The 230686-nt window shown below is 55.0% G+C and carries 213 protein-coding genes and 1 pseudogene (2 of these 214 only partly in view); 171 read left to right on the top strand and 43 right to left on the bottom strand.

From position 1 onward, the window contains the following. From ACZ439_RS21590 to ACZ439_RS21605, 4 genes are all read right to left on the bottom strand, one after another. A protein-coding gene (locus ACZ439_RS21590; protein WP_464620197.1) for a PAS domain-containing sensor histidine kinase crosses the window boundary here: on the bottom strand, window positions 1-762 show its 5' portion. The gene continues 309 nt to the left of window position 1, outside the view; the window shows 762 of its 1071 coding nt (coding positions 1-762); its start codon is at window positions 760-762; its stop codon lies off the left edge, out of view. 26 nt (window positions 763-788) lie between these two features. Then, window positions 789-1442, bottom strand: coding sequence for a response regulator (locus ACZ439_RS21595; protein ID WP_127609336.1), 654 nt, complete (start codon window positions 1440-1442; stop codon window positions 789-791). A gap of 90 nt (window positions 1443-1532) precedes the next feature. Then, a complete protein-coding gene (locus ACZ439_RS21600; RefSeq protein WP_054795654.1) occupies window positions 1533-1973 on the bottom strand; it encodes a GAF domain-containing protein in 441 nt (146 codons plus the stop codon). A 57-nt stretch (window positions 1974-2030) separates the two neighbouring features. Continuing rightward, window positions 2031-2168, bottom strand: coding sequence for a hypothetical protein (locus tag ACZ439_RS21605; protein WP_464620198.1), 138 nt, complete (start codon window positions 2166-2168; stop codon window positions 2031-2033). 103 nt (window positions 2169-2271) lie between these two features. On the opposite strand from ACZ439_RS21605, the gene ACZ439_RS21610 reads away from it, so the two are divergent. The 4 genes from ACZ439_RS21610 (at window position 2272) to ACZ439_RS21625 (ending at window position 5772) form a co-directional block, all read left to right on the top strand. Continuing rightward, a complete protein-coding gene (locus ACZ439_RS21610; protein ID WP_054795655.1) occupies window positions 2272-2982 on the top strand; it encodes a Crp/Fnr family transcriptional regulator in 711 nt (236 codons plus the stop codon). Between the two features lie 147 nt (window positions 2983-3129). Continuing rightward, complete coding sequence (locus tag ACZ439_RS21615) at window positions 3130-3279, top strand: hypothetical protein (protein ID WP_181410081.1); 150 nt, start codon at window positions 3130-3132, stop codon at window positions 3277-3279. A 358-nt stretch (window positions 3280-3637) separates the two neighbouring features. Beyond that, a complete protein-coding gene (locus ACZ439_RS21620) occupies window positions 3638-4186 on the top strand; it encodes a DoxX family protein (protein WP_054795713.1) in 549 nt (182 codons plus the stop codon). 185 nt (window positions 4187-4371) lie between these two features. Continuing rightward, window positions 4372-5772, top strand: a complete 1401-nt coding sequence (locus ACZ439_RS21625) for an MFS transporter (RefSeq protein WP_127609332.1) — start codon at window positions 4372-4374, stop codon at window positions 5770-5772. Window positions 5773-5789: 17 nt separating this feature from the next. On the opposite strand, the gene ACZ439_RS21630 is transcribed toward ACZ439_RS21625, so the two are convergent. Beyond that, complete coding sequence (locus tag ACZ439_RS21630; protein WP_127609330.1) at window positions 5790-6662, bottom strand: AraC family transcriptional regulator; 873 nt, start codon at window positions 6660-6662, stop codon at window positions 5790-5792. A 180-nt stretch (window positions 6663-6842) separates the two neighbouring features. On the opposite strand from ACZ439_RS21630, the gene iolG reads away from it, so the two are divergent. Together iolG and ACZ439_RS21640 are read left to right on the top strand one after the other, a co-directional pair. After that, on the top strand, window positions 6843-7850 hold the full coding sequence (iolG, locus tag ACZ439_RS21635) for an inositol 2-dehydrogenase (protein WP_464620199.1): 1008 nt from the start codon (window positions 6843-6845) through the stop codon (window positions 7848-7850). 59 nt (window positions 7851-7909) lie between these two features. After that, window positions 7910-8908 carry a Gfo/Idh/MocA family protein gene (locus ACZ439_RS21640; RefSeq protein ID WP_054795714.1) on the top strand — a complete coding sequence of 333 codons (999 nt, stop codon included), beginning with the start codon at window positions 7910-7912 and terminating at the stop codon, window positions 8906-8908. A gap of 45 nt (window positions 8909-8953) precedes the next feature. Here ACZ439_RS21640 and ACZ439_RS21645 read toward each other — a convergent pair whose 3' ends face one another. Both ACZ439_RS21645 and ACZ439_RS21650 read right to left on the bottom strand, forming a co-directional pair. Beyond that, entirely contained in the window at window positions 8954-10195 is a 1242-nt protein-coding gene (locus ACZ439_RS21645; protein ID WP_236595839.1) for an MFS transporter, read from the bottom strand. 19 nt (window positions 10196-10214) lie between these two features. Further along, window positions 10215-10991: an IclR family transcriptional regulator gene (locus ACZ439_RS21650; protein WP_127607568.1), complete on the bottom strand. Its 777-nt coding sequence runs from the start codon at window positions 10989-10991 to the stop codon at window positions 10215-10217. 233 nt (window positions 10992-11224) lie between these two features. On the opposite strand from ACZ439_RS21650, the gene ACZ439_RS21655 reads away from it, so the two are divergent. From ACZ439_RS21655 to ACZ439_RS21730, 16 genes are all read left to right on the top strand, one after another. After that, window positions 11225-12025: a DODA-type extradiol aromatic ring-opening family dioxygenase gene (locus ACZ439_RS21655; protein ID WP_054795660.1), complete on the top strand. Its 801-nt coding sequence runs from the start codon at window positions 11225-11227 to the stop codon at window positions 12023-12025. Window positions 12026-12054: 29 nt separating this feature from the next. Beyond that, on the top strand, window positions 12055-13515 hold the full coding sequence (locus ACZ439_RS21660; RefSeq protein WP_054795661.1) for an aldehyde dehydrogenase: 1461 nt from the start codon (window positions 12055-12057) through the stop codon (window positions 13513-13515). Window positions 13516-13536: 21 nt separating this feature from the next. After that, complete coding sequence (locus ACZ439_RS21665) at window positions 13537-14319, top strand: 2-keto-4-pentenoate hydratase (RefSeq protein WP_054795662.1); 783 nt, start codon at window positions 13537-13539, stop codon at window positions 14317-14319. 44 nt (window positions 14320-14363) lie between these two features. Then, on the top strand, window positions 14364-15248 hold the full coding sequence (locus tag ACZ439_RS21670) for an acetaldehyde dehydrogenase (acetylating) (RefSeq protein ID WP_054799046.1): 885 nt from the start codon (window positions 14364-14366) through the stop codon (window positions 15246-15248). Window positions 15249-15264: 16 nt separating this feature from the next. After that, window positions 15265-16278 carry a 4-hydroxy-2-oxovalerate aldolase gene (dmpG, locus tag ACZ439_RS21675; protein ID WP_054795663.1) on the top strand — a complete coding sequence of 338 codons (1014 nt, stop codon included), beginning with the start codon at window positions 15265-15267 and terminating at the stop codon, window positions 16276-16278. A gap of 20 nt (window positions 16279-16298) precedes the next feature. After that, on the top strand, window positions 16299-17081 hold the full coding sequence (locus ACZ439_RS21680; protein WP_127607564.1) for a 2-keto-4-pentenoate hydratase: 783 nt from the start codon (window positions 16299-16301) through the stop codon (window positions 17079-17081). Window positions 17082-17098: 17 nt separating this feature from the next. Beyond that, window positions 17099-17290: a 4-oxalocrotonate tautomerase gene (locus ACZ439_RS21685; protein WP_127607562.1), complete on the top strand. Its 192-nt coding sequence runs from the start codon at window positions 17099-17101 to the stop codon at window positions 17288-17290. Between the two features lie 34 nt (window positions 17291-17324). Beyond that, window positions 17325-18263 carry an amidohydrolase family protein gene (locus tag ACZ439_RS21690; RefSeq protein ID WP_054799009.1) on the top strand — a complete coding sequence of 313 codons (939 nt, stop codon included), beginning with the start codon at window positions 17325-17327 and terminating at the stop codon, window positions 18261-18263. Window positions 18264-18295: 32 nt separating this feature from the next. Next, window positions 18296-19480 carry a 4-hydroxybenzoate 3-monooxygenase gene (gene pobA / locus ACZ439_RS21695; protein WP_054799010.1) on the top strand — a complete coding sequence of 395 codons (1185 nt, stop codon included), beginning with the start codon at window positions 18296-18298 and terminating at the stop codon, window positions 19478-19480. 95 nt (window positions 19481-19575) lie between these two features. After that, window positions 19576-20481, top strand: coding sequence for an alpha/beta hydrolase (locus ACZ439_RS21700; RefSeq protein WP_201318303.1), 906 nt, complete (start codon window positions 19576-19578; stop codon window positions 20479-20481). 72 nt (window positions 20482-20553) lie between these two features. After that, complete coding sequence (locus ACZ439_RS21705; RefSeq protein WP_127607557.1) at window positions 20554-20814, top strand: YciI family protein; 261 nt, start codon at window positions 20554-20556, stop codon at window positions 20812-20814. 412 nt (window positions 20815-21226) lie between these two features. Next, window positions 21227-22024, top strand: a complete 798-nt coding sequence (locus tag ACZ439_RS21710) for an enoyl-CoA hydratase/isomerase family protein (RefSeq protein WP_127607555.1) — start codon at window positions 21227-21229, stop codon at window positions 22022-22024. Between the two features lie 115 nt (window positions 22025-22139). Continuing rightward, on the top strand, window positions 22140-23708 hold the full coding sequence (locus tag ACZ439_RS21715; protein ID WP_464620200.1) for a benzoate-CoA ligase family protein: 1569 nt from the start codon (window positions 22140-22142) through the stop codon (window positions 23706-23708). A 123-nt stretch (window positions 23709-23831) separates the two neighbouring features. Then, complete coding sequence (locus tag ACZ439_RS21720; protein WP_054799011.1) at window positions 23832-24704, top strand: PaaX family transcriptional regulator; 873 nt, start codon at window positions 23832-23834, stop codon at window positions 24702-24704. 95 nt (window positions 24705-24799) lie between these two features. Beyond that, entirely contained in the window at window positions 24800-26566 is a 1767-nt protein-coding gene (locus ACZ439_RS21725) for an adenine deaminase C-terminal domain-containing protein (protein WP_141334462.1), read from the top strand. A gap of 28 nt (window positions 26567-26594) precedes the next feature. After that, entirely contained in the window at window positions 26595-27575 is a 981-nt protein-coding gene (locus ACZ439_RS21730; protein WP_054795664.1) for an MBL fold metallo-hydrolase, read from the top strand. Here ACZ439_RS21730 and ACZ439_RS21735 read toward each other — a convergent pair. Then, complete coding sequence (locus ACZ439_RS21735; RefSeq protein WP_201318372.1) at window positions 27548-27997, bottom strand: hotdog fold thioesterase; 450 nt, start codon at window positions 27995-27997, stop codon at window positions 27548-27550. The two genes, ACZ439_RS21730 and ACZ439_RS21735, sit on opposite strands and share 28 nt — an antisense overlap. 262 nt (window positions 27998-28259) lie before the next feature. On the opposite strand from ACZ439_RS21735, the gene ACZ439_RS21740 reads away from it, so the two are divergent. The 27 genes from ACZ439_RS21740 (at window position 28260) to ACZ439_RS21870 (ending at window position 54382) form a co-directional block, all read left to right on the top strand. Further along, on the top strand, window positions 28260-29195 hold the full coding sequence (locus ACZ439_RS21740; protein WP_201318306.1) for a Phenylacetic acid catabolic protein: 936 nt from the start codon (window positions 28260-28262) through the stop codon (window positions 29193-29195). Window position 29196: 1 nt separating this feature from the next. Next, window positions 29197-29523 (top strand): metal-sulfur cluster assembly factor, encoded by a 327-nt coding sequence (locus ACZ439_RS21745; RefSeq protein ID WP_054799012.1) that lies wholly within the window; start codon window positions 29197-29199, stop codon window positions 29521-29523. After that, a complete protein-coding gene (locus tag ACZ439_RS21750) occupies window positions 29520-29756 on the top strand; it encodes a hypothetical protein (protein WP_054795666.1) in 237 nt (78 codons plus the stop codon). The genes ACZ439_RS21745 and ACZ439_RS21750 overlap by 4 nt, the downstream gene beginning before the upstream one ends. After that, window positions 29753-30388 carry a Phenylacetic acid catabolic protein gene (locus tag ACZ439_RS21755; RefSeq protein WP_054795667.1) on the top strand — a complete coding sequence of 212 codons (636 nt, stop codon included), beginning with the start codon at window positions 29753-29755 and terminating at the stop codon, window positions 30386-30388. The genes ACZ439_RS21750 and ACZ439_RS21755 overlap by 4 nt, the downstream gene beginning before the upstream one ends. Beyond that, window positions 30381-30557, top strand: coding sequence for a PaaD-like zinc ribbon domain-containing protein (locus tag ACZ439_RS21760; RefSeq protein WP_464620201.1), 177 nt, complete (start codon window positions 30381-30383; stop codon window positions 30555-30557). Before ACZ439_RS21755 ends, ACZ439_RS21760 begins: the two co-directional genes overlap by 8 nt. A gap of 12 nt (window positions 30558-30569) precedes the next feature. Then, window positions 30570-31433, top strand: a complete 864-nt coding sequence (locus ACZ439_RS21765) for a 3-hydroxyacyl-CoA dehydrogenase NAD-binding domain-containing protein (RefSeq protein ID WP_054795668.1) — start codon at window positions 30570-30572, stop codon at window positions 31431-31433. Continuing rightward, window positions 31417-32166 (top strand): 3-hydroxyacyl-CoA dehydrogenase family protein, encoded by a 750-nt coding sequence (locus tag ACZ439_RS21770; RefSeq protein WP_141334457.1) that lies wholly within the window; start codon window positions 31417-31419, stop codon window positions 32164-32166. The genes ACZ439_RS21765 and ACZ439_RS21770 overlap by 17 nt, the downstream gene beginning before the upstream one ends. Further along, the gene (locus ACZ439_RS21775) at window positions 32163-33362 is read left to right on the top strand and encodes a thiolase family protein (RefSeq protein ID WP_054799013.1); all 1200 of its coding nucleotides are present in this window, start codon (window positions 32163-32165) and stop codon (window positions 33360-33362) included. The genes ACZ439_RS21770 and ACZ439_RS21775 overlap by 4 nt, the downstream gene beginning before the upstream one ends. 13 nt (window positions 33363-33375) lie before the next feature. After that, a complete protein-coding gene (locus ACZ439_RS21780) occupies window positions 33376-34851 on the top strand; it encodes an aldehyde dehydrogenase family protein (protein ID WP_464620202.1) in 1476 nt (491 codons plus the stop codon). 26 nt (window positions 34852-34877) lie between these two features. Further along, window positions 34878-35657: an enoyl-CoA hydratase/isomerase family protein gene (locus ACZ439_RS21785; protein WP_054795669.1), complete on the top strand. Its 780-nt coding sequence runs from the start codon at window positions 34878-34880 to the stop codon at window positions 35655-35657. A 115-nt stretch (window positions 35658-35772) separates the two neighbouring features. After that, the gene (locus tag ACZ439_RS21790; protein ID WP_054795670.1) at window positions 35773-36222 is read left to right on the top strand and encodes an acyl-CoA thioesterase; all 450 of its coding nucleotides are present in this window, start codon (window positions 35773-35775) and stop codon (window positions 36220-36222) included. A gap of 48 nt (window positions 36223-36270) precedes the next feature. Continuing rightward, window positions 36271-37242, top strand: coding sequence for an MBL fold metallo-hydrolase (locus ACZ439_RS21795; protein ID WP_464620203.1), 972 nt, complete (start codon window positions 36271-36273; stop codon window positions 37240-37242). A gap of 14 nt (window positions 37243-37256) precedes the next feature. Beyond that, window positions 37257-38042: an enoyl-CoA hydratase-related protein gene (locus ACZ439_RS21800; RefSeq protein WP_054799015.1), complete on the top strand. Its 786-nt coding sequence runs from the start codon at window positions 37257-37259 to the stop codon at window positions 38040-38042. Window positions 38043-38059: 17 nt separating this feature from the next. Continuing rightward, the gene (locus ACZ439_RS21805; protein WP_054795673.1) at window positions 38060-39040 is read left to right on the top strand and encodes a beta-ketoacyl-ACP synthase III; all 981 of its coding nucleotides are present in this window, start codon (window positions 38060-38062) and stop codon (window positions 39038-39040) included. Window positions 39041-39501: 461 nt separating this feature from the next. Beyond that, a complete protein-coding gene (locus tag ACZ439_RS21810) occupies window positions 39502-40731 on the top strand; it encodes an ABC transporter substrate-binding protein (protein WP_464620204.1) in 1230 nt (409 codons plus the stop codon). Window positions 40732-40744: 13 nt separating this feature from the next. After that, window positions 40745-41629 (top strand): branched-chain amino acid ABC transporter permease, encoded by an 885-nt coding sequence (locus ACZ439_RS21815; protein WP_054795676.1) that lies wholly within the window; start codon window positions 40745-40747, stop codon window positions 41627-41629. 3 nt (window positions 41630-41632) lie between these two features. Further along, window positions 41633-42496: a branched-chain amino acid ABC transporter permease gene (locus ACZ439_RS21820; RefSeq protein ID WP_127607529.1), complete on the top strand. Its 864-nt coding sequence runs from the start codon at window positions 41633-41635 to the stop codon at window positions 42494-42496. 19 nt (window positions 42497-42515) lie between these two features. After that, on the top strand, window positions 42516-43280 hold the full coding sequence (locus ACZ439_RS21825; RefSeq protein WP_464620205.1) for an ABC transporter ATP-binding protein: 765 nt from the start codon (window positions 42516-42518) through the stop codon (window positions 43278-43280). A gap of 5 nt (window positions 43281-43285) precedes the next feature. Then, window positions 43286-43999, top strand: a complete 714-nt coding sequence (locus tag ACZ439_RS21830) for an ABC transporter ATP-binding protein (RefSeq protein WP_464621159.1) — start codon at window positions 43286-43288, stop codon at window positions 43997-43999. Next, a complete protein-coding gene (locus ACZ439_RS21835) occupies window positions 43996-45219 on the top strand; it encodes a benzoate/H(+) symporter BenE family transporter (protein WP_464620206.1) in 1224 nt (407 codons plus the stop codon). Before ACZ439_RS21830 ends, ACZ439_RS21835 begins: the two co-directional genes overlap by 4 nt. A gap of 169 nt (window positions 45220-45388) precedes the next feature. After that, complete coding sequence (locus tag ACZ439_RS21840) at window positions 45389-46081, top strand: TerC family protein (protein ID WP_054799020.1); 693 nt, start codon at window positions 45389-45391, stop codon at window positions 46079-46081. 216 nt (window positions 46082-46297) lie between these two features. Next, window positions 46298-47662 (top strand): glycosyltransferase family 4 protein, encoded by a 1365-nt coding sequence (locus ACZ439_RS21845; protein ID WP_155613839.1) that lies wholly within the window; start codon window positions 46298-46300, stop codon window positions 47660-47662. An 80-nt stretch (window positions 47663-47742) separates the two neighbouring features. Continuing rightward, entirely contained in the window at window positions 47743-48756 is a 1014-nt protein-coding gene (locus ACZ439_RS21850) for a LacI family DNA-binding transcriptional regulator (protein ID WP_127607518.1), read from the top strand. 90 nt (window positions 48757-48846) lie between these two features. Continuing rightward, window positions 48847-50190 (top strand): ABC transporter substrate-binding protein, encoded by a 1344-nt coding sequence (locus ACZ439_RS21855; protein WP_054795686.1) that lies wholly within the window; start codon window positions 48847-48849, stop codon window positions 50188-50190. A gap of 72 nt (window positions 50191-50262) precedes the next feature. After that, window positions 50263-51168 (top strand): carbohydrate ABC transporter permease, encoded by a 906-nt coding sequence (locus ACZ439_RS21860; protein ID WP_127607516.1) that lies wholly within the window; start codon window positions 50263-50265, stop codon window positions 51166-51168. Between the two features lie 12 nt (window positions 51169-51180). Beyond that, window positions 51181-51996, top strand: a complete 816-nt coding sequence (locus ACZ439_RS21865; protein ID WP_127607514.1) for a carbohydrate ABC transporter permease — start codon at window positions 51181-51183, stop codon at window positions 51994-51996. 16 nt (window positions 51997-52012) lie between these two features. Further along, window positions 52013-54382, top strand: a complete 2370-nt coding sequence (locus tag ACZ439_RS21870) for an amylo-alpha-1,6-glucosidase (RefSeq protein WP_054795690.1) — start codon at window positions 52013-52015, stop codon at window positions 54380-54382. A gap of 133 nt (window positions 54383-54515) precedes the next feature. On the opposite strand, the gene ACZ439_RS21875 is transcribed toward ACZ439_RS21870, so the two are convergent. After that, entirely contained in the window at window positions 54516-54974 is a 459-nt protein-coding gene (locus tag ACZ439_RS21875; RefSeq protein ID WP_054795691.1) for a GlcG/HbpS family heme-binding protein, read from the bottom strand. Window positions 54975-55276: 302 nt separating this feature from the next. Here ACZ439_RS21875 and ACZ439_RS21880 point away from each other — a divergent pair, with 302 nt between their 5' ends. The 9 genes from ACZ439_RS21880 (at window position 55277) to ACZ439_RS21920 (ending at window position 64072) form a co-directional block, all read left to right on the top strand. Further along, window positions 55277-56089, top strand: a complete 813-nt coding sequence (locus tag ACZ439_RS21880) for an ABC transporter ATP-binding protein (protein ID WP_230875904.1) — start codon at window positions 55277-55279, stop codon at window positions 56087-56089. Window position 56090: 1 nt separating this feature from the next. Next, window positions 56091-56897: an ABC transporter permease gene (locus tag ACZ439_RS21885; protein ID WP_054795692.1), complete on the top strand. Its 807-nt coding sequence runs from the start codon at window positions 56091-56093 to the stop codon at window positions 56895-56897. 24 nt (window positions 56898-56921) lie between these two features. Beyond that, on the top strand, window positions 56922-57998 hold the full coding sequence (locus tag ACZ439_RS21890) for an ABC transporter substrate-binding protein (RefSeq protein WP_372814166.1): 1077 nt from the start codon (window positions 56922-56924) through the stop codon (window positions 57996-57998). Between the two features lie 177 nt (window positions 57999-58175). Then, on the top strand, window positions 58176-59450 hold the full coding sequence (locus tag ACZ439_RS21895; protein ID WP_054795696.1) for a Rieske 2Fe-2S domain-containing protein: 1275 nt from the start codon (window positions 58176-58178) through the stop codon (window positions 59448-59450). Between the two features lie 81 nt (window positions 59451-59531). Further along, a complete protein-coding gene (locus ACZ439_RS21900) occupies window positions 59532-60218 on the top strand; it encodes a class II aldolase/adducin family protein (RefSeq protein ID WP_054799035.1) in 687 nt (228 codons plus the stop codon). 122 nt (window positions 60219-60340) lie between these two features. Beyond that, on the top strand, window positions 60341-60559 hold the full coding sequence (locus ACZ439_RS21905) for a hypothetical protein (RefSeq protein ID WP_164751796.1): 219 nt from the start codon (window positions 60341-60343) through the stop codon (window positions 60557-60559). A gap of 19 nt (window positions 60560-60578) precedes the next feature. Further along, a complete protein-coding gene (locus tag ACZ439_RS21910) occupies window positions 60579-61829 on the top strand; it encodes an MFS transporter (protein WP_196426804.1) in 1251 nt (416 codons plus the stop codon). Window positions 61830-61887: 58 nt separating this feature from the next. Then, entirely contained in the window at window positions 61888-62880 is a 993-nt protein-coding gene (locus ACZ439_RS21915) for an ABC transporter substrate-binding protein (protein WP_054795698.1), read from the top strand. A gap of 91 nt (window positions 62881-62971) precedes the next feature. Then, the gene (locus ACZ439_RS21920) at window positions 62972-64072 is read left to right on the top strand and encodes a zinc-dependent alcohol dehydrogenase (RefSeq protein WP_141334444.1); all 1101 of its coding nucleotides are present in this window, start codon (window positions 62972-62974) and stop codon (window positions 64070-64072) included. 167 nt (window positions 64073-64239) lie between these two features. Here ACZ439_RS21920 and ACZ439_RS21925 read toward each other — a convergent pair whose 3' ends face one another. Both ACZ439_RS21925 and ACZ439_RS21930 read right to left on the bottom strand, forming a co-directional pair. Further along, a complete protein-coding gene (locus ACZ439_RS21925) occupies window positions 64240-65436 on the bottom strand; it encodes an MFS transporter (protein WP_127607494.1) in 1197 nt (398 codons plus the stop codon). 250 nt (window positions 65437-65686) lie between these two features. Continuing rightward, complete coding sequence (locus ACZ439_RS21930) at window positions 65687-66442, bottom strand: IclR family transcriptional regulator (protein ID WP_127607492.1); 756 nt, start codon at window positions 66440-66442, stop codon at window positions 65687-65689. Window positions 66443-66979: 537 nt separating this feature from the next. Between ACZ439_RS21930 and ACZ439_RS21935 the strand changes: the two genes are divergently transcribed. The 3 genes from ACZ439_RS21935 (at window position 66980) to ACZ439_RS21945 (ending at window position 69369) form a co-directional block, all read left to right on the top strand. After that, complete coding sequence (locus ACZ439_RS21935; protein WP_127607490.1) at window positions 66980-67990, top strand: LacI family DNA-binding transcriptional regulator; 1011 nt, start codon at window positions 66980-66982, stop codon at window positions 67988-67990. A gap of 31 nt (window positions 67991-68021) precedes the next feature. Continuing rightward, window positions 68022-68120 carry a hypothetical protein gene (locus ACZ439_RS21940; protein WP_464620207.1) on the top strand — a complete coding sequence of 33 codons (99 nt, stop codon included), beginning with the start codon at window positions 68022-68024 and terminating at the stop codon, window positions 68118-68120. Window positions 68121-68517: 397 nt separating this feature from the next. After that, window positions 68518-69369: an NAD(P)-dependent oxidoreductase gene (locus ACZ439_RS21945; protein WP_464620208.1), complete on the top strand. Its 852-nt coding sequence runs from the start codon at window positions 68518-68520 to the stop codon at window positions 69367-69369. 54 nt (window positions 69370-69423) lie between these two features. On the opposite strand, the gene ACZ439_RS21950 is transcribed toward ACZ439_RS21945, so the two are convergent. After that, the gene (locus tag ACZ439_RS21950) at window positions 69424-69624 is read right to left on the bottom strand and encodes a hypothetical protein (RefSeq protein WP_464620209.1); all 201 of its coding nucleotides are present in this window, start codon (window positions 69622-69624) and stop codon (window positions 69424-69426) included. 57 nt (window positions 69625-69681) lie between these two features. Between ACZ439_RS21950 and ACZ439_RS21955 the strand changes: the two genes are divergently transcribed. Next, the gene (locus ACZ439_RS21955; RefSeq protein WP_236595842.1) at window positions 69682-69852 is read left to right on the top strand and encodes a hypothetical protein; all 171 of its coding nucleotides are present in this window, start codon (window positions 69682-69684) and stop codon (window positions 69850-69852) included. A 14-nt stretch (window positions 69853-69866) separates the two neighbouring features. Here ACZ439_RS21955 and ACZ439_RS21960 read toward each other — a convergent pair whose 3' ends face one another. From ACZ439_RS21960 to ACZ439_RS21970, 3 genes are all read right to left on the bottom strand, one after another. Further along, window positions 69867-70085, bottom strand: a complete 219-nt coding sequence (locus tag ACZ439_RS21960; protein WP_127607484.1) for a hypothetical protein — start codon at window positions 70083-70085, stop codon at window positions 69867-69869. A gap of 112 nt (window positions 70086-70197) precedes the next feature. After that, on the bottom strand, window positions 70198-71634 hold the full coding sequence (gene pdxR / locus ACZ439_RS21965; RefSeq protein WP_464620210.1) for a MocR-like pyridoxine biosynthesis transcription factor PdxR: 1437 nt from the start codon (window positions 71632-71634) through the stop codon (window positions 70198-70200). Between the two features lie 119 nt (window positions 71635-71753). Further along, the gene (locus ACZ439_RS21970) at window positions 71754-73574 is read right to left on the bottom strand and encodes a cache domain-containing sensor histidine kinase (RefSeq protein ID WP_464620211.1); all 1821 of its coding nucleotides are present in this window, start codon (window positions 73572-73574) and stop codon (window positions 71754-71756) included. Between the two features lie 81 nt (window positions 73575-73655). Between ACZ439_RS21970 and ACZ439_RS21975 the strand changes: the two genes are divergently transcribed. The 6 genes from ACZ439_RS21975 to ACZ439_RS22000 all read left to right on the top strand — a co-directional run bounded on the left by ACZ439_RS21975 (window position 73656) and on the right by ACZ439_RS22000 (window position 80416). Then, on the top strand, window positions 73656-75074 hold the full coding sequence (locus ACZ439_RS21975) for a response regulator transcription factor (protein ID WP_464620212.1): 1419 nt from the start codon (window positions 73656-73658) through the stop codon (window positions 75072-75074). Between the two features lie 117 nt (window positions 75075-75191). Next, window positions 75192-76625, top strand: a complete 1434-nt coding sequence (locus ACZ439_RS21980; protein ID WP_258313408.1) for an ABC transporter substrate-binding protein — start codon at window positions 75192-75194, stop codon at window positions 76623-76625. 63 nt (window positions 76626-76688) lie between these two features. Beyond that, entirely contained in the window at window positions 76689-77570 is an 882-nt protein-coding gene (locus ACZ439_RS21985) for a carbohydrate ABC transporter permease (protein WP_141334438.1), read from the top strand. A 51-nt stretch (window positions 77571-77621) separates the two neighbouring features. Further along, complete coding sequence (locus ACZ439_RS21990) at window positions 77622-78473, top strand: carbohydrate ABC transporter permease (protein WP_127607472.1); 852 nt, start codon at window positions 77622-77624, stop codon at window positions 78471-78473. A 27-nt stretch (window positions 78474-78500) separates the two neighbouring features. Further along, window positions 78501-79541 (top strand): zinc-dependent alcohol dehydrogenase family protein, encoded by a 1041-nt coding sequence (locus ACZ439_RS21995; protein WP_372814162.1) that lies wholly within the window; start codon window positions 78501-78503, stop codon window positions 79539-79541. A 29-nt stretch (window positions 79542-79570) separates the two neighbouring features. Next, window positions 79571-80416, top strand: coding sequence for a sugar phosphate isomerase/epimerase family protein (locus tag ACZ439_RS22000; protein WP_054799044.1), 846 nt, complete (start codon window positions 79571-79573; stop codon window positions 80414-80416). A gap of 88 nt (window positions 80417-80504) precedes the next feature. Here ACZ439_RS22000 and ACZ439_RS22005 read toward each other — a convergent pair. Then, a protein-coding gene (locus tag ACZ439_RS22005) for an IS3 family transposase (RefSeq protein WP_464620213.1) occupies window positions 80505-82057 on the bottom strand; the annotation gives its coding sequence in 2 pieces (ribosomal slippage) (window positions 80505-81409 and window positions 81409-82057; 1554 coding nt in all). Between the two features lie 165 nt (window positions 82058-82222). Here ACZ439_RS22005 and ACZ439_RS22010 point away from each other — a divergent pair. The 6 genes from ACZ439_RS22010 to ACZ439_RS22035 all read left to right on the top strand — a co-directional run bounded on the left by ACZ439_RS22010 (window position 82223) and on the right by ACZ439_RS22035 (window position 88316). Further along, window positions 82223-83797 (top strand): spore germination protein, encoded by a 1575-nt coding sequence (locus tag ACZ439_RS22010; RefSeq protein ID WP_464620214.1) that lies wholly within the window; start codon window positions 82223-82225, stop codon window positions 83795-83797. Beyond that, window positions 83797-85005, top strand: coding sequence for a Ger(x)C family spore germination protein (locus ACZ439_RS22015; protein ID WP_127607467.1), 1209 nt, complete (start codon window positions 83797-83799; stop codon window positions 85003-85005). Before ACZ439_RS22010 ends, ACZ439_RS22015 begins: the two co-directional genes overlap by 1 nt. Continuing rightward, entirely contained in the window at window positions 85002-85220 is a 219-nt protein-coding gene (locus tag ACZ439_RS22020; RefSeq protein WP_164751795.1) for a hypothetical protein, read from the top strand. Before ACZ439_RS22015 ends, ACZ439_RS22020 begins: the two co-directional genes overlap by 4 nt. Before the next feature lie 14 nt (window positions 85221-85234). Next, window positions 85235-86323, top strand: a complete 1089-nt coding sequence (locus ACZ439_RS22025) for a GerAB/ArcD/ProY family transporter (RefSeq protein WP_464620215.1) — start codon at window positions 85235-85237, stop codon at window positions 86321-86323. Between the two features lie 117 nt (window positions 86324-86440). After that, window positions 86441-87364, top strand: a complete 924-nt coding sequence (locus tag ACZ439_RS22030) for a S66 peptidase family protein (protein ID WP_155613851.1) — start codon at window positions 86441-86443, stop codon at window positions 87362-87364. A gap of 121 nt (window positions 87365-87485) precedes the next feature. Further along, window positions 87486-88316: a M23 family metallopeptidase gene (locus tag ACZ439_RS22035; protein WP_464620216.1), complete on the top strand. Its 831-nt coding sequence runs from the start codon at window positions 87486-87488 to the stop codon at window positions 88314-88316. 85 nt (window positions 88317-88401) lie between these two features. On the opposite strand, the gene ACZ439_RS22040 is transcribed toward ACZ439_RS22035, so the two are convergent. Together ACZ439_RS22040 and ACZ439_RS22045 are read right to left on the bottom strand one after the other, a co-directional pair. After that, a complete protein-coding gene (locus ACZ439_RS22040) occupies window positions 88402-89295 on the bottom strand; it encodes a YitT family protein (protein WP_127607459.1) in 894 nt (297 codons plus the stop codon). Then, window positions 89292-89513, bottom strand: coding sequence for a hypothetical protein (locus ACZ439_RS22045; protein ID WP_127607457.1), 222 nt, complete (start codon window positions 89511-89513; stop codon window positions 89292-89294). The genes ACZ439_RS22040 and ACZ439_RS22045 overlap by 4 nt, the downstream gene beginning before the upstream one ends. Before the next feature lie 212 nt (window positions 89514-89725). Here ACZ439_RS22045 and ACZ439_RS22050 point away from each other — a divergent pair. The 7 genes and pseudogenes from ACZ439_RS22050 to ACZ439_RS22080 form a co-directional block, all read left to right on the top strand. Next, window positions 89726-90184, top strand: a pseudogene (locus ACZ439_RS22050) (glycoside hydrolase family 52 protein); the annotation flags it as partial. A gap of 390 nt (window positions 90185-90574) precedes the next feature. Continuing rightward, window positions 90575-92374, top strand: coding sequence for a Na+/H+ antiporter (locus ACZ439_RS22055; protein WP_054797945.1), 1800 nt, complete (start codon window positions 90575-90577; stop codon window positions 92372-92374). A 294-nt stretch (window positions 92375-92668) separates the two neighbouring features. Beyond that, on the top strand, window positions 92669-93376 hold the full coding sequence (locus ACZ439_RS22060; RefSeq protein ID WP_464621160.1) for a DNA alkylation repair protein: 708 nt from the start codon (window positions 92669-92671) through the stop codon (window positions 93374-93376). A 77-nt stretch (window positions 93377-93453) separates the two neighbouring features. Further along, window positions 93454-94422: a D-2-hydroxyacid dehydrogenase gene (locus tag ACZ439_RS22065; protein ID WP_054797943.1), complete on the top strand. Its 969-nt coding sequence runs from the start codon at window positions 93454-93456 to the stop codon at window positions 94420-94422. Between the two features lie 139 nt (window positions 94423-94561). Continuing rightward, window positions 94562-95539, top strand: coding sequence for a LacI family DNA-binding transcriptional regulator (locus tag ACZ439_RS22070; RefSeq protein ID WP_054797942.1), 978 nt, complete (start codon window positions 94562-94564; stop codon window positions 95537-95539). Window positions 95540-95736: 197 nt separating this feature from the next. Next, window positions 95737-97194 (top strand): glycoside hydrolase family 32 protein, encoded by a 1458-nt coding sequence (locus ACZ439_RS22075; RefSeq protein ID WP_464620217.1) that lies wholly within the window; start codon window positions 95737-95739, stop codon window positions 97192-97194. A gap of 19 nt (window positions 97195-97213) precedes the next feature. After that, window positions 97214-98176 carry a carbohydrate kinase family protein gene (locus ACZ439_RS22080; RefSeq protein ID WP_464620218.1) on the top strand — a complete coding sequence of 321 codons (963 nt, stop codon included), beginning with the start codon at window positions 97214-97216 and terminating at the stop codon, window positions 98174-98176. A gap of 102 nt (window positions 98177-98278) precedes the next feature. On the opposite strand, the gene ACZ439_RS22085 is transcribed toward ACZ439_RS22080, so the two are convergent. Then, window positions 98279-98452 carry a hypothetical protein gene (locus ACZ439_RS22085; protein ID WP_155613858.1) on the bottom strand — a complete coding sequence of 58 codons (174 nt, stop codon included), beginning with the start codon at window positions 98450-98452 and terminating at the stop codon, window positions 98279-98281. A gap of 503 nt (window positions 98453-98955) precedes the next feature. Between ACZ439_RS22085 and ACZ439_RS22090 the strand changes: the two genes are divergently transcribed. The 8 genes from ACZ439_RS22090 (at window position 98956) to ACZ439_RS22125 (ending at window position 106340) form a co-directional block, all read left to right on the top strand. Beyond that, window positions 98956-99159 (top strand): hypothetical protein, encoded by a 204-nt coding sequence (locus tag ACZ439_RS22090; RefSeq protein WP_141334428.1) that lies wholly within the window; start codon window positions 98956-98958, stop codon window positions 99157-99159. Between the two features lie 28 nt (window positions 99160-99187). Next, complete coding sequence (locus ACZ439_RS22095; RefSeq protein ID WP_054800353.1) at window positions 99188-100387, top strand: ornithine--oxo-acid transaminase; 1200 nt, start codon at window positions 99188-99190, stop codon at window positions 100385-100387. A gap of 86 nt (window positions 100388-100473) precedes the next feature. Beyond that, a complete protein-coding gene (locus ACZ439_RS22100; RefSeq protein WP_464620219.1) occupies window positions 100474-101424 on the top strand; it encodes a proline dehydrogenase family protein in 951 nt (316 codons plus the stop codon). A 5-nt stretch (window positions 101425-101429) separates the two neighbouring features. Then, the gene (gene rocF / locus ACZ439_RS22105; protein WP_054797955.1) at window positions 101430-102347 is read left to right on the top strand and encodes an arginase; all 918 of its coding nucleotides are present in this window, start codon (window positions 101430-101432) and stop codon (window positions 102345-102347) included. 160 nt (window positions 102348-102507) lie between these two features. Beyond that, window positions 102508-103257 (top strand): GTP cyclohydrolase II RibA, encoded by a 750-nt coding sequence (locus tag ACZ439_RS22110; protein ID WP_054800356.1) that lies wholly within the window; start codon window positions 102508-102510, stop codon window positions 103255-103257. Window positions 103258-103779: 522 nt separating this feature from the next. Continuing rightward, window positions 103780-105450 carry a thiamine pyrophosphate-binding protein gene (locus ACZ439_RS22115; protein WP_464620220.1) on the top strand — a complete coding sequence of 557 codons (1671 nt, stop codon included), beginning with the start codon at window positions 103780-103782 and terminating at the stop codon, window positions 105448-105450. Window positions 105451-105476: 26 nt separating this feature from the next. Then, window positions 105477-105875, top strand: coding sequence for a carboxymuconolactone decarboxylase family protein (locus ACZ439_RS22120; protein ID WP_054797939.1), 399 nt, complete (start codon window positions 105477-105479; stop codon window positions 105873-105875). A 105-nt stretch (window positions 105876-105980) separates the two neighbouring features. After that, the gene (locus ACZ439_RS22125; protein ID WP_464620221.1) at window positions 105981-106340 is read left to right on the top strand and encodes a transposase; all 360 of its coding nucleotides are present in this window, start codon (window positions 105981-105983) and stop codon (window positions 106338-106340) included. A 304-nt stretch (window positions 106341-106644) separates the two neighbouring features. Here ACZ439_RS22125 and ACZ439_RS22130 read toward each other — a convergent pair whose 3' ends face one another. After that, complete coding sequence (locus tag ACZ439_RS22130; protein WP_127607434.1) at window positions 106645-108270, bottom strand: ATP-binding protein; 1626 nt, start codon at window positions 108268-108270, stop codon at window positions 106645-106647. Window positions 108271-108580: 310 nt separating this feature from the next. Between ACZ439_RS22130 and ACZ439_RS22135 the strand changes: the two genes are divergently transcribed. The 7 genes from ACZ439_RS22135 (at window position 108581) to ACZ439_RS22165 (ending at window position 116289) form a co-directional block, all read left to right on the top strand. Continuing rightward, window positions 108581-109438 carry an SDR family oxidoreductase gene (locus tag ACZ439_RS22135; RefSeq protein WP_464620222.1) on the top strand — a complete coding sequence of 286 codons (858 nt, stop codon included), beginning with the start codon at window positions 108581-108583 and terminating at the stop codon, window positions 109436-109438. A gap of 75 nt (window positions 109439-109513) precedes the next feature. Next, window positions 109514-110770: an aminopeptidase gene (locus ACZ439_RS22140; RefSeq protein WP_054797935.1), complete on the top strand. Its 1257-nt coding sequence runs from the start codon at window positions 109514-109516 to the stop codon at window positions 110768-110770. Next, a complete protein-coding gene (locus tag ACZ439_RS22145) occupies window positions 110771-110923 on the top strand; it encodes a hypothetical protein (RefSeq protein ID WP_155613859.1) in 153 nt (50 codons plus the stop codon). Between the two features lie 133 nt (window positions 110924-111056). Next, window positions 111057-112157, top strand: a complete 1101-nt coding sequence (locus ACZ439_RS22150) for a polysaccharide deacetylase family protein (RefSeq protein WP_464620223.1) — start codon at window positions 111057-111059, stop codon at window positions 112155-112157. 219 nt (window positions 112158-112376) lie between these two features. After that, window positions 112377-114074, top strand: coding sequence for a glycerol-3-phosphate dehydrogenase/oxidase (locus ACZ439_RS22155; RefSeq protein WP_127607430.1), 1698 nt, complete (start codon window positions 112377-112379; stop codon window positions 114072-114074). A gap of 129 nt (window positions 114075-114203) precedes the next feature. After that, window positions 114204-115706 carry a glycerol kinase GlpK gene (glpK, locus tag ACZ439_RS22160; RefSeq protein WP_054798447.1) on the top strand — a complete coding sequence of 501 codons (1503 nt, stop codon included), beginning with the start codon at window positions 114204-114206 and terminating at the stop codon, window positions 115704-115706. Between the two features lie 46 nt (window positions 115707-115752). Further along, window positions 115753-116289, top strand: coding sequence for a glycerol-3-phosphate responsive antiterminator (locus ACZ439_RS22165; RefSeq protein ID WP_054798448.1), 537 nt, complete (start codon window positions 115753-115755; stop codon window positions 116287-116289). A gap of 66 nt (window positions 116290-116355) precedes the next feature. On the opposite strand, the gene ACZ439_RS22170 is transcribed toward ACZ439_RS22165, so the two are convergent. Genes ACZ439_RS22170 through ACZ439_RS22180 form a run of 3 tightly spaced genes read right to left on the bottom strand, consistent with a single transcriptional unit; the run spans window position 116356 to window position 118761 of the window. Further along, the gene (locus tag ACZ439_RS22170; RefSeq protein ID WP_054798449.1) at window positions 116356-117333 is read right to left on the bottom strand and encodes an electron transfer flavoprotein subunit alpha/FixB family protein; all 978 of its coding nucleotides are present in this window, start codon (window positions 117331-117333) and stop codon (window positions 116356-116358) included. Between the two features lie 42 nt (window positions 117334-117375). Further along, window positions 117376-118143 carry an electron transfer flavoprotein subunit beta/FixA family protein gene (locus ACZ439_RS22175; RefSeq protein ID WP_054798450.1) on the bottom strand — a complete coding sequence of 256 codons (768 nt, stop codon included), beginning with the start codon at window positions 118141-118143 and terminating at the stop codon, window positions 117376-117378. A gap of 33 nt (window positions 118144-118176) precedes the next feature. Beyond that, a complete protein-coding gene (locus ACZ439_RS22180; RefSeq protein WP_054798451.1) occupies window positions 118177-118761 on the bottom strand; it encodes a TetR/AcrR family transcriptional regulator in 585 nt (194 codons plus the stop codon). A 163-nt stretch (window positions 118762-118924) separates the two neighbouring features. Here ACZ439_RS22180 and ACZ439_RS22185 point away from each other — a divergent pair, with 163 nt between their 5' ends. From ACZ439_RS22185 to ACZ439_RS22215, 7 genes are all read left to right on the top strand, one after another. Beyond that, the gene (locus tag ACZ439_RS22185; RefSeq protein WP_464620224.1) at window positions 118925-121111 is read left to right on the top strand and encodes a (Fe-S)-binding protein; all 2187 of its coding nucleotides are present in this window, start codon (window positions 118925-118927) and stop codon (window positions 121109-121111) included. An 18-nt stretch (window positions 121112-121129) separates the two neighbouring features. Next, the gene (locus ACZ439_RS22190) at window positions 121130-123526 is read left to right on the top strand and encodes a 3-hydroxyacyl-CoA dehydrogenase/enoyl-CoA hydratase family protein (RefSeq protein ID WP_464621161.1); all 2397 of its coding nucleotides are present in this window, start codon (window positions 121130-121132) and stop codon (window positions 123524-123526) included. 25 nt (window positions 123527-123551) lie between these two features. Beyond that, the gene (locus tag ACZ439_RS22195) at window positions 123552-124733 is read left to right on the top strand and encodes an acetyl-CoA C-acyltransferase (RefSeq protein ID WP_127607426.1); all 1182 of its coding nucleotides are present in this window, start codon (window positions 123552-123554) and stop codon (window positions 124731-124733) included. A gap of 31 nt (window positions 124734-124764) precedes the next feature. Further along, on the top strand, window positions 124765-126534 hold the full coding sequence (locus ACZ439_RS22200; protein WP_127607424.1) for an acyl-CoA dehydrogenase family protein: 1770 nt from the start codon (window positions 124765-124767) through the stop codon (window positions 126532-126534). 31 nt (window positions 126535-126565) lie between these two features. Continuing rightward, a complete protein-coding gene (locus tag ACZ439_RS22205; protein WP_464620225.1) occupies window positions 126566-128248 on the top strand; it encodes a long-chain-fatty-acid--CoA ligase in 1683 nt (560 codons plus the stop codon). A gap of 57 nt (window positions 128249-128305) precedes the next feature. After that, window positions 128306-128719, top strand: coding sequence for a PaaI family thioesterase (locus ACZ439_RS22210; protein ID WP_054799969.1), 414 nt, complete (start codon window positions 128306-128308; stop codon window positions 128717-128719). A 143-nt stretch (window positions 128720-128862) separates the two neighbouring features. Then, window positions 128863-129480: an SLOG family protein gene (locus tag ACZ439_RS22215; RefSeq protein WP_141336155.1), complete on the top strand. Its 618-nt coding sequence runs from the start codon at window positions 128863-128865 to the stop codon at window positions 129478-129480. On the opposite strand, the gene ACZ439_RS22220 is transcribed toward ACZ439_RS22215, so the two are convergent. Next, complete coding sequence (locus tag ACZ439_RS22220; protein WP_464620226.1) at window positions 129475-129633, bottom strand: hypothetical protein; 159 nt, start codon at window positions 129631-129633, stop codon at window positions 129475-129477. The two genes, ACZ439_RS22215 and ACZ439_RS22220, sit on opposite strands and share 6 nt — an antisense overlap. Before the next feature lie 349 nt (window positions 129634-129982). Between ACZ439_RS22220 and ACZ439_RS22225 the strand changes: the two genes are divergently transcribed. The 6 genes from ACZ439_RS22225 (at window position 129983) to ACZ439_RS22250 (ending at window position 136346) form a co-directional block, all read left to right on the top strand. Continuing rightward, on the top strand, window positions 129983-130945 hold the full coding sequence (locus ACZ439_RS22225; protein ID WP_054797506.1) for an ABC transporter permease: 963 nt from the start codon (window positions 129983-129985) through the stop codon (window positions 130943-130945). Continuing rightward, window positions 130935-131879 (top strand): iron chelate uptake ABC transporter family permease subunit, encoded by a 945-nt coding sequence (locus tag ACZ439_RS22230; RefSeq protein WP_330164464.1) that lies wholly within the window; start codon window positions 130935-130937, stop codon window positions 131877-131879. The genes ACZ439_RS22225 and ACZ439_RS22230 overlap by 11 nt, the downstream gene beginning before the upstream one ends. Then, window positions 131873-132631 carry an iron ABC transporter ATP-binding protein gene (locus tag ACZ439_RS22235; protein ID WP_127607031.1) on the top strand — a complete coding sequence of 253 codons (759 nt, stop codon included), beginning with the start codon at window positions 131873-131875 and terminating at the stop codon, window positions 132629-132631. Before ACZ439_RS22230 ends, ACZ439_RS22235 begins: the two co-directional genes overlap by 7 nt. A 73-nt stretch (window positions 132632-132704) precedes the next feature. Then, entirely contained in the window at window positions 132705-133670 is a 966-nt protein-coding gene (locus ACZ439_RS22240; protein ID WP_127607029.1) for a siderophore ABC transporter substrate-binding protein, read from the top strand. Window positions 133671-134003: 333 nt separating this feature from the next. Continuing rightward, window positions 134004-134987, top strand: coding sequence for an aldo/keto reductase (locus tag ACZ439_RS22245; RefSeq protein WP_127607028.1), 984 nt, complete (start codon window positions 134004-134006; stop codon window positions 134985-134987). A gap of 366 nt (window positions 134988-135353) precedes the next feature. After that, window positions 135354-136346, top strand: a complete 993-nt coding sequence (locus ACZ439_RS22250) for an aldo/keto reductase (RefSeq protein WP_054797510.1) — start codon at window positions 135354-135356, stop codon at window positions 136344-136346. Window positions 136347-136398: 52 nt separating this feature from the next. On the opposite strand, the gene ACZ439_RS22255 is transcribed toward ACZ439_RS22250, so the two are convergent. After that, window positions 136399-137259: an aldo/keto reductase gene (locus ACZ439_RS22255; RefSeq protein WP_054797511.1), complete on the bottom strand. Its 861-nt coding sequence runs from the start codon at window positions 137257-137259 to the stop codon at window positions 136399-136401. A 247-nt stretch (window positions 137260-137506) separates the two neighbouring features. Between ACZ439_RS22255 and ACZ439_RS22260 the strand changes: the two genes are divergently transcribed. The 6 genes from ACZ439_RS22260 to ptsP are packed head-to-tail and all read left to right on the top strand — an operon-like array spanning window position 137507 to window position 143240. Next, window positions 137507-138295 carry a DeoR/GlpR family DNA-binding transcription regulator gene (locus ACZ439_RS22260; RefSeq protein ID WP_141336135.1) on the top strand — a complete coding sequence of 263 codons (789 nt, stop codon included), beginning with the start codon at window positions 137507-137509 and terminating at the stop codon, window positions 138293-138295. Continuing rightward, window positions 138288-139229 carry a 1-phosphofructokinase gene (gene pfkB, locus ACZ439_RS22265; RefSeq protein WP_464620227.1) on the top strand — a complete coding sequence of 314 codons (942 nt, stop codon included), beginning with the start codon at window positions 138288-138290 and terminating at the stop codon, window positions 139227-139229. The genes ACZ439_RS22260 and pfkB overlap by 8 nt, the downstream gene beginning before the upstream one ends. 34 nt (window positions 139230-139263) lie before the next feature. Continuing rightward, complete coding sequence (locus ACZ439_RS22270; protein ID WP_464620228.1) at window positions 139264-140652, top strand: PTS fructose transporter subunit IIC; 1389 nt, start codon at window positions 139264-139266, stop codon at window positions 140650-140652. 33 nt (window positions 140653-140685) lie between these two features. Beyond that, window positions 140686-141150 (top strand): PTS sugar transporter subunit IIA, encoded by a 465-nt coding sequence (locus tag ACZ439_RS22275; RefSeq protein ID WP_054799973.1) that lies wholly within the window; start codon window positions 140686-140688, stop codon window positions 141148-141150. 55 nt (window positions 141151-141205) lie between these two features. Next, the gene (locus tag ACZ439_RS22280; RefSeq protein ID WP_054797513.1) at window positions 141206-141472 is read left to right on the top strand and encodes an HPr family phosphocarrier protein; all 267 of its coding nucleotides are present in this window, start codon (window positions 141206-141208) and stop codon (window positions 141470-141472) included. Between the two features lies 1 nt (window position 141473). Further along, complete coding sequence (gene ptsP / locus ACZ439_RS22285; protein ID WP_054797514.1) at window positions 141474-143240, top strand: phosphoenolpyruvate--protein phosphotransferase; 1767 nt, start codon at window positions 141474-141476, stop codon at window positions 143238-143240. Between the two features lie 375 nt (window positions 143241-143615). Here ptsP and ACZ439_RS22290 read toward each other — a convergent pair whose 3' ends face one another. After that, the gene (locus tag ACZ439_RS22290; protein ID WP_141336140.1) at window positions 143616-144794 is read right to left on the bottom strand and encodes an ROK family transcriptional regulator; all 1179 of its coding nucleotides are present in this window, start codon (window positions 144792-144794) and stop codon (window positions 143616-143618) included. A 161-nt stretch (window positions 144795-144955) separates the two neighbouring features. Between ACZ439_RS22290 and xylA the strand changes: the two genes are divergently transcribed. The 15 genes from xylA (at window position 144956) to ACZ439_RS22365 (ending at window position 163708) form a co-directional block, all read left to right on the top strand. After that, complete coding sequence (xylA, locus tag ACZ439_RS22295; protein ID WP_141336141.1) at window positions 144956-146269, top strand: xylose isomerase; 1314 nt, start codon at window positions 144956-144958, stop codon at window positions 146267-146269. A gap of 84 nt (window positions 146270-146353) precedes the next feature. Beyond that, the gene (xylB, locus tag ACZ439_RS22300; protein WP_054797531.1) at window positions 146354-147844 is read left to right on the top strand and encodes a xylulokinase; all 1491 of its coding nucleotides are present in this window, start codon (window positions 146354-146356) and stop codon (window positions 147842-147844) included. Between the two features lie 72 nt (window positions 147845-147916). Continuing rightward, a complete protein-coding gene (locus tag ACZ439_RS22305; RefSeq protein ID WP_127607008.1) occupies window positions 147917-148273 on the top strand; it encodes an aminoacyl-tRNA hydrolase in 357 nt (118 codons plus the stop codon). Window positions 148274-148312: 39 nt separating this feature from the next. Beyond that, the gene (locus ACZ439_RS22310; RefSeq protein WP_127607007.1) at window positions 148313-149014 is read left to right on the top strand and encodes a PIG-L deacetylase family protein; all 702 of its coding nucleotides are present in this window, start codon (window positions 148313-148315) and stop codon (window positions 149012-149014) included. A gap of 143 nt (window positions 149015-149157) precedes the next feature. Beyond that, window positions 149158-150180 (top strand): medium chain dehydrogenase/reductase family protein, encoded by a 1023-nt coding sequence (locus tag ACZ439_RS22315; RefSeq protein WP_430104393.1) that lies wholly within the window; start codon window positions 149158-149160, stop codon window positions 150178-150180. 35 nt (window positions 150181-150215) lie between these two features. Beyond that, window positions 150216-150650: a MerR family transcriptional regulator gene (locus ACZ439_RS22320; RefSeq protein WP_054797518.1), complete on the top strand. Its 435-nt coding sequence runs from the start codon at window positions 150216-150218 to the stop codon at window positions 150648-150650. Between the two features lie 160 nt (window positions 150651-150810). Beyond that, window positions 150811-152769 carry an ATP-dependent DNA helicase gene (locus ACZ439_RS22325; RefSeq protein ID WP_127607003.1) on the top strand — a complete coding sequence of 653 codons (1959 nt, stop codon included), beginning with the start codon at window positions 150811-150813 and terminating at the stop codon, window positions 152767-152769. A 112-nt stretch (window positions 152770-152881) separates the two neighbouring features. Beyond that, window positions 152882-153814: a manganese-dependent inorganic pyrophosphatase gene (locus tag ACZ439_RS22330; RefSeq protein ID WP_464620229.1), complete on the top strand. Its 933-nt coding sequence runs from the start codon at window positions 152882-152884 to the stop codon at window positions 153812-153814. Between the two features lie 104 nt (window positions 153815-153918). Further along, the gene (locus tag ACZ439_RS22335) at window positions 153919-155328 is read left to right on the top strand and encodes a sedoheptulokinase (RefSeq protein WP_054797519.1); all 1410 of its coding nucleotides are present in this window, start codon (window positions 153919-153921) and stop codon (window positions 155326-155328) included. A 119-nt stretch (window positions 155329-155447) separates the two neighbouring features. Then, window positions 155448-155849: a hypothetical protein gene (locus tag ACZ439_RS22340; RefSeq protein ID WP_464620230.1), complete on the top strand. Its 402-nt coding sequence runs from the start codon at window positions 155448-155450 to the stop codon at window positions 155847-155849. Window positions 155850-155952: 103 nt separating this feature from the next. Beyond that, on the top strand, window positions 155953-157149 hold the full coding sequence (locus ACZ439_RS22345) for a sn-glycerol-1-phosphate dehydrogenase (RefSeq protein ID WP_201318343.1): 1197 nt from the start codon (window positions 155953-155955) through the stop codon (window positions 157147-157149). 372 nt (window positions 157150-157521) lie between these two features. Further along, entirely contained in the window at window positions 157522-158352 is an 831-nt protein-coding gene (locus ACZ439_RS22350; RefSeq protein WP_127606994.1) for a hypothetical protein, read from the top strand. 163 nt (window positions 158353-158515) lie between these two features. Continuing rightward, entirely contained in the window at window positions 158516-160954 is a 2439-nt protein-coding gene (locus ACZ439_RS22355) for a WG repeat-containing protein (RefSeq protein WP_464620231.1), read from the top strand. A 325-nt stretch (window positions 160955-161279) separates the two neighbouring features. Beyond that, window positions 161280-162377, top strand: a complete 1098-nt coding sequence (locus tag ACZ439_RS22360) for a CdaR family transcriptional regulator (RefSeq protein ID WP_127606992.1) — start codon at window positions 161280-161282, stop codon at window positions 162375-162377. A 143-nt stretch (window positions 162378-162520) separates the two neighbouring features. Next, a complete protein-coding gene (locus ACZ439_RS22365; protein ID WP_464620232.1) occupies window positions 162521-163708 on the top strand; it encodes a glycerate kinase family protein in 1188 nt (395 codons plus the stop codon). Window positions 163709-163736: 28 nt separating this feature from the next. On the opposite strand, the gene ACZ439_RS22370 is transcribed toward ACZ439_RS22365, so the two are convergent. The 4 genes from ACZ439_RS22370 to ACZ439_RS22385 all read right to left on the bottom strand — a co-directional run bounded on the left by ACZ439_RS22370 (window position 163737) and on the right by ACZ439_RS22385 (window position 168253). Beyond that, on the bottom strand, window positions 163737-164435 hold the full coding sequence (locus ACZ439_RS22370) for a class I SAM-dependent methyltransferase (RefSeq protein ID WP_054797527.1): 699 nt from the start codon (window positions 164433-164435) through the stop codon (window positions 163737-163739). A 69-nt stretch (window positions 164436-164504) separates the two neighbouring features. Continuing rightward, a complete protein-coding gene (locus ACZ439_RS22375; RefSeq protein ID WP_054797528.1) occupies window positions 164505-165515 on the bottom strand; it encodes a MerR family transcriptional regulator in 1011 nt (336 codons plus the stop codon). A gap of 174 nt (window positions 165516-165689) precedes the next feature. Then, on the bottom strand, window positions 165690-167405 hold the full coding sequence (locus ACZ439_RS22380; RefSeq protein WP_464620233.1) for an ATP-binding cassette domain-containing protein: 1716 nt from the start codon (window positions 167403-167405) through the stop codon (window positions 165690-165692). Next, on the bottom strand, window positions 167396-168253 hold the full coding sequence (locus tag ACZ439_RS22385) for an ATP-binding cassette domain-containing protein (RefSeq protein ID WP_127606982.1): 858 nt from the start codon (window positions 168251-168253) through the stop codon (window positions 167396-167398). Before ACZ439_RS22385 ends, ACZ439_RS22380 begins: the two co-directional genes overlap by 10 nt. A gap of 116 nt (window positions 168254-168369) precedes the next feature. Between ACZ439_RS22385 and ACZ439_RS22390 the strand changes: the two genes are divergently transcribed. Beyond that, window positions 168370-168957, top strand: a complete 588-nt coding sequence (locus tag ACZ439_RS22390) for a biotin transporter BioY (protein ID WP_054800392.1) — start codon at window positions 168370-168372, stop codon at window positions 168955-168957. A gap of 68 nt (window positions 168958-169025) precedes the next feature. Here the strand turns inward: ACZ439_RS22390 and motB are convergent, their stop codons facing one another. Both motB and motA read right to left on the bottom strand, forming a co-directional pair. Next, window positions 169026-169838 (bottom strand): flagellar motor protein MotB, encoded by an 813-nt coding sequence (motB, locus tag ACZ439_RS22395; protein WP_054796740.1) that lies wholly within the window; start codon window positions 169836-169838, stop codon window positions 169026-169028. After that, entirely contained in the window at window positions 169831-170625 is a 795-nt protein-coding gene (motA, locus tag ACZ439_RS22400; protein WP_127606980.1) for a flagellar motor stator protein MotA, read from the bottom strand. Before motA ends, motB begins: the two co-directional genes overlap by 8 nt. Window positions 170626-170957: 332 nt before the next feature. Here motA and ACZ439_RS22405 point away from each other — a divergent pair, with 332 nt between their 5' ends. Then, a complete protein-coding gene (locus tag ACZ439_RS22405; RefSeq protein ID WP_054796748.1) occupies window positions 170958-171836 on the top strand; it encodes a VOC family protein in 879 nt (292 codons plus the stop codon). A 160-nt stretch (window positions 171837-171996) separates the two neighbouring features. On the opposite strand, the gene ACZ439_RS22410 is transcribed toward ACZ439_RS22405, so the two are convergent. From ACZ439_RS22410 to ACZ439_RS22435, 6 genes are all read right to left on the bottom strand, one after another. Further along, window positions 171997-172998, bottom strand: coding sequence for an aldose 1-epimerase (locus ACZ439_RS22410; protein WP_054796739.1), 1002 nt, complete (start codon window positions 172996-172998; stop codon window positions 171997-171999). 92 nt (window positions 172999-173090) lie between these two features. Continuing rightward, on the bottom strand, window positions 173091-173894 hold the full coding sequence (gene fdhD, locus ACZ439_RS22415; protein ID WP_054796738.1) for a formate dehydrogenase accessory sulfurtransferase FdhD: 804 nt from the start codon (window positions 173892-173894) through the stop codon (window positions 173091-173093). Window positions 173895-173914: 20 nt separating this feature from the next. Further along, on the bottom strand, window positions 173915-176269 hold the full coding sequence (locus tag ACZ439_RS22420; RefSeq protein ID WP_464620234.1) for an FdhF/YdeP family oxidoreductase: 2355 nt from the start codon (window positions 176267-176269) through the stop codon (window positions 173915-173917). A gap of 138 nt (window positions 176270-176407) precedes the next feature. Further along, the gene (locus tag ACZ439_RS22425; RefSeq protein WP_054796737.1) at window positions 176408-176770 is read right to left on the bottom strand and encodes a Na-translocating system protein MpsC family protein; all 363 of its coding nucleotides are present in this window, start codon (window positions 176768-176770) and stop codon (window positions 176408-176410) included. 170 nt (window positions 176771-176940) lie between these two features. Beyond that, window positions 176941-177474: a glutathione peroxidase gene (locus ACZ439_RS22430; RefSeq protein ID WP_054796736.1), complete on the bottom strand. Its 534-nt coding sequence runs from the start codon at window positions 177472-177474 to the stop codon at window positions 176941-176943. A gap of 3 nt (window positions 177475-177477) precedes the next feature. Further along, window positions 177478-177927: a MarR family winged helix-turn-helix transcriptional regulator gene (locus tag ACZ439_RS22435; RefSeq protein WP_054796747.1), complete on the bottom strand. Its 450-nt coding sequence runs from the start codon at window positions 177925-177927 to the stop codon at window positions 177478-177480. A 281-nt stretch (window positions 177928-178208) separates the two neighbouring features. Between ACZ439_RS22435 and ACZ439_RS22440 the strand changes: the two genes are divergently transcribed. Genes ACZ439_RS22440 through ACZ439_RS22455 form a run of 4 tightly spaced genes read left to right on the top strand, consistent with a single transcriptional unit; the run spans window position 178209 to window position 182682 of the window. Further along, the gene (locus tag ACZ439_RS22440; RefSeq protein WP_127606970.1) at window positions 178209-178781 is read left to right on the top strand and encodes a TetR/AcrR family transcriptional regulator; all 573 of its coding nucleotides are present in this window, start codon (window positions 178209-178211) and stop codon (window positions 178779-178781) included. A gap of 39 nt (window positions 178782-178820) precedes the next feature. Next, window positions 178821-180095, top strand: a complete 1275-nt coding sequence (locus tag ACZ439_RS22445) for an HlyD family secretion protein (RefSeq protein WP_054796735.1) — start codon at window positions 178821-178823, stop codon at window positions 180093-180095. A 6-nt stretch (window positions 180096-180101) separates the two neighbouring features. Beyond that, window positions 180102-181352 (top strand): ABC transporter permease, encoded by a 1251-nt coding sequence (locus ACZ439_RS22450; protein ID WP_127606966.1) that lies wholly within the window; start codon window positions 180102-180104, stop codon window positions 181350-181352. 22 nt (window positions 181353-181374) lie between these two features. Further along, window positions 181375-182682: a TolC family protein gene (locus ACZ439_RS22455; RefSeq protein WP_054796734.1), complete on the top strand. Its 1308-nt coding sequence runs from the start codon at window positions 181375-181377 to the stop codon at window positions 182680-182682. A gap of 173 nt (window positions 182683-182855) precedes the next feature. Here the strand turns inward: ACZ439_RS22455 and ACZ439_RS22460 are convergent, their stop codons facing one another. Continuing rightward, complete coding sequence (locus tag ACZ439_RS22460; RefSeq protein ID WP_236595848.1) at window positions 182856-183725, bottom strand: AraC family transcriptional regulator; 870 nt, start codon at window positions 183723-183725, stop codon at window positions 182856-182858. Between the two features lie 130 nt (window positions 183726-183855). Here ACZ439_RS22460 and ACZ439_RS22465 point away from each other — a divergent pair, with 130 nt between their 5' ends. From ACZ439_RS22465 to ACZ439_RS22485, 5 genes are all read left to right on the top strand, one after another. Beyond that, on the top strand, window positions 183856-185223 hold the full coding sequence (locus ACZ439_RS22465; RefSeq protein ID WP_464620235.1) for an MATE family efflux transporter: 1368 nt from the start codon (window positions 183856-183858) through the stop codon (window positions 185221-185223). A 143-nt stretch (window positions 185224-185366) separates the two neighbouring features. Beyond that, a complete protein-coding gene (locus tag ACZ439_RS22470; RefSeq protein ID WP_054796745.1) occupies window positions 185367-186185 on the top strand; it encodes a dienelactone hydrolase family protein in 819 nt (272 codons plus the stop codon). 166 nt (window positions 186186-186351) lie between these two features. Then, entirely contained in the window at window positions 186352-187314 is a 963-nt protein-coding gene (locus ACZ439_RS22475) for an acetylxylan esterase (protein WP_141336055.1), read from the top strand. Window positions 187315-187460: 146 nt separating this feature from the next. After that, a complete protein-coding gene (gene aspA / locus ACZ439_RS22480) occupies window positions 187461-188915 on the top strand; it encodes an aspartate ammonia-lyase (RefSeq protein WP_464620236.1) in 1455 nt (484 codons plus the stop codon). A gap of 153 nt (window positions 188916-189068) precedes the next feature. Next, window positions 189069-189599, top strand: a complete 531-nt coding sequence (locus tag ACZ439_RS22485) for a L,D-transpeptidase (protein WP_372813469.1) — start codon at window positions 189069-189071, stop codon at window positions 189597-189599. A 385-nt stretch (window positions 189600-189984) separates the two neighbouring features. On the opposite strand, the gene ACZ439_RS22490 is transcribed toward ACZ439_RS22485, so the two are convergent. Both ACZ439_RS22490 and ACZ439_RS22495 read right to left on the bottom strand, forming a co-directional pair. Further along, on the bottom strand, window positions 189985-191250 hold the full coding sequence (locus ACZ439_RS22490) for a glucuronate isomerase (protein WP_155613890.1): 1266 nt from the start codon (window positions 191248-191250) through the stop codon (window positions 189985-189987). A 339-nt stretch (window positions 191251-191589) separates the two neighbouring features. Further along, window positions 191590-191796 carry a DUF1657 domain-containing protein gene (locus ACZ439_RS22495; RefSeq protein WP_054796732.1) on the bottom strand — a complete coding sequence of 69 codons (207 nt, stop codon included), beginning with the start codon at window positions 191794-191796 and terminating at the stop codon, window positions 191590-191592. 169 nt (window positions 191797-191965) lie between these two features. Between ACZ439_RS22495 and ACZ439_RS22500 the strand changes: the two genes are divergently transcribed. From ACZ439_RS22500 to leuS, 17 genes are all read left to right on the top strand, one after another. Further along, window positions 191966-192826 carry a DUF421 domain-containing protein gene (locus ACZ439_RS22500; protein WP_054796731.1) on the top strand — a complete coding sequence of 287 codons (861 nt, stop codon included), beginning with the start codon at window positions 191966-191968 and terminating at the stop codon, window positions 192824-192826. Window positions 192827-192849: 23 nt separating this feature from the next. Beyond that, complete coding sequence (gene spoVAC / locus ACZ439_RS22505; RefSeq protein ID WP_054796730.1) at window positions 192850-193329, top strand: stage V sporulation protein AC; 480 nt, start codon at window positions 192850-192852, stop codon at window positions 193327-193329. Between the two features lies 1 nt (window position 193330). Continuing rightward, a complete protein-coding gene (gene spoVAD, locus ACZ439_RS22510; protein WP_054799766.1) occupies window positions 193331-194347 on the top strand; it encodes a stage V sporulation protein AD in 1017 nt (338 codons plus the stop codon). 18 nt (window positions 194348-194365) lie between these two features. Then, window positions 194366-194731: a stage V sporulation protein AE gene (gene spoVAE, locus ACZ439_RS22515; protein WP_054796744.1), complete on the top strand. Its 366-nt coding sequence runs from the start codon at window positions 194366-194368 to the stop codon at window positions 194729-194731. Window positions 194732-194950: 219 nt separating this feature from the next. Then, entirely contained in the window at window positions 194951-195910 is a 960-nt protein-coding gene (locus tag ACZ439_RS22520; RefSeq protein WP_127606946.1) for an AAA family ATPase, read from the top strand. Beyond that, entirely contained in the window at window positions 195907-197160 is a 1254-nt protein-coding gene (locus ACZ439_RS22525) for a DUF58 domain-containing protein (protein ID WP_236595853.1), read from the top strand. Before ACZ439_RS22520 ends, ACZ439_RS22525 begins: the two co-directional genes overlap by 4 nt. Beyond that, entirely contained in the window at window positions 197157-199385 is a 2229-nt protein-coding gene (locus tag ACZ439_RS22530) for a transglutaminase TgpA family protein (RefSeq protein ID WP_464620237.1), read from the top strand. The genes ACZ439_RS22525 and ACZ439_RS22530 overlap by 4 nt, the downstream gene beginning before the upstream one ends. Before the next feature lie 145 nt (window positions 199386-199530). After that, window positions 199531-200025, top strand: a complete 495-nt coding sequence (locus ACZ439_RS22535; protein ID WP_127606942.1) for a YqeG family HAD IIIA-type phosphatase — start codon at window positions 199531-199533, stop codon at window positions 200023-200025. Window positions 200026-200032: 7 nt separating this feature from the next. Further along, window positions 200033-201163 (top strand): ribosome biogenesis GTPase YqeH, encoded by a 1131-nt coding sequence (yqeH, locus tag ACZ439_RS22540; RefSeq protein ID WP_127606940.1) that lies wholly within the window; start codon window positions 200033-200035, stop codon window positions 201161-201163. 66 nt (window positions 201164-201229) lie between these two features. Beyond that, entirely contained in the window at window positions 201230-202093 is an 864-nt protein-coding gene (aroE, locus tag ACZ439_RS22545; protein ID WP_054796729.1) for a shikimate dehydrogenase, read from the top strand. Between the two features lie 460 nt (window positions 202094-202553). After that, window positions 202554-202844 (top strand): ribosome assembly RNA-binding protein YhbY, encoded by a 291-nt coding sequence (yhbY, locus tag ACZ439_RS22550; RefSeq protein ID WP_127607047.1) that lies wholly within the window; start codon window positions 202554-202556, stop codon window positions 202842-202844. A gap of 39 nt (window positions 202845-202883) precedes the next feature. Then, window positions 202884-203471, top strand: a complete 588-nt coding sequence (locus ACZ439_RS22555; RefSeq protein ID WP_054799767.1) for a nicotinate-nucleotide adenylyltransferase — start codon at window positions 202884-202886, stop codon at window positions 203469-203471. Continuing rightward, window positions 203461-204057 (top strand): bis(5'-nucleosyl)-tetraphosphatase (symmetrical) YqeK, encoded by a 597-nt coding sequence (gene yqeK / locus ACZ439_RS22560; RefSeq protein WP_054796728.1) that lies wholly within the window; start codon window positions 203461-203463, stop codon window positions 204055-204057. The genes ACZ439_RS22555 and yqeK overlap by 11 nt, the downstream gene beginning before the upstream one ends. A 13-nt stretch (window positions 204058-204070) precedes the next feature. Beyond that, window positions 204071-204418: a ribosome silencing factor gene (gene rsfS, locus ACZ439_RS22565; protein WP_054796727.1), complete on the top strand. Its 348-nt coding sequence runs from the start codon at window positions 204071-204073 to the stop codon at window positions 204416-204418. Continuing rightward, window positions 204415-205314 (top strand): CvfB family protein, encoded by a 900-nt coding sequence (locus ACZ439_RS22570; RefSeq protein WP_127606937.1) that lies wholly within the window; start codon window positions 204415-204417, stop codon window positions 205312-205314. Before rsfS ends, ACZ439_RS22570 begins: the two co-directional genes overlap by 4 nt. Before the next feature lie 48 nt (window positions 205315-205362). Then, window positions 205363-206151 (top strand): class I SAM-dependent DNA methyltransferase, encoded by a 789-nt coding sequence (locus ACZ439_RS22575; RefSeq protein ID WP_464621162.1) that lies wholly within the window; start codon window positions 205363-205365, stop codon window positions 206149-206151. 559 nt (window positions 206152-206710) lie between these two features. Continuing rightward, window positions 206711-209161 (top strand): leucine--tRNA ligase, encoded by a 2451-nt coding sequence (gene leuS, locus ACZ439_RS22580; RefSeq protein ID WP_054796743.1) that lies wholly within the window; start codon window positions 206711-206713, stop codon window positions 209159-209161. Between the two features lie 71 nt (window positions 209162-209232). Here leuS and comER read toward each other — a convergent pair whose 3' ends face one another. Continuing rightward, window positions 209233-210066, bottom strand: coding sequence for a late competence protein ComER (comER, locus tag ACZ439_RS22585; protein WP_127606933.1), 834 nt, complete (start codon window positions 210064-210066; stop codon window positions 209233-209235). Window positions 210067-210162: 96 nt separating this feature from the next. On the opposite strand from comER, the gene ACZ439_RS22590 reads away from it, so the two are divergent. The 8 genes from ACZ439_RS22590 to ACZ439_RS22625 all read left to right on the top strand — a co-directional run bounded on the left by ACZ439_RS22590 (window position 210163) and on the right by ACZ439_RS22625 (window position 225019). Next, window positions 210163-210849 (top strand): ComEA family DNA-binding protein, encoded by a 687-nt coding sequence (locus tag ACZ439_RS22590; protein WP_464620238.1) that lies wholly within the window; start codon window positions 210163-210165, stop codon window positions 210847-210849. Window positions 210850-210990: 141 nt separating this feature from the next. After that, window positions 210991-212280, top strand: coding sequence for a homocysteine synthase (locus ACZ439_RS22595; protein WP_054796724.1), 1290 nt, complete (start codon window positions 210991-210993; stop codon window positions 212278-212280). 17 nt (window positions 212281-212297) lie between these two features. After that, on the top strand, window positions 212298-212810 hold the full coding sequence (locus ACZ439_RS22600) for a deoxycytidylate deaminase (RefSeq protein ID WP_054796723.1): 513 nt from the start codon (window positions 212298-212300) through the stop codon (window positions 212808-212810). A 90-nt stretch (window positions 212811-212900) separates the two neighbouring features. Continuing rightward, the gene (locus ACZ439_RS22605; protein ID WP_464620239.1) at window positions 212901-215501 is read left to right on the top strand and encodes a DNA internalization-related competence protein ComEC/Rec2; all 2601 of its coding nucleotides are present in this window, start codon (window positions 212901-212903) and stop codon (window positions 215499-215501) included. 360 nt (window positions 215502-215861) lie between these two features. Further along, a complete protein-coding gene (locus tag ACZ439_RS22610; RefSeq protein WP_464620240.1) occupies window positions 215862-216926 on the top strand; it encodes an S-layer homology domain-containing protein in 1065 nt (354 codons plus the stop codon). 20 nt (window positions 216927-216946) lie between these two features. Then, the gene (locus ACZ439_RS22615; protein WP_464620241.1) at window positions 216947-222538 is read left to right on the top strand and encodes a CARDB domain-containing protein; all 5592 of its coding nucleotides are present in this window, start codon (window positions 216947-216949) and stop codon (window positions 222536-222538) included. A gap of 585 nt (window positions 222539-223123) precedes the next feature. Further along, the gene (locus ACZ439_RS22620; RefSeq protein ID WP_464620242.1) at window positions 223124-223951 is read left to right on the top strand and encodes an Ig-like domain-containing protein; all 828 of its coding nucleotides are present in this window, start codon (window positions 223124-223126) and stop codon (window positions 223949-223951) included. A 153-nt stretch (window positions 223952-224104) separates the two neighbouring features. Continuing rightward, on the top strand, window positions 224105-225019 hold the full coding sequence (locus ACZ439_RS22625) for an EamA family transporter (RefSeq protein ID WP_464620243.1): 915 nt from the start codon (window positions 224105-224107) through the stop codon (window positions 225017-225019). A 64-nt stretch (window positions 225020-225083) separates the two neighbouring features. Here ACZ439_RS22625 and ACZ439_RS22630 read toward each other — a convergent pair whose 3' ends face one another. Further along, entirely contained in the window at window positions 225084-225956 is an 873-nt protein-coding gene (locus ACZ439_RS22630) for a LysR family transcriptional regulator (protein WP_054796710.1), read from the bottom strand. Window positions 225957-226094: 138 nt separating this feature from the next. Here ACZ439_RS22630 and ACZ439_RS22635 point away from each other — a divergent pair, with 138 nt between their 5' ends. The 5 genes from ACZ439_RS22635 to holA all read left to right on the top strand — a co-directional run. Further along, window positions 226095-227309, top strand: coding sequence for a YbfB/YjiJ family MFS transporter (locus tag ACZ439_RS22635; RefSeq protein ID WP_141336052.1), 1215 nt, complete (start codon window positions 226095-226097; stop codon window positions 227307-227309). Window positions 227310-227316: 7 nt separating this feature from the next. Continuing rightward, window positions 227317-227520: a 2-hydroxymuconate tautomerase family protein gene (locus tag ACZ439_RS22640; RefSeq protein WP_127606919.1), complete on the top strand. Its 204-nt coding sequence runs from the start codon at window positions 227317-227319 to the stop codon at window positions 227518-227520. A 236-nt stretch (window positions 227521-227756) separates the two neighbouring features. Next, window positions 227757-228317 (top strand): RNA polymerase sigma factor, encoded by a 561-nt coding sequence (locus tag ACZ439_RS22645; protein WP_054796708.1) that lies wholly within the window; start codon window positions 227757-227759, stop codon window positions 228315-228317. A 92-nt stretch (window positions 228318-228409) separates the two neighbouring features. Beyond that, window positions 228410-229651 carry an anti-sigma factor family protein gene (locus ACZ439_RS22650; RefSeq protein ID WP_464620244.1) on the top strand — a complete coding sequence of 414 codons (1242 nt, stop codon included), beginning with the start codon at window positions 228410-228412 and terminating at the stop codon, window positions 229649-229651. A 290-nt stretch (window positions 229652-229941) separates the two neighbouring features. Then, window positions 229942-230686, top strand: the 5' portion of a protein-coding gene (holA, locus tag ACZ439_RS22655; protein WP_464620245.1) for a DNA polymerase III subunit delta. 278 nt of this gene lie beyond the right edge of the window; the window shows 745 of its 1023 coding nt (coding positions 1-745); its start codon is at window positions 229942-229944; its stop codon lies off the right edge, out of view.

The following is a 230686-nucleotide window of genomic DNA, read 5'->3' on the forward strand; positions in this document are numbered from 1 at the left end:
ATGGACGCGAATTCCGTAATGGTTGGAGTAATTGTCGATATAGGTCCGGAGCGCCGGTACGACGCCGAGGTCATCCAGCACCGAAGGGCGAAGCTCCCAGGCCAGTCCGCGCACATCTTCAATGACCGCGGCTACATGATTGCGAAGCTGCTCCAGCTCGGTCATCCGGGTTTCGCTGATGAGGCGATCCAGCTGGATCAGCAGCGAAAAGATGCTTTGCCCGATGCCGTCGTGAAGCTCCCGCGAGAACCGTCTTCGTTCTTCCTCCTGCACCTTCATCATGTGCGTCATCATGTGCTGCAGCTCTTCCTCGATTTTTTTCAACTGGGTGACTTCATTGCGGATGGCCAAATACTGATACGGAATGCCTTGTTCATTCAAAAAGGGGACGATCGTCGTATGGACCCAGTAATAGGTGCCGTCCTTCGCTCTATTTTTGATCTCGCCGCGCCAGACGTTTCCCGAGGTAATGGTCTTCCACAGATCGGCCATGAAGCTTTTGTCGTGAAATCCGGAATTGATGATCCGGTGGTCCTGGCCGATAAGCTCTTCCCGCTCGTATTTGGAAATCTCACAAAACTTATCGTTAATGTATCGGATGACTCCGCGGCGGTCGGTAACCGCTACGATGGAGGATTCGTCCAATGCAAATTTGATATCAACCAGCTGCTTTAACGAATGCTTCAACGTATCGCGGAAGCCGGGGTCGAGAATGTGCTCGTCCAGATGCTGCAAGAGTCGGTCTACGTCTTGTCCTAGCATGGCAAGGAATCACCTACCTACGTCGATTATTCGAAGCTGAGAAGACCTTTTTTGACGGCATATTTCACAAGCTCGGGTCTTGTTCTGAGGCCCAGCTTCTCCATCACGTTGCTCTTATGCGTTTCCACCGTTTTCACACTGATGACGAGCTGCTCTGCGATTTCTTTATTGCTGTAGCCTTTGGCGATTAACCCTAATACTTCTTTCTCACGGTCTGAGAGCGTCTCGTACGTATTGGTGCTGTCCCCGTGTTTCAACTTCTCCAAATATTCTCCCATCAGACGCTTGGTTGCGGTTGGATACAGGTAAGCGTTCCCGGCGGAAACCGAGCGAATCGCCGTCAGCAGCTCCTCATGCGGCGCGCTCTTCAGGATATAGCCTGACGCTCCGGCATGGATGCCGCGGAACAAATACTCATCGTCATCATGCATGGTTAAGATGAGTACGGCCACATCCGGGTGAAGCTTCTTCAGCTCGGCGGTTGCCGTGAGCCCGTCTTTGCCCTGAGGCATATTCAAATCCATGAGCACGACATCCGGCCGCAAGGCGTTCACGGCTTGGATCGCTTCGTCTCCGTCAGCGGCTTCGCCGATCACTTGGAACTCCGCTTTGCCTTCCAACAGCATTTTCAGCCCTGAACGGACCACCGCATGATCGTCCACTACTAAGATTTTAACCATGATGGATTCCTCTCCCTATCGTCACCAACCGAATCTTCATCTATCTTAACAAAAATAAAAGAACCCCAGCAATAAGCATTCTGCTTGGATTCATAAAGTAGGCTCGAGGAGCGATTGCAGCGTTTGAACATGTTGATAAAGCGTGTCGATGTCGCTGTCCGCGTAAGCTTCGGCCGAGCGTCTTGCGATCAGGAGCACGCCGTATACCGTCTCGCGCATGGTGATCGGAACCGCCGCGGCGGCATGAAGCAGCTCGGAGGCAACGAGGGGACATTCCATCGGCAAGCCGGGCCGGGCAGCCGGAAAATCCGTCCAACGGGTCGTTTTGCCTGTTCTCAGGGTCAAACCGCCCGGACCCAATCCGGGTTTTACAACCATCTGCTTATAGCGTTCGCTGCGATTGCCGAAAGCATACTTCCAGCGAATACGAGGTTCATGCTTCGGCGCGAAAGATAAGGCGGAGAAGTCGCTGGAGGTTGCGCGGCACAAGGCTTCCAGCTCCCCGGTAATGATCTGTATGAATGCCGGCATGTCAGGCCTCCTCCCCCACTGTAGCTTTTACGGTTGAACCGTTTTCATTACCTCCCATTATAGTCTTTCCGCCTCTCTTTGTAATTCAGGGAAAACCCCTAAATGTGTTTCGGGGATCTCCTGATGCCCAAGCGCCGAATACGAAGGTAAAAGGAATGAAATCGGGGTTTTCTGCGCCTCTTCTGACACCGGCATCGGGAGATTCTCCCCTCATAAATCAGGAGAACCCCCGATGTGAATAAGTTGCTGGCCGTTATATGATACCTATAGCGCAAACAGTTCGAAGGAGGACGGCGACATGATGGCTCAAGTCAATCCAACCGGCGGCATTTTGGACGTTATTTCCAAGGATAGTTTCGATAAGCTGCAAAGCATTATGTATATAAAGCAGGTGGAGAAAGGATCTTATCTGTTCTGGGAAGGGGATTCGGCGGAGAAGCTGTACTTTATTATCAGCGGCCGGGTCCGGACGACGAAGACAACCGATAGCGGAAGAAGTCTGACGATGTACCTGCATCAAGAAGGCGATTTATTCGGGCAATTGGATCCATTTCAAGACTCGGTGCATACCTTCAGCGCGGAAGTCACCGAGCCCGGCAAGATCGGCATCATTCAGCGCAAAGACCTGGAGGTGCTGCTGTGGCAGCACGGGGACCTGGCTGTGGAGTTCATGAAGTGGATGGGCTTGATGCACCGCTTGACCCAGACCAAGTTTCGGGATTTGATGATGTTCGGCAAAACCGGCGCGCTATGTTCACTGCTCATTCGGCTCAGCAACTCCTACGGCGTCCTGAAAGAAGATCATATATTTGTCGACCTGAAGATCAACAATTCGGAAATGGCCGATATGATTGGGGCGACGAGGGAAAGCGTGAACCGGATGTTAAGCGATTTGAGAAAAGAAGACGTCGTTGAATATAAAGACGGGCATATTCTAATCAAGGACTTAACGTATCTTCGCGATGTTTGTCAATGCGAGAGCTGCCCGAAAGAAATTTGCCGCATGTAAGAAAGGGGGGCGAGAACCGCCCCTATGATGCCGCAACCAACCTTACAGCCTCGTTGACTTCACATTGTGAGGAAGATCACAGCGGCTTCGCCCGGGAAGAAGTACGGTATAAGTACGTATAAACCTTGATAAAGGAGAGTGCTGCAGATGATTACTTGTGAAAAGTGCGCCAAAAAAACAGGCAAGGGTCCGGTAGGGGAAAGCTGGATTTGCGAGGATTGCAAGGTAGAGCCGCCGGTTCGTGAAGGCGATAACAGGCCTGCAGGCGAGGATCGGGCTGCCGGGGAGCCGTTATAAGCCTGAGACTTTGCAAGGCTCATATAGATGATCGAATGCCGGTCCGGTCGGCACCGGCATTCGCGATAAGGAAGTTTCTGAACCGGGTGCCGCGTCATACCGTCATACCGGCCGGAATCGGGCTGCCTTCAGAAGCAGGAAAGTCATTGGCCGGTTTCGGCTCATCCGGTGATTTAGATCACAGCTGCGCCAGCACCCCTGTAGTACAATAAAGGTGTAGACGGGAAGCAAAAACCACACCACAACGAAAGGAAAATGAGAGATGAAACATTTCCGATCCCGGCGAGAGTCGAAATAATCAAGGTTCGTTTATTGCGCCAAATCACGTGAAAAATTTCACAACGAGGAGATGATCGTCATGTTCGTTCAATGGCTTAGAGAAAATAAATACGCAGCTGTGGTCCTTTTATTCATCCGGTTGTATCTCGGTTACGAGTGGCTCACACATGGATGGCAAAAATTAACGGGGGGATTCAATGCAGGCGGTTTCTTGAATAACGCGGTCGCCAAACCGGTAATCGATAAAGCGACGAATGAGCTGGTGTACCCGACCTTCACCGCTTTCATCAACACCTTTGCCGTTCCGAACGTAAAGATGATTAACTTCCTCATACCGCTTGGCGAATTTTTAGTCGGTCTTGGTTTAATCCTCGGGGCTTTAACTACCGCGGCCGCTTTCTTCGGACTTCTGATGAACTTCATGTTCATGTTCGCGGGCACGGTAAGCACGAACCCGTGGTTCGTTCTAATCGGCGGGATCTTGTTCATGGCGGGGGCCAACGCCGGTAAATTAGGTCTGGATTATTACTTGCTCCCGCTGCTCCGTAAACTTGTCACCCGTAATAAAGCTGGAAAGAAGAATAACCCGAACGGAACCGGAGGCGTAATCAAACCGGCACGAGTTTGATAAGCAGAAACAGGGGAGCAGGTCGACTTGACGACCTGCTCCCCTGTTTCTGCGAACAGCTCGCCGAACGGCAATTCGAGTGTAACGTACTGGCAAGGAGCAGCCGGGCATGTTACACTCAGTTTAACGTCAGTTCGTCGTGCCTGAAAGATTCCATACTAATAGAGAGAAAAGAGCGATCGCGAATGTCTAAACCCTCTGAGACCGAGATGCGTCATAAGCAGGGGCAGATTTCTCCCCAAAGTCAGATGTTATTAATTACAGCCATAGGCTTCGGAGTGCTCTTAAATCCATTGAATACGACAATGATCTCGGTTGCCTTCTCCAGGCTGCAGCAAGAATTCCAAGTGCCGTATAGCGCCATATCCTGGCTCATCGCCACTTATTACGTAGCGAGCGCCGTCGCACAGCCTGTTATGGGAAAGCTGAGCGATATGCTCGGGCGCAAGCGCATATTTCTGCTGGGTCTGCTGCTGGTGACGATCTCGTCGATGCTGGCTCCATTTTCTCCAAGCATCGGCTGGCTGATGGCCTTTCGCGTCATCCAGGCAATCGGCACGTCTTCGCTGTTTCCTGCGGGGATGGGCATGATCCGCAGCAGTATTACGGATAATCAGGCGAGAGCGCTGAGCGTCATGTCGATCTTCTCTTCAACGTCAGCTGCCTTTGGACCTTCGATCGGAGGGTTCTTGATCCAATACGGAGATTGGCCGGCCATTTTCTTTGTGAATTTCCCCGTCATTCTCATATCATTCTTCATGTCCATCAAGATTTTGCCGAAGGACGGCCCTCGCAAACCGATTGCTTCCGGAGGTCTGGATCTTTGGGGAATCGTCTTTTTCACCGCGCTGATTGTGAGCTGGCTGTTTTTCTTTCTATCCTTCGAACAGGGCTTTAACGTCTGGCTGCTTATCGTCAGCCTGGTGATGAGCTTTTTATTTTATCAGTTTGAAAAGCGGCGGAAGCAGCCGTTTATTGATGTGTTTTTTCTGAAAAACAATCTAAACGTATGCATGGTTTATATCCAGTTTATTTGTGTGAATATCGTGTTCTATTCGGTGATGTTCAGCATTCCCTCTTATTTGCAGCAAGTTCGGCACTTCGATGCGCAGCGGGTCGGTTTGATTATGCTGGCCGTATCCGGATTCAGCGTGTTTGTAACGCCATGGGTGGGCAGATGGATCGACAAATCCGGTTCCAAAAGTCCGCTAATCGCAGGTTCGCTATTCGTTATGGCCGGCTCGCTGCTCTTGCTGCTCTTGCACGACAACACCTTGCCCTATGTGATTTTTGCCTTCTTATCCGTATTCGGAATCAGCAACGGCTTTCAGAATCTCGGTTTGCAGACGGCGCTCTATTCCTACGTGTCTACGAAGGAGACGGGAATCGCTTCAGGCTTGTTCATGACCTCCAGATTCATGGGGACGATTCTTTCTTCCAGCTTGCTGGGAGCGATCTTCAGCAGCGAGTTCTCGACACAGCGACTGCACACGATGGCTGCCGTTTGTGCCGTCATCAGCGTGGCTATCCTGGTTTTATCCTTGAAAATGCCGAGCCATCGTCCCCAGACGCCCTACGCCGAATAAGGAAATGAACCCTTATCTTAAACCGTCCTTGTCTTCGTATGATTGCGAAACTTTAACGGCGTCAGACCGACATCTTTAAGAAAAAATTTAATGAAATGAGCAGGGGAGGAAAATTGGAGCTCCTGAGAGATTTTTTCGATGCTCCAATCGGTATCCGTCAGCAAGCCTTTCGCCATTCGAATTCTCACTTTTGTCAAATAACCCCGAGGCGAAATGCCATAAACCTTTTTGAAACAATTCGTTAAATGGGAACGGTCTACATTTAATTGACTCGCCAGCTCACCGATTCTTATGGGGTCGATGGCTCTTTTTTCAATCCAGTAAGCGGCCTCGTGGGCCAAATTAAGCAGTGAGGGTTGAATCGATGGCGGAGCGGCGGATTCCGATTGATGATAGAAATAGTCGGATAACAGACTGATCAGATTCAGAATCGAGGATTGAACCTTCAGCATAATGACGGCCGCATACTTCGATTCAGACGTTTTTTCGGTTTCCGGCGCACTTAGATTATGGAGAAAGTACCCATATTCATCAATAAAGGTATTCACAAAGTTGTGGATACTTTTTTCTTTGTCCTTCTTAATGACAGGGTGTTGGATCAGTTGAAGAATTTCATGTATTCGTTTATCTTCCACTTCAAAATGGAAAACAAACCACTCGGCATCCTCATGAATAGGAGGGGTATGATGGAACATGCCGGGCTTGATGATGAGACAGTCCCCCGTGCCTAATACGTAGGGCTGTCCGTTGACGATTTGTTCGAATTGACCTGAAATGACATACATAAACTCGAAAATCGTATGGCGGTGAGAGCCGTAGGCATATCCTTTATGTCCTATTGTGTATTGAAGGTCCACCAGCCGTATCGAGCCAATCAGGTTCGAGATCATAAACAATTGCTCCACGAAGGATCAGCCGCTTTCTGTGAAATAATTGCGCATACTTATGTAGTTTAACATAAAAAATAACAACAAAAGTATAATTTTTAATCACAAAATCGAATGTTTACTTGGGGCTTGGGCAGCTATTCTTGTATATATAGCACCATTAAACATCGAGGAGTGTAGACAATGAAGGAGCAAATACGCTGCGCGGTCCTTGGACTGGGACGTCTTGGTTATTGGCACGCTGAAAATTTGGCCACAAAAGTGAAAGGAGCAAAGCTGGTAAGCGTTCTGGATCCATTCGAGAATCGGGCGGAAACCGTTGCCCGTGAATTGGGTATAGAGAAATCGGCGAAACATCATCAAGAAGTTTTTGAAGACCCTGCGATTGATGCGGTTATTATAGCAACGCCGACAAGCACGCACGCGGATATGATCGAACAAGCGGCGAAGCACGGGAAACATATTTTTATTGAAAAACCGCTTACCCATGACTTAGAGGAAGCCGACCGGGCGATTCGGGTCATCGAAGAGAACAACGTCGTTTGTCAGGTCGGTTTTATGAGGAGATTTGACAGCGCTTATAGGGAAGCCCGGCGAAGAATACAGGCCGGAGACATCGGAACGCCCCTTTATTTTAAAGGGGTATCCCGCGACCCGGGCTCTCCGCCTGCGGCATTTATCCAAAACAGCGGGGGCATTTTCCTCGATATGTCGATCCACGATTTTGACATCGCCCGATTTTTGTTGAATGCGGAAGTCACTTCCGTCTCGGCGCATGGGAACATTCTGGTCCACTCCTTTATGGAACATTTCGGTGACGTCGACCAGGCGCTTACCTATGTAACGTTCGACTCCGGCGCCGCTGCGGATATAGAAGCCAGCCGGAATGCTTTCTACGGGTACGATATTCGGGGAGAAGTCATAGGCAGCGAAGGCAGCCTGCTCATCGGGTCCTTACGCTATCATGACGTTCAAATACTGACCAAGAGAGGAAGCACCCATGATATTGTGCCCGCTTTTCCGGAGCGGTTTAAAGATGCTTATTTGAATGAAATGAATCATTTCGTCGATTGTCTAAGAAAAAGCGAAGCGCCCTCCGTCAATGAAATCGACGGGAAAATAGCGCTTGAAATCGCGCTGTCCGCCCAAAAATCGTTTGAGACGGGACAAACCGTCCGTCTCCCCGGCTAGGTTGTGCATCCGAAAGGGGATCAAGGCATGAAGATGACAGCAAAGGAGAGGGGAATATGATGAGCGATAAAATAAATTGGGGAATTTTGGGTACGGCGGAAATTGCCGAGACTCAAGTCATACCTGCGATCCAATCGGCTTCCAACGCCACCCTTGCAGCCATTGCGAGCGGGAGCGGGAAGGAGCGGGAGTTTGCCGCAAAGTACCGGATTCCTAAAGCTTATGGAACTTACGAGGAGCTGTTGGATGACCCGGACATCGACATGGTTTATATTCCTCTGCCGAACGGACTGCATTCGAAATGGGTGAAAGCTGCCGCGATTCGCGGCAAACATGTATTGTGCGAGAAACCGGCGGCATTGACCGCCCGGGAAACAAGCGAAATGATCGACGTATGCGAGCGGCATCATGTTCTTTTTATGGAAGCCTTGATGTATCAATTCCACCCGCAGCACCAGAGGGTCAAAGAGATGGTTCGATCCGGCGCCATCGGCGAGGTCGTCTTGATGCGTTCCTCCTTTACCTTTATGCTGAAAAAGCTCGAAGGCAACTTCCGTCTCCATCCTCAGAATGGCGGCGGAAGTATATACGATATCGGCTGCTATTGTATCCACGCGATTAGGGAAATCATGGGCGAGCCTGAGAGTGTCTCCAGCTGGGGCCGTATTTCAGCGTCCCACCAGGTTGATTTGTCAGCTATTGCCATACTTGACTTTGCGAACGGCACGAAATCCTATTTTGACTGCGGAATGAATATGTCCACGCGCCATGAGTATGAAATTGTAGGGACCCGGGGGACGATTCGCGTTCCGAAAGCTTTCATCCCGCAAGCGGACGGCGAAGGCCTTATCCAACTGACGGATCAGCAAGGGAACATGCAGGAGGAAAGACATTACGGCAACTACTATAAGCTCGGCGTGGAGCATCTTTCCAGCTGCCTTCTGGACCGGACCAAACCAAGATACGGCACGGAAGGCAGCATCCGTAACATGAAAGTGATCGATGCTTGTCTCGCCTCTATAGCCAGCCATAACCACGCTCCGGTAAGCATAAGATAAACATCGCGCCGTACGGGCGAATATACGTTAACAAGAAAGCGACCTTCAGCAGGGAAGGTCGCTTTTTTTCGTCACGGCTTGCGGAAACATCAGGTTTAACAGGGAAGCGAAGACGAGCAGAATCGCCGCCGTAAGAAAAGGCAGCGTGTAATTGCCGGTTTGCGTATACAGCCAGCCCGGGAAATAAGCTCCGAGGGCCGAACCGAACTGATGGCCCAAGGTGAGAAGACCGAGGACGAGCCCAAGCGAGTTCGTTTGAAACAGGTCCGCGGTCAAAAGTGTCGTTGGAGCAACCGTGGCGAAATCGACAAGTCCGAACAGAATGGAAAACACCAGCAGCCAAACTGGATCGAATGTCAGGAAGAGAATCGGCAGCGTGGCGGCGCGAATGAGATATAACACGGTTAAAATCATCGCAGGGTTCCAGCGGTCGGCTATTTTACCCGATAGCAGACATCCGACGATATTGAAAGCCGCCAGCACGCTGACCGCGGTTCCCGTTAAAGCCGTGGAGTATCCGGCGCCTCTGCAGTAAGCGATCAGGTGCGTATCCATCAGCCCGGTTGTGGTGTATCCGCAAATGAAGAAGGGAATGAACAGCAGCCAAAAGGATCGCAGCTTCAAGATGTGCAGGGTCGAAGCTTTCTTGGCAGGCTCAAGCCTACTTGGCGCTGGCTCTTCAGCCTGCACGCCCCCCAAGGGAAGCATGCCTTTCTCCGACGGTTTGGAACGATAGAAAGCGAGCAATACGGGACACAGGACGATCAGCATCAAGCCCATATAGACGGAGGTGCGCTCCCATCCGATCGAATGGATCAGAAGCAGGGAAGCGGGTGCGATGATCATCTGTCCGGCACCGAAGCCCGCCTCTAATATGCCGTAAGCGAGGCCGCGCTTGGCGGCAAACCATCGCGTAACCGCAACGGTCGCAACGACGCCGGACGCGCCGCCGAATCCGATGGACGCGGCAACGCCGTATACGAGGGCAAGCTCCCACAAGTCGCTTGTAAAGCCGACGGCGATCGTGCATAGGCCGGTAAATAACACGCTGAATGCAAACACGCGCGTAACCCCGAAGCGGTCCGTCAGTTTGCCGAAGATGGGGACGGTCACCCCGTAAACGATAAAGCTGACGGCGGAAACGAGAGAGATCGAATCGCGGCCTACGCCAAATGCCTGCTGCCAGGGCTCGACAAAGGCACCGAATGATAAACGGACTCCCTGGGCTCCCAATACGCCTGCGAACGACATGAAAAGAATGATCCACGCGTAATGAAATTTTGTCACACGAGCCGCCCCTCTTTCCTTACGCCATATACCCGAGATTTCTGGAAATTTCTTTGGCCGCCTTGATCACCTTGTTTTTGATGGTTGAATGCTGATGCTTTAGAATCCGGTGCTTCGGGCCTACCAAAGAGATCGCGGCGATCACCTTTCCCGTATAATCGCGGATCGGAGCCGCAAAGGAGACGACGTCCTGTAAAAACTCGCAATCGCTGTAGCAAAATTCCGCCTGTTTGATTTCCATCAGTTCCTTTTTCAAGATATCAGGATCGGTGATCGTATTAGGCGTATACGCCTTCAGTTCTTGCTGCAGCAGCTTCACGATAGCCACGCGGTCTAAAAAAGCGTACAAAAGTTTACCGGAGCTGGTGCAATGAACCGGGTTGCGGCGTCCGACATAAGACAGGATACGTACCGGATGGGAGCACTCGATTTGCTCGGTATAGACGACCTCCTGGTTTTCCAATACGGCAATATGGGCCGCTTCTCCGGTTTCATTCACCAGATTGCGGAGAATCGGACGGGCTTCCTTATTAACCTCCAGGTTTGCAATGACAATGCTGTTTAGCGTAAGGATCCGTAAGCCCAGCCTGTATTTCTGGGTTTCGGGGTCTTTGGTGACGAAGCCCTCGCTCGCCAGCGTGCTTAACAATCGGCTAACGGTGCTTTTTCCAAGCTGAAGCTCATTCGCTAAATCGATCACCCGTTTTTCAGGCTCCTCGTTCGTAAAGCTATTCAAGATCCGCAGCGAATTTTTGACGGATGAAAGCGTAGATTCCCCTGCTGGTTTGTCAGGCATACAAATCCCCCACATGGCCTCATTCGTTTGTTGTTGCCTATACAAGAATACGGCACGAATTTTTTTTGAAAACAAGTATAGCATGAGCGGAACGGCGAAAGGAAGGAGAAAAAAATAATAAAGCTCGTTGCATATAGAGGAACGGCGATGTTGATTGCAGAACCGGAAGTGAGTAATATTGAATCATAACCATTGTAAGTGCTTTCATCAAGGTAAATTTAGGGAGGGATCATATGTCTTTGGAAATGGCTATGTTAGCCGCGCACGTTCCAAGCATTTGTCATGAACCCAATACGCCTGACTTCCAACAGGATTTGGTTAAGGGACTCAAGCAGATGCGGGACCGCATCAAGGAGCTTAAGACGGATGTAGTTGTGCTGATGTCTTGTCACTTTCCGGCAACCTTTCATCACTACGTGGATGCAACCCCGAGGCATTCCGGAATCTTGACGGCGATGGAGTGCCCGGATCTTATCTCGGATGTGCCGTATGACTATCCAGGCGATGAGGAGTTGGCGCGCAAGCTGGTGGCTGCGGGCAAAGCGGCCGGTATTCCCATTCTGGAGATCAACGATCCGACTTATGTTTGGGATTACGGTACGGTTGTTCCGCTTCGTTACATGGTTCCGAACCAGGACATCTCCGTCATCAGTTTATCGGTGTGCCTGGCTTCCAGCCTGGAAGAATCGTATCAATGGGGCCTTCAAATCGGCAAAGTGCTGAGGGAAAGCGAGAAACGGGCGGTGTTCGTCAGCAGCGGCGCCTTGTCCCACAACCTGGTCCGGGGCCGTGAGCATATGCCGACCCGGTCGGAACAGGCGATGGATAACCAATTCATCGGCTATTTAATGAATGGAGATTACACCGCTGCCCGCGAAATGTTGACCCAATACGCGCGAATCGCTGGTGTTGAATCGGGAGGCCGCCATTTGGCCGCTTTGCTGGGTGTGCTGGATGATAAGCAGCGCGCGGAGTTCTGGGGCTACGGCCAATCTTCCGGCAGCGCCAACGCCATTATTTCGTTCGTATCTTAAATTATATAGATAGATGAGGAGAATTCGACATGCAGCAAACCAAGGTGAAACCAATCGATTGTTTACATTTTATTAACGGCCAATTTGTACCTTCGCTTGACGGGAAAACGTTCGACAATATCAATCCGGCGACGGAAGAGAAGCTGGGGACCGTTGCGGAAGGTGGAGCGGCCGAAATCGAACTGGCGGTCCAAGCCGCCCGTAAGGCGCTGAACGGTCCTTGGAAGAAGATGACCGCGAATGAACGCATCGCCATCCTGCGCAAGGTAGGCGATCTGATTCTGGAGCGGAAAGAGGAGCTTTCCGTACTGGAATCGCTGGATACCGGCAAACCGACCTGGTTGTCCGGCAGCATCGACATTCCGCGGGCGGCGTATAACTTCCACTTCTTCTCGGATTATATCCGCACGATTACGAACGAAGCGACCCAAATGGACGATGTGGCGATCAACTATGCCATCCGCCGTCCGGTCGGGGTTATCGGGCTCATTAACCCGTGGAACCTGCCTCTTCTCTTGATGACTTGGAAGCTGGCCCCTGCGCTTGCTGCCGGCAACACGGTCGTCATGAAGCCGGCGGAGCTTACGCCGATGACGGCGACGGTAATGGCCGAAATTTGTCGCGATGCGGGCGTGCCGGACGGCGTCGTGAATCTGGTGCATGGCTTCGGCCCGAATTCGGCGGGCGCGGCATTGACCGAGCATCCGGATGTGAATGCAATCAGCTTTACCGGAGAAACGACGACAGGGAAAATCATCATGGCTGCCGCAGCCAAATCGTTGAAACGGTTGTCCTACGAGCTCGGAGGCAAAAATCCGAATGTCATCTTCGCCGATTCCAATCTGGATGAAGTGATCGAGACGACGCTCAAATCGAGCTTTATCAACCAAGGCGAGGTATGTTTGTGCGGCTCCAGAATTTATGTTGAACGTTCCGCCTATGAAGCGTTCCTGGATAAATTCGTTGCCAAAACGAAGGAGCTGGTCGTCGGCGATCCGTTCGACGCGAAGACGAAAGTCGGCGCCTTGATCAGCGAAGAGCACTATGAGCGCGTGACCGGCTATATTAAACTGGCCGTCGAAGAAGGCGGCACGATCCTGCACGGCGGCAAACGTCCGGCAGGCTTGGAGAAAGGCTACTACCTGGAGCCGACGATCATTACCGGGCTCACTCGCGACTGCCGCGTCGTCAAAGAAGAAATTTTCGGACCGGTCGTTACGGTCATTCCGTTTGATACGGAAGAAGAAGTGCTCGAGCAAATTAACGATACGCATTACGGGCTCAGCGCCTCCGTATGGACGAACGATTTGCGCCGGGCGCACCGGGTGGCCGGTCAGATCGAAGCCGGTATCGTCTGGGTGAACACGTGGTTCCTCCGCGATCTTCGCACGCCGTTCGGCGGTATGAAGCAAAGCGGCATCGGGCGCGAGGGAGGCGTACACAGCTTCGAGTTCTACTCCGAGTTAACCAATATTTGCATCAAACTCTAATCAGACAGGTGGTACAATCGAATGGATGGCAAATGGATCAACTATGCAGATCATTTGGAGCAGGCGGTCCGGCAAGGCAAGGGCGTAGATCCGCTTACTTCATTAGACCCCGATCTGACCATACAAGACGCTTACCAGGTGCAGCTTATCAATATCGATAAGAAAGTGAAGGCAGGCAGCGTCATCGTAGGGAAGAAGATCGGTCTGACTTCCTTGGCGATGCAACAGCTGCTGAAGGTGGATCAGCCCGATTACGGACATCTGCTGGACGATATGGTTGTGGAGAACGGCGGAGTCATTCCGTTCTCCCGCTTGCTCCAGCCGAGAGTCGAGGCGGAAATTGCGTTTGTGCTGAAGAAAGATTTGATCGGCCCGCACGTAACGGCGCTGGATGTGCTGCTCGCAACCGATTACGTGCTGCCTGCGCTTGAAATTGTCGACAGCCGGGTGGCCGATTGGAAGATCAAGCTCCAGGATACGGTTGCGGATAACGCATCCTCCGGACTTTATGTCCTTGGGGGCAAACCGGTCAAGCCGGATGCCGTCGATCTGACTCTCGTAGGTTCGGTGCTGTATAAGAACGGCGAGATTATGAATACCGGCGTAGGCGCCGCGGCTCTCGGAGATCCTGCAGCGTGCGTGGCGTGGCTCGCCAACAAATTGTTCGAGTTCGGCATTACGCTGAAAGCCGGCGAAGTGATTTTGTCGGGCGCGTTGTCCGCAGCTGTTCATGCCAAGCCGGGAGATCATTTCCGCGCGCGGCTTGCCCACTTGGGCGAGGTCAGCGTAAGCTTCGAAGGTTAAAGCCATTTGGTTTCAGGACACATAATGAAGGGATGGTGCATGTCATGTCCAAGATAAAAGTCGCCGTGCTTGGTTCAGGCAACATCGGCACGGATTTAATGTATAAGCTTGAGCGGTCCGAAGTATTGGAAATGACGACGATGATCGGGATTGATCCGGCGTCGGATGGATTGGCTCGTGCGAAAGAACGGGGATACGTTGCCATTGAGAACGGTCTGCCGGGCTTTCTGGAAAGACCGGAGCTGGCGGATATCGTATTCGACGCCACTTCGGCTAAAGCCCACATTCGTCATGCGAAGGCGCTGCGAAACGCAGGGAAGCTAGCCATGGATTTGACGCCGGCCGCTGTAGGCGCGCTGGTCGTACCGACGGTCAACCTCAAGGAGCATATCGAAGCGGATAACGTCAATTTGGTCACCTGCGGCGGTCAAGCGACGATCCCGATCGTTCATGCTGTGAACCGGGTGTGTCCGGTGGAATATGCGGAAATTGTCGCGACCATTTCCAGCAAGAGCGCGGGTCCCGGCACCCGTGCCAACATCGACGAGTTTACGGAAACGACGGCCCACGGCATCGAAAGCATCGGTGGAGCGAAGAAGGGCAAGGCGATCATCATTCTGAACCCCGCCGAACCGCCGATTCTGATGCGCGATACCGTTTATGCCTTAGTCGACCCCGACAAGATGGACGAAGAGGCGATTAGCCGCTCGATCGAAGAGATGGTAGCCTCCATTCAATCGTACGTACCGGGGTACCGGCTTCGGACGGCTCCGATTTTTGACGGCAACAAAGTAACGGTGTTTCTCGAGGTGGAAGGGGCGGGCGACTACCTGCCTACCTATTCCGGCAATCTCGATATTATGACGGCAGCTGCGGTCAAAGTGGCGGAAGAAATCGCACGCCACCGTCTGGCCCAAACGACTAAGTAAGGAGGCGAGCTCGAAGATGACGACAGAACGCGATCTACTGATTACGGAAGTGGCCCTCCGCGACGGCAGCCATGCCATCGCCCATCAATATACGGTTGAGCAAGTCGCGAAGGTGGCCAAGGCGCTCGGCGAAGCGGGCGTCCCCTATATCGAAGTGTCCCACGGCGACGGCTTGGGCGGCTCTTCCCTGCAATACGGCTTGTCCCATACGAATGAAATGGAGCTAATTGAAGCGGCCGTCTCCGTCAGCGGCGACTCCAAAATCGCGGTGCTTGTATTACCGGGCATCGGTACGGTCCATGAATTGAAGGAAGCGGCCAAGCTTGGAGTCAAGATGGCCCGGATCGGAACGCATGTGACGGAAGCGGACGTTGCGGCGCAGCATCTGTCCAAGGCTAAAGAGCTGGGACTGGAAACGGTTGGCTTCCTGATGATGTCGCATATGGCGCCGGTCGACAAGCTTGTCGAGCAAGCCAAATTAATGGAAAGCTACGGTGCGGATGCGGTATACATGTTCGATTCCGCAGGGGCCTTGCTCCCGCATCAGGTCAAGGAAAGAGTTCGCGCGCTTCGTCAAAACCTGCAGGTGGACGTCGGCTTTCATGGCCATAACAATTTGTCTCTGGCCATGGCCAACACGCTGGCTGCGATCGAAGAAGGGGCCAAACGCATCGACGGCAGCATCCGCTGCCTGGGAGCCGGCGCAGGCAATACGCAAACGGAAGTGCTGATTGCCGTGCTTGAGCATATGGGCATCCGGACCGGGATCGATCTCTATAAAATTATGGACGTCGCAGAAGAAGTGATTGCGCCGATTTTGCAGGTTCCTCAAGAAATTACCCGCGATAATCTGGTGCTTGGCTACGCGGGCGTATACTCGAGCTTCCTGCTTCACGCACAGCGCGCGGCTAAACGGTTCAACATCGACTCGCGGGATGTGTTAATTGAATTGGGCAAGCGTAAAGTCGTTGGCGGTCAAGAAGATATGATCGTGGATGTGGCCGCAGAGCTGGCCAAACAACGCAACTAAACAAATTCGGGAGGACGAAGATGGATAAGACTGTTATCAAAGACCTCGCCCGCTTCCTGATTAATGCGGAAGTGGAGAAAAAAGAGGTGCTCAAGCTAACGAACGAGCATCCCGATTTGACCGTTGAAGCCGGTTATGCCATTCAAGAGCAATTGGTGCATATGAAGCTGGAAGAAGGCTACCGCATCGTAGGTCCGAAGATGGGGTTAACCAGCCAAGCGAAGATGAAGCAAATGAATGTGAACGAGCCTATTTACGGATATATTTTCGATTATATGGTAGTGAACGGTCAGGAGCTTGCCATAAGCGATCTTATTCACCCGAAGGTGGAGGCGGAGATTGCTTTCGTATTGGGCAAAGATATCGAGGGCCCCGGCATTACGGGAGCTCAAGTGCTCGCGGCTACGGACTACGTGTTGCCTGCGCTCGAGATCATCGACAGCCGTTACCAAAACTTCCAGTTTACGCTTCCCGATGTCATTGCAGACAACGCTTCTTCGTCCAGAGTTTTCTTTGGCAGCACGATTAAGCGTCCCGACAATCTGGAGCTGGACTTACTCGGTGTTACGTTGAGCATTAACGGACAAATCAAGGATCTTGGCGCAGGAGCCGCTGTCGTCGGGCATCCGGCGAACTCCGTCGCGATGCTGGCCAATATGCTCGCAAGAAAAGGGCTGAAGCTGAAAGCCGGACAAATTATTTTGAGCGGCGGAATAACGGGCGCCGTCATGCTGAATGTGGGCGACTCCGTTTCGGCCAAGTTCGATGGACTGGGTACCGTCGATTTTATTGTAAAAGAATAGCAAAGGAATGATCAGATATGCCGATTATTAACATCCAGATTCTGGAAGGCCGTCCGCCTGAAAAAGTGAAAAGCCTGATTGCCCGCGTGACCGATACGGTGTCCGAAGAGCTGGATGCCCCGAAAGAAAATATCCGGGTGCTCGTCACGGAAGTTCCGAAGACGCACTGGGGTATCGCCGGGGTTCCGGTATCGGAGAGACGGAAGTAAAACGTATCCATCAGCTTACCTGGAGGTCTTGAAGATGTACGATGTTCATACGCATTTTATCCCTCCCGACGTGCTGCGGTGGCTGCAAGAGAACAAGGCTTCGGTTAACGCCAGCTGGATCAAGAAGGACCCGAACAAAGCCGAGTTCCTGAGCGTCAACGGAAACTGGGAATTCGAGCTGAAGGAAGCGTTCGTGAATCCGCTTCTATATTTGGAAGAGCAGGGGAAGCAAGGGGTTGTCCACTCCTTGGTTTCCCCGATCCCCCAGCTGTTTCTGTATGATTTCCCAGCGGACATCACCAAGGAGCTGGCTGCCGTTTATAACGATAGCTTGGCGGAGTGGGCGCGGAGCCATCCGGGCCGACTATCTGGACTGGCTACGCTGCCGATGAACGATCCGGAGGCGGCTGCCCGGGAATTGGAGCGGGCCATGGACGGCGGACTTCAGGGAGCCATCCTGGCCTCCTCCTGGTCCGGCCACCTGTTAAGCGAAGAGCGCTTCACTCCTTTCTGGGAAGCGGCCAACCGGCGGAAAGCCGTCGTATTCGTTCATCCCTTGTTGTGCACCGATCCGCGATTAAGCAAACGGATGATGCCCAACCTGATCGGCGTACCGTGGGAAACGACCGTTAGCGCCACGGACCTGCTGCTGAGCGGGACGCTTGAACGTTACCCGGACGCCAAAGTACTGCTTGCGCACGGCGGAGGCTTTCTTCCTTACCAAATCGGAAGGCTGGCCAAAGGGTATGAGAAGTGGGGCGGGGCATTCGCCCACCTGCAGCAATCGCCGCAGGAGCAGATCCGGCGATTCTGGTATGATACGGTGCTCTGGAATCCCGATGGATTGAACTACTTGGTGGAATTGGTCGGAGAGGATCGGGTTGTGCCGGGCACGGATTATCCGTTCGACTTATGTGAGTGGCCTCCGGCAATCAACGGAGCGAAAGGTTTTCAATCCCTGATGAACAAATAATAACCGCTATCAAGGAGCAACAGGAGGTATTTATGCGTACTCAGGTTGGCATTATCGGAGCCGGTCCTGCCGGGCTGTTGCTCTCCCATCTGCTGTATTTGCAAGGCATCGAGTCCGTTATTATCGAGAGCCGGACCCGCGAGGAGATCGAGGGAACGATCCGTGCAGGCGTGCTCGAACAAGGTACAGTGGATCTGATGAATCAGATGGGCGTAGGCGTAAGAATGATGAAAGAAGGGCATTTTCACGAAGGATTTGAGCTGCGGTTCAACGGAACCGGGCATCGGGTCAATGTTCACGAGCTCACCGGGGGCAAGTATGTCACGGTTTATGCGCAGCACGAGGTCATTAAAGATTTGGTTGCGGCACGGCTTCAAGCAGGGGGCCAAATTTACTTCAATGTCGGAGACGTAAGTCTTCACGATGTGGATACAAGCGCGCCCAAAATACGATTCCGCCCGAATAAGGACGGCGAACTGCAAGAGATCGCATGCGATTATATTGCCGGCTGCGACGGGTTTCACGGCCCGAGCCGTCCGGCGATCCCGCAATCGGTCCGCAAGGAATATCAGAAGATCTATCCGTTCAGTTGGTTGGGCGTCCTTGTGGAAGCGCCTCCATCATCGCATGAGCTCATCTATGCGAACCATGAACAGGGCTTTGCGCTGGTCAGCACCCGTTCCCCGCAAATTCAGCGGCTGTATCTTCAAGTCGACGCCAAAGACCATATCGACAACTGGTCCGACGACCGGATTTGGTCCGAGCTGCACACAAGGCTTGAGACGAAGGACGGGTTTAAGCTCATCGAAGGTCCGATTTTTCAAAAAGGCATCGTTTCGATGCGCAGCTTCGTTTGCGACCCGATGCAGTACGGAAGACTGTTCTTGGCCGGCGATGCCGCTCATATCGTGCCGCCGACAGGGGCTAAGGGGCTGAATCTCGCAGCGGCAGACGTGCAAGTGCTGGCGCGGGGGCTTGAAGCGTTTTACAAGGCTGGAAAGACGGATATCCTCAATCGGTATACGGAAATTTGCTTGCGGCGCATCTGGAAGGCGGAGCGCTTCTCTTGGTTCATGACCACGATGCTGCACCGGGACATGGGACATACACCATTCGAACGAGGTATTCAATTGGCCGAGCTGGATTACGTCACGTCTTCGCGTGCCGCATCGACCAGTCTCGCGGAAAATTATATCGGACTGCCTATGGAGTTTTAACGGGAGTCGCTTGAGCGTCCTTGATCTGGTCTACAAGATCAAGGCTGCTTTAGTTTGTGGACGTTACCCAATACAGAATAAAGGAGCTCCGACCGATGTCTGCACCGAAAATAAAATTCAGGGATATGCATGTTCCTGCAGATCAAGAAAGTCCGGAGGGCATGCAGATCGTATATGGCGATCAAAATGACGGCTATGCGTGTGTATATTTGCCCGATATCGAGTATGCTCAATACGAAGACCGCTCCTTAAAGATAAATATCGTCATGCCTTCCCGAGCAAAGGGGCCTTATCCGTTACTGGTGTATGTACAAGGATCGGGCTGGCTTCCTCAAAGTCTGTATATGGCTATTCCTCAATTGTCCGACTTCGCCCATCACGGGTATGTTGTGGCGAGTGTCGAATACCGGCATTCCCTCGAAGCAACGTTTCCTGCACAAATTCAAGACGTTAAGACAGCCATCCGCTATTTGAGGGCCAATGCCGACAAGTATCAGATTGACCCTGCACGGGTTGCCGTATGGGGAGATTCGTCGGGCGGACATCTATCCGCTTTAGTCGGAGTAAGCGAAGGTTTTGCGGAGTTCGAATCGGACCGGTATACGGAGCAGTCCAGCGGAGTGAAAGCCGTCGTCGATTTCTACGGCCCTACGGATTTGCTGCAAATGAACAAGTATCCTTCCAAAGTGGACCATGATGCCGGGGACTCGCCTGAATCCTTGCTCATCGGCGGTCCTATTCAGGAGCATCCGGACAAAGTTTCGAGAGCGAATCCGATCACCTATATTTCCAGGGAAAAAGCGTTGCCGCCGTTCCTGATCATGCACGGAGACCAGGATGAGCTGGTTCCGTTTAATCAAAGCGTATTGCTGTACGAAGCGTTGAAAGAAGCGGGACAAGACGTCACGTTCTACAAAGTGAAAGGCGCCGGGCACGGCATCCGCTTCTGGACGCCTGACGTCCTAGAGATCGTCCGAAAATTTTTGACGGCATATGTATAACGAGAAAAGTATGCAGCTTCCATTTTCGTACGAGGTTGCTTGAAAGATAACGTATAGAAAGAGGTTTCCGTCATGAAAATGTTCGTCGTTTTTTTGCCGATGCTTGATGCAGAAAAAAGCCAGGTGCATAGAAATGAGCATTTGGCCTACCTTGCAGAGCAGCGTGCACAGGGGCACATATTCGCCAATGGCCGGTTTGCCGATGGCTGGGGAGGTATGGTCATTTATAAAGCCGAGGCGATAGAAGACGTGCGGACGTGGGCCGAGAACGATCCCTATGTGCGTTCCGGCGCACGCTCCTATGAAGTTCACGAGTGGGATATGGTGCAGTAGAAGTGAGCTGATGGTTGGGATAAAAAACATACGGGTGTTTCAACAGCAGGCCTGAATCTTATGATTCAGGCTTTTTTTTGTAGATTGCGCGCCTACCCAACCGGAATGCGGGAAAGTTGGAAGACCGTTCAGCAGGGAATTGCCATACGGACATGGAATAATTATGCGAGTGAGGGGATCGTTCCCATTCAGCATTCGACCGAAAAGAGAGCGTAAAATGTTTATTGAACATTCGTCTAAAAAACGTAATATATGAGAATAAGGGAGCATATCCAAGATTTACTCCTATTTTCCGCATATATACGCGTGGTTTGGTTGATTTTCAGTTGTTGAATGTAAACGGTTAATTGTGTATATTATGTATTGTAGACGGTTGAAATAAAAACATAATATTAAGAGGAGGCTATACCCTATGGCAACTGAAACGAAACAAGAAAGCTTGCTGACGCTAAAGAAGGAAGACGGCATCGCCGAAATTCATCTTCATATCAACAAAACGAACTCCTACAGCCTTGAGTTTTACAAAGCGCTTAACGCGGCTATCGACGATATCCGTTTCGATCCGAGCATCAAGGTTGCCGTCTTGATGAGCGACGTGCCGAATTTTTTCTCTGCGGGTGCGGACATTAACTTCCTGAAGGCGGCGGACCCGAAATTCAAAACGCAATTCTGTTTGTTCTGCAACGAAACATTGGATAAAATTGCGCGCTCGCCGCAAGTGTTCATCGCTTGTCTGGAAGGGCATACCGTTGGCGGCGGATTGGAGATGGCTCTCGGCTGCGACCTCCGGTTTATGGGCGACAAATCGGGTAAAATCGGATTGCCTGAAGTTACGCTGGGCGTTCTTGCCGGCACGGGCGGCACCCAACGTTTGGCCCGTCTGATCGGCCCTTCCCGCGCGCTTGATTTGAATATATCCGCCGATCTGCTGACGCCGCAGGAGGCGCTTGAGATCGGCTTGGTTAACAAAGTGTTCCCTCAGGAGCAAGCAAGGGAGCTGACGCTGGAATACGCCCGGAAGCTGGCGAACAGCGCCTCCTATGCCGTATCCAATATTAAGCTGTCGATTCAGAACGGCATCGAAATGCCGCTGAACGTTGCCATTCGTTACGAGGGCGAGCTGCAAAACCTGCTGTTCCGTTCGGAAGACGCCAAAGAAGGCTTGAGCGCATTCCTTGAGAAGCGTCAACCGAACTGGAAGGGACAATAACAGAGCCTATCTTGCGAAAAGTATGGTGGAGAGCGTACTTGCGCGGCAATATTTTTAGATGACAGACTAAAAAAAGAATATTGCCGCTCAACTTCAGATTGAAGGTGAGGATGCAATGGATACGTTGAAAGGAATGGGTTTGCCTTATAATGCCGCTTCTCGTTTTATAGACCGAAATGTGGAAAACGGGCTAGGACATAAAGTCGCCATCTACTTCCAGGATATCTCCATCACCTACGACGAGCTGCAGCAGGCGGTTCACCGGTTCGGCAATGCACTGCTCCGATTGGGCATTACGATGGAAGACCGTGTGCTGCTCTTATGCGACGATGCGCCGGAATTCGTGGAAAGCTTCTTCGGGGCCGTGAAGGTCGGCGCCGTTCCTATTCCGGTCAACACGGCGATGGCTCCGGCAGATTACGAGTATTTTCTGAATAACAGCAGAGCCAAGGTCATTGTGGCCCATCAAAGCTTATGGTATCGAATCCGCGACATCCGGGATCGGTTGCGTTATGTCAAGCATGTAATCGTCATTCATGAAAGCGCTAACCATGAAGCTGACGTGATGGATTACCGTCAATTGACGAACGGAGAATCGACGAACTTGGAAGGGGCGCATACGACGCACAGCGATTCCGCCTTCTGGTTGTACAGCTCCGGAAGCACAGGCAATCCGAAAGGGATCATTCATTTGCAGCATGATATGGAGTATGCCTTTAACGCTTACGCCCGAAATGTGCTCCAATTGAACGAAAGCGATATCACGTTCTCGGCTTCCAAACTATATTTTGCTTACGGGTTAGGCAACGGCATGTATTTCCCGTTTGGCGCAGGCGCTTCGACCGTTCTGCTTAAGGGACGTCCGAAGCCCGATGTTGTGCTCGAAACGATCGAGAAATACAGGCCGACCGTGTTTTTTGGCGTTCCTACCTTATACGGATCGATGATCGATCTGACAGAACGTTCACAGCGCAAATACGATCTCTCCTCGGTGCGAATCTGCATATCGGCCGGAGAAGCGCTGCCTGCGCAGTTCATGAAGAAATGGAAGCAGCTGTACGGCCTTGATATTTTGGACGGCATCGGTTCTTCGGAAGTGCTGCATATCTTTTTGTCCAATGGTATCGGGGATATTCGGCCAGGCAGCACCGGCAAGATCGTTCCCGGATACGATGCGAAAGTCGTGAACGAACTCGGGATGCCCGCATCGGCTATGGAGGTCGGCGACCTGCTCGTGAAGGGGGACAGCATAGCCCACGGGTATTGGAACCTGCATGAGGAGAACAAACGTAAGTTTATCGGAGAATGGCTGCATACCGGCGATAAATATTATATGGATGAGGATGGCTATTTCTGGTACTGCGGACGGTCGGATGACATGATCAAGGTGAATGGCATCTGGGTCTCCCCCGTTGAAATTGAAAACGCTTTAATCAAACATGAAACCGTTTTCGAGGTTGCCGTCGTAGGAGTGAAGCTGGAGGATGATCTTACGGTCTCGAAAGCTTATGTCGTACTGAAGGAGGGGGTCGTTGCTCACGAAAGTTTGAAGTCCGAGCTGCAAGCTTTCGTCAAGAACGAGCTTGCCTCCTATAAATCCCCGAAGCTGATCGAGTTTGTGAATGAGCTTCCGAAGACACAGTCGGGTAAAATTCAGCGTTTTAAATTACGGACCGGATCTTAATCATCCTGAAGAGGGCCTTCGTCCATTTCTCGCCGGAAACGCCTTGAATTCGTAAACGAACTGGCATAATCTAGTATCAGTGATTGTAATTCGAAAAATGGTCGTATATAAGGAGAACCCAGCATGAAGCCCAGATCACTGATGTTTACGTTGTTCGGCGATTATGTTCAATATTACGGAGGGGAAATTTGGATTGGAAGCCTGATTAAGCTGATGGGTGAATTTGGCATTTCCGAGTCTTCCGTCCGCGGCGCGACGCTTCGCATGGTTCAGCAGGAGCTTTTTCAAGTTCGCAAAATGGGGCTGAACAGCTATTACCGGTTAACGGACAAGGGCAAGCGAAGAATCGAAGACGGGGTTAAGAAGGTGTATACGATAACGCCTCACAAGTGGGACGGCTATTGGCGCATTCTTACGTATTCCATGCCGGAGGAGAAGCGGGAGCTGAGAAATCAAGTCCGCAAGGAATTGGTCTGGACCGGGTTCGGCATGATATCCAACAGCACCTGGGTAAGCCCGAACCCGCTCGAGCGGCAGACGCTCGAAATGATCAAGACGTATCAATTGGAAGCCTACACGATGCTGTTTAGCGCAAGCACCGTCATGTCTCACAGCGACAGCGAAGTGGTGAAGCGCGGCTGGGATTTTGAAGCGATTGCGAACGAGTATGTTCCTTTCATCCAGAAATACCGGGAGAAATTCGCCGAGCTTCAGGCCCGGATATGGGACAATTCCTTGACGGACCGGGATTGCTTTATTGAGCGGACGGAGCTTGTTCATGAATACCGGAAGTTCCTTTTCCTGGATCCGCTCTTTCCTTCCGAGCTGCTGCCGGGCGATTGGACGGGAAATACGGCACGGGAATTGTTTCGAAGCGTTCACCAAATCGTATCGGTCGGGGCGGTTCGATATTTTGAATCCGTCATCGAGCAGGCCCCGGGGCATGAAGTTGTCGGCGACCGCGAACACGCGATTAATCCTTTTGTGGAAATGTAAGGCTCCGGATAGCCGAACAAGGCTGTTCGGATATGGGCAAAGTCCCCCTCTCGCTTGGATAGGGGGACTTTGCCATATAGGAGGAGGTTGTCACGTTGAAATGGAGAGCCAATCGTTATGAACTCATCGAAGTGTCGAAAGGCCAGCGGCCGGCCGATCTCTTTATCCAGGGCGGCACAGTCGTCAATGTGTATTCGGGCGAGCTGCTGCCGCAGAACGTTGCCGTGTATAAGGACCGGATCGCCTATGTCGGAGAGAGCTGCGCGATGGTCGGCGAGAACACGCGCGTGATCGATGCCGCAGGCCAATTCGTTTGCCCGGGTTTTATCGAAGTGCATGCCCATCCATGGGTCATCTATAATCCGGTCAGTCTGGCCGCTCAAAGCGTCTCGACCGGAACGACGACGATAGTGAACGACAATCTCTTTTTCTATTTGCATATGGGTGCACAGGGCTTTAAACGGATGGTGGAAGATTTGCGCGAATTGCCGGGCAACCAGCTCTGGCTTGCGCGTCTGGTTTCGCAGGCGGAATTCATCGGGGAGCGGGACTGGTTTAACCACGCTGACCTGCGGATGCTGCTGGATATGGAGGAGGTCGTCGGGACCGCGGAAGTTACGAGATGGCCTCTGCTGTATGAGGGCGACCCCTTTCTGATTGAAACGATTGAATACGCGAAGAAGCGTGGGAAATTGTCGGATGGACATACGGCAGGCTGCTCCTATGAGAAGTTGAATGCGATTGCAGCTTCCGGCATCAGTGCCTGCCACGAGGCGATCACCGCGCAGGAAACGCTGGACCGGTTAAGACTCGGGTTATGGACCAACCTGAGAAACAGCTCGCTTCGTCCCGATTTGGAAGAGCTGATTAAGGCGATTACGGAGGGGAAGGTCGACACGCACCGGCTGCTGATGACGACGGACGGCCCGCATCCCGCATTTATCCTGGAAGAAGGCTTCGTCAACGGCCTGGTGCGCAAAGCGGTCCGGCTCGGACTGCCGCCTGTCCAAGCGATACAATTGGTAACGGTCAATGCAGCTACCTTCCTGCGGCTGGATGAAGAAATCGGGGGCATTGCGCCTTCGCGGCGAGCGGACATTATCATTTTGCCGGATTTGGAGCAATTCGAGCCGAGCCTCGTCATTTCCGGCGGCGAGACGGTGTTCGAGGGAGGAAGTTTGCAGAAGGAGCTGCCGCACATCGACTGGAGCCGATATAGGATCGGCCGATGCCTGGAGGTGGAGAAGTCCGTTCTGGCGAATCCGGATATATACCGCTTCCCTCATCCGAACCCGGATGTGCCTGTTCCCGTCATCGGCTTCCGGAGCACCGTCATTACGAAGGGGATGGAGACGACGCTTCCGTCCAAGGACGGGTATGCCGACATTGCCGGCAAAGACGGGCTGCTGCATGTGGCGTTGATCGATCGTTTCGGCAAGTGGAGAACGAACGGACTGATCGAAGGATTTGCCGACAAGCTGGAGGGGATGGCTTCCACGTACAACACCCCGACGGATTTGCTCGCGATCGGCAAAAACCCGGAAGCCATGGCTCGCGCCGCGGCAAGCGTTCATGAGATGGGCGGCGGCATCGCCATTGTACAGGACGGCAAGCTCGCGCTTGAGATTCCGCTGCCGGTCGGCGGCATGATGACGGATCATACGTCCTTTGCTCAAGCCGTCAACTACCAGAATGAATTGCTGGCCGCTTTGAAGAGGCTAGGCTATCCGTTTCATGACATTTTATACACGCTCTTGTTTTTGACCTGTGATTTTTTACCCGGTCTGCGTATTGTTCCTTTGGGGGTTTACGATGTGAAAAGCCATTCTGTACTTCGGCCGCCCGTTCCGCTCCAAGGGTAAGGACGAATGAATAGGAGGAGAGAACCTGATGGAGATCCGTGAGATTCGGGAGGGATTATTCCGCCTTCCTATACCGGTGCCGTTCCCGATGAAGTTTGTGTACTGCTATTTGTTTCGAGACCGCAGGGGGTGGAGCATTGTCGATGCGGGGATGCAGCATGAGGAGGCCGTTCGAGCCTGGAAATCGGTATTCGACCGGCTGCGGATCGACCCGAAAGCGGTGCACAGCCTGTACGTGACGCATTTTCACCCGGATCATCTCGGTTTAGCGGGGCTGCTTCAAGATTGGACGGGAGCTCCCGTCTACATGAGCCCCCAGGAAATGACCATGGCGAAGCAGGTATGGTCACCCGGGAGCACCCAAGCCGAGGAGGTCAGGCGGATGTGCCTTTCGCACGGCATGCCGGATGAGCTGGCGGAGCAGGTTAAGGCGCAAATGAAAGTATTGTCCGGCGGGGTGCGGCTCCCCGTCATTACGCCGCTCGCGCAGCAAACGGTGCGGCTGGCCGACATGGACTGGGACATCCTCATTACCCCCGGGCATAGCGACGGGCATGTATGCTTGTACCAGTCCGAACATAAGCTGCTGTTTGCCGGCGACCACGTTTTGCACAAAATTACTCCGAATATCAGCCGATGGCCGAACGCCTCGCCCAATCCGCTGAAGCTGTACATCGAATCGTTAAACCGGCTGAAATCGCTGGACATTCAGCTGGCTTTAACGTCTCATGCGGACGTCATTCCAGATACGCGGCAGCGGATCGATGAAATATTGGCGCATCATGAAGGCCGTCTTGAACGTGTGCTTCAGCTCGCTTCCGGCGGCCGAACCGCATACGAAACGGCCCTGGTTTTGTTCGGGCACAGGGAATTAAACGCGCACCAATGGCGGTTTGCGCTCGCGGAAACGTTGGCGCATTTGGTGTATCTGGAGGATGCGGGACGCTTGTCCAGCGAGATCCGGGAGGGCAGGCATTATTACTACGGAAATGCGGGCCAGCTTTCCTGATCGGCTTCGCGAATAGGGACGACGGCAACCGTACACCGCGATACGCAAATCAGGTTCTCCTGCTCGTCGGTAATCCGGACATCCCATACCATCGAGGTGCGTCCTTTGTGCAAAGGAACCGCTGTGGCGGTTACCGTGCCGTCTTTTTTGCTGCGGATGTGGTTGGCGTTGATTTCCATTCCGAAGGCGGCGTGCGTACGCGAGTCGATATTGAGCAAGGCAGCGACCGAGGCGGCCGTTTCGGCCAGCGCGACCGAGGCTCCGCCGTGCAAAAATCCGAACAGCTGCCTTGTTTTTGCACTGACGGGCATACGCATGACGACCCGATCCGTGCTTAGTTCGGCGTAACGCATGTCCAGAGCTCCCAATAAAGTATGCTGCAGATGAGCGTTCAGCCGATTCGCCAATTCCGTTCGGGTCATTTCGTATTTTTGCAATAATTCGTCCGATACGACAAAATCGTGTGGGGATGCCATGTACGTGATGGACTCCTTCCGGGTTTTGAATGAACCTATATTATAGCATGATCTTGGCGCTTCCCCAAAGATCCCCGTTTCTGACGAACGGGGATCTTTTATTACATTTTTATCACGAACGTAAAATAAACGTATTGACTACAAGCTGGATCGTTGATATATTATGTATATGAAACGAAAGTGAAATAAACGTAATGGGGTGAATGTTATGGATCGTTCCGCTTTACTCAAAGAAAAAGTGAATGCCGGTTTTTTTGTTGAACGTATGGAGGATATGGATGAGGCGTATTTGCAAGCCTTAAAACAAACACTGCTTATTGTCGGCGATACGGAGCTGTTAAGTGTACCGCCCTTGTTGACCGTGTATGATCAAGCTCCTACGCTGAACCACAAAATTACGGCGCTGGCGATCATGCAGGATGAAATCGGACACGCGCATATCGCGTACCGCCTGCTGAAAGATCTTGGGGAAAATGTCGATTCCATCGTGTACGACCGGCCGGCCAACAAGTGGAAAAATCCGTACGCCTTCGATTTCGAGCTGGAAAATTGGGTGGAGCTCGGCATGTTCAACGCTTTGTTTGACCGCGCGGGCTATACGCTCCTCGGCGACGCTTTCGAGCATACCTCGTACGGACCGTGGAAGCGGGCGCTTGTGAAAGTGGATAAAGAGGAATTGTTCCATCTGCGCAATGGCGAAATCATTCTGAAGGCGGCCATGGACCATCCGGAGACGGCGGACCAGGTTCGCAGAGCGATGGATTGGATGTTCCTGATGGCGCTGGAGTTCTTCGGCGTTTCCGACGAATTGAAGAGCCGCTCCGCGCAGCTTGACTATAAGCTCAAAGGCAAGACGAACGACGGGCTTCGCCAAAAATGGTTGTCGACGGCCGTTCCGTTCCTGGAGTCAATCGGATTGAAGCCGCCGGCGCATTACGACGAAGCGCAGCAGAAATACGTGCTGGACGTACCGTTCCCGTGCAAATTCGATGCTGACCAGAAGAAATGGCTGTACGATCAGCCGGATACCTGGGATAACGTGATTCAGCGCTTTAAGAACAGAGGCCCGCGCAATCAGGAATTTGTAAACCGCATTCAACGGGGGGCCCACGAACTGGAAGCGCTTCGCCAAGAGGTGGTCTGAGATGAGCGAGATTAGCCTGATCGAGAAACGCTGCTGGAATGCTCTATATGAAGTGATGGATCCGGAATTCCCGGTCAGTGTCGTCGATATGGGATTAATCTACGGGATTTCGGTTCAAGACGGCGAAGCGGAAGTGACGCTGACCTATACCGCCGCCTCCTGTGCTTGTATGGAATGGATTGAGGGCGATATTCAAAAACGTTTGTTGAAGGAACCCGGAGTTGAACAAGTGCGCATGAATGTCGTTTGGAGCCCTCCTTGGACCGTAGATCGCCTTTCGGCGGCTGCTCGCGAGAAATTAAAAACGTGGGGGGTTAGCGCGCGATGAACAGCAGCAGCAAGCAGAAGAAGGAATACAACGTGTTTACCAGGATTAAACGCGGCGACGACTTGGTCATGGTCGGCACCGTTGCGGCCGAGACGGACCAGCTTGCGAAGGTATACGCGACCTTCGTGTATGACGAGGAAGATTGGGTGGAAATGTGCGTCGTTCCGAGAGAGGAAATGACTTGGATCCGACAGCCTGAAGGGCTTTTCGAAAAATGGGGTGACGGGCGATGACGAAAGGCAGAGACTCTTTTATTCACATCGTGGAGACGATCGCGGACAATAAGTTTGTACTGGGCGACCGATTGGTGGAAATCGGGGTCGGCGGGCCGAATTTGGAAGCAAGCCTGTCATCGATTGCGATGGCGCAAGGTGAACTCGGTCATGCGAGGTTGTTATATAATTGGGCCTTCGATCTGAAAGGCTTAACCGGAAAGAAGCAGGACGTTCGCGACCAGACGGGTAAAGCGTTCCGTTTCGCCGGGAACACGACCGATTGGATCGGATTAATTGCATCCGCTTACACGATCAACGTGAGCTTTAATTTGGTCCTTCAGGCGATGTTTGAAGCCGGTCACACGGATATCGTCATGCGCATTCATAAGCTGCTGAGAGAGCAGGGCGATCATGTCGCCTACTGTAGAGGCTGGGCGGTTCAGCTGGCGAACGATACAGGGGCGGTACCGCGCAAGTTTCGTGAAGCGCTGCAGGAAAGAGTGGCCGAAGCGCGCGCATGGCTGGTCAAGCTGGAGGCGGATCAAGAGCTTTTTGCAAGCGGTTACATGAAAGCGGGCACGGCGTTGACCGCCCGGTTCGATCAAATGATCGAGGCGGACGTGGCGCACAGGACGGCGGCCCATGGTTGACCGGGAAGAGAGATGCGCCGAACCGTTCTGCTGCTTCTGCGAATCCAAGGACGTCACGATGATCGCGCCGTTCGGCACGGCCCAGCTCGTCCGCCAATATTATTGCAACGCATGTAAAAGCGTCTTTGAATTCGTTCGTTGGCAAGAGGAGCACCCGGACGAATCATAAGGAGTGAGGGACATGGTTATACGATCGGTTGGGGTCATCGGTTCCGGCACGATGGGGGCCGGTATCGCGCAGACGACGGCTCAGCACGGTTATCAGGTCGTTCTTTTCGATCGAAGCGAAGAAATCGTCAACAAGTCCAAGGCAGCCATAGACAGGCAAATCGACCGATTGGCGGAGAAGGGCAAATTGTCGGCCGAAGCGGCCGCAGATGTGAAGGGCGCCATCCGGACAACGGTGCGGCTCTCGGATATGCAGGAATGCCAGCTCGTGATCGAAGCGGTGCCCGAATCGATGGACATCAAGCGGGATGTGTTCCGGAAGCTCGACGAAAGCTGTCCCGGGGAAACGATATTGGCGTCGAATACGTCCTCGTTCTCGATCACGGCGATCGCAGCCGAAACGAGTCTTCCGGCTCGGGTGGCCGGCTTGCATTTCTTCAATCCGGCTCCGCTCATGCCGCTGGTCGAGGTGGTGAAGGGCATTCGAACAAGCGAGGAAACGATACGGGCGCTGCTTGAGTTCGCCGCGTCGATCGGGAAGTCTGCGGTATCTTGCGCGGACACGCCCGGCTTCATCGTCAATCGGGTGGCACGCCCCTTCTACAACGAAGCGCTTCGCATTCTCGGGGACCGCATTGCCACGGCGGAGCAAATTGACCGCATTATGAAGCGGAGCGGGCAGTTCCGGATGGGGCCTTTTGAACTGCAGGACTTAATTGGGATCGATATCAACTTCTCCACGACCGTGTCGGTGTATGAAGCCTTTTACGGGGATCCGCGCTTCCGTCCCCATTACTATCAGCAGCGCATGGCGCAATCGGGCCGGCTGGGGAGAAAAACCGGAGAGGGGTATTATTCGTATGAGGGAACTCCCTAACGTTCTTATTCTGGGGAATAACTCCCTGGCAGCGGCATTACGCAAGCTTTGCTCCGATTCGGGACGCGTGCAGCTGTCGGACGGCAGCCGCCTTGAACGGGAGATGGACGTCATCGTGGAGACGACGAATGCCGATTTGGCGCAAAAGAGAGCAAATCTCGCATCGGCGGAAACCTATGCCGCAGGCGGGGATACGCTGATTCTTTCCACCGTGCTCGGGATCAGCGCGACCGAAAGCGCATCTTGGCTTCAAGATTCCACGCGGTTAGTCGGCTTCTCGGCGTTCGCTACGATCGAGAAGTCGGAGCTGGTTGAAATCGCTCCCGCCTTGCAGACGGAGGAATCGAAATTACGCCAGGCCGCCCGTTTTTTTGAAGCCTTGGGGAAACAAACCGAGACGGTGCAGGATGAGGTCGGCCTGGTTTATGCGCGGATCTTGTCCCTGATCATCAATGAAGCGGCCTTCGGGCTGATGGAAGGCATCGCATCGCCGCAGGACATCGACACGGCGATGCGACAAGGAACGAACTATCCGATGGGGCCGTTGGAATGGGCGGATACGGTCGGCGTGGATGATATTGTCGCCGTCCTGAACGGCCTTCACCGCGAAATCGGCGAAGACCGCTATCGTCCCGCGCCGCTGCTGCGGAAGCTTCTGTACGCGAAGCGGCTCGGCCTTCAAAGCGGCCGCGGATTTTACACTTACCCGGAAGAGAGGAAGTTTCCATCATGAGGGAAGCTGTCATTGTGGATGCCGTTCGAACGCCGATCGGCAAATACAACGGAACGTTGAAGGATACGCGGCCGGACGATCTGGCGGCTCACGTGATTCGCGAGCTGCTGAACCGCAGCCGGGTGGAGCCGGAACGGATTGAAGACGTGTTCTTCGGCTGCGCGAATCAGGCGGGTGAAGATAACCGGAACGTGGCCCGCATGGCGGTGCTGCTGGCCGGTCTCCCCTTATCGATACCCGGGGTTACCGTGAACAGACTGTGCGGATCGGGGCTGGAGGCCGTCAATCAGGCGGCGAACGCGATCAAAGCCGATATCGGGGACGTGTTTATTGCCGGCGGCACGGAGAGTATGACCCGAGCTCCTTATGTCATGCTCAAGCCGGAGCATTCCGGGGCTCGAGGCAACCAGACGCTCTATGATACGATGCTGGGCTGGCGGATTGTGAATCCGGTCATGGAAGAGAAATACCCGCCGATCACGCTCGGAGAGACGGCGGAGAATGTCGCAAGCAAATACGGGATCAGCCGCGAGGAACAGGACGCATTCGCCTTGACCAGCCAGCAGCGCGCCCAGCAGGCGATCCGCGAAGGAAAGTTCAAGGATGAGATCGTTCCGTTCCCGATCAAGCGCAAGGGCGACACGGTTCTGTTCGATACCGACGAGCATCCGCGGGCGGATGCGACGCTGGAGAAGCTGGCGGAATTAAAGCCCGCGTTCCGCAAGAACGGCACCGTAACGGCCGGCAATTCCTCCGGCATCAACGACGGAGCGAGCGCGCTTCTCGTGATGGAGAGACAGACGGCGGAACGGCTGGGCTTGCGGCCGATAGCCCGGATCGTGACTTCGGCGACGGCAGGCGTCCATCCCGATTACATGGGGGTGGGACCTATACCCGCCGTCCGCAAAGCGCTGCAGAAGGCGGGACTCACCGCGAACCAGATCGATCTGGTCGAATTGAACGAAGCTTTCGCCTCGCAGTCTTTAGCTTGCGTGAAGGAGCTCGGGCTTGATGCGGAGCGGGTCAATGTGAACGGCGGGGCTATCGCGCTCGGGCATCCTCTGGGATGCAGCGGCGCCCGGATCATGACGACGCTGGTGCACGAAATGAAACGGCGGGATTGCCGGTATGCCTTGGCTTCCATGTGTATCGGCGTCGGCCAGGGAATCGCCACAATTGTGGAAAAATGGGACTGAGGGGGTAGGTTCGATGAAGCAGCATTATCCTTTATTCATCAACGGTGAATTTGTGGAAAGCAGCAGCGGGGAAGTCATTGAAACGTTCAACCCTGCCACCGGCGAGGTGATCGGCACGGTCGCCAAAGCGAACCGGGAAGACGTGGATAAGGCGGTTGCCGCCGCGAGAGCGGCGTTCGAGCAAGGCAAATGGCCGAAAATGAATGCGGCTCGCCGAGCCAAGATCATGATTAAAATCGCGGGCATCATGACCGAGCGCCTGCCGGAATTAATTAAAGCGGAAGTGCTGAACAGCGGTAAAACGGTCAGCGCCGCCAAGGGGCAGATCGGTCAAGCGATAGAGGACTTCGAGTTTTACGCGGCTGCAGCCATGACGCAAAGCGGAGACGTCAATCAAGTGCCGAACGGATTTTTTAACTATACCGTGAAGGAACCGGTCGGCGTATGCGGACAAATCATTCCCTGGAACTATCCTTTGATGATGGCCGCCTGGAAAATTGCGCCTGCGCTGGTTACCGGTTGTACGGTCGTTCTGAAACCGGCCAGCCCTACCCCGATTACCGCTTACATGCTTGCGGAGATTTGCCAGGAGGCCGGCGTTCCTGCGGGTGTGGTCAACGTTATTACAGGCAGCGGTTCGGAAATCGGACCCTATATGACGGAGCACCCGGGCATCGACAAGATTGCGTTTACCGGCGAAACGGAAACGGGTAAAGACATTATGGCGCGCGCTTCGAAAACGATAAAACGGATCACGCTGGAGCTCGGCGGGAAATCGCCGAACATCGTGTTCGACGATTGCGATATCGACGGTGCGGTAGACGGCTCCTTATACGGAATCTTCTATAATACAGGCCAATCCTGTGAAGCGCGGTCCCGCTTGTTTGTACACGCGAACATTTATGACCGGTTCATGGAGAAGTTCATCGAGAAGGCGAAGCGCCTGCGCGTCGGCGATCCGTTCGCCGAAGGCGTGCATATGGGAGCGGTCATCTCGGCTAGCCATGAGCGGGTCATTGACGGGTATGTAAAACTTGCGGTCGAAGAAGGGGCGGAAGTGCTGCTCGGCGGCAAACGTCCGGAAGGGCCGGAATTCGAGAAGGGCCACTGGTACATGCCGACCGTCATCGGCAATGTCCGCAACGATATGCGCGTCGCGCAGGAGGAAATTTTCGGACCGGTCGTCGTCGTCATGAAGTTTCACGATGAGCAGGACGTCATCCGTCAGGCCAACGATACGATCTTCGGCCTCGGTTCGGCGATATGGACGAAGGACCATGGCAAAGCCCATCGCGTGGCAAGCGCAATCAAGGCGGGTATCGTGATGGTCAACTCACCAATTTCGGCATTTCCCGGCACTCCGTTCGGGGGCTATAAGCAGTCCGGCTTCGGGCGCGAGCTGGCTCTTGAAACGCTCAACTTGTATACCGAAACGAAAAGCGTCGTTTCTTACGTCGGGCCGAAGCCGCTTAATTTATTCGGACTCTAATCCATATAAGAAAAGAGGAACTGATCATGGGACAAAATTTAACGTTGACGAAAGAAAGCGGAATTGCCGAAATTCACCTTCATATCAACAAAACGAACTCTTACAGTCTGGACTTCTACAGAGAATTAAATGCCGCGATCGACGATATCCGCTTCGATCCTTCCATTAAAGTCGCGGTCCTGCTGAGCGATACGCCGAATTTCTTCTCGGCCGGCGCGGACATCAACTTCCTGAAAGCGGCCGATCCGAAGTTCAAAACGCAATTTTGCTTGTTCTGCAACGAAACGCTCGATAAAATCGCGCGCTCGCCGCAAGTGTTCATCGCCTGCCTCGAAGGGCATACGGTTGGCGGAGGTCTGGAGATGGCGCTCGGCTGCGACCTGCGCTTCATGGGCGACAAAGCCGGCAAGATCGGTTTGCCGGAAGTGACGCTCGGCGTGCTTGCCGGAACGGGCGGCACTCAGCGCCTTGCCCGCCTGATCGGGCCGTCGCGCGCGCTTGATCTGAACGTTTCGGCCGACCTGTTGACGCCGGAGGAAGCCCTTCATATCGGACTTGTCAATAAAGTGTTCCCGCAAGAACAGACGAGAGAGAAGACGCTGGAATATGCGCGTAAAATTGCAAACAGCGCCACGTACGCCGTTTCGAACATCAAGCTGTCGATCCAGAACGGGATCGAAATGCCGCTCAACGTTGCCATCCGATACGAGGGCGAGCTGCAAAACCTCTTGTTCCGTTCCGCCGATGCGAAGGAAGGCTTGGCGGCCTTCCTGGAGAAGCGCCAGCCGAACTGGCAAGGCCAATAACAGGAACCGCCGGTACGATCTGAATAAGCGCCGGAATGCGGTATGGATTATGAATGTTCATAATCCATATCGTTTTTTTGAAACGTTGGGTAACCGGCAATAAGGAGACGTGCGAATGAGACGCAACCGGTTTCAAATCAGGGTCAATTTCGGGGATACGGACAAGGCGGGGATCGTTTATTATCCGAACTATTTCAAATGGTTCGATATCGCCGGCCATCAATTTTTCCGGAGCATCGGTCTCCCGCCTGCCGAGCTTGGCGAGAAGCACGGCATCATTCTCCCATTGCTCGATGTGCGCTGCACCTTCGAGAAACCGCTGTATTATGACGATATCATCACCATTGCCACCGAGGTAACGGAGGTCAACCGCAGAACGGTGAAGCTGAATCACGAGGTATTCCGGGGAGAAGCGAGAACGGGGCACGGCTACGAATTGCGGGGCTGGGTCAAGCAGGAGGGGGATCGCATCTTTGCCGTGCCGATTCCGGACGAAGCCCGCGCGCTGCTGGAAGAGGATACGGCCGCCGAGACGGTTCAAATTAATCCATGGTTGAACGCTTGAGAGGCTATCGGGCCGTTCAAAGCACAAACGTAGGGAAGTGAATATCTGATGAACGGTGAAGTTACGGCTTCCTGCCGTGTCATTCCGGTCGTTGCGCCGACGCCTTACGACGTGGGCGACGTCAATATGTTTCTGGTGTCCGATGAGCGTACGCTTACGTTAATCGACGCCGGGGACGACTCCGAGGCTTGCTGGGATGCGCTCCATGGCGCTCTGGAGAGAGCCGGGTTCGCTTTGCGCGATTTGTCGCAAATTTTAATTACGCACAGCCATCCGGACCATACCGGGTTGGTCAATCGGATTACGGCGCTCACGGATGTCCCCGTTTATGCACATCCGGAGGCGGTTCCGCGATTAACGAGAGAACCCGATTTTTTGTCCATGCGCGCAAGCTTCTACAAGCGGTTATACCGGGAAATGGGCTGCGGGGAAGCAGGAGAACGACATGCCGCACGCCTTCAACGCGCGATCAGGAACAACGATCCAAGTAAAATAAAGGCCCCCATCCGGACGCTCCGGGAATCGGACCGGATCGGAGCTTACCGGGTCATCGAGGTTCCCGGCCATTCGCCGGATCATCTTGCCTTCTGGGATGAGCGGGAAAAGAGGCTGTTTGCCGGCGATCATCTAATCAGGCATATTTCCAGCAACGCCTTTGTCGAACCGGACCGGGAAGGGAATCGGATACCGACGCTGGTTGCTTACGCCCGGTCCTTGACGAAGTGCCTGGAGCTGAAGGCGGACATCGTCTATACCGGTCATGGCGAGCCGGTGGACCGGCCTCATGAGCTTATCGGCAAGCGGTTGGCGCGCATTGAGGAAAAGGCGGAGAAATTGAAAGCTTACATTCGCAGCGGAAGCACGACGGCCTTTCAATTGGCGCAAGTTTTATATCCGCAAAAATATGATTCTGAATTCTCGGCGGTCATGTCGGAGATTATCGGTTTGTTGGATTATGCGGAGTCCAAAGCGGCAATCGGGAAGGCTATGCGCAGCGGCGTCTGGCACTATGAAGCGTAGGGAGGGGAACGAAGGTGGGAGATCAACCTGTCCTATTGGAAAGACGGGGTCATGTCGGCTGCATCCGATTGAACCGTCCGGAGGAACTGAACACGTTTAATTATGAAACGCTCGTTTGTTTGGATAATATTTTGGACGAAATTGCCAACGATCCGAAAGCGATCCGCGTCGTCATTGTGGAAGCCGAGGGACGCGCTTTCTCCGCGGGCGCCGATCTGAAGGAACGGAAATCGTTAAATGAACAGCAGGTTCGCCGCAACGTCAGGAAAATCCGCGATGTATTCAGCGCCTTGGAACGGCTGCCGCAGCCTTCGATTGCCGCAATAAGCGGCTATGCCTTCGGCGGCGGGTTCGAGCTTGCACTGGCATGCGACTTCCGCTATGCGATCCGCGGAGCATTGATGGGGCTTACGGAGGTCAGTCTGGGGATTATTCCGGGCGCGGGCGGCACGCAGCGGCTGCCCCGGTTAATCGGCCCTTCCAAAGCGAAGGAGCTGATTCTTACCGCCCGCAAAATAACGGCCGACGAGGCGCACGCCATCGGGTTCGTGAACGCGGTGGCCGACGATCAGGCACACCTGGCCGAGCTGTGCGGGAAGCTGGCGGGCGAAATATTGAACAATGCTCCGCTTGCGGTCTATCAAGCCAAGCGTGCGATCGATGTGGGAGCGGGAGGCGATCTGCAGACGGGGCTGGATTTTGAATCCAAAGCCTATGAGGTCATCATTCCGACCAAGGATCGGGTGGAGGCTCTGGCTGCCTTTCAAGAGAAAAGAAAGCCTGTGTTTACAGGCGAATAGCAAAGCGGGGTGTGCGCATGTACAAGGCGATTGTCAGCGGGACCGGCTCTTATGTCCCTGAGCATATAGTAACCAATCACGATCTGGAGAAGCTGGTGGATACCTCGGACCAATGGATCCTCGAAAGAACGGGTATAGCCGAACGCAGAATCGTTACGGATGATCAGGCCACTTCCGATTTGGCCTATTTTGCCGCACTGGAAGCGATTCAAAGCGCGGGAATTACCGCCGCCGATATCGATATGATTATCGTGGCCACCGAAACGCCGGACCATCCGTTTCCGCCCGTAGCCTGTCAGCTGCAGCAGCGGCTCGGCTGCCGGCAAGTCACCGCATTTGACGTCCATTTAGCGTGCACGGGGTTTATCGCGTCGCTGCACGTCGCCGAGAAGTTTGTCAAAGCCGGTCCGCACCGGCACGTACTCGTCGTTGGCGCGGATACGTTATCGCGGATTACGGACTATACGGACCGCTCGACCTGCATCATTTTTGCCGATGGAGCGGGCGCCTTCGTATTATCGCGTGAAGAAGGCGGCGGCACGCTCGGACTGCTGCATACGGCGGTTCATGCCAACGGCGAATACTTCGACGCTGCGATCGTTCCCGGAGGCGGCAGCAGGTACCCGGGGGCCGGCGATGAAAGCAACAAAAATAAAATTCACATGAACGGCAACCGCATCTTCAGACTGGCGGTCAACCTGATGAGCCAGAGCATCATGGAAACGCTGGAGCATTGCCGGTATACGCTGGAGCAGGTCGATTGGGTGATTCCGCATCAGGCGAATCAAAGAATCATTGATGCCGTAGGAAGAACGCTCGAAGTCCCGGAGCATAAAATGATCAGCACGATCCGGTATTTCGGCAACAATTCGGCCGCAACCATCCCTTTGGCCATGGACCGGTCGGTGAAGGCAAACAAAATCAAGCGAGGAGATGTCGTGGCTTTAGCGGCATTCGGCGGAGGCTTGGGCTGGGGCTCCGCATTATTGCACTATTAGCGGCAGCCGGCACGCGGCGATCGGACTTCGGACAAGACCGGAGGCAGATTGCCTTGCTGTGCGCCTGTTTGCTTAGATGCGGCACCCGCCGTGAAAAAGATTTAAACTTGGGCATTGACGGTGTGAAGGGGATCATATTATATTATGGATATAACACGAAAGTCATAAAAACATAATGATATAGGGAGGTGTCCCCCGCCCGGTTTTTGAAACCGCTTCCGATCCGGCAACCGATAAAGGAGGGCTTCAAGTGATCTTGGATCACTTCATTGCCATCGCTCCGTATTTTCAAAGCATGATCCTGGAAGACTGCCGTGTTTGCCACATCCTGATATGATATGTTTATTTTACGAAAGTTCATAAAACGCTTGTGATCATGTCGTGTTTCATCATGGGTACACAGGTGTGACGCATACTTCTTATTGAAAGCGGTACCAAATACTCTTGAGGGGGCAAACAAAATGAGTTTTGGGAAAAAAGTGGTTCGTTTGGCGGCAATCGCAAGTTTGGTCATTTCCGTGTTGAGCGCCTGTGGCTCGGCCGATACGAAACCGGCAAGCGCGCCAAGCGCAAATCAGGAGAAGACGGCGACAGCGAAACCGATCAAAATCGGCTTTCTTGTGCCGAAAACGGGAAAAGGGAAAGATTACGGAGAAAAAGAGGAAATCGCCACTAAAATCGCAGTCGATGAAATCAACGCCGCAGGCGGCATTAACGGCAGCAAGCTTGAATTGGTGACTGAGGATACGGCCGGCGACAACAAGCAGGCGGTGCTGTTGACGCGGAAGCTTGAAAAGGAAAACGTCGTTGCGATTTCCGGCCCCCACTTCAGCGGTGAAGCCGAGGTGACGTTTCCGATCGCCAACGAGCTGAAGATTCCGATCATCTCTTACGCTTCCGCCAAGCCGGGTATTTCCGCAGCCAACCGTCCATGGGCGTTCCGGAACTCCATGACGGACGACAAGCTGCTGAATACGGCGCTTCCGGTATTCGCCAAGCATTACAACGTCAAGAAATTTGCCGTTATTTATGACGAGAAGGACGCCGTCTCCAAATCGGCGGGTGTGGATGTGCTGCCTGTCGCGATAGAGAAGAACGGCTTTGAATGGGTCAACAAGAGCAATCCTTTGGCTATTAAGACAGGAGATACCGATTATAGCGCGATCGTCACCAAGGTCAAAGGCATGAAGCCGGAGGCTATCGCCGTCAGCGTCTTGTATCAAGAAGGGGCCGGGTTGGTGAAAGAGCTGAGAAGGCAGGGCGTGAACGTTCCGATCATCGGTACGGTTGGCATCTATGCGTCGGCTTTCCCGAAATTAGCCGGCGAGGCGGCTAAAGATATCGTGGTAGGCACTTACTGGTATCCGGAAATCGACCGGGCGCAAGCCCAGGAGTTTCTGAAAAAGTTCGAGCCGGAAGCGGTAAAGCTGACACCGGATGCTTCAAAGCCGGATCCGTATGCGGTGAATGCGTACGACAATATCCAAATTATTGCCAAACAGCTTAAAGACGCCGGCTTGAATGGAGACAGCGATGTGAAGAAGCTGCGCGAAACGGTGAGATCCGGCTGGGAAAAGCTGAAGGACTATGAAGGCACGCAAGGCAAAATGACGATCGATGCGGAAGGCGACGGCGTCAAGGAAGTGCATACGGTTACGATAAAAGACGGGAACTACGCTCCGTTAAAGTAAGGGAGGCGCCACCATGGAGTTGATCCAGCAGTTGATTAACGGCCTGCTGCAGGGAAGCTTGTACTCGCTACTGGCGATCGGGTTCACCCTGATATTCGGGGTACTCAGCATGATGAATTTGGCTCACAGCGAAGTTTTCATGACATCGGGCATTATGGTCTATATCCTGATCGATAAAGTTCACCTCCCGCTGTACGCCGCCGTTCCGATCGTTCTGGCAGGCTCCATTGCGCTAGGCATGGTGATCGAGCTCGTCAGTTTCCGGCCGATTCGGCGGGATTATCATTACGCACCGCTGGCAAGCACAATTGCGCTTGGCATCGTCATTTCCGAGCTGGTCGTCAATTTGTCCGGTTCCGACGCCAAGTCCGTTCCTTCTGTCATCCACCTGTCGAATTTGCAAATCGGCGAAGTGCTGATCAGCAGTCCGCAAATGATCCTGCTGCTCGTATCGCTCGTCTCCATGCTGGGCCTAAGCTATATTATGAAAAGCACCAAACTGGGGCGTTCGATGAGAGCGCTCTCGGAAAGCGAAACGGCGGCGAAGCTGCTGGGCGTCCATGTACGCTTCGTCGTCGTTTCGACCTTCGTCTTGGCCTCGCTGCTGGCGGCAGTCGCCGGCATGCTGTACGCGATCCGTTTCGAAACGGTGTCCCCGTTTATGGGAACGATGGTCGGACTGAAGGGCTTGGCGGTCATGATCATCGGCGGCTTAGGGAACATCAGGGGCGCGATGATCGGCGGTATTTTGATGGGACTGCTTGAGGTCATGGCTATCGCGCTTCCGCTCGGTTTGACCGAGTACGCCGATGCCGTCGTTTGGGGGATGCTCATTCTTATCTTATTGTTCCGCCCAACCGGATTAATGGGTTCAAGCGTGCAGACGGAAAGGGTGTAGCCGATGGAGCAATCGATTTTTATATTTGCAGGAATCAACATTATCCTCGCGTTAAGCTTGTACGTGACGATGGCGACCGGGCAGCTTTCCTTGGGGCATGGAGCATTTATGGCACTAGGCGCCTATGTCTCTTCCATCCTGACGGTCCATTTCTCCATTCCGCTTGTTCTATCGTTTCTGGCAGGGGCTGCCGCTGCGGCACTCGTCGGGTTTGCGATCGGCTTTCCGGCGCTGCGGATTAAAGGCATTTACCTGGCCGTGGGAACGCTCGGATTTAATGAAATGATCGAGGTCGTGCTGCGCAATGTGGACTATATCGGAGGCGCCTCCGGGCTGAGCGGGATGTCGGGAACGACACTTGCGAATGTGGCCGTCGGCACGGTCGTCGTGCTTGCCGCCGTCTTATATATGAACCGCACGCGGTTAGGCTGGGCGTTCAAGGCCGTGGAGCAGGATGAAGTCGCTGCCCAATCGATGGGATTGAACGTCACGTTTTTCAAAATATGCGCGTTTACGATCAGTGCGGGCATTGCCGGTATCGCCGGCGCCTATTACGCCCACTACATGTTTTTCATCGATCCGCAAAGCTTCGGTTTTCATACGTCGCTGCTCATCTTGTTCTACGTGCTGATCGGCGGGTACCAGACCCCTTGGGGAGCGGTGACGGGCGCGTTCCTTCTCACGCTGATTCCTGAAATTTTCCGGGGGCTCGAGGAATGGAGGCTGGTTGTGTACGGGATCATCATCGTCGTCATGATGGCGGTACGGCCTCAGGGTCTCATTTCGGAGAAGACGGTGAAAACGATCCGCAGCCGGTTCGCGCGGAAACAGCGGCAGTCGCCTTCATCCATATCCTCACTTCGCTAAAGGAGGGATTCACCTGTCCATGCTGAACATTCAAAATTTGTCTAAACGCTTCGGTGGAATGGATGTCATATCCGGCCTGAATCTGCACGTGAAGGCCGGGCGGATTCACAGCATTATCGGCCCGAACGGTGCGGGGAAGACGACGCTGTTCAACCTGATCACCGGCTTATACAAACCGGATTCCGGCGACATTCGCTTCGAACAAACGTTGTTGAATCCGTTAAAGCCGCATCGGATCGCCAAGCTCGGGATCAGCCGGAACTTTCAAAACATCCGGCTGTTCTCGCATATGACGGTAGAGGAAAACTTGCGGATGGGTCAAGGCACGCAAATCTCCTTCGGCCTGTCCAGCCTGATTCCTTACCTGCATGGGAACAAGCGTCAGAGCCTTGAGGGCGAATTGGAAAGAGTACTTGACTTGCTGTGCTTTGAGCGTAAGCGAGATTTGCCGGCGAGCCAGCTCTCGTACGGGGAGCAGAAACGTTTGGAAATCGGCAGGGCGATTTGCTCCGGGGCCAAGTTAATTTTGCTGGATGAGCCGGCGGCCGGGCTTAATCCGGAAGAGAGCGCGCAATTGAACGAGTTCATCTTGACGATACGCGATCATGGAGTGACGGTTCTGCTTATCGAGCATGACATGTCCGTGGTCATGAAGATTTCCGACATCGTCACCGTCATTAATTTCGGCCAAAAAATCGCGGAGGGAACGCCGCAGGACATCAGGCATCATCCGGCTGTGCTTGAAGCTTATTTGGGAAGCGAGGAGGAGGAGGAGGCCGTATGACCGCGATTCTTGAAGTGAAGGCAGCTTCTGCCGCATATGGGCAAATTCAAGCGCTTCGGGGCATAAATCTGGACGTATACGAAGGAGAGGTTGTCGCTCTCATCGGGTCGAACGGAGCGGGGAAGAGCACGCTGCTCAAGACGATTTCCGGAATCATCCGGCCTACGAACGGGGAAATCCGTTTCAATGGCGCGCCCATCCATCAAGAACAGACGCATGTGATCGTAAAGTCGGGGCTGGTCCATGTTCCGGAAGGCCGGGCGATTCTGAAAAGGATGACGATCGAAGACAATCTGCTCACCGGCGGCATGTATGCAAGCAAGCAAGATACGCCGCATTTATTGGCACATGTCTATGACATTTTTCCTCTGCTGAGAGACCGCAGGCAGCATCCGGCAGGGACGCTTTCCGGAGGACAGCAGCAGATGCTTGCGATCGCGCGCGGATTGATGGCGCAGCCCAAGTTGCTGATGCTCGATGAGCCTTCCCTGGGTCTCGCTCCCCTCGTGATTAAAGAAATTTTCGGGTTGATTCAGACGTTGAAAGCCAGCGGCATGACCATCCTGCTCGTGGAACAAAATGCCCGCCAGGCGCTGCGCATTGCCGACCGCGGGTACGTCATTGAAAACGGAGGCATCAAGCTGTCCGACCGGGCGAATGCCTTGCTGCATAACGACATGATCCTGCAAGCGTATCTCGGAGGCGCTCATAGCGCATGAAAGGCCGGTTCCGATTTACAAGCTTGAACCCGTTTTCCATGAATCATTGTACGAGCGGCTTTATCGCTTGGTTGTTTGGCGTCACCGGGCCGTTTCTGATCATTCTGCAATCGGCCGCACAGGGACAGCTCCAGCCGGAAGCGACTTCCTCCTGGGTGTTCGCCGTCTATGCGACCGGCGGGGCGCTGACGATCATGCTGTCCGTCTTGTACAAGCAGCCTATTGCGGTAGCTTTCTCCATCCCGGGCGCTGTCCTTGTAGGTACGTCGCTTTCCAACCATCCCTTCAACGTCGTCATCGGGGCTTATGTGCTGACGGGGCTGCTGATTCTCCTGCTTGGCATGGTCGGCCTGGTGGAGAAGCTGATGAAATCGATTCCGCTGCCGATTATGATGGGGATGGTTTCGGGTGTCTTACTCCCCTTCGGGTCCAATGTCGTGACCTCGCTGAAAGACGCTCCGTTGCTGAACGGCTTGACGCTGCTTACGTTTCTGGTTTTGTCCTATTTCACCCGGTGGGCCAAACGGATTCCTCCCATTCTGGGGGCCATCGCCGTTTCCGCCGTCTGGCTCATTTTTTTCGGGGGGAGTCCCGCAGGAGAGATCGTATTCCGGATAGCGAAGCCGCAAGTGTATAGTCCCGCGTTCGATTGGAGCACCGTCGGCGAGCTTGTCATTCCGCTGGCGATGACCGTTATCGCCGTCCAGAACGCGCAAGGCATCGGGGTTCTCAGAGGAGACGGGTACGAGCCGCCGGTGAATGCGATGACCCGATGGAGCGGAATCGGTTCTTTGGCGAATGCGTTGATGGGCGCACATTCAGCCTGTATTGCCGGTCCGATGACGGCGATTCTGACCGATGAGAAGAACGGACCCAAGGAACACCGTTACCTGGGGTCGATCGTGATGGGGGCATTGTGGGTCTTATTCGGTTTATTGGCGCCGATGGCTGTGCTCTTGACGGATTCGATCCCCGCCTCCTTGATTAAGCTGCTCGGGGGATTGGCCATGATCGGAGTGCTCGTGAATTCCCTGCAAATGAGTTTCTCGGCCGGTCATAAGCTGGGCGCTCTGTTTGCCTTCATGATTACCTTATCGGATATCACGTTATTCAGGATCGGAGCGCCGTTCTGGGGATTGGCTGGCGGAATCGTGTTCTCGTTCATCCTGGAGAAGCAGGATTGGCGCAAAATCAACATCAAGGCCGTTGTAACGAAGTAACGGCGCTGAATAAACCCTTCACCCCAAACCGATAGCCCGGGGTGAAGGGTTCTTATTTTTGGAGCGGCTGGACTTGTTCAGCTTTCTATTTTTTTTTCTTTTACAACAGACAGGTCTGCACTATAATGTAATAGACATAAATGAGTAACTACTAAAGGAGAGTCGAAGTATGGAAGGCGATTTATTGGTAGGCTTATTAAAATTGATCCTCATCAACATCGTATTGAGCGGTGATAATGCGGTAGTGATTGCGCTTGCCTGCCGTGCGTTGCCTGCGCACCAACAGAAACGTGCGATCTTCTGGGGAAGCTTCGGTGCGATCGGTTTGCGGATCATCCTGACGTTTGTGGCGGTGTGGCTGCTTGCCATTCCTTATGTGCAAGTGCTTGGGGGACTTTTGCTGCTCTACATTGCGGTCAAGCTGGTGAAAGGCGAAGGAGAAGAAGAGCATCTGAAATCGGGAAATACCATAGCCGAAGCGATTAAGACGATTATGATCGCCGATCTGGTTATGAGCCTGGATAATGTGCTTGCTGTCGCGGGAGCGGCGGGAGGCAACGTGCTCCTGATCGCGCTGGGGCTTACCATCAGTATCCCGTTGATTATTTGGGGCAGTCAGCTTCTCATGACGCTGATGACCCGTTTCCCGATTATTGTCTGGTTTGGAGCCGGCCTGCTCGGTTATACGGCAGGGGAAATGATGCTGACGGATAAAGCGGTGGGACACTGGTTCGAAACGTATTTCCATGCTGGACATTACCTCATTCCGATCGTGCTGGCTATTGTCGTTGTGATTGCCGGCAAACTGCTCGGCAAGAAAAAAGAAGATGGCGAAGGGAACGCTACATCGGCCGCTTCCTGATCGCCCCGCTTCCGGCCGTTACCCAATGGCCGGATTCGGCTAACAAGCCCGAAATGCCTCAGAGCAGGCATTTCGGGCTTTTGTATGAAATAATGAATTGTTTTTTCGGATAAATTCGTTTAGAATCAGGTTATCATCATTTTTGCCAACGTTGGCAAAAATGCAAGCCGCCAGCTTGCATCATGAAAACTTTATGTTTTAGGAGGAACCCACAGCATGAATATTGCATTATGTCACTTTCGTGTCGGGGAGACCGACGGCGTTTCCTTGGAAATGGAAAAATGGAAGAAGGTTCTCAAGGAATTGGGTCATCGGGTGTATCTGTTAGCCGGAAGTTTGGGAGAAGAAGAAGGGATTGTGCTCGAAGAGCTGCACTATCAGCACCCGGTCAACAACAAATTCGTCGCCAACGCCTACGACCGGCTCTCGGATTATCCCGATGCCGAGGCATTCCGGGAGGATGTACTGGCGTTTGCGGCCCGGATCGAGGAAGCGCTGTGCCGTGCGATTGACGAATACAAGCTGGATATGCTGGTGCCCAACAATATTTGGTCGTTAGGCTGGGGGCTGCCTGCAGGGATTGCTTTCGCGGAAGTCGCGCGCAAGAGGAACATCGCCTGCATCGCGCACAATCATGATTTCCATTGGGAGCGGACAAGGTACAGCAATCCGACCGATGCCTGCATCTCAGACTGGCTGGAGCAATATTTTCCGCCGAAGCTTCCGAATGTCAAGCAAGTCGTGATTAATAAAATCGCTCAAGAGGAGCTGCTGAAGCGCACCGGACAACCGTCGACAGTCGTGCCTAACGTATTCGACTTTACCGCTCCTGCCTGGACGCTCGACGATTACAACGGCGATTTTCGCAAGGTGATCGGCGTGAAAGATAACGACATCCTTTTCCTGCAGGCAACCCGGATCGCCGAACGGAAAGCGATTGAGCTTGCGATTGATTTGGCGGCAGAGGTCGGTAAGCCGGACAATATGAAGCTGTTGAAAGAAAGCCCGCTTTATGACGGGAGAATGCTCGGGGATGACGGGGAAATCGTGCTTGTGCTCGCAGGTCTTCAGGAAGCCTCGGCAGCGTACGTGGAAGGCTTGAACCGAAGAGCCGAGAGGCAGAAGGTGAAGCTGCTGTATATTAACGAATGGATCGAAGCGACCCGCGTTACCAGAAACGGCAAGAAGCTTTACTCGTTGTGGGACGCTTACGTGCATGCGGACTTTATCACGTACCCGAGTGTTTTGGAAGGCTGGGGCAACCAGTTCCTCGAAGGCCTGTATGCGAAGAAGCCGATGGCCGTATACGAATATCCGGTATATGGAACAGACATTAAGCCATGCGGGTTTCACATCGTTTCCTTGGGCAGCGAGCATACGGTAGACGAAGAAGGATTGGTCCATGTGGAAAGCAAAGTGATGGAGGCGGCCGGCCGGGAAGTGCTCCGTTATTTACAGGATGGCGAATTCCGCAGTGCCCGCATGGAACATAACTTTCGATTAGGGGAAGAGCGTTATTCCTACGATGCGCTGAAGCAAATTTTGGCCGGACTTTTTAAAACGCCGGTTTCAAAAAGCTAGATATTGACACCCCGAGCGAGAACGGTTACAATGATAAATGCCAACGATGGCATAAACTAGATTCGAGTAAGGGACCCTAAATGAAAACGCAAACAATCAAAGATGTGGCAAAGCTGGCAGGCGTGTCTATTCGAACCGTTTCCCGCGTCATTAACGAAGATCCCCATGTGAAGGCGGAAACGAGAGAGAAAATCCTCAAGGTGGTCGCAGAAACCGGCTTTAAAGCCAACATGCTGGCCAAAAGCCTGAGGGAGAAGAAGACAAACACCTTGATTGCTTTCGTAGATCAGCATAGCGGACGGTTTTGGGGCGCTTTTCATAATGAAATTCTGCAGAAGATGATGAAGGAAGCGCACCGGATGGATTACCGTCTGATTATTTCCTCTTCATCGGCCGAGAGCTATGAGGAGAACGAGAACGACGGATTTTATCTATTGAAGCACGGCATGGCTGACGGTGCGGTCATGTTCGACACCAAAGAAAAAGATAAACGGGTGGAGTATTTGCGGGAACGACAAATCCCATTCGTTATTCTGGGAAAAGACATGGATCATTTCGACACCTCCTATGTGGATTTGGACAATGTGTCCGCCGGTTACCTGGCCGCCCAATATTTGGCCTCGAAGGGCCGCAGGAACATCCTGTTCTTGCTGGGCCATGCGGATTACATCGTGAATCAGGAACGGGCGCAAGGAATCAGCCGCTATTTCTCCGCACATCAAGAACAGGCGATCGAGTGGAACATTCTGTACGATGTGTCGAGCATTGAATCGGCTTATCTGCGGACGAAGGAGGCGCTGGCCTTGCCGCAGCATCCGGACGCCATTTTTATCTCCGGCGATGAAAGGGCTATCGGCGTATACCGCGCGGTTTACGAGCAAGGACTGCGCATTCCGGAGCAGGTTGCCGTACTCGGCATCGATAAGACCGAGATGGGGGAATTTTATCATCCTCCGATCACGACCATCGACCAGTCGATTACATCCATGGCTCAGACGGTCATGCAGCTCCTGGTCAAGCAGCTTGACGGGGCTGAAAAAAACGGCACGCGTGTGCTGATCTCACCGATGATTTGCGAAAGACAGTCGACCTAAATTTTTTTAGATAAAAATGCCAACGTTGGCAAAGGTGCTGATGATTGGATTTTTATATAAAAGTACCTAAAAAGGGGAGAGTTACCTCATATGAACAAATGGCCAAAAGTTGTAGTCGCTGGCACGCTCGCTATTTCACTGACCGCTTGCGGGTCCGCCAAACCGGAATCGGCTAATACCGCAGGAGAGCAAGCGCAAGCGGAGCCGGGTAAAACGACCCAAATCCGCATGCAGATCGCATGGGCAAGCGATTCGCCGCGCGGCAAAGCGATTCGCGTCATCCTGGACGAGTTCGAGAAGAAAAACCAGGATGTTAAAGTTGAACTGCTCGGCAGCGCCCAAAACGGTCAAAAGCTGTTGACTCAAATTTTGAGCGGAGATGCTCCGGAAGTCATGCAGATCGCTTACCGCGACGTTCGCGGTCTTGCGCCGCAAGGAGCGTACCTTGATCTGTCGAAGGATTTGAATGCGGAGAAGGACAACTACTATCAGCAGCTTTGGGATTTGGGGACTTGGGACGGCAAGCTTTACGGCTTTCCATGGCTCGGACATTCCGTTCAGTTAATTTATAATAAGACGTTGTTCGACAAAGCCGGTATTAAAAATCCGCCGAAAACGTGGGATGAGCTTTATGACGCCGCCAAGAAATTGACCGTCGATACGAACGGTGACGGCAAACCGGATCAATATGGCATAGGACTCGTCGGGAAGCAAGTTTACGATATTACCTGGATGGTCAATATGTTCATGAATCAAGCCGGAGCGAACATTGTCAAAGATGACGGCAAGGGCAATTATCAGGTCGGCTTGAACTCTCCTGAGGGCAAGAAGGCATTGGAATTTTATACGAAGCTCGTCAAAGAAGTATCGCCTCCGGATACAGTGAATAAAGACGGCGGGGCTGTTATGGCCGATTTCCGCAATCAGGTGGTGGCTATGCAATTCCAAGGACCATGGGGGGTTCCCGATGCTTGGAAGGCGGCCAACAAATTTGAAGTCGCAACGGCCGAAGTGCCGGCCGGACCTGCAGGCAAAGCAGCCGATATCGGACCTTACATGCTTTCCGTGCCGACGGGCGTGAAAGGCGACAAGCTGTCCGCTTCCGTGAAGCTGATCAAGTTCCTGGGCTCTAAAGAAGGACAGGAGCTGGTAATGAAGGGGGAAAAAGCCGACGACGGCAACTTCTACCCGTTCCGCGTGCCGATTCGCAAAGACCTTTACGACTTGCCTTATTTTAAAGAGCATCCGGAATTCCTCGTCTTTATCAAAGGCCTGGAATACCCGAGCATATCGACGCCGGTTCCACAGTGGGCTCAAGTGGAGGCGGAAGTCTATCAAAGCGTACTGAACCAGGTTGTTTCCGGCGCCATCACGGCCGAACAAGGCTTGAAAACGCTCGAAGAAAAAGGCAACGCCATTTTAAAAGCGAAGTAAGTCCATCCAGTAATCAAGTCAGGACAGAGCACCTAACCAGCTAGGTGCTCTGCTTGCCTAAGGAGGCAAAACATGAAAAAAAGAATCCGCAGCAGGATCGGAGACTGGACCAGCTATGTGTTTATTTTGCCTTCGGTCATCATTCTCGGACTTTTTTTGATCTATCCGATCATCTGGTCCTTTATCGCCAGCTTTAAGGATATTAAGCCCATTACGCTGAAAAATTCAGGGCTTTTCGAAATTCCCGGCGCCTTTGTCGGATTCGATCAGTATGCAAGGGTTTTGCAGAATGAGCTGTTTATTAAAGCGCTTGTAAATACCGTTTATTTCAGCATTATTTTCATTCCGGTTACGATGTTCGCCTCGGCGTGCCTGGCACTTCTTCTTAACCAGAAATTAAAAGGGGTCAATCTGGTCCGCACCGTTTTCTTTATTCCTTATATTTTATCGGTAGTCAGCGCCAGCTTGATTTTCATGTTTCTCTTTAACGGGGACCGCGGTTTAATCAATGCGCTGTTGAACTTGTTCGGCATCTCGGGTCCGAATTGGCTGGCCAGCACGGTTTGGGCCATGCCGGTCATTGCCATCATGACTTGCTGGAAAAAAATCGGCTATTTCATGCTGATTTATTTGGCCGGTCTGCAAAATATTCCGAAAGATTTGTATGAAGCGGCCGATGTTGACGGGGTCACGCCTTTTCAACGGCTGCGTTTAATCACATGGCCTCTTCTCGGCCGCATCTCGTTAGTCGTGTTCATCCTGTTGCTGATCGATTCGCTCAATGTGTTTCAGGAAATCTACATCATGACCGGCGGAGGACCTGCCGATTCGACGACGACTGTACCGTTCCTCATTTATAATGAGGCGTTCAAATATTACAGGATCGGATCTTCCGCAGCGATGTCCTATATTTTGTTCTTCCTGGTGCTCATCATCACGATCGTTCAGAAAAAAATAGTCGACAAACGGTTAGGATAGGAGGGGGAAACGATGAAAAAAAATTGGCTGTCTTCGATCGTGCTTTGGGCTTTAGGCCTGATCTTTTTTCTGCCGCTTTACTGGTTGTTCGTGTCCAGTTTGAAAAGCGACTCGGAAATTACGCGGTTTCCTCCGACATTTTGGCCGGAACATCTCGAATGGAGCAATTACCCTGAAATCTGGGAAGCGCTGAAATTCGGCACGACGTTCATGAACTCGATGATCGTGACCATTTCCACGACCGCACTCATCGTGATATTTACCAGTATGGCCGGCTACGCTTTTGCCAAGAAGCAATTTTTCGGCAAAAATGTGCTGTTCATCGCCTTGATCGCCACCATGACCGTTCCACCGACGGTGCTGCTGCTGCCGCTCTATTTCATCATTACGAAGATGGGGATATACGACAGTCTGATCAGCTTGATCGTGCCTTTCAGCGTAACGGTGTTCGGGATCTTTTTCACGAAGCAGTACATTGACGATGTGCCTACGGAAATGCTGGAAGCCGCGAGAATCGACGGCAGCGGGGAGTTCCGCCTGTTTTATCAGATCGTGCTTCCTCTTATTAAACCGGCGATCATTACTTTGATCATTGTCGAGTTTGTGCATAACTGGAATTCCTTTACAATGCCTCTCGTGCTGCTTCAATCCGAAGACAAATTCACGATTCCGCTGCGGCTCGCCCTATTGGCGCAGGAGAGCATCGCGATTCCATGGTCGCGGATTTTGGCCGCGAACGTACTTTCGCTGATTCCGGTGCTGATTTTATTCCTCAGCGTACAGAAGCAATTTGTCAAAGGCCTGATGGCCGGAGCCGTGAAAGGCTAATGAAGGGAGAATTCCAATGCGTAAAATTCAAGCCAAGCAGCTCGGAGACATCTTTTACGAAATGACGTATGTCAAAGGGAGCTTGCGCAACGATTATTCGGGCGGGGTGTGTATCGGATTCAGATTTAATCTGGACAATCCTCCGCTCGCCCTTGGCGGCATGGCTATCGACTTCAAGCTGCTGCTGGACGGGAACGAAATGAGTCCGGACAAAGTCTGGATTATGCAAGATCAGCACGGCCGCAATGCGGGAACGATATCCGAAGCGGAGCCGTTCACGTTCGAGGTCGGGGCGGCTACGGAGTGGTCGGTGCTGTATCCCGGCGGTCTGACGCCGGGCGAGCATACGCTCGTTATCGTGACCGAGCAGTACGCGTTCGGGAAAATTTATTCCCGGTTTACGATTAAGGATCAAGTCGCGGATATCCAAGAGCCTTGTCTGACCAAAACGGGTCCGTTTGACCGTCCGCTCGCGTTATCCAACGATACTTCGTTTACGGTCTTGAACTGGGCAGGCGATCTGTCGGCCGATTGGAACTGGTGGGGACTCGTCACGGATAACGGCGGCTTGTACAGTCCTCCGGCGAGGTACATCCGTCATTTGAAGTGGCAGCTGCGTAAAGGGGAGGGGCAGGAAGCTTATCCGTTGGTCCGCTTCACGGAGCGCGCGAACCATCTGCCCGGCAGACTCGAGGCGTTCAGCCGATTCGACCGGTTGACTGTGGACCGCAAGGTGTTCATGTCGCCCGCGGACGCGGCGGTGCTTACCCGGTTCACTTTAACGAACCACGGGGACGGGACCGAGACGTTCGAGCTCATCGCCGATGTGGAAGCGATGCTGGTGCCGTACGGACTGCTCGGCGTGAAGGCGAAACAGTTTAAGTTTCGTCAAACCGAAGGAAAATTAATCATGGAAAACCCGCAGCTGCCGTATGTTGCCGTTATTGCCTGCGATGCCGGCTGCACAGCATCGTTCGGCAGCGAATATCAAGGCGCGGAACCTCGCGTTCAGCTCCGGATTCCATGCGAAATCGCGCCCCATTCGTCGCTGACGGTAACGGTTGTGCTGACCGGCGACCCGGAGCATGAAGCGGCAGCCGTAGAAACCGCAACGCGATGCTTAACTCAGGCCGGAGAGCTGTTCGTTCAGACGGCCGGGTCTTATCGGGATTACCTGCAGGAAACCGCCGCGGCTTATACGGGAGACGATGAGCTGGACAGGGCCTTTGATTTTGCCAAGCTTGCCCTGAAGCTGTTGAAATTCAATCATCCGGAAATCGGGATCGGCATTTGTGCGGGCTTTCCCCGTTTCCCGAACTACTGGAGCAGGGATTCGGCGTGGACGGCGTTCGCTTATTTGGCTATCGGGGATGTCGAGTTTGTTAAAGAGGTTTTATTAAACTTCATCTCCCTGCAGCTGAAAGAGGATCGCCCCGGCGCGATGGCAGGGGATATGCCTACCGTGATCAGCGGACCGGGCTTCATGCATCAAACCTCCTGGGGAGGCTCGGCGGAAGGCGTCCTGCTGCAGGCGATATTATTCCGCGAATATGTTCAAGCCGCGAAGGATACGGAATTTGCGCGCGCTTATTTTCCAAGCTTGCTTGAATCGGTGAACTGGGCTCTGCGCTGCGACCGTGACGGGGACGGATTTCTGGAGCATGGCATCGTCGGCGACGTATCCACCTCGCAAGCGTTCACGATTCCGGATACGCAATGGATGGACCATATCGACCGGAGAAAGAGCGGCAACGATGTGCAAGGTTTGTATTGGCATGCGCTCCGTTCCGCTTCGGACGTCGCCCATTTGATCGGGGAGACGGAGTTTGCCCTCAAGTGGCGCACCCTGGCGGATCAGGTGGAGCAGCAGTACGAGGATGCGTTCTGGTACGAAGACGGAGCGTATTACTACGACCGGCTGTTGGAAGACGGCACGCCCGACCCTACGCTGCGCCCCAATTATGCCGTCAACTTGATGTTCTCCACGTTAGCCGATCCCGATCGGGTGAAGGCGTCATTGAAGAAGCTCGAAGCGGCGGAGGTGACGACGCCGTTCGGCGTCCGGACAAGAAGTGCGGCTGATGAAGGAAACGGGTACGATCCGTCCAGCTATCAGGAAGGCGCTGTCTGGAATTTGACGACCGGCTGGGTAGCCTTGGCCGAATTTAACGCGGGACGCCCGGAGCAAGGCGTCGCCTTCCTGCGGATGATCGCATCGCGGATTCTGGATGAAATGGGCATGGCTGCCGAGCTGTATCGCGCGAACAGGCCGGAGCCGCTTAACGGTTGCTTTCTGCAGGCTTGGTCCGTAGGTATGTATGTCTGGTGCTTGATGCGCTATCATCGTGAAATATCCCGTTTCATTCAATCTGAATCGAATCGCTGATCCCGAACGGTTTTGCTCACGCAGACAGACGGGGTAAAGGTAAAGCCGACTTGAATTTTCAAGCGGCTTTTACCTGTTTGTACGCAATAGGCGGAATGTCATTCGTCTTTATGGCTTCTCTCCAGCCCGACTCTTACGGAATCCAGGCCCAGTCAAGTCTGCGTGCCTGAGGCATGTGCGATGCATACGACTCAAAGGCATGAACAGCCGCTTTGGCAACCTCCACATCATTAGCGACCGTACTGCCGCTGACACCGACGGCGCCGACGATCCTCCCTTCTCTTACAAGCGGAATTCCACCTCCGAACACAACCACCCGGCCATGATTAGTCGTATTGATCCCGTACAGTTCCGCATGAGGGGCTGCCAAATGGGCCAGATGTGAAGTAGGCATTCGCAGCGCAACGGCGGTCCATGCCTTATTTTGCGCGATGTCGATACTGGCCAGCCAGGCATCGTCCATCCGGTGACAAGCGGTGAAATTGCCGCCTTCATCGACGATCGCGATCACTTGCGAAATTCGAAGCTCTTTTGCTTTCTGTTCCGCAGCTTTTATCACATGTTTCGCAGTCTCGAGCGTCATGCTTTTCATTTGTTTATCGCTCCTTTAAACCTTGTTCGCCCTGCAAATGGTTCTGATACGCATTTCGGATTCCCTGTATTATATGGGCGACCGGCGGCTTTAGGTGTCTCGCAATTTGTAATCGTTCCGAGATCCAAATTATATTTTTTTGCATGTGCCGCATAGAAGAACGGCCAGTTTTGTTACCCGGCACAAAAATAGTATTTTTAATGATGAAAGCATAATAAAGTCGCCTCCATGGTTTATACTAATGATGACGCTTTCATGTTTTCAAAGAAATGGCTAACCATATCGACGAAGGGGAATGATCCATGACAATGACGACCGCCACCACAGTGCCGTTGATGAGTTTTAACGAAATAAATGTGATTTATAATCAAGGACAGCCGAATCAGGTTCATGCGCTGAAAGATGTGTCGGGTACAATCCGGGAAGGGGAATTCATTTCGATCATCGGCCCGAGCGGGTGTGGAAAATCGACCCTGCTGCATACGTTGGACGGCTTGATTCGTCCTGTTTCCGGAAGCGTATCCATTAACGGTCGGCCGATTGAAAGTCCGGGCGGAGAGAAGGCGATGGTGTTTCAGGATTTCGCGCTGATGCCCTGGCATACGGTATTTCAGAATGTGGCCTTCGGCTTGCGTTTAGCCGGAAAAAACAATAAAGACGTGAAAGATCACGTGATGCACTATATTCGCATGGTCGGACTCGACGGCTTCGAGCATAAATATCCGCACCAGCTGTCTGGGGGCATGAAGCAGAGGGTGGGCATCGCCAGGGCGTTCGCGGTGGAACCGAAAATTTTGCTGATGGATGAGCCGTTCTCCGCCATCGACGAGCAAACCCGGGAGATCATGCAGGAAGAAGTGCTCAAGATGCTGCAGCATGAGAAGAAAACGGTTATTTTCATCACCCACTCGATTGACGAGGCCGTATTCTTATCCAACCGCGTGTTTCTGATGTCGGTGCGGCCGGGTCGGATCATCGATGACCTGACCATCGACATTCCGTACCCAAGGACGCTCGAAACGAAGCTTCTGCCGGAGTACCAGGAATATAAATCGATCATATGGAATCATCTCAAAGGCGAAGTTACCCGTCAGTACCAGAAAGGAGAAGCATAACATGGCAAAAACAGCAACCATTCAACCATCCCTGACCTCTGCCCCTCGGAAAAGGGCAAAGCTGCCCCCGTCCGTCACCTATCCGGTCGTCACGATTGGCATCATCTTCGTGATCTGGGAGATCGTCGGGCAGCTGGGAGGCATCGATCCCTTCATGTTCAGCTGGCCGAGCAAAATTTTGGAGCAAACATGGGCGTTCATCGCTAACGGCTCGGTGTTCGGGCATTTGGCAATCAGCGCCGTCGAGGTTGGCATCGGATTTGGGATGGCGCTCATCGGTATTCCCATCGGGTTGATCCTCGGCTACTGGCGTAAAATCGAGTATGCATTCGATCCGATCATCACCGCGCTTTACACGACGCCCGTTGTGGCGCTGACGCCGCTGTTTGTTTTATGGTTCGGATTGGAGACGCTTTCGAAAATTATGATGGTGTTTACGATGGCGATCTTCCCGATCCTGATCAATACGATGGCCGGGGTGAAAACGACGGATCCGTCGCTGATCAAGGCCGCACGCTCCTATGGGGCCAACTCGTACCAAATGTTTCGCGAGGTCATATTTCCTTCGACCTTATCTTATATCGTCACCGGTATTCGTCTGGCTATCGGTCGCGCCTTGATCGCGGTCGTTGTGGCGGAAATGCTTGCCGCCAACAAAGGCATCGGCTACGCCATCCGGCATGCCTCCGAGCTGTTCCGGACTTCCGAATATTTAGGGTATGTCGGCGTATTGATGGTCTTGTCCGTTTTATTGACGCAGCTGTTGAAATATGTAGAACGATGGATCGCCCCATGGCGAAACCATTAATATATTATAGGGGGAACGAAAGAAATGAAGAGCCTGACACGAAATGATTTGAAAAGTTCATTAAAAGGGGCAGCGAAGCACTCGCTGAAGCTTATTGCCTGTACTTCACTGTTACTGGCCGTTGTCGGATGCGGGGGTAAGGCGGCCAATGTGCCGGCGGCTGAAGGGAATGCCGGTGGCCAAGGCGCTCCTGCGGCTGTGAAGATGAAGCCGGATCAGCTGACCACGATCAAGATGGCGCTGCCTTCGAAGAACATGAGCTACCTCCCGATTTACGTGGCTCAGAAGAAAGAATTCTATAAGAAAAACAATTTGGAGATCAACCTCGAATATGTGAAGGGCGGCGTACTCGCGCTAAGGGGGCTTCAAACCGGGGAATATCCGATCATCTCTTCGCTGCCGGAGTCGATCATTACCGGAGTGGCGGAAGGCGCGAACGTCAAGCTGATCGGCACGCTGGACGACAAGTCGATGTATTCGATTTTTGTGGCTAAAGACATCAAAAAGCCTGAGGATTTGAAAGGGAAGTCGGCGGCCAGCAACGTGCCGGGTAACGGAACCGACATTCAACTCCAGTATTGGCTGAAGAAAAACGGGCTCGAGCCGAATAAGGACGTACGCCTCATTAACTCCGGTGAAAATGCGGGCCGTTTGCAAGCGCTGCAAACCGGGCAAGCGTCTGTAACCATTCTGAGCCAGCCGACCGATTTGAAGGCCGATGAATTAGGCTTTGTCCGATTGTCCTTAATGCGGGATGAACTGACCACCTATAATCACAACATGCTGGCAGCAAACGGAGACCTGATTAAAGACAAACCGGAAGTCGTCTACGCTTTCATGGCGGGTCAGGCCGAGGCCGTCAAGTATATCAAGGATAGCGCCAACCGCGAAGAGGTGCTGGCGATCGCCATGGCGGAGCTGGGCATGAGCAAGGCCGAAGCGGAGAAATCGCTCGATTTCGTGCTGCCGGGCCTCGCGGACAAGGGCAAGATGAACATCGAAGGCATGAAATGGGCGATCGATACCGTCAAGGCAACCGGGGCGCTTTCCAAAGATGTGAGCCTCGATAAAGTAGTGGATGAACGGTTTTATGCCAAATAATGGCGAAGGGCGTCCGTGCTGAACGGACGCCTTTTTTTAGTGGGAGCGGCATGTGAAAACGCAAACTTTTTTGGCGCTTGTTCATCATAGAAGAACTCAAGATTTTAGGCGGAAAAGCCAGCATTTATACTTAAGTTAACGGGTAACCTCATCTATGAACTCAAGGGAGAGATGGACATGTTAAAAAGAGAAGATAACGAGAAGCTGTGCCGGGTGAGTCCGGGGACGCCGATGAACGAGCTGTTCCGGCGTTATTGGATTCCTGCCGTCTTAAGCGAAGAGCTGCCGGGCCCGGATTGTCCGCCGGTTCGCGTCCGGTTGTTGGGCGAGGATTTGGTCGCATTCCGCGATACGAACGGTACGATCGGGCTGCTCGATGCCTACTGTCCTCACCGCCGGGCGCATCTGTTCTGGGGACGCAATGAGGAATGCGGGCTTCGCTGCGTATACCACGGCTGGAAGTTCGATACGAACGGTCAATGCACGGATACGCCGAACGAGCCGCCGACTAGTGATTTTAAACATAGCGTCAAATTGAAGTCTTATCCTACCTATGAGAAGGCCGGCATTGTTTGGACCTACATGGGACCGAAGGAGCTGCAGCCGGGTTACCCGGATTACGAATGGATGCGGGCGCCGGAAAATTTCCGCAACGTCTCGAAAACATTCGAAGCTTGTAACTGGCTTCAGGCGCTTGAGGGAGGCATCGATACGTCCCACTCCTCGTTCGCCCACAACAATAACATTGCCGATAAGAACGCGCTCCGGTCCAGAGCTACCGCGCCGAAGCTTGAAGTGGTCAAAACCGACTACGGCTTTAAATATGCCGGCATCCGCGATTTGAAAGAGGACGGAAACTATGTAAGGGCTTACCAGTTCATTATGCCCGCACAGCAGATGAGGGGGGCCATGGTGCGCTGGACCGACGGCCAAATGGAGAAATTCCCGTCCATCGCGGGACATATTTGGGTGCCGATCGACGACTCCAACGTATGGGTGTACAACTTTATTTATTCGTCGGACGTTAACATTCCGTTTACTCCCGAATTTGTGGAGAAGCATGAAACGGATTTCGGGCGCGGCAAAGCAGATATGCTGCCGGGCTACAAATTGGTACGCAATCCTTCCAACGATTTCCTCATTGACCGCGAGGTGCAAAGAACCAAAACGTTCACCGGCATCGCCGGAATCAACACCCAGGACTACGCCCTGCAGGAAACGATGGAGCTGCCGTTCTGCGACCGCACCAGGGAAAAGCTGGGCACCGCCGACACCGCGATCATCGTGGCGCGCCAGCTGCTGCTCGAGGCGATGAAAGACATCGAGGCGGGCAAAGTACCGCGTGGCGTAGATCCAAGCACGTACAACATGGTCAGAGGCTGCGACAAGTTTTTGCCTAAAGGCGTGGATTGGAAGGAAGGGCTGCTTGAGGACATGACAGCCAAGTTTTAAACCGTAACTCGTCCGTTTCACGCCGAATCTCAGCGCGCTTGAGGTTCGGCGCCTTTCATTTCGCATACTGGAGGAGAGACTATGGCAGCACCCGATTCTGAAACGTTAAAGCAAAATTTGGCGCTAGGTATCCGAATGCTTGAACGAGCCGAGATTATCGATTACAACGGACATGGCAGCGTACGCATTCCCGGAACCGATCACATCCTTATCAATTCGGGCCCGTGTGCGCGGAACGCTCTGACGGCCCGGGACATCGTCACGATCGATAGCGGCGGCAGACAGCTGGATGGGCATGATGCTCCTCCGATGGAAATGCACATTCATCTGGAAATTTATAAACGAAGACCCGACGTGCAGGCGGTTATTCACGCTCATCCGAATTGGTCGACCTATTTCAGCATGACCGGGGTCCCGATCAGACCCGTGTTCCCTCAGGCGGCGCTGTTAGGTTCAATACCGGTATTTGATTGCATCGATTCCGTGAATACGCCGGAGCTGGGAAGTCGTTTGGCCCACGAGCTTGGGGAAAGCCGGGCCGTTCTGCTGAAGTCCCATGGCAGCGTCATCGCCGGTTCAACGCTTGAGGAAACGTTCGCGCTGTGCATTTATTTGGAGGAGAACGCCAAACGACAGTACAGGGCTCAAGCTTTGGGCATGCCTTATGTGTTAAACGAGCAGGAAATCGAGGACTGTGTCCGCAATTTGGCGAGGCCCGGCCTGTACCGCAAAGTTTGGGATTATTATCAGGCCAGGTTGCGGATGTAAATCGTTCATTTGTTCCGTCTACGGGAACATCCCGTATCTAAATATGCAGCTCATGCGGTAATGTTAAGGCATAGAACAATCCTGATACAAACTTCAGTTATCGGAAGAGAGGAGAAGCCATGATGGCGATTCAAAAAGAACTACGGGGCAAAACGGTGGCCGTGCTCGGCTACAGCGAAGACGGGGCCGATTATGCGAAGCATCTGAGGGAACAAGGCGTGAAAGTCGTCATTGGCTTGCGCGAGGTGGATACGATGTGGCCTCAGGCCGAACGGGACGGGTTCCGCGTGATGAATCTCTGGAATGCGGTGGGAGCTTCCGACATTATTCAAGTTTGGTGACATTAGGGAGGGGTTGGCCTTGCGTGAAGCGGTTGACTCATCGTCGCCGAGATCCATGAAAGAGATGTGGCTGATCACAATCGGCCACGGATTAACCCATTGGTATCCGGCCACCTTTTATTTACTGCTCCCCATCATTGGGAAAGAACTGGGGCTCAGCTATACCGAAACCGGCATGATCATTACGTTTCAATATTTGGCAAGCACGATCGCCAACGTGCCGGGAGGCATGCTGGTCGATACGATCGGCAAGAAAGGTCTTCTGATGGCATTGTCGCTCTTCTGGGTCGGCATTCCCTACTTGTTTATGAATTTTACGACCACGTATTGGATGCTGCTTCTTTGCGTTACGCTGGTCGGCATCGGCAACAACCTTTGGCACCCGACCGCGATCCCTACGCTCGCGCAGCGGTACCCGGAACGGAGGGGCTTCGTGCTTTCGGTTCACGGCATGGCGGCCAATGTGGGCGACGCGCTCGCGCCGCTTGCGATAGGCGCTCTGCTGGCCGTGTTTACGTGGAGGCAGATCGTGGTCATCAATATCGTTCCCGGCATTACGATGGCGCTGCTCATTGTCATCCTGCTGCGGAATTTGCAGTCGGGCTCCAGAAAGAATCAGGAAGCGGCCGGAGAAGAGAAGGAAGGGCAGACGCTTAAGGAATATGTGAGCGGGCTGAAGGGATTGTTTCGAAACCGCAGCCTGGCGCTCATTTCAACCAGCTCGGCCTTTCGCTCGATGACGCAAAACGCGCTGCTGACGTTTCTCCCGCTATATTTGGCGCATGAATTGAATTACCCGCCGTTGTGGGTCGGCGCAGGCTTGTTTCTGCTGCAGATGGGAGGCTTTATCGCCGCTCCGATCTCGGGCCATTTGTCCGACAAGTGGGGACGCAAAAAAGTACTGACGGCCAGCATGGCGATGACGGCAGTCATTCTGATCCTGATGACGGCTATGGGGAAATCCCCGCTGTTCATCGGTTTAATCGCGGTTCTCGGTTTCTTTATGTACGCGGTCCGTCCCGTGATCCAGGCTTGGCTGATGGAATCGTCACCCAAGCATATGGCCGGCACCAGCGTAGGCATCCTGTTCGGCATGCAGTCGGTCGGCCAATCGATCTCCCCTTTGCTTGGCGGCATGATTTCCGACAAGTACGGTTTGTTCGCCGCTTTCTATTTCGTGGCGGGCACGATCGTCATCGCGAATCTGCTCATTGTGTTTATGCCCAGGCAGGAACGATCGCTAGACGGCAACGAGTCGATCTCCGCCTAGATTCGAGAGCGTTTACAAGACACTGACCTATACGCAAATCAATAAGGAGGATTTCCACATGAATAAACTGAACTTAAGCTTCGCCTGCTGGGATTACGACCGCGTCCAGGCGTTAATCGACGGTTCCGTCCGTCCCAACGGCATTGAACTGAACTTTCTCAAAATGCCGGTGGAAGAAACCTTTTTCCGTATGATGCGCCACCAGGAATTCGATGTATCCGAGCTGTCGGCGTCGTCCTATTTAATCGCAAGGGACCGGGGCTTTCCGAATTTTACAGCGATTCCGGTGTTCCCGTCGCGGTTTTTCCGGCATTCGGGCATTTATGTGAACGTGGATTCGGGGATTCGCCGCCCGGAGGATTTAAAGGGCATGCGGATCGGTATTCCCGAATATCAATTGACCGCTTGTGTATGGATCCGGGGATTTCTGCAGCATGAATACGGCGTACATCCGTCCGAGGTGGAATGGTTCTTCGGCGGTCAGGAGACACCGGGCCGCGTCGAGAAGATCAAGCTGGAGCTGCCGGCCGACGTTAGACTGCAGCCGATCGGTCCGGAGCAGACGCTGAACCAGATGCTGGAGAACGGCGAACTGGACGCGTTCATTGCACCCCGCGCCCCGTCTTGTTTCTTGAACGGATCGCCGCGTGTGAACAGACTGTTTGAAGACTACGTCTCCGTGGAGAAGGCCTATTTCCAGAAAACAGGCATTTTCCCGATCATGCACGTCATAGCGATTCGCGACGAAATATTGGAGCGGCATCCGTGGGTCGCGCAAAACCTGTATCAGGCTTTTGTCGAGGCGAAAAATAAAGTGTACGAGGGCTTCAATCAAACCGCAGCCTTGAAGGTGACGCTGCCTTGGCTCGTATCGGAAATCGAGCAAACGAAGAAGCTGATGGGCGAGGATTTCTGGCCTTACGGATTACAGAACAATCGCGCCACTTTGGAAGCGCTCGTCAGCTATTCCTATGAGCAGGGGCTTATCAAGAACAAGCTTTCGGTCGAAGAGCTATTCGTGAAATCCGCCCTGGAGCAGTATACCATTTAGAAGAAGGAATGCGTGATGGCTGCCGGCTTGATCGGCATGGCTTCGAGCCGCAGCCGGATCCTCATGAAGATGCAGAAATGAGGTTGATCTCATGAAACGAACATCATTAGCGGCAGTCGCTACGGGCGTACAAACGACGGAGCTGCAGGAATTCAGCCTGCCTCCGCTTGCCGACGATTCCGGCTTGCTCCGCATTGAAACCGTAGGCGTGTGCGGCAGCGACGTGTCCTACTACAAAAAATTGCAATCCCCCCGTATTCTGGGCCATCACATCGTCGGGTTTATTGAACAGATCGGCGAAACGGCAGCTGCGCGTTGGGGCGTGAAGGCAGGGGACCGGGTCGCGCTGGAGGAATACATTCCATGCGGGCAATGTACCTTTTGCCGCACAGGCATGTACCGTTCCTGCAAAACGACGGACCCGAGGGCGGGGGGTATTCGTTACGGCGCCACCCCGGCAGACTTGAGTCCCTCTCTATGGGGCGGCTTCAGCGAATATATGTACCTGCACCCGAACTCGGTGCTGCACCCGATGCCTGCCCACGTTCCTCCGGAGGAGGCGGCGTTGACGCTGCCGTTGGCCAACGGATTCGAGTGGATGTCGCTGCAAGGCGGCGTAGGCCCGGGGAAAACGGTCGTCATTCAAGGGCCGGGCCAACAGGGGCTTGCCTGTACGCTTGCGGCGAAGGCTGCGGGGGCCGATTGTGTCATCGTCACTGGACGAACAACGAGCATGAAGCGGCTTGAGTTATCCAAGCGTTTGGGCGCGGATCATATCGTTAATATTCAAACCGAGGATTTGGAAACCCGCGTCCGCGAAATTACAGGCGGTAAAATGGCCGATGTCGTCATCGACGTCACATCCGGAGGCACGGAGCCGATCACTTCGTCCATAGCTATAGCCGGCCGGGGCAGTACGGTCTTGTTCGGAGCTTACAAGTATAGGAAGGTTCCCGAATTCGACATCGACATGATCGTCACCAAGACGCTGAAGCTTATAGGCGTGAGAGGCCACAGCTACCAATCGGTGAAAATGGCCGTCGATTTTATCGCTTCGGGGAAATTTCCGCTCAGCATCATGAATTCCCATGACTATCCTTTAGAGGAGACAGACATGGCGCTGAGAACGGCGGGCGGGGAAGGGGAGCCGAATCCGCTCCTCGTCACGGTATCGCCCGGTAAAGCCAGGTAACGTTCCGAAGCTGGACTTCTTGAAGGGCGGCGGCGTTACTCCTGCGTTCGGCCCGCCATAACAAACCGATGTAAACGAATAAAGCCCGCGCTCCAAGTCCGGAGCGGCGGGCTTTATCCATTTACCATCGTCATAACGCGAAGGAACAACCGCCCTGAGGCATGGGCTCATGCCTCTTTGTTTGGTTCGGCCTGTTCCGGGGTCCCGGGCGCCCTGCGGAGCGGAAGCAGCGACACCGGATGAGAATACCAGGACCCGCATAGAAGCGTCAGTCCGCACACCCAAAACACCGGCAGCAGGCCGAACGTATGGCCGACGACACCGAGCATCAACGGGCCGGACAATTGCCACGAGCGGTTCAGCATGCTGCGCAGTCCGAGCACTTCGCCTTCCCTGCCCTTGGGGGTATATTGGATCAAATATACCCAGCTCAAGGGCTGAACGAGCCCCAGGCCGGCGCCGAGCAAGACCGCAGTCGCGCTAAGCAGCCACGGATGCTCAAGCATCGAAGTCGCTGTGAAGGCCGCTGCACCGGCGAGCAGCGCCGCCGCCATCAGTTTATCCCTGTCCACCCATTCCACCAGCTTGAATTGCAGTAGACGTACCGCAACGGAAGCGGCGGCTACGCAGGCGAGCACGGTGCCTGTCTGACTGGGAGAGAAGCCGTAACCGGCGGCAAGCACGGGGAAGTATGCGGTGAAGATGTCTTTGGAGTAGACGACAATTCCGCTGACCAGCACGCCCTTGCGGATATGGGGATCCTTCAGGAGAATCAACGTGTTTTTCTTTTCTTCCGTACGGGTGGATGCCGCGTCCCTCCGAGGCTCGGAATCCATCATGCGGACCAAGGCCAGCATCATGATTTGAATGACCAGCAGGACGAGGAAGGTGATCCGAATGCCTCCGTGCTCATACAGAAAGCCTCCCGTCAAGGGGGAGACAAAGTCAGCCGCCGCCGCAGTCGTGGTCATGCCGGTAACGGCCTTATCCCGGTTGCCGCCAACGATGGAGACGCGCTTTTGCGTCGCTGTGACGATACAGTTGTTCGAGAGCCCCATGCAAATTTGCGAAAATAGCAATCCGGCGAGGGTAGGCTGCCACAAAGGTACCGCCAACGCCGCAAGGACGCCTGTCCCTCCCCATAGCGTCAATGCTTTCGTGCCGAAGCGATCGGTCCACTTGCCGATGCGGATAGCCAGAATCAGCGGGAATGCGGCGAAGGCGGAAACGAGCAGCCCGATAAAAAATGTGGAAGCTCCCAGACTGTGGGCATGAATGGACACAATCGGCCTTGTGCCGCTAACTGCTAAGTTCGACAAGAAAAACGTCGCCAGCATCAGATAAAACTGGAATTTGCCGTTCATGACCGGTGATGCCGGATAACAACGGGAGCGGAAGAAGACACGGCCTTCACCTCGGTATCTAAAGAGTAGTACTCTTATCTTATCGTCATCAGGCAGAGGGAAACAATCCGGCTGTTCTGTTATGCGGAAATGAACATCCCGTAGTTCGGGCACTCTGGAGCGATAAGGGCTCAATTCAGATATCGACGTTCCTGCCCCGTCCGAGATAGGGAACAATAAAAAAACGGGACGGCGGAACCATCCCGTTAACTTAACTTAGCCGCTCCGTGATAAGCCGGCTGTACGTTTTCAATTCTTTGACATAATTTTGGATTTGCGCCGGATACAAATACGATTTGATCATGGCCAGGCTGATGGCTGCGATCACTTGCCCGGTATCGTTGTACACCGGAACCGCTATGGAGCATACGCTTTCGTTATATTCCGAGAGGCCGATCGCGTATCCGTTTTTGAGTACGTCGCGCAGATGCTCGGTGAGCGTCTGGCCGTCTGTAATCGTCTTGGGCGTGTGCCGGTACAGGCCTTGTTGAATGACCCGGTCGATCTCCTGCTCGGATTGGTTGGCTAGAAGCACCTTGCCCGAGGCGCTGCAGTAGCTGGGTATGCGCTTGCCTATTTTCGATACCGTTCCCTGGTGATAGTCGGGAACCATTTTACTCAAGAACACGATTTCCCCATGATCGTAAACAGCCAGGTGAACCGCCTCGCGAACGGTCGACATCAGCTTGTTTAACAGCGGATACGCGATGAGCCGCAATTCGTTGCGATGATAAGCGGCGAAGCCAAGCTCAAATGCACCGATCCCCAAATGATATTTGTGGGTGTGCATATTTTTCTCCACAAGGTTATTCCCATACAGTGTGTTAACCAAACGGAAAATTGTACTTTTGGCAAGTCCTAACCGTTGACTTAATTCCGTTATGCCAAGTTCCTCATCTTCTAGTGTAAATTCACGCAAGATACGAATCGCATTGTAAACGGAAGACAGGGGTACTTGCTGTGCCAACGAAAACACCACCTTGAAGTATTTTACCGCCTGAAATGTATGCTCTTTACCTTCTATTATGACATACGAACGACGGGGGTGTAAACACTTTCATTCCACATTGAGGGAATAATTTGATAGTATCTTTTTCCATCAGCGCTCTGATTTTTCTCTCTTCCCGCACTTCTTTATCATAATTAACTAAAGGAAATCATGATAGGAAAGACAGGGTCCTGTTAACTAAAGTATTGTCCAACGGGATGAATATTGTGGGTGTGCATCCTTTTGTACAGGAAATTGTAAAAGGATTGCCGTCATTGCGGTGGATGTTGCCCGTTGCCGTCGCTGAAGCGGGTAGAATTTCATGATTTCGGGCATCAAATTGACCAGAATTATGGAGTAATAGAAAGAAACAAGAAGTAAAATATATATAATATAGCAAATATAATATAATTCACTGATTAATTGACTGGTTATTCGGAATTCTGATATATTAGGTTCAGGAAACGATACACTAAATCGTTTTCTTTACTATTTGCTCGAAATGAGGAGTGCACGTTGAGAATCACTATTGATGATGTGGCCAAGCAGGCCGGTGTTTCCAAAACGACTGTATCCCGGATACTGAACGGCAATTACTCCCAGACTACGGAAGAAACCAAGGAAAGAGTTCAAAAAATCATTCGTGAGCTGAACTATCATCCGAATCCGATGGCCCGGGGATTGAAGCAAATGAGGACGAACATCATTGGCATTGTATTGTCGAATTTGAACAACCCTTTCTGGGCCAAGGTATTGGAAGGGGTAGAGGATACCTGTCGTTTGTCCGGATACAGTCTCATGATATGCAATTCAAATGAAGATTCATATAGAGAAGCGGAATTGATCGAAGGCTTTCGGATGCGGCAGGTTGACGGGATTATCGTCAACCCGACAGCCAATAACAAGGCTTTATTTGAGGAAATGGCCAACAACAAATATCCTCTTACTTTTATAAACCGCAGAATCGAAGGTATTGACGTCGTAGATAGCGTTGTCGTCAACAACATTAACGGAGCAAGAATGGCTGTAGATCATTTTGTTCAATTGGGCAAAAGAAACATCGTCACTTTCGTCTATCAGCCGCATGGCGTCAGTACATGGCAGGATCGGGTTACAGGCTTTAAGGAAGCCTTGTCCGAGCATGGGATCGCCGTTCATGATCGAGTGATTGAAGTGAAGAATGAAGTCGGCCGGGTGAAGGAAGCGGTCATCGAGTATTTTAAATCCTCATCGGCCGCGGATGCTGTTTTTTCCACAAGCAGCATGATGACTCTGGAAATATTGGAAGGGTTCAAGGAGCTGAATATCAAGGTGCCCGACGATGTTGCGCTCATTGGCTACGATGAAACGGTCTGGGCGAAGCACCTCAACCCTCCGCTTACGACGATCAAACAGCCGGCTTATGAAATGGGAGCTATCGCAGCGAAAAATATGATTAAGAAAATAACTTCCAAAACCAAAAAAAGGCCAAAAACCGTTGTATTGGAGCCTGAATTGATTGTAAGACATTCCTGCGGCTCGCATTAATCCTTTAATTGGCCCGAACGGTGTTTCCTGCGTGTTTGGGCCGCAAAAAGGAGCTTCCCCGGAAAGGGTCAAAATATTAAGGCTTAGCGGAGAACCAGTGTCCGGGCGAACGTTTTCGAGTAAAATGTAAGCGCTTAACAAGAGGCGAGTCGGAGACCGCAGCCCGGATAGAAATGAACGGACTTTTGGTTGACACATGCCGCCGGAGCATATAGAATAAAGTGAGGAAAACGATTTACTAAAACGGTAAACAAGAAGCTGCGGACAATGTCAGGTAACTCGGCCCCATGGTCATTTACATATCCTGAATCTACAACCACTAAAATTGAAGGGATGTTTACACATGGACGACAGAGAGAAGATCTTGGAATTGTGTAAGGATTTGCGGGTGGCAGATGTTCGCGACGGGATGGATGGGAACATGATGCATCATTAAGGCACGGTGCAGCACGATTTTCGAACGCCGAAAACTGTATGAGCAATTGGGTTGGGAACTCGATCACACCGTTCTGTAGGAGGAGATATGAATGGAAATCGCTTTTATCGGGTTAGGCGCTATGGGGCTGCCGATGGCCAAACGTCTGATTAAGGCTGAACACGGCCTGCATATTATCAAGCATAGAAACCCGCTGCCGGTGGAGGAGCTTGCCGGTATGGGCGCGACGGTGCATGAGCATACGGCGGATGCCGTTCAAGCTTGCGATATGATCATCAGTATACTGCCTTCAGATAAAGAAATGGAATCCGTTTTGCTGGAGGAATCGGTTCTTGAATCGGCGAAGCCCGGAGCTTTGCTGCTGGAAATGACATCCGGCTCTCCCCAAATGATGAAAAAAGTTGCAAAAGCCTATATGGACAAAGGAATTCGCGTTCTGGACGCTCCGGTCAGCGGAGGGACGACCGGCGCCGAGCAAGGGACGCTTACCCTCATGATCGGCGGCAAGCAAGAAGATGTCGAGGAAGCGAAGCCGGTCATGGAAGCGATGGGCAAAAACTTTTTCCTCGTCGGCTCTTACGGTGCGGGAAAAGCGGTTAAAGCCATCAATCAACTGCTGGCAGCTGTTCATATGCTTGCTTCTTCGGAAGCGCTTGCAATTGCCGAAAGTTTGGAAGTGGATTTGAATATGCTGAACGAGGTTGTCGGAAAGAGCTCCGGCGGCTCCTGGATTTTTGCCAACAAACTGAAAGCCGTGGCGGACGGCCAGTTTGATCCGGGATTTCGGTTAAATCTAATGAAAAAAGACGTCGGTATTGCGATCAAGGAAGGCGAAGGAATCTCATTGCCGCTTTCCACCCTGGCTTACCAGCTCTACGAAATGGCGGCTTTAACGGACGGAGACCAGGATTTCGCTGCGGTAAGCAAGCTTATCCGCAAATAGAAATGAAATAGGATGAATGGAGCGGAAATCCGTGAACATGTGTGTGTTGGATGGCTATACGCTGAGGATCCGAATCCGCTGCTGCAGGCCAAAAATTGTATCATCACGCCTCATATTGCCTGGGCTACCAAGGAAGCGCGCAGCCGTCTTTTGGATTTGGCCGTTGACAATATACAGGCGTTTGTGGACGGGAATCCCAAAAACGTTGTGCTTCCCCGCAATATTGTAAACGCTTAAAATGATCGCCTTCATCATGACCCTTCCGGTGCTTCTGCATCAAGTATAAGGAAAATCCGCAAACTCGCCTACTTTGTGCTCATTGTCACGGCAACCGTGGTCACGCCCCCGGACTTTATTTCCGACATTCTGGTCGCGATTCCGCTGCTGCTGCTTTACGAAATCAGCGTATTCTTATCCGGCTGGGTATACCGGGGGCAGTTAGAAGCTGACCGCGCCTGGGAAGCGGAGTACGGCGGTACCTGAGGTGCAGCGCCGTATTACGAATTTGTGTTAACGATATACAGAATCAAGGCAACGTAACCTAAGACGATAAAAAAAATGTAGATCCAGGATAGTCGGGACCAGTTGCCTTTCGTTTTGGTATCGTATTGGGGGTTGCCCTCTTTGTTTTTTTTGGAAATGCCGACGAGAATGGTTGAGATTACAGCAACCAACATGATCGTAGCAAAAATAATATAGTAAGCAATCAGCGGCATTAGGGTCACCTCATCTGATGATCTTCTTCAAGTAGACAATATATCAACATTTTGTCGGCAAGTAACCATCCATTTTGCCGTCTTTTAACCCATCCAATCCAGCCGGTTCCCCTTAATCGTTCAGCGCATGCAATGCTTGGGCGAATTTCTGAATGCCGGACTCCAATTCATGATCGGCAGGCCTTGCAAAGCTGAATCGAACGTATCCCGGTTCAGAACCGAATACCGTTCCCGGCATGAACACGACGCCTCTTTTCAAGGACTCTTCCAGAAGCTTGGAATCATCGACAGGCTGATTGAGTTTCAGCCATGAATTCAAACCGCCTTGAGCCGGAATACAGCTAAACTTGTCGGCTAGCATTCGGTTCAGGGCCGTCATCAGGTGCAGCTGCTTCCGGGATAACGCATCCCGCAAGAACCGGATGTGCCGGTCGAATAGACCCGATCTTAGAAACTCATTGGCCAGCCATTGCGGAACGACGCTAAGTCCGAAGTCCATCTGCTGTCTTGCATCGGCCAGACGCTTGACGACGGATTGCGGCGCGATCAGCCAACCGACTCGAAGTCCGGATGCGGCAATTTTGGAAAGAGATCCGACATACAGCACGGAACCATGCGCATCGATGGATTTCAAATTAGCCGGCGGACGGTTATCGAATGATGTCAAGCTGAACGGGTCGTCCTCCACGATAGGAATGCCGAGCTCTGCGGCGAGCTTCAATAATCGCGGACGTTTGGAGGCGGCCAGAATGCTGCCGGTCGGGTTCTGATAATTCGGATTCAGAAAGATCATGCGGATACGATGCTGCCGGAACAGACTTTCGATTTCCTCAGGATCAATCCCGTTCTCATGCACAGGTAAACGGAACAGCCGGAGTCCCGCGGATTGAAACATCGGAAGGGAATAGCTGTAAGAAGGATCCTCGATCGCGACAGCGTCACCGGGGGCTAATAAACACTGTGTAATCAAATAAAGGGACTGCTGCGATCCGGAAGTAATCAGAATCGAAGACTCTGTGGTACGAATATTCAATTGTTTGTCAAGAAAAGAGACCAGCGTTTCCCGCAACGGAAGAAAGCCTTGAGGGTCGTCGTAACCTAAAGGCGCCTCGAACGGAGCTTCTCTTAACAGCTGCTGGATGGCCTGATTGGGATATAAATCGGGCGACAGCTCTCCGCTTGCAAAGTCGATGATCGATCCCCGCTCCCGCAAAACTTCCCGGATCCGACGAATCATAGGCAGGTTGGGCGCGAACGTCCCGCCCCGGGCGTACGCTCTCCAATTCGGGGTTAAACTCGGCGTTACCCCCAATAGCCGCTTGCTCACCCTGGTGCCGCTTCCCGAACTGCTCTCGACAATCCCTTTGGCACGCAGCTCTTCGTACGCCTGTACGACAGTGCTTCTGTTTACTTCTATTTGCTCCGCAAGCTTTCGCTCTGACGGAAGAAAGCTCCCCGGCGGGTATTCGCCGTATAGGATTCTTCGTTCCATATCATCGGCAATTTGCTGGTAGAGAGGTTTTTTGCTCCTACGGTCAGGCTTCCACAATGTTAGTATCACCCATTTATGTGAAATTTATCAGGATTGCCTCGCCGGGCAACCTCTCCCTATTATATGATCCATATGAAGCGGGCTTCAATGATTTGGCCGTTCTGTCACAAAGACTTCTATTTTCCGGTTCGAGGCGTGTTGCATGGAACCGCAATCTCAACCAGCGTTCCCTGCCCCGGGGTGGATTCGATATGAAAGGGGATCGAGTCCCCGTAAGCCAGCAGGAAACGGCGATAAACATTATAAATGCCCGTATGCCTTTGGAAATAAGGATCGATCCGTTCCCCTTTGGAGGCCATAAGCTCCGATAGCTTGGACATGATATCCGCAGGTATGCCCGCGCCCGTGTTGCGGATCGAAATACGCAGATGTTCCTTCTCCACCTTCGCCTCCACGGTCAATAAGAACTCTTCCGCGTTCATGGAAGGGCTCCACCCGTATTTGATTGCGTTTTCGACGAAGGGCTGTATGCTTAGCTTCATAATGGGGATTTCCAAGGCTTCCGGGTCCAGCTCGAAATGTGCATTGACGTCCAGCCCGTTGCGATAGTAATGAATTCTCATAAAATTTCGGATATAGGCCATCTCTTCTTTCAAGGGAGCCCAGCCGCCATCGTTTCGTACGGAAAACCTCATCATCTTGGAAACGGATTGAACCATCTCGCCGACCGCGTCGCCATGATTTCGGACTGCGTAGGATTCGATCGTTTCGAGTGTATTGAATAGAAAGTGAGGGTTAATTTGGGCTTGAAGCTGCAGGAGTTCCCGTTCCTTTTCCTTTAATTTGGACTGAAACACCTCCTGCTCCATCTGCTGCAATTCATCCAGCATGCGGTTATAGCTTCGCACCAAAAAACCGATCTCGTCGTTAACGGTCTGCATCTTGATCGGGACATACGTTCCCCGTCCCAAACTCTGCATCCCTTGCTTGAGCTTGTATAAAGGCCAAAGCACCATATTCATGACAGGAAACGCGATCACGATCGCAATCGCGAGACTGACGAAAGCAATGATTAACGTCAGAACAAACGATTGCTGGACGCCTTTGGTGATCCCGCTTAACGGAGCCATCCATACCAGCTTCCAATCCCCGTAGGGAATGTTCGCATAGGTCGCTTCATACGTCACACCGTCCGAGGTGAACAGAAATTCTTTGCTTGTCCGCGCGTCCTTCTCCAGCGCCTTACGGAAGTCTTGAAGCAAGGCTGCATCAATGGGGGTGTTGGAAACGGGCGTAATGCTCCCGGCGTGATACAACAGAAGCTGTCCTTCCTGTTCGGGGCTGGCATCGGTCAGCATGCTTTTGATTTTGTCTTCCCTGAGCTCCACGATGAACCAGGATCGAATATCCCCCGTATTCAGGTTGATGATCGGTCTGACAAAAGAAAAGACGTTCTCGTGCGTGCCGAGAAGAATATAATCCATGGCATGAGGCAGGGTAAGCTCCGGCTTGGTCGTGCTGAAAACCGTGCCGTAGATCGGGTCGTCCCGGAAGGAGTACCTGTAGTTCAGAGCTTTTTGATAAGAATCGAAGTAGACTTTGCCAAGCTGATCGAGATATAGAACGCCGACAATTTCATTGCGAAATTGCAGGGAGTTTTTCAGAATCGGCCGAAAGTCGATGATGAGGTTGGCTTGAGCAGCCAGATCGTCATCCGGCGTCGTCAAAAATTTTTGAAATTGGAAATTCGTAAACAGCGTATCGAACGATTGGTTCAGATCCTGCAAATAGTTCGTAATATCCTTGGACACAAACTCCACGTACTGGGAAGAGATAGACGCCGAATATTTGGTGCTGGAACGAAACATGAAGTATTGGGAGCTGTAGCTGACCAGAATAATCGGGATAACGGATAACGCCACTAACAGTAAAAAAAGTTTGTATTTCAGCGATAGATGGTCCACCTTATGTTTAAGGGACTGGAAAAACGGCGGCATGGTCATCTTCCCCTTTGAAACGATTCGTTATACTATTATTCTGCGTGAATGTTGTGATTCCTTGCAAGGAGATGAGCCGGTATGAAGATCTGCGTGGCCGATGATGAGAAGGAAGTGCGATTAAGCATCATACATAAGTTGAAAACGGTTTACCCGGCTGCTCAAATCTTTGACGTAGAGTTCGGGCGGCAAGCGTTGGAACAAATTCTTGTCGTACAACCGGATCTCGTCTTTTTGGATATTCGGATGCCGGAGATGGACGGTTTGGACATTTTGCGTGCGTTGAAACAAGAGAAAGCGCACATTCGAGTAGTTATTTTATCGGGATATGACGATTTTGACTATGCCCGGAGGGCGCTTCAGCTGGGGGCTACGGATTATTTGCTGAAGCCGGCGGACCGCGACCAGCTCCGCGATGTCGTGACCAAGGTGAAGCAGGAGATGGAAGCGGCGTTTCTGAAGGAGTTTGACCTATACCTGGGTCACTTATCCAGCCTTTATCTCTTTATTCATGATTTGCGCTGCTTGAACACGAGCCTATGGTTTGACGAACGGGAGGCCAAGGACATTCATCTCGGGGATACCGGGGAGCTGTTAAAGCGCTGGGAACGATCGCCGGAGCGTATCCTGATCGCCTATTCCGTCAATCACGATTACGGCGGAATCGTCGTGAGCGCTTCCTCCGTTCCGGGAGAGCACCGGTTTCAAGCCAAGCGCGACTTTTTGCCGGTCGTGCAAAACGCCATCGAAGCCTGGGAAAGCCGCAGGTTTTTTGGTGCTTCGCAGCCGTCGCCGGAGACCCGGAGAAAGGACCGGAAGGATGCGGGCAAACAAGCTGCCGGGCTCCGGCAAAAAATATTATCGTTTGCCAAGGAAGGCCATTACCCGAATTTAGAAACGGCGCTGGAGGCTTGGCTGAATACATTGCTTGATTTGGATTTAAATCAGCTCAAGAAAGAATGCGTTAATCTGATGGCGCTGCTCGACGAAGGTCTCAGCAAGAGCGATATGATCGTGATTGAAGACGAGAAGCTGCACTATTGGTCACAATGGGTAGCCAAACACAAAACGTGGGACGAGCTGAAAAGCAGGATCCGGAAGTTTGTTTTGGATGGCGTTCGCGCGCTGATGCATCTGGAGCATCAATCTGGGTTAAGCTGGTTTGACCAAGCGCTGCATATGGTAGATACGTCAAGAGACCCGAACTTGAGTCTGGAGTCCATCGCCGACGTCGTTGGGGTGCATCCGGTTACGTTAAGCCGTATATTCAAGCAGCAGACCGGTATGAATTTCGTCCGGTACCTGGTACGAAGCCGGCTGCAGCATGCCCAATCCCTATTGCTCAAAACCGACAAAAAGATCAATGAAATTTCCGAAGAAGTCGGATATGTCGATTACCGGTATTTCCGGACCTTGTTCAAGAAAGAATTCGGCTGTACGCCGTCCGAATATCGCAGGCGCAACGGCATCGGAGCTGCGGGCGATGAGGCGGATTCCTGAGGAGGTTAAAAAGTTCGCCCCTTTGCGCTAAATTATTCTCCTGTTTTCGATAAATCGATCTCCCTATAATTGAATAAAAGGCGTCGCTAACTATTCAAAAAAAAGGGGTAAGGGTTCATGAAAAAAGTAAAACATTTGATGCTTGTTTCACTTTCGGCACTTGTTCTTTTCACAGGATGCTCGAAAAATGATTCCCCAACGGCTCAGGAAACGAACACATCCGCCAATGAAAAACCGAAAGCGCTTAAAGTGCTGTACGCTACCGTTGAAGCCGGGTCTGAAGCCATCATCGATGCGGCCAAAAAATACGAACAGCAGACGGGAATCAAGATCGAGGTCAATACGTTCCCGTATAACAATCTGCAGGAAAAAGTATTCTCCGAGCTTGCTCAAAAAAGCGACCATTACGATCTGATTGCCATCGATACGCCGTGGGTTCCAAAAATTATTCAGCATTTGGAGCCGATGACGACTTATATTAAAGCGGCAAAGCCGGAAAGCTTGCAGCTGAACGATTTTATTGCCAAGGCGTTCATGGATACCTCCGTGTTTAAGAAAGATGCCCCTCAGCTGAATCCGCCTCAGATGAACGAGATCAATCTGGATCAAATCGTCTCATCGGGATTCGATATTTGGAGCCTTCCGATCCAATCGAACGTGCTGACGGTAAGCTATCGTAAAGATCTCTTCAAAGATCCGAAAAACATGGAAGCATTCAAAAAGCAGTATAACCGGGAGCTTGCGGTTCCGCAAACGCTGGACGAGTACCTGGACATCGCCAAATTTTTCACACGGGACACGAATAACGACGGAAAAATCGATTTGTACGGGACGACGTTGATGGGGAAAAAGCACGAAGCGAATTTTGTGGATTTCAAGTCGTTCCTGAGCGATTTCGGCGGAAGCATCTTTGATGCGAACCTGAAGCCCGTCTTTAATGACGAAAAAGGCGTGAAAGCACTCGAGACCTACGGAAGCTGGATCAATCAGCATAAAGTAACGCCTCCCGGCGTGCTCACCTACACATGGGACGAAGTCGCTACGGTGTTCGGTTCCGGACAGGTTGCCATGGGGATGAACTACCACGATATGAAGCTCGATCCGAAGGTCAAGGGCGGCGAAACCGGTTACTTCGTGTTCCCGGGCGTGGACAACGGCGGCAACGTGGTAAGAGGCCCGCACTTTGGCTCTTGGGGCGTCGGAATCAGCAAATACTCCAAAAACAAACAAGCGTCTTATGAGCTCGCCGAATATTTGACAAGCCCTGAAGTGCAGAAAGGATATTTGAAATTTAATCAGCATGTGACTCGTAAATCCGCTTACGATGCAGCCAAATCGTTATCCGATCCCTTATTGAAGGAATATTATCAGGTTCTCGGGTCCTCCTTAAGCGTAGGCGTAGGCAGACCGCGGATTACGAATTACGATCAAGTGTCCGAAGCGGTTCAAATCGTCGTGAACGATTATTTATCGGGCAAGAAAGACGCGAAGACCGCGCTGAATGAAGGCGCCAAGCAAGTTGAAACGCTGATGAAGCAAGCGGGATATTGAGCTAAATAAGGCAGGCGCTTGAAAGCTCATGCTCAAGCGCCTGCATTAAACGGAGTGAACCCCATGATTAAAAATCAGGAATCGGGCAGGTTGAAGTATTTATTATTTGTGCCGACGATGCTCGTTCTCATCTCGATGACCATCGTTCCCTTTATTTTTTCTTTGCTCACCAGTCTGACCAATTACAAAGCGACGGAGCCGGAACGTTGGAGCTTTGTCGGATTGGACAATTTCGTTCGGGCCTTAACGGATAAGGATGTCCAAATTTCTTTTCTAAATACGGTCATTTATGTGGGCTGTGCCGTTTTTTTTGAATTTATTCTTGGTATTCTAATCGCTTTACTTCTGAATCGGAAGATGAAAGGCATCTCTGTGATCCGCATGCTGCTGCTGCTGCCTATGATGGCTACGCCGGTCGCGGTGGGATTGATGTGGAGGTGGTTGTTCAACACCGATTTCGGGATCTTCAATTATTATTTATCCGCCTGGTTCGGGATCACCGGTCCCAATTGGCTCGGCGACCATGCGCTGGCGATGCCCGTTGTCGTCTTGGTCGACATCTGGCAATGGACGCCCTTCATGGTGCTTTCCTTATTGGCGGGCTTGCAGTCCTTGCCCGATGATCCTGTGGAAGCCGCTTGGATGGACGGCGCCTCGCCGCTGCAATTGTTTTGGCATGTTACTTTGCCGCAGCTAAGACCGGTTATTTTAGTCGTTCTCTTGATTCGGATGATCGATGCTTTTAAATCGTTCGATGTCGTTTGGACGCTTACGAACGGAGGCCCCGGTTTAAGCACGGAGCTGCTGAGCTTGCGCGTGTACCGGGTGGCATTTAAATTTTGGGAAACGGGTTATGCCTCTGCGATCTCCTGGTTATTCCTGATTCTTGTTATCGTTATTACGTCGCAATTTATCCGTTTTCTTTATAGAGAAACTTCGAAATGAGCTGAGGATCAAGATTGATTACCGAACATTTACGTACTGGGGTTGAAACATATGGGAATATCACCCTCTAATTCGAAACGGTTGGTCCTGAACCGGTTTCTCGATCTGTTAACGTACGTCATTCTCGTGATTTCCATCTTTCCTGTGTTATGGATGGTGCTCACTTCGCTCAAAACGTCGTGGGATGCACAGGCGCTGCCGCCCATCTGGGTGTTTGTCCCAACCTTTGAAAACTACACCGCCCTGTTCGCGAATAAAGGGTCTTCAAGCGAGTTTACAAGTTTGCTGTGGAACAGCGCATTCGTTTCCATCGTGTCCACGGTTCTTTCCGTCGCATTCGGCGCGCTCGCCTCTTACTCTTTATCCCGTTTCAGGCTGAAGCGAGGGAAGGACATCGCGATTTGGATTTTGTCGACCCGGATGTTTCCTCCGGCCGCCACACTTGTTCCGGTTTTTATGATGATGAGCTGGCTCGATCTGATCGATACGTATGCCGCTTTGATCATTCCTTACACCGCTTTTAATTTATCGTTCGTCGTTTGGATGCTCAAAGGCTTTTTCGACGATATCCCCATCGATTTGGAAGAAGCCGCGACGGTGGACGGATGCTCGAGAATGACGGCCTTTTACAAGATTATTCTGCCTTTGATCGCTCCGGGCTTAGCGGCAACCGCGATCATCTGTCTGATGTTCAGCTGGAATGAATTTATGTTTGCCCTGGTGCTGTCCAGGAACGATGTGGTGACCGCGCCGGTTATCGCGAATCAGTTCATTACGATGTACGGCGTAAAATGGGGCGAGCTGACGGCAGCCTCCACCATTATGACAACCCCTGTGCTCATCTTCGCCATTCTGGTGAGAAATCACATGATCAAAGGATTGACGATGGGCTCTGTTAAATAATTATTTTTTCGAATGGAGGATTATAGGATGGACACGATGAAGGGTGTCGTATTCCCAGGCCAGAAGCAAGTTCAAATCCAGGAGTTTCCCGTGCCGATACCGGGTCCGAATGAAGTCTTGATCCAGATGAAAGCCTCCGCCATTTGTCGCAGCGATATGAGCATCTATTACGGCAATCCCGTGGTAGGGGGAGATGCGGCGGCGACGAGAACCATCATTCCGGGACATGAGCCGGCGGGTCTGGTCGTTCAGACCGGAGAGGGCGTCGCTTCGATTCGCGAAGGGGATCGCGTTGCCGTTTACCTTGCGCTGGGCTGCGGAGAGTGCGTGCATTGCAAGAGCGGGTACATGATGTTCTGCACCTCATGGAAATGCGTCGGTTTCGATGTTCACGGCGGCGATGCCGAGTACATGGTGGTGCCTGAGAAAAATTGCATGAAAATTCCTGATTCCATGAGTTACGTGGCGGCAGCGGTATCTACCGATGCGGTCGGAACGCTTTATCATGCGCAGAAGCGCCTTCACATATCAGGCAAAGACACGCTGGTCGTATTCGGATTGGGACCGATGGGCGGGGCGGGCATTCTGGTCGCCAAGGCGCTGGGAGCGACGGTGATCGCCGTCGATATGATCGAGGAGCGATTGAAGCTGGCTAAAGAGGAATTGGGGGCCGACTTTACGATTAACGGGAAAACCGAGGATGTCGTAAGCAGAATCCGGGAATTGACCGGGAATCGGGGAGCCGATGCCGCTATCGATTGCTCGGGCAGCACCATCGCCGAGAATCAAGCCTTGGATTGCGTGAGACCTCATGGACGGGTTGCGTTCGTAGGCGAATGCCGGGAATCCACCATCCGGCCAAGCGAGCAGTTGATTCGCAAGCAAATTACGGTGATGGGCTCGTGGTATTTCCCGATCCAGGAATTTGAAGAAATTTGCGAGTTCATCGTCAGAAAGAACGTTGATGTCGAAAAATTAGTTACCCATAAATTCCCGCTGGAACAAGCGGAGCTGGCATTTCAAATGTTTGATGAAAGAAAAACGGAAAAAGCCGTCTTTGTTTGGTAATATTCCGATTACTCTTGGAGGTGCAGGCAATGAAAGGCATATCGTTTAATACGTGGGTGTACAGTTCTTTTCCGAGTTGGCTTCCGTCGTATCCGCTCGAGGAGGTCGTGAAGCGATTATCCGGTATGGGATATGACGGCATTGAAATCGGCTGCGCCAGTCCGCATGCTTGGCCCGATTATTTATCCAAGGAACGGAGAAGCGAGGTTAAGGCGCTGTTGAAATCGCATAGCTTGAACGTTTCTGCCATGCTGCCTGCGCCTGGCGGCGGTCCGGGGATGAACCCGAGCTCGCCTACGGCGGAGGAGAGGGCGTTTACCGTCAGGCATTACAAGGATGTGATCCGCCTTGCCCACGAATGGGAATGCCCGACCGTGATTTGGGTAGCGGGCTGGGCTGTTTTCGGAACGCCGCAGAAGGATGCTTGGAATTATAGTCTGGAAGGCTTGACGGATTGCGCCAAATATGCGAAAGAACTCGGGATAACGATGGTGGTAGAGCCTACTTCGGCGGACAGCAACTTGATCGAAACGGCCGACGACGCGCTGCAGCTGGCGGAGCAATCCGGGGAAGACAACGTGAAGGTGATGTTTGATACGTATCATGCGATCTACCGTAATGAAGTGCCGAGCGATTATGTGTACCGCATGAAGGATAAGCTCCACCACATTCATATTTCCGATGCCGACCGTCTGCCGCCCGGACAAGGGAGCTGCAATTTTGACGCCGTGCTGCGTGCGCTTAAAGAAATCGATTATCAGGGCTATTTGTCAATGGAAGTCGGATTTCATACGCGGGCAGCCGACCCCGATTGGTATGCCGCGACCTCGATTGAATATGTAAGGAAGAAGATGACCGAGCTTAACTGGAGCTAATTGAAGTTTCGACAGGTTACCGTTCATAGGGCTGTCCCAAGCGTGAACTGCACCCCGTCAAGTAGACAGTACAAAAAATAAAAATCAGTTAAGCGGCCCTTGTCCTGAATTCCATGGGACTGAGGCCGTTTAGTTTTGCTTGTAATCGTTCGTTATTGTAAAAATGGATATAGTCATCTATGTCCTTTTTCAGTACCTCAAAGCTGCGGTAGGTATGCAAATAATATTTCTCGCATTTCAACGTTCCCCAGAATGATTCCATGGGGCCGTTGTCGATACAGCAACCTACCCGGGACATGCTCTGTTTCATTTTAGCTTCATCCAACATCTCCTTAAAGCGCAATGACGTGTACTGGAAACCACGGTCGCTGTGGAGCATTGGCCGGCTTTTAGGCGCGGCACGCAGGGCCAATTTCAACGTCTTAAAGACGAGAGGATTGTTGTTGGAGTGCCCCAATACATAGGAAACAATGGATTTATCATGGAGGTCGAGAATGGCGCTTAAATATGCCTTCTGACCGTTTCCGTATTTGAATTCCGTTACGTCGGTTACCCATTTCTGATTTGGTACGTCCGCTTGGAAGTTGCGATTAAGCAGATTTTCAGCCACCTGTTGCGGTGTAGAGCGTTCATACTTCTTTTTCTTTCTGCGGATCACTGACTGAATCCCCTTTATCTTCATCAGGCGTTGCACGCGCTTATGATTAATGGGTCTCTTGGTTTGGCGACGCATATGCAGCGTTAACTGACGGTAGCCGAAGGTGCCCTCAACCTTCTCGTACAAGAACATCATCACTTCCGTCAGTTCCTGGTTCTCTGCTTCGCGAACACTCGGAACGCGATGAAGCCATTTGTAATAGCTCGACCTTGGAATCCCCGCAACCTCGCACAGAAGCTGTATGCTGAGCGACTCCGCTTGCTGAATGGCTTGGATAGCTAGGTAGACGTTCTCTTGTCGCAGTGCGCTTAGGGACGCCTCCTTTCGAACTCCTGCAACTTTTTTAGAAAAGCATTCTCCGCCCGGAGTCGTTCATTCTCGTACTCCAGCTTCTTCATGGCGAGCTTATGATGATCCGCATCGGTTAGCTCCTCTGGTGCCTTCGTACGCCCTCTTCCGTCCCGTAGAGCCTCTTGGCCGCCTGCTTCATATTTCTTGACCCATCCGTACACTTGCTGATAGGAAACCTGGAAATGATTCGCTGCTTTCTTATACTCTTGTCCATTTGCAAGGCAGTACAGGACAATGTCAATCCTCTCCTGCCATGTTGTCGAGCGTCCCTTGGTCATAGCTGTTCCCCCTGTATAAGCCCTTAAGCTACTATGACCATTATACTTCTTTATCCAGCGCGAGAGTTGATTTCGGCTGGCCATCTTGTACTTATCGATCACCTGATACTGCGATAATCCACCTTCAAGATAGTCTTTGACGGCTTGGAGTTTAAGCTCGGCAGAATAACTGCGATTACGGGTGCGAACCTCCAATCCTTCATAGCCATACAAGCGATACCGACGGCGCCATTTGGCGATGGTTGTTTTGGTAATGCCGAAATCTTTGACTGCAGTTTTAATGCTAATACGACCCGTTTCGATTTCCTGAATGATGGCGAATTTCTCTGAGGCTGTCCGTTCTTTTATAGACATGAAAATGCTCCCCTTACAGTAACAGGTTTTAATATTTCACCTGTCTACCGTATGGGGAGCATATCAGCGTAGTTCACTACGGAGGGACAGCCCTTTACGTATTCGTTTGCATAAATGACGATATTTGATGACATGATATACAGAAAATACCTATAGAGGTGTTTAATGTTTTTATTTAAATGGCTTACCAAGCAGCGAAAAGGCAAAATTAGCGGCGCTTTGCCACAACAGGTTTCTTCAGAACCGCCTGTAGGGAATGATTTTGCGGCGAGACTGGGCTGGTTTCGGCAGCAGTTAAACAAATGTTCAGACGTTAAGTTTCATGAGGTTCAATTGCCGGGAAACATCCCTTTCGCATTGATTTATATCGAGGGACTGATCGATCAGAAGCTGCTGCAGGAGCAAGTCCTGTCACCGCTTCAGTTTGAATTGACGGGGCAATCGGCCCAAGAGCTGCTGCATCAAATTGTGGAGCTGAAGCGGCTTCCCGTCTCGTATCTGGAAACAAGCACGGAGTTAAACAAGGCTTTGTATGCTTTGTTTGAAGGAACGATTGTTTGTCTGATGGACAGCGAGCCGCAGCTCGTCTTGTTTCCGATGAAGTCCGTTGAGATCAGGTCCATTCAACAGGCGGAAAATGAGAACGTCATCCGCGGACCTAAAGAGGCTTTTGTCGAAGATATAGCGACCAACATCACGATGATCCGCAGAAGAATCAAACATCCGGCTCTAAAAACGGAGCACTGCGAGTTTGGCAAGTATACGAGAACCGCTGTCGTCATCTGTTACGTGGAGGGTTTATGCAAGCAAACGCTTGTCGATGAAGTAAAGGAACGATTGTCCCGAATTGACATAGACAGCGTGCTGGGCAGCAGCTATATTGAGGAATTTATTGAGGACAACCCGTTCTCCCCGTTTCCCCAGGTGCAATATACGGAACGGCCGGACACGCTAAGCGCAGCCCTGCTGGAAGGGCGAGTGGCGATAATGGTGGACGGAACGCCGATTCCGATTATTGTCCCGGTCACCTTGTACATGCTGCTTCAGTCGGCCGAGGATTACTATCAACGATTCATTGCCGCCACGTGGATCCGGTGGATTCGTTTCATCTTTTTGCTGGTTTCATTTCTGCTGCCCTCGGTTTATATCGCGGTAACGACGTTCCATCCGGAGATGCTGCCTCCGAATTTATTGGTCACGGTGGCTGCGGCCCGCGAGAATGTTCCTTTTCCCGCTATCGTCGAGGCGTTCATTATGGAAATTACGTTCGAAGGCCTCAGGGAAGCCGGACTCCGGATTCCGAAGCCGATCGGACAAACCGTTTCCATTATCGGAGCTTTGGTGATCGGGCAGGCGGCCGTTCAGGCAGGCATCGTTTCCGCTCCGATGGTTATTGTCGTGTCCATTACGGGCATAGCCTCTTTCATCATACCGCATTTCGATCTCGGGCTGACCTTTCGTCTCCTGCGCTTCCCGGTCATGATCCTTGCCGCGAGCTTCGGTTTATACGGTGTGATCATCAGTATTCTGCTGATTTATATTCACCTGGTATCGCTCCGGTCCTTCGGCACACCCTATCTTTCACCTACTGCGCCTATCGTGTTTAGCGATTGGAAGGACGTACTGATTCGGGCTCCCTGGTGGCTGATGAAGAAAAGACCGCTGCTGTACGGAACGAAAAGCGATGAACGGATGACGTATCGCGGAAGACCAATACTACCTCAGGATGATGGTGACTGATGTTCCTGCATGTGACAATGAAAGCCGCGCGTTTGCTCCTGCCTGCCGCCTGTTTGCTCTGGATAACCGGATGCTGGTCCAGGGTCGAAATCAACGATAGAGCCTTTGTGAGCGGTATGTATGTTGACGTTTCCGAGGAGAGCGGCTATGAAGTATCCTTAGGCTTTCCCCTGTCGAACCGGTTGTCGTCCGGGGGCAGTATGCCTTCGGGAGGGGCCAGCGACGGAAATCCTTATGCGATTGTGAGCAAGAGAGCCGGCAGCATCCCCGAGGCCATCCGGAAAATCCGCTCGGATCTATCCCGGGAAATATCATGGGGACACTGCCGGATCATTATCGTCGGTACCAAAATGGCGGAGTCCGGCGTCGATCCGATCCTGGAATTCGTGACCCGTGAACCGAACTTTCACACGAAAAGCTACTTCTTGGTCGCCCCCGGGAAAGGAAAAGACATCACCGAGTTAACCCCTGTGTTTGAGCGGCTTCCTTCCGAGGTGCTGCGTGAATTTGCCGAACGAAAAGTCACTTTGGATACGAGTGTCAAAGACTTGTTAGAAGCGGCCGCAAGAGGAGGGGATGCGGCTGCCGCGCTGCTAACGATTGGCAAAGTGAAGATGGTAAGCGAGAAGGGGAAGTTAAGCACATGGGTAGGCACGGATGGCGCCGCCCTCTTTAAAAACGGAAAAATGGTCGGAACCTTCAATGTTCAGGAGATGAGAGCGGCGCTCTGGATTGATGGAAAAATGAAAAGCTCCGTCATTTCGTTGAAGTCGCCGACCGATGGAAAAACGATTAGTTTTCTCATCTTGAACTCGAAATCCCAAATAAAACCCGTTGTCTCGGGAGACCGTATCCGATTTGATATCCGGATTGAAGCGGAAGACGACGTCATGTCATCGGAATCGGATATTGATTTGAATGATCCGGAGCAAATCAGCAAGATCGAAAATTTGCTGTCGCAGCAATTGAAGGGAAGAATTATGAGTGCCATTCAAAAAACGCAGCAAATGGGGATCGATGTGTTCGCATTCGGCAGATATATCGAATGGCGGTATCCTAAAGTATGGTACGAGCATCAGGACCATTGGCGCAGCACGTATAAAAACTGCGAATTTAGCGTGGTTACCCAAGTAAGCGTGAAAAGAACGGGAGTTGAAAAAAATCCAATCGTGCGTCAGATGCAGCGTCAACAGGGGGGATCGCGATGATTGTCATGACCGTCATTTTTCTTGGGATAGCGTACTATGAGTGGCATTTTCTAAAAGCCCGCCAACGGCAAAAAAGAACCTACTGGATTGTAGGCGGCTGGCTGCTTGTCGCTTATGGGTATTTATTCGCGGTTTATACCGTCGAGGGCCTCCCAAGTCCTAATCAACTGATTGAATGGATGTTTGGCCCTATAGCACACATCGTTCGAAACTAAGGAGGCGGCTGTTCATGCAGCGGGTCACCCAGCTTCAGCTAGGTTTAATGTTCGTCCTGTTCCATTTTTCGACGGCTACGGGATTTTTAATGGGTCTGATTTTCCCGACGGCGGATTATCAGGGCTGGTTGGTCATCTTGACTGCCTTTGCCGGAGGGCTGCTTATTACTTATATTTCCTTTGCGCTTGCCAAGCGCAGACCGAGCGAGTTTCTGGTTCACTACGGCAAGGAGCTGGTGGGCCGCTGGCTTCATATCATACTGATGATCGGATTTGGTTTCTTTTTTATTCATCTTGCCGGCCTGGTGCTGCGGGAGATCACGGATTTCCTTATCCAGGTGTATTTGCCGACGACACCGTCGTGGATGGTCGCCAGCTTGTTCGCTTTTGTCGTTTCAATCGCCGTAAGGGCGGGGATCGAAGCGATTTTTCGTTGTGCCTCCGGCTTTTTTTTCGTCATTTTCAGCACGGCCTCGTTCATCCCTTTTATGTATGGCAAAGACTTGAATTTTAACCGCACGATTGCGCTCTTTACGCATTTGAATCCGGGCCGTCTATTTAGCGATACGTATCCGTTCATCCCCTGGTTCGGAGAAATGATGCTGATTCTTTTCATTTTCCCCTATATTCATAATTCCGGGAAGACGTTTCGTTCCTTATTGTGGTCGTCGGCTGCGAGCATTTACTTTATCGAGATGAGTTTCCTGTTATGTCTGCTGTTGTTTGGGCCGCACGTGTCGGCGCAATTGACCTACCCGGTGCTGGAAATGATCCGTTTTATCCGGATCGGCGGCTTCCTGGAAAATTTGGACCCTATTGTGGTTGCCATTTGGTTGTCCAGCTTATTTGTTAAAATTAGTATTCTGCTTTATATACCGGTATTCATCACGGCCCAGCTATTCAGGCTTAAAGATACGAGGCCGCTTACTTTCTCGTTCGGCGCGATTATGCTGGGACTTTCCATGCATATCGTGGACAATTCGATCGAGCACAATCAATTTCTGCTGCACGCTTGGCCGACTTTCGCGCTGGTCATGGAATGTTTGCCGCTCCTCTATTGGATCATGTCGGTCATTAAAAAAAACGCTCCAACGTTAAAATGAGCCTGGGCCCAGGCTGGGCCGTTTCGTTACCGGACGGCATATCGCGCATTCATCCCGCACCTTTCCGGCTCCACGTACATATGCTGGTACAAATGCCTAGTGGAGGGGTGGGAAGTTATGGCGATTAAACCGCCGATTTTGCAGCAGGGGGACACCATAGGCATTGTCGCATTGGGAAGCCCCCTCAGCCCGGAAATCATCAACAACCGAGTGATGACATTGCAAGCCCTTGGTTTTCAAGTTGTCTTAGGAAGATACGTCTATGCCGCAGACGGATATCTCGCCGGCACGGATCAACAACGCGCAGCCGATTTCATGAGCATGATCGAGAATCCGAACGTCAACATGATTCTCCCTACGCGAGGAGGCGTGGGCGTAGCCGGTATTTTGCCGTTTCTCGATTATCCTGTCATTGCCCGCAATCCGAAAATCGTTTCGGGCTACAGCGATATTACCGTTTTGCTTAACGTCCTGTACCAGTTCGCCAATCTGATAACCTTCCACAGCTTGCTCCTCATCAATTTCACTACTTCCGAACCCGCTTATAGTTTCAATCAATTTTTTCAGGCAACTTCTACTCCGGTCGCAACAAGGCCTATCTTGAACCCGCCGGGCTTTCCGCTCATCGGCAGGGTGGGCGGCAACGTCACGGGTCCGATCGTGGGCGGCAATCTGACCTCGTTCTCGGATACGCTCGGAACGCCCTTTGAAATTGACACGAGAGGGAAAATTTTGCTGCTGGAAGATACGCACGAGCCGATCAACAAAGTATACCGCATGATCAACCGGTTGAAGTTGGCTGGAAAATTCAGGGATTGCATCGGGATCGTCATGGGTGAATGCACGGGCTGCCAGGTGGCCTACGGAAAAACATACGACGATTTGATCAATGAGGTGCTTGTGCCGCTCGGCAAACCGCTGCTGACGAATTTGGCGTCCGGACACGGGATCTACAAGGCGGCTATTCCGATCGGCGCGAGGGTTAATTTGAACGCGACCCAATCTACGCTGACGGTTGTCGAAAGCGTGGTGAGCGTCTGAGATTCAAGAGTTCGCGTGACTGTGCGGTGGGCTTCTTCCCAATATTTAACGTTAGAATTCAAACGTTTCCTCGTCTATAATCAACGGTGCAAGCATAATACATCAAAGGAGTTGGCACCGTTTGAGAAAAAAGATTACTTTCCTGCTCATGAGCACCGTAGCCAGTATGTCCATCGCCTTGACGGCCCATGCATCCGCATACACGGTCAAGCCGGGAGATTCCTTATGGAAAATCGCTGCGGCAAACAAGACGACTGTTGATCAAATCGTAAAAACAAACGGGCTATCCTCGACCTCGATTTATCCGGGGCAAGTCTTACAGCTCTCTGACGATCCGAATACGTATATCATCCAAAACGGCGATACTTTTTGGAAAATAGCCGCCCGTTACGGAATCAGCACACTCACGCTCATCCAAGCGAACCCGCAAATCGCCGATCCGAACAATATATGGCCGGGACTCGCCATTCATATTCCGCAAAAGCCTGCGGCATATCTGGAAGGCATTTTCCCGCTGCGGGCAGGTACATATGAACCGTTTACGAACAATTACGCCGATTCCCGGACATGGTCTCCGGACGGGACGGAAACTCGAACACATGAAGGCGTCGATATTATGGCAAAGAAGGGAACGCCCGTTTACAGCGTCATGGACGGAACCATCGTAAACATCGGCTGGAACGAGTATGGCGGTTGGCGCATTTCGGTCAAAGTGGATGACAATACGCAATTTTACTATGCCCACTTGTCCGGCTACGCGGACGGCATGAAGAAGGGCGCAACCGTTCGGAAAGGCCAATTGCTCGGCTATGTAGGAAATACCGGTTACGGGCCGGTCGGCACGGAAGGAAAATTCGATCCGCATCTGCACTTCGGCATTTATACTATTAATCCATGGCAACCCGTTGATCCTTACACGTACCTGAAATGGTGGCAATTGAACGGGAAGTAGACCTCCTGTACGGATATGATTCATGAAAAACCTCCACCCCCGCCAGATCCGGCGGGGGTGGAGGTTTTTGGCCTGCTTGTTCCACTCAATGAATATCTTTCTTCTTAAAGCGTCCGCCTTTCACATCGTGGATGTTGCCGATGGCGAGGAAGGCGGCAGGATCCATTTCCTCTACGATCGTCTTCATCTTCGCCTCTTCAAGGCGGTTAATCACGCAGAAAATGACTCGCTTCGGGCCTCCGGTAAAGGCGCCCTCGCCGTTCAAATACGTGACTCCACGGCCTAGACGGTGGAGAATCGCTTCGCCGATTTCCTTGTTGTAGTCGCTAATGATCCAGACGGATTTGGATTCGTCGAACCCTTCGATCGTAATGTCAATCATCTTGAAGGCAATATAGTAAGCAATCAATGAATACATGGCGTGATCCCAGCCGAACACGAAGCCAGCGCTTCCGAGGATGAAGAGGTTGATGAACATGACGATTTCGCCGACCGAGAACGCCGACTTCTTGCTGAACAAGATCGCCACGATTTCCGTACCGTCGAGCGATCCGCCGGAGCGGATGACGAGGCCTACGCCGATGCCCAGAATGATGCCGCCGAATACCGCAGCTAACAGCGGATCGATGGTAAGGGGCGGGACCGGATGGAGCAGCGTAGTGCCGATCGACATGATCAGGACGGAGTATAGGGTGGAAATCGCGAACGTTTTTCCGATTTGCTTATACCCTACAATAAGAAACGGAAGGTTGAGAAGTAACAGAAAAATACCTAGAGGCAGTCCGCTTAACACTGAGGAAATGATGGAAATGCCGACGATCCCGCCGTCGATGATTTTGTTGGGCACCAGAAAAATTTCTAAGCCTACCGAAACCATTGCAGCCCCTATGGTCATGAAAATAGACCTGCGGAGCAATTTCAACTTCTTGATTTGGCTGTGCTGCGGCTGCTGTTTAGCCGCTGTCGTGCCTGTGTTCATGAGCAAGATTCCCCCTCGATCTTTGTATGTGATTCTTCAAGCGCAAACTCTGCGGTCAACTCATCGATAATCAAATCGATGGCTGCGAGCTGCCCTCTGAAAAAATCTTTCATCTCCACAAATTCCGCTTGCTCCACTTGCCGCTTCAAAGCGTTCTTTCGAAGCAGGAGTCGCGAGACATAATGCTCGACTTTGGATTTGCGATAAGTTTCCGCCATCATAAACCTCTTATATGTTAATAATGTTCACATAAATTGTATACCAATGTATACGAACGCGCAACTTTTTGAATGATCAGCCGAACCGATCGATCCGTTCCAAGGGATGCTGGCATCACCAAAGTCGTGAAAAACTAACCATTTAATTCCAGATAGCCCAGGAAGATCCCGGACATCAGAAGCACGTTTGCTACTTGATCCGCAAGGGAAAGGGGCTCGACAGCTCCCGCACGATGGGCGGTGCGGAAGATACGACAGCCGATAGCTTGGACGTTTTTGACGAACGTTTTTTTGTCGGGCTGGCAAGAATCAACATGGACTTGGCGGGTAAAAGCTGAACCGCCTACTTCGCCTTGGAGAAGCTGTTCGGCGTGAACAGCCGATTCGGCTTCTATCATCGCAGCTTTGCGCAAGCACCTCGCAACCGTGCTGGTCGAAGGCGTCCGCCTGTTCCCGGACGGCGGTTGGAAAATATCCTCGACCAGCAACACTTCCCGGCCTGGCCAATATATTTGTGCCCTATCACCGCATGCCGCCTGCTCGGTTGGACTTGGGAACAGACGGGCACGGCAGCGGACGCGGCCCATGTGAAGGGGCTGACGCACGAAACATTGTCGTTCTGGAGCTGGAACGGGCAAATCATTTCCGGGGAAATTATGGGCAGTAAATAGGATTCTCGCGGGGTCACCGGCATTTTATGGCGGAGGAAACGGCGGAAGCGGTATAACAAGCAGCATAAGCGTCTACGTGTTCGCTGATCGAGGGATGTGGCGAGAGGGTCAGTGATTATCAAATTCATGTTAGAGATGTGGAAGATATGTCGGGCGGCTGAGCCGTTTAGTCCGCTCGCTGCGTAGGCCCGGCCGATTATGTAGTTGGATTACAGAACAAATGTTCCCTTAAGTTCATTTTGTCCGAAATGCCCAACCTCGCTCCCCCGTCCCGGACACACGGCAACCGCGCACCCCGCGCTCCCGTCCCGGTACGTTTTGCTTATTTTGGTTTAAATAAATGATAGTGCCCCTGCAGGGTTCGAGCTTACACAAGAAGGGGGATTCGAGATGGAGCTGTTTATCGATATTCTCATCCTGCTCGCTATTATTGTGGGTTCCGTCATCGTTCACCGGTTCTTGCCGGCCGTGCCGCTTCCTCTCCTTCAAGTCGTTCTCGGCTGTCTGGCCGCGTTATCGCCATTCGGCATTCACGTTCCGTTGAATCCGGAACTGTTTCTGGTGCTGTTCGTCGCGCCGCTGCTGTACCATGACGGCAGAAAAACGCCAAGGGACGAGCTATGGAAGCTCAAGGCCCCGATTCTGCTGCTGGCGCTGGGTTTAGTGTTCGCGACGGTGTTTATTGCCGGGTACGGCATACATGGTTTGATCCCTTCCATTCCGCTGCCCGCTGCCTTTGCGCTGGCGGCTATTCTCTCGCCGACCGATGCGGTGGCCGTAGGCGCCATCTCCCGCCGAGTTCATCTGCCCAAGAGCATCCTTCGTCTGCTCGAAGGGGAGGCGCTGATCAACGACGCATCCGGCATGGTCGCTTTCAAATTTGCGATAGCCGCCATGTTGACGGGCGTGTTCTCCCTGTCGGCGGCGAGCTTAAGCTTCGTGTGGATGGCAATCGGAGGAACGGTGTGCGGAGCGGCTTTATCGTTCCTGATCATTCGTCTCCGGGTGCTGATCCGGCGTCTGGGCGTGGAAGAAGCGACGCTACAAACACTGCTCCAAATCGTTACGCCGTTCTTCATTTACTTGACCGCAGAGGAACTGCACGTATCCGGCATTTTGGCTGTCGTCGCGGGCGGCATCGTACATGCGATCGAGCAGGAACGCGCCGAATCCTCCATGCTCAAGCTGCAAATCGTATCGGCCAGCACCTGGTCGGTTATTTTATTGATGCTGAACGGACTGGTATTCATCATGCTCGGCCTGCACATTCCCGTCGTCACCGCTGTTATTGTTGAGAGCGGGGCTTTCGACATCAGTCGGGTGCTCTTGTATGTGGCAGTCCTTTCCACCGGGCTGTTTGCGCTCCGGTTTCTGTGGATTTATGCAGGCTGGACGGGAGCCTGGCTGCTCGGCAGCCGTAATAAGATAACCAAGCCGCAGCTGAAGCCGGCTCTGCTGACCGCTTTATCCGGCGTCCGGGGCGCGATCACGCTGGCCGCAGCGTTCTCCATTCCTTATACGCTGCAGGACGGGTCGCCCTTTCCCCAACGCGACTTGATTATTTTTATGGCGGCCGGGGTTATCGTATTCACGATGGTAACCGCAAGCTTTGTGCTGCCGGTGCTCATGAAGACAGAAGACGACGCTGCCGAAGCGGAGCAAGAGGAGATCGGACAAGCGGGCGGCATTCGAATCCTCCAGGCGACGATCCGTCTGATCCGCGAGGAACTGTCGGTTTGCAGCGAAGCGGCTGCGCTATCGGTCATCTCCGAAGAACGGGAGCGCAAAGCGCTTCGGGAGTCGGAAATCCGGCTTATCGGCATTCAGGCAGAGCGCGAGGAGGCGGGCAGCTTATTTCAGAACGAACGCATTTCCCGGGAGACGGCTTATAAGTTTGAAGAGCTGCTGAATCAGTTGGAATTGCTGTTGACACCAGGGACGTCCTTTCCGTCCGCGCCCTCCGTCCGCGACATGGGATCGTTCATCTCGGGCTTGTTCAGCTTGTATCAGCCGAAGCATTGGCTGGAAGCGGTCCGTGCTCTACGGGAGGAAATCCGCGATTTGGTGGATTCGGGCAAGCTAACCCGTGAACTGGCGGGACGGCTTCTCCGTTGTCTCGATCAGGTGACGCGATCCGTCGGGGAGCATAACGACCCTTCATTTCGGAGGCAGGGAGAGGGACGGTTGTAGAAGGTGCTGATCCCGCGGGATTATGGTATTGGTTTTAGCCGGGGAGTGAAAACAGCTCCTGGCCAGCATCGAATTCGCTTGTCTCGAGAGGATGGGCAAAAGCTGAACGTGCCGGTCTACAAGCTGCTGGGCGGCAAGCGGAGAGACCGGGTTTCATTCGCAAGCTGCCTGTTCTTCTGAGGCGATGGAGCGGGAGCCACGAAAGTGGCTCTTTTATATGATTTGGATACTTGGGAGATGGCCGGGAGTGTGATAGGATATAACTAAACTGCGCCTTATAAGGAAGTGGTTATGTTGACTTTGGAAGAGGTTATGAGCAAGCTTGAAGCCATGGGAACGGAACAAACGAAAAAAACGTTTTTTCGTCACGGGGCCAAAGAACCTTGCTTCGGTGTGAAGATCGGAGATTTAAAAACGTTGGTGAAGCAGGTTCGCAAGGATCAGGCGTTAGCGCTGGCGTTATACGATTCCGGTAATCATGACGCGATGTATTTGGCCGGGCTGTCGGTAAATCCGAAACAGATGGGGAAGGAACAGCTTCAGACTTGGGCCAGGCAGGCATACTGGCATATGCTTGCCGAGTATACGGTGGCGGGCGTAGCGGCGGAAAGTCCGTTCGCGCTCGATCTGGCGAGGGAATGGCTCGATTCGGACCAGGAGCTGATCGCTGCGTGCGGCTGGAGCACGTATGCGAACTACATCTCGATAACACCGGACAAGCAGCTGGATATCGCGGAAATCCGCGGTCTGCTGAAGCGGGTGCGGGAGACGATTCATGAAGAGCGTAACCGCGTGCGTTACACGATGAACGGCTTCGTTATCGTGGCAGGCACCTCGATTGCCGCTCTGCAGGAGGAAGCGAGGGAAGTGGCGGAACAAATCGGCAAGGTCCATGTGGATGTAGGTGAAACCGCTTGCAAGGTGCCGCTCGCCACGGCATACATCCGCAAAGTAGAAGCGCTGGGAAAGACCGGAATCAAGAAGAAGACTTGTATTTGTTAAACCAGGCCTTATAAATAAACCGTATAAGGGATGGTAGTTCAAGAAAGAACAGGAGCTTCAGGGAGGAGAAAACGTTGATGAACATCGTGGTACTGGACGGTTATACCTTAAATCCGGGGGATTTGAGTTGGAGTGAATGGGAGAAGCTGGGGCGCTTGGTTGTATACGACCGCACCTCTCCGGAGGAGATTGTGGATCGCGCTTATGAAGCGGAGATCTTGATTACGAACAAAACGCCGCTTTCGGCGGATACCCTGGCCCGCCTTCCCAAGCTTAAGTATATCGGCGTATTGGCGACGGGGTACAATGTTATCGATACGGAGGCTGCCCGTCAGAGGGGAATTCCCGTAACGAATGTGCCGACGTATGGCACGCAATCGGTCGCCCAATTCGTATTCGCTCTCCTGCTGGAGCTCAGTTCGCAGGTGGGGCGGCATGACGAGGCGGTGAAGCAGGGCGAGTGGTCGCGCAGTCAGGACTTCTGTTTCACCCGGTCGACGCTGGTCGAATTGTCCGGGAAGACGATGGGGCTGGTCGGGCTGGGCCGGATCGGCGGTCAAACGGCCCGGATCGCCCGGGCGCTGGACATGCGCGTGCTTGCCGCAGGCAGCGGCCGGACGACTCCGCCGCCGCATGAAGACGTCGAGTGGGTGCCGCTGGAGCGGCTGCTGGCCGAATCGGACGTCGTCAGCTTGCACTGCCCGTTAACGCCGGCTACCGAGCGCATGATCAATGCAGAGCGCATTGAATTAATGAAGCGCTCCGCCTTCCTCATCAATACTTCGCGCGGCGCGCTTATTGATGAGCAGGCGTTGGCTCAGGCTCTGCACGCCGGACGTATCGCGGGCGCTGCGCTCGATGTGTTGGCGGTCGAGCCGCCGCCGGCCGAACACCCGCTGCTTACCGCGCCGAACTGCATCATTACCCCTCACATTGCCTGGGCCACTCAAGAAGCGAGAGCCCGATTAATGGCAACGGCGGTCGACAACGTCCGATCGTTTATGAACGGGGTTACCGTGAATGCCGTCAATAACCTGGGCGGCTAGCCGGGAGGGAAGGTTCGTAAGCCTGTGCCTTGCCAATAACGGCGGCATATGAGGCCAGCTTGTCCTTTACCCAAGGATCATTTTCAGGTATGTTTGGCATAAGCCATTTTTTGAGGAGAAGAGGAGACGCGTACGGCGTATGGCAACCATTAATGATGTAGCGTTAAAGGCAGGGGTTTCGGTAACGACGGTTTCGCGTGTATTGAACAATCGGGGTTATATTAGCGAAGCGACGCGGCGTAAAGTATACGAATGCATGGACGAGCTTGGCTATCGCCCCAATGAAATCGCGCGCTCGTTATTGAAGAAGCAATCGAACCTGATCGGGCTGATTCTGCCGAGCGTGTCCCATCCGTTCTTCGGTGAGCTGGCGACGCATCTGGAGTACTACGCGCATCAATACGGATTTAAGCTGCTGTTGTGCAACTCCTTGCTTGACCCGAATAAAGAGCGCGAATATATCGACATGATGAAACGAAACCGGGTCGACGGCATCATTATGGGCAGCCATACGTTGGAAGTCGGGGAATACAAGCATATAAACCGGCCTATCGTGACCATGGATCGGCGGATCGGCGACAACATTCCATTTGTCGCTTCGGACAATTACCGCGGCGGCGAGCTGGCGACGAAATTGTTGGTCGGGAAGGGCTGCAAGAAGATCGCGCATATTTGCGGAAATTTAGAGCTTAATTTGCTTGCGAATCAAAGGAGCGAAGCGTTTAAGAACGTCGTCAACCAGAGCGGGACCGATCATGTCATGATCCAAACGGATATGAACGTGTTCGACCAAAGCCAGTACGAGCGTATTATTGACGAGCTGCTGCAGCAGCATCCCGATATCGACGGCGTGTTTGCGACCAGCGATATCATTGCGGCTTTCGTGGTGCAAATATGCCGGCGTCTCGGGAAAGACGTGCCGCGCGACGTACGGGTCGTCGGATATGACGACGTCAACGCGGCTTCCTGGATGTTCCCCTCCTTATCTACCATAAGACAGCCGATTGAAGCGATGAGCCGATTGGCGATTGACCTTATTCAGCGGCAATTGGACGAATCCGAATTCGACTATCACAACATTCTTCCGGTCGAATTGATCGAACGGGAGTCTACGTAACCGGAATGAAGACTAGACGACTGCGCTAAGAACGGGACTACGGGGCATTGATGCTTCGTAGTTTCGTAAACCGTATGATGTCAAACGATTGACATGTCAAACCTTTGACATCTATAATGGCCCTTATATTCCCCTTGTTCAATGTGCAGGGCTCCTTAAATAAATATAAGACGCAGCGCGATCGGAAAGGATGCATAATGACCTATACCGTAGAGAAAGCGAACCGATTTATTCGGGAAAACAAACATCAGCTGCGTTCGGACTTCAGGCTGCATTACCATTTCATGAGCGAATACGGCTGGATGAACGATCCGAACGGGTTTATCCATTATAACGGAACGTATCATTTGTTCTATCAATATTATCCGTACGAGGCCAAATGGGGGCCGATGCATTGGGGCCATGCGGTGAGCGGCGATCTGATCCGGTGGGAGCACCTGCCGGTCGCTCTCGCGCCCGATGAAGCTTATGATCAGGGAGGCTGCTTCTCCGGCAGCGCGATCGAGCATGAGGGACGTCTGTACTTGATGTATACCGGGCATGTCGAGACCGGACCGGATAAGGACCGGGACTACCGGCAAGAGCAGGCGATCGCCGTGTCGGAGGACGGGGTGACCTTCGTGAAATGGAAGGATAATCCTGTCATTGCTGCCGGGGCGATTCCGCAGGGCGTGAGCCGCCAAGATTTCCGCGATCCGAAGGTGTTCAAGCGCGGAGACGCGTATTATGCCGTGCTCGGATCGAATGACGGCGCAGGACACGGGTTGATTTTGCTGTATCGATCGGCGGATCTGGTACACTGGGAGTATGTGAACGTCATCGCGAAGAGCGATGGAACGCTGGGCGATAACTGGGAATGTCCGGATGTGTTCACGCTCGGCTCGAAGGACGTGCTGATGATGTCGCCTCAGCGGGTGCCCGCGCAAGGGGACGATTATTGCAATTTGCATTCCACGACGTATATGGTCGGGCACTTGGATACGGACGATGGCCGCTTTCATTATGACGCGTATTATCCGATCGATTACGGCTTCGATTTCTACGCCCCGCAAACGACGATTGACGCACAAGGCCGCCGTGTTATGATCGCCTGGATGGATATGTGGGAATCGTTGATGCCGACGCAGCAAGGACATCACTGGGCGGGGGCGATGACCGTTCCGCGCGAGGTGCTGACGGACGGCGACCGTCTGGTGTTCAAGCCGGTGGACGAGATCGAAGCGTATCGGCAAGCCCCTTACGAACTTTCAGATGTTATACTGAAGGGGGAGCGGGTTCTGGAGACGCAAGGAGACCGTTATGAGCTGAAGGTTGTGATCGAGGCCAAGGGTGCGTCGGCGTTCGGAATCAAGCTGCGTACGTCCGGTCGGGAGGAAACCGTGCTGTCCTATCATGCGGAGGAGCGGCAGTTCCGCTTCAACCGCGATCGTTCAGGGATAGGACCGAAAGGGGAAAGAAAAACGTCCATCGAGCTGGAGGACGGCAAGCTTAGTTTGCGAATCTTCGTCGACGTCTCCTCTGTAGAGGTGTTCCTCGGGAAGGGGCATAAGGTGATGACCGGCCGTATTTATCCGAACGAACAGGCGCGCGGAATTGCGTTATTCTCCGAAGGCGAGTGCAGGGTCGTTTCGTTGACGAAATGGGATATCGGTTAATATTTAGGAGGGACGTTCATTGTCTATCGTGTATACGATTGGGGAAGCGCTGATTGATTTTATTCCAACGGAAAAGGGCATCGGGCTGAAGGATGTGGGCGGGTTCGAACGGGCTGCCGGCGGGGCTCCGTTCAATGTGGCGTGCGCGGTTGCGAAGCTCGGCGGCTCAAGCGCGTTTATCGGCAAATTGGGCCGCGACGCGTTCGGGGATTTCCTCGTCGAGACGATGAGCGGCATAGGCGTGGATGTGCGTCATGTGCTTCGAACCGGCGAAGCCAAGACGGGACTTGCCTTCGTCAGCTTGAGCAGCGACGGGAACCGGGATTTCTCCTTCTACCGCAATCCGAGCGCGGACATGCTGCTCGCCGCGGACGAGATCGGAGGGATTCCGTTCGGGAGCGGCGACATTCTGCATTTTTGCTCGGTCGATTTGATCGAAGCGCCGGTGAAATATGCGCACCTTCAAGCGATTGAAGCGGTGAAAGCCATGGGCGGCATCGTCAGCTTCGATCCGAATGTGCGGCTGCCGTTGTGGAGCAGTCCGGAGGCGTGCCGGCGGACGATTCTGGCGTTTCTTCCGAAAGCGCACATCGTGAAGATCAGCGATGAGGAGCTAGCCTTCGTCACCGGGCTGGAGGACGAGGAACAAGCGATCGCCTCGTTGTTCACGGGCGACGTCCGGCACGTGGTCTATACGAAAGGCGCAGCCGGCGCCGTCTGGTATACGGCGGACGAACGGGTCGCCGTCCCGGGGCACTCCGTTACCGTGGCGGACACGACCGGCGCGGGAGACGCCTTCATCGGGGCGCTGCTGTATCAATTGCATACGCGCGAATTACCGGTGAACGGTCTCGAACCGGGCGTCATCCGGGAGATGCTGGCTTACGCGAATGCGGCGGGCGCGATCGCAACGACGCGTAAAGGCGCCGTATCTTCGCTGCCGGGGAACGAGGACGTGCTGCGGATGCTTGGAGGCGTGTAGCCAGGCGGCGGTCAACCTGGGCCGCCTGGCTGGAATTGCGAATCCGGGTGTACGATCGCCCGGATGCCATGGCCAGTGATCCCGCGGCATCCATGAACGGCTTCAATCCCAAGGTTTGGGCTGCGTTTTTGTTTTCCTGAGGATGCGCAGCTTCTGCCACCATTTGCGGTGCTTTTTGCTTTCTTGATACGTTCTGAGCTGCTGCATGACCAACTTGGCGCGATCTTCGCCTTGGTACTTGATTCGGATTTCCTCATAAAAGCGGTTCGGATCCATCGTATTCGATCACCTGTTGTCCTTATAATGTGCGTAAATAGGTATGTTTTTCCTCAAGGAACGTGTGTTCTCATTATACTTCGGTTGAAGAGCGACATGCAAATGGGCGGACGCCGGACCAGCCGCGAATACGTACTGTCGAACCGCCTGCTTTCCTGCCGGGGAAGCGGGCGATTCGTATGCAAGGGGCTGCGTCCCGGTCCGTGTGCCGTATTAAGCCGGGGAGACCGGGGGAGGAAAGACAGCCCGGCCTAGTGAATACAATACCTGATAGAGGGGTACTTCCTGGGATATCGTGTTTGTTTGTGGCCAAACAAAACATCGATACGTCAGGCGGCTGCGCCTTTTTTCTGTCGCTACATACCTGTGCTGGAACAGGCTTGGCACTTCAGGGGCACGAGCATAAAAACATCACGAAGCGGAAATGTCGATCATATGATGTAATAAAGTCTGAAAATTCCAACATTTCATTAAATTCCATCATCCTGAAGGAGTAGGTGAACGTGATGGCTGACTTGTCGGTGCCGCTGTCTTTTCCCCGTTCGCGGCAGGAGCAGTTGGAATGGTTGAGACGTTGGAAGGGTCAAGCGTACATGGACGATCTCAAGCCTGAGCTGTTAAGCGACGCGGATGTATCGAGGTTGTTCCGCTCCGTTTATTTGGGCTTCCTGAAGCTGGAGGAGGCGGCGGACGAATTGATGCTCTAAAGCAAAGAGGAAGAGAGGAGGATACGGCATGAACCGTTCCGAACCGTTCATTCGCAAGGCGGAGCTGTACGGAGCCGCCAATTACCATCCGCTGCCGATCGTCATCACGCGCGCCGAAGGCGTTTGGCTGGAGGATGCGGACGGCAGGCGTTACTTGGATATGCTGAGCGCCTACTCGGCTGTGAATCAGGGGCACCGGCATCCGAAAATTATTCAGGCGTTGACGGAGCAGGCCGGACGGGTCACGTTAACGTCGCGGGCGTTTCACCACGACCTGGCCGGAGACTGGTACGAAGCGGTATGCCGCTGGACGGGCAAAACGACCGTGCTTCCGATGAACACCGGGGCGGAGGCGGTCGAAACGGCGATCAAGGCGGCACGGCGTTGGGCGTACGAGGTCAAAGGCATTCCTGATTCGCAGGCGGAAATCATCGTGTGCCGGAACAACTTCCACGGGCGCACGATTGCCGTGACCTCTGCCTCCACCGAGCCCGCATACCGGGCGGGCTTCGGTCCGTTCACGCCAGGCTTCGTCACGGTGCCGTTCGGCGACGCCGAAGCGCTGCGGCAAGCGATAAACGAGCGAACGGCTGCTTTCCTGTTCGAGCCGATACAAGGCGAAGCCGGGATCATCATTCCGCCTGCCGGTTATTTGCGCGAGGCCGCCGCTTTATGCCGCAGTCACGGGGTGTTGACGATCGCGGACGAAATTCAGACGGGGCTCGGCCGGACAGGGAAGAAGTTCGCCTGCGACTGGGAAGATGTGCAGCCTGACGTTTACGTGCTCGGTAAAGCGCTTGGCGGCGGCGTGCTCCCGGTATCCGCCGTTGCCGGGGACCGTGAAGTGCTCGGCGTCTTCAATCCGGGCTCGCACGGCTCGACATTCGGCGGCAATCCGCTGGCCTGCGCCGTTTCGCTGGCCGCGCTGCAGGTGCTGGAGGACGAGAATCTGGCCGAACGCGCCCGGACGTCAGGCGTTTGGCTGCTGGAACGGCTCAAGCAGATCCGCTCGCCCCTGATTCGGGACGTCCGCGGTCAAGGACTGCTGATCGGGATAGAGCTTCAGGGGCCGGCCAGACCGTACTGCGAGCGCTTGATGGAAGCCGGATTGCTCTGTAAAGAAACGCACGATCGCGTCATCCGGATAGCCCCGCCGCTGACGATTCGGGAGGATGAGCTTGATTGGGCGGCAGATTGCGTAGAAGACGTATTGACGGAAAGGAGCTGACGGCGTGAATCCTTACTCCCGTAAGGGCTTGTCAAGGTTGACGCCGCTTAAGCTCATTTCCGAATGCTGGTAAGGGAGGCGCCCGTATGCTGGATCCGATGCTTCGACGAAGCGTACTGACCGTGGCGGAGCTTGCTCCGGTCCGGTGGCTCTTTGAGAAACACGGCATGAAGTTCGGCGTCGATCGATTCATTGCCGGAGAATCGCTGCCCGAGGCGCTCGCCCAAGTGAAAAGGCTGAACGAGCGCGGACTGCTGGCTACGCTCGATCTGCTGGGCGAGAACGTATCGGATGCTCGTCAGGCCGAGCAAACCGCCGCCGCCATTGCGGAGCTGTTCCCGGTCATCGAACGGCATGGGCTGCGCGCGAACGTATCCGTCAAACTGACGCAGCTCGGGTTGAAGACGGATCCTCGACTATGCTTGAAGCTCATGGAACGCATCGCAGGCGAGGCGGCCGCTTGCCGGAATTTCGTGCGGATCGATATGGAGGACTCTTCGGTCACGCAGGCGACGGTGGATTTGTTTCGCCAGCTGCGCAGCGGTTTCGGTCCGGAACGGATCGGACTCGTTCTGCAATCGTATCTGTTCCGGAGCGAGCAGGACGTCCGGGAGATCGGAACGCAAGGGACGAACCTGCGCATTGTCAAAGGCGCTTACCGCGAACCGCCCGATGTCGCGTATCGCCGTAAGCGGGAGGTGGATGCGGCCTACGTCCGTCTCGTTCGCGCCCACCTGGAGCAGGGCGGGTACGCGGCGGTGGCGACGCATGACCCGCGGATGATCGGCAGCGTGCTTGAGCTGACCGAACGACTGGCCGTTCCCCGGCATCGGTTCGAATTTCAGATGCTATACGGGATTGCCGTCGATTTGCAGCGGAGTCTGGCGGATGCCGGTTATGCCGTGCGGGTTTACACGCCGTTCGGCCGTCATTGGTACCCTTACTTTACGCGGCGCATCGCCGAGCGGCCGGCGAATTTCTGGTTCGTGGCCAAGCATTTGTTCCGGTCTTCATCCGATTATGCAGGACAGAGGTGAGCAGCATGACGAAGCTAACGGGCAGGACGCTGTCCATTATCGGGGTGCCTATGGACTTGGGAGCAAGCCGGTGCGGCGCGGACATGGGACCGACCGCGATTCGCAACGCCGGTCTGGTCAGCCGATTGGAGCAGCTTGGGCACAGCGTTAAGGATGAAGGAGACTTGGTCGTGAAACGGTGCAGCTCCTTGTCCGTTCCGGGGACGGCAAGCTCCCTGCGCCATCTGGACGAAATCGCGGCAGTCAACGAACGTCTGTGCGAGGCGGTGGCGAAGGCGGCGGGAGACGGCCGCCTGCCGCTTGTGCTCGGCGGCGATCACAGCATCGCCATCGGCACGGTGGCCGGGATGTCCAGCCGCGTCGACAAGCTGGGTCTCATCTGGTTCGACGCCCATGGCGACGTGAATACCGCCGAGACTACGCCCTCCGGCAACATCCACGGGATGTCCCTGGCGGTTGCGCTCGGCTGCGGGCATCCCCGATTAACCGGGATTGGCGGCAAGACGGAGAAGGTGCAGCCGGAGCATACGGTGCTGGTCGGCGCGCGATCGCTCGACCCCGGCGAACGTGAATTTCTCAAGAAGCGGGGCATCCTTGTGTTTACGATGCGCGATATCGAGCGGCTCGGCATTGAAGAGGTCATGAAGCGGGCGATGGACCGGGCAGCGGACGGTACGGACGGCCTTCATCTGAGCCTTGACCTCGACGGGCTCGATCCGTGCGAAGCTCCGGGTGTCGGTACACCTGTCCCCGGCGGAATCCGCTTGCGCGAGAGTTTGCTTGCGATGGAACTGCTGGCCGACGCGGGCGTGCTCCGAAGCGCCGAGTTCGTCGAGGTGAACCCGCTGCTCGATCGGCAGAACCGGACGGCTCTGGCCGCGGTTGAGCTCATCGGCGCGTTGTTCGGGGAGAAGATTTTGTGAGTGGGGGCGCTGGCGGGGGGCTCGCCGTGCGGCTGCGTTCGGGCGGGGCTTCAACGCGGCGCGCATATTTTTCAAGCCCAGGGACAAATGGTTAGTATAACATGTTCGGACCCGGTCCGAGGAAGGTGGAATACGATTGATCGCTCACGATATCGCCGCCATGCTGGACGATAGTATTCAAACGGTGGCAGGCTCGAATACGACGAATATTTTGGTCGGACCGATACGGCTGCCGGTCGAGTTGGACGGGGAAACGGTCCTGTTTCAGTGGTACTGCTGGCTTCCGGTTCATGATCCGGCGGCAGCCCGAATATGCCGGGAACAGGCGGATACGGAGCAATTGATCGGACGTCTCTCTTCCTGTAACTTGGCGGAGAAGCAGCAGTCCAGCGTGCTGGTGTACGGTGATTTTGCCGGCGCCGAGCGGGCGCTCATCCGCATGCACAGCATTTGTCACACCGGTGACATTTTTGGCAGCAAGCGCTGCGATTGCGGGTTTCAATTGCATGAATCGATGAAGATGATCGTACGGCACGGAACGGGCGCGCTATGTTACTTGGCTAATCATGAGGGGCGGGGCATCGGCTTATTCAGCAATGCGATGGCCTACATTTTGCAGGAGAAAGGTCTTGATACCGTGGAAGCCAACCTGGAGCTCGGCTTCAAGGACGATGCGCGCAATTATGACGACGCGATCAGCATCCTTCGATTTTTGCGGCAAAAGCCGGTGACATTGATCACGAACAACCCGAAGAAGCTGGAAGCGCTCAAGGCTTCGGGCATGAACGTCGAAGACCGAATTCCATTGTGGGGTGACATTTCGCCGTATAACGAAAAATATTTGCAAACCAAAGTGGCGCGTTCCGGCCATTGGAGAAGCGGCGCGGGGTGTCCGAATGAAGATGACTAGCCGGTGTCCGAAAGTCAAATCCTTTTGCCGTCCGCCGGCGCATATAACGAATGGAAGAAGTAAACAGTGCCCTTCGCGCCTTCATCTAAGGCGGCGAAGGGTATTTTTATATGTCGAAACATTCACGATGGAGCTCATGATTTGGCGAAAAATCGGCTTTCTACATGATAAATGTGGAAACATGCATAAAATTTGGAAAATTATCGAAAAAAAGAAGGGATTTTTATCCTAAATGTGGAATTAAATGCTAATCAAAGCTGCCAATCGCATAGGCTTTCCTACTTGGGTCGCATACGATTGGGGTCAAGCGCAGGGAAATCAAGCTTGACCGAATAGGATGTCAAACGGTGTAAGCCGCTATGCATCCGTTCCTCCCGGGGTCGCTCAGCCCGGCGGACCACAAGCATGAGTCGCGCATGGATGCAGGCAGAGCGAGCGCCTGCCCGCCTATTCCGGCTTCCGAGTTTAAGCCTGCCTGCATTTCCCCAGTAAGGCATTATAGAGACAGAGGAGAAGAGAGCGATGCGAGTTACTCAAGTACTGGCGGCAAATTTTAAAAAATGGGGAGTCGACCATATTTTCGGCATTCCTGGTAAACCCATATCCCCGATTATGTTGGATTTTGATGCGGAAGGCATCGAGTTCGTCTTGACCCGGCACGAGTCGGGAGCAGGGTTCGCGGCATCCGGCTACGCCATGATGAATCGGACGTTGGGTGTGGCCGTCGGCACGTCAGGGCCGGGCGGAACGAATTTATTGACGGCGGCCGGACAAGCGAAGGCGTATCATGTCCCCTTGTTGATCCTGACCGGACAACCTTCGGCGGAAGACTCGGGAAAGGCGATGGGACAAGACTCGAGTCTATTCGGTACGGATCTGGTGAAAATGTTCGAACCCGTCACGCTTTTCAGCGCACGAGTGGAGCGTGCGGATTTGGTGCAGCGGTATGTGCAGCATGCGATTGAGAAAGCTTGCTCCGGCATAAAAGGTCCCGCGCATTTGTGCATTCCTTTCGACATCTTGACAGCGTCCATCGAACCGTTCTCCATTCCCTTGCCGACGCACATCCCGAAGCTGATCTCGCCGAATCTCGATGATGCGATCGAGCTCATCGGAAACGCGCGGAAGCCGGTTCTCCTGCTTGGCAAAGGCGTCATGGCGGCGAACGCGTATGAGGAGGTGCGCACGCTGGCCGAAAGCTTCCGGCTCCCGGTCATCTTAAGTCCGGGCGGCAAAGGAGCGTTCCCGACCTCGCACCCGCTTTGCCTCGGCAACTTCGGTTTAGGCGGTACGGAAGCCGCGCGGCAGTATTTGAAATCGGGTGTGGATCTGATGATCGTCGTCGGCAGCAAATTGAGCGATATGACCTTGTCCGGGTTCACCCCGGAGATGATGCCGCAGCAGGTGATCCACTTCGATTGCGATGCGACCTTCGTCGGCAAGGCGCTGCGGGTCAAGACGTGCCTTGTGCTGGGTGACGCCAAGGAAAACTTGCAGCGTATGAACGCGCGGTTGAAGAAAGGCGCCGGATTCATCGAGCTGGAGCATACGGCGGCGCAAGCGGCAGCCGCGGCAACGGCCGGAGAGGTCGAGGAAACGCCTCTAAGCGATGCGGAGGCCGGCGTGTTGTCGGCGGTTGACGCCGTTCGTGCGTTGCGCGACGCTTTGCCCTCCGATGCTATCGTTTTTGGCGACGACGGCAGCCATACGTTCTACGCGCTTCAGCATTTCGCTGTCGAGCAAGCCGGGACCTTTGTGTTCGATGACGTGTTCGGCGCGATGGGCCATGCGATCGGTTATGCGATCGGCGCGAAAGCGGCTGCTCCGGACCGCACCGTCGTGTGTTTAACGGGGGACGGCTGCATCATGATGCACGGCACCGAAGTGTCTACGGCAGCCAATCACCGGCTCCCCGTTATCTTCGTCGTACTGAACAACGGAAGGCTGGACATGGTCGATAAAGGGATGTCTTACAATACCGGTCGCAGCGTGGGGGCGATTTATACGGCGCCGCTTGATGCGGTGATGTTTGCGCAGTCCTTGGGAGCGGCCGGCCACCGGTGCTTCGACGCCGATCAGGTGCGAACGGCTGTTACCGTAGCTTTGCGGCATAACGGACCGACGGTTATCGAGATCATGGTCGATCCGTTGGAAATTCCGCCGATTTTAACCCGATTGTTAACGTTAGACTAATGCATGCCATCAAGGAGGAGCTGTCTATGAGCGAAGATCGTTATTTACAAGGCAAACAAGTCATGTCCAAGCTTACCGGACTGGAACAGTTTCCGCCGCTTGAAGCGATTCGCGGCTTTTACCCGGCGTTCGAGGAACTCATTGTCATGAACGGTTTCGGCGACATCTATACGAGACCTGCGCTTGACGAGAAGCAGCGGGAGCTGATTACGCTATCGTCGCTCGTTACGCAAGGCGCGGTCGATCAGCTGGACTTTCATGTCCATGCGGCGTTGAACGTCGGGGTACGGCCGGTGGACATCGTGGAGCTTCTCATGCATTGCTCCGCTTACGTGGGGTTCCCGAAAGCGATCGGCGCGCTGCAGGTCGTCATGAGGATTTATCAAGAGCGGGGCGTGAGTGTGGAAACGGAAGCGCGCGCGTAACCTGCGGAGTGCAGCCAAGAAGAACCGCCCGTGTTTGAACTGCTACCCTCTATGTAGACATGGCATTAAAAAGCCGAAAAAGTCTACCTAGGGGGTTGTTTTTTCATGTCCAAAAAAGGATCCATCCATCGTAAACATTCGCAGGAGTTTAAAGTAAGGCTTGTGGAGCAGCATCTTCAAGAAGGCATATCCATAGAAATACTGGCTGTCCAGCACCAATTAGAACCAAGGCTTATCCGTAGTTGGAGGACAATCTATATCGAGCATGGTGCGAGCGGCTTACAGCCTAAAGCGAAGGGCAGACCTAAGGGAACGCCTGCTATTGGCAGACCTAAGACGACCTTCACTTCCGAGATGGAACGATTACAGTACGAGAACGCGAAACTAAAATTGGAGATCGCACAATTAAAAAAGCTCCAAAATCGCTCTTTTTGGTGGAAAGCAGTCTTTGGAGTGGACGTATGACAAGCTCAAGATCGTTCCTGTCGCTGACTTCAAGTTCCAAAATCTCATTGTTGTAGAGATCAAGGAAGACAGACAAGTATTGAACGGTACCGCGACTATACAAGTATGTAACATCGGGCTGTGTATGTTCATGCGCTCTTTCACAATAACGAAAGGCCTCAATCTAGATTAAAAAACAACGCACCCATTCCCTACAGGAAGGAGTGCGCTTAGCGGCTTTAATATCTCTGTCTACAAAAACTTGACCAGTTCAGAGCGGACGGTTCTTCTTGGCGTATACAAGCGTGCGTAAACCTATGCAGCTTTACTTGCTGTACGGCGGCTGCGCTGAGGGCAGCGGAAGCACGACGGTCATCGTCGTCCCGACATATTTCGTAGAGGTGATATCGATCGTGCCGCCATGGTTTTCGATAATGCGGTAGCTGACGGACAGCCCGAGCCCAAGCCCGTTCTCCTTGGTGGAAAAGAAAGGATGCAATATTTGCTTCAGCTCGTTCTCGGTTAACCCGATACCGTTATCTTCGATTCGAATCCGCACATGCTTATCGTCGCGTTCGATGCTGACTTGGATCGTACCTTTCTCGTGTAAAGCTTCCAGGGCATTTTGCAATATATTAATGAGCACTTGTTTGATTTGCGCGGGGTCGGCATGCAGGTAAATCGGTTGACCGCTTAGGGGGTATTGAACGTAAGCGTTTTTCATAATAAACTGGCTTTCCATGAAATGCAGCGTATCTTCGACGAGGGATTGAATATCGATCTGCTTGCGGTCGGGTACGCTGGGCTTGGCCATCAGCACAAATTGCGAAACGAGGTCGTTTAATCCGAGCAGCTCGCTGTACACCATATCGATATACAGCTTTTCTTTCTCCGGGGGGACAGCGCCTGATTTGAACATCTTGATAAATCCGATAATGGACGTGAGCGGATTGCGGATTTCGTGGGCGAGTCCGGCCGCCAGCTTGCCGATGGCGGAATATTTCTCGGCGGCGATAATTTGCTTCTCGAGCATATGGCGCTCGGTAATGTCGCGAAACTGCGCGCACATGCCTTTGGTCCGGCGGTGCTCGTCATAAATGATATAACTGTCGAATTGGCAGACGAGTCCGCCGTTCAGCGGATTGCCGAACGTAATTTCCACATTTTCAAAGGATTTGCCGTGCTGCAGCACTTCAAACATATATCGGCCGAACGGATCGATGTCGAACACGGAGCAGCCGATCAGATCGGCCTTCGCGCTTTGCGTAATTTGTTCGATGAACGGGCTGGATTCCGTAATGCGGCCGTAAACGTCGGTAATGATGATCCCGTAGCGCATATTTTCGATTAATATGCGGTTGAGCAGGTCGAGCTGACGATTATTTTTGATCAGCAGGATCTCCCGTTCGATTGAATCGACAATGTTGCTGAGCAGCGTCAAATAAATCGGGTTGTTCTGCTCCAGAGTAGTCAATAACGAAATCGTTCCCGAAAGCGGGAATATGCTGCAGAAATGAAACGGGACGCTGTAACAAGCCGATTGATGAAGCGCCTGATGGTAGTGCTCTTCCCCGATAATGGCCACCGGCGCGTCGACCTGTAAGGCAAGATGTACCGAATTCGTGCCCATATCTTCTTCGCTGTATTGAATGCCCTTGATGATGCCGAGATCCATGACGGTTTTCTTAATTAACTGGTCGCCGTACATTTCAAGAATAAATCCTTGCTCGTCGGTTAGAACGAGAAGGATCGGGGTGTGCGACAACAAGTGGATGACCCGCCCGGCAAAGAGGCTCATGACGGACAGCAGCTCGTCATATTTCATGCGTCGGTTATATAGTTCACGAGCTGACAGTTTCTTGGAAGGGGATGGAATAAGAGCAGGATTTAATCCGATTTGTTTACAGCGTTCTTGAGATTCCAGTATGGCGTCCATCACATTGTTACTCATTCTTGTCTTTACTCCTGTTCATTTATTCCATAATATGGGTTACCTGTTATATTATATATCGAGATAGTTGAAAAATATGTCAGTTAATGTCGTATCGATAAATATTGTTTGGATGTGAAGTCCGACGAATACGCGCTTGAAAGCAGCGGGAAGGACACCCGCCCGCAGGCGGTTGGCCCGGGAAAATGCGGATCGGCAGGGGGCTGCGCTTGTCCCCTCGCTTGTCCCCTCAGCCCATCCCAAGTATGATGAGAGCAAACGGGATGCCGTTAATGAACATCTGCTGGTTGAAACGGAGGAGGTCATGAAGATGGGCAAGGAGAACCTTGATGCCAAACGGCCCGTAGCGCTCGTCACAGGGGCTTCCAGCGGGTTCGGCCTGCTCGTTTCGGTGACGCTGGCGCGCCGGGGATATCGGGTCGCCGCCACGATGCGTAACGTGGCAGCCCGCGAACATCTGCTGGAACGGGCGGTGCGGGACGGCGTAGGGGAACTGATCGAAACGATGCCGCTTGACGTGACCAAGCCGGAATCGATTGAGCTGGCCGTCGCTGCCGTAACGGAGCGGTACGGGCGGATCGACGCGCTGGTGAACAACGCCGGCATGGCCGTCGGCGGGTTCGTCGAGGATGTGCCGATGGAGCGGTTCCGCGAGCAGCTGGAGACGAACTTCTTCGGTTTGGTCGCCGTCACGAAAGCGGTGCTGCCGCATATGCGAGAGCGCCGTTCCGGCTGTATCGTCAATGTAAGCAGCATCAGCGGCCGTTCGGCTTTCCCGGGATACTCGGCTTATGCCGCGTCCAAGTTCGCGGTCGAAGGGTTCAGCGAATCGCTGCGATTGGAGATGAGACCGTACGGCGTACGCGTCGTCCTGATCGAGCCGGGCGCTTACCGCACTGCGATTTGGCAGAAAGGCTTTGATACGATCTGCACGTCAGCCACGTCTCCCTACCGCGAGCCGCTCGCGCGCGTCCTGCGTTATTCGCGGCAGGCCGCGCAAGCGGCGCCCGACCCCCGGGAAGTGGCCGATCGGATCGCCGGGGTGGTTGCTTTGTCCAACCCGAGTTTGCGGTACCCGCTTGGCAGGGGCGCCAAAATCGCGCTGCGCGCGAAAGCGCTGCTGCCATGGAACTTGTACGAGCGCGTGCTGCTCCGTATATTGAACTGACTTTGGGCTCATTCATCATTTTGGCGTATACTAACGGATATACATTTTGAACTTTCGGACGAGGAGATAAGGCAGATGGATAGCAACGAATTTGAACAACATCTGGAAAAATATGCGGAGCTCGTCGTACGCGTCGGCGTCAACATTCAACCGGGTCAGGTGCTGCTGGTGGAATCGCCGCTCGAAGCCGCCGGGTTTACCCGCAAGGTGGTGCAAAAAGCGTATCAAGCGGGAGCCAAATATGTTCAGGTGCAGTGGGACGACGAGGAAGTGACGAAAACCCGTTTCGCTTATGCGCCGGACGAGTCGTTTTCTTATTACCCGGCGTGGACTGCGCAAATGATGGAACAGCTCGCAGAAGGCGGGGGAGCGCTGCTGAACATCAAAGTGCCCGACCCCGAATTATACAAGGGCGTTGACTCGCATAAAGTAACGGCTGCCACGAAAGCGGCCGCTGTGGCGCGCCAAAAGTTTCAAGGCTATGTACGCAATAAAAAGTTCAGCTGGTGCTTGGTGAAAGCTCCGACCCGCGCATGGGCGGCCAAAGTATTTGCCGATCTGCCGGAGGATGAGCGGATTCAGGCGATGTGGGACACCATTTTCAAGATGAACCGGGTGGATCGGGAGGATCCGATCGCGGCGTGGCAAGCGCATATCGACCGGCTGAAGACGGCGAAAGACGATTTGAATGCGAAGAAATATAAAAAGCTGCATTACCGGGCACAGGGCACCGACTTGTCCGTAGAGCTGCCGGAGGGCCATATTTGGCATGGCGGCGGCACAACCGACGATCAGGGCGTTTATTTCGTAGCCAATCTGCCTACCGAAGAAGTGTATACGATGCCTCATCGCCTGGGAGTCCACGGGACGGTGACGAGTACGAAGCCGCTCAATTTGAATGGCCGGCTGGTGGAAGGCTTTTCGCTCACCTTTGAGAACGGCCGGATCGTCGATTATTCGGCGGAAGCGGGTTTGGACTATTTAACCGCACTGCTGGAAACCGACGAGGGAGCCCGTTATCTGGGGGAAGTCGCGCTTGTTCCGCACGACTCGCCGATATCGAATTTGAACCGGGTGTTTTACAACACCGGGGTCGATGAGAACGCCTCGTGCCATTTTGCCATCGGCAGCGCGTATCCTTTTACGCTGGAGGGCGGTACGCGAATGACGCAGGAGGAGCTGCTGGCGAAGGGCGCGAATGTCAGTCTGACGCATGTCGACTTTATGGTCGGATCGGCCGAGCTCGATATTGACGGAGAGCTGCCGGACGGCAAGCGAGAGCCGTTGTTCCGGCAAGGGAACTGGGTGACGGGCAGAGCTCATGCGAACTAGATGCGGCAGGCTGGTCAGAAGCGGAATGTTCGGGCGCTGCGGCGCACGGCGTTCCGCTTTTTGGCCGTGAGCGCGCAAGTGCTGCCGTTCGTCATCCGAGCAGCTCATGATTTCGAAGCGGGCAAAGGAATTTATTCGACGATGGAGAAATAATAACACGGACAGCCCGCATACATATGTAAGAATGAGTCGTATAGCCTTACCTGAGAGGATCAAAATGACACGAATGTCCAGCATGCAAACAGGCTGCCGGCTTCGCTTATTACTCTTGCGCGGGAGGATTCGTATGAAAAGTAAGCTGGCTTCCGCTCTATCGCTATCTGTCCTGGCCGGCGTCGGTTTATGGGCCGCCGGCTGCACTTCCTCAGCCGGCTCGCCGCCGGGGCGGGAAGCGCCCCTCACTGCGGCGGTGCCCCGGCAGGAGACGCTGCCGCCTGCGGAACCGGATGCGGCTGTGTCGCCTTCTGCAGCAGCGGCGCTTGCGTCCGCGGCGGACACGGACGCCGCAGACGCTGGCGCTGCCGGCGATGCGCCGCCTGCGGCAACGTCGCCGCCCGAAGCCCCGGCGCCATCGCCCGGCGTCAACGAGACGGCTGCGGCCGCGGCGGCCTCCCAAGCCGCGGCGGAAGCGGCTGCGGAAGGCCGTGAGGCTGTAACGGCCGTCGTGTACGCCGGGTCCTCCGCGAACGCGGAGGCGGAAGCCTTCCCCGCTGCGCTAGACAAGAAGACGGTATCCATGCCCGTGCTCAACTACCACAGCATCGGTCACGATCCGGGCAATTCGCTGGTGCTTGCTCCGGACAAGTTCGCCGCTCAAATGTCGTATTTGGCCGAGCACGGATTTACGCCGCTCTCCTTAACCGAATTTATCCTGATCCTTGAGAAAAAGAAGCCGGCTCCCCCGAAGCCCGTGCTGCTGACGTTCGATGACGGTTACGAAGACAACTTCGAGCACGCGATGCCTGTGCTGCAGAAGCATCAATTTCCCGCAACGCTGTTCATGTCCCCCGGCGTCGCAGGTCAGGACGGTTACCTGAACTGGGAGCAGGTGAAGCAAATGCACGAGTCGGGCTGGGATATTCAGCCGCACGGCATGACGCACCCGCATCTGCCCAAGCTTTCTCCCGAGAAGCAGAAGGAGGAAATTACGGAAGCGCGCCGGCTCATTGAGGAGAAGCTCGGGACGAAGGCCGACGTCTTCTGTTACCCGTACGGCGAATTCAACAAGACCACGTTGTCCGTGCTGGAGGAGGCCGGGTTCCGTTACGCCTTTACAATCCGGCAAGGCTGGACCACTTCGGCGCAGCCGCCTTTGGAGCTGAAGCGTATTTATGTGAACGGCAAAGAGCGCTTGTCGGAATGGGTCCGCAGGTTGAGCAAGCCGTAGCGCCCGCTTGACGAAAGGCGAATCCAGGCACGCCCCTGATCATTTCCCTTGACAGCGGCTGCATCTAATACTATGATTAGTATCAAGTAAATACAATGTGACGGAGAATGTTGAGATCCACACTTTTTGGTATCCTTAGGCATAATAAGGATACCATTGGGTGTGGATTTTTGTGTTTCCGTCAACCATGTAAATCAAACGGCGAGGGAGTTTTAGCAGATGCCATCCAAATTTTCAGGGCTCGATCGTGACGCCTTATTAGACCAAATAAACGGTATGCATGTGGATTTATTAGTGATAGGCGGCGGAATTACAGGCAGCGGTATTGCCTTAGACGCCGCTAACCGGGGGATGAAGGTCGCATTGGTAGAGATGCAGGATTACGCCGCGGGAACATCCAGCCGCTCCACGAAGCTGGTTCATGGCGGACTGCGTTATTTGAAAAACTTCGAAGTCAAAATGGTGGCGGAAGTGGGCAAGGAACGGGCCGTCGTGTACGAGAACGGACCGCACGTGACGAAGCCGGAGTGGATGCTGCTGCCGATCTACAAAGGCGGAACGTTCGGCACTTTTTCAACCTCGATCGGTTTAATGGTTTATGATTACTTAGCCGCCGTGAAGCCGAACGAGCGGCGCAAGATGCTGAATGTCAGCGAGACGCTCCAAAGGGAGCCCTTGCTCCAGAAGAAAGGCTTGAAAGGCAGCGGCTATTATGTCGAGTATCGGACGGACGATGCCAGACTGACGATCGAAGTCCTTAAACGCGCGGTAGATTTTGGCGCTTTCGCTGTGAACTATGCGAAAGTCGAGCAGTTCTTGTATGAGGACGGCAAGGCAATCGGAGCCCAGGTTGTCGATCGGTTGTCGGGAAGAACGATACAGCTGTTTGCCAAAAAGATTGTAAACGCAACAGGGCCGTGGGTAGATACGGTGCGCGAGAAGGACAATTCCAAAAAAGGGAAGCAGCTGCGCTTGACGAAGGGCGTGCATATCGTCATTGATCAAAGCCGGTTTCCGTTGAAGCAGGCTATATACTTTGACACTCCCGATAAGCGGATGGTCTTTGCCATTCCCCGGAACGGCAAAACCTATGTGGGGACGACGGATACTTTTTATGAAGGGGATATCGCACATCCGAAGATGTCCACGGAAGATCGAAGCTATTTGATCAAGGCCATCAATGACATGTTCCCTGATGTGCGCATTCGTGAGCAAGACATTGAATCGAGCTGGGCCGGCTTAAGGCCTTTAATCTATGAGGAAGGCAAGGACCCTTCTGAAATTTCACGGAAAGATGAAATTTGGGAATCGGACTCCGGGCTGATCACGATCGCCGGCGGCAAGCTGACCGGCTACCGGAAGATGGCCGAGATGGTCGTCGACCTGGTTGCGGAGCACCTTCATCACGAATATCAGCTTACCTTTCAACCCTGCAGGACCAAAACGCTGCCTATCTCCGGCGGCGATGTAGGCGGATCTTCGAATTTTGCGCATTTTGTTGAAGAAAAGGCTACACTTGCGCTTCAATATGGGCTAAGCTTGGAGAGCGGCCGGAAATTGGCGCAGCTATACGGTTCTAATATCGATAAAATTTTGGAGATCGCAAAATCGGGAAATGGCAAGGCCGAGGCGGAGAAGTATGGTTTGCCTCTCGACCTGTATCTCAGCTTGATGTATGCCGTACAGGAGGAAATGTCGGTAAAACCGGTCGATTTCCTGATTCGGCGGTCAGGGGCCGTCCTGTTTCATATGGGTCTGGCCAAGGCATATAAGGACCAGGTCGTTCATTGCATGAAGATGATGTTCGGGTGGGACGAAGAGACCGCCGCAAGGTACGCGAGCGAATTGGAACAAGAGATGCAGGATGCGGTCACGCCTCGCGATGAGACCAAGCGGAACTACTCCAAAGCCATTTAGCCGGAATGGATAAGGGACGATTGCGCCAGCCGGAGCGGAGAATTTCTTCTGGAGTCAGGTTCCCGGATGCAACGCCGTGCAAATGACGGGTGCTTTGACAGGAGCAAGACATAAGTAGGAGGTTTTTGTGTGGACAAGAAATATGTACTCGCCCTTGACCAAGGTACGACCAGCTCCCGGGCGATTCTCTTCGATAAAGCGGGAACGATCGTAGGCATGGCTCAAAAGGAGTTCACCCAGTTGTATCCGAAAGCCGGCTGGGTTGAGCACGATGCGATGGAAATTTGGGGAACGCAAAGCGGGGTAGCACGGGAAGTTCTGGAAACCGTCGGCATACGCCCGCAGGAGGTCGCATCGATCGGGATTACGAACCAGAGGGAAACGACGGTCGTCTGGGATAAACATAACGGAAAACCCGTATACAACGCAATCGTATGGCAGGACCGGAGAACGGCGGGGATTTGCGACGAGCTGAAGGAAAGAGGTCTGGAGCCTTACATTCGGGACAACACGGGACTTGTCGTCGATGCCTATTTCTCGGGCACCAAGATCAAATGGATCCTGGACAACGTCGAGGGAGCCAAGGAAAAAGCGCAGCGGGGCGATTTGTTATTCGGCACCGTGGATACATGGCTGATCTGGAAATTAACGCGGGGGCAGATACATGCCACGGACTATTCCAACGCCGCCCGTACGATGCTGTATAATATCAAAGAGCTGTGCTGGGATGAAAAGCTGCTCAAGGAGCTTGGGATTCCATTCTCGATGCTGCCTGAAGTCAAACCGTCCGCGGGCCTCTATGGGGTCACCGATCCGCAAACATTCGGGGGCTCCGAAATTCCGATCGCCGGGGTTGCGGGCGATCAGCAAGCGGCGCTGTTCGGGCAAGCCTGCTTCGAATCGGGCATGGCCAAAAATACGTACGGCACAGGCTGCTTTATGCTGATGAATACGGGAAACCGGGCAGTTGCCTCCAAGTCCGGGCTGTTGACGACGATCGCATGGGGCATGGAAGGCAAAGTCGAGTATGCGCTGGAAGGAAGTATATTTATTGCCGGAGCAGCGCTGCAATGGCTTCGCGACGGGTTGAAAATGATCGATTCGGCGGCGGACTCCGAGTTTTACGCCGGCAAAGTCAAAGATACCGACGGCGTGTACGTTGTACCTGCTTTTGCCGGTTTAGGCGCACCCTACTGGGATATGTACGCGAGAGGCGCCATGTTCGGCTTAACGCGGGGAACCAAAAAGGAGCATATTATAAGAGCCACGCTGAACTCGCTGGCTTACCAGACGAAGGACGTCCTGAGCGCGATGGAAAGCGACTCCGGATTGAAGCTGCAGTCCCTGCGGGTGGACGGCGGAGCTACGGCGAACAATTTGCTGATGCAGTTCCAGGCAGACCTTCTGGGGGTGAACGTACAAAGGCCTCAGGTGACGGAAACGACGGCACTCGGAGCGGCGTATATGGCTGGGATCGCTGTCGGCTTCTGGGACAAAGGAGATATTGCGAAGCGTGCGAGCGGGGATGCGACGTTCGTGCCGAATATGGAGGAAGAAGTCCGCACGAAACTGTACAAAGGCTGGAAGAAAGCCGTGAAACGAACGATGGAATGGGAGAAGGACGAAGAGTGACACCATCCATACGTCAGGAAGATAAGCTGGACGTGGAGGACGCGTTATGATCAAAAATATGGTTATACCGGCCGTAAGAAATTTTAAAGAGCTGGAAATGGCGCTCGCTGCGCCGCAAGATGTGATTTTCCTGCTTGAAGGCGAGCTCATCCAGCTGCAAGGCATCGTCGAAAGCGTCAAAAGAGCGAAAAAGAAAATTTATCTCCATCTGGATATGGTCAAAGGCATCAAGGAAGATGAGGCATCCATTCATTTTCTGTCCAAAGTGATCAAGATCGATGGCGTGATCAGTACGAGAACCTCTTCCTTGATTCATGCGAAGAAATACGGGTTGAGCGCCATTCAGCGGGGCTTTCTGATCGATTCTCATTCCATAAGAACGATTATTCATGCTGCGGCGCAAGTGAAGCCGGACTATATTGAAATCCTCCCCAGCTTCTCTTATCCGAAGCTGGAAACCGTAAAGAAAGAAACGGGTGTGGATATTATTCTTGGCGGGTTCGTTGAGAAGAAAGAGGACGTAGCCACCTTATTCCAGGCCGGCGCGATTGCCGTATCCACCAGCAGGGCGGAGTTGTGGTAACCTCATAAGAGTTGAAAGTTTCGTGGAGCACCCTGACCTCGTATGGTCAGGGTGCTCTTGTTGATGTCAGGCCAAAGCTTTCTTGAACTCCTCGGTCAGGAGCGGCACGACCTCGAACAGGTCGCCGACGATACCGTAATCGGCCACTTGGAAGATCGGTGCGTCGGGATCTTTGTTAATGGCAATGATGATGCGCGATTGGCTCATGCCGGCCAAATGCTGGATGGCGCCGCTGATGCCGCAGGCGATGTAAATTTCCGGGGTCACCACTTTGCCGGTTTGGCCGATCTGCAGCGCATAGTCGCAGTATCCCGCGTCGCATGCGCCGCGGGAAGCGCCAACGGCGGCGTTCAGCACTTCAGCCAGCTGCTCGAGCGGCTTGAAGCCGTCCTGGCTTTTGACGCCGCGGCCGCCGGAGACGACGATTTTCGCTTCGGTCAAATCGACCTTGCCCGAAGCTTTATGCACCACGTCCTTCACGACGGAGCGAAGATCGGCGGCAGGGACGTAAGCGGCCTGCACGATTTCGGCCTGCGAGCCGGGCACAGCTGCGGCGGCGGAGATGTTGTTGGGCCGGATCGTGACGACGAACGGTCCTTGCGTGAACCGCTTCTTCTCGAACGCCTTGCCTGCATACAGGGGCCGTGTGAACACCAGCCCGGAGCTGTCCTTCTCCAGGGCGATCACATCTGATATTTGTCCGGCGCCGAGCCGGGCGGCGACTTGCGGAGCCAAATCCCGGCCTGTCGAGGTATGCCCGAAGAAGACGGCGCACGGCTGAACGGCGTCGATCATCTCCGATAAAGCCGCGAAATACGTGTCCGGGTTGTAGTGCGCGAGCCCGGCGTGATCCGCGGTCACGACCTGATCGACGCCGTATCCGGACAGCTCCTGCGCGAATTCGGCTAGCTGATGGCCGATCAGGACGGCTTTGATGCGGTCGCCCTCGCCTTTGGCCAGAGCGGCGGCGTGAAGCGTTTCCAATGAGACTTGACGAAGCTTGCCGCCTCGTACTTCCGCGACGATCATATACGTTTGGCTCATAGGGTGAACCCTCCTTGGTATGCGTAATGTCGGGCGCTTCGATTAAAGCGCCTTCGCCTCCGTACGAAGCAGATGCACGAGTTGGGCGGCTTGCTGCTGCGGATCGCCGGACAGCAGCTGACCCGCCTGGCGCGCCGGCGGCAGCGAGAGCGACTCGCGCACCGTCCGGGGCGCGATGTCCGCCTCGCTCAAACCGAGATCGTCCAGAGTCAGCTGCCGGAACGGCTTCTTCTTTGCCTTCATGATGCCGGGCAGGGACGGATACCGCGGTTCGTTCAAGCCTTGCTGCGCGGTAAACAGGGCGGGGAGGGTCACTTCGAGCGTCTCGGTATCGCCCTCGGCGTCGCGCAGTACGGTGGCGCGCCCGTCTGCGATGTCCAGCTTCGTGATCGAGGACGTATGCGCGAGGTTCAGCAGCCGGGCGACGCGAACCGCGACTTGACCGGCGCCCGTATCGACCGAGAAGTTGCCGCCGAGTACGAGGTCTGCGGGCTGCTGCCCGAGATAAGCGGCCAGCGCCCTGGATACGGCATACTCGTCCCCGGAGAGCCGGTCGTCCGTGATGAGCACGGCTTCGTCCGCGCCCATCGCCAAGGCGGTCCGCAGCGCTTCGGCGGTCCGCTCCGGTCCTGCGGAGACGACCGTAATGACGCCGCCGTGCCGTTCCTTCTGGCGGATCGCTTCCTCCACTGCGTACTCGTCGTAAGGGTTGATGATAAACTTCGCGCCGTCCTCGGATACGGCGCCGTTCGCGATCACGATCTTTTCCTCCGTGTCAAACGTCTGCTTCATCAGCACATAAATGTTCATGTGTACTGCCCCTCCCCATACAATATAGAGAACCTATGCTTTCAAGCCTCTGATGAAAAAATCGACGGTTTTGTCGACCTGCGACGCGAGCGTATATTTGCGGCCGGAGATGAGCCAGGACGTGACGACCTCGTCCATGGCGCCGAACACCAGCAGCCGGGTCAGCTTCACATCCAGATCGGCACGGAACAAGCCGGCGTCGATGCCCTGCCGCAGCACCTTCTCAATGAGCTCGATGTACGTCTTCACGACTTCGCCGATCGCCTTGCGCAGCTCAATCGAACTTTGCCGGAGCTCGATTTGGGTCACGTAGGCCAGGTTGACGTTCGTCTCCAGCTGGGTGAAGTGAATTTCGCATATTTTGCGAAGCGCTTCATCCGCGGAATCGGTTTCCTGAATGCTGTCGTGAAACAGCTGTACGAGGTCTCCGAGCCGGTCCCGGAACAGCGAAATAAGGATGTCCTCCTTATTTTTGAAGTACAAATAAATCGTCCCGTCTGCGACCCCGGCTTCCTTGGCGATCCGCGATACTTGTGCGTTGTGGTACCCGTTCTCGGCAATCACTTTCAAGGCGGCGTCCAAAATAAAATGATATTTTTCTTTTTTCCTACTTGTCATTTCGGGCACCCCGATGTTAAGATTCAAATAACTGAATGAATACTCATTCATTATCCTAATCTTATGAGAAACGGTACTTATTGTCAACGTATTTCACTCATAAGATTTTTATGAAAACTGTTTGTAACCGCTTCCAAATCAGTTGAAAGGAAGGTCGGGCGAGATGATGTGGCAGATCGTGAACGCGCTGTTGTTTGTGGCTGTAACCGGATACGGCGTCCTTTTGTTCGGCAAAGCCGTGTACCGCCGTTATTTGTATATGAAGCTCGGGCAGCCTGCCGATTTCAGAAGGCAGGGCCGCGAGAAGCCCGGGGCGTTCATGGCCGAGATTTTCGGGCAAACCAAGCTGCTGAAAGACAGGAAAAGCGGCGTCATGCATCTCGTCATCTTCTACGGCTTCATCATCCTGCAATTCGGGGCTTTGGAACTGATCTTTAAGGGACTGACCGGGGGAAAGAATCTGCCGATCCCGGGCTACGACGCGTTCAGCCTGCTGCAGGAGGCGACTGTCTTCTCGATCCTGATCGCGATGGGGTATGCGGCGTTCCGCCGGTATGCCGAGAAGCTGCCCCGGTTGAAAAAGGGATGGAAGCCGAGCCTCGTCCTCTTCTTCATCCTCGGCCTGATGCTCTCGGTTCTGCTGTCGCTTGCGTTCGAACGCGTATGGCTCGGGCATCCGGCAAGCGCCTACGCTCCGATTTCGTCCGCGATCGCCGCATCGTTCGTCGGCTTGTCCGCCGGTGCGGCAAAGGCCGCCTTTTACACCGGCTGGTGGCTTCACCTGCTCATTCTGCTCGCCTTTCTGGTCTATGTGCCGCAATCGAAGCACTTTCATATCATGACGGCCCCGGTCAACATCTGGTTCCGGCGCCAGGAGCCGGTCGGCCGCTTGAAGAAGCTGGATCTCGAGAACGAGGAGGCCGAATCGTTCGGCGTCGGCAGGATCGAAGATTTCACGCAGAAGCAGATGCTTGACTTCTATGCATGCGTCGAATGCGGACGCTGTACGAACGTATGCCCGGCGTCGAACACCGGCAAGACGCTGTCGCCGATGCATCTGATCGTGAAGCTGCGGGACCATCTCGTAGAGAAGGGCGCGGCCGTGACGTCCAAGTCGCCCTGGGTGCCGGAATTCGCCTTTACCGGGCCAGCTGGCTCGTCCGCGGGCGCTCATATGATGACTGCGATGGACGATCAAGGCGTCGGCTGGAGAGCGGGTGACGACGTTGTAACCGATATTCGCCCTACACTGCAGTGGCAGCAGGCTTCGTGGAAGACGCAAACCGGGAAATCGGCGACGGAAGTGGAGCTGATCGGCGATGTGATGACGGAGGACGAAATTTGGTCCTGTACGACGTGCCGCAACTGCGAGGATCAATGCCCGGTCGGCAACGAGCATGTCGACAAGATCGTCGACCTGCGCAGGCACCTGGTCCTGATGCAGGGCAGCATGCCGCATGAAGGGCAGCGCGCGATGCAAAACATTGAACGCCAAGGCAATCCGTGGGGTCTCAGCCGCAGCGACCGGAGCAAATGGACCGGCGAAATCGAAGGGCTGGCGGTGCCGACGGTGAAGGAAAACCCGGCCTTCGACTATTTGTTCTTCGTCGGGTCGATGGGTTCGTACGACCTGCGCAGCCGTAAAGTTTCCCGCGCCTTCGTCCGGCTGCTGCATGAGGCTGGCGTCAGCTTCGCGATTCTCGGCAATGAAGAGAAAAACTCCGGCGACACGCCGCGCAGACTCGGCAACGAAATGTTGTTCCAGCAGCTGTGCGCTGAAAATATCGCAGCATTCGAGAAATACGGCGTCAAGAAAATCGTCACCGCCTGTCCGCATACGTTCAACACGCTCAAGCACGAGTATCCGGACTTCGGCCTGGAGGGCGTGGAGGTGCAGCATCATTCGGAGCTGCTCGACGAACTGGTCCGCACCGGCCGGCTGAAGCCGCAGCATGAGCTGAAGGAGCGCGTCACCTACCACGATTCGTGTTACCTTGGGCGCTACAACAACGTGTACGATCAGCCGCGCAGCGTACTGCGGGCGATTCCCGGGGTGGAGCTCGTCGAGATGGAGCGCACCCGCGAGAACGGGATGTGCTGCGGCGCCGGCGGCGGGATGATGTGGATGGAAGAGACGTCCGGCAAGCGTGTCAACGCGGCCCGGACGGAGCAGGCGCTTCGCACGAACCCGACGGTCATCAGCAGCGCGTGTCCGTACTGCTTAACGATGATGGAGGACGGGACGAAGATGAAGGAGGTCGAATCCCGAGTGAAAGCCAGAGATATCGCGGAGCTGCTGGAGCAAGCCGTATTCGGCTCCGGAAATGCCCAAATTCCCACTACGCATTGAGACGGAGGTAGGTCCATGATGATGAGATCGATACGTAAAGCGGCGGTAATCGGGTCCGGTGTGATGGGTTCGGGCATTGCCGCCCACTTGGCGAACGCCGGTATTCCCTGCTTGCTGCTGGACATCGTGCCGAAGCAGCCGACGGATGAGGAGACGGCCAAAGGGCTTACGCTGGAGCACGCGGCCGTGCGCAGCCGGCTTGCCGCACAGGCGGTGGAGAAGCTTCGCAAGACGAAGCCTTCGCCGCTGTATGACGACGCGTTCGCAGACCGCATTACGCCGGGCAATCTGGACGATCATCTGGCGTTAATCGCCGATGTCGATTGGGTCATTGAGGTCGTCGTTGAAAATCTGGAGGTCAAGCAGCGGCTGTTGTCCCGGGTCGAAGCCCATTGGAAGCCCGGCACGGTTGTCAGCTCAAACACGTCGGGCATCTCGATCGAGGCCATGTCGGCGGATTGCAGCGAATCTTTCAGGCGGCATTTCCTCGGCACCCACTTTTTCAACCCGCCGCGGTATATGAAGCTGCTTGAACTGATTCCGGGCGAGCTCACGGAACCTGACATCGTCAGCGGGATGCGGGAATTTTGCGAAAAGCGCCTTGGCAAAGGCGTCGTACTGGCGAAGGATACGCCGAATTTCATCGCCAACCGGATCGGCACCTACGGGCTGCTCGTGACGCTGCAGGAAATGCTGGACAAAGACTTCGCCGTCGAAGAGGTGGATGCCGTCACCGGGCCTGCGATGGGCCGGCCGAAAAGCGCCACCTTCCGCACGCTCGATCTGGTCGGAATCGATACGTTCGTGCATGTCGCGAACAACGTATACGAATCGACGCAGGACGAAGCGGAGAAAGCTGTATTTGCCGTCCCGGCGGCGCTGCGCGGCATGGTGGAGAAGGGATGGCTCGGGGAGAAGTCGGGTCAAGGCTTTTATTTGAAGCAGAAGGGTCCGAACGGCAGTGAAATTCTCTCTTTGAACGTAGCTGCGATGGAATACGAGCCGCAGAAGAAGCCGTCCTCCGCTTCGCTCGAAGCGGCGAAGCTCGCTAAAGGCGCGAAGGAGAAGACGAAGGCGCTGATCGGCGCAGGCGATCGCTACTCAGAGCTGGCGTGGAACATTCTCAAGAAGGTGCTCGTGTATTCGGCCGAGAAGCTCGGCGAAATTGCGGATACCGTCCGGGAAATCGACGAGGCGATGAAGTGGGGCTTCAATTGGGAGCTTGGGCCGTTTGAGACGTGGGATGCCATCGGATTGCCGAAGTCGGTGCAGCGCATGGAAGCGGAAGGAACGGCGGTGCCCGCTTGGGTGAAGGACTGGGTGGCGGCAGGCCACACGTCGTTTTACCGCAAGCAGGAAGGCGCGACGTTCTATGTGAGCCGGGGCGAATATAAGCAGCTGGAAACGCCTGCGGAAGAGATTTCGTTGAAGCGGCTGAAGGAGCATAACAAAGTCGTGAAGTCGAACAGCGGCGCAAGCCTGATCGATCTTGGCGACGGGGTGGCGTGCCTGGAGTTCCATTCGCCGAACAATGCGATCGGCGCGGATATTTTGGTGATGATCCAGCAGAGTTTGGAGGAGGTTCGACGCAATTACGACGGCCTCGTCATCGCCAATCAGGGACGGAACTTTTGCGTAGGCGCGAATATTATGATTCTGCTCATGGAAGCCCAGGACGAGGAATGGGACGAAATCGACGGTATCATCCGCCTGTTCCAGAACACGATGTATAAGGTGAAACGGTTCGAAAAGCCGGTCGTCGCGGCGCCGCACCGGATGACGCTCGGCGGCGGGGTCGAAGCCTGCATGCCGGCGGACCGGATCGTGGCTGCGGCCGAGACGTATTTCGGCCTTGTGGAGGCGGGCGTGGGCCTGATTCCGGCCGGCGGCGGCTGCAAGGAGCTGGCGCTGCGCACGAGCCAGCGTGTTACGCATCCCGATGCGGATATGCAGCCGTATATCAACCAGGCGTTCGAAACGATCGGCATGGCGAAAGTATCGACGAGCGGCCATGACGCGTTGAAGCTCGGCTTGTTCAAGCCGACCGACCGTATCGTCGTGAATCAGGAGCATCTGATTTACGAAGCGAAGCGGTCCGTGCTGGGCCTCGCGCGCGGCGGCTACGAGCCGATCCGGGAGGAGAAAATCCGCGTCGTCGGCGCAGAGGGCAAAGCCGTTCTCCAGCTCGGCGCTTACGGGATGAAGCAGGGAGGCTACATCAGCGATCACGACTTGAAGATTGCGAACAAGCTCGCTCACGTGCTTGCCGGCGGCGATGTGCCGGCCGGTTCGCTCGTCACGGAGCAATACATGCTCGATCTGGAGCGCGAAGCGTTCTTGAGCTTGTGCGGCGAGCCGAAGACGCAAGCCCGGATGCAGCACATGCTGGCCAAGGGCAAAGCGCTGCGGAACTGACTATTCGACAGAGGAGGGAAGGCGAATGAAAGAAGCGGTAATCGTATCGATCGCCCGAACCGCGATCGGCAAGGCGAAGAAAGGCAGCTTCGCCCAGACGCGCGCGGAAGATATGGGCAAGGCGGTGCTGCAAGCCGTCGTGGAGCGGACCCCCGGGCTGAAGAAGGAGGACGTCGAGGACATCATCATCGGCTGCGCCATGCCGGAAGGCGAGCAGGGGCTCAACTTCGCCCGCATCATGTCGCTGTACGCCGGGTTCCCGGCGACGGTGCCGGCGTTGACGGTCAACCGGTTTTGCTCGTCCGGCTTGCAGTCGATCGCGTTCGCGGCGGAGCGCATCATGGTAGGCGCTGCGGATGTGCTGATCGCCGGAGGCGTGGAGAGCATGAGCCACGTGCCGATGACCGGGTTCAAGGTGTCGCCGAACCCGAAGATCGTGGAGCAAATGCCGCAGGTGTACATCGGCATGGGCCATACGGCCGAGCATGTCGCCGACCGCTTCGGCGTGAGCCGCGAGGATCAGGACCGCTTCGCCGCCCGTTCTCATGCGAAGGCCGCGGCTGCGCTGCGCGAAGGCAAGTTTCGCGACGAGATCGTGCCTGTGCAGGTCAAGTTCCAACAGGTCGACGACGGCGGCAGGGTGAGAAGCCGGACGTTCGTCTTCGAGGAAGACGAAGGCGTCCGCGCCGATACGACGCTTGAGACGCTCGGCAAGCTGAAGCCGGCGTTCAAGCTCGGCGGCACGGTGACGGCGGGCAACGCGTCGCAGATGAGCGACGGCGCGGCTGCGGCAGTGCTCATGAGCCGGGAGCGCGCCGAGGCGCTCGGCTTGCAGCCGCTGGCGACGTTCCGCTCGTTCGCTCTCGCCGGCGTCGAGCCGGAGATTATGGGCGTCGGCCCGGTCGAAGCGATCCCGAAGGCGCTGAAGATGGCAGGCCTGACGTTCGCCGACGTCGACTTGTTCGAGATTAACGAGGCTTTCGCTTCGCAGTGCGTGCACATCATTCGCCAGCTGGAGCTTGACGAAGCGAAGGTCAATGTCAACGGCGGCGCGATCGCGCTCGGCCACCCCCTCGGGTGTACGGGCACGAAGCTGTCCGCCACGCTCATTCACGAGCTGCGCCGCCGCGGAGGCGGCATCGGCGTCGTCTCGATGTGTATCGGCGGCGGCATGGGCGCGGCCGGTGTGTTCGAAGTTCATGCGTAATCCAAATCGCGTACAAGGGAGAGAACCCGAGATGAGCAAAACGATCGGCGGCAGCTTTATCATCGACGATATCGACTTTAACCGAGTCGTAACCCCGGAAGATTTTACGGAAGAGCAGCGCATGATCGGTCAGACGACCGAGGACTTCGTCGCCGGCGAAGTGGTCCCGCACGAGGAAGAAGTGGAGAAGCTGAACTATGCGTTGTCCGTCAGCCTGCTGCGCAAAGCGGGCGAGCTCGGACTGCTCGGCGCCGATGTGCCGGAAGCGTACGGCGGGCTCAGTCTCGATAAGATCAGCTCGACGCTGATCAACGAGAAGCTGACGAAGGCGTCTTCCTTTGCGCTGACGCTCGGCGCGCACGTTGGCATCGGCACGCTGCCGATCGTGTATTTCGGCAACGAGGAGCAGAAGCGCCGCTATTTGCCGCCGCTCGCGTCCGGCGAGAAAATCGCCGCCTACTGCTTAACGGAGCCGTCCTCGGGCTCCGACGCGCTTGGCGCCAAAACGACGGCCGTCTTGTCGGAAGACGGAACGCATTACGTGCTGAACGGGACGAAGCAGTTTATTACGAACGCCGGATTTGCGGATGTCTTCATCGTATACGCCAAGGTGAACGGCACCGATTTCAGCACATTTATCGTCGAGCGCACGATGGAAGGCGTGAGCATCGGTCCGGAAGAGAAGAAGATGGGCATTAAAGGGTCGTCCACATGCCCGCTCATTCTCGAGGACGTGCAGGTGCCGGCGGAAAACCTGCTGTGGGAGGTCGGCAAAGGCCATTTGATCGCCTTCAATATTTTGAACATCGGCCGCTTCAAGCTGGCGGCGGGCTGCCTCGGGGCATCCAAGGATGCGATCGAATACGCTTCCAAGTATGCGAACGGGCGTTCCCAGTTCGGGCGCAAAATTTCATCCTTTCCGTTGATCGGCGCCAAGCTGGCGGATATGAACATCCGCACCTTCGTCTTGGAGAGCATGGTGTACCGGACGGCCGGTTTGTTCGATGAAGGACTCGCCGAAGTCGGTCACGGCAGCGAGAATGCCGGCTATCAATCGGCGAAAGCAATCGCGGAATATGCGCTCGAGTGCTCGATCAACAAAGTGTTCGGCTCGGAAACGCTCGATTTCGTCGCCGATGAGGGCGTGCAAATTCACGGCGGGTACGGCTTTATTCAGGAGTACCGGATTGAACGCATCTATCGGGACTCCCGGATCAACCGGATTTTCGAAGGCACGAACGAGATCAACCGTCTGCTCATCCCGGGCACGCTGATCAAACGCGCGATGAAAGGCGAGCTGCCTTTGATGCAGAAGGCGATGGCGCTGCAATCCGACCTGCTGTCCCTCGTCCCGGGGCAGCTGTTCGAAGGCGCGCTGGAGCAGGAGACGCATCTGCTGGCGATGGCCAAAAAGGTGTTCCTTATGGCCGGCGCCGGAGCTGTTCAGAAGTATCAAATGAAGCTGGAGCAAGAACAGGAAATACTAAGCGGTTTGGCCGACATCATGATCGAAGTCTTCGCCATGGAAAGCGCGCTGCTGCGCGCGAAGAAGCTGATGGCCCGCTCGGGGGAAGCGAAGTCCCGGCTTGCTGTGGAGATGACAACCGTGTTCGTCCACGAATCGTTCGATCGGATCGAAGCGCGGGCGAAACAATCGCTCGCGGCTATGGAGTCCGGCGATATGCTGCGTACCCAGTTGTCCGTGCTGAAGAAGCTGGCGCGCCGAACGGCGGTAGACAGCATCGCACTGAAACGTTCCATCGGTTCTCGCGTGATCGAAGCCGAGAAATATGTGCTCTGATCCCGACATCATGAGTCATGGGGTGGTCGACTTGTCCAGCAAACCATGGTTAAGCCATTATCCTGCCGAAGTGCCAGCGACCTACGAATACCCGAAGCAAAATTTAGCGCATTTTTTGGTGCAAAGCGCATCCGATTATCCGGATCGGGACGCCCTGCATTTTTTAGGGAAAAAGATGACCTACCGTCAGCTTCTGGATGCCGCCTATCGGTTTGCCGGCGCGCTGTCCGGGCTTGGCGTCCGCAAGGGGGATCGGGTGGCTGTGATGCTGCCCAATTGCCCGCAGGCGATGATTGCGTATTACGGAACGCTGATGATCGGCGGTATCGTCGTCATGACGAATCCGCTCTATATGCCGCGTGAGCTGGAACATCAGTTGAACGATGCCGGAGCGGCGACGATCGTCACGCTTGATCTGCTGTTCGAACGCGTCATGAAGGTCGTCCCTCAGACCGGAATTAAACAGGTGATCGTCACCTCGATCAAAGATTACCTGCCTTTTCCGAAAAACTGGCTGTACCCCTTGAAGGCCAAAAAAGACGGCCTGAAACGCGAGGTTGCGTATGGCGGCGGCGTTGTATCGTGGGTGGACCTGCTGCGTCGCGCCACGCCCGAACCCGGCGGCGTTCCGGTCGATTCGGAGAACGATTTGGCGCTGATTCAATATACCGGAGGCACGACCGGAATTGCGAAGGGCGTCATGCTGACCCATTACAATTTGATCGCGAATGCCATTCAGTGTAAGCTCTGGGCGTATCGAACGGAGGTCGCCAAGGAAAAGTATATGACGGCGCTGCCGTTCTTCCACGTGTTCGGCATGACGGTGCTCATGAATCAATCCGCCTATGTCGCGGGTTGTCTCGTGCTGATGCCGCGCTATGACGCGAATCAAGTGCTTGCGGCGATCCACAAGCTGAAGCCGACGATTTTCCCGGGTGCGCCGACGATGTACATTTCGCTGATCCATCATCCGAAAGTGAAGGAGTACGATCTGTCGTCAATCAAATTTTGCATCAGCGGGGCGGCCTCGCTGCCTCATGAGGTGCAGGTGGAGTTCGAGAGGATGACGAACGGCAAGCTGATCGAAGGGTACGGGCTGACCGAGGCGTCGCCCGTCACCCATGCGAACAATATTTGGGAGAAGCGCAAGCCGGGCTCGATCGGAATTCCGTTTCCGGACACGGACAGCCGGGTCGTCGATCTGGAAACCGGGGAAGAGCTGCCGGTCGGGGAAATCGGCGAGCTCGTCGTTCGCGGACCGCAAGTGATGAAGGGCTACTGGAACAAACCGGACGAAACGGAGAAGGTATTGAAGGACGGCTGGCTGTACACCGGTGATTTGGGGCGGATGGACGAGGACGGTTATTTTTATATTTTGGATCGGCGCAAAGATTTGATTATTGCAGGCGGTTACAACATTTATCCGCGCGAAGTGGAGGAAGTGCTGTTCGAGCACCCGGATGTCGAGGAGGCGGTTGTCGCCGGCGTCATCGATCCGTACCGCGGCGAAACGGTCAAGGCGTATATTGTGCTGAAGCCGGATGGGGAGGCGGGGGCGGAAGAGCTGAAAGCGTGGTGCAAGGAAAGGCTTGCGGCTTACAAGGTGCCGAAGCAGTTCGAGTTTCGCGATAGCTTGCCGAAGACGATCGTCGGGAAGGTGCTGCGCCGCAAATTGATCGAGGAGGAAGCGGAAAAGCTGAAACAAGACCTGTAGGAAGGCGGGCGTTCGCGGATTTGCCCGTATTTTGGCTGGAGACGGGAGGAGACGGCCATGGATCCGTCATCTGATATACAGCGGCTGGAAGAGTCGTCCCGGGGCACCTTCTGGGATCACCTCGGAGCGAAGCTGGAATCGTTATCGCCGGAAGGCGTCGTCGTTACGCTGGACATTCAGCCGCATCATCTCAATTTGATCGGGATTCTGCATGGCGGTGTGCATGCGACCTTGATCGACTCCGCGATGGGGCTCGCGGCGATGGCGAGGAAGCCCGGGGAGAGCGTCGTGACGACCAACCTGTATCTCCATTACTTGGCGCCGGTGAACCTCGGTACGCTGCGGGTGACTGCCGAAGTCGTGCACAGCTCGCGCAAAATGGTGACGACGCAAGCCCGCGCGTATAACGAAAGCGGCGACCTGTGCGCATTGGGCACGGGCACGTTTCGCATTAGGGGAGGCACGAAGTAGGAGGGGGCAGCAGCCTTCGGCGTTATTTCGTTCAGGCGCGGGTGGGGAAGGAGCGTTAAATCCGGTGCTTTATTAACACGTTCGTCTATGCTACCCTAATACCTACGAGGAAGAGAATGAACGGACTAGGGATGTGGGAGCGGATGAAGCGGGTTCTTGTCACCGGTTATAAAGCGTCGGAGCTCGGCATTTTTTCGCTGAAGCATCCGGGCATCGGCATTATCAAGAAGGCGATCCGGAAGCAGCTGGTCGCCCTGCTGGACGATGGGCTGGAATGGGTCATCGTCAGCGGACAATGGGGCGTCGAGCTGTGGGCGGCCGAGGCGGCGGTCGAGCTGAAGTCCGAGTATCCGGGCCTTCGTTTGGCCGTCATTACGCCGTTTCTGGAGCAGGACGAGAAGTGGAGCGAAGAGAAGCGCGGTCTGTACAGCGGCGTACTGCAGCGGGCCGATTACGTCAACAGCGTGACGAAAACGAAATATGAGGGCGGGTGGCAATTTAAAGAGAGCAACAAATTTCTGCTCCGCAATACCGACGGGATGGTCATCCTCTATGACGAGGAGAAGGAAGGCTCGCCGAAATTTATGAAGGAGCTGGCCGCCCGGCAAGCGCTCGTGCGGCCTTATCCGATCGTCAGCATTACGGAATACGATCTGCAAAGCATCGTCGAGGAAGAGCGGTTGGACGATTGGGACGACGGCGCTTTGGCGTATTCCCGGGAGTACGGGGACTCTGGCTCCGATGACGAAGGCATTTCATGAACGCGCCGGTTCAGCCCGAAGCAGCGGGCGTCCGGAGCGCTGAAGGCGGGCGTATGGCCAGATGCTGGCCAACGTGCCGCCTGCGGCTGCCGAGGCGCACGCTTGCTGCCGCAAAAGCGTCCCGCTGCAAACCATGCGAATGGCCCTGTCCATCCACTAGTCCCTCCTGCGAACGCGTTTGCCGCTCCAGGCAGCCCGACCCTTGCGGACGGGCTTTTTTTTACTCTGCGTGCCCAGTGGCACGCATCTTCTAACCGGTGAAAGTCCGGTCACGGGAGGGGCCAAGCCCCCGTGCAGCTTTCTGCCCTTTACTCTAGTGCCGGCAACCGGCAGCCCTTCTACAACCGCTCGGCGGCTTATCGCCTGAGCGGTTTTTGCATCCTCTCCACCCCTGCCTCTAAAGAAAAGTCCATGCTGAAAAAAAGAAAAATCCATTTCAGTACCTGTAGATTCATGCAACAATATGGAACGATAATGATTATCATTTTCGAGGGAATGACACATGAGAATAAGATACCTGCTCCCAATGCTTATCGTTTTATCGTTCTGTTCCGTCTTCATCGGGGTCAAAGACATTTCGCCGCTTGATCTGTTCCGCTTAACGGAGGCGCAAGCGCAAGTGCTTGCGATCAGCCGGATTCCGCGGTTGATCAGCCTCATCATCGCCGGGGTAAGCATGAGCATTATCGGTCTCATTATGCAGCAGCTTAGCCGTAATAAATTCGTCTCGCCGACGACGGCCGGCACGGAAGATTCCGCAAGGCTCGGCATTCTGGTCGCCATGCTCCTGTTTGCCTCGGCCAGTCCGATTGTGAAGATGCTCGTCGCGTTCGTGTTCGCGCTGGCCGGCACTTTGATTTTCATGAAAATATTGGACAAAGTGAAATACAAGGATGCGATCTTCATTCCGCTCGTCGGGCTCATGTTCGGCAGCATCGTCGGTTCGCTCACCACCTTCTTCGCCTACAAGTACGATCTGATTCAGAGCATGAACGCTTGGCTGCACGGCGATTTCTCGATGGTGATGAAAGGACGCTATGAGCTGTTGTACATCAGCATCCCGCTTGTCATCGTCGCTTACCTGTTCGCGGACCGGTTCACGGTGGCCGGCATGGGCGAAGAGTTTTCCGTCAATCTGGGGCTGAATTACAAGCAGGTCGTCAATATCGGCCTGGTGCTTGTTGCGCTGGTTACTTCCGTCGTCATTCTAACCGTAGGCATGATTCCATTCCTCGGCCTGATTATCCCGAACATCGTGACGATGTTTCAAGGCGATCATCTGCGCAAAAGCTTGTTCTCGACGGCGCTGCTCGGCGCGGTGTTCGTCATGTTCTGCGACGTGCTCGGCCGCATTCTCATTTATCCGTTCGAAATTCCGATCGGCCTGACAGTCGGCGTTATCGGCAGCGGCATTTTTCTATATTTACTTCTGAGAAGAAAGGCGCATGAACAACATGAAGGCTAAGCTAGGGATTCTCGCTGCGTTGTCCGTCGCGCTGATCGTGACGTTCATGGTCATCCAGTCCGGCGGCAACTGGGACTACGTGCTGCCCAAACGCGGCGTCAAAATCGCAGCCATCGTACTGACCGGGGGTTCGATCGCTCTCTCGACGATGGTGTTCCAGACGATTACGAACAACCGCATCCTGACGCCGAGCATCCTGGGCCTCGATTCGCTGTACTTGCTGATGCAAACGTTCGTCGTGTTCGCGTTCGGCGCATCCACCTTGACGATGATGAGCAAGCATTCGCATTTTCTGCTGTCGATCGGGCTGATGGTGCTGTTCTCCGGCGTGCTGTATAAGCTGGTGTTTAAGCGGGAAGGGCGAAACATTTACTTTTTGCTGCTGATCGGCATTATTTTCGGCACGCTGTTTACGAGCTTCACCTCCTTCATGCAAGTGCTGATCGACCCGAACGAGTTCATGATCGTGCAGGACCGCATGTTCGCCAGCTTTAACCGGATGAACACGGACTTGCTGTGGCTGGCGATCCTTCTGCTGGCGCTCACGACTGCTTATTTTACGAAATTCGCCAAATATTTGGATGTGCTGTCGCTCGGCCGCGACCATGCGGTTAACCTGGGGATCGATTACGATCATGTGGTCAAAAGGCTGCTGATCGTCGTAGCCATTCTCGTCTCCGTCTCGACTGCGCTTGTCGGACCGATTACCTTCCTCGGCCTGCTTGTTGCGAACGTCGCGCATGAGTTTCTCCGCACGTACCGCCATCGGTATTTGATTCTAGGCTCCACGCTGATCAGCATCATCGCTTTGGTAGGCGGCCAGCTGCTGGTGGAGAGAGTATTCACGTTCTCAACCACGATCAGCGTCATGATTAACCTGGTCGGCGGCATTTACTTTATCTATCTTCTATTAAAGGAGAATAAAAAGTGGTAGAAGTCAAGAAGGTTTCGAAACGGTACGGAAACAAAGCCGTCGTTGATAACGTATCCGTCAAGATCGCCAAAGGAAAAATCACTTCGTTCATCGGTCCGAACGGCGCCGGCAAGAGCACCCTGCTCTCCATGGTGAGCCGTCTCCTTACGAAGGACAGCGGCGAGGTCTATATCGACGGCCGGGAAATCGGGCAGTGGCGAACCGGCGATTTGGCGAAAAAAATTTCGATTCTGAAGCAAACGAACCATATCAACCTCCGTTTAACCGTACGGGAGCTGGTTAGCTTCGGCCGCTTTCCTTACTCGCAGGGCAAGCTGACGAAAGAAGACAATCGTCATGTCGACGAGGCGATCGCTTACATGGATCTAGCGGACATGCAGAACAAATATCTCGATCAATTGAGCGGCGGTCAGCGGCAGCGGGCCCACATCGCGATGGTGCTGGCGCAGAACACCGAGTACATCCTGCTCGACGAGCCTCTGAACAATCTCGATATGAAGCATTCCGTACAAATTATGAAGGTGCTGCGGCGTATGGTGGAGGAGCTGGGCAAGACGATCGTGCTGGTCATTCATGACATCAATTTCGCCTCCTGTTACTCGGACTATATCGTAGCGCTGAAGGACGGCCGCGTCGTGAAGGAGGGGCCGACCGAAGAGATCATCGACACCGCGGTACTGAAGCATGTGTATGAGATGGACATCCCGATCGAGCAGATCGATGGGCAGCGTATATGCGTTTATTTCGCTTAAATAATAAAATGATTCTCATCATTTTATATATAAAAAATTTATTGAGGTGAGCAAATTGAGAAGAAAGTTGTCCATGTTTGTACTTGTTGTGATGATGGCGGTATTTGCCGTCGCGTGCGGAACGAACGGTTCGTCAAACGCCGGCGAAGCGGCCAAAACGACCGGGTCGGAGCCGGCTAAGGCGCCGGCAGTCGAAGAGCTGACGATCAAACATCAGCTCGGCGAAACGAAGCTGAAGAAAAATCCGAAGAAGGTCGTGGTGTTCGACTTCGGGGTTCTGGATTCCCTCGATAAGCTCGGCGTCGAAGTGACGGGCGTGCCGCAAGCGAACATCCCGCCTTACCTGGAGAAGTATAAAGATGCGGCGAAGTATAAGAACGTCGGCAGCTTGACCGAGCCGGATTTCGAGAAAATCAACGCGATCGGCCCCGATCTGATTCTCATCTCCGGACGGCAGCAGGCCGCTTATGCCGAGCTTTCGAAGATCGCGCCAACGGTGTTTGTGGGCGTCGATAACAAGCGTTACATGGATTCGTTCACGGAGAACATGAAGACGCTCGGAAATGTGTTCGACAAGCAGGCAGCTGTGGATCAAGAGCTCGCGAAAGTGAACGAGACGGTGAAGAAAGTGAAAGACGTTGCATCGGCCAGCGGCAAGAATGCGCTGATCGTACTGGCTACCGGCGGTAAATTGAGCGCATACGGCCCAGGCTCCCGTTTCGGACTCATTCATGACGTGCTCGGCTTCAAAGCGGTGGACGACAAGATCGATTCTTCGACGCCGCACGGCCAAAGCATTTCACCGGAATTCATCGCCGAGAAAAATCCGGACTACTTGTTCGTCGTCGACCGCGATGCGGCAATTGCTTCAGGTAACGCGGCCGCCAAGCAGGTGGTTGAGAACGAGCTGGTGAAAAATACGAAAGCGTTCAAGGATGGTAATATCGTGTACCTCGATCCGAACTACTGGTACTTGTCGGGCGGCGGGTTGGTCTCCGTTGCAGGCATGGTGCAAGAGGTGGAGAAAGGCTTGAAGTAATTGGATTGGAAGGCCGAGGCCGGGACTAGCTCCCGGCCTCTTTGGCATGTGCGGAAGTGCCGGAAATGTTCGGTGCGGAGACGATTTTGTTGAACTGCGCTGCGGACGAGCGGGTGGGTGTTCGGACGATTGTGGAGCCGGCAGGCGCGGATAATAAGAAGGTAATTTTTGGCTGGGAATGGGTGAATCATGGTACAATGAATAAGACTGGCGCTTATCGGCGCGAGCCCGCCAGGAGCAGGTTCAGCAGTACGCGAAGGCGTCGGCCATCAAGCTTTCGGCCGGCGCGTTGGAGCGCATCGAATGCCATTTGAAATAACGGAGGGGAACCGAGTGAATTATCGTCAATTGGGAGATACCGGACTGAGGGTCAGCGAAATCAGCTTTGGCACATGGGCCATCGGCGGAAGCTGGGGTCAGAAGGACGACAAAGAGTCTATACGGGGCTTGGAGCGCGCGATGGAAGCGGGCGTCAACTTCTTCGATACGGCGGATGTGTACGGCGGCGGACACGCGGAGGAACTGCTCGCGCAAGCGACTCGCGGCCGGGAAGACGACATCCACATCGCGACGAAATTTTGCCGCGCCGGCGACATCCACGATCCGGCTACTTACTCGGAGCAATCGGTTCGCGCTTACTGTGAGAACAGCTTAAAACGGCTGCGCCGCGAGCGGATCGATCTGTATCAGATTCACTGTCCGCCGCTGGCCGTGCTGCAGGACGGTCAGGTGTTCGAAGTGCTGCGCCAGCTGCAGCAGGAAGGAAAAATCCGCCATTTCGGCGTCAGCGTCGAAACGGTGGAGGAAGGCTTGTTCTGTCTGAGCGTCCCCGGCGTCAAAGCGCTGCAAGTCATCTTCAACCTGTTCCGCCAGAAGCCGGCCGAAGTGCTGTTCCCGCAAGCGAAGCAAGCGGGCGTAGGCATCCTGGCGCGACTTCCGCTTGCGAGCGGTCTGCTGACCGGCAAATTTACGGAGAGCAGCACATTCGAGGCGGACGATCACCGCAGCTTCAACGCGAACGGCGAGCAGTTCAACGTTGGTGAAACATTCGCCGGCCTGCCGTTCGACAAGGGCGTAGCGCTGTCCCGGAAGCTCGCATGGATCGCGGAAGGACGCGGGAATATGGCGCGGGCTTCCATGCGCTGGATTCTTGAGAATCCGAACGTCACTTGCGTCATTCCGGGCTTTAAGAACGTACGGCAGGTGGAGGACAATCTCGGCGCTTCGGGCGCAAGGCCTTTTTCGAAGGAGGAGCTTGCGCGCCTGCGCGCCTTCTACGAGCAGGAAGTCCATGCGTTTATTCGCGGAGCTTACTAAACCGGATACACCAAGCTTTAGCCATGACTGAAACCGGAAACCGGAGTCTTCTCCGGGTACAGCAAGCAACCGTCCGCGATCCGGGCGGTTGCTTGCTGTAGGGGGGACTGGGCTATGGTGTCCGCCGGCTGCTTGATCGCCTGCTGGTCTTCGTCGGTCATGCAGTACATAGGAATGCCGCCATGCGGGATCTCGATGCCGGGAGACCGTTCGGCATTTCGCCCGCTTGCGGACAGGAACAGTGCCCGTCTATCGCGGGAACGACCTCAGGGCTGCCGGGGATGCAGCCGTCGTCGCCAAATAGCTTGGCTTGTCCGCGCGCTTTGGCATACAATAGAAGGATTCAATCCGAAGGGGAGTGAGCAGATGCGGTATTTGGAAAATGAACGACGGTACGAGACGATGGTTTACAATCGGAGCGGGGCTAGCGGGTTAAAGCTTCCGGCGATATCCTTGGGCCTGTGGCACAATTTCGGAGGCGGCGACAGCTACGAGAACGGACGCGCGATGGTGCGCCGGGCGTTCGATCTCGGGATTACGCATTTTGATTTGGCCAACAATTACGGGCCGCCGGCCGGTTCGGCGGAGGAAACCTTCGGGCGGATTTTGAAGCAAGATATCGGGCATCTGCGGGATGAAATGGTCATCTCGACCAAAGCCGGTTATTACATGTGGCCGGGGCCTTACGGCGACTGGGGGTCCAGGAAGTATTTGATTTCCAGCCTCGATCAAAGCTTGAAAAGGCTGAACCTGGACTACGTCGATATCTTCTACCATCACCGGCCGGATCCCGAGACACCGTTGGAAGAAACGATGGCCGCGTTGGACCTTGTTGTTCGTCAGGGGAAGGCGTTATACGTGGCGCTTTCCAATTACTCCCCGGAACAGACACGGCAAGCGTCCGCGATCTTGAAGTCGCTGGGTACGCCCTGCTTGATTCATCAAGTGCGGTATTCGATGCTGGAGCGTAAGATCGAGGAAGGTCTGCTGGACGTGCTGGAGGAAGAGCGGATCGGCTGCATCGCGTTCTCGCCGCTTGCCAAGGGGATGCTGACGGACCGCTACTTCCAAGGCATCCCCGCGGATTCCAGAGCCGCCGGGGCTAGTATCTTCTTGAAGCCGGAAGAGCTGACCGAAGCGGTGATGGCGAAGACGCGCCAGCTGAACGAGCTTGCCGGTCGGCGCGGGCAAAAGCTGTCGCAAATGGCGCTCGCTTGGGTGCTTCGCGGTGGAAAGGTAACCTCCGCCTTGATCGGCGCGAGCAGAGTCAGCCAAATCGATGACGCAGTCGGTACGCTTGCCAATATGGCTTTTACGGACGAGGAGCTTCAGCAGATAGACAATATCTTGAAAGGCTAAAATCGAAAACGCCCTCCGAACGTTCACTGAACGGTCGGAGGGCGAAGTCGTGTTATGGCCTGTGATGCCATTCACCGGACATCCACGCGCTTGCTTTCCAGCGAAGCACGTCCGGTGTGGCCAGATGCGCGATTTCCTTCAAAAATTCGAGCTGTTCGATGTCGGACATCGGCTGGAAGCTCCGGGCGACGCTTAAGTTTCGTTCCAGCTGCTCCATCGTTTCCATGCCGACAATTGCGGTCGAGATCGGCAGCGAAAGCGTATAACGAAGCGCTTGTTCGTACCAAGGCGCCAGCTTGCCGAGGGCGAACACCTTCATGCCGATGACTGCGACGCCCTTCTCCTGCGCTTTGGGGAGAAATTCGTGAGCAAAGCTGTAGATGAGATGGTCCGCCGCAGACAGCGCGACAAGCGCGCTATCGAACGGAAACCGCTCAATCGCTTCGAGCTGGACACGCGGATTCGTGTGTCCGCTGATGCTGAGCTTGCCGACGAGCCCTTGTTCTTTCGCTTCCCGAAGCGCTTCGAGTGCGCCGCCCTTGGCGAAGCATTGCTCCAGCTCTTCGAACGTCATGATGTTATGAAGGCGCCATTCGTCGACGCGGTCCGTTTGCAGCCGCTTCAAGCTAGCCTCCAGAAGCTTCCAGGAGCCGTCGCGGGTGCGGTCGTTCGTTTTGGTTGCGACCCACACCTCACTGCGGCGATGCTTCAGTACGAGGCCAAGCCGCTCTTCGGACTGCCCGTTGGAGTAGCGCGGCGCCGTATCGAAGTAGGTGATGCCCTCGTCGATGGCACGGTTAACGATGCGAACCGCTTCTTCTTCCGTGCAGCCGTGTTCGTCCACTATGCGCTGCGCGCCGAAGCTGAGGAGCGGAAACCGTCGTCCGGTCGCTCCGAAATCCCGTTGTTCCAAGCGTACTCACTCCTTCAATTATTTTGAAAAAAATGGGTGTTGTCCGTATGCTATCCTATCTTCTTCGAGAAAGCAACAGGGGAGAGGGGAAATGCTTGGATGCGCGCGAATGTTTACATGATTTCCCAAAATGACCGATTGACAGCGAAAATATGACCGTTTATAATCGTTATATATATAAAACGATCACAAACGATCGATTTTGTGATCGAATCGTCCACAAACAAGCAAACGGAGGGCGAACCCATTGTTCGGAGAAGAACGAAAAAATAATATTTTATCGTTAGTGGAAGAGAAAAAAAGCGTCGATGTGCAGGAATTATGCGAATTGTATCAAGTTTCCGAATCCACGATCCGCCGGGACTTGCGGGAGATGGAGGAGGCCGGGCTGCTGAAGCGTACGCACGGAGGCGCTATATCCGTGAAAAGCGTCATGTTCGAGCCGTCTTTCTCGGAGAAAGAAATTTCCCGCACCGCTGAGAAGAAAGCCATTGCGGCGAAGGCGGCGGCGATGATTCGCAACGGCGACACGATATTGCTTGATGCAGGCACGACGACGTACTACATGTTTCGCGAATTGGAAGCGTTTCAGAAGTTGACGGTTGTGACCAACTCGATCATTTTGCCTCAAGACGTCAACCTGCCTCTCGGCATCGAGCTCATTGTCCTGGGCGGCGCTTACCGCGCTGGCGTCATGTCGCTCGTTGGTCCGTTCGCCGAAAGATGCCTCGACATGATCAAGGTTGACAAAGCGTTCATGGCGACCAACGGCATGGATTTGAAGGAAGGACTGACGACGCCGAACTTGATGGAAGCGGATATTAAGCGCAAAATGATTCGCCGCGCGGACCGCGTCATTCTGCTTAGCGACAGCAGTAAAGCGAATCAGGTCAGCTTCTCGCGTTTCGCCGATTGGAGCGACATCGACGTCTGTATTACCGATGCCGGAATGCCCGGTGAATTCATGGAGGCATTAACGGCGCGGGGGATCGAGGTTTATGCGGTTGAGGCCGGGAAGGAGCTCGGAGATGGGTAGACAACAGGTGGTAACGGTCACATTAAATCCGTCGATGGACAAAACGGTGCTATTACCCTCCCTCCAGGTCGGAGGCTTGAACCGAGCTGAAGAAATTCGGCTTGATCCCGGCGGCAAAGGGATTAACGTGGCGCGCATTTTGCAAAGCTTTCAGGTTCGCGTGACCGCGGCCGGATTTCTGGCAGGTACGCTTGGCTCGCGCATCAGGCGGGAGCTGGAGGGAATCGGCATCCGCACGGAATTCGTTGAGGTGGCTGGGGAAACGCGCACGAACATGAAGCTGGTGGACACCTGGAAGCGGGTCACGACGGAGATTAATGAGCCGGGCTTCGACATCGCTCCTGAAGCGTTGAGAGCGCTGAATCAAAATTTGGAAGCGCTGCTCGCGGAAACGGAAGTGATGGTGCTGGGAGGCAGCCTGCCTAAAGGCGTCGATACGCAGATCTATTACGATTACATCCGGACGGCGCACCGCTTCGGCGTCAAGACGATTCTGGATGCGGACGGCGAGGCGTTGGCTGCGGGGATCGAAGCCATCCCGTATGCGGTGAAGCCCAATCAGTTCGAGCTTGAGCAGCTGGTGGGCGCAAAGCTGGAGACGGATCGCGATATCGTCGAAGCCGGACGTTCCCTGCTGAACCGGGGCATCCGGGTTGTGCTCGTCTCGATGGGCGCGCAGGGCGCGATCGTCATGAATGAAACGGAAACGTACCGCGTCCGTCCGTTCCCGATCGAGGCACTCAGCACGGTCGGAGCCGGAGATTCGATGGTGGCCGTCATGGCGCACGCGCTGCTCGCAGACCGTCCGCTCCCGGAGCTGGCGCGCTGGAGTGCGGCGGCTGGGACGTTAACCGCAAGCAAGCCGGGAACGCAGGTAAGCACCTTCGAAGAAATTGAAAGGCATGTGAATCAGGTACAGCTTCAAGCTCTGTAAGGAAACGAAGTTATATCTTGAAGGGGGATCTCCTATGAAAAAATTGTTGGCGGTTACTTCATGCCCTACCGGAATTGCCCACACGTATATGGCTGCTGAGTCTTTGCTCAAAACGGCCGCAGAGAAAGGCGTGGAGTTGAAGGTTGAGAAACGCGGCGCGCTTGGCGTGGAGGACGAAATCACCGAGCAGGAAATCGCAGCGGCGCATGCGATTATCATCGCGGCGGATACGGACGTGGAGGAATCGCGTTTCGCCGGCAAGCCGGTCGTGAAGGCGGGCGTTGCCGAAGGCATCAAAAATCCGATCGGTCTTATCGAGGAAGCACTTTCGATGCAGGCCGTATCGCCAAGCGCTGCGGCAGGCGGCGCTGACTATGCCGCAAAGGTCGAGCGGGCGAAGCAGGAGCGCAGCGCGAAGCGTACAGGCTTTTACAAGCACCTGATGACGGGCGTATCCAATATGCTGCCGCTCGTCGTTGCAGGCGGGATTATTATCGCGCTGTCGTTCATATTCGGCATCAACGCTTTTAAGGAAGAAGGAACGCTGGCTGCAGCGCTGATGAGCATCGGCGGCGGCGCGGCATTCGCTTTGATGGTACCGGTTCTGTCGGGCTTTATCGCCTTCTCTATTGCCGACCGGGTCGGCCTGGCGCCAGGCCTTGTCGGCGGCATGCTGGCCAGTCAGCTCGGCGCGGGTTTCTTGGGGGGGATTATTTCCGGTTTCCTAGCCGGATACATCGCCCAGTGGATGAAGACGGCTGTTAAACTGCCGAAGACGCTTGAAGGCGTCAAACCGATTCTGATTATTCCGGTCTTATCTACGCTTATCGTTGGCTTGCTTATGATTTACGTAATTGGAACGCCGGTTAAATCGATTATGGACGCTTTAACGCAATGGTTAACCGCCATGAACACGACCAACGCCGTTTTCCTTGGGCTGCTGCTTGGGGCTATGATGGCCTTCGATATGGGCGGACCGGTTAACAAAGCGGCTTACACGTTTGCCGTAGGTTTGCTGGCGAGCCAAGTATACGGCCCGATGGCGGCGGTCATGGCTGCGGGTATGACACCGCCGCTCGGCTTATGGCTGGCGACGCTGATCGCGAAGAACAAGTTCACGAAGGAAGAGCGCGATGCGGGTAAAGTAGCTTCCGTCATGGGCATTTCCTTCATTACCGAAGGCGCGATCCCGTTCGCGGCAGCCGATCCGCTGCGTGTCATCCCTTCGATTATGCTTGGCTCGGCGGTAACGGGAGCGCTGTCGATGGTGTTCGGCGCGACGCTGCAGGCGCCGCACGGCGGAATTTTCGTCCTTACGATTCCGAACGCCGTAACGCATTTGGCGGCTTATACCGCAGCGATCGCCGTCGGTACGGTGATCACCGCAGTTTCGGTCATGATGTTGAAGAAGAAAGTCGCTTAACTTTAACTTTTAATTACCAGGAGGAACCTACAAATGAGTGCAAACGCAAACGAGTTGATTCAAACCGAGACGATCGTCCTTGACATGAACGCGACAAGCCGCCAAGACTGCCTGGAACAGCTGGCCGCCCGCATGGAAGCCGGGCAATACGTGACCGACCGGGCGCTGTTTCTTGCCGATGTGGAGGCGCGGGAGCAGCATGCGTCGACGGCAATCGGCTTCGGCGTAGCGATTCCGCACGGCAAATCGGCGGGTGTCGTGAAGCCGGGGCTGGCATTCGCCCGGCTATCCCGGCCGCTCGATTGGAACGCGCTTGACGGGCAGCCGGTGTCACTGATCATCCTGCTGGCGATTCCGCAGGCCGAAGCGGGCAAAGAGCATCTGCGCGTTCTGGCGTCGATCTCACGGAAGCTGATTCACGAAAGCTTCCGCAACGAACTGAGCGAAGCGAAGACCGAGGAAGACGTGCTGCGTACTTTGGAAAGCGCGCTCTCTTAATAAAGCGATAAAGATCACACCGTAAGAAGAACCAGGTGGAGAGGAGTTTCACCCTATGCAATCAAGAATACTTACGATTATCAATGAAGAGGGCATGCATTTGCGTCCGGCGCAAACGCTGGCCGATGCGGCCATACAATTTGAATCGGATATTTTTCTGGAGACGGAAGGCGGCATGGAAGCGAACTTGAAGAGCGTGCTCGGCATTATTGCGCTCGGGCTGGAGAAAGGCGCTGAAGTCAAGCTGTCGGCCGACGGGCCGGACGAGGAGAAGGCGGCGGACGAAATCGCCCGCTTGTTCGAGTCGGGGTTCGGTGAGTAGGATGGGCGAATTACGCATTCAAGGTATTGGCGTTTCGGAAGGTATCCGCTTCGGCCGTGCATTCGTTTATGCGCTGGCCGGAGAGGGGCGGGCCGCTTACGCGGAGCGGATCGAGCCGGACCAGGTGCCCGCGGAGCTTGAGCGGTTGGAGCAGGCGAAGCGGCAATCGGTTGCCGAGCTGGAAGCGATCATCGCGAAGTCGGAGCTGACGCTGGGCAAAGAGAAGAGCGCGATCATTCAAGGGCAGAAGAGCTTTTTGAGCGATCCGGCGTTTTATGGTGAAATCGTCAGTCAGGTTAAGCGCAAGCAGGCATCGCCCGAGAAAGCCGTCGAGACGGTTGTCGCCCAGCTTAGCGCGGTGTTTGAGAAAATGAACAATGCGTACGTGAAAGAACGCATTCACGATATTAAAGACGTGGCGGAACGGCTGATGTCGCATCTTCAGCAAGTGTCGTACCCGGATTTGTCGTTTATTCAAGAACCGGTCATCCTGGTTGCCGAAGATTTGACGCCTTCGGTTACGGTGCAGCTCGACAAACGAACCGTGCTCGGATTTGTCACCCGTATCGGGGGCCAAACGACCCATACGGCAATCTTGTCCCGCTCGCTCGGCATTCCGGCGGTTGTCGGCACAGGAGAGGCGTTCGCCGCCTTGAAGCATGGCGACGAGCTGATCCTGGACGGCACGGAAGGCGTCTGCATCGTGTGTCCCGATGCCGCGACGACCGCAAGCTACCGTGAGAAGTTCGAGCAAGAGCAGGCTGCAGCCGAGAAGCTGTCCGCATATCGCGGGCTTCCGGCCCGCACGGCGGACGGCACCACAGTGGAGCTGGCGGTTAACGCAGGCATGCCGGAAGAGATGCGCGAAGGGATCGCGGAAGAAGCGGACGGCGTCGGCTTGTTCCGGACCGAATTTCTGTTCATGCACGCGGACGGCTTTCCGGACGAAGAGGATCAGTTTCGTGTCTACCGGGGGATGGTGGAGCAGTGGAATGGCAAGCCGGTCGTCATTCGGACGCTGGACATCGGCGGAGATAAGGAGCTGTCCTACTGGGACCTGCCGCACGAGGACAATCCGTTCCTCGGTATGCGGGCGATCCGGCTGTGCCTGCACGAACGCGAGCTGTTTAAGACGCAGCTGCGGGCGATTATCCGCGCCAGCGCGTTCGGCTGCGTGAAGATCATGTTCCCGATGGTGTCCTCGATGCAGGAGTTTCGGGAGGCAAAGGCGCTGGCCTTGCAGGCGATGCAGGAGCTGAAGGCGGCTGGAATCGCCTATGACGAGAAGCTTGAGCTTGGCATCATGGCTGAAATTCCTTCCGTCATTCAACTTGCGGACCGGTTCGCCAAGGAAGTCGATTTCTTCAGCATCGGCACGAACGATCTGGTGCAGTATACGCTGGCCGTCGACCGGATGAACGAGAAAGTCGCGCACTTGTACGATTATTTCCATCCGGCGGTGCTGCGCTCCATCCGCAGCTTGATCGACGCTGCGCACCGCGAAGGCAAGCGGGTCGGCATGTGCGGCTCGATGGCCGGGGATCCGCTTGCCGCCCCGCTGCTTCTGGCCATGGGCCTGGACGAGTGGAGCATGGACGCGGCGTCCGTCGCCAAGCAAAAGTTCGCATTGTCCCGGCTTCACGCCGTGGAGTGCCGCGCCCTGCTGGAGCGGGCTATCGACAGCGACACGGCTGCGGAAGTACGCGGGCAGGCGAAGGATTTCTACGAGACGAAGTTCGGGGCCGAGGAGCAGCGCCAGCCGGGTTAGGCGGAGTCGGAAGGGCTGGGCGGCGCATGCAGGGCGGGCGTCGCAAAGCTTGAAGGAGCTGCAGATTGGCCCGCCCGATGCGGTATTTTGCGGTAAAAACAGCAAACGTCTGCCGGTGAGAATAGGAATGCGTGTACATCATGATTTGTAATTCGATTCCAGAGCGGTGTCCGGCGAGCATGCAGCGTGCGAGCGGCATGCTGTTTGCCGGAAGCGAGGCACCGCTTGCAGGACCTGAACAGCTGGTCCACGTCAAAAACGCCGTTCCTTCGCCAATTTGGCGGAGGGGCGGCGTTTTTGGCATGGCGGCATACGTTACCCGATCTTCAGTGCGAATAGAGCATCCTCGTTCAGCTATTTGGTGCGGAGGCGCTGCTACTCCCAAGTCGCCTTCATCTTCGAGAAAAAGTGGCCGATCGCCATCGATGCGGCGCCGAGCGCGGACGATGCCATGCCGAGCTGCGAGTAGGCGACGGAGGTGTGCTTGCGGTGGAACGCGAGACTGCGCGTGTCCAGCGACTCGTGGATGCTATCGGCGATCCATTCGCTCGCCAGCGACATCCGGTTGCCGATCACGATCAGCGCTGGATTGAACACGTTGACGAGGTTGGCGATCCCGATGCCGAGCCAATGTCCCGTGTCCGCGAACAGCTCGCGCACCCCGGTCACGTCCTGTTTGGCCGCCGCCAGCAGCGCGTGCAAGCGGGGCGTTGGCTCGTCGCCCAGCCGGAGCTTATTCGCTTGAAGCAGCAGCGCCTTCTCCGAGGCGAACGTCTCCCAGCAGCCGCGGTTGCCGCAGCCGCAGCGGGGCCCGTCCTGCGCGAGCATCATATGCCCGACTTCGCCGGAGAACCCGGATACACCGCGGTACAACGCGTCGTTCAGTATGATGCCGGCGCCGATCCCGATGCCGACGCTGATATAGAGCAGGTTCGAGACGGCGCGACCGGCGCCGAATTCTTTTTCCCCGAGCGCCCCGGCGTTAGCTTCGTTATCGATGGACACCTCCAGGCCGAATTCCGCCTGCAGCATGTCGCGCAGCGGCACGTTCTCCCAGCCGAGGTTCGGGGCGGACAGCACCCGCCCTTGATCGTCGACAAGTCCGGGCACGCCGACGCCGATGCCGACGATGCCGTAAGGCGAGGGAGGCGCCTTTCTGATCAGACCGTGGATCGTCCTCTTCAGCTTGTCCGTCACGGCTTCCACCTCGAGATCGGCGATCTCGATCTTCTTCTCCTTGACGATCGCGCCGCTCAGATCCGTGATCATCGCGAGGATGTAGTTGACCCCGAGATCGACGCCGATCGCATAACCGGCTTGTTGGTTGAACAGCAGCATCATGGGCTTGCGGCCGCCGCTCGATTCGCCGAGACCGGTTTCGGTAACGAAGTGCGCTTCGATCAATTCGCTCACAAGCCCCGAGACCGTCGCTTTGTTCAAACCGGTTTTGGCCGAAATGTCGGCGCGCGAAATCGGAAACTCGCGCCGGATCGTATCGAGCACGATATAGGTGTTTATTTTTTTGATAAGCTGATGATCGCCGGTAATTTTCATACGAACTCCTTACGAACTTGTTGTCGATTTTCTCCATCATACCACGTTTTCACAAAAAGAAAACATCAACTTACTTTGTTTACTAGACAAACTAAGTTGAGCGTGTTAGGATAAAGGAAAGCGTTGCCAATTCATCTCCAACCGATAAGGAGGACTTATCCATGGCTTATTTTAATACGGTGAATCGCATTCAGTTTGAAGGCAAACAGTCCCGGAATCCGCTCGCATTCAAGCACTATAACAAGTCGGAAGTCGTGCTCGGGAAGACGCAGGAGGAGCATCTTCGCTTCGCAGTGGCCTATTGGCACACGATGACCGGCGGCGGCAGCGACCCGTTCGGCGCGGATACGGCGATTCGGCCGTGGAACGGGTACAGCGGGCTTGACCTCGCGAAAGTCCGCGTTGAAGCGGCATTCGAATTTTTCACGAAAATCGATGCCCCGTACTTCTGCTTCCATGATCGCGATATTGCGCCGGAAGGCCATTCGTTGAAGGAAACGAACGAGAACCTCGACGTCATTGTAGCGCAAATCAAAGAACACATGAAAACGAGCGGCGTGAAGCTGCTGTGGAACACGGCGAACATGTTCTCGAACCCGCGTTTCGTTCACGGGGCGGCGACGACGTCCAATGCGGAAGTGTATGCCTATGCGGCTGCTCAAGTGAAAAAAGGTCTGGAAACCGCCGTGGAGCTCGGCGCTGAAAACTACGTGTTCTGGGGTGGACGCGAAGGGTACGAGTCGCTGCTCAATACGAACCTGGAGCTGGAGCTCGACAACCTGGCGAGGTTCTACCATATGGCGATTGCGTATGCGAAGGAAATCGGCTTTACCGGCCAATTCCTGATCGAGCCGAAGCCGAAGGAGCCTTCCAAGCACCAGTACGATTACGATGCGGCGACGTCCATCGCGTTCCTGCAGAAGTACGGCCTGGATCGACACTTCAAGCTGAACCTCGAAGCGAACCACGCCACACTGGCCGGCCACACCTTCGAGCATGAGCTGCGCGTCGCGCGCATCAACGGTATGCTCGGTTCGATCGATGCCAACCAGGGCGACCTGCTGCTCGGCTGGGATACCGACGAGTTCCCGACAGACTTGTACGCCGTAACGTTAGCGATGTACGAAATTCTCAAGAACGGCGGACTCGGCTCCGGCGGCGTCAATTTCGACGCGAAGGTGAGAAGATCGTCGTTCGAGCCGGAGGATTTGTTCCACGCGCATATTGCGGGCATGGATACGTTCGCCAAAGGGTTGAAGGTGGCGGCGAAATTGATCGAGGACGGCTTCTTCGAGAACATCGTCAGCGAACGTTACAGCTCGTTCCAAAGCGGTATCGGCCTCGACATCGTGAACGGTACGACGGACTTCCGCAAGCTGGAGCAATACGCGCTCGCCCAAGACGGCATCCGCAACAAATCCGGCAAGCTGGAGCTCATCAAAGCGCAGCTGAACGAGTACCTGTTCTCGGTGTAAGCAGCGGTATACTAGAATGAAGAATAACGAAAGCAAGGGACTGCTGCAGTCCCTTTTTTCTCGAATGACGGGGAGGATTCCAGCATGAGCTATGTAATCGGCATCGATTTGGGTACCGGTTCGGTCAAATCGCTGCTTGTCGATCAGAAGGGCATGATTTGCGGCGAAGCGTCGAGAACCTATCCGCTGCAGCATGAGCAGCCGGGGTACAGCGAGCAGCACCCGGAAGATTGGGTGACGCAAACGCTGGGCACGCTGCGCGAGCTGCTCCAGACGAGCGGCGTTCAGCCGGAGCAGGTGGAGGGAATCAGCTTCTCCGGGCAAATGCACGGGCTGGTGCTGCTCGACGGACAAGGTCAAGTGCTGCGTCCGGCGATCTTGTGGAACGATACGCGCACGACCCCGCAATGCCGGGCGATTGAAGCAAAACTGGGGTCCAGGCTGCTCGATATTACGAAAAATGCGGCGCTTGAAGGCTTTACGCTGCCCAAATTGTTATGGGTGCAGGAGCACGAGCCGGAGCTGTTCGCCAAGGCTGCGGTTTTCCTGCTGCCGAAAGATTATTTGCGTTACCGGCTGACCGGCAAGCTGCACATGGATATAACCGACGCGGCGGGCACGCTGCTGCTCGATGTGATCGGCAAACGGTGGAGTACCGACATTTGCGAAGCGTTCGGCCTTGATCCGAAGCTGTGTCCGCCGCTTGCCGAAGCGATGGAGCATGTCGGCGGCCTGCTGCCGGAAATAGCCGGTCAAACCGGGCTTGCGGCGTCGACGAAGGTGTTCGCCGGCGGCGCGGACAATGCATGCGGCGCGGTAGGCGCAGGCATTGTCGGCAAAGGCGCGACGCTGTGCAGCATCGGGACGTCCGGCGTGATCCTCGCCTATGAGGAGCGGGAGCAGGACTTTGCGGGCGCTTTGCACTTCTTTAACCATGCGCAGCCGGAAGGCTTCTATGCGATGGGCGTGACGCTGGCGGCCGGTTACAGCCTGGATTGGTTCAAGAAGACGATAGCGCCGGACGAAAGCTATGATTCCTTCTTGTCGCTTGTCGCGGAGGTGCCGGCCGGTGCGGGCGGCTTGCTGTTTACCCCTTATCTGGTCGGCGAGCGCACGCCGCATGCCGACGCGGTCATCCGCGGCAGCTTCGTCGGGCTGGACGGCTCGCATCGCCGGGAGCACCTGACCCGCGCGGTGATGGAAGGAATAACGTTCTCGCTGAATGAGTCGCTCGAACGGTTCCGGGCGGCGGGCATGGCGGTGGAGACGATCGTTTCGATTGGCGGCGGCGCGAAGAACGACGTGTGGCTGCAGATGCAGGCGGACATCTTCGGAGCGCCGGTTGTGAAGCTGAAGAACGAGCAGGGTCCGGCGCTGGGCGCGGCAATGCTGGCCGCCGTCGGCTGCGGCTGGTTCGCATCCTTAAGCGAATGCGCGGCATCGTTCGTTGCGTATGATCGCCGCTTCGAGCCGATTCCGGCGAACGTGGAGACGTATCGCGGGTTGTTCGAGATTTACAAAAGCGTGTATGCGCACACTCGGGAAATGAACGAGCGCCTCCGGGCATACCGGTAAACGTTTATTTTGAGTTCCTCCCCGAACCGTCTATAATGGAATGGAAATGACTAATGGGGAGGAGTCCTTGATATGCAGTCTCCGAATCGCGATTTGGTGCAATATTATGTCGTCAATGAAGAACTGTCGATGTCTGCGGGGAAGATTGCCGCACAGGTCGCGCATGCGGCGACCACGATGACCCTGCACGTGCTGCTTCAAGATCAAGGCTCTCACGAAACGTACCAGGCATGGCTGAATCAAGGGCAGAAAAAAATCGTGTTAAAAGGAAGCGAGCGGGAGCTGCTGCGCCTAACGGACGAAGGTTATTTGTCCATTCGGGACGCGGGTCATACGGAAGTGCCTTCCGGCTCGTTAACCGTCGTTGTTCTGCCCCCGATGGAGAAAAGCATTGCCGGGCAGAGCGTATCCGGACTCAAGTTGTTATAACGGGCGCTTATGGCCGTTGAGAAAGGAGAAACGAAAGAGATGACCGAGCCGATTGCATTGGTATTTGCCCATCCCGACGATGAAACGTTCCTAAGCGCCGCCTTGATCCGGCGACTGGCTGATGAAGGGAATGCCCCGGTGCTGCTGCTTGCTACGAAGGGAGACGCCGGGAAAAAGAACGGCGCGTTCGCTCACTTGAGCAACGAGGAGCTTGCCGAGCTGCGCGAGGCGGAGATGAGCCGGGCGGCCGAAATTCTGGGGCTGTCCGCGGTGGAGCATCTCGCGTATCCCGACGGCAAGCTGCAGGAGGCGGACGAAGCGGAGTTCGTTCGGCGCGTCGCCGGGTTTCTGAACCGGCACCGTTCGCCGGTCGTCGTGACGTTCCCCGAAGACGGAGGCAACTACCACCCCGATCATATGGCGATCTCGCGCATTGCGACGAAGGCGGTGCTGGACGGATGGTGCCCGCACGTAGAGAAGCTGTATTATATTTTGTCGGCTCCGCTTGCCGAGAAAGGCGTTCAGCCCGCGTTTCGTCTCGATACGGAGCCGTATTGGCCGGTGAAGGCGGCAGCCCTGCGCGCACACGATTCGCAAGCTCTGGCGATCGAGCGGTATTTCGGGCCGCTGGACGCATTCCCCGAGCAGCGCCGCTACGAGGCGTTCGTGTTGGCGTGGGAGCGGGGCGAAGCATGGCCGAAGCGGACGGAGACGTGGATCACGGATCGTCTGAACTCATAATCTCAGATTCAAGGAGAAATCCCCCCATGACGCTTAGGGATGAGCGAATTCGGGGGATTTTGTGCGTTGCAATCAGGTATTGACTTCGAGTTGACTCTAACTTGTATGATCGGTTCATCCAATCAGGAAGGGAAGGATGAACGATGAATCAAAGAGTGATCGTGACGGCTTACGGAGAAGCCGACGTCTTGCGGTTGATGGATGAACCCTTGCAGGCTCCGGCATCCGGCGAGGTGCTGATTCGAGTGGAAGCCGCAGGCGTGGCGCTAGGCGATGTGATGCGGCGAAAAGGCGTTTATCCCGGAGGGCCAAAGCCTCCTTTTACCCCAGGCTACGACGGCGTCGGCCGAATTGAAGCTGTAGGGGAGGGGGTGTCCGGTTTACGTGCGGGAGAGCGGGTGGCCTTTTGCTTGGACGGTACCGGCGCCTATTCCAGGTATGTAAGGGTTCGCGAGCAGGATGCGATTCCTGTCCCGGCATCCATAGACCCTTATGAAGCCGTTTGCCTCGTGCTGAATTATGTGACGGCTTATCAGCTGCTGCATCGCGCCGTGAAGAAGGAGGGTATGCGCCGCATCCTTGTTCATGGCGCTGCCGGCGGGGTCGGGACGGCGCTGCTGGAGCTGGGACGAGTGCTTGGACTCACGATGATCGGGACGGCCTCCGAGCCGAAATTAGCGTCGGTCCGCGGTTACGGCGCCATGGGAATCGATTACCGGTCGGAAGATTTCGTACAAGCCGTGCTTGAACGGTACCCGGACGGGGTGGATGCTGTTTTCGACCCGATCGGGGGGGACAATTGGCGGCGATCCGCTCAAACGTTAAGACCGGGCGGTGCTTTAGTTGGTTTTGGCTTCACCTCCGTCTTAACGGCCGGACCGGATGCCGAAGCTGCGTCCCGGCTCCGGGGGGACTGGTCCCGGCTTTCCCAGGGGCAATGGCACAGTGAGAAGCCGGTGCTGGCCTCCGCTTACAGCGTCACGCAATGGAAAAGAGAGCATCCGTCGTGGTTCCGGCTGGACCTGCAAGCGCTGCTGCAGCTGTTGTCCGAGGGCCGGATCAAGCCGGTCGTCCATGCTGTGATCCCGCTGCAGGAGGCGGCCGAGGCCCACCGTCTTATTGAATCCTCCCGCACAATCGGTAAAATAATAGTAGACTGCTTGTGAGGATAAATAGGGCAGCCGTGGAAGGAGGCTACAAGATGCTCACGGTGGGGGAAGCTGCGGAGCGCTTAGGCATTACCGCTTATACGCTTCGTTATTATGAGAAAATCCGGCTGCTGCCTGAGCCGGCCCGGCGCGGACCGGGCAAAGCCCGGCTATATTCGGAAGAGGATTTGCGCTTTATCCGCTTTCTGTTGAGCTTGAAGGACACCGGCATGTCTTTGGCGCATATCGCCATTTTCGTCAAGGACGGCTGCTTGCTGGATCGGGCTCCATCGGGGAACGAGGATCTCACGGACGCCGTAACGAATCGCCTGGACATTCTGCAGCAGCATTACACCGAGCTGGAGGCGCAGCAGGCTAAGCTATCGGAGATCATGGCCCTGACCAGAGAGAAGATTGAATTTTATTCAGATGTGCTTATTTCACGAGGCGAAAAGTTTAGAGGATCAGGAGAGCAACATCTGAACTGAGCCTTTGTATGGAGAAGCCTATGTATTCGTGAGCAATAACAGGCATTCAGGCAATGGGCTGCCAGGGGCGGCCGGTTGCTTTTTTCTTTGCTTTTATACGCGGATCGTGTGATAATATGGTTTTCTTCCTTGAATTTACTTGGATGGAGGCCAAATCATAGTGGAGCGGTATCCTTTTGCTTACGACCGTTCGCAGCCGTTCATTCAGCAGGTTGCGGAATGGATCGCGGATGTGTTTTACGATATATTGCCGGAAGCGGGCTTCGAGGTTCGCGACGAGCAAATTTATATGGCGTTTCAGCTGGAACGGGCGTTTGCCGAGAAACAGGCCATTTTCGCGGAAGCGGGCGTAGGGACGGGGAAAACGCTAGTTTACTTATTGTATGCGATCTGTTACGCGCGTTATATGCAGAAGCCGGCGGTTATCGCCTGTGCCGACGAATCGTTGATCGAGCAGCTGGTCAAGCCCGAGGGGGATATCGCCAAGCTGGCCCGGCATCTGGGTATGGCCATAGACGCCAGACTCGGCAAATCGCCGGATCAGTACGTGTGTCTGGTCAAGCTCGACGAGGCGAGATTCGGATACGAGGATGTCGAGATGTACAAGGACCTGTACGAGAGCTTGCCGGAGTTTGTGCATACGCACGAAGCGCTGCAATCGTTCTACGCTTACGGCGACCGGAAGTTTTACCCGCACCTGAACGATGAGCAATGGAACAAAATCGGCTGGGACGCCTTTCAGGACTGCTTCGTCTGCGACAAAAGGCACCGCTGCGGGCAGACGCTTTCCCGCGATCACTACCGGCGGTCCGGCGATTTGATCATTTGCTCGCACGACTTCTACATGGAGCATGTGTGGACGTATGAGGGAAGAAAGCGGGAAGGCCAGCTGCCGCTGCTGCCGGACCACTGCGCCGTCGTATTCGATGAAGGACATTTGCTGGAGTCGGCCGCCCAGAAGGCGCTGACCTACAAGCTGAAGCATGTCGTATTTGAAGAACTGATTACGCGTTTGTTAAAAGGAGAAATCCGCGAATCGCTCGCGGTGCTGATCGACGAGGCGATTGAGCAGAGCGAAGCGATGTTCGGCGTCCTGGAGCGGCAAAGCCGGGAAATCCCCGGCTCCGACCGGAAGCAGATCGTCTTGAGCGATCAGCTGCTTGAGGAGGTGGACCGGTTCCGCAGCATTCTCACGGCGATTGAGGAAGAGCTTGTATTTGAGAGCGAGCTGTACACCCTGAACGCCTACCATCTGCGTATCGTCGAGGAGCATCTGGAGATGATGCAGAAGGCTTTAAGCTTGTTCGGGCAGCCGGAATCGCTCATTTGCTGGGCGACGGAAAGCGTGAACGGACTTACTCTCGTCATGATGCCGAGAACCGTGAAGGAAGTGCTGCGCGAACGGGTTTTTTCGGCAAATATGCCGATCGTGTTCTCTTCCGCCACGTTATCCGTGGACGGTTCCTTCGATTTTGTGACGGACAGCCTCGGGGTGGAGCGTTACTTGTCTTTCTCCGTCGCTTCGCCGTATGAGTACGAGCATCAAATGGAAGTTATCGCTCCCAAATGGTCTTACCGGGGGACGTTCTCGGAGAAGATGAAAACCGCCGTCAAATTGCTGGAGCATACGGAAGGCAGGGCGCTTATTTTATTCCCGTCCAAAGACGAGCTGGTGCGGTTTAAACGCGAAGTCGCTTATTATCCGGAATGCGCGGCGATGCGCTTTTGGTTCGAGGGCGACCAAGAGATCAGCCATTTGATCTCGTCGTTTCAACAGGACGAACTGAGCGTGCTGTGCGCGGTCAGCTTATGGGAGGGGCTCGACGTGCCCGGACCGTCGCTGTCGAACGTCATCGTATGGTCGCTGCCTTGGCCGCCTCAAGATCCGGTGTTTATGGCGAAGCGTCAGTCGGCGGCATCTCCGTATGAAGAGGTCGATTTGCCTTATATGCTGCTGCGTCTCAAGCAGGGAATCGGGCGGCTGATCCGCTCCCGTGACGACCGCGGCCTCGTGGCCATTCTAAGCGAAGAGCTGCACGAGAGTCCGGAACTGCGGGCGAAAGTGATGGGATTGCTGCCGGAAGCTGTCCGGTTGAAGGAATCGCTCGAAATGGTGTAAACAAATCTGTGTAAAGGCATTGGAATGAGGAGCATTTCACGTTATAATCGAGTATGGGCATTACTTAGTACGAGATGCCGTTCTCGCCAATACACGCATAAGGAGCCGTATCATGGAAAAAACACTTATTTTCGGGCACAAAAACCCCGACACCGACACCATTTGCTCGGCGCTTGCTTACGCCGACTTGAAAACCAAATTAGGCCAAAACGTCGAAGCAGTCCGTCTGGGCAGCGTAAACGGGGAGACGCAATACGCATTGAACCAATTTGGTGTAGAAGCGCCGCGTTTGGTTGAAGCGGTAGCCGGCGAAGCGAAGAATGTGATCCTGGTCGACCACAACGAGCGTCAACAAAGCGCTAACGACATCGATCAAGTGCGCGTTGTCGAAGTTATCGACCACCACCGGATCGCGAATTTCGAGACAAGCCATCCGCTATACTACCGCGCTGAGCCGGTAGGCTGCACGGCAACAATCCTGAATAAAATGTACAAGGAAAACGGCATAGCCATCGATAAAAACATCGCAGGTCTGATGTTGTCCGCGATTATCTCGGATTCCTTGTTGTTCAAATCCCCGACTTGCACGGCAGAAGACGTAGCCGCCGCTCGCGAATTGGCCGAGATCGCCGGTGTGAACGCCGAGAGCTACGGTTTGGAAATGCTGAAAGCGGGAGCCGATCTGAGCGACAAAACGATCGCCCAGCTGATCTCGCTGGACGCGAAAGAATTCCAAATGGGCGCTTACAAGGTTGAGATTGCGCAAGTCAACGCCGTCGACACGAACGATGTGCTTGTGCGTCAAGCGGAATTGGAAGCGGCACTGAACGGCATTATCGCCGAGAAGGGTCTGGATCTGTTCTTATTCGTCGTGACGGATATCCTGAACAACGATTCCGTCGGACTTGCACTCGGTCGCGCGGCTCATGCGGTCGAGCAGGCGTACAACGTCAAGCTGGACGACAACAAGGCGCTGCTGAAAGGCGTCGTCTCGCGTAAATCGCAAATCGTTCCGGTATTGACCGAAGCGTTCAACAAGCTGTAAGTTTCATCACGAAGGCTGCCTGGCGAATATGCTCGGCAGCCTTTTGGCGTTGAACAAGGGTGGCAGCGTATGCAGGTGATTTCAAGGAAGGGAGCGCAAGCTGGATGCAAACTGCGGGAATCGATATCGGTACGACGTCGCTGTGCCTGATCATTGCGGATGTGCTTAGCGGAAAAGCGCTTCGGACGATCACGCGTCCGAACGATGCGGGGCTTGCGTCCTCCCGCAGTTGGGAGGCGCTGCAGCAGCCGGATCGGATTGTCCGGCTCGTGCAATCCATGATTGCCGAATGCGGCGACGAATGGCGGCATGTAGGCGCCATCGGCATTTCGTGCCAGATGCACGGCATCGTCTATGTCGACGGCAGCGGACAAGCGGTCGGACCGCTCGTCACCTGGCAGGACCGGCGCGGCGAGGAGCTTATCGATGCGGGGGGAAGCACGTACGCAGCCCGACTCGAAGCTTTGACCGGCTATCGCCTGGCGACCGGCTACGGGCTGGTCACGCATGCCTACAATGCCGCGCATGGCGAAGTGCCTGCTGAGGCCGTGGCGCTGTGCGCGATCGGCGACTACGTGGCGATGAAGCTTTGCGGCGCGGCCGCCCCCGTGACGGATGCTTCGAATGCGGCCGGCTTCGGGCTGTTCTCGCTCGGAGCGCAGCGATTCGATCTATCGGCGATGGCGAAGGCGGGGCTCGACGCCGCCATTCTGCCGAGGGTGGCCGGTGCCGGCGATACGGCGGGCCGGACGCCGGACGGCAAGCTGGTCGCCTGCGCGATCGGCGACAACCAGGCGAGTTTCCTCGGCGCGGTGAAGACGCTGAAGGGGAGCTTGCTCTTCAATATCGGCACCGGTGCGCAGGTATCCGCCTTCTCGCCGGAAGCGATGGAAGGTGAAGGCATCGAAGCGCGACCTTGCCCGGGCGGAGGTTATCTGCTGGTCGGCGCATCGCTCAACGGCGGCAAGTCGTACGCCCTGCTGGAGCGGTTTTTCCGGGAGACGTGCCGTGCGTTTATGCCGGAGTTTGGCGACGGGCGAAGTTTGTACGCGCGTATGAACGAGCTGGCGCTGGAGGCGATGGCGGAAGCGGGGCCGGACTTCCCGGCGGGGCTTGCGAATGGGCCGCAGGTCGGGACTTTGTTGTACGGGACGCGGCAGTCGCCGGGAGCGACGGGTTACATCACCGGCTTGCGGCCGTCGAACTTGACGCCGAAGCATCTGATCGTCGGATGGATGAACGGGATCATCGAGGAGCTGCTCGGGTTCATGGAGGCGATCCCGCAGCAGCTGCGTGCCGGCGTGACGTCCGTCAGCGCTTCGGGCAACGGCATACGCCGCAATCCGGCGATGCGGCGGCTGCTGCAAGCGAGGCTGGGGCAGCCGCTATTCGTCGCGGACGTGGAGGAGGAGGCGACGTTTGGCGCAGCCCTTCATGCGGCGGTGGCTGCGGGCTATTATGACGACCATGAAGCGGCTCTGCTCGGGATGCATAGAGGCTTCGATCAGACCTGACTCGAATAAGCGCACGGGCGTGTCAGGACAGTATCGGCTGGAAACATAGGGGTGGAACTTTTTCGCTGCCAGCCGCGTTTACGAAAGTGGAAGGGGAGGCTCTTAAGCTCGGCGTCTCGTTGACGAATACGAGTAAGCAAGCGGTCACCTTGACCGGCCCCGCCGAATTTGAACTGCAGCTGTACCGGATGGCGGGCGAGCGCAAGGAGCTTGTATGGAAGGGGCTGCTTCCGCCGCTGCCCGCGACGTCGATTCCCGGCAACGGCTCTTATTTCCTCGCAGACATTCCGTGGAACCAAAACGACTTGGATGGAAACCAAGTCCCGCAGGGCAGCTACTTGCTGCAGCTGCATGCGGTGAAACCGGTCGATTTCGTCGAGGCAAGCCGCGATGAAGAAGTGCGCCGGCTGGAGATGAGCGGCCGATTTGTTTGGCAGACCTTTGGCATTGTGATAGCTCCGGGAGGCTACCTTGGCACAGGCGGACTGCAAAGCGATCAAGGAAGAAGCCTGACCCGGTAACGGGGCATCCCGAATCCGACGAGAAGGACAGACGTATGCGACGCGTACGGCTGTCCTTTCGTCGGTTAGAGTAAACAGACTACCCTGTTGAGGAGGACTATGCATGCAGGAACTGGAACCGTCACAGGTCCGATCTATATCTTCGCTTGCCGCAGGCTGCCCCTGCTGCAAGCATCATCCGCTAACGCTGGACCGGATCGTTGTGGAAAGAGGTGCGCTGCTCGAAGCGGCGCCTTATCTGAAAGAACGCGGCTACCGCCAGGTCGCTCTCGTGTCCGATGAGAACACCTATCGCGCAGCGGGCGGCAGGCTCGCCTCAGAGCTTGCCGCAGCCGGTATTCGCACCGTACTCGCCGGGGCGAAGCCGGATGCGCAAGGAGACGTCGTGGCCGACGAAGCGGGCTTAATTCGGCTCATGCTCGACATCCCGCAAGAGGGGACCGATGCGCTGCTGGCCGTCGGGTCCGGCACCTTGCACGATATGGTTCGGTTTATCGCCTTCAAGATGGGCAAGCCGTTCATCTCTGTGCCGACCGCCCCGTCTGTCGACGGCTTTACTTCCGTTGGCGCGCCGCTCATCATCGGCGGAGAGAAAATAACGATTCCTGCGATCGCGCCGGATGCTATCTTCGCCGACCTCGACGTGTTGATCGAGGCGCCGCAGCCTCTGGTGGCGGCGGGCTTCGGCGACATGCTCGGCAAGTACACGTCGCTGTTCGACTGGCGCTTCGGCCATCTCGTTCGGGACGAGCCGTATTGTCCGGCCGCCGCGCAAATTACGAAGCAAGCGCTCCTCGCTTGCGTCCGGAGCGCGGAAGCGATCGCGGAGCGAAGCACGGAGGGCCTACGCATTCTGATGAACGCGCTGATCGAGTCGGGGCTTGCGATGCAGCTGTTCGGGCAGTCGCATCCGGCGTCGGGGGCAGAGCACCATTTATCCCACTATTGGGAGATGGAGTATTTGCGTCTCGGCCGAAAGCAGCTGCTGCATGGCGCCAAGGTGGGCGTTGCCTGCGCGGTCATCGCGCAGACCTATCACCGGCTCGCCGCGGACGAGTCGTTCGACAAGCTTGCCGCGGGCCACGGCGAAGAGCTGCGGCGCGGTGTGCGCGAGATTCCAACCGCCGATGAACTGAAGCGGCTGCTGCTGCAAGCAGGCGGTCCGGAAACGGCGGATCAGCTTGGCATCGACGACGAATTGCTGTCCAGAAGCTTGCGCGAAGCGCCCCGGGTAAGGCCGAATCGATTCACGCTGCTGCATGCGGTTCATGCATCGGAGCAATCGTCATGTCGTTTATAAACTTGGAGAATCCGTAATCTCATCCGTAATCTTATACTTTATAGTATGCTTAGTCCGATTACCGCCGGCATTTTACTATTGCAACATGATAGAACTAGCAGGAGATAGCGGAACAATGGTGTCTTCTTTAAGGGGTCTACGCTGCATGCAGTGCTGGAAATGCTACCCATACCGCAGCAGAGAAACGGCAAGACTCGTTACCGTGGCTGCCTTTCAAGCACGATGAATAAATCAAGAATCCTGACGTCTTCAGCCAATTTTCAGCCAACGTTCAAGCAGCGCTCAGCTATCCTTCATGTTCGTTTAAGATTGGGCGCCTATACTTCAAAGTGTAGAACAAAAACTAAACGAAAACACAAAGGAGAAATGAACATGAATACGATTGGCAAAAAAATCGCAGCAGGTACGGTAGCAGCAGCTTTCTTACTCGGAGGCGCAGGGTTGTACTACACGCAGGCTTACGCGGCGGACACGGCGGCGGACACGAGCGTGACGGACGGCAGCAGCCAGGCGCAGAAGCCGAATGGCCAGCACGGCTTCGGCAAACGCGGTAATCGCGAAGGAGGCGAGCAAGGCTTCGAGCGCGGCGGGCGCGGAGGCTTCGGCATGAAGGGCGGCATCATCGAGGAAACGGCGACTGTGCTCGGAGTTGAGGCATCCGTGATCCAAAGCGAGCTTCAGCAGCAAAAAACGCTCGCCCAAATCGCGCAGGAGAAGGCGGGTTTAAGCGAAGAGGCGTTCGTGCAAAAGCTGGTCGAAGCGGAGACCCAAAAATTGGACGACGCCGTCAGCGCCGGTACGATCACGCAAGAGCAAGCCGATAAGCACAAAACGGACTTGGCGGATCGTCTGAAGCAGGCGGTTAACGGCACGGGGAAAGGCCCGGGCGGGTTCCTCGGAGGCAAGGGCGGACACGGCGGGCATGGCGGATTCGGAATGTTCGGCAATCCGGAGTCGTTGTCGACCCTGCTCGGCATCACCCAGCAAGAGCTGACTTCGGCCTTGCAGCAAGGCAAGTCGCTGTCTGAAATCGCGCAGGAAAAAGGAATTTCTCAAGATCAATTGATCGCCAAGCTGAAAGAAAACATGGACGAGGCCCTCAAGCAATTCGTCGAACGCAAGCATGACGGCCAAACGCCGCCGGCGTCGTCTGCGGCGCCTGCGCCAGCCGAGTCTGCGCCAGCCGCAGCGTCGGGAGCGTAAGCGCGGCCTGACTGCGAATCCAGCCTCATGAAAGCTCAAGCGGTCTGCCCAAGGGGCAGGCCGTTTTGTCGTGGTCCAGTCTTCAGCAGAGTATCCGGCAGCACAGGCGTGAATCGCCGCAGCGGAACCATGCACGTACTCACCAATCGGGGCGATCGCCCATATGTTAGTAGCAGCAGGCATATTGAGAGGGGAGCGTGTGAAGATGGCGTATGACGAGCGTAAAGCGACCGCTTGGGCGCAAGCCTTCCTGCCGGAGGGGGCGGAGTTGATCCGGTACGGGCAGACAGGACATCCCATGTGGGTTGCAGCGGATTTCGACGGGGACGGACGGTCCGAGATTGCGGCTGCGTATCGTAAGGGCAGCGATGCCCATGTTCTTGTTCTAAAAGCGGTCGGAGCGGACTGGCGGCCGGCAGCGGATTTGAAGGGGAACGGTTATTCGGTCACTACGCTGCAGGCCGCTCCGGTCACCGGCCGAAACCGGATGGATCTTGTCGTCGGCTGGCAGGTCGGGGCTATAGGGTCCGAGCTTTCCGTTTACGATTGGCAGGACGGTACGGCGAAGGACGTCGCTCCGGCGGGGGTATCGTTCACGTATGTGGAAGCGGCGGATTTGCCTGGCGCGCACGAACGTGACGGTATTGCAGAGCTTGCGTTATGGGCGCACGACACGGGAGAAGCTTACCATGTTGACGTGTACCGGCTTCAGGAAGGAGAACTCGTTCCCGCCTACGACGTATATCCGTATTATTTTCCGAAGGTCGCCCAGTACTATGAACGGTTGGCGTGGATGTATCCGGGTTATTCGTTCTACGGAGAACATCTGCAAGAGGCCCGGAACAAAGCCCGACAGTCCGAAGCTGGGGATTCCGCACAATCCGGGGAACTCATGCGGGCGGGCGAGCTCTATCCCGCAGCCGAGAAAACAAAGAACGGTACGAAGTGGGGATATATCAATCTCAACGGAAAAATGATCATCTCGCCGCAATACGATGAAGCGAATCCGTTTCAGGACAACGGACTGGCGATCGTCAGTGTGGACGGACGCAGCGGGGCGATCGACCGCCGAAACCAGTACCGCGTAAAGCCGAAGTTTGATTCGATATCCCCGTTCACCGAAGGCCGGGCGATCGCGATCGACCGCGACGGCTTTAAAGTGATCGACGAGCAAGGATCCGTGCTGACGGCGAAGGCGTACAGCTTCATCAGTCCTTACCGTGACGGGCTGGCAATGGCTTCCGCGCCCGGTTCGGCCGCCGGCCCATACGGTTATTTGAACCTGCAGGGCGGCGAAGCGATTCCTTTCGTATATGAAAGTGCCGGAGATTTCAAGGACGGCAAAGCCGTCGTCAAGGTGAAAGACGGGGAGTATGCGCTAATCGGGCGTGACGGCAATCGTCTGCATACGTACAACCTTGAATATGCCGGCGGCCTTGGGGAAGGCTTGCTCACATTCAAGCGGGAGAAGGGCGGCAAGTACGGGTATATGAACGAGCAGGGCGAGGTTGTCATCGCTCCGCAGTATGTGTTCGCGCAGCCCTTCCGGGACGGGCGCGCGGTAGTAAATATGGAATGGGATCTGGGCGATCGGTACGGATTGATCGACCCGAAGGGCGAATACGTGCTGAAGCCTCAATACAACCGACTGGATCAGCTTGGCGAGCATCGGCTTGCCGTCGGTTACCCGATCGATGCCAGTCAGCCTTTTATCGGATCGAAATATGCGATTGCGGACGACCGCGGGCGTTTTTTGACGAAACCGGTTTTTTACGGGGTTCAGGAGTATGCCCAAGGACTAGCTTCGGTTTACGACGATCGAAACACCTATTTCATCGACACCGGCGGACGTCCGGCGCCTGGACTGCCTTCCGTCCCCGGCAGCGGGACGTTGACGTTGATGGGCCCGCTGATCCAGGCGAACGTCGACCGGCGAACGTCGTATTTGGACGCTGCGGGGCGCGTCGTCTGGGAACCGAGCCAAACGCTGAAGCTGCGCGGGTCGTACGAGCTGCATGAGCTCAAGTATAAGCCGAACCGCGACTATCTCGTTTATTACCCGCAGATCAAGGGCATGCAAAATTCATTGGCGCAGCGAAAAGCGAATCAAAAGCTGGCAGAGCTCTCGCAAGTGAAGCCGATCGGCGAAGAGCAGTTGATCTACAGCTATACGGGCGAATATGAAGTCGCGTTCTTCCGTAAACGGCTGCTCGTGCTGGAGCTTACGGGATACAACTACCCGTATGGCGCGGCACACGGCATGCCCAGCCGGATTTACCCCCATGTCGACCTGCAGAGCGGGCGGTTTTACGAGCTGAAAGATTTATTCAAAACCGGCGCCGACTATGTGAAGACGCTCAGCGCGATCATCGGCGAGCAAATCCGGACCGATCCGAAGTATGACTACGTCTTTCCGGACAGTTACAAAGGCATAGCGCCGAATCAGCCGTTTTACGTCAAAGGGGATGCGCTGTACATCTATTTCAATCCGTATGATATCGCGCCATATGCAGCCGGTTTTCCGACTTTCCGCATTCCTTACTCGAAGATCCGCAGCATTCTCGGCACCGATAAGCCATTCTGGAAGGCGTTTCATCGATAATGCGTGAAGAACGATCGCCGAGACCATTCGGCTGACGCCTGGAGCAGCCGAACGAACCTCCTCGGCGGTATTTTTATGAAGAACATGCTCAACCGGCAGCCGGGATTCGTCCGGATGTATAGCGAATGAGGTATACTGTTTAAGCGGCAGCTTGCAAGAAATCGTTCCGGACAGGTTGACCGTATCTTTCTTATTATTTACGATATACTCATTCACTGAATGGCACGAACCCGGCAGCCCGTTATTAGCAAGCATTCGGCTGAAAGTCGGGGAATGACCACATGGAAGTTCCGGAGGTTTACCATACACTTGGGGGAATAGAAACATGTATTCTTCGTTTCGAATGAGCGAAGCTTTGGCCGGAGCCATTGTGGAAGCTGCCAAAGAAGTCATCGGGCATGACGTTAATTTCATTAATCCGGACGGCAAAATTATCGCCAGTACCGACAAGCAGCGGATCGGCACGTTTCATCAGGCGGGGATGCAGGTGCACGGGGAAGGGCGGCCGATTGAGGTAACCGCATCCGAAGCTTATTTAGGCTCGCGTCAAGGTATCAATTATCCCGTTATCATTGACGGTCAGCGTATAGGCGTTATCGGCATTTCGGGGGACCCCGACGAATGCCGTTCCCTGGGCTTCCTGCTTACGAAAATTACGGAAGTTCTGATTAAGGAACAAATGCTGGCACGGGAAACGCAGTCGCAGGATGAGCTGCGCTCGGCGGTGACCCGGCTGCTGGTGTTTGGCGAGGCCGCGGAGGAAACGCATGGCTGGCGGGGAAGGCTGAGTCAGCTTGGCGTCGACATGGAAGAGGGCGCGTTTGTCCTTGTCGTTGAAGACCGCAGACCGGGACGAGAACGTTCGGGCAGCGCATATTCCATGCATGATGTCGTCCAGCAATGGCATTTAAAGCTGTATACGTATCTGTTCCCGAATCAATACATTGCGATAGCCGGGCAATCCCGTTATAAAGCCATCGTGCAGGACATATCGGCGCATCCGGCGCACGGGCCGGACAAGCTGACGGTCGGGATCGGCAGTATAGCGGCTTGGGAACAACTTTCTTTATCGTATCGGCACGCAAGGTTGGCTTTGCAGTATGCGGTATCCATCGGCGAGCGGATTTGCGAATACGAATCGCTGGAATTAGGGCTGCTGCTGGCAGGCCTGGATCCGGGGGTGAAGCGGGACTTCGCCGGCAAACGGCTGGGCGGGCTTACTTCGGAAGAGCGGATGCTGCTGAGGACGTATTTTTTGCATAATTTATCGCTTAAAGAAACCGCTGCTGCCTTGTATATGCACAAGAATACGCTGCAGTACAGGCTGGATAAAATCGCGGAAAAAACCGGGCTGGATCCAAGACAGTTCCGCGACTCGGTCAGCATGTACCTGGCGCTGCTGGTTCAAGATGAAGATGTGTAAGCGAGGGGAACATTCAGTACTTGTAACAAAAAGGAGGAGCAAGCTTTGGTACGCGGAACGTTCCGCTTCGGAACCTGTTCTCTTATAATGGGACTATTCATATATAATGGGTCTATTCATCAGGGATAAAGGGGCGGGATCATATGAAAGTCGTGATTGCGATCGATTCGTTCAAGGGCAGTGTTTCCTCCATGGCAGCCAGTACAGAAATCGCTGCAGGCATTAACAAGGTGTACCCGGAGGCGGACAATGTTATCCTGCCGCTTGCCGACGGCGGGGAAGGCACAGTTGAAGCGCTTGTGTCCGCTACGGGCGGCCAGATCCGCTCCGTTCAGGTGACAGGACCGCTTCAGCAGCCTGTACAGGCATCCTACGGTATTCTGGGGAATGGACATACGGCAGTCATCGAAGTGGCGGCCGCCTGCGGGCTGCCGCTTGTGCCCGTAGAGCACAGGAACCCGCTGCGCACCACCACATACGGCGTGGGCGAGCTCATTCTCGACGCGATCGGTCAAGGCTGCCGCGAGTTTGTGATCGGGCTGGGCGGAAGCGCCACGAACGATGCGGGAATCGGCATGCTTCAAGCCTTAGGCTACCGGTTCACGGATGAAGCGGGGAACGATGCAGGCCATGGCGGGGAAGCCTTGCTGCGCATCCGCAGCATAGATGCGGCCCATGCCTGCCCGGAGCTAGGACAATGCGTATTCAAGATTGCTTGCGATGTAGACAATCCTCTGTACGGACCGGACGGTGCCGCTTATGTGTTTGGGCCGCAAAAGGGTGCGAGTCCAGAGATGGTAGAGGTGCTGGACGAAGGATTAGCCGGATTCGCCGGCGTCGTGCAGAGGGCGTTCGGCGTCAATGTTCAGAACATTCCGGGAGCGGGAGCGGCGGGCGGACTCGGTGCGGCTTTTGCCGTCTTTTTGCAAGGCAAGCTTCAGTCGGGAGTCGGGCTGGTGCTGGACATCATCGGCATGGAGGAGAAGCTGGACGGCGCCCATATCGTGATCACCGGGGAAGGAAGGCTGGATGGACAAACGTCCATGGGGAAAGCCCCTTCAGGTGTCGCCCGGCTTGCGCAAAAGCACGGCATACCGGTCATTGCGCTGGCAGGCGGGGTAACGAAAGAGGCTTCCGGCCTGAACGACTTGGGGATTACCTCGTTTTTTTCCATTGTCAACGGTCCCGTATCGCTCGAACAAGCCATGGAACCTGACGAAGCGCGTTATAATCTGAGGCGCACCGCCGAGCAATTGTTCAGATTGATCCAGGCGGTGAGTCCTGGGTGCAACAATGACAACAACGCAGATGATAAGGGAAATCGTGCGTGAATCCGGAAGCGAAGCCGCTGGCTGTCATTCATACCCTCTTCCACCATACACCCGTGCATTCCGGGACGGTTTGCAGATTGGCGGCGCTTACTTTGTCCGCGATATCAGGGCCAAAGAAGAACCTCGATAACCGCTCCGCTTCGTCGACGGATGTGAATCGGTAATCCGTTCGAATCCAGGCATGTGAAAATCCGTATTCCGTCTCCAGCGCATGAAAATAACTTGTAAGGAAATCCGGTGGATTCGGTTGTTCGTCGCCGGTTCCGAAGTTTTCCATAATGATTGCCGTTCCCGACGGGCGTAAAATTCGTTGAATTTGCGCAAGGATCGTTTCCAAATGAACGTTCCATCGATCGACCTTGGAATTCGCCGAATAGCAAATCGTCCATCCGGCTGTCACGACATCAACGGAATGATCGGGCAGCGGCAAGCGCCGGTTATCGGCCACACAGGTTTCCCAATTCGTTAGTCCCGTACGCTTCAGTTTGTCTGCGGCGATGTCCAGCATCGCTTGCGAGGCATCTATGGCGACGACCGATTTGACATACGGAGCGAGCAAACAGGACAGTCTTCCCGTTCCCGCGCCTATATCCGCGACGTCCAGATGCTCGAGATTCGGGAGGAGCCTGCGGAAAGTTTCCATGATGTTGTGCCGGCAGTCCTCCCGCGATATGAGTAAATCGTACTGTGCCGCTTCGTTCGTGTAAATGTGGTCATGATCCGGCATCCCTGTCATCCTCCCAGTGCTTAGTCCTGCATCCAGAATGGGGGTTGACCTTGGGTGAAGGTCAAGGCTTTAATTTTTCCGGACGGCGTAGATCACATGGACCCATGGATTCATCTGATGTTGAACGGTAATGAATTCGTGGTTGTGGAACCACTCCAATAGTTTGGAGCGATCCGAGGGGTGTTTATCGGACCGTGCTTGGAAAGGGTTATGGTTATGATCGAACATGAGACCGGATATGCAAATTCGCCCGTTCGGTTTAAGAACCCTGTTCATTTCCTCCAATGCAAGCATTTGCTGCGCCTCGTCAAGGTGGTGAAAAGCAAAAGCGGCGACCACAAAGTGAAACTGCTTATCCAGAAAAGGAAGGGATAGCGCGTTGCCGAGTTTGGTCGGCAGCTGGGGGAACTTGTCCCGACACCGGGCAAGCATCTCCTTGGACTGGTCGATGGCGTGCATGGAAGCGCCTGTTGCCAGAAGCTTGCCCGCCAGATTGCCGGTTCCCGTGCCGATATCCAAACCCGCTTCGTCACGCTGCGGGGCCACCCACTGCCGCATAAATTCCAACACGGCTTCATATTCCTGCGCGGAAATAAACGGACCTGCCGCAAATAAAGGGGCGGATTGATCGTAATCGCCGGCTATGCGGTCGAAGCCCCATTTATCCTGCCATGCGGAGTGGCCTTTTTGATGTTTGAAATCTTCCGCAAGCTGGAACAAATCCTCGAGGTGCAGCCCCTGCTTGGCTTCAAGACGGGCAATTAATTCGTCGGTCATGGCAATGGCATATTTCAGCTCCACCCATTTTGAAACCATGGACATTCTTTGCATTTCAAGATCATGATGCACCTCTGCGGTGTCGCCCTGATCGTATTTATCCAGCAGCTTGCGGATTTGATTCAAGCCCAATCCGATTTCACGGAGTGAAGCGATCATTTGCAGCCGCCAAGCATCATGCTCCGTGTAAGTCCGGTAACCGTTGCCGGTGCTTCTCTGCGGTTTAAGCAATCCTTTCTGTTCATATAAACGGATCGCTCGCGGCGTTACGTTAACACGCCTGGCAAGATCATTAATTCTCATAGAGCCGCCTCCCCCAACTAGTATAAACGATGCCCCAAGGTGAAGGTACAGCTGATCCGGTGCGGAAACGAATGGGGGGTGGGCGTCGGCCGGAAAAAAGGGCCGCTTTCGATGGTTGAATGTCGAAAGCGGCCTTCGTTATACAGGCTGGCCCAACGCGTACTCAGCGTTCCGTTATTTGCGCAAAGCGATCAATACAGCCAGCCATACGAGGCCGAAGATGACGGCGAGCCTATCGGCGCGGGTCCAGACAAGCAGCCGGCTGCGGCTCGAGACGAGCGGACGCCGTCCGATTTTTTTCATTTCCATGGCGATCGTCATATTCTCGGCGCGATGAAACAAAGACAGCAGCAGCGGCACGATCAGCGCCGGGATATCCCGTGGCCTGACGGTGCCCGGCTGCAGCGGAGCTTTGCCTCTGGCGCGCACGATGTCCGAGAAGCGCTGCCATTCGTTCAGGATCATCGGAATGAAACGAAAAATAAGCGATACGGCGAGGGCGAACGAATCGACGGGCAGCTTGGCTTTTTTGCCATAGGCAAGCGCCCAGTTTAAGCCTTCGACCATGCGGCCGTACGGCGTCGTGACGGCGAACCATAAGCTGGCGAGGGTGACGACGAACAAGCGGAACACGTTGAAGCCGGTTGTCATCGCCTGCGCCTGGGAGAAACCGATCCGGGGAAATCCGTCTCCCGTCGTTAACGTCACCCCCGCAAGCGTGACCGAGATCGCAAAAAATAATAGCAGCAGGCGGGCGAACTTCAGCAGGCCGGCCCATACCGGCCGAGGCAAGCCTGCGAAGCCGAGCAGCACGGGGATGAGCGCGACCGTCAGGCCGGTCCAGTGCTGCTGCATCATCGTGCCGATGACGAGCAGCACGTACAGCAGCCATTTCGACCGGGGGTCGAGCCGGTACCCGATCGAAGAAGGCGCGCTTTCTGCGGAAATGCGCGTCTGCGCGAGCTTCTCGCCGGCTGTGCCCGCAGGCGGAGCTTGCGCTGCCGGGCTAGCCGGGGCAGCCGCTTCCGCTTCCGGCACGGCCGTGCCCGCAAGCGCGGCGACGATCGCATCCGCCGCCGCTTCCGGCGTGAGCCGATCGGCCGGCAGACGCAGTCCGTGCGCGGCGAACGCCTGCGCCAGCACAACGCAGCTCGGCAGGCCGACGCCGGCGATCTGCAGCGGACCGGGCTCGCGGCATAACGCCTCCGGCGTGGCATCGGCGACGATGCCGCCGTCCTGCAGCACAATGACGCGATCCGCGATAGGCAGGAATGTGTCGAGATCGTGCGTGGCGATCACGATGCCTCCGCGGCTCGCAGCACGTCTGCGGCGTTCGATGAACGCGAGCAGCTCCTGCACGGCTGCCGCTTCCAGACCTGCGGTCGGTTCATCCATCAGCAGCCAATCCGGTTTCGTCGCCGTCGTGCTCGCCAGGGCGAGCCGGCGGCGCTGGCCGCCGCTAAGCACGAACGGGGAGCGGTCCGGCTCGAACGTGCCGCTATAGTCCCACTCCGCCCGCGCGTCGGCGATTCGCCGCTTGCAGTCCTCGGGCTTCAGCTTATATGGCCGCAGCGAGTATGCGAACTCGTGCCGGATGCTGCGGGCGAACAGCTGTTGCTCGGGAAATTGAAACACGAGACCGAGCCGAAGCAAATGAGCGCTGGCGACGCGGCCTTTCCGCCATAGCGGCTCCCCGTCAAGCCGAACCGCGCCCGAAGTCGGCGTCTTCAACCCGGCGAGCGTCTGCAGCAAGGTCGATTTGCCGGAGCCGGTCCGACCGATCAGCAGCGTGACGGTCCCGTTCGCGAGCGTTAAGTCGACGCCGTTCAGCAGCAGCCGCTGCGGATCGTTCGGCGCGGCGACGGCCACGCGCTCCAAGCTTAGCGGCATGGCGGCACCACCGCCTTCGCCAAGTCGTCCGCATGCAGCGGCAGCTCGCGCAGCGGCACGCCCCGCCGGAGCAGGGCCGCCGCCGTGCGCACGACGAAGGGCGGCTCAAGCGCCAGCCGCTCGCAAGGCGCGGCCGGAATCGCAGACGGCTGCCGTTCGAGCGATTCCGGCCGCTCCGCGCCGTACAAAAACAAGCGCGGCGAGCCGTCGAACGCGAGGGCGCCTTCGTTCAAAGCTATGACGCGCTCGCTTGCCGCGGCTTCCTCCAGCCGGTGTGTGATCCAGACGACCGCGGCGCCGTCCCGGTGCGCCTCGCGCACCGCTTCCAGCACCTGCCCGCGGGCGTCCGGATCGAGCATGGCCGTCGGTTCGTCCAGTACAAGCACATCCGGACGAACGGCGAGCGCCAGGGCGATGTTCAGCAGCTGCTTCTGACCCCCCGACAATTCCCCGATCGGCGTGGAAGCGGGCAGCGGCAGCCTGACGCGCCGCAGCGCTTCGTGCTGCCGCCGTTCGAATTCGTCCGCCGGCAGTCCGATGGCGCCGAGGACGAAGTGAAACTCTTCCTCGATCGTGTCGCCAAGCACCTGCGCATCCGGATGCTGCATCACGCCGCGTACGACGACGCGGCCGCTCGGGATGACGCGGCCTTGGGACAACGGGCAGCTGCCGAGCAGTATGCCGGCCAAGGTGCTTTTGCCGCTGCCGTTGGAGCCGGTGACGGCGATCCATTCGCCGGGGCGGATGTCCAGCGAGAAGCCGTTTAATGCCTTGCGCACGCCCTCCGATTCGGAAGCGAAGTGAACGGAGGCGTCATGTATAGAAATCAGAGGGGAGAAAACAGACATAATAAACGACCTTTCCGTATAAAAAAAATGTTGTAGGCACTCTCGAATTGTTAACCACATTGTGTTAATATAGGTTAACGATATAACCATATCAAAAATGAGAGGGTCGTTCAATCATGAAATTATCGCTTCGTGGAATCGTATTTAGTGCGCTCCTTGCCGCTTTATTGGTGCTGTTCGGTTATGTGAGCATCCCGCTGGGCTTCACCCCGGTCCCCATTACGCTGCAAACGCTCGCCGTCATGCTCGCCGGAGGCTTGCTGGGCGCGTGGTACGGCTTTCTCAGCATGGCGCTCGTCGTCGTCCTGACCGCTATCGGATTTCCGCTGCTGCACGGTACGGGAGGCTTGCCCGTATTGTTTGGCCCGACCGGCGGCTACGTCATCATGTGGCCATTCGCTGCGCTGTTGATCGGCTTGCTGCTGCCGCGCATTCGCATGAGAGGAGCGCTAGGTTATGCAGCCGCGTTCCTCGTTCTGGAAGTATTCGGCTCCCTGCTGCTGTATGTGACCGGCGTACCTTGGCTTGCTCACGTCACCGGGTTATCGTTCGAGAAAGCCATGATCGCCGGATGTTACCCGTATTTGCTGGGCGATGCGATCAAAGCGGCCGTGGCGACGCTGATCATCTCGCCGGTTCGTCAAGTGTTCCCGCCGGAGCGGTTAACGGGCTCTTCCGGAAGTCGCGTCATTTCTTTAGATTAACGGAAGCAACTAAAAAAGCAAGTGACGGAATTTGTTCCGCCGCTTGCTTTTTTTGGCAGGCGCTGCGTTTATTTCGGCACTTCCTCAAATTGCGGGGTTTTCATGCTGCGCAAAATGCTCACTTCCACCCGGCGGTTCTTGGACCGTCCTTCCTCCGTGTCGTTCGTGTCGATTGGATGGTACTCGCCGTACCCGATGGAACGGAAGCGGGCGGGGCCGATTTGATCGTTCTCGAGCAATATTTTCATAAAATTAAGTGCCCGCTTCGAGCTCAAATCCCAGTTCGTTTCGAATGCGGCGCTGCCTATCGGGACATTATCCGTATGACCTGCCACTTCGACCCGGTAATTCGGGTATTGCGCCAGCATCTCGGAGATGAACCCGGCAAGCCGTGTAGCTTCCGGTTTTACCGTAGCGGAGCCGGAGGAGAACAAGGCGTTGTCTCGAATGGTAATCATCAGCAAATCGTCGGTCAATTGGGTGTCGAGCTCCGCAGACAACTGGTTGTCCGCTATGTATTGATCGAGCCTTTCCTTGAGCTGCTCCAAATCGTGCTGTTCCTTCTGAAACTGCTTCGCTTGCTGTTCTTGCTGTTGCTGCTGGGCCGTTGCCGGGTTCGACGGATCCTCGTACTTGCTCTTATCAACGTTCGGCGCCACCTGAAGCGGAATCATATTGGACACGTCAAAGGTGCCGGTACCGCCGGCGAAGGCAGAGTTCAGAGAGCGCATGATGCTGTCGTACTTTTTGGAGTCCACCTGACTGGAGGCGAACAAAATAATAAAGAGCGCGAGCAGCAGGGTTAACAGATCGGCATAAGGGATGAGCCATGTTTCGTCGATATGCTCCTCATGATGCTCGCGGTGCTTTTTTTTACTCATCCCTGTCTCCCGCCTTGCTCTCGTTTTTCTCGTCCCGCTGAGAAGTCGGTATGAAAATCATCAGCTTCTGCTTCACGGCCGTCGACGAAATACCCGACTGGATGGAGAGCAGTCCTTCGACCATCATCAGCCGGATTTCCACTTCTTTCTTCGACTTTTGTTTCAATTTGTTGGCAATCGGATGCCAGAGGACGTAACCCGAGAAAATCCCGAGCAGCGTTGCGACGAAAGCCGCAGAGATCAAGTGGCCGAGACTCTCGACATCGTTCAAATTGCTGAGCGCCGCGATCAGGCCGATAACGGCCCCGAGCACCCCGAGCGTAGGCGCGTAAGTGCCGGCTTGGGTAAAAATTTGCGCGCCTGAACGGTGCCGCTCCTGCATCGCTTGAATATCTTCCATCAAGACGTCGTGCACAAAGTCTTGATCGTTGCCGTCAATGATCATGCGCATACCGTTGCGCAAGAACGGGTCTTGAATTTCCTCCACCTTGCTCTCCATCGCGAGGAGCCCTTCGCGGCGGGTGATGGACACCCAGTCCGTGAACAGGTTGATCAGATCCATTTTCGGAATTGTTTTTTGCTCGGTGAAGGCAATCTTTATCAGTTTGGGGAAGCCTTTCAGTTCTTCCAAAGAAAAGCCGATAAAGAGAGAGGCCGCCGTTCCTACGAAAATGATCATAAGAGCAGCCGGATTGACGAGGGCAACGGGACTTGCTCCCTTCAGAATCATCCCCACAATGACTGCCACAAAGCCAAGAACAATACCGATAACTGTTGATTTTTCCATTTCGCTGAAAACACCTTCCGCCTGTTTATTTTCTCCATTTTCATGCATTTTCCAATTACTTCGACAAAAAGTGACAGTTATCCTGCTAGGGAATCCTTAGTTTTTTTGTTTAATTTTTCACATTTGGAATAATTGGAGTATAATGAGAGTTAATATGAATGAAGCAGATGGGCGCAGCCGCCGTTATTTTTCATGGCGGTCAGCCCGCGCGGAACGAGCGTGGCGCCCGGGTCAGCAGGGGAAATTGAAAGAAGACGTTCGCGAAGCGGTCATCCCTTGACGAAGCGGACGATGACCGTAACCCAATGAATGAAGAGAGGGGAACAAAGCATATGCAGGCAAATCATCTCCACGAGAAGACAAGGCTTGGACCGGTCCACTTGAAAGTGAGCGAGCTGGATCGGTCGGTGCGCTTTTATGGCGAGGTTGTCGGGCTGCGCGAGCTGCACCGCGCGTCCGGGAGGGCTGTGTTGACGGCCGGCGGGGACGAGTCGCCGCTGGTCGTTCTGCATGAGCTGCCGAACGCTATCGTCATGCCGCGCCGAACGACCGCGGGGTTGTATCACTTTGCGCTGTTGGTGCCGAATCGCCGGGCGCTCGGTCTGTCGCTGCGCCACTTGCTGACGTGCGGCATTCATGTCGGGCATAGCGATCACTTGGTCAGCGAGGCATTGTACATTCAAGATCCGGACAACAACGGCATTGAAATTTATGCCGACCGGCCCCGTGAAACCTGGCGGCGCGACGAGAGCGCCCGTTATGTGATAACGACCGATCCGCTCGACGTGGACGGATTATTGAAGGAGGCGGGGGACTCGCCGTGGGAAGGGCTGCCCGCGGGAACTAGTATCGGGCACATTCATTTTCACGTATCCGACCTGCTTGAAGCACGGCGGTTTTATATCGAGACGTTAGGCTTCGACCTGATGGCGTCACGGGATTCGGCGATGTTCGTCTCGGCCGGCGGGTACCATCATCACGTCGGGCTGAACACCTGGGCCGGCGTTGGCGCGCCGCCTGCTGCGGACGATGCGGCGGGGCTCGCTTATTATACGCTGGTCGCGCCGACGCCCGAAGAGCTGGAGCGGACGACCGCCCGGCTGCGTCAAGCCGGGATCGCGCTGGAGCAGGACGGGAAAGCTTGGTTCGCCCGCGATCCGTTCGGCATTACCGTCAGGCTGACTAGCGAAGAGGCTATCCCTAAAGGGTAACACCCAATGCAATCATCTTAATGGGACAAATTCGAAACCAAGCAAAGAAGAACCTTCAACACCACTTGCAAAGTGGGGATGAAGGTTCTTTTCATCTTCGATGCATGACAAAACCGTCCGGTCCAGGGGGAACGAACGGTTTGGCGATGCGATGTTCAGGCTAAGCCCGGATGCAGTACAAGCGGCTCGTCGCTTCCCAGATTTCGCCTTGCGCGAGCGAGAACAAACCGATCTCCTCGGCCGGCAAATCGACGTTCGGAGCGTTGACGAGATTCGTTTGCGGCTCGGGGCAGAAGAAGCCTTCGGTTGCATTGTTGTTCCAGATCATCCAATGCTTGTAAGACGTGCCTGCGTCATAGACGAGCCTGACTCCAAGCCGGGAGTCGGTCAGTTCCATCCGGTTGCGGCCGTTCTGCGGCTCCGCCGTGTAATGGTTATCCATCGGCTCGAAGAACGGCGAAATGCCGCCCGATTTGATCGCTTCTTCTTCCGGCTTCAGCGTCTGGAATCTGCCCGTCGGCAGCATCCGTTCGCTCATCTCGCGACGCCGGCCGATCGTCATTGTAAAGCGGCAGTCGGCTGCGGTGCTGCCCGGAGCGAATGGCGCATTGACCGCTGTATGGAAGGCGAGCAGGCAGGGCATAAGTTCCGTGCCGTCGTTGCGCACGAGCACGTGCTGGCCCAATCCGTCTTCCGTCAGCGTATAGGTGAGCCGGAACGTAAAGGCGTGCGGCCAATAACGGTATACCGGATGGGCGGCGTCAACCTTCTGCGTGAGCGTCACGTAGCTGCTGTTCGAAGTCGTACCGTACGTTTCCACGACCCAGGGAATATTGAACAAGAAGCCGTGCAAATGGTTGCCTCGCGCCGCTTCGTTCACCGGGAATTGATAGGTGGCGCCGTTCCAGGGGAACTTGCCGTCCTCGATCCGGTTCGGCGGGAAAAGCACCGGCATGCCGTGAATCACCGGACGCGCTTTGAAGCTCTCCATCTCCTCAAGCGCAGGTTCGTGCAAAAAGCGGTAGCCGGCCTCCGTATCGCGGAATGCGATCAGATTGGCGCCGATTTCGGGCAGAACAGCCGCTTCGTAACGGCCCGCCTGCAGCCATACCGCCTTCTCGCCTTGATAAGTATCCTCATAAGCTTTGCATGCGAAAGTCACAATAGGTCCCCTCCGTCTAGTCTCGTCCATCCTACATCATAGCGGGTGGAAGGGCAGCTTGCCATTAAAATAACAACCTAAACTATTAATATTTAAACCTCGACGTCCGGCGAAGCGATACGCTCCCGATGCGTGTAAACGTTCATGGACGAGCCGCGGATGAAGCCGACGCACGTAATGCCGAGGTCGTCCGCCAAGGAGAGCGCCAGATCGGTCGGCGCCGACTTGGAGAGCATCACGCCGACCCCGATTTTCGCCGCCTTCAGCACGACTTCGGACGATAAGCGTCCGCTGAACGCGATAATTTTATCGCTCGTCCGCCACCGGTTGCGCAAGCAGTGCCCGAACAGCTTGTCGAGCGCGTTGTGCCGCCCGATATCCGCGCGCGTCGCGAGCACATCGGTGACCGAGCAGAGGGCCGCGTTGTGCAGGCCCCCCGTATTGCGAAAGTCAACCGAGCTTCGCTGGAGCGTCTCCATCAAGCTGTAAACCTGCTCGGGCTTAATACGAATTTGCGAGACCGATGTTTTTGCGGTCCGCACATCGTTTTGAAAATAAAACTGACGGCTTTTGCCGCAGCAGGAACCGATAAACCGCTTGGCGTAATATTCCTTGCCGACGGATTGGGGGCGTATCAATTCGGCGTAAGCGATGCCGCGGTCCTCGTCGACGGACATCGTCTTCAACTCGCCGGCTTGCCGAATAACGCCCTCCGACGCCAGAAAACCGACGACCAGATCGGTCAGCTCGGTCGGCGAGCAGACGATCGTCGCGAATTCTTCGCCGTCCACATACAAGGTTAGCGGGAACTCCTCGGCAATCTCGTCTTCTTGCTCGATTGCGCCTTGACCGCTGAATTTCATCATATGCCAATGGGTCGTCAGCTTTCGTGTCATGGACTCGCCCTCCGATCGCTTCAGCCGAGCGTTTCCATTTCGAGCTCGGCGACTCGTTTCTCAACGTAACGCGTATCTTTCAAAGCATGATACGTTTCCGCTTTTTCCACCACGACGGCGGTATTGTATTCAGGGATGCCGGCGAAAGCCTCATACACGCCTTTGGGAAACAGCATGTTGCCTTCCGGCCAATACAGCTCCACATTGCCGGGGGCCACCTCCGCAGTTTTCGCCCGGCCGTGGAACGTGCCGAACTGGTTGTAAACGACAAGGGCATCCCCGTCCGCAATCCCCAGCTTCGCCGCATCGGTCGCATGCAGCAGCACGTCGTAACGGTCCGCAGCATTAAACGGGTCGTGGCTGCCGTAAATCATGGAATTAAATTGCTTGCCGCGCCGCGTCGTCGCGTAGAAATGCCCCTCCGGCTTGCGCCGCTCCGGCAGTTCTACCGGGATCAGTCTGCCGCGTCCATCCGGCGTCGGGCAAATTCCGTCCTCGCACAGCCACGCATTGCCCCATTGGAACACGTCGCCCTTCGCGCGCAGATGCTGGATGCCGTCGTAATTGGGAGCGGCTCTGGCGATTTCCTGGCGGATGCCCGCCGCATCCGTCAAGCCGAGCACAGAGGCGGAATCCGGCCGCACGAGCGCCGCAAGCTCCGCGTAGATGCTCCACTCCGCGCGCGCTTCCGGCATGCGCGGCCCTTCGATTTCCGGCGAAAAGTAGACCATCCGCTCGGTGGAAGTGGACGTGCCGCCGCCCGGCTGTTCATAACGGGTCATCGCCGGCAAGACGATCACGGCTTCCCGGGCGTCGACCAGGGTCGAGGTGTTGAGCACGATGTCTTGATGGACGCGGATGTCGACCTGCTCCAGGCAGGAGCGGACGAAGTCCGGCTCGGGCATCGTCTCGAGGAAGTTGCCGCCGGACGTGTAGAACACCTTCAGCTTCCGCTCATGATCGTCCGGGAGCAGCGCATTCTCGAGCGAGACGCCGACGATGTCGCCCTGCCACTTCGGCAGCTCGAAGCCCCACTCGCGCTCGATCCGCGCGATGTCGTCGCCCTTGAACTCGCCGCCCGGCAGGCTGAACGGATCGGCGCCCATTTCGCCCGAGCCCTGCACGCCGCTATGCCCGCGAATCGGCATCAGGCCGCAATGCTCACGGCCGAGAAACCCTCGCAGCAGCGCCAAATTGGCGACCTGCGAAATGTTATCCGTGCCGAAGCGGTGCTGGGTCAGCCCCATGCTCCAGACGAAGACGGCCGATTTGGCTTCCGCCAGCAGCTCGGCAAATTCCCGCATGCGCGCCTGGCTCAAACCGGAGGAGCGTTCCAGCTCCTGCCAATCCTGCTGAAGCACGTGCGCCTTCAACTCTTCGTATCCGTTTACATGCGCCTTGATGAAGGCGTGATTGACGGCCGATCCGGGAGCTTCCGCCTCCATCTCGAACCAGCTCTTCATGACGCCGTGCATGAAGGCGATGTCGCCGCCGATATGCACCTGGTAGAAATCGTCGGCGAGCTTCGTCCCGAACAGCGCCGATTCCGGAATCGACGGGATCCAGTAACCGTCCATCGCCGGCTCGCGATACGGGTTGATCATGATGATTTTCGTGCCCTTGCGCTTCGCGGCGTACATATATTTGGTGGAGACGGGCTGGTTGTTCGCGGCGACGCTGCCCCAGAAGACAAGCACGTCGGTGCCGATCCAATCTTTATAGGTGCAGCTGGAAGCTCCGATTCCGACCGAGCGCTTCAAGGCCGTCTTGGACGGCGAGTGACAGATGCGCGAGGCGTTGTCGATGTTGTTCGTGCCGATGAAACGGGCAACCTTGGCGGCGGCGTAATAAGACTCGTTCGTGATGCCGCGGGCCGTCAAATAAAACGCCAGCTGCTTCGGGTCGATGGCGCGTATTTTACCGGCGATCGTCTGCAGCGCTTCGTCCCAGCCTACACGGCGGAAGCGCCGCTCTCCCTTGCCGCGCATCAGCGGGTAGGGAAGCCGCCCGAGCTTGCGCAGCTGCGCGCTGTCCAGCTTGCGCAGCTCGTCGATATCGGCGTGCAGCATGTCCGGGCGGATCGCCGGCATCGTGTTGAGCCGCAGCACGTTCAGACGCGTCGTACACAGATGCGGGCCTTCCAGCGTCTGATCGTATAACCCGGACACCCCGAGCGCGCAGCCGTCGCAAACGCCCTGTGTCAGAATGCGGGCCGCATACGGCAAATTGTCGCGGTTCTCCCAGGCGACCTTCAGCGTATCGCGAATATGATGCGGCTTAATTCGTCCCAAGCCGAACGGCATTCGGCTGACCCAAAGCTTCGGGTCGGGCTTCCCAGGCAATTTTATGCGGCCGCTATGTTTCGTTTTTCCCATTGTACGTCCTCCTTAGAAGTGTCGGTCTGGTATAAGTTCAATAAAAAAACCGCCGAGACGTTACTTTTTCGCATGAAAAAGCTTCATCTCCAGCGGTTAGTCTCCAGCAGGTTCGCTGCCAAGCGCCAACGTTTGACGTTATCGGTCGCCGAATTTATTTTGGATGTTCTGATCAAACACGAAGATGGACATGCCGAAATCCTGATCGATGTCGATATCGACGAACAAATCGACGAATGCAGCTCCCAGTAGCTGCTCCATCTCGGTTGGAGGGTGACTGCGGTAAATATCCTTGACCCATTGCGTGCGGGCTTCCCGCAGCATTTGCTTCCCGTCGGCCGCGTTTGCGATAAATTTCTCGACCGGGGAGAGATTGCCTTCCATCTCGCAGATGGCCCAGTTCTTGCAGAAGGTGGTCGTGATCCGGCCCGGGCCTTTGCCCATATGACGCTTTCGGTACGCTTTGACCAAGTTGCTGAATTCGGCTTCGTATTTATTCATGCTTCGACCTCCGATAACCGTTAAACGGGTAACAGGTGCGCTGTCCCATATCTGACGGCAAGCAGCAAGATATAGTCTTAACAAAATAATCTTAACAAGAAAGCGTTACCGTGACAAGACAAGAAAAAACCTCCCGCTCGCACACACGGCGAACAGGAGGGGGCGGGGGACTACAGCAGCGCTTCGATATCGGCTGTTAAGGCAGCCGGCGTAACGGGCGGTTCGAAACGTTTCACGACGTTGCCGCTGCGGTCAATCAGGAACTTGGTGAAATTCCATTTGATCTCATTGCCTTCAAGCAGCCCTTGCTGCTCCAGGAACGAGGCCAGCTTGCCGCCGGTCTGCGGGTCGATTCCTTCGAACGGAGCTTGTTCCGTCAAGTAGGCGAACAGCGGATGCTTATTTTCGCCGCGCACCTCGACTTTGTCGAACAGCGGGAAGGTGACGCCGTAATTCAGCGTGCAGAACGTGTTGATTTCTTCATTCGAGCCGGGCTCCTGCGCGCCGAATTGATTGCAGGGAAAGCCGAGGATCGTCAAGCCGCGGTCTTTGTACGTTTCGTACAGCTGCTGAAGCTCGTTGTATTGCGGGGTGAGTCCGCACTTGCTGGCCGTATTGACGATAACGAGCACCTTTCCTTTGTATGCCTCTAAAGAAACTTGCTCTCCGCGGATGTTGTTGGCTTTAAATTCGTATACGCTCATGGTTTATTCCTCCGTTGTTTTGAGATGGACTTGCTCCAATAAGGAAGTGAGACGCAGACGCAGCGCCGTCGTTTCGTCTTCCGTCATGCCGGTGACACAAAATAGTTTCTCGGGAAGGTCGTAGGCCTTCTCTTTAAGCGCGGCGCCCTGCGGCGTCAGCCGGATGCGCACGTTCCTCTCGTCCTGCGGGTCGCGTATGCGGGTAAGCAGCTTCAAGGCCTCCAGCTTCTTCAAGAGCGGGGTCAGCGTTCCGGAATCCAGGTATAGCCGTGCGCCAAGCTCCTTGACCGTAATGTCATCCCGTTCCCAAAGCGCCAGCAGCGCTACATATTGCGTATACGTAATGCCCAGTTCGTCGAGGTGCGGGCGGTACAGCTTCGTAATTTCGCGAGCGCACGCATAAACAGCGAAGCAGAACTGATTCTCGAGCTTCAAAAGTTCATCGCGATTCAGGATTTGCAAACCTCCTTATATTAGATTGCTTGAAATTAAATTGTATAAAATTTATTTACTGAAACTACTTTACCATCCGTAATGAGCGAAGTCAATGTTTACGCTGCGAACGGTGTGAATTTGTATCGAACGACGTTTTCCCGACAGGTCCTATCCATCATAAAAAGGGCAAAGCATGGCGCCCTGCGCATGTAACAGTTGCATTAGAAAAATACGGATGGTATAGTGGAAAATGACCTCAGAACCCAATTGTTATTTTGGTCAGTACAGGAGATGGATAAATGGATCCTAAAAAAACGGCGATCTTGGATGCGGCGAAAAAATCGTTCTCGCTTTTTGGCTACAAAGGCACGACGATGGGGCACATCGCCAAAATCGCAGGAGTCGGCAAAGGTACTTTGTACTTATATGTGACAAGCAAGGAAGAACTGCTGAACGAGATTGTCAGCGTCTTGGTGGAAGATATGAAACGAACGGCGGAGGAAGCGATCGGGCAGGGCGCCACCGTCTTTGAGAAAATCCACGGGGCCATCTACGCCGCGCTTATGTTCAGGAAGGAACAGGAGCTGCTCATCAAGCTGGCGCACGAGGTGAACGAATTCGGCAGTCAGGTGACGGAGAACGCGCTCGACCAGATCGAGAATCAAATGGTCGACTACATTTCGCAGCTGATCGAACGCGCGGTCAGCACCGGGGGGATGAAGCCCTGCGATCCGAAAATTACCGCCTTTATCGTCTATAAGCTGTATCTGGCGCTCGTTTACGATTGGGAACGGCAGCATCCGCCGCTCACGGATGAACGCATTTTGGAGCTGCTGCAAACGTATCTAATGAACGGCCTATCCACGAAATAGGCTGCTTTTTTTCATCATCTTTTATGCGGAGGGGTATTTATGCGCTTTATTCGACCATTGGTTTATTCAGTGATGGCGGTGGCCATCGGTACGGGAGGCTTTCTGCTCACTACGAAGCAAGTAAACGGAAGCACGCAAGCCGGAGCTGCCGTGCAGCCGACAGCTTACATTGAATCGAACGAGGTTAGCGCCAGCTTTAAGATCGGCGGCCGCGTTACCGAGATTCTCGTGAAAGAAGGGGATACGGTCAAGAAAGGCCAAGTGCTGGCGCGTCTGCAAAGCACGGAGCTTGAGGCGAAGGTGGCGCAGGCCAAAGCGGCCGTGGCGCTCGCCCAGGGCAAGATTGCCGAGGCGCAGGGCGCAACCGCTACCGCTCAGGCGAAGAAGGCGCAGGCGATCGCCGGCGTGACGGCTACGGCCGATGCGGCGGATCAGCAAATCGCCCAGGCCGAAGCGGCGGTGAAGGCGGCGCAAGCGAAGGTCGACGGGCTGCGTAACGGCGCCCGTCCGGAAGAGAAGAAGCAGGCCGAAATTCAACTGCAGGCGACCAAGGAAGTGTACGCCCTCGCCGAGCAAAACTTGAAGCGGATGCAGGCGATGCTTGCGGAAGGCCTTGTGGCGCAGGCCGACGTCGATAAAGTGAACGTGAGCTATCAGGAAGCGAAAACGAAATATGAGCTGGCGCAGCAGCAGTACAACCTCGCTCAGCAAGGGCCGCGCGAGGAGGAAATACGCGCAGCGGAAGCGCAGCTGGAGCAGGCCAAAGCGGCGCTCGGCCTCGCCCAGGCAGGCCGCGAGCAAGTAGCCGTGCGCGAAGGCGACGTTGCCGCAGCGAATGCGGCCATACAGCAGGCGCAGGGCGCTGTGCAGTCGGCCGGCTCCGCCGAGCAGCAGGCCAAGGCGGCGCAGGCTGAAGCGGAAGCGTATCAGAGCTACACCGAGCTTATCGCGCCAAGCGACGGAGTGATCCTGGCGCAGGGCGCACAGCCCGGCGAACTGGTCGGCTCGGGCTTCCCGGTTTTTACCATTCAAGCGACAGACGGCCATTGGGCGAGATTTTATATGACTGAGACGTCGCTCGCCGGACTGAAGAACGGAGACCGCGTCAAGCTGAAGCTGATCGCGACGGGGCAGGAGCTCGAAGGCAAGATCCAGTCGATAGCGGCGGCACCGGATTTTGCGGTCAAGAAAGCGACGCAAACCGCGGGCGAGACCGACGTGCGCTCGTTCGGCGTGAAGGTTGAGCTGCCGCAGCTTCCGGAAGCGGCTGCGATCGGCATGACGCTGCAGTGGAACGGTAAAACGGAAGGGTGATCGGTCGTGACGGAGCTTAAAGTAGGCGGCGTCATTGCCGACGAGTGGAGACACATTATCAAAGACAGGCGGCTGTTCTTAATTCTTTTCATCGTGCCGGTCATGTATACGCTGCTGTTCGGCTCGCTTTATACCCACCACAAGGTGACCGAGATGACGACGATTGTCATGGACGAAGATCAAAGCCCGCTCAGCCGTCAAATCATTCAAGCTTTCGAGGAAAGCGAATCGTTCCAGGTGACGCGCGAGGCGCATACCGAGGAGGAGGTCAGGCGAGCGATCGCCTCCGGGGAAGCGAAGGTCGGGTTGTTCATTCCGAGCCGGTTCGAAGCGAGCTTGAAGCAGGGCCAGACGCTGCCGCTGCTCACGTGGGTCGACGGCAGCAACATGCTGTACTCGAATTCCGCGACCAAGGGCGCGAACGAAGTCATCACCACGTTCAGCATGGGCCTGTCAGCCAAAAAAATGAAGCTGCAGCAAGGCCTGCAGGACGAACAGGTGGCGAACGTGCTGTCGCCGATTCCGTTTCGCTATCGGGTACTGTACAACCCAACGTTTAATTACAGCGACTTTATGATGTACGGTCTGGTCGGAGCCATTTTGCAGCAGGTGCTGTTTCTCGGCATTTCGCTGACCGTCACGCGGGAGAAAGACGGCGGGACCTGGCAGCGTTATGCGGCATGGAAACGCGATCCTTGGCGGATCGCGTACGCCAAGACGGCGCCTTATTTCCTGATCAATTTGTTTAACACGACGATTGCGCTGCTGATCGCGTCGTATTTATTCGGGGCGCCGCTTGCCGGCAGTTTGTTCGCCGGGCTGGCGGTCGTGATGTCCTTCACGTTCGCGGTGTGCGGGATCGGGTATTTGATCAGCATGTTCTCGGGCAATCAGCTCGGGGCGACGCAGACGGCGATGCTGATCGCAGTGCCTTCGTTCCTGCTGTCCGGCTTTACCTGGCCGTTCGAAGCGATGCCGAGGGCGCTGCAGGTTCTGGGGCATCTGCTGCCGCTGACCTATTTCCTGGACGGGGTGCGCAGCGTATTCGTGAAGGCGAACGATTACAGCGCAATCGGTTACGATTGCCTGGCGCTCGTGATGATGGGACTCGTGACGTTCATGGCGGCGATGCTGCTGACGCGCTTTGCCGTGTTTCGCAAGACGACGCCGGAGGATGCGGCTGCGCCGGTTGCGGTTCGCGCCGAGCCTGCGGGAACGGGAACCGCAACCGGAAACGGAAGCGGGCTTACCCTATAATATTGAGGGAGATGGAACGAGAATGAACCGAAGAACATTTGCGGGCTTTTGCGCCGCACTTTTGATTGCTGCCGCTGTCCAACCGGCCGTTTATGCCGAGACGGTAACGGAAGATCCGAAGCAAAACCTGTACTTGAGCGCCCCGGTCCTGGAGACGGTCGCTTCGATCGACTTGCCGTCGGTGCTGGAACGTGCGTTGACAGACTCGAACAACCTGCAGCTGCTCCTGTTGAAATATGCGGCGTTAAACTCGAAGGAGCAGGATTTAAAAGCACAGCGGGAATCGCTGGTAGGCGGCTCGTTCACAGGCGGACATTTACCGGATACGCCCGAGGAGATGGTCGCCGGGATGAATGCGCAAGGAGTAGCCGTCGATCCGGCGGACAACCTGTGGCTCGGGCCGGTGACGACCGTCACGAATAAGGCGATCAATCAGCTTATCCAAGGCATGGGTACGATGAGCGCCGGCATGAATGAGATCATCCAGCAGCAGCGCGAGCAATTGAAGACGACGGCGCACCAGTTGAGCACGGACCAACGCAACGCGCTGCTGCAGAAGGACGAGGCGGTTGAAGCCATCCGGCTGCAGACGACCGCCCAATACGTGCAGCTGCTCGGCTTGAAGAAGCAGCTTGCCTTTATGCAGGATTACGCTTCCGTGCTGGACAAAGAAGTGAAGAAAGCGATGCTTTTCCGCGAACAAGGGCTGGCCTCGAACGAAGACGTGCTGACGGCGACCAAAGCGCTGAACAAGCACAAGGACGAGCTCGCCCTGCTGAACCAAAATTACAAGCTGGCGCTGGTGCAGCTTTCGTTCGACATCGGGATCGCGTACAATCCTTCGCTGGAAGTGAAGGACATCGCGAACGTCACCGTAGAACCCGTGCAGCGAGCGGATACGGAAACGATCCTGAAGAACGCCTATCAGATGAAGATGAGCGCGAACAATATCGACGAAGCGGCGTGGCAGCAGTCCAATACGGTAACCCAAAATACGTATGGGGGCAACTATTTGGGCGTAAACCTGGCGATTTCGGGCATGAAGAACGAGCAGACGCAGCTGGAGCTGACGAAGAAAATCGAGGCCGTGTACACGGAAGCGGAGAACGCCTATCTGGCCTATACGACGGAAGCGCGGAATACGGCCGAAGTGAAGGCGGACTTGAATAAAATGAAGGTGCGTTACGACGCAGGCGTCCTGTCCAGGCACGATTTGCAAAAGTTCGAGCTGAAGGTGCGCGGGCAAGAGACGACGCTGGAAGCCGCGAAGCTGAAATATTTCGTCCTTCGCGAGAAATCGCGCGCGATGGAGAAAGGGTTTATCTCGTAATGGGAAATGGGCTGTGCCGGGCTGATCAAGCCGGCGCAGTCTTTTTTTTTTGTGAGCGGCAGCGCAGGGCCGGATACGTGCCGCCTGCCCGGCCCCGGCATGCCTTCGCTTGAAGGCATGCCGGGGCTTTTGGCACGGAGCGGAGGCGACTTCTTTCGCTTGCGCGGTTGCCTTTACTGGAACCGGCGCCGGTATTCGCGAGGCGTCGCGCCGACATATTTCACGAAGCAGGAGGTGAAGTAGGCGGCTTGATTAAACCCGACGTCGTCGGCGATGCGCGTGATCGGCAGATCCGTTTGCAGCAGCAGCAGCTTGGCCTGCTCCAGCCGGTAATGCATCAAGTATTCGAACGGCGAGCAGCCGAACTGCTTCTGCATGCAGCGCGCGATATAAACCGGATGAAAATTCAACGCTTCGCCAAGCGCCTGAGCCGACACGTTCTCGTGGTAATGCTGCCGCAAATAAGAGGCCGCCTGATCGGCGCATCTGGCGGAGGACGCCGTCTCGTCGGACTGCCAGGACTCATGCAGCCGCTCCAGCAGGTTCTGAAACAACGTCTGCTGTTTCCAGCGGGACAAGCTGTCGGAACGGGCGCCCAGTTCGATCATCTGATCCATAAGCGCGAACAGCTTGGCCGGCTTCGGGATATGAAAAGATTGGGGGATATGAAATTTGATGGTTTGCGGAATGAAAACCCGCAGCCGATCCGGAATCTTTTCCTCCCGGTCATCGCTCGTTTCCGATTCGTTCGGATCAGACACGCGCCACTCGCCGGACGTTTGGAAGTGGAGCCAATAATACAACGTTTCCTCCTGACAGGGTGCCGTCGGATAATGATGTTTATCCGGGCGCAAAATCAACATGTCACCGGCTGAAACCTCGTATTTCCGGTCTTCTTCGGCGATGTACAAGCAGCCGCTGCGCACAAGCAGCATATCGAACACACCGATATTCCGACGGTTCGGATGTTTGAAGCCCGGCTCGTTCGCCGCGAAACCGTTCACAATGAAATAGGGCATCGGCGGGACGGACAACTGTAGCACAGACAGCGCTTTCACCCCCTTACTATAGGCATGTAAAGTTTGAATTTTAATAGTTCTGGTTGCAAATATGATATATGAATCCCAGTATACCATCTATAATGTGTAATGACGACAGGAGGGATTTACGGACATGACGGATACGCACAAAAAAATGACCTTATGGGCGCTTGCGTGGCCCGTTTTTATTGAAATGTTTTTGCAATTTTTGCTCGGGACGGCGGATACGTTTATGGTAAGCCGCATATCCGACGATGCGGTGGCCGTTGTCGGGATCTCAAACCAGCTGTTTAACGCGGTGACGATTTTATTCGCCGCCGTGGCGGGCGGAGCCGGCGTGCTGATCGCTCAGCGGATCGGGGCGCAGCGGAACGAAGATGCGCGCAAGATCGGCATCATGACGGTGAAAGCGTCGATCGTGATCGGGCTTGGCTTGAGCGTGCTTCTTTACTTCGGCGCGGCCCGCGTAGCGGCCTTGCTGCAGCTGGAGGTGTCGCTGCTGCCGCTTGCCAGGACGTATATCGCCATCGTCGGGGGCGGCATGGTTTTGACGGCTGTGATGTCGACGCTCAGCACCGTCATCCGCAGCACGGGCGACACGCGCACGCCGATGTTCGTCGCCATTGGGATGAACGTCGTTCATATTATTCTGAACTATTTGCTGATCTACGGGACATTCGGGTTCCCGGCGTTAGGTTTGGAGGGTGCGGCCCTATCCACGGTCATGAGCCGATTGGTCGCTTCGATAGTGCTGGTCATCGTTTGGGCCGGTGCCTTTTCCCGTCGGCTCGAGTGGAGCGACTGGAAGCTGTATGACCGCCCGATGTTTCGCGAAGTGCTGCGTATCGGTTGGCCGCTGGGCCTGAACATGGCCTCCTGGTTTTTCTCCCAGCTGGTCATTTATGCGTTCGTCGCCAAATTGGGCGCGTCGGCCTTAGCCGCAAGAACGTATATGAATACGCTGGAATCGTTTTGCTTCCTGCTCGGCTTCTCGGTGGCCTTGGCCGTCCAAATCCAGATTGCCTATTTATACGGCGCCGGGCGCAAAGAAGAGGCCTACCGCAGCGCATACCGGGCAACCGGCAGCGGTTTGGTTATCGTCTTGATCGGTGCGCTGCTTCTTTATGTATTAGGCGAGAGCATATTGTCGTTCTTCACTCAAGATGCGGGCATCTTGGCGATCGGCTTGTCGCTGCTCGGGTTGAATTTGATTTTACAGCCGGGCAAAATGGTCAACATGGCGATGGGCAATGCTTTAATCGCGATCGGGGACACCCGCTTCGTCGTATATAACGGCTTTTTCTCCATGTGGATCGTCGCCGTAGGGCTGTCCTATGTGCTCGGCATTCAGTCGGGGTGGGGCTTGATCGGCATCTATGCGGCGATGATCGCCGACGAATATTTGCGCGGCTTGCTCGTTACCGTCCGCTGGAGCAGCAAAAAAGCGCTGAACAAAGCCTTGACGCCTCCGGACGCGGCTCAAGTTGCCGTTCATCCTTAGCTTCGTTATAATTAAATAAGCGCATCGGATAAGAAGCATATCCGACCAGGTCAACAAGAGGCTTTATACCGGAAGAGGAAGACCGGGTAAAGCCTCTTTCCTATGTGAAGCGCATGCTGAAGAAGCCGAAGGAGGAACCGAACATGAGTTTGATCGCGGACTGGATCCGATACGGCCCGGAAGGAGCGTACACCGGGTATGCCGCAAGACTGGCTACGGCGCAAACGCCGCTTCCCGCCGTTATCGTGCTGCAGGAAATATGGGGCGTGGACGAGCATATCCAGGACGTCACGCGGCGTTTGGCGCAAGCGGGCTACGCAGCCTTCGCACCCGACCTTTTCGCGAAGGACGGCGAACGATTGCCGGCGCTCGGTGCCGGTCAAATCGAGGCGGCGAAGCAGTTCCTGAACACGCTTCCGCCGTCCGCATGGCGCAATGCGGAAGAACGGGATACCGCGCTGGCGCGGATCCCCGAGCACGAGCGGTCGGGGATCTCCGCTACGCTGAACCGGCTCTTCGACCTGGGCGGGCTGCAGGACGCGTTTCGCACGCAGGCTGCCGAAACGGCCGTTTACTTGCGCGAGGTGTGCGAGCACTCGCGGGGACAGCGCGTCGCTTCGGTCGGCTTCTGCATGGGGGGCGCACTGTCGGCGGCGCTGGCCGTGAGGGACGAGCAGCTTGCAGGAGCCGTCATTTTCTATGGCTCGGCTCCAGCCCTGGACGCGCTGTCCTCCATCCGGTGTCCGGTGCTTGGTTTATACGGAGAGAACGATAAGCGGATTACGGACGAAGTTCCCGCGTTCGCCGAGGCGATGGAGCAAGCGGGCAAACGCTTCGACTACCGGATTTATCCGGACGCCCCGCACGCCTTCTTCAACGATACGCGCCCGAGCTACCACGCTGCATCGGCCAGAGCGGCCTATGCCGAGACGCTTCGATTTCTGCAGGAGACGCTGAGCTAGGATGCAGCCTCTGGAGCCGCCCTTCATGCGGAGCCGGAGGCTGCTTTATTTAAATCTGCCGGAATAGCTTGTCGGGCTCGCCATGATACCGTTGAAAAGCGGAATGTCACCGCGTATAGTTGGAATGAAGAACCATTTTTCCAGTGAATAAAAAAGGATGATGATGATGCCGTTAGTTGACATGCCGCTTGCCCAATTGCGTACCTATGAGGGCCGCAACCCCCGGCCGGCCGATTTTGACGCTTATTGGAACCAGGCGCTTGAGGAAATGAAAGCGGTCGATCCGCAGGCGGAGCTCGTGCCCGCCGAGTTTCAGGTCCCGTTCGCGGAATGTTTTCATTTGTATTTCAACGGGGTGAGGGGCGCTCGCATTCACGCCAAATATGTCAGGCCGAAGCAATCGGAGGGACCGCATCCGGCCGTCCTGCATTTCCACGGGTACACAGGCAGCAGCGGCGACTGGACGGATAAGCTGGCGTATGCGGCGCTCGGATTTTCCATCGCGTCCCTCGACGTTCGCGGACAAGCCGGCTTGTCGGAAGATTCGGGCGGCGTCTTGGGCAATACGCACCACGGTCATATCATTCGGGGCTTGAACGATCCGGACCCGCACAATCTGCTGTTCCGCCACATCTTTCTCGATACGGCGCTGCTGGCCTCCGTCGTCATGGGCTTCCCGGAAGTCGACGAGGCAAGAGTCGGCGCCACCGGATGGTCGCAAGGCGGCGCGTTGACGATTGCGTGCGCCGCCCTCGAACCGCGTATCCGCAAGGCGGCGCCGGTTTATCCTTTCCTGAGCGACTACAGACGCGTCTGGGAAATGGATTTGTGCAAAGACGCTTACGCCGAGCTGAAGACGTTCTTCCGCCATGCCGATCCGCAGCATATTCGGGAGGACGAAATTTTTACGAAGCTCGGTTATATCGATATTCAACATCTGGCGTCCCGCGTCGGGGCGGACGTCCTCGTCGGCGTCGGATTGGCCGATACCGTGTGCCCGCCTTCGACGCAGTTCGCAGCGATTAATAAGATGAAGACGACCGTCCGCACGGAAATTTATCCGGACTTCGGCCATGAGAACTTGCCGGGGATGCATGATAAAATTATTCGTTTCTTAAGCGCGTTGTAAAGCTCCAGAAGGTCAACGGTGCAGAGCCGGGCTTTCCCTTGGCGGGAGGCTCGGCTCTTTGGTTTGCTTCGGAAGGGGTATAGCCGTATCGGTGCAAGGGAACGCTGAAATATTGCGGGAATGAAGAGCGGGAAAGGATGAGGGGTATGGCGGAAGCCGGCTTTCGGATAGAAAAAGATTTTTTGGGAAGCAAAGAGGTTCCTATTCATGCATACTACGGTGTACAAACGTTGCGCGCGGTAGATAATTTCCCGATCACGGGCTACCGGATTCACCGGGAATTGATCGTGGCGTTGGCGATCGTCAAGAAAGCCGCAGCCCTTGCCAATATGGAAACCGGGCAGTTAAAGCCGAAGTTCGGCGAAGTGATTGTGAAGGCAGCCGACGAAATGATAGCAGGCCTATGGCACGACCAATTTATCGTTGATCCGATTCAAGGCGGCGCCGGCACTTCGATCAACATGAACGCCAACGAAGTGATCGCGAACCGCGGGATCGAGCTGCTTGGCGGGGAGAAGGGCAACTACTTCATGCTGAGCCCGAATACGCACGTCAACATGGCGCAGTCGACGAACGATGTATTTCCGACCGCGATTCATATTGCGGTGCTGCGTATGCTGGACCAGCTGATGGCCGCGATGCACGACCTGCACGAGAGCTTCCGCGCGAAGGCCGTTGCATTTGACGGCATTATCAAAATGGGCCGCACCCACCTGCAGGACGGGGTACCGATCCGGCTCGGCCAGGAATTCGAAGCGTACCGGCGGGTGTTCTCCCGCGACATGACCCGAATCGGTCAGGCGCGGCAGCATTTGTACGAAATTAACATGGGCGCGACCGCGGTCGGCACGGGACTGAATGCCGACCCCCGCTATATCAAACGGGTGGCCGAGCTGTTGGCCGAGCTGACGGGTTACCCGCTTGTGAGCGCAGAGCATCTGGTGGACGCCACGCAAAATACGGATGCTTACACGGAAGTGTCCGCGGCCTTGAAGGTATGTATGATCAACATGTCCAAGATCGCCAACGATCTGCGGCTGATGGCTTCGGGCCCCCGGGCCGGACTGAACGAGATTAACCTGCCCGCACGGCAGCCGGGATCGTCGATCATGCCCGGCAAGGTGAACCCGGTGATGTGCGAAGTTGTGAACCAGGTCGCCTTCCAAGTGATCGGTAACGACCATACGATCTGCCTGGCTTCGGAAGCGGGGCAGCTCGAGCTGAACGTCATGGAACCGGTGCTCGTCTTTAACCTGCTGCAGTCGCTCGGCATGATGACACAGGTGCTTAAAGTATTCAAGACGCACTGCCTGGACGGCATCGAGCCTAACGTGGAGCTGTGCCGCAATTACGTGGAGCGCAGCGTCGGCGTCATTACGGCATTGAACCCGCACCTCGGGTATGAGCCGGTTGCGCGAATCGCGCGCGAGGCGATCGAGACGGGCAAATCGGTGCGGGAATTGTGCCTTCTCTACGACGTGCTTCGCGAGGACGAATTAAACATCATCCTCGACCCCTATGAAATGACGAAACCCGGCATTGCCGGCGCGTCGCTGCTGCATACGGAACCCCCGGCAGGAAGCGAAAAGCCGAAGCCGTGAGCTTCAATTGAATAATGACCGAAGCCGACCTCGCCGGAGAAGTCGGCTTATTGACGCTGGAAATGGCGTTTATCGCCAGAGGAGCATGCCGCGGCGGTTCTTGGCAAACAATAAGGCCGATGTGAATCGTTACCTTCAAAGGAGAGAGAAGGTTTGAATCGGGCCCTACCATTACTTCTGTGCGTTTGGTTGCTGCTTGCAGGATGGTTACCCGCCCCGGCTTCGGCTGAAGCGGGTAACGCCGCGCCTCCGACCCGACAACAAGCCGATGCGGAGCTGCTTATGGGCTTGCAAGAGGAGGGGGTGTACCTGCTCATTGAAAAAAAGGCAAACCGTCTGTCCCTTATCCACAACGGACGTGTCTATCGCTCGTTTCCGGTGGCGACCGGACGCCGCAGAGAGCTGACCCCGACGGGCACCTTCCATATTGTGACGAAAATCGTGAAGCCGTGGTACGTACGAAAGCAAATTCCCGGCGGCCATCCGAAAAATCCCCTCGGGACGCGATGGATGGGCATCAACGTGCCAGGTAGCGGAGGTTATACGTACGGGATTCACGGCACGAATCGGCCGTATGCGATCGGGTCGAGCGTTTCGTCGGGCTGTATCCGCATGTTGAATCGGGATATCGAATGGTTGTATCGGCATATCCCGCTCGGGACGGTCGTCGTCATTCAAGATTGAAAAAAATAGGCCCCCGAAGTGTATGGAACGAGGCTCATCTGCGCAACATAGGATCAACGGTGAAAGAGAGAGGTGTGGTTCCGTTGAGCAAATTAGCGGGTTATACCAAGGAAGTTGTTGTTGAATCGAGATAGAAGCGGAGGGATGTGCCAAAGACACGTAAGGGTAGTACAACGTACTGCAAGACGTGACCCGAGGTAAGACTCATGCTTTACGCAAGATTCATGGCAAGCGACCATCATGAATTCACCGTTGGAAAGGACTCCGCAAGGAGTCCTTTTTCCTGTGGCGTTCTTCCGGGCAAGCTGGAAAGCCATGAGCCATTCCATTCAGGTTCGAAGCAAGAGGCAAGAGGCAATGGGCAAGTCTTCGATCGGCAGCTTCGTTACTTGGCAGAAGGATCGGGTTTCCCCAGGAACGTCCAGAACGCGCCGCCGAGCAGTCCTTCCACGTCGCGGCGAATTTCGTCTTCCTCCAGGCGCCAGCCCGCCCGCAGCAAATCCGTGTATTTATCGCCAAGCACCTTAGCGATAATCGTCCGGGAATGATCCCACTTGTAGAGCAGCTGATCAAGCACCCGGCAGTCGGAATGCTGGGGAATGACGCTGCCGCCGAGCAGCTCAAGCCGCATCCGGGTTATTTCTTCGATGAGGCTCGGATTGTTCAGAAACCACCAGCAGCCAAAGATGAGCAGATTGCGGTTTTTTCGCGCCGTCACGGCCAGCTCGTGCTGATTTTCCCGCGATAGCATCGTCACCAGAAATTTGACGTTCGGGTGTCCGCTCACGATCCGTTCGACGGCCCCGATGTCGCTGTAGCCCAGACTGTCCCCCGCGTCCTTCAGCGAAGGGTTGACCTTCCGTTTGACGCCGATCATAAGCGCGAACGGAATGCCCGCTTCCTCGGCAACGGGAAGGATGCATTCGTCAATGACCCGTCCCCGCAATGACGGCTCGGGGTAGGCGAAATCGTTTGGCAGCGAAACGGCCATGTACAGCGGGTTCATTCGGCCGATCCAATCGTGAAGAAAGCGCCTCACCTCCGCTGCCGTGTCTCCCGAGAAATCTTGCGTTACCGCATATCCTTGCTGCTGGAGCTTCATATAGGCCGAATCCCAGCCGTTCAGCAGCGGGTCGATGCGCAGCGCGGCCAAAAACCGCGGGTCGGTGCTGCCTCCGCCGGACCAACGCTCCCGCTCGTAGTCGTCGAACGGATCGTTCGTCATGACTACCGTCTTGACACCCGCCAGCTCCAGAATCCGGTCGATATAATCGCTAGCCTGCACTTCCCGGAAGTAGGCCCGGTACGATTCCAAATCGCGCGTGGACAAGTCGAAGCCGAGACGGTTCAGCACCGTGACGACGCCGCGGCATGCTTCGCTGTAAGGAGAGTGATCGATAAACAACGTTTGCCAAATCAGATCGGCGCGCTCCGTTTTGCTCATCCGCCAGAAATCGTCGTAAGACAGATCGGGACGAAACCGGAACATTTCAGCGATCAAATAGTGATACGTCAGCAGGTCGTCAACCCCCCATAACAGCAGGTCGCCGAACGATTCGGCGAATAAGTGGGTGTGAATATCGGTGACGGGGGTAAGGCGAACGGTCTCTTGAACAAAAGCGATCAGCTGTTCTTCTGTACGAATGGCCATGATATTCGAAGTCCTCCTAAGAAAAAGGCATATGTTCACGTGAACAACGGCATTATATCACGTTCTTTGTCATCTGAATAGACGGTCATTCCGTATCGTTAATGGGCGAGTGACCGGTTCGCCCGACCGGGCGTACGCATAGGATGGATGGAGGGCCAAAAAGTTAGCGGAAGGAAGATACGATGGTCGCATACGAATCCGTGGTGCTTATCCTGGTGCTGTTTATTTTGCTGTTGGTCTTACTGCTGATATGGATATGAGGATTGTCGATTAAAAGCCCGGTTGCTTCTCCTTGGCGGAGAGGCGATACCGGGCTCTTATTTGTTCTTCAGGCCAATATTAGAAGCCTTTATACTGCGGTTCTTCGTTCTCGAGATCTTGAACGCGAGAATTCACTTGGTCGACAATTTGCTGAGTTTGCTTGGCGCAATTCTCGAACAAGGTTTTGGCTTCCTGGTTCTGGGTGCCAAGAGCGAACGTCTCCAGGCTGGCTTGAGCGCTTTTCAAGGATGCGAGCGTCGTTTTCACTTGCGATGCCACTGTCATGCGAATCACCTCCCGAACTCTAATGTGCTCAAATTTTCTTAACTAATGAATGGAAAAAATAACCGGACGACGGCACCGGATAAATGGAAGTCGATTCGGTACATAATTTATATCGTTCGCCTTGTTTTGCAAGGTCAAATAAGTGCTTGTTAGCAGGGAGAGGGAAGCTTTGCAGGATTTGATGCATATCGCATTACGTTCGTTCACGGCCCTCGTCATCTTGTTTGCGATAACGCGCATTTTAGGTAAAAAGCAAATTTCCCAGCTGACGTTCTTCGAATATATAACGGGCATCACTCTCGGGGAGTTGGCCGGGTTTATTTCGACCGATTTGGAAGCTCATTATTTATACGGCTTAACGGCTATCGCTGTCTGGTTTCTGGTGCCCTTCGTGGTCGAGCTGTTTACTTTGAAAAGCTTGCGGCTCCGAGAATGGCTCGAGGGCAGGGGAACCGTGTTTATCCAGGAAGGAAAAGTGCTGGAAGACAACCTGAAGCGGGAGAGGTTTACCGTGAACGAATTGCTGGAGCAGCTGCGAACGAAAAGCGTGTTTAACGTGGCCGACGTGGAATTCGCGATGCTCGAGGCGAGCGGCGATTTGAGCGTGCTGTTAAAAAGCGAAAATCAGCCGTTGACCCCGAAGCATCTCGGCATGCGGGTAGCGCGGGATCGCGAGACGAAGGCGGTCGTAATCGATGGCAATATCATGGACGAGGCGCTTGCTGCGGCGGGGCTGAGCCGGGAATGGCTTCACACGGAATTGGAGAAGCTAGGGGTAACGATGGAGAATGTTTTTATCGGTCAAGTCAACGCTTGCGGTCAGCTGTATGTCGATTTGTACGACGATAAGCTGCAGGTGCCGCAACAGACGGACATGCCGCTGCTTCTGGCCACTTTGAAGAAATGCGAGGCTGATTTGACGCTCTTCAGCTTAAGCACGGCGAGTCCGGAAGCGAAAGCGATGTATGAGCAAGATGCACAACAATTGCGACGCATGATCGATCAAGTCGAGCCCATACTAAAGAGATAGAAATTCGAAAGGAGACCGTCCGCATGTCCACGAAATCGAAGATGAAAAAGTTAACTTGGGTGCAGCAGGAGTATCAGGAATTAGCGAAGACGCGGGAACCGGCAAGACCGGTGCTGAAAAACTGCATACGCGCTTTTATCGTGGGTGGAGCCATCTGTTTCGTCGGACAGGTGATTAGTGAAATATTCATTCACGGGTTCGGCTTTGACAAGAAGACGGCCGGAGATCCGACGGTAGCCGTCCTGATTTTCATCTCTGTCGTACTGACAAGTCTCGGGGTATACGATAAAATCGCACAGTGGGCCGGCGGGGGCTCGAGCGTTCCGGTCACAGGGTTCGCGAACTCGGTGTGCTCTGCGGCGCTTGAACACAAAAGCGAGGGCTTTGTGCTTGGTGTCGGCGGCAATATATTTAAGCTGGCCGGCTCGGTCATCGTTTTCGGCGTAGTCGCGGCATTCGTTGTCGGCCTGACCCATCTGATGCTTGGCATAGGGGGGCAATAAGATGCTAATCGGACATCAGAGCTGGGAGTTCCGCAACCGGCCCGTCATTCTAGGCACGGCCACCGTCGTCGGCCCCGATGAAGGGGAAGGGCCGCTGGGTAATGAGTTCGACATTGTGCATGCCGATGCCATCCTTGGCCAGGACAGCTGGGAGAAGGCGGAGAAGAAGATGCTCGAGGAAGCGGCGAAGCTGGCCGTGGAAAATGCGGGCCTGACCAAGGAGAAGATCGAGTTCTACGTCGGCGGCGATCTGATCAACCAGATCATCAGCAACAGCTTTGCGGTCCGGACGATGCAAATTCCGTATCTCGGCATCTTCGGCGCATGCTCCACCTCGATGGAAGGACTGGCCATCGCCTCGATGATCGTCGATGGGGGTTACGCCAAGCACACGATGGCGGGAACGTGCAGCCATAACAGCACCGCGGAGAAGCAGTTTCGCTATCCGACGGAGTACGGCTCGCAAAAACCGCCTACCGCGCAGTATACCGTCACGGGTGCAGGAGTCGCCGTCATCGGCAAGCATGGCCGCGGCCCTGTCGTGACGGGGGCGACGATCGGCCGTGTTATCGATATGGGGATCAAGGACCCGTTCAACATGGGCGCGGCGATGGCCCCGGCGGCGGTGGACACGCTGCAGTCGCATTTTCGCGATTTCGACCGGCAGCCGGAGTATTACGATCTGATTGTTACCGGCGACCTCGCGGAGGTCGGATACGGGATTGCCCGCGAGCTGCTGAAGAAGCATCGGGTCCCTATCGAACAGACGACTTACAAGGATTGCGGGCTGATGATTTACGACTTGGAGAAACAGAAGTCGCTTGTGCAAGCCGGCGGCAGCGGCTGCGGCTGTTCGGCGACCGTGACTTACGGCCATTTGTTGAGACGTTTGGCGAAGGGCGAGTTGAAGCGCATTCTCGTCGTAGCGACCGGCGCGCTGCTGTCGCCGTTGTCGTTCCAGCAAGGCGAGAGCATCCCGTGCATCGCGCATGCGGTAGCCATAGAAAGCGGAGAGTGATCGAGAATGGACAATTGGATCCAATTTATATGGGCTTTCCTGATCGGCGGCGCCATTTGCGTCATCGGACAAATCCTGATGGACGTGCTCCGTTTGACGCCGGCGCACACGATGAGCACGCTTGTCGTCGCCGGCGCCCTTGTCGAAGCGATTCCTTACAAAGATAAAGGGCTGTACGACCAATTTATCGAATTTGCCGGCGCCGGCGCCACCGTGCCGATTACGAGCTTCGGCAACTCCCTCGTCAACGGGGCACTCAGTTCCTTGAAGGAGGACGGGCCGATCGGCATCATCGGGGGCATTTTCGAAGTGACCAGCGCAGGCATATCCGCGGCCATCATCTTTTCCTTCCTGGCCGCGCTCGTATTTCGCCCGCAAGGCTAGATCGTTTAAGATCGCAGAACGGCATCAAGACCTGTTTCAGCCCCTAATCAGGGGCTTTTTTGCATTTCTACAAACAATTTCATCAGTTTTACACGTATACGGCGAATTTTGAATCCGGTACAATGAAAATTACACCATACAAGCGAACTTTTTTCAGTCGCTGACGTATATGAATTAGTATGGATCATACAGAGGTACGACATAAAGGAGGCCCGGACGATGGAAACGATGATTCGAGAAGATGTACAAGCGTTAAAGCGCATACAGGCGAATTTGGAATCCTGCATTCTCGGCAAAACCGATGAGATCGCTTTGCTGCTTACGGCGATGCTGGCAGGAGGACACGTGCTGCTTGAAGATGTTCCAGGCACCGGCAAAACGGTCCTGATCAAGGCGCTTGCCAAATCGGTCCGCGGCCAATTTCGCCGCATTCAATGCAACCCGGACTTGCTGCCCACCGATATTACCGGTGTTTCCATCTACCATCCGAAGGAAGAGGCGTTCATATTCCGCCCGGGTCCGATCATGACGCATATTTTGCTGGCGGATGAAATTAACCGCGCGACGACGAAGACGCAATCCGCGCTGCTGGAAGCGATGGAGGAGCGTCACGTCACGGTGGACGGGGAAACGTATGAGCTGCCGAAGCCGTTCCTGCTGCTCGCGACGCAAAACCCGATCGATTTCGAGGGGACGTACACGCTGCCGGAGGCTCAGCTGGACCGCTTCATGATGAAGTTCAGCCTCGGCTACCCGGATGCGGAGACGGAAACGCAGATGATCGTTGCGCAAAACGTGACGCACCCGCTCGATACGCTGGAAGCCGTTTCGGGCGTGGAGCAAATATTGGCGCTGCAGCATCAGGTGAAGCTCGTGCACCTCGACGAAGCCGTCGCGGCTTACCTGGTGGCGGTGTCGCGTGCGACCCGCAACCATCCGGCCGTATACCTCGGCGCGAGCCCGCGGGCGACGCTGGCGCTGGTGCAAGCCTCGAAGGCCTATGCTCTGCTGCAGCAAAGAGAGTACGTCATCCCGGATGACATTAAATTTTTGGCGCCCTATGTGCTGGGACACCGGTTGATTCTGCAAGCGGAAGCGCGGATGGAAGGAGCGTCTGTTTCATCCGTCCTGCAGTCGGTGTTTCAACAAGTGAAGGTGCCGGTACGTTGGGAGAAGTGACCAGGGTGAGGACGTCGCTCGTTCAAAAATGGATCGAACGCCCCCGTTACAGCCGAAAATTTTGGGCGGTGGGCGCCGCTTTTTTAGGAAGCCTCGGGTACCTGTTGTTTCAAGGCGGCAAGCTGGCGCTGATGTTATTTGTCATCATGCTGATCCTGAGCGTATATTTGCTGCTCGGCCAGTGGAGCGGCATCAAGCGGACGCAGGGGACCCGTGTTCTTCATACGGCGGAAGGAGCGACCACCCTTGAAGCCGGGAGCACGCTCGGCGTGAAGGTGCAGCTGCAAATTCCGGGCTTTTGGCCGATCCCGTACGTGTTCGTGAAAGACCGTCTCTACCATAAGAACGGGCGCGAGCTGACGTTCGAAGCGACGCTCGTGCCGGATTGGCGCCGCCGCGCCGATTGGGAATACCGGACGCCGGCGATGCGGCGGGGACATTATACGTTCGGGCGGACGGAATGCGTGACCGAGGATATATTCGGCTTGTTCGAGCATCGGGGTGAGCTGGAGCTGCCGCAAACGATTTCCGTGCTGCCGCAAACGATCGCGATCCGCGATTGGCAGCAGTACCACCAGATGGTGAAGGGCGCGAACCATCATTCCTCGACGACCCGGGCTGTGCGCGAAACGACGCAAATCAACGGGGTTCGGGAGTATATATACGGCGACCGCATTTCCCGGATTCACTGGAACGCAACGGCCAAGACGGGCACGTGGAAGTCGAAGGAGTTCGAGCGCGAATCGCTGCCGAAAACTTATATCGTTTTGGACCGGGATCAGCGCCTTTACGGCGAGTCGGACGAATTCGAGCTTGCGGTTTCTGTCACCGCCTCGCTGTTTCAATATGGCTCGCAGCGAGGGCTGGCGCTTGGTCTCGTATCCGCGGGCAAAGACAGCGCATACTTCGAGCCGCGCCAAGGACAGCATCAGCATCAGCTTGTGCTGCGGCATTTGATGGACGTCGAGGCGGACAGTCCGGACACGATCCGTTCGTTATTGAAAGACAAGGCGCAGAAGCTGGCGCCCGGCAGCTTTGTGACGATCGTCAGCGCTTCCTTCGGCGAGCCGATGCTGCAGGTGCTGCTGGGGTTAAAGAAACAGCAGATGAATCCTTGCCATATTTGGATCGTGCCGCCGGCTGTACGCAAGGAAGCCTGGGCTAGCCAGCTGCAGTCCCGAGGGATTACTTGCTATGCGATCGGTCAATTAACCGATCTGCCTGTCCAGTTGGGAGGTCGGGCCGGATGAACGGGAAACCTCTCTCTTGGAAAAAGCGGCTGTTGTTCGAGGAGTGGCCGTATCGGCTAACGGTGCTATTTAGCGGCATATTTTTGCTTCAACTCCTCCTTTGGTTTCAGAAGGAGGATTACTGGCTGCTGCCGGAGACGGTGGCGGTCATGGCGTGGACGCTGCTTGCCGTTTGCGTGCTGGAGCACATTCCGTGGATGCACTGGATGCTGCGCGGGGTACTGCAGTTCATCGCGATCTTGACGATACAAGTGACGGTGCTGGAGCGATACGAAGCGATCGAACCGATGACGCTTGGAAGTTTTTTTTCATCCAAACTGTTTCTGAACTTATACGAACTGACGCCTTATTTATGGTTCGGCCTGGGGACCTGGGTCGCCTACCTGACGATGATCTGGTGGGTGGAATCGAAGTGGCGCATCTACGTGCTGCTTGTCGTGGGCGTGCTGGCGCTGTGCATCCGCGATTCGTTCTCGGGCGTATACTTGTGGCCGCAGGTCGTCATCATGGTCGGCTGCGGGCTGTTCCTGCTGATTCTGGCGCACTTCCGGCGGCTGCGGATGAAGGATCCGTCGGCTTGGAGACAGCTCTCGGAAAACCCGTTCTCGATCGTCCTGCCGGTGACCGGTCTGATCGGCCTGACGCTGCTTGCCGGCGCGGCGATGCCGGAAGTCGGCCCGATGCTGACCGATCCGTATACGGCCTGGCGAGCCTACCGCGGCGAGCCGATGAACTTCGCCACCGGCAAAGGGGAGCAGGTTGCCCTTGCGACCGATGCGATGGACGCGTCGTCCGGCTACAGCCGGAATGACCGATTCCTTGGCAGCGGATTCCAGTTCGATTATACGCCGGTGATGACCATCGACACGACGCACCGCGGGTATTGGCGGGGCGAGACTCTCTCGTTATATACCGGCAGAGGGTGGCAGGAAAGCGAGCTCGATCGCGCTTCCTGGGGGCCGGTCCGGCCGGATGCGGTCTTGCCGGCGGATACGCGATTGCCGGGCGACCAAATGAAAACGATCGAGGTCACGCAAACGGTGACGCTGCTGAACGATGACCGGTATCCGGTTCTATTCGGCGCCTATTCGATACAGAAGGTCGTAGGGCTGAACGGAGCGCGCAGCGGGTTTGAAGGACTGATGTGGTCGGCGCAGCAGGGCGAGCTTCGTTTCAGCGAGCGTCAGCCGTATCCGAAGACGTACACGATCGTGTCGCAAATGCCGGTCATCGACGAAGCGGCGCTGCGCAAGCTGCCGCATCAATTGCCGAGGCCGGAATTGGCGCCGTTCCTGCAGCTGCCGGATCATTTGCCTGAGCGGGTGCGCAATCTGGCTTTCGAAATTACCAAAAACGCAAGCAGCGATTACGATAAGGCGAAAGCGATCGAGCAATATTTGTCGATGAATTACGCGTACACGAATAAGCCCGACTTGACGAAGGGCCGCAGCCGCGACTTTGTCGACCGGTTCCTGTTCGAGATTAAAGAAGGCTATTGCGATTATTATTCCACGTCGATGGCCGTGCTGTCGCGAGCGGTCGGCTTGCCTGCAAGGTGGGTGAAGGGCTATTCCTCCGGCTCGACGACGCTCGACCAGCAAGGTTTGGGCGGGTTCGCGCCGGGCGAGCTGTTTGCCGATCCGAATGCCGCCGGCGAGTATACGGTGCGCAACTCTGACGCGCATTCCTGGGTCGAAGTGTATTTCAGCGGATACGGCTGGGTGCCGTTCGAGCCGACGTCCGGATTCTCCATGCCGCGGGCCGTTCCGGTTGAAGAGCCGGTAGCCGAGCCGCAGGCGGTCGAATCGCTGCCTGCGGTTGCGGAAGAAGAGGCGGCTCCGGCGGTGCAAAGCCGTCACTACCTGTTCGGCGGCTCGCTGCTTGTCGCGCTGCTGCTGGCCGGCTTTGCCGCATGGCGCTGGCAGCTGGTCGATCTTGTGCGGGAGCGCGCCCGCCGCCGCCGGGCCTTGCAGCTGAAGCAGAAAATCATTGTGGAATGCGAACGGCTGCTGCGCATTTTCCGCAGGCACGGCTACGTGCGCGAGGAGCACGAAACGCTTCGTGAAGCGGTGCGGCGATGGACGGCCAAGAGCAGCTGGATGAAGGGCGAGCTGGACGTCGTGCTGCACCATTTCGAGAAGGCCAAGTACGGCAAGGACGATATGACCGAAGAGGAATTCCGTGAAACTACGCAAATTGTGGAGAAGCTTCGTTCCCAAATGTAAATGAGGCCAAGGGCTGAGGGCCCGCTGCCGGAAGGCGGCGGGCTTTTTGAAGGTAAAGAAGGGATTGGCACTCCCTCTTTGAACACACCGGACAAGTGTGATATAGTTTGACGTATATAGCCATTGTTTCCCTGAGGTGAACGTTTTGCTGAAAAAGCTAATCCCGCGTGAGCAAGTGAACAGCATCTATGAACTTGAATTGGATACGTTATGGAAGCAGGGGTATCGGGGCATCATTACGGACTTGGACAATACGCTGGTCGGGGCCAAAGCGCCGTTCGCAACGCCGGAACTGATCGAATGGCTCAAAGTGGTGGGTCAGATCGGGTTTCAGGTTGTGATCGTATCGAACAATCAGCGCACCAGAGTAACCAAGTTCGCGGAGCCGCTGTCCCTGCCTTTTATTTACCGGGCCAAAAAGCCGACCCACGCCTCGTTCCGCAAAGCGCTGAACATGATGCGTCTGGAGGCGGGGCAGACGATCGTCATCGGCGATCAGATGCTGACCGATGTGCTCGGCGGCAATCGCCTGGGGTTATATACGGTGCTGGTCCGTCCGATTTCGCCTACGGATGAGGGCTTTTTTACGAAAGTGAACAGGACGCTCGAGAAAGCGGCGTTAAAGATGATGAAAAGGTAGGGAACGTATGACGCTTGACCATGAAAACAGGCAAGAGGACGACCGCTGCGCAGGCTGCGGCGTCACGCTGCAAACCGCAGACTCCGAACGGCTCGGCTATGTGCCGGCCCAAGCTTTGACCCGGACGCCGATCATTTGCCAGCGGTGCTTCCGCATCAAGAATTACAACGAGTCCTCCAGCATTACGCTGAATCAGGACGATTTCTTGCGGCTGCTGTCGCATGTAGGCTCGACCGAATCGCTGGTCGTGAACATCGTCGATCTGTTCGATTTCGAAGGCAGCATGATTTCGGGGCTGCCCCGATTCGTCGGCAAAAATCCGATCGTGCTCGTCGTGAACAAGATCGATCTGCTGCCCAAAGTGACGAACTATAACCGGATTTTGAACTGGGTGCAGCGTCAGGTGAAGGAAGCCGGGCTGCGGGTCGTCGAGGTAGTGCTTTGCTCGGCGAAAAAGAACATGGGCTTCGAGCGCGTTATTGAAGCGCTGGACGAACACCGCGAAGGGCGCGACATCTATGTGGTCGGCGCGACCAACGTCGGCAAATCGACGCTGATCAACCGGCTGATTCGCGATTACAGCGACCTGGATGCGGAGCTCACCGTCTCCCAGTACCCGGGCACGACGCTCGATTTGGTGCGCATTCCGATGGACGACGGCTCTTCGATCATCGATACGCCGGGGATCGTGTACAAACACCGCTTGACGGAGCTCGTGAACAAAAAAGATTTGATGAAGCTGATGCCGGACAAACCTGTGAAGCCGCTCGTGTTTCAGTTGAACGAGAAGCAGACGGTGTTTTTCGGCAGTTTGGTGCGTTTTGATTTCGTGCAAGGGGAGCGGCAGTCGTTCACGTTCTATACGTCCAACGGCTTGAAAGCGCACCGTACGAAGCTGGAGCGGGCCGATGAGCTGTACGCCGAGCATAAAGGGGGGCTGCTGTCGCCGCCGACGCTTGAAGAGCTTGAGGAGCTGCCGCCGCTCGTGAAGCACACGATCCGTATTCCGAAAGGGAAGCCGTCGGACGTCTCGATATCCGGTCTCGGCTGGGTCAAAGCGAACAGCGAGGCAGGCGCGGATCTCGTCATCCATGTGCCGAAGGGCGTCAAGGTGGCGCTGCGCGAATCGCTGATTTAATTCTTTCGTGCCGCATGGGGCGAGGGAGAACCGGATCTAAGATGAATATGGGGGGAACAACGGCCAATGCTAACGTCGCATAAGCTGGACAGTCATACGATCCTTTACGGCGTGTTCGGAGATCCGATCCGCCATTCCAAATCGCCGATCATGCTGAATCGGGCGTTCGAGGTTACAGGCGTTAACGCCGCTTACGGCGCGTTTCATATTGTGCCGGGGACGCTGAAAGACGCCGTTGCCGGCATCCGCGCGCTGCAGTTTCGCGGCGTAAACGTGACGGTTCCGCATAAAGTGGAAGTGATGGAATACTTGGACGCTATCGATGAAGGCGCGCGGATGATCGGCGCGGTGAATACGATCGTCAACGATAACGGCAAGCTGACCGGCTATAACACGGACGGCATCGGGTATATCCGCTCCTTGAAAGAGGAAACGGGCATCGACCTGCGCGGCCGCAAGGTGCTGATGATCGGCGCGGGCGGCGCCGCCCGCGGCGTCGGCTACGCGATCGCCAAAGAAGGCGCGGCGCATATTTACATCGCCAACCGTACCAAAGAGAAGGCGCAGGAGCTTGCCGCTTCCATGAGCGAGTTCTCGAGCGTCTCCGGCCACGGGCTCGACGAAGTCGCCGCTCTAGCCGGCGAAGCCGCGCTGATCGTCAACAACACGTCGCTCGGCATGCACCCGAACGTCGACGACGTTCCGATGGACGTCTCGCTGATCCGTCCGGACACCGTCGTCAGCGACCTCATCTATAACCCGCTGCTGACCCGATTTTTGCGCGAAGCCCGCGACCAGCGCGGCGCCGCGATCCACAGCGGGTTAGGCATGTTCATCTACCAGGGCGCTTACGCCTTCGAATATTGGACGGGCCAACCCGCTCCCATCGAAGCGATGCGCGCGGTTGTTTTGGAGTCCTTCGAGGGTTAAGCTCTGTACTTGGCTTTCGGTTTTAGTTTTAGGTAGGCTTTAAAGTCTTTTAAGGCTTTTAATCCTTTAAGGGCCGGATGGCCCCTTAAAGGGGGTGCGGCAGATTCGCCTCAGCATGAGCAGATTGCCGCCGCCCCCTCTCTCGCCGTTAGCTTTATGACGCAGTCATAAGGCGGTACCACGGTCGAACGAAACGTTAGAAGTCCAGCATTCCTGTCTGCACGTGATGCAGGCAATAAGTCCCGTACGAGCGCCTAACGTAAGCGTGTCCCTGCCGTGTCAGCCCCTTGGGCTGACACGGCAGGGACGATAAGCGCTCCCAGCACAGACATTCCATCAACGACGGCCCAGTCGCTCATCCGCCACCATCTGGGGTCCAGGGGCAGCGCGCCCTGGTCCTCCCCCTTCGGGAAGGGGGAAAGAGGGGGATGCGAAACAGGCAAGAAAGGTTTTGAATATGATGTTAACAGGCAAACAAAAACGTTTTCTGCGCTCGCAAGCGCACCACCTCACTCCGATTTTTCAAGTCGGCAAGGGGGGCGTCAACGATCACTTGATCCGGCATATCGAAGAAGCGATCGAAACACGCGAACTCATGAAAGTGTCCATTCTGAACAACTGCATGGAGGACCGCCACGAAGTGGCCGAACAACTGGCAGAGGGAGCGGGTGCGGAGCTCGTTCAAGTCATTGGCAAAACGATCGTGCTGTATAAGGAATCGCGGGATCATAAAACGATCGAGCTTCCATAACGAAACGCTAGTTTTCCGATGGAACAGGAGGAGAGCCGGATGAAGGTTGGCATCATGGGGGGCACCTTTGATCCGATTCATATCGGCCATCTGCTGGCGGCGCAAAGCGTCTGCGAGGAGCTCGGTCTGGATGAAGTATGGTTCATGCCGACCAATGTGCCTCCGCATAAGGAGCAAACGCAAGGCGCCACGGCGCGGCAACGCTTGGAGATGGTCCGTTTGGCGGTCGAGGGGCACGAGGCGTTCCGTGCAAGCGATATCGAGCTGGTGAAGGGCGGCGTCTCTTACAGCATCGAAACCGTCAGCTTGCTCCGGGAACGTTATCCCGACCATCGGTTTTACTACATTATCGGGGCGGATATGGTCCAGTATTTGCCCAAGTGGCATCGGATCGACGAGCTCGTACGGCTTGTGACGTTCGTCGGTCTGCAGCGCCCCGGCTTTGACGCCGATCTCGAAGAGCTGCCTGCGCCTATGAAGGAAGCCGTCATGATCGCCTCCATGCCGCAAATCGAGCTGTCCTCCACCTTGATCCGTGAACGCCGGGCTGCAGGCCGGCCGGTGCGTTATATGGTGCCCGACCGGGTAAACAACTATATCGAGGTGAATCGTTTATATGAAACGTGAAGACATCATCGCATCGGTGAAGCAGCAAATGCCGGAGCGACGCTGGACGCATACGGAAGGCGTGATGGAGACGGCAGTCATTCTGGCGAAGCGGTACGGAGAGGATCCGGCGAAAGCCGAGCTCGCCGCGATTTTGCATGACGTGTGCAAGTATTGGAGAGTCGACGAGCAGGCGCGCGTGATCCGTGAGAACGGGCTGCCCCAAGACTTGCTTGGCTATGATAAAGAGCTGTGGCATGCGCATGCCGGGGCGTGGGTGGCCGAGCATCAATACGGCGTCAAGGACGAAGCGGTGCTGGACGCCATCCGTTACCATACGTCCGGGCGAGAGCGGATGACGAAGCTGGACAAAATCGTCTGTCTAGCCGATTATATGGAACCGGGCCGGGATTTCCCGGGGGTGCATAATATTCGGGAAATCGCCGAACATAGTTTAGAGAAGGCGCTTATAGCCGGTTTTGACGGTACGATCCGCTTCTTGCTGGAGAAGGGCAAGCGAATTTACCCGCTCACCCTGTTCGCCCGCAACGGGCTGATCGAGGAACTGGAGCGGCAGGAGGAACACTACGATACGAACAGACACTAAGGGAGGAAATGGAATGACCATTCAACCGGACGAACTGATGACGCTCGCCGTCGAAGCAGCGGAAGACAAAAAAGCGATGAACCTGGTTACACTGAATTTACGGGGAATTTCCTTGATTGCGGACTATTTCGTTATTTGTCACGGGAACTCCGAAACGCAGGTCCAGGCGATCGCTACGGAAATTCGCAAGCGGGCGGAAGAACGAGGAGCGCGTGTTCGCGGTTTGGAAGGCATGGATACGGCGCGTTGGGTACTGCTCGACCTCGGCGACGTGGTCGTGCACGTGTTCCATCGCGACGACCGGGAATACTACAACATCGAGCGCCTGTGGTCCGATGCGAAAGTGGTTGAGAAGGTATGAGGCTGGAAGCCGGAGTGGTCCGCAAGCTGGAGGTGGCCCGGGAGGTATCGCCGCACGGGTTCTTTCTTACCGATGGGGAGCAGGATGTGCTGCTGCATTATAGTGAAAAAGTCGGCGAAGTGAAGCCGGGCGATCAAGTGGACGTGTTTATTTATCACGATACGGAAGACCGGCTGACCGCTACGATGAAGAAGCCGCTGCTGACGCTCGGCGAAATCGCGCTGCTCGAAGTGGCCGATTTTCATCAACGGTTCGGCTGTTTTCTGGAGATGGGGCTCGGACGCCAACTGCTGCTGCCGTTTCGCGAGCTGCCGGAGCTGCCGGAGCTGCGTCCGAAGGTCGGCGACAAAGTATTTGTCAGCCTGGCGCATGACCGTCAAGGGCGTCTTGTCGCGAAGCTCGCGAAGGAAGAGGAGCTGCGCAAGCTTTGCTTCGCGGCGCCGCAGGATTGGAAAAACCGCCGCGTGGACGCGCGGGTATACAAGACGCTGCAGATGGGCACGTTCGTCGTTTGCGACGGCGGAGTGTTAGGCTTCGGCGTGATCGGGCTTATTCACGCGACTGAACGCACGCGTCTGCTGAGGCTCGGCGAAGCGGTGAACGTTCGCGTTGCCTTCGTCCGCGAGGACGGCAATGTGAATTGCTCGATGCGCGAGCCGAAGGAAGTCGGACGCGGCGAGGACGCAGAGAAGCTGCTCGCGTTCATGCGGGAGCGCCCGAACGGGGCGATGCCGTACTCCGACGAGACGCCGGCTGACTTGATCAGCCAACGGTTCGGGATGAGCAAGTCGGCGTTCAAACGCGCCGTCGGCAAGCTGATGAAAGAAGGGCTTGCTTATCAGGATGGCAGTTGGACGTATTTAAAGAAGGATGAATCGAAACCGGTTGCCGACTGATCCAGAGGGCAAGCGGTTTTCTTTTGCGGGAAGGCGGTGGGCGTGAAGATGGCTTATGAGCGGTTTTCTTATGTGTACGATCGGCTGATGGAGGATATGCCTTACGAGGAATGGCTGCAGTTTGCGCGGCAATGCTGGGATAAATACGGAACCCCTCGCACGGTGGTCGATTTGGGCTGCGGAACGGGCAGCCTGGCCATACCGCTGGCGAAGCTCGGCCACGAGGTGATCGGGATCGATTTATCCGGGGACATGCTGACCATTGCGCAGCAGAAAGCGGATACGGCGCAGCGGGAAGCGCCTTTCGCGAAGGGCGGCAAGCTCACGCTGCTGCAGCAGGACATCCGGGAGTGGAAGATCGGGAAGCCTGCAGATGCGGTCGTATCGTTCTGCGACTGCTTGAATTATTTGCTCGAGCCGGACGACCTGGCGGATGCGTTCCGGCAAACTTACGCTGGTTTGGCGCCGGGCGGAATATTTGCATTCGACATGCACACGCCTTATCAGCTTCAATCGTATTGGGAGTCACAGCCTTTCATGCTGAACGAGGACGATGTGGCTTATATCTGGACGTGCGATTTCGATAGCGAGCGCTGCGAGATTGAGCATGAGCTGACGGTGTTCGTCAAGGAGGACGAGGGCGCGAAGAGGGAGTCGGCAGGCGAAAGGTTCATCCGGGTCGACGAGACGCATCGGCAGCGGGCCTATCCGCTGGATCAAGTGACGCTCCTGCTGAAGGCAGCGGGCTTTCACGACATCTCGGTATATGCGGACTTTCTATGGAAGAAGCCGACGGAGGACACGCAGCGGGCGTTTTTTGTCGCGGTAAAAAAATAACGGGTTCGACCGCGCGCATGATTACTTTCCGAGCAAGTGAAGTATGAGCTGCAGCAAGCAGAGCACGATGCCCCACAGCGGCAGCGACAGCAGCAAACCGTTGACCAATCCGCGCACGGGCGAATCCTCCTTGCACCCTTTTACCTCAAGTATGGTCTGATGGGGGAAGCCGTAATCATCGACGGCTTGACATGCGGGATTTATTTTACATATAATGAGGGATAATTGGATTCATATTGAAGGCTGTGACAAGAAATAGTAGCGATCATGAGCGCATGCAGAGAGCCGGTGGAAGGTGCGAACCGGCGGCGGCGTGAAGCGAACTCGTCTTGGAGCCAGATGGCGAATGAAGGTGTATCGGCAGCTTGAAGTTAGCGGCAGCCGCACGTTCGTAACCGGATCGAGCGCCCCACGTTAAGGGGATCGAGTGGACGAGGGCAAAGCATGCCCGTCGTCAACTAGGGTGGTACCACGGGAAACCAAAGCTTCTCGTCCCTAGCGTCAGCTAGCGACGGGGGCTTTTTTGTTTGCTCGCAAATCGAAGGAGGATCAACTCGACATGACACAGGAAACAAGAGAAAACCAAGGGTACAACCCTTTGGTTATTGAGCCGAAATGGCAGCAGGTATGGGACAAAGAGAAGACGTTCAAGGTGCTTGAGGACGACGAGAAGCCGAAATTTTACGCGCTCGACATGTTCCCGTACCCTTCGGGAGCGGGGCTGCACGTCGGACACCCGGAAGGATATACGGCTACCGATATCGTATCGCGTTATAAGCGGATGCGCGGTTACAACGTGCTGCACCCGATGGGGTGGGACGCGTTCGGCCTGCCGGCCGAGCAGTATGCGCTGGATACGGGGAACGATCCGCGCGATTTTACGAATAAAAACATCGATACGTTCCGCCGTCAAATCAAGTCTCTCGGCTTCTCGTACGACTGGGACCGCGAAATCAGCACGACCGACCCGGATTATTACAAATGGACGCAGTGGATTTTCATCCAGCTGTATAAGAAAGGCCTGGCTTACGTCGACGAGGTGCCGGTGAACTGGTGTCCGGCGCTTGGCACAGTGCTCGCGAACGAGGAAGTCATCGACGGCAAGAGCGAACGCGGAGGTCATCCGGTCGTCCGCAAGCCGATGCGTCAATGGGTGCTTCGCATCACCGAGTACGCGGAGCGTTTGCTCGAGGATCTGGAAGAGCTCGACTGGTCGGAGAGTATCAAGGATATGCAGCGCAACTGGATCGGCAAGTCGAAGGGGGCGGAAGTGACGTTCCCGATCGAGGGGTATGCAGGCGAGGGACTCAAGGTGTTCACCACGCGCCCGGACACGTTGTTTGGTGCGACGTACTGCGTACTGGCGCCGGAGCATGAGCTGGTGGAGCGCATTACGACGGCGGCGCAGGCGGATGCGGTGAAGGCTTATCAGGAGCGCGCGGCGCATAAGAGCGACCTGGAGCGGACGGATTTGGCGAAGGAGAAAACAGGCGTATTTACCGGGGCCTATGCGGTGAACCCGGTGAGCGGCGGCAAGGTGCCGATCTGGATTGCCGATTATGTGCTTGCCGGATACGGAACGGGCGCGATCATGGCGGTGCCGGGTCACGACCAGCGCGACTACGAGTTCGCGAAGCAGTTCGATCTTCCGATCGTCCAGGTGGTTGAAGGCGGCGACTTGACGAAGGAAGCGTATGCCGGGGACGGCCCGCACGTGAACTCCGGGTTCTTGAACGGCTTAAACAACGAGCAGGCGATTGCCGCCATGATCGAATGGCTTGAAAGCAACGGCAAAGGTCAAGGCAAGGTGACGTACCGTTTGCGCGATTGGCTGTTCAGCCGTCAACGCTACTGGGGCGAGCCGATTCCGATTCTGCACCTGGAAGACGGCACAATGACAACCGTTCCGGAAGACCAGCTCCCGCTGCTGCTCCCGCAAGTGGACGAGATCAAACCGTCAGGTACGGGCGAATCGCCACTGGCGAACGTCGAGGATTGGGTCAATACCATCGATCCGGTAACGGGCATGAAGGCGCGCCGCGAGACGAACACGATGCCGCAATGGGCAGGAAGCTGCTGGTACTACCTGCGTTTCATCGATCCGAAGAACGATAAAGAAATTTGTTCGCCGGAGCTTCAGAAGAAATGGCTGCCGGTCGACTTGTATATCGGCGGCGCCGAGCATGCCGTGCTTCACTTGCTGTACGCCCGCTTCTGGCATAAGGTGCTGTATGACATCGGTGTAGTCGATACGAAGGAGCCGTTCCACAAGCTCGTCAACCAAGGGATGATTCTCGGCGAGAATAATGAGAAGATGAGCAAGTCGCGCGGCAACGTGATCAATCCGGACGAAATCGTAAACGAGTATGGCGCGGACACCCTGCGCATGTACGAGATGTTTATGGGTCCACTTGAAGCGACGAAGCCTTGGAACGTGAACGGTGTAGAGGGCACGTACCGTTTCTTGAACCGCGTATGGCGGTTGTTTGTCGGCGAAGACGGCGCCTTGAGTTCGAAGATCGATGCGAACGAGGAGCTTGGCAGCGAAGCGTTCAAGCGCACGTGGCACCGTACGATCAAGAAAGTGACGGAAGATTTCGAGGCGCTTCGTTTCAACACCGCGATCAGCCAGCTGATGATCTTCGTCAACGAGGCTTACAAGACGGACCGCTTGCCGAAATCGGCGATGGAGCATTTCGTGCAAATGTTGTCCCCGCTCGCTCCGCACATCGCGGAAGAACTGTGGGAGAAGCTCGGTCACAGCGACAGCGTGACGTACGTGGCATGGCCGACTTACGAAGAGGCTTGGACGGTTGACAACGAAGTGGAGATCGTCGTTCAAGTGAACGGCAAAATCGCCGACCGTGCGACAATTGCCGCCGACGCGGACGAAGCGACCATGCAGGAGCTCGCATTCGGGCTCGATAAAGTGAAGGAAGCGACGTCGGGCAAGACGGTGCGTAAAGTCATTGTAGTCAAAGGCAAACTCGTCAATATCGTTGTCGGGTAATATGAAAAAAAACCGCATGCCTGTGTTGCACCGGCATACGGTTCATAACGGAAAACGTGAAAGCATCGCGTTCAATCGACCTTGGTTCTGAATAACCGGGCTTCCACCTTTTCCACATCTTCTTCGTATTTAGCATGAGTTGTGCGGATCAGGTCATAGAAGACCCCGCACAGCTCTTTTTCCATTATTAAGAGCGCTTCGGCGGTAATACCGCCCGGAACGGCCACTCTTTTTTGCAGCTCCGCCGGGGAGAAGCCGCCGGTCGTCAGCAGCTTGCCGGTGCCGAGCGTCATTTCGCTGGCGAGCTGCGTCGCTTCCGCTTCGGAGATGCCGGTCGTTTGAACCGCGGCTTCGACGAATTTTTCCACGAAGAAGGCCAGGAAGGCCGGGCCGCAGCTGCTCAGGTCCGAGGAGATGCGCGTATATTGTTCGGACACGCGAATCGGAGCGCTGATGTGGGAGAGCAGGTTCTCGAGCAGATCCTCGTCCTCCGGCAGCATGCGATCGCCGTAAATGCACAGCGTCGCGCCGCTTAATACGTAGTTGGTGATGCTCGGGATGATCTTGGCGATCTTGCAAGGGAGCAGCTCCTCCAAGTGGCGGATCATCACGGGACTTGTGATCGAAACAACGGTTTGCTGCGACGAAACGACAGATTCGATTTCGTCAATGACGGCTTTGAATTCCATTGGTTTTACGCACAGGAACAGCAGATCGGACTCCGCAGCCGTTTGTTTATTGGAAGGGGCCGCTTGAAGGCCCGGATAGCTTTGTGCCAAACGTTCCACTTTCGTTAACGTGCGGTTGGTTGCGATGATTTGCTCCGGGTTTAGCGCTCCGGAACGGATGAACGCTTCGATGAGTATGCTCCCCATGCTGCCTGTTCCTATGAATCCTACTCGCATGACCATCCCCCCTGAATAGATTGCAGCCTTTTTCCATTATATAGGGGGGCGTTTGAAAATATGCATCATTTTTCCAGTTAGAAGGAAGGGATGAAGATGGGAAACGGTCATTCTCCCCGTTTCGGCGGAATTTGGCTCGGGATGGCGGGCTTGCTTGCGCTGCTGATTGTCGGCTTTGCGCTGAAGCCTATTCTGTTTGCAGCTCCTGACGCGGGCTTTGTCACGGTCGACGAGGCGATGCGCCGTATGCTTCAAGAGCAGTCGGGCGCGGAAGCGGGGACCGGGAAAGCGGAGGATGGGAAAGCGGAGGCCCAGAAAGCGGAGGCCCAGAAAGCGGAGGCCCAGAAAGCGGAGGCCCAGAAAGCGGAGGCCCAGAAAGCGGAGGCCCAGAAAGCGGAGGATGGAAAGGCCCCGAGTGGCCCGGGAGCAGGAACTGCGTCGGAGGCGTTGAAGCCGGCGGAGGCGGAGAAAGGGAAGCCGAACGAACCGGCGAACGACGCGCCGGAGGGAGCGAAGAAGCAATTGCCTTCCGCAGGCACGGAACCCGGTGCAGCGCAGCCCGCTCCGGGCGCAAGCGGCGGCAAGCTGAACCTGAATCTGGCGTCGGCCGACCAGCTCGATGCATTGCCGGGCATCGGGCCGAGCCGCGCACAGGCGATTATCGAGCTGCGCAGCAAGCTCGGCGGTTCGTTTCGCTCGGTGGATCAGCTCGGGGAGGTGAAGGGGATCGGCGAGAAGACGTTGAACAAGCTGAAGCCGCTCGTCACGGTCGGGACCGAGTGATGCCTTGCTTTTAATCATTTTGGAAATATGGCCGGTCCGGACGTTTCTAACGCGGTGCCTGCTTTCGTTTTTGCGAGAGATGTGCGACAATAGAGTTGTTTCTCATCCAATTCATGCCAATTTGAAGGAGGATTTGCACTCATGTCAGAACGCAAGCTTGCTTTGGAAACGTTAGCTGTTCATGCCGGCCAGGAAATCGATCCGACGACGAGATCCCGAGCGGTACCCTTGTATCAAACAACGTCCTACGGATTCCGGGATACGGATCACGCGGCCAATTTGTTCGGTTTGAAAGAGTTCGGTAACATATATACCCGCTTAATGAACCCGACCACGGACGTTTTCGAGAAGCGGGTGGCAGCGCTTGAAGGCGGGCTGGCGGCCCTCGCTACCGCATCCGGACAAGCTGCGATCACCTACTCCATCTTAAATATTGCCGGAGCGGGAGATGAGATCGTCTCCGCCTCCAGCCTGTATGGCGGCACTTATAATTTATTTGCGATTACGCTGGCGAAGCTTGGTATTCGCGTCCATTTCGTCGATTCCGCCGATCCGGAAAATTTCCGCCGGGCGATCACGCCGAACACGAAAGCTGTGTTTGCCGAGACGATCGGCAATCCAAGGGGCGATGTGTTCGATGTGGAAGCGGTTGCTGCAATTGCGCACGAACACGGCATTCCGTTAATCGTCGACAACACGTTCCCAAGCCCGTATTTGCTTCGTCCGATCGAACACGGCGCCGATATCGTTGTTCATTCGGCGACGAAATTTATCGGCGGACACGGGACGTCCATCGGGGGCGTGATCGTGGACGGCGGCCGCTTCGATTGGAAAGCGAGCGGTAAGTTTCCGGGCTTGACCGAAGCCGATCCGAGCTACCATGGCCTCGTCTATACGGAAGCGGTTGGACCGATCGCCTATATTATCAAAGCTCGGGTGCAGCTGCTGCGCGATATGGGGGCGGCGATCTCGCCGTTCAACTCGTTCCAGCTGCTGCAAGGACTCGAGACGCTGCATCTGCGTATGGAGCGGCACAGCACCAATGCATTGGCCGTGGCCCGCTTTCTGGAAAAGCACCCGTCCGTGGAATGGGTCAGCTATGCCGGTCTGGAAAGCCATCCGTCCTACTCGCTTGCTCAGAAATATTTGCCGAAAGGCCAGGGCGCAATTCTGACGTTCGGCATTCAGGGCGGCGTCGAAGCCGGCCGGAAGCTGATCAATGCGGTGCAGTTGTTCTCTCATCTGGCTAACGTGGGCGATTCGAAGTCGCTGATCATTCACCCCGCCAGCACGACGCATCAGCAGCTCTCGGAGCAGGAGCAGGCTTCGGCCGGTGTATTGCCAGGCATGATACGTTTATCGGTCGGCACCGAGGCGATTGATGATATCCTCTATGATTTGGACCAAGCAATCCAAGCAAGCCAGCAGTAAAGGAGAAGAGCTTGACCATGACTCGACGCAAAGACTGGGACACTTATTTTATGGATATCGCTTATATGGCGTCTACTCGATCGCAATGCGGCCGCAGGCACGTCGGGGCTGTGCTCGTGCAGGGCAAAAAACTGCTGGGCACCGCCTACAACGGAGCCCCGTCGGGCGTGCCGGATTGCTCGGAAGCAGGCTGCATGCTCGTTGAAGAATACGAGCTCGTCGATACAGCAAGCGGAGAGCAGGTAATCAAGAAGCAGCGATGCATCCGCACGATTCATGCGGAGCAAAACCTGCTGCTGTTCACCGACCGCGAGGACCGGGAAGGCTCGAGCGTGTATGTGACCGATCAACCGTGCTGGACGTGTGCCAACATGCTGGCGAACAGCGGCATTGTGGAGATCGTGTACCATCGGGCGTATCCGAAGGACAGCGAGAAAGTCAGCGCGTTAATGGCCCAAAAAGGATTGACGTTCCGGCGTATGGCAGAATATGAACCGCCGTCCGGTACGTTAGCCGAAGTGAAAAATTAATCGATTGCCAAGAGGAAGAACCTCCAATGATTTGCCGACAGGCGAATGACGGGAGGTTCTTTTTGTTGCTTATGCAGGGGGAGATGGGACTTGGGTTTGGCCGAAAGACCGGTCGTTCTGATCGTGCTGTGTTGGACGCTCGGCTATGTATTGGCGTACGTGTGGGGTCTGCAAACCGCAGGGATATATATGGCCTTAGCCGGTATCGCGTTCAGCGCGCTTCTTGCGGCGGCGAAGCCGAGAGGCTGGATGTGGCTGCTTGCCGCGGTTACCGTGCTGACGGCTGCCGGCTGGTATGGGGCGTACGATGATCGAAACCGGACCCTTATCGCTCCGGCCGCCGAGGAGGTGGAGCAGGTCGCTTTCCGCGGTCGCCTTGTGACGCCGGTAACGGTGGACGGAGATCGCGTTTCCTTTCAGGCGGTGGCGGAATCGGTTAAGCTGCCGGACGCGCAAAGGGTAGGTGAGGAGGGCGGTGAAGCTAGGGGCGAGAAGCTGCAGGTGTCCGTACGCTTGTTGAAGCAGGAGGAACAGCTCATGGCTGCGAGCTGGCGGCGCGGGGACCGGATTGAAATGACGGGAACGCTGAAACGGCCGTCAGAGGCACGCAATTTCGGCGCGTTTGATTACCGGCGATATTTGTATATGCACCATATTCATTGGCAGTTGACCGTCAAAGGAACGGAAGCAATCGTCGTGACGGCCCCAGGTCGCGGCGATTGGGGAGTGTGGCGGCTCGGGAGGTGGAACGACCGTTTTCGGGACGCGCTCGCTTCGAAAGTGGACGCGTTGTTTCCCGAAGAACAAAGCGGCTTTATGAAAGGCATGCTGATCGGCTTGACGGATGAGATCGACCCGGAGCAATTCGACGCTTTTTCCCGGCTTGGTTTGACGCATATTATTGCGATTTCCGGATTAAACGTAGCGATCTTTCTAGGCTGCCTGATCTGGCTGCTGCGGCGCATCGGATTGACCCGTGAGACCTATCTGTGGACGGCGATGGGCTTTATCCCGCTCTATATAGCGGCAACCGGGGGCTCTCCTTCCATCGTCCGCGCCGGGATGATGGCGATGATCGGCCTGTACGCGGCTTACCGTAACCGGTTGAAGGACGGCCTGCACCTCGCGTTCATCACCGGACTTGCCATGCTCGCGTGGCATCCCTATTACTTGACCGATGTCAGTTTTCAGCTCTCGTTTCTCGTGACGATCGGCATTATCGTTCTTGTGCCGAAGGTGAGCAAGCTGCTTCCGGTCACGAATGTGAAGCTGCGCGACGCCTTGTCGATCACGCTTGTCGCACAATTCGTATCGTTTCCGCTGACGATCTATTATTTCAATCAATTTTCGCTGCTGTCCTTTGCCGCCAACTTGGCGCTCGTTCCGGTTTTCAGTTTAGTTGTCATGCCGGTCGGAACGGTTGCCATGCTGCTTGGATTCGTGTCTATGGAGGCGGGCGGCATACTGGCCTGGATCGTGGAGAAGGTCAACGGGCTGTTATTTGCGGTTGTGACTTGGTGCAGCGAGCTGCGGTTGTTTCAGACGATTTGGCCCAGTCCAACCGTCGGTTGGATGGTCTTCTATTACGGAGGGCTGGCGGGGCTTGTATGGCTGGGGCTGCAAAGGAAGCAGCAAGTTGAATCCGCTTCGGAAGACAGCGGGCCTATGCTGGATTCGGTTCTTGTTATGCACTGGAAAACACGCTTGCATCGATGGAACCGCCGTGTCCTGCTGCCTGGGGCTGTCATTGGCTTAGGACTGGTGTTGTGGGTAGGGTACCGTCCGCTGCAGGAATATTCGCGGCAGGGCAAGGTGCAGTTTATTGACGTCGGACAAGGGGACAGCATCTTGATCCATTCTCCTGGAGAGGCCAGACACATCTTGGTCGACGGCGGGGGAACGGTGTCGTTTCGCAAGCCCGGGGAATCATGGAAGGAGCGGAGAGACCCATATGAGATCGGCCGCAAAACGCTCGTGCCGCTCCTGAAGAAGCGCGGCATCCAGCAGATCGACGAGCTCATCGTGACGCATCAGGACGAGGATCATTTCGGGGGGCTGCAGGCGGTCCTGGAAGACATTCCGGTGAAAAGGCTGCTGTTTAACGGAACGTTGAAGCCAATCCCGAAGGTGAAGCAGTTGTTTGAAACGGCACTTGCCCGGGGCACCCAGCTTGTCCCGATACAAGCCGGAGACCGGTTGAAGGTCGGGGCGGATACCGAGCTGTTATTTTTATTTCCCTTCAGTGAGATGGCGCAGCCGGAACGCACGACGGTCCGGTTGGAATCCGATCAAAATCCGATCTCGCTCGTATTCATGATGAAGATGGGCGGAACGCGATGGCTTTTTACGGGAGATATCGGGGTGAAGGAGGAACTGGAGCTGCTGGAACGTTGGTCCGCACTAACTCCGGAGCAGGGGGGAGGCTTGCATTTGCTGGAACAGCCGATCGATGTGTTGAAAGTCGCCCACCACGGAAGTAAATCGTCAACCGCCGACCCATGGTTGGAAGCTTGGCGACCGAAACAAGCGGTCATCTCCGCCGGAGCGAACAATGTGTATGGGCACCCGAGTCCGCAGGTGATGAAGCGGTTAAGCAGCCGCGGTACGCTGATTCACCGAACGGACCGCCACGGGGAGGTGCAAATGATGGTGAAGGAGGGGCAAATCTCCGTTCGCCGGAAGTTGGAATGAGGTGACAAGTGGATTGAAGGAATATGTAAATTAGGATAAAATACCCATATATTCAGATCGAAAGAAAGGGTTAAATCGGATTTTATGTTGAGGGTGATATCGATATTATCGAGTAAAAACGACAACAATCCAATATCGCAGTACTTGTCTTTTTAACGATGAACGCATCGATATTGTCTATTTATGTAACTGAAACGACTTTGAGCGAAGTGGACGGGCATTGGGCTGACGATCAAATCCATCAGGCGATTGATGAAAAAGTATGTTGACGGCTACATCGATGGCACTATTAAATCTGAGCAAAACGTTAGCCGGGTTTATTGGCCGCTCAATAATTGATTACTAAAGGAGCTAATAATTATGAGGAAAAAAGGAATTATTTCGTTATCGATCGTTGCAGTATTGGGACTATACGTTGGCATTGAGAAAAGTCGGGCGAGTTTTTCTGATACGGCTGGACATTGGGGCGCTGATGCGATTAACAAGGCCATTCAACTCAAAGTTGTGGATGGATACCCTGACGGTTCGTTTAAGCCTGAACAAAGCGTTAGCCGTGCCGAGTTCATGAAGATGACGGCAACAGCTTTAAAACTCAAGTTGGATTCGGTTGAGCAAGGTTCGGGCTGGTACAAAGCCTATGTTAAGGCACTCACGGATGCGGGAATCACGCGGGACCGAGACTTTGCTACAGAAGACTGGAACGCGCCGATCACGCGGCTGGAAATGTCCCGCATTGCGGTACGCGCAACGGATGCAGATCTGCAGAAGAAGGAATTCAATATCGACAATGCTTCGGTCATGTTCAATGCGACGAAGACCGGCTTGATTCAAGGTTTGGCCAATGGCGAGCTTGCCGTGGATGCGCCCACAACGAGGGCGCAATCCGTTACGATCATCGACCGGATCTTGAAGGTGAATAACGGGGAGAAGCTACCGGTTGATCAAGCTGCCGCCAGTTTTGCGGAAATTGATCTGCGCGGCAGCAACTTTGAAACCGTGTGGAATATGAGGATCAAAACGCTCCCTGTTACGGAAAAAATAAATGACCATTTGGAGTTAACGATTCACAAAATGGTTGTTGTTGATATGAAAAATCCGGATGCCGCCTACTTTGATCTTTATAAGAAAGAAGAATACGCTCAACCTTATGTAATAGGAGCTTACATTACTTTAAAAAATAAAGCTACCCAAGAAGAAAATATTATTTGGCCGCGTCAAATGATAACTACTCTACTTGGAAATAGAGCTTTAGCAACTCAAGACAATATTATTAACTTCAAAACGAATAAAGATGGAGAATATACTGGTTGGGTTTCATTTAGATTCGAGAGAGAGAAATTAGATGGGTTCTTTGCAGAAGGAGGATATCCATTAATTGAGATTCACTTACCATCTAAACAATTGAATCTTATGTACAACGAGTAGTTCACAAAGGCGGTATTTCAATGGCTTATAAAAAACTTATATTCAAAGCGATACGTTATATCGTTCTTATAACCTTTGTGACTTCTTGTCTTCCGCTGGATTTGATTCCGTCTGCAAACGCCGCTACAGAGCAGAGCGTTCGAGTTTTTGTTGATTTTTCCAGCTCCAACACAACGGGATCAAGTGCCGAACTTCCTATGATGCATTCAAAGGATACCAGAAAATCCGTAAATGTGGATGTGGGTTCTTTAGTTAAAGGTAACATCACATCGTGGAAGTTTATGTTTCATGGCGCTGATAAATCCTCGGTAGCTACCTTAAACGGATACAGCTTGTCCATTAATAATTTGGACGGTAAGCAGCAAACCGTTTACGGAAAAATGGACACCAATCCGGGTCATTATATCTATAGGCTGCCCAGTGGGAAAAGATGGGAGCATAAAGGGGAAAAAACAGCGATATGGCAATTTGATGCTAACCCATCAACGGATACGAACGGTGATGGAGCAAGCGACTATCCTGGCACAGTACCTTCGACCGGATATATTCGTCAACCCGATCAAGCTTTGGCATCAAACACTCCCCAATCCTATGATTCGGCTCCCCCTCTTAATGGCCGGGATTTGCGGTACAATGGTACGGATGGGATAGCCCCTGATTGGAACGGGAGAGGGGCTGCTGCCACAGCTGCGTATGAAGCGGAGCCGCCAACAAAGTTTTATGATGATAAAACCAAAATTGGAAATGGAACTGCTACAACGATTTCATCTAATGATGTTGTAAACATTCGCATTTCAAGAGCAAGTTCTAAACCAGATGTACGTGCTGTTCCCCTTCCAACTCCTTTCGATTGGGGGCCATCTGCAAATAACAAAGGTATGGTTAAAGTATTTCGACACTTATCGAATAATTTAGAAGAAGGAAAAGATTATGAAGCTTTTCCCGATACTACCAAGCAACATGCGGAGCTTCGAAATTACTTCATGGAAGTAGACACCGAATGGGAAGGGGAAACCTATCTTTACCAAGGATACTTTGACATCACGTATCAAATACCAACCAAGCCTGACATCGTAGCAGATAAGCTAACCGCTGATAAAGCTTGCTTTAAAGCTGGAGATACCGTTAATTTTGAATATTCGTTTCGAGTGATTGGTCAAGATATTTCAACGCCGTTTAAGGTTCAAATCAAGGTCGATTCTACCGTTTTACGAACGGATGATTTCAATGGGACTTACACGACCGGCTTGAAATGGGGAAGAACGTTCAGTTATACATTCTCATCATCCGTTGCTAAATCTATAACGATTATGTTTGATTCCGAAAATATCATTTCAGAGGATCGAGAAGATAATAATGTCATCATTGAAACCTATACTCCGAGCGCAACATGTGATCAAGATTCTCCACCGGAAGTAATAACTGGCGAACTCGTATTGGAAAAGACAACCATGAAATTCGGCGAAAGCAATCTCATCAACAACAAAAACGTCACGGTTACAGGAGGAAACGGCTGTTCACTTGCTGAATTGAGCTATACCTTAACTCAAGGCAGCTTAACTCAGACATATAAAAACGGTTATCTCTATTCCGTAAATTTCGCGGGTCCACCGTACCCGAAAAGCATGGGGGCAGGAACGGTTAGCGTTGCCATGCAAATTAAGAGTACCTGCGGAACAATAAAAATAGTTACTCCCAAGACGTTCGAAATAACGAAGGATCCAAATAACAGTCCACCTGTGTTTGAGGGTTCATTTTTTCAAGGGTATAACACCGCTGGTTATCCTCCAATACAAGAAGTCATTGTAGGAAATAGGGTTGATCTGGGCGTGGTAAATGATCCTACGACAAACCCTAAAACTCCGTATGATCCGGATGGAGATCCCGTCATCTATTATTGGAATTGGGAGGGCAGCTCCAGTGCATGGATCAGAGGTCTAAAGGGAAAGCATGATCTTTGGGATTATGGCGATCACTTTGGTCCGTTTGTTGCCGATGTCGAAGGCACACACACCATCGAGGTCACGGCCATTGATAAACGCGGCGCGGTAACCGGACCCAAGCGCGTTACATTGAAAGTAGTGCCGGAGAATCCGCCGCCAATACCTGTTATCACCTTGCCGCCGAAGGTCGTTGAGGGTAGACCATTTACGCCGGACATTAGCGGCGCGGACAGCTATTCGCCGCGTAAAGATCGTACGATTGTACAGTATGACTGGACAGGCAAGCAAGCTGTCTATCCGACTGCCGGAGGGTATCCTATCACTTTGTCGGTTGTAGATAGCGGCGGAATCAGATCTACATCACCAGCTGAGTCAACATTAAATGTACAACCAGATTTGCCGCCTGTGGCAAGACTGAATAATCCTGGGTACGGTATTCGAGGATCTGCAATTAATTTCAAGGATACTTCGTACAGTCCGGATGATGACCCAATAAGTGTGCATACGCTCGTTATGTCTTACGACAGTAACAATGATGGTTCGTTTTCTGGAGAAAGTTCATGGACGGTAACGACAGACGCAGCAGGAAACTTCTCTTACACACCAACCAAGATAGGTAAATACAACATTCGCATTTTCATTAAAGAAGGGGTTGGGTATCAGAAATCGGATCAGAAAGATTTTCAGTTCGAGGTTGTGAACGAAGCGCCGGAAGCTAGTTTTTACATTCAAGGTTCCGATTTCTTCCCGCCTGAAATCGTAACCAAAAGCTATTCGACTTCTGATCTCATAAATAACTGGAAAACTTCGACCGTCTATGAGGGAGTGAAAGCAAAGAAGGAGTATGTTTACAACACAGGGGAAGATGCCTTAGAAACGCCTGCGGCTCCTGTTGATTTGCATACTCCGTCCGTTGGTGTGCCCAATTTTACAAAGTATTCCTTTAGTTGTGCACCTCAATATTGTGCACCTAATGTTATCTCCCCAAATTTGATTGAAGCAAAAGCCTGGGACAACATATATTTTACAAATCCTAAGTGGGCTGGAACAGGGTACTACCAAGCCGCTCGATGGAGCAGCAATTATCACACTCAAATTGGAGCTTATGATGTAGAGCAGGATCGTATTTGGTATGTGTCAAAATACGAAACAGTTGAAAATAGTCTATCGGTGTGGAAAGTAACAAATTTGGTATACCGAATTTCAGATTTGGCGATGGCGGGAGCATCCGGGACGAGTAATATGCCTTCCCCCATATGGCAAAGCGCGGAAACTATAGGGTATTTCGCTCAACCCACACCACCGCCGTCCAATGTATTCTATACGCCACCGGAAAAGAAAGCTGCGGTACAGAAATATTCCGTTGTCAAAGAGGGAACCAAAACCGCCAAAAAGATTTACGGACCCTCCGGTGAGCTGATTGCCAGTCTGCCCGATGCTCAAGGAATCAAGTTTTTCGGGGATACGATGATTTATTTCACGCATACCAGGACAGTGGATTGGACGTTTATCCATTATGATATCTTCATCAATTTTTATGATCTAAAAGCAAAAGCAGCTATAGGTTTACCCCAAAAAACAGGCCATATTGCTTTTGATAAAGAGTACGTACCTTCTAATCAAAAGGATATTTATCCTATGCCTGACAATCGAATCATGGTAGCTAGAGATGGAAAAATAGTTTTGGTTGACAAATTCTATTATTCCGGGAGTAACTTTACCAATCCTATTTATTATTTATTCGACATTAGGGGTAACCAGCTGATTAGGCAAGAACTTTCCGATTCTACGTTCCCTGTTGGTGTTGCGCCGATTATGTTAGAGGACGGCAAGCTTTACTTCCTTAGCACTAGTGGCACCTCCGTCGAGGTGCGCAAGGCCGATTTTACTCCACCCGCTGTAGGCGCTGAATCTTTCAACTATGGGCAGTTCTACAACGAATCCGAAACATTGGATAATGGGGAAATTGCACAGAAGGTCAAATTCAACTACAACAACTTTGCAAGTGGACCTTCCGCGGGTATTTCTGCAAGAATGGCTGACCATCGCAATATGTACAGGTTGGAGCTAGCTACAGATAAGGTACGGATCGTAAAAATCGTAAATGGCGTAAAAACAACGCTTGGCGAAGTCGGTTATGCGATTTCATATCGTAATTACTATGACATGAAAATCAAACTGAACGGCAATCGTATCCGGGGGTACATAAACGGCGTACCATTGCTGGATGTGCAGGATTCGACTTTCACAAGCGGATATTTTGGGCCGTTCTCGGAAACGTCTTATGTGCTTATTAAAGGGCTCTCAACAACGAAGTACATCGGTAACAACAACCAGCTTCAAAATGTCGGCATCGTAGGGACGCAGCTCGATTATGTCAAAAGCTATTCAGATCTAGAGAATGACCCTGCGATTGAAAACATGACAAGATGGACTTACACGCACACCGAGCCGAATAAATTTTTAGATGCAGGGGATGGTTACTCTGGAATCTCATCGCTAAACGGCCATACGGTAACATCACCTTATGCAGTGCTGGATAAGGTCGGGACGTACAAAATCGATTATCAGATCCCCGACGATCCGGCCCCGGCTGGTTACAAGTATCCGGACAATACATTTGCTGCTTACCGCAAATACTCGGATTTGTCGAGCACTTACGTCACGATACATCGCAGGCCGGTTTCGTTCTTTACGTTGACAATCAATGCGGATAAAAGCGTGGCATGGAATGATGCATCCTACGATCCTGACAGATGGCTTAGCCCGTCGAATTACTCAACCGAAGCTACCGGTATCGATTACCGCACAAACAGAGGAGTTATCGAGTACAAACGGACCTACACGACCCCAAGCGGCTCGACAATCAATGGTCAGCTATCAAGGCCGACAGAATGGGGTTGGTATACGGTCCGACAAGCGGTCAAGGACGAATATGGGGCTTGGAGCGATTGGCACGAGGTTTTCATCTGGCTGGAGCCTGCACCGAATAACCCGCCCGCCGTTGCTCTTACGTTCCCGACAGGCACTTATGCTTCACCAACGCCGGTAAGTCTGAAACCGACCATCACTTGGAACCAGTGGGACCCTGATCCGAATACGACCTTCAGCGTCTTTAATCTAATGGTAAAGGACGAGTGGGGAAATTGTATCGAATGTCTCTCCAACAGAGCCATGTACACGCAAAACACATCTTGGGCGTGGACGATGGACGTACCGCTGGTGATGGGGAGGAAATATCAAGCGCAGGTGCAAGTTGTCGATGACGGCAATTTAGCCTCTCCATGGAGCGGCATCGGCTGGATGTCGACGAACAGCCCGCCTTCCGCCTATATGAGCGATCCGTGGGGAACCGAAAGCAGCCCGACTTTGAAAAACACAGTACGACCCGATCTTATATTTGCCCAAACCGATTCTGATCCTGGAACAACCTATATGTACATGCAGCTCCAAATTACAAATGCCGATCAGACCGTCACGATCAAAGACAGCGGTAAAGTATGTCAGCGATGGTCGGGAGGCGTTTGTGTCGGAACCACAAGTGTGTCGAACCGCTACAATTTTAATGAAGATCTCCCTGCCGGTCAAAAGCTGCGTGTGAGAGTGAAAGTGTGGGATGTGCGACTTGTTCCGCTACAACCGTGCCATACGGGAAATGCGGGGATTTGATATCAAATCCAACTTTGTATCTGAAGATGGGAATGAGGGGTCCATGTTTCCTGAAACCATCTCGTTAATACTCCTGCATGCGGGAAGCGGGCAGCGCTTGCTGTATGACGCCAGGTGAAGTCGGCAGAAGGTAAGCTGGAGCCGCTCGATAAGAGAAGGTATGCGGACCGATATGCCGGACGGCTGAAAAGCAGGCTATGGTGAGCATGACCGAACGGTCTGACAAACTGCCGAATGTACGGGGCTATACACTTGACATATGGAAACATATGGACCAACCCTGCGTTGGTGTGGGCGGCGAAAAGTACGAATGTCCTATAGGAAATTCGCTATGCCGAACGATGGCGGCATCCGGCCCACAGTCTCAGAGGCAGCACCTAAGGCCTGCATAGGATAGCTAGGATACAAGGAACAAGGAAAGCAAGGGACGTCCATGCATCGAACTGCCATTCGGGACGGCTGCTATAAGACCTGTAAGTCGAAGTGCAGTTACCCTTGTGAGAGCAGGGGCACGACTCATGAAGTACCTGTAATAGGTATGGAGGAACAGCCCCAAGTCTTCTTTCCAAGAGAAGATGGAACGCCGTGTGCGCGGAAACGCGCATGCACGGTGTGGTGGAGGGGAAAAGGCGGAGATTGTATCAAATCCTTACCTATTCCAATCAATATGGTACAGCATCGGACTGGTCGCCGGAAGCTTGGATGTTTATCAACCGAGGACCTACGGGCTTGCTCGCTTTTGACACGCCGATCTACGAGCACGATACGCCGACGTTTACGGTCGCGGTCGCGGACCCCGACGGAGATTCGATGAACGTTCAAGTCGAAAGCAGCTATAACGGCGGCGCTTACGTGAATTTGATCCAATGGTCCGGCGTTCCTTCCGGAGAGCCGAAGGCGTTCTCGCACGGACCGCTGGCCCGCGGTACCTATACGTTTCGACTAACTGTGAATGACGGTAACGGCGGATCGTATCAGCAAACGTACGTGTTCTACGCTTTGCCGCTCGGGCTTGCCGGACGTGTAAGCCACACCCCGGAGTGGGAAAGCTACCGGCAATTGTGGAACTCCAGGTTTCCGCTGCAGCCTCGCGGTTCGGATATGTTCTGGGCGGGCGAAGCGTTTGTGCTGGCGGCAGATGTGACCGATACCGGAACAAGCTCGACGAAGCCGCTGGCCGTAACGGCGACACTGCTTGCTACCGGCGAATCGGTCGATTTGACAGGGGATTCCTTCCTGGTGTTGTACGAAGGAATGCTGCTGAACACCGAGCATCCGTACACGCTGGCGCAAGGCTCCCAAACTTTCCGGTTCAACGTGCAATGGTCCAACGGACTCCATCTAACATACGACGTGCCGATCCGTATCGAGGGGTCTGTCTTCGACGTGATCGTCAATCAAATTCGCCATTAATCGCGCATCATGACGTATAGCCTGTTTTACCCGGACAGCAGTTCTCTTGTTTTCCCAGTTTTTTTCTGTTATATTTCTCACTTGTGGGGTTCTTTCGAAGTCGGAGGAAGCTTCGCGGGTGGGTGAGGGAACATTTCTAAAGAAGGATCAATCATGGAGAAAAACAATCGCTGGAAAGCGGTCGTTTACGTGCTTCTGGGCGCAGCTTCTTACGGCGTATTGTCCACTGTCGTGAAACTGGCTTATGCAGGCGGCTTTACGGCGGCGGAAGTGACAGGAAGTCAAGTGCTGCTGGGATGTGCCGCGATGTGGCTGCTCTCCGCCCGGTACTGGAATCGCATTCGGGAGATCTCCGTCATTTCGATGCTGCTAATGATCGGCAGCGGCGTATTTACCGGATTAACGGGCATCTTTTATTATCAATCCCTGCAGCATCTGGACGCGTCGTTCGCCGTGCTGCTTTTATTTCAATTTACATGGATGGGGATGGCGCTCGAATGGCTGCTGCACGGCAAACGTCCGGGACGCCCCCAAGCGGCCGGCGCCGTCGTCGTCTGGGTCGGAACGCTGCTCGCTTCCGGACTGCTCGAAGGACGGCTGGCCGGTAAAGTCGGCTGGCTCGGCATTGCGCTCGGGCTGATCTCGGCGGTCTGCTATACGCTGTTTATTTATTTCAGCGGTAAAGTGGCCGTCGAAGTGCCGCCCTCGCTGCGAAGCGCCTGGATGCTGGCCGGCGCGGCGTTGGTCGTATCGATCGTGTATCCTCCGCACTTTCTTTGGAACGGCGCACTGCTTCACGGGCTGTGGGGGTGGGCTGTCGTGCTGGGCTTGTTCGGGATGGTCTTGCCCCCGTACTTGTTCGCCAAAGGCGCGCCTAAGCTGAACACCGGGTTGACGGCTATTCTCGGCTCCGTCGAGTTGCCTGTCGTCTTGATCTGCTCGAGCCTGCTGCTGCAGGAATCATCGGATGCGGCGCAGTGGATCGGGGTGGCGCTGATCTTAGGCGGCATCGTGATCTCCGAGTGGTACAGCCGCTTAGAAGGGAAGCTCGGAAGCCTAACTTCATAGCATCCTGGCAATCGCGCCGCGATAACCGTTCTTCCCCATCGGGGAGAACGGTTTTTACTTATTTTCAGAAGGAATGCGCCTTGAACGCTGCGACGAATGCCTGGAAAGCCGGTGAGTAATACGCATCCTTGCGATAAATGAATACGGTTTCCACCGTGCGGTGCCGCTCCGGTATAGCGTGAATGCGGATGAGGCCTTCGGCGCTCGCTTTGCTCGCGGCGAGCGATTCGGGAAGTAAAGAGACGCCAAGCCCGGCGGCCACACAGCCGAGAATAGCGTCCAGGTTGCCGAATTCCATAATTTTGACAGGCACGATCCCTTCTTCCAGCAGCCAATGCTTCAAGACGGCCCGGTACGTGCAGCCGCCGCGAAACACAAGGATGGCGCGGGTTCGAGCAAGATCGGCGGAGGTCGTCGAAGTTTGCGAAGCGGCGGTTACCATCACCAGCCGTTCTTCGACGACGCGCTCCTGCATAAGCTCCGGATGCCGGACGGGGCCGGCTACGAAGGCTCCTTCCAAAGCGTAGGACAGCACGGCTTCGATGAGCTCTTCCGTCGGACCTGTCTTTAAGATGAGATCGACATTCGGATACTGCCTATGATAGTTGGCCAAAAAGGCTGGAAGACGCACGGCGGCAGCGGTTTCCATCGAGCCGACTGACAGCGGACCCGCCGGCGAATCCGTATCCCGGACCGCTTTACGGGCTTCGTCGAGCAAACGGAGAACTTGTTCCGCATAGGTGAGGAGCGTTTGGCCGGCAGGCGTCAACGTAATGCCCCGGTTATGGCGGTAGAAGAGCGGGGTTTGCAGCTCTGCTTCCAGCTGCTTGATTTTGGCTGTGACGTTGGATTGCGCGTAATTTAACATTTGGGCGGCTTTCGAAATGCTGCCGGATTCGGCCGCCGAACGAAAAGTTTGCAATAACGAAATATCCATGGCATTACCCACGCTCCTGTCTAGTGCTGATATCAAAATTGTTGATGGGCTCGATCGGTATTGTTTATTGTTCATGATAACAGGAATCGGCTACAATGAACATATTGCACCGATTTGGGAGTATAAGGAGATAGCGTCGTGTGGAATCGTAATCACAACCAAAGCGAGCGCAAAGTGATGATCGGCGGCATCCTCGTTCTGATCATAGCGATGGGGATCGGCAGATTTGCCTTTACGCCGATTGTGCCGCAGATGATGGAGCAGGGGTTCATCGGGGAGAAGGAGGCCGGCACGCTGGCATCCGCGAATTATTTGGGTTATCTGGCCGGTTCGTTGATCGCGGCCTTCTATCCGCCGTCGCGGCGCAGGCTGTTCGCCATCAAGTCGTGGCTGCTGGTCAGCGTCGCTACGACCGCACTCGTGGCGGCTGTGGAATCCATCCCCATCTGGCACGTGCTGCGCTTCGTCTCCGGAGCGGCGAGCGCCTTCCTGTTCATCTACGCTTCAAGTCTCGTGATGGACGTTTGGTCCCTCAAGAAGCGCGCTTCCGCGGCCGTCAGTTCTTTGTACACCGGTGTCGGCTTAGGGATCACGCTGGCCGGCCTCGCCGTGCCCTTCCTCTACGCAGCGTTCGGCTGGAAGGGCTCTTGGTGGGGGCTCGGCGTGATCAGCCTGCCGGGGGTCGCGCTGGCTTGGCGCTGGCTGCGCGACGTACCGGCGGAGCGGACGGAAACGGCGCCGTCCTCGCCTGCGTCTCTTCCCGCCGGCAGGCGCTATGACTTGCGGCAAGGATGGGATGGGCGGCTGCTTGCGGCCTACGGATTAGAGGGACTCGGTTATATCGTTACCGGTACATTCCTGGTCGCTTACGCAGGTCGGCTGCCCGAGGCTGCTGCGATTTCCTCCTGGAGCTGGGTAGCTGTCGGCCTCGCCGCCGTTCCTTCGGGATGGGTATGGTCGTATGCGGCCGAGCGCCTCGGTTTCCGTTATGCGCTTGCTGCCGCATTGGCCGTACAATCGATAGGCATCGTCCTGCCTGTAGCTTTTCCGACGCCGGCAGGGGTCATAGGGAGCGCGGTCTTGTTCGGCGGCACCTTTATCGGGATTGTGACGCTGGCCGTATCCTGGGGCCGGGCGTTGAATCCGCAGCGGAGCGGACGAACGGTCGGCCTCCTGACGGCGGCTTACGGAACCGGGCAGTTTATCGGTCCGGGCGCGGCCGGCTGGCTGATCGCGGAGGCGGGCGAATACGCGACGGCTTTGTTCGGAGCGGCATGCATTGTCGCGGCCGGTATGCTTTTTTTGCTGGCGCCCTTAAAGGAACGCAAATCCAAGCAATTTTTGAAAGGATGAGAAAAGCATGCCATTTGTGAATATCAAAATTACGAACGAAAACGTTACGCCGGAGAAAAAAGCGGAGTTGATCCAAGGCGTCACCCAACTGCTCGTCGATGTGCTCGGTAAAAATCCGCAAACGACGGTCGTCGTCATCGACGAGGTGGAGACGGACAATTGGGGCATCGGCGGCGAAAGCGTGACGAAGCGGCGCTTACAGGGGCGCTAAGACATGAAATCTATAAGGATTCGGGCGGATGTGGCCCGGGTCCTTATTTGTTTGTGCGTTTAACGAAACAAAACCGGTGCTGCCGCGTATAAGTAGAACAGCAAAAATGTGTCCATATAGGAAAATCATGCGTCTAAGAACCGTCAGCCACAATTGGATATTCTGATATTGTTGACAAGGCTGCAACATTTTTGCAACCGAATCCGTTTATTAGGTTGCAAGAGAGGGGGATCCCAGTGGTAGCGCCAGAGTTAATCAAGGCTGCCCAGATGGGCGATCGCGACGCTCTAATTACCCTATTGCGAGAAATTGAGAATCACGTCTATCGAACCGCTTATTACATTCTGGGCAATGAGCAGGATGCGTTAGACGCCGCTCAAGAAGCGTTAATCCGGATTTATACCAAAATCAACTCCTACGAAGAGAAAGCCCAGTTTAAAACGTGGGTGCAGCGGATCGTCACCAACCTTTGCATCGACAAGTTCCGTCGAACGAAGCCGACGATCTCCATTGAGCAGCACGATCTGAGCTTTACCGACCATAAAACGGTGGAAGACGAAGTTATGTCTACGTATATCGCACAGGACATCCGAGAAGCGATTGACAAGCTCCCCGAGCACCATCGTTCCGTGGTCGTCCTGAGATATTTGCAGGACTTCTCTTATAATGAGATCGCGGAATCGCTGGATTTGCCGATCAATACGGTGAAGTCGTATTTGTTCCGGGCAAGACAGCAGCTGCAGGGCATACTGAAGGATTACAACCGCAAGCAACGCAGCGATGCGGTACGGGGATAGATCGCGATGTGAACCATCAGGACAACAACGGATATACGAATCGTTAGGAAAGGTAGTGTACGGGGATGATGTGTCAAGAGGTGATCGAACTGATGCAGAGATACCTTGATCGGGATCTCGAAGAAACCGAATACCGCCGGATGCTTGGGCATCTGCAGCAGTGTCCGGATTGCTCTGAACTGTTCGAACGTCTTGTGAATTTATCGACCGAGCTGGAAAATTTGCCGAAGGTGACCCCTCCGTTTAGCTTGGTAGATGCAATCATGCCATCGATTGAACGGCTGGATGCCGCTTCCGGAAGCGGAGAGGCCGTTTGGACGAGTACGGCAACGGAAGAATCGGCTTCGCAGGACGCCGAGCGAACGACGGCTAGGGAGCTGCCGAAGCGAACACGCCGCATGGAGAGCTGGCGTCAGCAGGTACGGGAGTGGGTTTCATTCCCGGTGCTTGGCGGCGTCGTCGCGGCCGGATTGATCTTCGGGTTTTTCATCTTCCAGCAGGACCGATCGACGACGGGCAATTTGGCCGAGAGCTTGAGCTCGAAGGCGGAACAGAAAGCCGCAGCCGACCAAGCGGCGGCGCCGAGAGCGCAGCCGGCCGGTAACGCAGGCGGAGCAAACGAAACCGGACAGGTGCTCAATGACGGGAACGCAGCGTCGGGCGGCTCAAGCGGAGGAAGCCCGGCAGCTGGCGAAGCGAAGGGGGCCGAACAAGAGGTCGGGAAGAACGGTCAGGCCGAGACGCTGAATCCGGCGGGAGCCGGGGAAGCTGCGCCAACCGGTAAACCGAATGCGACCAAGGCGGCTCCATCGGCTCCGGATCAGAAGAATGACGCGCCTCAAGCGGGTGCGGGGACGTCCGAACAGCTGCCGGCGACGCCGCCGGCTTCACAGGGAACGGCGGATGAGACGCCGGGCGGGAGTGCCGGGACGGAGGAGCCTGCGGTGCCGGATTCCGAAGCGAGCGGCCCATCAGCGGCGAAACCGGGTTCAGCTGCAGACGGTGAGGCCGAGCTGCATCCGCGGGAGAAGGGCGGACCGAGCTTCGGCTTTATGGCTATCAATCCTGAACCTGCGGCGGTGCACGAGCTGTCCTCATCGGACAATGTTTATCATGCGAGGGTCGAAGCGAATCAAGTGGTCATTCGGGACGCCAAAGAAGCGGAAGTATACCGTTCCAAATTCGACCGGTGGGAAGATGCCGCTCGCATCGAGCTGGTCGAATGGAGCTCTCACAAGCTGATATATACGGTTCAAATTTCCGATCGGAAGCGGACGTTCGAGATCAATATGCAAGCACAATCCGTTACGGAAACGGAAGTTAAAATGAACTGACAAGCAGTTTCAAGACGCGGGATACACGTTGAGGAAGAGGAAGAAATCACAAACGTTCGCGCACACATCGGGGGCTGCTGCGTATACTATGTAGCAGACGAACAATTGAATTCGAACGCGTCTATGATCACGCTTTGATTGGCAGGTTTCTAGAGCCTGCTCGGCGTGTTTTATATAGATGGGTGTCGGGCGAAGGGATTAGGTCGAACCGCTTGCGGCTTTGACGTAATCCCTTTGTTGTTGTTATGATGAGAAGCGAGAACTAGCAGCGGGAGCGGTGGTTGCGGAAGATGGAGTACAAGCAAGCGTTAAAACAAATCGCGAAGGGCCAATTTGCGCCTGTTTACGTCTGTTACGGCTCGGAAAGCTATTTGATCCAGGAGTTCGTGCAGCGGCTGACCGAGCATTTGATCGAGCCCGAACAGCGGGCGTTTGCGGTAGGGCGATACGATTTGGCGGAGACGCCGATCGACGAGGTGATCGAAGAGGCGGAGACGCTGCCTTTCCTGGCGGAACGCAAGCTGGTCGTGGCTTCCGGCGCCGCCTTTTTAACCGGGGCCAAGGAAAGCGGGAAGGTCGAGCATAACATGGACCGGTTGACCGCCTATTTGAAAGCCCCCGCTGAATTTACCGTCCTGGTGTTGACGGTGAGCGCGGACAAGCTGGATGAGCGCAAGAAAATCGTCAAGGCGCTGAAGGATGCCGACCGGCTCGTTCCCTGCGGGATGCTGGGCGAAGCGGAGCTCACGCAATGGCTGCAGCAGCAGACCGATAAGGCAGGCTTCTCGTTCGCGCCGGGAGCAGCGGAGCAATTGATTCAATACGCCGGGACAAGCCTGCAGACGCTTGTGAAAGAAGTGGAGAAATGCTCGCTGTATATTGGCTCCGGCGGGGTTATCACAACGGACGATTTGGGGCAGCTGGTCACCAAAACCGTGGAACAAGACATTTTTCAAATGGTCGAACATATCGTTCAAATGAAAATGGAAGACGCCTTCACAATGCTGGCTGAATTGCTGCGGCGCAAGGAAGAGC

Source organism: Paenibacillus sp. JCM 9796, assembly GCF_055379675.1.

What these genes read in the sequence shown, in the direction of transcription:
- ACZ439_RS21595 (WP_127609336.1), bottom strand. Translation starts at nt 1,442, where the DNA reads ATGGTTAAAATCTTAGTAGTGGACGATCATGCGGTGGTCCGTTCAGGG.
- ACZ439_RS21600 (WP_054795654.1), bottom strand. Translation starts at nt 1,973, where the DNA reads ATGCCGGCATTCATACAGATCATTACCGGGGAGCTGGAAGCCTTGTGC.
- ACZ439_RS21605 (WP_464620198.1), bottom strand. Translation starts at nt 2,168, where the DNA reads ATGCCGGTGTCAGAAGAGGCGCAGAAAACCCCGATTTCATTCCTTTTA.
- ACZ439_RS21610 (WP_054795655.1), top strand. Translation starts at nt 2,272, where the DNA reads ATGATGGCTCAAGTCAATCCAACCGGCGGCATTTTGGACGTTATTTCC.
- ACZ439_RS21615 (WP_181410081.1), top strand. Translation starts at nt 3,130, where the DNA reads ATGATTACTTGTGAAAAGTGCGCCAAAAAAACAGGCAAGGGTCCGGTA.
- ACZ439_RS21620 (WP_054795713.1), top strand. Translation starts at nt 3,638, where the DNA reads ATGTTCGTTCAATGGCTTAGAGAAAATAAATACGCAGCTGTGGTCCTT.
- ACZ439_RS21625 (WP_127609332.1), top strand. Translation starts at nt 4,372, where the DNA reads ATGTCTAAACCCTCTGAGACCGAGATGCGTCATAAGCAGGGGCAGATT.
- ACZ439_RS21630 (WP_127609330.1), bottom strand. Translation starts at nt 6,662, where the DNA reads ATGATCTCGAACCTGATTGGCTCGATACGGCTGGTGGACCTTCAATAC.
- iolG (WP_464620199.1), top strand. Translation starts at nt 6,843, where the DNA reads ATGAAGGAGCAAATACGCTGCGCGGTCCTTGGACTGGGACGTCTTGGT.
- ACZ439_RS21640 (WP_054795714.1), top strand. Translation starts at nt 7,910, where the DNA reads ATGAGCGATAAAATAAATTGGGGAATTTTGGGTACGGCGGAAATTGCC.
- ACZ439_RS21650 (WP_127607568.1), bottom strand. Translation starts at nt 10,991, where the DNA reads ATGCCTGACAAACCAGCAGGGGAATCTACGCTTTCATCCGTCAAAAAT.
- ACZ439_RS21655 (WP_054795660.1), top strand. Translation starts at nt 11,225, where the DNA reads ATGTCTTTGGAAATGGCTATGTTAGCCGCGCACGTTCCAAGCATTTGT.
- ACZ439_RS21660 (WP_054795661.1), top strand. Translation starts at nt 12,055, where the DNA reads ATGCAGCAAACCAAGGTGAAACCAATCGATTGTTTACATTTTATTAAC.
- ACZ439_RS21665 (WP_054795662.1), top strand. Translation starts at nt 13,537, where the DNA reads ATGGATGGCAAATGGATCAACTATGCAGATCATTTGGAGCAGGCGGTC.
- ACZ439_RS21670 (WP_054799046.1), top strand. Translation starts at nt 14,364, where the DNA reads ATGTCCAAGATAAAAGTCGCCGTGCTTGGTTCAGGCAACATCGGCACG.
- dmpG (WP_054795663.1), top strand. Translation starts at nt 15,265, where the DNA reads ATGACGACAGAACGCGATCTACTGATTACGGAAGTGGCCCTCCGCGAC.
- ACZ439_RS21680 (WP_127607564.1), top strand. Translation starts at nt 16,299, where the DNA reads ATGGATAAGACTGTTATCAAAGACCTCGCCCGCTTCCTGATTAATGCG.
- ACZ439_RS21685 (WP_127607562.1), top strand. Translation starts at nt 17,099, where the DNA reads ATGCCGATTATTAACATCCAGATTCTGGAAGGCCGTCCGCCTGAAAAA.
- ACZ439_RS21690 (WP_054799009.1), top strand. Translation starts at nt 17,325, where the DNA reads ATGTACGATGTTCATACGCATTTTATCCCTCCCGACGTGCTGCGGTGG.
- pobA (WP_054799010.1), top strand. Translation starts at nt 18,296, where the DNA reads ATGCGTACTCAGGTTGGCATTATCGGAGCCGGTCCTGCCGGGCTGTTG.
- ACZ439_RS21700 (WP_201318303.1), top strand. Translation starts at nt 19,576, where the DNA reads ATGTCTGCACCGAAAATAAAATTCAGGGATATGCATGTTCCTGCAGAT.
- ACZ439_RS21705 (WP_127607557.1), top strand. Translation starts at nt 20,554, where the DNA reads ATGAAAATGTTCGTCGTTTTTTTGCCGATGCTTGATGCAGAAAAAAGC.
- ACZ439_RS21710 (WP_127607555.1), top strand. Translation starts at nt 21,227, where the DNA reads ATGGCAACTGAAACGAAACAAGAAAGCTTGCTGACGCTAAAGAAGGAA.
- ACZ439_RS21715 (WP_464620200.1), top strand. Translation starts at nt 22,140, where the DNA reads ATGGATACGTTGAAAGGAATGGGTTTGCCTTATAATGCCGCTTCTCGT.
- ACZ439_RS21720 (WP_054799011.1), top strand. Translation starts at nt 23,832, where the DNA reads ATGAAGCCCAGATCACTGATGTTTACGTTGTTCGGCGATTATGTTCAA.
- ACZ439_RS21730 (WP_054795664.1), top strand. Translation starts at nt 26,595, where the DNA reads ATGGAGATCCGTGAGATTCGGGAGGGATTATTCCGCCTTCCTATACCG.
- ACZ439_RS21735 (WP_201318372.1), bottom strand. Translation starts at nt 27,997, where the DNA reads ATGACCCGAACGGAATTGGCGAATCGGCTGAACGCTCATCTGCAGCAT.
- ACZ439_RS21740 (WP_201318306.1), top strand. Translation starts at nt 28,260, where the DNA reads ATGGATCGTTCCGCTTTACTCAAAGAAAAAGTGAATGCCGGTTTTTTT.
- ACZ439_RS21745 (WP_054799012.1), top strand. Translation starts at nt 29,197, where the DNA reads ATGAGCGAGATTAGCCTGATCGAGAAACGCTGCTGGAATGCTCTATAT.
- ACZ439_RS21750 (WP_054795666.1), top strand. Translation starts at nt 29,520, where the DNA reads ATGAACAGCAGCAGCAAGCAGAAGAAGGAATACAACGTGTTTACCAGG.
- ACZ439_RS21755 (WP_054795667.1), top strand. Translation starts at nt 29,753, where the DNA reads ATGACGAAAGGCAGAGACTCTTTTATTCACATCGTGGAGACGATCGCG.
- ACZ439_RS21760 (WP_464620201.1), top strand. Translation starts at nt 30,381, where the DNA reads ATGGTTGACCGGGAAGAGAGATGCGCCGAACCGTTCTGCTGCTTCTGC.
- ACZ439_RS21765 (WP_054795668.1), top strand. Translation starts at nt 30,570, where the DNA reads ATGGTTATACGATCGGTTGGGGTCATCGGTTCCGGCACGATGGGGGCC.
- ACZ439_RS21770 (WP_141334457.1), top strand. Translation starts at nt 31,417, where the DNA reads ATGAGGGAACTCCCTAACGTTCTTATTCTGGGGAATAACTCCCTGGCA.
- ACZ439_RS21775 (WP_054799013.1), top strand. Translation starts at nt 32,163, where the DNA reads ATGAGGGAAGCTGTCATTGTGGATGCCGTTCGAACGCCGATCGGCAAA.
- ACZ439_RS21780 (WP_464620202.1), top strand. Translation starts at nt 33,376, where the DNA reads ATGAAGCAGCATTATCCTTTATTCATCAACGGTGAATTTGTGGAAAGC.
- ACZ439_RS21785 (WP_054795669.1), top strand. Translation starts at nt 34,878, where the DNA reads ATGGGACAAAATTTAACGTTGACGAAAGAAAGCGGAATTGCCGAAATT.
- ACZ439_RS21790 (WP_054795670.1), top strand. Translation starts at nt 35,773, where the DNA reads ATGAGACGCAACCGGTTTCAAATCAGGGTCAATTTCGGGGATACGGAC.
- ACZ439_RS21795 (WP_464620203.1), top strand. Translation starts at nt 36,271, where the DNA reads ATGAACGGTGAAGTTACGGCTTCCTGCCGTGTCATTCCGGTCGTTGCG.
- ACZ439_RS21805 (WP_054795673.1), top strand. Translation starts at nt 38,060, where the DNA reads ATGTACAAGGCGATTGTCAGCGGGACCGGCTCTTATGTCCCTGAGCAT.
- ACZ439_RS21810 (WP_464620204.1), top strand. Translation starts at nt 39,502, where the DNA reads ATGAGTTTTGGGAAAAAAGTGGTTCGTTTGGCGGCAATCGCAAGTTTG.
- ACZ439_RS21815 (WP_054795676.1), top strand. Translation starts at nt 40,745, where the DNA reads ATGGAGTTGATCCAGCAGTTGATTAACGGCCTGCTGCAGGGAAGCTTG.
- ACZ439_RS21820 (WP_127607529.1), top strand. Translation starts at nt 41,633, where the DNA reads ATGGAGCAATCGATTTTTATATTTGCAGGAATCAACATTATCCTCGCG.
- ACZ439_RS21825 (WP_464620205.1), top strand. Translation starts at nt 42,516, where the DNA reads ATGCTGAACATTCAAAATTTGTCTAAACGCTTCGGTGGAATGGATGTC.
- ACZ439_RS21835 (WP_464620206.1), top strand. Translation starts at nt 43,996, where the DNA reads ATGAAAGGCCGGTTCCGATTTACAAGCTTGAACCCGTTTTCCATGAAT.
- ACZ439_RS21840 (WP_054799020.1), top strand. Translation starts at nt 45,389, where the DNA reads ATGGAAGGCGATTTATTGGTAGGCTTATTAAAATTGATCCTCATCAAC.
- ACZ439_RS21845 (WP_155613839.1), top strand. Translation starts at nt 46,298, where the DNA reads ATGAATATTGCATTATGTCACTTTCGTGTCGGGGAGACCGACGGCGTT.
- ACZ439_RS21850 (WP_127607518.1), top strand. Translation starts at nt 47,743, where the DNA reads ATGAAAACGCAAACAATCAAAGATGTGGCAAAGCTGGCAGGCGTGTCT.
- ACZ439_RS21855 (WP_054795686.1), top strand. Translation starts at nt 48,847, where the DNA reads ATGAACAAATGGCCAAAAGTTGTAGTCGCTGGCACGCTCGCTATTTCA.
- ACZ439_RS21860 (WP_127607516.1), top strand. Translation starts at nt 50,263, where the DNA reads ATGAAAAAAAGAATCCGCAGCAGGATCGGAGACTGGACCAGCTATGTG.
- ACZ439_RS21865 (WP_127607514.1), top strand. Translation starts at nt 51,181, where the DNA reads ATGAAAAAAAATTGGCTGTCTTCGATCGTGCTTTGGGCTTTAGGCCTG.
- ACZ439_RS21870 (WP_054795690.1), top strand. Translation starts at nt 52,013, where the DNA reads ATGCGTAAAATTCAAGCCAAGCAGCTCGGAGACATCTTTTACGAAATG.
- ACZ439_RS21875 (WP_054795691.1), bottom strand. Translation starts at nt 54,974, where the DNA reads ATGAAAAGCATGACGCTCGAGACTGCGAAACATGTGATAAAAGCTGCG.
- ACZ439_RS21880 (WP_230875904.1), top strand. Translation starts at nt 55,277, where the DNA reads ATGACAATGACGACCGCCACCACAGTGCCGTTGATGAGTTTTAACGAA.
- ACZ439_RS21885 (WP_054795692.1), top strand. Translation starts at nt 56,091, where the DNA reads ATGGCAAAAACAGCAACCATTCAACCATCCCTGACCTCTGCCCCTCGG.
- ACZ439_RS21890 (WP_372814166.1), top strand. Translation starts at nt 56,922, where the DNA reads ATGAAGAGCCTGACACGAAATGATTTGAAAAGTTCATTAAAAGGGGCA.
- ACZ439_RS21895 (WP_054795696.1), top strand. Translation starts at nt 58,176, where the DNA reads ATGTTAAAAAGAGAAGATAACGAGAAGCTGTGCCGGGTGAGTCCGGGG.
- ACZ439_RS21900 (WP_054799035.1), top strand. Translation starts at nt 59,532, where the DNA reads ATGGCAGCACCCGATTCTGAAACGTTAAAGCAAAATTTGGCGCTAGGT.
- ACZ439_RS21905 (WP_164751796.1), top strand. Translation starts at nt 60,341, where the DNA reads ATGGCGATTCAAAAAGAACTACGGGGCAAAACGGTGGCCGTGCTCGGC.
- ACZ439_RS21915 (WP_054795698.1), top strand. Translation starts at nt 61,888, where the DNA reads ATGAATAAACTGAACTTAAGCTTCGCCTGCTGGGATTACGACCGCGTC.
- ACZ439_RS21920 (WP_141334444.1), top strand. Translation starts at nt 62,972, where the DNA reads ATGAAACGAACATCATTAGCGGCAGTCGCTACGGGCGTACAAACGACG.
- ACZ439_RS21925 (WP_127607494.1), bottom strand. Translation starts at nt 65,436, where the DNA reads ATGAACGGCAAATTCCAGTTTTATCTGATGCTGGCGACGTTTTTCTTG.
- ACZ439_RS21945 (WP_464620208.1), top strand. Translation starts at nt 68,518, where the DNA reads ATGGAAATCGCTTTTATCGGGTTAGGCGCTATGGGGCTGCCGATGGCC.
- ACZ439_RS21950 (WP_464620209.1), bottom strand. Translation starts at nt 69,624, where the DNA reads ATGATGAAGGCGATCATTTTAAGCGTTTACAATATTGCGGGGAAGCAC.
- ACZ439_RS21960 (WP_127607484.1), bottom strand. Translation starts at nt 70,085, where the DNA reads ATGCCGCTGATTGCTTACTATATTATTTTTGCTACGATCATGTTGGTT.
- ACZ439_RS21970 (WP_464620211.1), bottom strand. Translation starts at nt 73,574, where the DNA reads ATGCCGCCGTTTTTCCAGTCCCTTAAACATAAGGTGGACCATCTATCG.
- ACZ439_RS21975 (WP_464620212.1), top strand. Translation starts at nt 73,656, where the DNA reads ATGAAGATCTGCGTGGCCGATGATGAGAAGGAAGTGCGATTAAGCATC.
- ACZ439_RS21980 (WP_258313408.1), top strand. Translation starts at nt 75,192, where the DNA reads ATGAAAAAAGTAAAACATTTGATGCTTGTTTCACTTTCGGCACTTGTT.
- ACZ439_RS21985 (WP_141334438.1), top strand. Translation starts at nt 76,689, where the DNA reads ATGATTAAAAATCAGGAATCGGGCAGGTTGAAGTATTTATTATTTGTG.
- ACZ439_RS21990 (WP_127607472.1), top strand. Translation starts at nt 77,622, where the DNA reads ATGGGAATATCACCCTCTAATTCGAAACGGTTGGTCCTGAACCGGTTT.
- ACZ439_RS21995 (WP_372814162.1), top strand. Translation starts at nt 78,501, where the DNA reads ATGGACACGATGAAGGGTGTCGTATTCCCAGGCCAGAAGCAAGTTCAA.
- ACZ439_RS22000 (WP_054799044.1), top strand. Translation starts at nt 79,571, where the DNA reads ATGAAAGGCATATCGTTTAATACGTGGGTGTACAGTTCTTTTCCGAGT.
- ACZ439_RS22010 (WP_464620214.1), top strand. Translation starts at nt 82,223, where the DNA reads ATGTTTTTATTTAAATGGCTTACCAAGCAGCGAAAAGGCAAAATTAGC.
- ACZ439_RS22015 (WP_127607467.1), top strand. Translation starts at nt 83,797, where the DNA reads ATGTTCCTGCATGTGACAATGAAAGCCGCGCGTTTGCTCCTGCCTGCC.
- ACZ439_RS22020 (WP_164751795.1), top strand. Translation starts at nt 85,002, where the DNA reads ATGATTGTCATGACCGTCATTTTTCTTGGGATAGCGTACTATGAGTGG.
- ACZ439_RS22025 (WP_464620215.1), top strand. Translation starts at nt 85,235, where the DNA reads ATGCAGCGGGTCACCCAGCTTCAGCTAGGTTTAATGTTCGTCCTGTTC.
- ACZ439_RS22030 (WP_155613851.1), top strand. Translation starts at nt 86,441, where the DNA reads ATGGCGATTAAACCGCCGATTTTGCAGCAGGGGGACACCATAGGCATT.
- ACZ439_RS22040 (WP_127607459.1), bottom strand. Translation starts at nt 89,295, where the DNA reads ATGAACACAGGCACGACAGCGGCTAAACAGCAGCCGCAGCACAGCCAA.
- ACZ439_RS22045 (WP_127607457.1), bottom strand. Translation starts at nt 89,513, where the DNA reads ATGGCGGAAACTTATCGCAAATCCAAAGTCGAGCATTATGTCTCGCGA.
- ACZ439_RS22055 (WP_054797945.1), top strand. Translation starts at nt 90,575, where the DNA reads ATGGAGCTGTTTATCGATATTCTCATCCTGCTCGCTATTATTGTGGGT.
- ACZ439_RS22065 (WP_054797943.1), top strand. Translation starts at nt 93,454, where the DNA reads ATGAACATCGTGGTACTGGACGGTTATACCTTAAATCCGGGGGATTTG.
- ACZ439_RS22070 (WP_054797942.1), top strand. Translation starts at nt 94,562, where the DNA reads ATGGCAACCATTAATGATGTAGCGTTAAAGGCAGGGGTTTCGGTAACG.
- ACZ439_RS22075 (WP_464620217.1), top strand. Translation starts at nt 95,737, where the DNA reads ATGACCTATACCGTAGAGAAAGCGAACCGATTTATTCGGGAAAACAAA.
- ACZ439_RS22085 (WP_155613858.1), bottom strand. Translation starts at nt 98,452, where the DNA reads ATGGATCCGAACCGCTTTTATGAGGAAATCCGAATCAAGTACCAAGGC.
- ACZ439_RS22095 (WP_054800353.1), top strand. Translation starts at nt 99,188, where the DNA reads ATGAACCGTTCCGAACCGTTCATTCGCAAGGCGGAGCTGTACGGAGCC.
- ACZ439_RS22100 (WP_464620219.1), top strand. Translation starts at nt 100,474, where the DNA reads ATGCTGGATCCGATGCTTCGACGAAGCGTACTGACCGTGGCGGAGCTT.
- rocF (WP_054797955.1), top strand. Translation starts at nt 101,430, where the DNA reads ATGACGAAGCTAACGGGCAGGACGCTGTCCATTATCGGGGTGCCTATG.
- ACZ439_RS22110 (WP_054800356.1), top strand. Translation starts at nt 102,508, where the DNA reads ATGCTGGACGATAGTATTCAAACGGTGGCAGGCTCGAATACGACGAAT.
- ACZ439_RS22115 (WP_464620220.1), top strand. Translation starts at nt 103,780, where the DNA reads ATGCGAGTTACTCAAGTACTGGCGGCAAATTTTAAAAAATGGGGAGTC.
- ACZ439_RS22120 (WP_054797939.1), top strand. Translation starts at nt 105,477, where the DNA reads ATGAGCGAAGATCGTTATTTACAAGGCAAACAAGTCATGTCCAAGCTT.
- ACZ439_RS22125 (WP_464620221.1), top strand. Translation starts at nt 105,981, where the DNA reads ATGTCCAAAAAAGGATCCATCCATCGTAAACATTCGCAGGAGTTTAAA.
- ACZ439_RS22130 (WP_127607434.1), bottom strand. Translation starts at nt 108,270, where the DNA reads ATGAGTAACAATGTGATGGACGCCATACTGGAATCTCAAGAACGCTGT.
- ACZ439_RS22135 (WP_464620222.1), top strand. Translation starts at nt 108,581, where the DNA reads ATGGGCAAGGAGAACCTTGATGCCAAACGGCCCGTAGCGCTCGTCACA.
- ACZ439_RS22140 (WP_054797935.1), top strand. Translation starts at nt 109,514, where the DNA reads ATGGATAGCAACGAATTTGAACAACATCTGGAAAAATATGCGGAGCTC.
- ACZ439_RS22145 (WP_155613859.1), top strand. Translation starts at nt 110,771, where the DNA reads ATGCGGCAGGCTGGTCAGAAGCGGAATGTTCGGGCGCTGCGGCGCACG.
- ACZ439_RS22150 (WP_464620223.1), top strand. Translation starts at nt 111,057, where the DNA reads ATGAAAAGTAAGCTGGCTTCCGCTCTATCGCTATCTGTCCTGGCCGGC.
- ACZ439_RS22155 (WP_127607430.1), top strand. Translation starts at nt 112,377, where the DNA reads ATGCCATCCAAATTTTCAGGGCTCGATCGTGACGCCTTATTAGACCAA.
- ACZ439_RS22165 (WP_054798448.1), top strand. Translation starts at nt 115,753, where the DNA reads ATGATCAAAAATATGGTTATACCGGCCGTAAGAAATTTTAAAGAGCTG.
- ACZ439_RS22170 (WP_054798449.1), bottom strand. Translation starts at nt 117,333, where the DNA reads ATGAGCCAAACGTATATGATCGTCGCGGAAGTACGAGGCGGCAAGCTT.
- ACZ439_RS22175 (WP_054798450.1), bottom strand. Translation starts at nt 118,143, where the DNA reads ATGAACATTTATGTGCTGATGAAGCAGACGTTTGACACGGAGGAAAAG.
- ACZ439_RS22180 (WP_054798451.1), bottom strand. Translation starts at nt 118,761, where the DNA reads ATGACAAGTAGGAAAAAAGAAAAATATCATTTTATTTTGGACGCCGCC.
- ACZ439_RS22185 (WP_464620224.1), top strand. Translation starts at nt 118,925, where the DNA reads ATGATGTGGCAGATCGTGAACGCGCTGTTGTTTGTGGCTGTAACCGGA.
- ACZ439_RS22190 (WP_464621161.1), top strand. Translation starts at nt 121,130, where the DNA reads ATGATGAGATCGATACGTAAAGCGGCGGTAATCGGGTCCGGTGTGATG.
- ACZ439_RS22195 (WP_127607426.1), top strand. Translation starts at nt 123,552, where the DNA reads ATGAAAGAAGCGGTAATCGTATCGATCGCCCGAACCGCGATCGGCAAG.
- ACZ439_RS22200 (WP_127607424.1), top strand. Translation starts at nt 124,765, where the DNA reads ATGAGCAAAACGATCGGCGGCAGCTTTATCATCGACGATATCGACTTT.
- ACZ439_RS22210 (WP_054799969.1), top strand. Translation starts at nt 128,306, where the DNA reads ATGGATCCGTCATCTGATATACAGCGGCTGGAAGAGTCGTCCCGGGGC.
- ACZ439_RS22215 (WP_141336155.1), top strand. Translation starts at nt 128,863, where the DNA reads ATGAAGCGGGTTCTTGTCACCGGTTATAAAGCGTCGGAGCTCGGCATT.
- ACZ439_RS22220 (WP_464620226.1), bottom strand. Translation starts at nt 129,633, where the DNA reads ATGGACAGGGCCATTCGCATGGTTTGCAGCGGGACGCTTTTGCGGCAG.
- ACZ439_RS22225 (WP_054797506.1), top strand. Translation starts at nt 129,983, where the DNA reads ATGAGAATAAGATACCTGCTCCCAATGCTTATCGTTTTATCGTTCTGT.
- ACZ439_RS22230 (WP_330164464.1), top strand. Translation starts at nt 130,935, where the DNA reads ATGAAGGCTAAGCTAGGGATTCTCGCTGCGTTGTCCGTCGCGCTGATC.
- ACZ439_RS22240 (WP_127607029.1), top strand. Translation starts at nt 132,705, where the DNA reads ATGTTTGTACTTGTTGTGATGATGGCGGTATTTGCCGTCGCGTGCGGA.
- ACZ439_RS22250 (WP_054797510.1), top strand. Translation starts at nt 135,354, where the DNA reads ATGCGGTATTTGGAAAATGAACGACGGTACGAGACGATGGTTTACAAT.
- pfkB (WP_464620227.1), top strand. Translation starts at nt 138,288, where the DNA reads ATGGGTAGACAACAGGTGGTAACGGTCACATTAAATCCGTCGATGGAC.
- ACZ439_RS22270 (WP_464620228.1), top strand. Translation starts at nt 139,264, where the DNA reads ATGAAAAAATTGTTGGCGGTTACTTCATGCCCTACCGGAATTGCCCAC.
- ACZ439_RS22275 (WP_054799973.1), top strand. Translation starts at nt 140,686, where the DNA reads ATGAGTGCAAACGCAAACGAGTTGATTCAAACCGAGACGATCGTCCTT.
- ACZ439_RS22280 (WP_054797513.1), top strand. Translation starts at nt 141,206, where the DNA reads ATGCAATCAAGAATACTTACGATTATCAATGAAGAGGGCATGCATTTG.
- ptsP (WP_054797514.1), top strand. Translation starts at nt 141,474, where the DNA reads ATGGGCGAATTACGCATTCAAGGTATTGGCGTTTCGGAAGGTATCCGC.
- ACZ439_RS22290 (WP_141336140.1), bottom strand. Translation starts at nt 144,794, where the DNA reads ATGAAAATTACCGGCGATCATCAGCTTATCAAAAAAATAAACACCTAT.
- xylA (WP_141336141.1), top strand. Translation starts at nt 144,956, where the DNA reads ATGGCTTATTTTAATACGGTGAATCGCATTCAGTTTGAAGGCAAACAG.
- xylB (WP_054797531.1), top strand. Translation starts at nt 146,354, where the DNA reads ATGAGCTATGTAATCGGCATCGATTTGGGTACCGGTTCGGTCAAATCG.
- ACZ439_RS22305 (WP_127607008.1), top strand. Translation starts at nt 147,917, where the DNA reads ATGCAGTCTCCGAATCGCGATTTGGTGCAATATTATGTCGTCAATGAA.
- ACZ439_RS22310 (WP_127607007.1), top strand. Translation starts at nt 148,313, where the DNA reads ATGACCGAGCCGATTGCATTGGTATTTGCCCATCCCGACGATGAAACG.
- ACZ439_RS22315 (WP_430104393.1), top strand. Translation starts at nt 149,158, where the DNA reads ATGAATCAAAGAGTGATCGTGACGGCTTACGGAGAAGCCGACGTCTTG.
- ACZ439_RS22320 (WP_054797518.1), top strand. Translation starts at nt 150,216, where the DNA reads ATGCTCACGGTGGGGGAAGCTGCGGAGCGCTTAGGCATTACCGCTTAT.
- ACZ439_RS22330 (WP_464620229.1), top strand. Translation starts at nt 152,882, where the DNA reads ATGGAAAAAACACTTATTTTCGGGCACAAAAACCCCGACACCGACACC.
- ACZ439_RS22335 (WP_054797519.1), top strand. Translation starts at nt 153,919, where the DNA reads ATGCAAACTGCGGGAATCGATATCGGTACGACGTCGCTGTGCCTGATC.
- ACZ439_RS22345 (WP_201318343.1), top strand. Translation starts at nt 155,953, where the DNA reads ATGCAGGAACTGGAACCGTCACAGGTCCGATCTATATCTTCGCTTGCC.
- ACZ439_RS22350 (WP_127606994.1), top strand. Translation starts at nt 157,522, where the DNA reads ATGAATACGATTGGCAAAAAAATCGCAGCAGGTACGGTAGCAGCAGCT.
- ACZ439_RS22355 (WP_464620231.1), top strand. Translation starts at nt 158,516, where the DNA reads ATGTTAGTAGCAGCAGGCATATTGAGAGGGGAGCGTGTGAAGATGGCG.
- ACZ439_RS22360 (WP_127606992.1), top strand. Translation starts at nt 161,280, where the DNA reads ATGTATTCTTCGTTTCGAATGAGCGAAGCTTTGGCCGGAGCCATTGTG.
- ACZ439_RS22365 (WP_464620232.1), top strand. Translation starts at nt 162,521, where the DNA reads ATGAAAGTCGTGATTGCGATCGATTCGTTCAAGGGCAGTGTTTCCTCC.
- ACZ439_RS22370 (WP_054797527.1), bottom strand. Translation starts at nt 164,435, where the DNA reads ATGCCGGATCATGACCACATTTACACGAACGAAGCGGCACAGTACGAT.
- ACZ439_RS22375 (WP_054797528.1), bottom strand. Translation starts at nt 165,515, where the DNA reads ATGAGAATTAATGATCTTGCCAGGCGTGTTAACGTAACGCCGCGAGCG.
- ACZ439_RS22380 (WP_464620233.1), bottom strand. Translation starts at nt 167,405, where the DNA reads ATGCCGCTAAGCTTGGAGCGCGTGGCCGTCGCCGCGCCGAACGATCCG.
- ACZ439_RS22385 (WP_127606982.1), bottom strand. Translation starts at nt 168,253, where the DNA reads ATGTCTGTTTTCTCCCCTCTGATTTCTATACATGACGCCTCCGTTCAC.
- ACZ439_RS22390 (WP_054800392.1), top strand. Translation starts at nt 168,370, where the DNA reads ATGAAATTATCGCTTCGTGGAATCGTATTTAGTGCGCTCCTTGCCGCT.
- motB (WP_054796740.1), bottom strand. Translation starts at nt 169,838, where the DNA reads ATGAGTAAAAAAAAGCACCGCGAGCATCATGAGGAGCATATCGACGAA.
- motA (WP_127606980.1), bottom strand. Translation starts at nt 170,625, where the DNA reads ATGGAAAAATCAACAGTTATCGGTATTGTTCTTGGCTTTGTGGCAGTC.
- ACZ439_RS22405 (WP_054796748.1), top strand. Translation starts at nt 170,958, where the DNA reads ATGCAGGCAAATCATCTCCACGAGAAGACAAGGCTTGGACCGGTCCAC.
- fdhD (WP_054796738.1), bottom strand. Translation starts at nt 173,894, where the DNA reads ATGACACGAAAGCTGACGACCCATTGGCATATGATGAAATTCAGCGGT.
- ACZ439_RS22420 (WP_464620234.1), bottom strand. Translation starts at nt 176,269, where the DNA reads ATGGGAAAAACGAAACATAGCGGCCGCATAAAATTGCCTGGGAAGCCC.
- ACZ439_RS22425 (WP_054796737.1), bottom strand. Translation starts at nt 176,770, where the DNA reads ATGAATAAATACGAAGCCGAATTCAGCAACTTGGTCAAAGCGTACCGA.
- ACZ439_RS22430 (WP_054796736.1), bottom strand. Translation starts at nt 177,474, where the DNA reads ATGAGCGTATACGAATTTAAAGCCAACAACATCCGCGGAGAGCAAGTT.
- ACZ439_RS22440 (WP_127606970.1), top strand. Translation starts at nt 178,209, where the DNA reads ATGGATCCTAAAAAAACGGCGATCTTGGATGCGGCGAAAAAATCGTTC.
- ACZ439_RS22445 (WP_054796735.1), top strand. Translation starts at nt 178,821, where the DNA reads ATGCGCTTTATTCGACCATTGGTTTATTCAGTGATGGCGGTGGCCATC.
- ACZ439_RS22455 (WP_054796734.1), top strand. Translation starts at nt 181,375, where the DNA reads ATGAACCGAAGAACATTTGCGGGCTTTTGCGCCGCACTTTTGATTGCT.
- ACZ439_RS22465 (WP_464620235.1), top strand. Translation starts at nt 183,856, where the DNA reads ATGACGGATACGCACAAAAAAATGACCTTATGGGCGCTTGCGTGGCCC.
- ACZ439_RS22470 (WP_054796745.1), top strand. Translation starts at nt 185,367, where the DNA reads ATGAGTTTGATCGCGGACTGGATCCGATACGGCCCGGAAGGAGCGTAC.
- ACZ439_RS22475 (WP_141336055.1), top strand. Translation starts at nt 186,352, where the DNA reads ATGCCGTTAGTTGACATGCCGCTTGCCCAATTGCGTACCTATGAGGGC.
- aspA (WP_464620236.1), top strand. Translation starts at nt 187,461, where the DNA reads ATGGCGGAAGCCGGCTTTCGGATAGAAAAAGATTTTTTGGGAAGCAAA.
- ACZ439_RS22490 (WP_155613890.1), bottom strand. Translation starts at nt 191,250, where the DNA reads ATGGCCATTCGTACAGAAGAACAGCTGATCGCTTTTGTTCAAGAGACC.
- ACZ439_RS22495 (WP_054796732.1), bottom strand. Translation starts at nt 191,796, where the DNA reads ATGACAGTGGCATCGCAAGTGAAAACGACGCTCGCATCCTTGAAAAGC.
- spoVAC (WP_054796730.1), top strand. Translation starts at nt 192,850, where the DNA reads ATGTCCACGAAATCGAAGATGAAAAAGTTAACTTGGGTGCAGCAGGAG.
- spoVAD (WP_054799766.1), top strand. Translation starts at nt 193,331, where the DNA reads ATGCTAATCGGACATCAGAGCTGGGAGTTCCGCAACCGGCCCGTCATT.
- ACZ439_RS22520 (WP_127606946.1), top strand. Translation starts at nt 194,951, where the DNA reads ATGGAAACGATGATTCGAGAAGATGTACAAGCGTTAAAGCGCATACAG.
- ACZ439_RS22530 (WP_464620237.1), top strand. Translation starts at nt 197,157, where the DNA reads ATGAACGGGAAACCTCTCTCTTGGAAAAAGCGGCTGTTGTTCGAGGAG.
- yqeH (WP_127606940.1), top strand. Translation starts at nt 200,033, where the DNA reads ATGACGCTTGACCATGAAAACAGGCAAGAGGACGACCGCTGCGCAGGC.
- aroE (WP_054796729.1), top strand. Translation starts at nt 201,230, where the DNA reads ATGCTAACGTCGCATAAGCTGGACAGTCATACGATCCTTTACGGCGTG.
- yhbY (WP_127607047.1), top strand. Translation starts at nt 202,554, where the DNA reads ATGTTAACAGGCAAACAAAAACGTTTTCTGCGCTCGCAAGCGCACCAC.
- ACZ439_RS22555 (WP_054799767.1), top strand. Translation starts at nt 202,884, where the DNA reads ATGAAGGTTGGCATCATGGGGGGCACCTTTGATCCGATTCATATCGGC.
- yqeK (WP_054796728.1), top strand. Translation starts at nt 203,461, where the DNA reads ATGAAACGTGAAGACATCATCGCATCGGTGAAGCAGCAAATGCCGGAG.
- rsfS (WP_054796727.1), top strand. Translation starts at nt 204,071, where the DNA reads ATGACCATTCAACCGGACGAACTGATGACGCTCGCCGTCGAAGCAGCG.
- ACZ439_RS22570 (WP_127606937.1), top strand. Translation starts at nt 204,415, where the DNA reads ATGAGGCTGGAAGCCGGAGTGGTCCGCAAGCTGGAGGTGGCCCGGGAG.
- ACZ439_RS22575 (WP_464621162.1), top strand. Translation starts at nt 205,363, where the DNA reads ATGGCTTATGAGCGGTTTTCTTATGTGTACGATCGGCTGATGGAGGAT.
- leuS (WP_054796743.1), top strand. Translation starts at nt 206,711, where the DNA reads ATGACACAGGAAACAAGAGAAAACCAAGGGTACAACCCTTTGGTTATT.
- comER (WP_127606933.1), bottom strand. Translation starts at nt 210,066, where the DNA reads ATGCGAGTAGGATTCATAGGAACAGGCAGCATGGGGAGCATACTCATC.
- ACZ439_RS22590 (WP_464620238.1), top strand. Translation starts at nt 210,163, where the DNA reads ATGGGAAACGGTCATTCTCCCCGTTTCGGCGGAATTTGGCTCGGGATG.
- ACZ439_RS22595 (WP_054796724.1), top strand. Translation starts at nt 210,991, where the DNA reads ATGTCAGAACGCAAGCTTGCTTTGGAAACGTTAGCTGTTCATGCCGGC.
- ACZ439_RS22600 (WP_054796723.1), top strand. Translation starts at nt 212,298, where the DNA reads ATGACTCGACGCAAAGACTGGGACACTTATTTTATGGATATCGCTTAT.
- ACZ439_RS22610 (WP_464620240.1), top strand. Translation starts at nt 215,862, where the DNA reads ATGAGGAAAAAAGGAATTATTTCGTTATCGATCGTTGCAGTATTGGGA.
- ACZ439_RS22615 (WP_464620241.1), top strand. Translation starts at nt 216,947, where the DNA reads ATGGCTTATAAAAAACTTATATTCAAAGCGATACGTTATATCGTTCTT.
- ACZ439_RS22625 (WP_464620243.1), top strand. Translation starts at nt 224,105, where the DNA reads ATGGAGAAAAACAATCGCTGGAAAGCGGTCGTTTACGTGCTTCTGGGC.
- ACZ439_RS22630 (WP_054796710.1), bottom strand. Translation starts at nt 225,956, where the DNA reads ATGGATATTTCGTTATTGCAAACTTTTCGTTCGGCGGCCGAATCCGGC.
- ACZ439_RS22640 (WP_127606919.1), top strand. Translation starts at nt 227,317, where the DNA reads ATGCCATTTGTGAATATCAAAATTACGAACGAAAACGTTACGCCGGAG.
- ACZ439_RS22650 (WP_464620244.1), top strand. Translation starts at nt 228,410, where the DNA reads ATGCAGAGATACCTTGATCGGGATCTCGAAGAAACCGAATACCGCCGG.